This is a genomic window from Citrobacter sp. CF971 (genome assembly GCF_006385635.1).
GTDB lineage: Bacteria > Pseudomonadota > Gammaproteobacteria > Enterobacterales > Enterobacteriaceae > Citrobacter > Citrobacter freundii.
This window is the reverse complement of record NZ_CP041051.1, coordinates 2,302,049-2,532,734: the sequence shown is the minus strand read 5'-3', so window position 1 is coordinate 2,532,734 and position 230,686 is coordinate 2,302,049. Positions and strand designations below refer to the sequence as shown.

General features: G+C 51.0%; 208 protein-coding genes and 7 pseudogenes (2 of these 215 cut by a window edge). 103 read left to right on the top strand and 112 right to left on the bottom strand.

Annotation, left to right across the window (positions count from 1 at the left end; genetic code table 11):
• The 7 genes from E6P06_RS15665 to pcaQ form a co-directional block, all read right to left on the bottom strand.
• Window positions 1-53, bottom strand: the beginning of a protein-coding gene (locus E6P06_RS15665) for a pilus assembly protein FimA (RefSeq protein WP_233622598.1). It extends 1,024 nt beyond the left edge of the window; 53 of the gene's 1,077 nt are visible here — the first part of the coding sequence; the start codon lies at window positions 51-53; its stop codon lies off the left edge, out of view.
• 20 nt (window positions 54-73) lie between these two features.
• A complete protein-coding gene (locus E6P06_RS15660) occupies window positions 74-655 on the bottom strand; it encodes a fimbrial protein (protein WP_139935439.1) in 582 nt (193 codons plus the stop codon).
• Between the two features lie 8 nt (window positions 656-663).
• On the bottom strand, window positions 664-1,206 hold the full coding sequence (locus tag E6P06_RS15655) for a fimbrial protein (protein ID WP_003843747.1): 543 nt from the start codon (window positions 1,204-1,206) through the stop codon (window positions 664-666).
• Window positions 1,207-1,209: 3 nt separating this feature from the next.
• On the bottom strand, window positions 1,210-3,795 hold the full coding sequence (locus tag E6P06_RS15650; protein WP_139935438.1) for an outer membrane usher protein: 2,586 nt from the start codon (window positions 3,793-3,795) through the stop codon (window positions 1,210-1,212).
• 23 nt (window positions 3,796-3,818) lie between these two features.
• Window positions 3,819-4,541 (bottom strand): fimbria/pilus periplasmic chaperone, encoded by a 723-nt coding sequence (locus tag E6P06_RS15645; RefSeq protein WP_032935666.1) that lies wholly within the window; start codon window positions 4,539-4,541, stop codon window positions 3,819-3,821.
• An 85-nt stretch (window positions 4,542-4,626) separates the two neighbouring features.
• Window positions 4,627-5,184 carry a fimbrial protein gene (locus E6P06_RS15640; RefSeq protein ID WP_003836101.1) on the bottom strand — a complete coding sequence of 186 codons (558 nt, stop codon included), beginning with the start codon at window positions 5,182-5,184 and terminating at the stop codon, window positions 4,627-4,629.
• Window positions 5,185-5,571: 387 nt separating this feature from the next.
• Complete coding sequence (pcaQ, locus tag E6P06_RS15635) at window positions 5,572-6,495, bottom strand: pca operon transcription factor PcaQ (protein WP_003843743.1); 924 nt, start codon at window positions 6,493-6,495, stop codon at window positions 5,572-5,574.
• A 231-nt stretch (window positions 6,496-6,726) separates the two neighbouring features.
• Between pcaQ and E6P06_RS15630 the strand changes: the two genes are divergently transcribed.
• The 4 genes from E6P06_RS15630 to E6P06_RS15615 all read left to right on the top strand — a co-directional run bounded on the left by E6P06_RS15630 (window position 6,727) and on the right by E6P06_RS15615 (window position 11,334).
• A complete protein-coding gene (locus tag E6P06_RS15630) occupies window positions 6,727-7,629 on the top strand; it encodes a manganese-dependent inorganic pyrophosphatase (protein ID WP_139935437.1) in 903 nt (300 codons plus the stop codon).
• Between the two features lie 120 nt (window positions 7,630-7,749).
• Window positions 7,750-9,093, top strand: coding sequence for a VOC family protein (locus E6P06_RS15625; protein WP_003020282.1), 1,344 nt, complete (start codon window positions 7,750-7,752; stop codon window positions 9,091-9,093).
• A 193-nt stretch (window positions 9,094-9,286) separates the two neighbouring features.
• The gene (locus E6P06_RS15620) at window positions 9,287-10,942 is read left to right on the top strand and encodes a glucan biosynthesis protein D (protein WP_003836107.1); all 1,656 of its coding nucleotides are present in this window, start codon (window positions 9,287-9,289) and stop codon (window positions 10,940-10,942) included.
• Between the two features lie 167 nt (window positions 10,943-11,109).
• Window positions 11,110-11,334 (top strand): YdcH family protein, encoded by a 225-nt coding sequence (locus E6P06_RS15615; RefSeq protein ID WP_003020276.1) that lies wholly within the window; start codon window positions 11,110-11,112, stop codon window positions 11,332-11,334.
• Window positions 11,335-11,400: 66 nt separating this feature from the next.
• Here the strand turns inward: E6P06_RS15615 and alr are convergent, their stop codons facing one another.
• A complete protein-coding gene (alr, locus tag E6P06_RS15610; RefSeq protein ID WP_003020268.1) occupies window positions 11,401-12,627 on the bottom strand; it encodes an alanine racemase in 1,227 nt (408 codons plus the stop codon).
• 218 nt (window positions 12,628-12,845) lie between these two features.
• On the opposite strand from alr, the gene rimL reads away from it, so the two are divergent.
• Entirely contained in the window at window positions 12,846-13,391 is a 546-nt protein-coding gene (rimL, locus tag E6P06_RS15605) for a 50S ribosomal protein L7/L12-serine acetyltransferase (protein ID WP_003836113.1), read from the top strand.
• On the opposite strand, the gene ydcK is transcribed toward rimL, so the two are convergent.
• Entirely contained in the window at window positions 13,383-14,363 is a 981-nt protein-coding gene (ydcK, locus tag E6P06_RS15600; protein WP_138828558.1) for a YdcK family protein, read from the bottom strand. The genes rimL and ydcK overlap by 9 nt on opposite strands.
• 113 nt (window positions 14,364-14,476) lie before the next feature.
• Between ydcK and tehA the strand changes: the two genes are divergently transcribed.
• The 3 genes from tehA to E6P06_RS15585 all read left to right on the top strand — a co-directional run bounded on the left by tehA (window position 14,477) and on the right by E6P06_RS15585 (window position 16,914).
• Window positions 14,477-15,478, top strand: coding sequence for a dicarboxylate transporter/tellurite-resistance protein TehA (gene tehA / locus E6P06_RS15595; protein WP_139935436.1), 1,002 nt, complete (start codon window positions 14,477-14,479; stop codon window positions 15,476-15,478).
• Window positions 15,478-16,074: a tellurite resistance methyltransferase TehB gene (gene tehB, locus E6P06_RS15590; RefSeq protein WP_003836119.1), complete on the top strand. Its 597-nt coding sequence runs from the start codon at window positions 15,478-15,480 to the stop codon at window positions 16,072-16,074. Before tehA ends, tehB begins: the two co-directional genes overlap by 1 nt.
• A 168-nt stretch (window positions 16,075-16,242) precedes the next feature.
• Window positions 16,243-16,914 (top strand): DUF3313 domain-containing protein, encoded by a 672-nt coding sequence (locus E6P06_RS15585; protein ID WP_003020253.1) that lies wholly within the window; start codon window positions 16,243-16,245, stop codon window positions 16,912-16,914.
• Between the two features lie 37 nt (window positions 16,915-16,951).
• On the opposite strand, the gene E6P06_RS15580 is transcribed toward E6P06_RS15585, so the two are convergent.
• Window positions 16,952-17,860: a DMT family transporter gene (locus tag E6P06_RS15580; protein ID WP_139935435.1), complete on the bottom strand. Its 909-nt coding sequence runs from the start codon at window positions 17,858-17,860 to the stop codon at window positions 16,952-16,954.
• 185 nt (window positions 17,861-18,045) lie between these two features.
• Between E6P06_RS15580 and E6P06_RS15575 the strand changes: the two genes are divergently transcribed.
• Entirely contained in the window at window positions 18,046-18,915 is an 870-nt protein-coding gene (locus E6P06_RS15575; RefSeq protein ID WP_003836123.1) for an AraC family transcriptional regulator, read from the top strand.
• On the opposite strand, the gene E6P06_RS15570 is transcribed toward E6P06_RS15575, so the two are convergent.
• Window positions 18,898-20,064 carry a benzoate/H(+) symporter BenE family transporter gene (locus tag E6P06_RS15570; RefSeq protein WP_139935434.1) on the bottom strand — a complete coding sequence of 389 codons (1,167 nt, stop codon included), beginning with the start codon at window positions 20,062-20,064 and terminating at the stop codon, window positions 18,898-18,900. The two genes, E6P06_RS15575 and E6P06_RS15570, sit on opposite strands and share 18 nt — an antisense overlap.
• A 104-nt stretch (window positions 20,065-20,168) precedes the next feature.
• On the opposite strand from E6P06_RS15570, the gene E6P06_RS15565 reads away from it, so the two are divergent.
• Entirely contained in the window at window positions 20,169-20,705 is a 537-nt protein-coding gene (locus E6P06_RS15565) for a helix-turn-helix domain-containing protein (RefSeq protein WP_003836127.1), read from the top strand.
• A gap of 79 nt (window positions 20,706-20,784) precedes the next feature.
• Window positions 20,785-22,746, top strand: coding sequence for a U32 family peptidase (locus E6P06_RS15560; protein WP_003020237.1), 1,962 nt, complete (start codon window positions 20,785-20,787; stop codon window positions 22,744-22,746).
• 3 nt (window positions 22,747-22,749) lie between these two features.
• Here E6P06_RS15560 and E6P06_RS15555 read toward each other — a convergent pair whose 3' ends face one another.
• The 4 genes from E6P06_RS15555 to E6P06_RS15540 form a co-directional block, all read right to left on the bottom strand.
• Window positions 22,750-22,980, bottom strand: coding sequence for a DUF2554 family protein (locus E6P06_RS15555; protein ID WP_003020233.1), 231 nt, complete (start codon window positions 22,978-22,980; stop codon window positions 22,750-22,752).
• A 189-nt stretch (window positions 22,981-23,169) separates the two neighbouring features.
• On the bottom strand, window positions 23,170-23,295 hold the full coding sequence (locus E6P06_RS15550) for a DUF2474 domain-containing protein (RefSeq protein WP_003020230.1): 126 nt from the start codon (window positions 23,293-23,295) through the stop codon (window positions 23,170-23,172).
• Complete coding sequence (cydB, locus tag E6P06_RS15545; protein ID WP_139935433.1) at window positions 23,295-24,305, bottom strand: cytochrome d ubiquinol oxidase subunit II; 1,011 nt, start codon at window positions 24,303-24,305, stop codon at window positions 23,295-23,297. Before cydB ends, E6P06_RS15550 begins: the two co-directional genes overlap by 1 nt.
• Window positions 24,305-25,708 carry a cytochrome ubiquinol oxidase subunit I gene (locus E6P06_RS15540; RefSeq protein ID WP_139935432.1) on the bottom strand — a complete coding sequence of 468 codons (1,404 nt, stop codon included), beginning with the start codon at window positions 25,706-25,708 and terminating at the stop codon, window positions 24,305-24,307. Before E6P06_RS15540 ends, cydB begins: the two co-directional genes overlap by 1 nt.
• Before the next feature lie 234 nt (window positions 25,709-25,942).
• On the opposite strand from E6P06_RS15540, the pseudogene E6P06_RS15535 reads away from it, so the two are divergent.
• The 7 genes and pseudogenes from E6P06_RS15535 to patD form a co-directional block, all read left to right on the top strand.
• Window positions 25,943-26,134, top strand: a pseudogene (locus E6P06_RS15535) (type II toxin-antitoxin system HicB family antitoxin); the annotation flags it as partial.
• 92 nt (window positions 26,135-26,226) lie between these two features.
• Window positions 26,227-27,636 (top strand): PLP-dependent aminotransferase family protein, encoded by a 1,410-nt coding sequence (locus E6P06_RS15530; RefSeq protein ID WP_016150280.1) that lies wholly within the window; start codon window positions 26,227-26,229, stop codon window positions 27,634-27,636.
• 328 nt (window positions 27,637-27,964) lie between these two features.
• Window positions 27,965-29,110 carry a putative ABC transporter substrate-binding protein YdcS gene (ydcS, locus tag E6P06_RS15525; protein ID WP_003020212.1) on the top strand — a complete coding sequence of 382 codons (1,146 nt, stop codon included), beginning with the start codon at window positions 27,965-27,967 and terminating at the stop codon, window positions 29,108-29,110.
• Window positions 29,111-29,126: 16 nt separating this feature from the next.
• On the top strand, window positions 29,127-30,143 hold the full coding sequence (locus tag E6P06_RS15520) for an ABC transporter ATP-binding protein (RefSeq protein WP_139935431.1): 1,017 nt from the start codon (window positions 29,127-29,129) through the stop codon (window positions 30,141-30,143).
• Window positions 30,144-31,088 (top strand): ABC transporter permease, encoded by a 945-nt coding sequence (locus E6P06_RS15515; protein ID WP_003843727.1) that lies wholly within the window; start codon window positions 30,144-30,146, stop codon window positions 31,086-31,088. It begins immediately after the preceding gene.
• A complete protein-coding gene (locus E6P06_RS15510) occupies window positions 31,078-31,884 on the top strand; it encodes an ABC transporter permease (protein WP_003020204.1) in 807 nt (268 codons plus the stop codon). Before E6P06_RS15515 ends, E6P06_RS15510 begins: the two co-directional genes overlap by 11 nt.
• A gap of 21 nt (window positions 31,885-31,905) precedes the next feature.
• Window positions 31,906-33,333: an aminobutyraldehyde dehydrogenase gene (gene patD, locus E6P06_RS15505; RefSeq protein ID WP_139935430.1), complete on the top strand. Its 1,428-nt coding sequence runs from the start codon at window positions 31,906-31,908 to the stop codon at window positions 33,331-33,333.
• Between the two features lie 193 nt (window positions 33,334-33,526).
• On the opposite strand, the gene E6P06_RS15500 is transcribed toward patD, so the two are convergent.
• Window positions 33,527-34,654 carry a multidrug effflux MFS transporter gene (locus tag E6P06_RS15500; protein ID WP_139935429.1) on the bottom strand — a complete coding sequence of 376 codons (1,128 nt, stop codon included), beginning with the start codon at window positions 34,652-34,654 and terminating at the stop codon, window positions 33,527-33,529.
• A gap of 101 nt (window positions 34,655-34,755) precedes the next feature.
• Between E6P06_RS15500 and E6P06_RS15495 the strand changes: the two genes are divergently transcribed.
• A complete protein-coding gene (locus E6P06_RS15495; RefSeq protein WP_032939116.1) occupies window positions 34,756-35,535 on the top strand; it encodes a helix-turn-helix domain-containing protein in 780 nt (259 codons plus the stop codon).
• A 120-nt stretch (window positions 35,536-35,655) separates the two neighbouring features.
• Here the strand turns inward: E6P06_RS15495 and yncL are convergent, their stop codons facing one another.
• Window positions 35,656-35,751, bottom strand: coding sequence for a stress response membrane protein YncL (gene yncL, locus E6P06_RS15490; protein ID WP_071524268.1), 96 nt, complete (start codon window positions 35,749-35,751; stop codon window positions 35,656-35,658).
• Between the two features lie 192 nt (window positions 35,752-35,943).
• Between yncL and E6P06_RS15485 the strand changes: the two genes are divergently transcribed.
• Window positions 35,944-36,117: a GhoT/OrtT family toxin gene (locus E6P06_RS15485; protein WP_003020198.1), complete on the top strand. Its 174-nt coding sequence runs from the start codon at window positions 35,944-35,946 to the stop codon at window positions 36,115-36,117.
• A 19-nt stretch (window positions 36,118-36,136) separates the two neighbouring features.
• On the opposite strand, the gene E6P06_RS15480 is transcribed toward E6P06_RS15485, so the two are convergent.
• The 3 genes from E6P06_RS15480 to E6P06_RS15470 are packed head-to-tail and all read right to left on the bottom strand — an operon-like array spanning window position 36,137 to window position 42,601.
• A complete protein-coding gene (locus tag E6P06_RS15480; RefSeq protein ID WP_139935428.1) occupies window positions 36,137-38,299 on the bottom strand; it encodes a virulence factor SrfC family protein in 2,163 nt (720 codons plus the stop codon).
• Window positions 38,296-41,277, bottom strand: coding sequence for a virulence factor SrfB (locus E6P06_RS15475; protein ID WP_139935427.1), 2,982 nt, complete (start codon window positions 41,275-41,277; stop codon window positions 38,296-38,298). Before E6P06_RS15475 ends, E6P06_RS15480 begins: the two co-directional genes overlap by 4 nt.
• A gap of 4 nt (window positions 41,278-41,281) precedes the next feature.
• Entirely contained in the window at window positions 41,282-42,601 is a 1,320-nt protein-coding gene (locus E6P06_RS15470; protein ID WP_139935426.1) for an SrfA family protein, read from the bottom strand.
• 282 nt (window positions 42,602-42,883) lie between these two features.
• Here E6P06_RS15470 and E6P06_RS15465 point away from each other — a divergent pair, with 282 nt between their 5' ends.
• On the top strand, window positions 42,884-44,482 hold the full coding sequence (locus tag E6P06_RS15465) for an ABC transporter substrate-binding protein (protein ID WP_003836160.1): 1,599 nt from the start codon (window positions 42,884-42,886) through the stop codon (window positions 44,480-44,482).
• A gap of 17 nt (window positions 44,483-44,499) precedes the next feature.
• Window positions 44,500-44,733: a YdcY family protein gene (locus tag E6P06_RS15460; protein ID WP_003020183.1), complete on the top strand. Its 234-nt coding sequence runs from the start codon at window positions 44,500-44,502 to the stop codon at window positions 44,731-44,733.
• Between the two features lie 60 nt (window positions 44,734-44,793).
• Here E6P06_RS15460 and E6P06_RS15455 read toward each other — a convergent pair whose 3' ends face one another.
• Together E6P06_RS15455 and mddA are read right to left on the bottom strand one after the other, a co-directional pair.
• On the bottom strand, window positions 44,794-45,243 hold the full coding sequence (locus E6P06_RS15455) for a DMT family transporter (RefSeq protein WP_139935425.1): 450 nt from the start codon (window positions 45,241-45,243) through the stop codon (window positions 44,794-44,796).
• Window positions 45,240-45,758 carry an L-methionine sulfoximine/L-methionine sulfone acetyltransferase gene (gene mddA / locus E6P06_RS15450; protein ID WP_003836165.1) on the bottom strand — a complete coding sequence of 173 codons (519 nt, stop codon included), beginning with the start codon at window positions 45,756-45,758 and terminating at the stop codon, window positions 45,240-45,242. The genes E6P06_RS15455 and mddA overlap by 4 nt, the downstream gene beginning before the upstream one ends.
• Window positions 45,759-45,795: 37 nt before the next feature.
• Between mddA and E6P06_RS15445 the strand changes: the two genes are divergently transcribed.
• The 4 genes from E6P06_RS15445 (at window position 45,796) to E6P06_RS15430 (ending at window position 49,149) form a co-directional block, all read left to right on the top strand.
• Window positions 45,796-46,371, top strand: a complete 576-nt coding sequence (locus E6P06_RS15445) for an XRE family transcriptional regulator (protein WP_139935424.1) — start codon at window positions 45,796-45,798, stop codon at window positions 46,369-46,371.
• Window positions 46,372-46,429: 58 nt separating this feature from the next.
• Window positions 46,430-47,464 (top strand): NADP-dependent oxidoreductase, encoded by a 1,035-nt coding sequence (locus E6P06_RS15440; RefSeq protein ID WP_060854903.1) that lies wholly within the window; start codon window positions 46,430-46,432, stop codon window positions 47,462-47,464.
• 264 nt (window positions 47,465-47,728) lie between these two features.
• A complete protein-coding gene (locus E6P06_RS15435) occupies window positions 47,729-48,790 on the top strand; it encodes a YncE family protein (RefSeq protein WP_044710801.1) in 1,062 nt (353 codons plus the stop codon).
• Window positions 48,791-48,927: 137 nt separating this feature from the next.
• Window positions 48,928-49,149 carry a YgdI/YgdR family lipoprotein gene (locus E6P06_RS15430; protein ID WP_003020157.1) on the top strand — a complete coding sequence of 74 codons (222 nt, stop codon included), beginning with the start codon at window positions 48,928-48,930 and terminating at the stop codon, window positions 49,147-49,149.
• 41 nt (window positions 49,150-49,190) lie between these two features.
• Here the strand turns inward: E6P06_RS15430 and ansP are convergent, their stop codons facing one another.
• Together ansP and E6P06_RS15420 are read right to left on the bottom strand one after the other, a co-directional pair.
• Window positions 49,191-50,633: an L-asparagine permease gene (ansP, locus tag E6P06_RS15425; protein ID WP_139935423.1), complete on the bottom strand. Its 1,443-nt coding sequence runs from the start codon at window positions 50,631-50,633 to the stop codon at window positions 49,191-49,193.
• 279 nt (window positions 50,634-50,912) lie between these two features.
• Window positions 50,913-52,454 carry a PAS domain-containing methyl-accepting chemotaxis protein gene (locus E6P06_RS15420; RefSeq protein ID WP_044710799.1) on the bottom strand — a complete coding sequence of 514 codons (1,542 nt, stop codon included), beginning with the start codon at window positions 52,452-52,454 and terminating at the stop codon, window positions 50,913-50,915.
• A 507-nt stretch (window positions 52,455-52,961) separates the two neighbouring features.
• Between E6P06_RS15420 and E6P06_RS15415 the strand changes: the two genes are divergently transcribed.
• The 6 genes and pseudogenes from E6P06_RS15415 (at window position 52,962) to E6P06_RS15385 (ending at window position 59,578) form a co-directional block, all read left to right on the top strand.
• The gene (locus tag E6P06_RS15415) at window positions 52,962-53,960 is read left to right on the top strand and encodes an MsnO8 family LLM class oxidoreductase (RefSeq protein WP_048232079.1); all 999 of its coding nucleotides are present in this window, start codon (window positions 52,962-52,964) and stop codon (window positions 53,958-53,960) included.
• Window positions 53,960-55,081 carry an amidohydrolase gene (locus E6P06_RS15410; protein WP_139935422.1) on the top strand — a complete coding sequence of 374 codons (1,122 nt, stop codon included), beginning with the start codon at window positions 53,960-53,962 and terminating at the stop codon, window positions 55,079-55,081. Before E6P06_RS15415 ends, E6P06_RS15410 begins: the two co-directional genes overlap by 1 nt.
• Before the next feature lie 25 nt (window positions 55,082-55,106).
• A pseudogene (locus tag E6P06_RS27655) lies at window positions 55,107-57,365 on the top strand (NtaA/DmoA family FMN-dependent monooxygenase).
• 10 nt (window positions 57,366-57,375) lie between these two features.
• Complete coding sequence (locus tag E6P06_RS15395) at window positions 57,376-57,885, top strand: GNAT family N-acetyltransferase (protein ID WP_048217555.1); 510 nt, start codon at window positions 57,376-57,378, stop codon at window positions 57,883-57,885.
• Window positions 57,886-57,894: 9 nt separating this feature from the next.
• Window positions 57,895-58,821 carry an amino acid ABC transporter permease gene (locus E6P06_RS15390; protein ID WP_003843709.1) on the top strand — a complete coding sequence of 309 codons (927 nt, stop codon included), beginning with the start codon at window positions 57,895-57,897 and terminating at the stop codon, window positions 58,819-58,821.
• On the top strand, window positions 58,805-59,578 hold the full coding sequence (locus E6P06_RS15385; RefSeq protein WP_003836184.1) for an amino acid ABC transporter ATP-binding protein: 774 nt from the start codon (window positions 58,805-58,807) through the stop codon (window positions 59,576-59,578). The genes E6P06_RS15390 and E6P06_RS15385 overlap by 17 nt, the downstream gene beginning before the upstream one ends.
• 36 nt (window positions 59,579-59,614) lie before the next feature.
• On the opposite strand, the gene E6P06_RS15380 is transcribed toward E6P06_RS15385, so the two are convergent.
• Window positions 59,615-60,604 (bottom strand): zinc-dependent alcohol dehydrogenase family protein, encoded by a 990-nt coding sequence (locus E6P06_RS15380; RefSeq protein ID WP_044702319.1) that lies wholly within the window; start codon window positions 60,602-60,604, stop codon window positions 59,615-59,617.
• Window positions 60,605-60,702: 98 nt separating this feature from the next.
• On the bottom strand, window positions 60,703-61,623 hold the full coding sequence (locus E6P06_RS15375) for a LysR family transcriptional regulator (RefSeq protein ID WP_048232069.1): 921 nt from the start codon (window positions 61,621-61,623) through the stop codon (window positions 60,703-60,705).
• A 112-nt stretch (window positions 61,624-61,735) separates the two neighbouring features.
• On the opposite strand from E6P06_RS15375, the gene E6P06_RS15370 reads away from it, so the two are divergent.
• Window positions 61,736-62,353, top strand: coding sequence for a glutathione S-transferase family protein (locus E6P06_RS15370; RefSeq protein ID WP_016150265.1), 618 nt, complete (start codon window positions 61,736-61,738; stop codon window positions 62,351-62,353).
• A gap of 69 nt (window positions 62,354-62,422) precedes the next feature.
• On the opposite strand, the pseudogene E6P06_RS15365 reads toward E6P06_RS15370, so the two are convergent.
• Window positions 62,423-62,545: pseudogene (locus E6P06_RS15365) on the bottom strand (glucarate transporter); the annotation flags it as partial.
• Between E6P06_RS15365 and E6P06_RS28255 the strand changes: the two are divergent.
• Both E6P06_RS28255 and pptA read left to right on the top strand, forming a co-directional pair.
• Window positions 62,520-62,630, top strand: a pseudogene (locus tag E6P06_RS28255) (LacI family DNA-binding transcriptional regulator); the annotation flags it as partial. The pseudogenes E6P06_RS15365 and E6P06_RS28255 sit on opposite strands and share 26 nt — an antisense overlap.
• Window positions 62,631-62,825: 195 nt before the next feature.
• Window positions 62,826-63,053, top strand: coding sequence for a tautomerase PptA (gene pptA / locus E6P06_RS15350; protein WP_003843703.1), 228 nt, complete (start codon window positions 62,826-62,828; stop codon window positions 63,051-63,053).
• Between the two features lie 28 nt (window positions 63,054-63,081).
• Here pptA and E6P06_RS15345 read toward each other — a convergent pair whose 3' ends face one another.
• Window positions 63,082-63,654, bottom strand: coding sequence for a flavin reductase family protein (locus tag E6P06_RS15345; RefSeq protein WP_003020117.1), 573 nt, complete (start codon window positions 63,652-63,654; stop codon window positions 63,082-63,084).
• A 157-nt stretch (window positions 63,655-63,811) separates the two neighbouring features.
• On the opposite strand from E6P06_RS15345, the gene nhoA reads away from it, so the two are divergent.
• On the top strand, window positions 63,812-64,657 hold the full coding sequence (gene nhoA, locus E6P06_RS15340; protein WP_044710786.1) for an N-hydroxyarylamine O-acetyltransferase: 846 nt from the start codon (window positions 63,812-63,814) through the stop codon (window positions 64,655-64,657).
• A gap of 93 nt (window positions 64,658-64,750) precedes the next feature.
• Here nhoA and E6P06_RS15335 read toward each other — a convergent pair whose 3' ends face one another.
• The 7 genes from E6P06_RS15335 to E6P06_RS15305 all read right to left on the bottom strand — a co-directional run bounded on the left by E6P06_RS15335 (window position 64,751) and on the right by E6P06_RS15305 (window position 74,734).
• Window positions 64,751-65,644, bottom strand: a complete 894-nt coding sequence (locus E6P06_RS15335; protein WP_139935420.1) for a PhzF family isomerase — start codon at window positions 65,642-65,644, stop codon at window positions 64,751-64,753.
• Between the two features lie 98 nt (window positions 65,645-65,742).
• Complete coding sequence (gene narI / locus E6P06_RS15330; RefSeq protein WP_003020109.1) at window positions 65,743-66,423, bottom strand: respiratory nitrate reductase subunit gamma; 681 nt, start codon at window positions 66,421-66,423, stop codon at window positions 65,743-65,745.
• The gene (gene narW, locus E6P06_RS15325) at window positions 66,420-67,115 is read right to left on the bottom strand and encodes a nitrate reductase molybdenum cofactor assembly chaperone (RefSeq protein ID WP_003843701.1); all 696 of its coding nucleotides are present in this window, start codon (window positions 67,113-67,115) and stop codon (window positions 66,420-66,422) included. The genes narI and narW overlap by 4 nt, the downstream gene beginning before the upstream one ends.
• Entirely contained in the window at window positions 67,115-68,659 is a 1,545-nt protein-coding gene (gene narH / locus E6P06_RS15320; RefSeq protein WP_003020103.1) for a nitrate reductase subunit beta, read from the bottom strand. Before narH ends, narW begins: the two co-directional genes overlap by 1 nt.
• Entirely contained in the window at window positions 68,656-72,396 is a 3,741-nt protein-coding gene (locus tag E6P06_RS15315) for a nitrate reductase subunit alpha (protein ID WP_003843700.1), read from the bottom strand. The genes narH and E6P06_RS15315 overlap by 4 nt, the downstream gene beginning before the upstream one ends.
• A gap of 49 nt (window positions 72,397-72,445) precedes the next feature.
• Entirely contained in the window at window positions 72,446-73,831 is a 1,386-nt protein-coding gene (locus tag E6P06_RS15310; RefSeq protein WP_139935419.1) for a NarK family nitrate/nitrite MFS transporter, read from the bottom strand.
• A 285-nt stretch (window positions 73,832-74,116) separates the two neighbouring features.
• Window positions 74,117-74,734 carry a TetR family transcriptional regulator gene (locus E6P06_RS15305; RefSeq protein WP_139935418.1) on the bottom strand — a complete coding sequence of 206 codons (618 nt, stop codon included), beginning with the start codon at window positions 74,732-74,734 and terminating at the stop codon, window positions 74,117-74,119.
• A 116-nt stretch (window positions 74,735-74,850) separates the two neighbouring features.
• Between E6P06_RS15305 and E6P06_RS15300 the strand changes: the two genes are divergently transcribed.
• Entirely contained in the window at window positions 74,851-76,335 is a 1,485-nt protein-coding gene (locus E6P06_RS15300; RefSeq protein ID WP_138828544.1) for an MFS transporter, read from the top strand.
• 3 nt (window positions 76,336-76,338) lie between these two features.
• Here the strand turns inward: E6P06_RS15300 and E6P06_RS15295 are convergent, their stop codons facing one another.
• The 3 genes from E6P06_RS15295 to yddG form a co-directional block, all read right to left on the bottom strand.
• A complete protein-coding gene (locus E6P06_RS15295) occupies window positions 76,339-76,719 on the bottom strand; it encodes a GFA family protein (protein ID WP_085951544.1) in 381 nt (126 codons plus the stop codon).
• A 143-nt stretch (window positions 76,720-76,862) separates the two neighbouring features.
• On the bottom strand, window positions 76,863-77,945 hold the full coding sequence (gene ompD / locus E6P06_RS15290) for a porin OmpD (protein WP_003836220.1): 1,083 nt from the start codon (window positions 77,943-77,945) through the stop codon (window positions 76,863-76,865).
• Window positions 77,946-78,407: 462 nt separating this feature from the next.
• Complete coding sequence (gene yddG, locus E6P06_RS15285; RefSeq protein ID WP_139935417.1) at window positions 78,408-79,289, bottom strand: aromatic amino acid efflux DMT transporter YddG; 882 nt, start codon at window positions 79,287-79,289, stop codon at window positions 78,408-78,410.
• A gap of 287 nt (window positions 79,290-79,576) precedes the next feature.
• Between yddG and fdnG the strand changes: the two genes are divergently transcribed.
• From fdnG to E6P06_RS15265, 4 genes are all read left to right on the top strand, one after another.
• Window positions 79,577-82,624, top strand: a complete 3,048-nt coding sequence (fdnG, locus tag E6P06_RS15280) for a formate dehydrogenase-N subunit alpha (protein WP_096890184.1) — start codon at window positions 79,577-79,579, stop codon at window positions 82,622-82,624.
• A 13-nt stretch (window positions 82,625-82,637) separates the two neighbouring features.
• Complete coding sequence (gene fdnH / locus E6P06_RS15275) at window positions 82,638-83,522, top strand: formate dehydrogenase N subunit beta (RefSeq protein WP_003833024.1); 885 nt, start codon at window positions 82,638-82,640, stop codon at window positions 83,520-83,522.
• Entirely contained in the window at window positions 83,515-84,171 is a 657-nt protein-coding gene (gene fdnI, locus E6P06_RS15270; RefSeq protein WP_003020054.1) for a formate dehydrogenase-N subunit gamma, read from the top strand. The genes fdnH and fdnI overlap by 8 nt, the downstream gene beginning before the upstream one ends.
• Window positions 84,172-84,300: 129 nt before the next feature.
• Window positions 84,301-84,903 carry an inorganic diphosphatase gene (locus E6P06_RS15265; RefSeq protein ID WP_003843693.1) on the top strand — a complete coding sequence of 201 codons (603 nt, stop codon included), beginning with the start codon at window positions 84,301-84,303 and terminating at the stop codon, window positions 84,901-84,903.
• Window positions 84,904-84,946: 43 nt separating this feature from the next.
• On the opposite strand, the gene E6P06_RS15260 is transcribed toward E6P06_RS15265, so the two are convergent.
• From E6P06_RS15260 to sra, 5 genes are all read right to left on the bottom strand, one after another.
• Window positions 84,947-85,231: a HigA family addiction module antitoxin gene (locus E6P06_RS15260; protein ID WP_003836231.1), complete on the bottom strand. Its 285-nt coding sequence runs from the start codon at window positions 85,229-85,231 to the stop codon at window positions 84,947-84,949.
• Window positions 85,231-85,509 carry a type II toxin-antitoxin system RelE/ParE family toxin gene (locus tag E6P06_RS15255; protein WP_003836234.1) on the bottom strand — a complete coding sequence of 93 codons (279 nt, stop codon included), beginning with the start codon at window positions 85,507-85,509 and terminating at the stop codon, window positions 85,231-85,233. The genes E6P06_RS15260 and E6P06_RS15255 overlap by 1 nt, the downstream gene beginning before the upstream one ends.
• 220 nt (window positions 85,510-85,729) lie before the next feature.
• The gene (locus E6P06_RS15250) at window positions 85,730-87,445 is read right to left on the bottom strand and encodes an ABC-F family ATP-binding cassette domain-containing protein (protein ID WP_139935416.1); all 1,716 of its coding nucleotides are present in this window, start codon (window positions 87,443-87,445) and stop codon (window positions 85,730-85,732) included.
• Window positions 87,446-87,754: 309 nt separating this feature from the next.
• Window positions 87,755-89,452, bottom strand: coding sequence for a malate dehydrogenase (gene maeA / locus E6P06_RS15245; RefSeq protein WP_003836239.1), 1,698 nt, complete (start codon window positions 89,450-89,452; stop codon window positions 87,755-87,757).
• Between the two features lie 179 nt (window positions 89,453-89,631).
• Entirely contained in the window at window positions 89,632-89,772 is a 141-nt protein-coding gene (gene sra, locus E6P06_RS15240; protein WP_003020039.1) for a stationary-phase-induced ribosome-associated protein, read from the bottom strand.
• A gap of 227 nt (window positions 89,773-89,999) precedes the next feature.
• Between sra and osmC the strand changes: the two genes are divergently transcribed.
• Window positions 90,000-90,431, top strand: coding sequence for a peroxiredoxin OsmC (osmC, locus tag E6P06_RS15235; RefSeq protein WP_003020036.1), 432 nt, complete (start codon window positions 90,000-90,002; stop codon window positions 90,429-90,431).
• Between the two features lie 47 nt (window positions 90,432-90,478).
• Here osmC and E6P06_RS15230 read toward each other — a convergent pair whose 3' ends face one another.
• From E6P06_RS15230 to E6P06_RS15205, 6 genes are read right to left on the bottom strand one after another with little or no spacing between them, the layout of a single operon-like run.
• Window positions 90,479-91,249 (bottom strand): 3-hydroxybutyrate dehydrogenase, encoded by a 771-nt coding sequence (locus E6P06_RS15230; RefSeq protein ID WP_139935415.1) that lies wholly within the window; start codon window positions 91,247-91,249, stop codon window positions 90,479-90,481.
• A gap of 11 nt (window positions 91,250-91,260) precedes the next feature.
• Entirely contained in the window at window positions 91,261-92,655 is a 1,395-nt protein-coding gene (locus E6P06_RS15225) for a GntP family permease (RefSeq protein WP_210420667.1), read from the bottom strand.
• A gap of 37 nt (window positions 92,656-92,692) precedes the next feature.
• Entirely contained in the window at window positions 92,693-93,616 is a 924-nt protein-coding gene (locus E6P06_RS15220; protein ID WP_139935414.1) for a 3-hydroxyacyl-CoA dehydrogenase family protein, read from the bottom strand.
• A complete protein-coding gene (locus E6P06_RS15215) occupies window positions 93,606-94,811 on the bottom strand; it encodes an acetyl-CoA C-acetyltransferase (protein WP_139935413.1) in 1,206 nt (401 codons plus the stop codon). Before E6P06_RS15215 ends, E6P06_RS15220 begins: the two co-directional genes overlap by 11 nt.
• A gap of 10 nt (window positions 94,812-94,821) precedes the next feature.
• Window positions 94,822-95,478: a CoA transferase subunit B gene (locus E6P06_RS15210; RefSeq protein ID WP_003020022.1), complete on the bottom strand. Its 657-nt coding sequence runs from the start codon at window positions 95,476-95,478 to the stop codon at window positions 94,822-94,824.
• Window positions 95,479-95,480: 2 nt separating this feature from the next.
• On the bottom strand, window positions 95,481-96,188 hold the full coding sequence (locus tag E6P06_RS15205) for a CoA transferase subunit A (protein WP_003020020.1): 708 nt from the start codon (window positions 96,186-96,188) through the stop codon (window positions 95,481-95,483).
• A 142-nt stretch (window positions 96,189-96,330) separates the two neighbouring features.
• Here E6P06_RS15205 and E6P06_RS15200 point away from each other — a divergent pair, with 142 nt between their 5' ends.
• Window positions 96,331-97,221: a LysR family transcriptional regulator gene (locus tag E6P06_RS15200; protein WP_003020016.1), complete on the top strand. Its 891-nt coding sequence runs from the start codon at window positions 96,331-96,333 to the stop codon at window positions 97,219-97,221.
• A gap of 19 nt (window positions 97,222-97,240) precedes the next feature.
• Here E6P06_RS15200 and E6P06_RS15195 read toward each other — a convergent pair whose 3' ends face one another.
• Genes E6P06_RS15195 through E6P06_RS15165 form a run of 7 tightly spaced genes read right to left on the bottom strand, consistent with a single transcriptional unit; the run spans window position 97,241 to window position 104,158 of the window.
• Window positions 97,241-98,176, bottom strand: coding sequence for an ABC transporter ATP-binding protein (locus E6P06_RS15195; RefSeq protein ID WP_048217721.1), 936 nt, complete (start codon window positions 98,174-98,176; stop codon window positions 97,241-97,243).
• A complete protein-coding gene (locus E6P06_RS15190) occupies window positions 98,169-99,155 on the bottom strand; it encodes an ABC transporter ATP-binding protein (RefSeq protein ID WP_139935412.1) in 987 nt (328 codons plus the stop codon). The genes E6P06_RS15195 and E6P06_RS15190 overlap by 8 nt, the downstream gene beginning before the upstream one ends.
• Window positions 99,152-100,048 carry a D,D-dipeptide ABC transporter permease gene (ddpC, locus tag E6P06_RS15185; RefSeq protein WP_003836253.1) on the bottom strand — a complete coding sequence of 299 codons (897 nt, stop codon included), beginning with the start codon at window positions 100,046-100,048 and terminating at the stop codon, window positions 99,152-99,154. The genes E6P06_RS15190 and ddpC overlap by 4 nt, the downstream gene beginning before the upstream one ends.
• Window positions 100,045-101,067, bottom strand: a complete 1,023-nt coding sequence (locus E6P06_RS15180) for an ABC transporter permease (RefSeq protein WP_003020008.1) — start codon at window positions 101,065-101,067, stop codon at window positions 100,045-100,047. Before E6P06_RS15180 ends, ddpC begins: the two co-directional genes overlap by 4 nt.
• Before the next feature lie 44 nt (window positions 101,068-101,111).
• A complete protein-coding gene (locus E6P06_RS15175; protein ID WP_003843680.1) occupies window positions 101,112-102,674 on the bottom strand; it encodes an ABC transporter substrate-binding protein in 1,563 nt (520 codons plus the stop codon).
• Between the two features lie 15 nt (window positions 102,675-102,689).
• Window positions 102,690-103,277 (bottom strand): D-alanyl-D-alanine dipeptidase, encoded by a 588-nt coding sequence (gene ddpX, locus E6P06_RS15170; RefSeq protein WP_003020004.1) that lies wholly within the window; start codon window positions 103,275-103,277, stop codon window positions 102,690-102,692.
• A gap of 14 nt (window positions 103,278-103,291) precedes the next feature.
• Window positions 103,292-104,158 (bottom strand): MurR/RpiR family transcriptional regulator, encoded by an 867-nt coding sequence (locus tag E6P06_RS15165; protein WP_003843679.1) that lies wholly within the window; start codon window positions 104,156-104,158, stop codon window positions 103,292-103,294.
• A 401-nt stretch (window positions 104,159-104,559) separates the two neighbouring features.
• Between E6P06_RS15165 and hdeB the strand changes: the two genes are divergently transcribed.
• The 5 genes from hdeB (at window position 104,560) to E6P06_RS15140 (ending at window position 109,319) form a co-directional block, all read left to right on the top strand.
• Entirely contained in the window at window positions 104,560-104,889 is a 330-nt protein-coding gene (gene hdeB, locus E6P06_RS15160; protein ID WP_139935411.1) for an acid-activated periplasmic chaperone HdeB, read from the top strand.
• Between the two features lie 155 nt (window positions 104,890-105,044).
• Entirely contained in the window at window positions 105,045-106,991 is a 1,947-nt protein-coding gene (locus tag E6P06_RS15155; protein WP_139935410.1) for a methyl-accepting chemotaxis protein, read from the top strand.
• A 176-nt stretch (window positions 106,992-107,167) separates the two neighbouring features.
• Window positions 107,168-107,482: a helix-turn-helix domain-containing protein gene (locus tag E6P06_RS15150; RefSeq protein WP_044710761.1), complete on the top strand. Its 315-nt coding sequence runs from the start codon at window positions 107,168-107,170 to the stop codon at window positions 107,480-107,482.
• Complete coding sequence (locus tag E6P06_RS15145) at window positions 107,475-108,746, top strand: type II toxin-antitoxin system HipA family toxin (RefSeq protein WP_139935409.1); 1,272 nt, start codon at window positions 107,475-107,477, stop codon at window positions 108,744-108,746. Before E6P06_RS15150 ends, E6P06_RS15145 begins: the two co-directional genes overlap by 8 nt.
• Before the next feature lie 54 nt (window positions 108,747-108,800).
• A complete protein-coding gene (locus tag E6P06_RS15140; RefSeq protein ID WP_139935408.1) occupies window positions 108,801-109,319 on the top strand; it encodes a hypothetical protein in 519 nt (172 codons plus the stop codon).
• Here E6P06_RS15140 and E6P06_RS15135 read toward each other — a convergent pair.
• The 5 genes from E6P06_RS15135 to E6P06_RS15115 form a co-directional block, all read right to left on the bottom strand.
• Entirely contained in the window at window positions 109,316-110,683 is a 1,368-nt protein-coding gene (locus tag E6P06_RS15135) for a glycoside hydrolase family 10 protein (protein ID WP_139935407.1), read from the bottom strand. The genes E6P06_RS15140 and E6P06_RS15135 overlap by 4 nt on opposite strands.
• Window positions 110,684-110,695: 12 nt before the next feature.
• Window positions 110,696-110,983, bottom strand: coding sequence for a VF530 family DNA-binding protein (locus E6P06_RS15130; RefSeq protein ID WP_003019974.1), 288 nt, complete (start codon window positions 110,981-110,983; stop codon window positions 110,696-110,698).
• A 134-nt stretch (window positions 110,984-111,117) separates the two neighbouring features.
• Window positions 111,118-112,446: an HlyD family type I secretion periplasmic adaptor subunit gene (locus E6P06_RS15125; protein WP_182316970.1), complete on the bottom strand. Its 1,329-nt coding sequence runs from the start codon at window positions 112,444-112,446 to the stop codon at window positions 111,118-111,120.
• Window positions 112,446-114,185, bottom strand: a complete 1,740-nt coding sequence (locus tag E6P06_RS15120; protein ID WP_139935406.1) for a type I secretion system permease/ATPase — start codon at window positions 114,183-114,185, stop codon at window positions 112,446-112,448. The genes E6P06_RS15125 and E6P06_RS15120 overlap by 1 nt, the downstream gene beginning before the upstream one ends.
• Before the next feature lie 10 nt (window positions 114,186-114,195).
• A complete protein-coding gene (locus E6P06_RS15115; RefSeq protein ID WP_139935405.1) occupies window positions 114,196-119,526 on the bottom strand; it encodes a peroxidase family protein in 5,331 nt (1,776 codons plus the stop codon).
• Between the two features lie 1,001 nt (window positions 119,527-120,527).
• On the opposite strand from E6P06_RS15115, the gene E6P06_RS15110 reads away from it, so the two are divergent.
• From E6P06_RS15110 to E6P06_RS15080, 7 genes are read left to right on the top strand one after another with little or no spacing between them, the layout of a single operon-like run.
• Window positions 120,528-121,082 (top strand): fimbrial protein, encoded by a 555-nt coding sequence (locus tag E6P06_RS15110; RefSeq protein WP_016150243.1) that lies wholly within the window; start codon window positions 120,528-120,530, stop codon window positions 121,080-121,082.
• Between the two features lie 14 nt (window positions 121,083-121,096).
• Window positions 121,097-121,810 (top strand): molecular chaperone, encoded by a 714-nt coding sequence (locus E6P06_RS15105; protein ID WP_230328679.1) that lies wholly within the window; start codon window positions 121,097-121,099, stop codon window positions 121,808-121,810.
• Window positions 121,797-124,274: a fimbria/pilus outer membrane usher protein gene (locus E6P06_RS15100; RefSeq protein WP_139935404.1), complete on the top strand. Its 2,478-nt coding sequence runs from the start codon at window positions 121,797-121,799 to the stop codon at window positions 124,272-124,274. Before E6P06_RS15105 ends, E6P06_RS15100 begins: the two co-directional genes overlap by 14 nt.
• Entirely contained in the window at window positions 124,271-125,614 is a 1,344-nt protein-coding gene (locus E6P06_RS15095) for a fimbrial protein (protein ID WP_048216471.1), read from the top strand. The genes E6P06_RS15100 and E6P06_RS15095 overlap by 4 nt, the downstream gene beginning before the upstream one ends.
• A gap of 7 nt (window positions 125,615-125,621) precedes the next feature.
• The gene (locus tag E6P06_RS15090; protein ID WP_139935403.1) at window positions 125,622-126,278 is read left to right on the top strand and encodes a molecular chaperone; all 657 of its coding nucleotides are present in this window, start codon (window positions 125,622-125,624) and stop codon (window positions 126,276-126,278) included.
• Window positions 126,279-126,333: 55 nt separating this feature from the next.
• Window positions 126,334-127,098 carry a winged helix-turn-helix domain-containing protein gene (locus tag E6P06_RS15085; protein WP_016150238.1) on the top strand — a complete coding sequence of 255 codons (765 nt, stop codon included), beginning with the start codon at window positions 126,334-126,336 and terminating at the stop codon, window positions 127,096-127,098.
• The gene (locus tag E6P06_RS15080) at window positions 127,085-127,555 is read left to right on the top strand and encodes a hypothetical protein (protein WP_016150237.1); all 471 of its coding nucleotides are present in this window, start codon (window positions 127,085-127,087) and stop codon (window positions 127,553-127,555) included. Before E6P06_RS15085 ends, E6P06_RS15080 begins: the two co-directional genes overlap by 14 nt.
• A gap of 258 nt (window positions 127,556-127,813) precedes the next feature.
• On the opposite strand, the gene E6P06_RS15075 is transcribed toward E6P06_RS15080, so the two are convergent.
• The gene (locus tag E6P06_RS15075) at window positions 127,814-128,347 is read right to left on the bottom strand and encodes a GNAT family N-acetyltransferase (protein WP_080602206.1); all 534 of its coding nucleotides are present in this window, start codon (window positions 128,345-128,347) and stop codon (window positions 127,814-127,816) included.
• Window positions 128,348-128,457: 110 nt separating this feature from the next.
• Here E6P06_RS15075 and tam point away from each other — a divergent pair, with 110 nt between their 5' ends.
• Both tam and E6P06_RS15065 read left to right on the top strand, forming a co-directional pair.
• Window positions 128,458-129,216, top strand: a complete 759-nt coding sequence (gene tam, locus E6P06_RS15070) for a trans-aconitate 2-methyltransferase (RefSeq protein ID WP_139935402.1) — start codon at window positions 128,458-128,460, stop codon at window positions 129,214-129,216.
• Window positions 129,217-129,348: 132 nt separating this feature from the next.
• Window positions 129,349-129,726, top strand: a complete 378-nt coding sequence (locus E6P06_RS15065; RefSeq protein ID WP_139935401.1) for a GFA family protein — start codon at window positions 129,349-129,351, stop codon at window positions 129,724-129,726.
• On the opposite strand, the gene E6P06_RS15060 is transcribed toward E6P06_RS15065, so the two are convergent.
• A complete protein-coding gene (locus E6P06_RS15060) occupies window positions 129,723-130,637 on the bottom strand; it encodes a bestrophin family protein (protein ID WP_016150234.1) in 915 nt (304 codons plus the stop codon). The genes E6P06_RS15065 and E6P06_RS15060 overlap by 4 nt on opposite strands.
• A gap of 322 nt (window positions 130,638-130,959) precedes the next feature.
• On the opposite strand from E6P06_RS15060, the gene E6P06_RS15055 reads away from it, so the two are divergent.
• Window positions 130,960-131,847 (top strand): AraC family transcriptional regulator, encoded by an 888-nt coding sequence (locus tag E6P06_RS15055; protein ID WP_003843648.1) that lies wholly within the window; start codon window positions 130,960-130,962, stop codon window positions 131,845-131,847.
• Window positions 131,848-131,861: 14 nt separating this feature from the next.
• Here the strand turns inward: E6P06_RS15055 and E6P06_RS15050 are convergent, their stop codons facing one another.
• The 12 genes from E6P06_RS15050 to sad form a co-directional block, all read right to left on the bottom strand.
• Window positions 131,862-132,425 (bottom strand): transcriptional regulator, encoded by a 564-nt coding sequence (locus E6P06_RS15050; RefSeq protein WP_003843647.1) that lies wholly within the window; start codon window positions 132,423-132,425, stop codon window positions 131,862-131,864.
• Between the two features lie 18 nt (window positions 132,426-132,443).
• Window positions 132,444-133,166 (bottom strand): EAL domain-containing protein, encoded by a 723-nt coding sequence (locus E6P06_RS15045; protein ID WP_003843645.1) that lies wholly within the window; start codon window positions 133,164-133,166, stop codon window positions 132,444-132,446.
• Window positions 133,167-133,173: 7 nt separating this feature from the next.
• Complete coding sequence (locus E6P06_RS15040) at window positions 133,174-134,253, bottom strand: fimbrial protein (protein WP_128759066.1); 1,080 nt, start codon at window positions 134,251-134,253, stop codon at window positions 133,174-133,176.
• Window positions 134,254-134,290: 37 nt separating this feature from the next.
• Window positions 134,291-136,789, bottom strand: a complete 2,499-nt coding sequence (locus E6P06_RS15035) for a fimbria/pilus outer membrane usher protein (protein WP_139935399.1) — start codon at window positions 136,787-136,789, stop codon at window positions 134,291-134,293.
• Window positions 136,790-136,804: 15 nt separating this feature from the next.
• Entirely contained in the window at window positions 136,805-137,509 is a 705-nt protein-coding gene (locus E6P06_RS15030; protein WP_053088687.1) for a molecular chaperone, read from the bottom strand.
• Between the two features lie 205 nt (window positions 137,510-137,714).
• A complete protein-coding gene (locus tag E6P06_RS15025; protein WP_003843639.1) occupies window positions 137,715-138,266 on the bottom strand; it encodes a fimbrial protein in 552 nt (183 codons plus the stop codon).
• A 599-nt stretch (window positions 138,267-138,865) separates the two neighbouring features.
• A complete protein-coding gene (locus E6P06_RS15020; protein ID WP_139935398.1) occupies window positions 138,866-140,317 on the bottom strand; it encodes a tagaturonate reductase in 1,452 nt (483 codons plus the stop codon).
• A 106-nt stretch (window positions 140,318-140,423) separates the two neighbouring features.
• Entirely contained in the window at window positions 140,424-140,951 is a 528-nt protein-coding gene (locus E6P06_RS15015) for an N-acetyltransferase (protein ID WP_139935397.1), read from the bottom strand.
• Between the two features lie 80 nt (window positions 140,952-141,031).
• Entirely contained in the window at window positions 141,032-141,391 is a 360-nt protein-coding gene (locus E6P06_RS15010) for a DUF4186 domain-containing protein (protein WP_071687334.1), read from the bottom strand.
• Window positions 141,391-142,317, bottom strand: a complete 927-nt coding sequence (glsB, locus tag E6P06_RS15005) for a glutaminase B (protein WP_139935396.1) — start codon at window positions 142,315-142,317, stop codon at window positions 141,391-141,393. The genes E6P06_RS15010 and glsB overlap by 1 nt, the downstream gene beginning before the upstream one ends.
• 62 nt (window positions 142,318-142,379) lie before the next feature.
• Window positions 142,380-143,957 carry a methyl-accepting chemotaxis protein gene (locus tag E6P06_RS15000; protein WP_139935395.1) on the bottom strand — a complete coding sequence of 526 codons (1,578 nt, stop codon included), beginning with the start codon at window positions 143,955-143,957 and terminating at the stop codon, window positions 142,380-142,382.
• 103 nt (window positions 143,958-144,060) lie between these two features.
• Window positions 144,061-145,449, bottom strand: a complete 1,389-nt coding sequence (gene sad / locus E6P06_RS14995; protein ID WP_049003242.1) for a succinate-semialdehyde dehydrogenase — start codon at window positions 145,447-145,449, stop codon at window positions 144,061-144,063.
• 103 nt (window positions 145,450-145,552) lie between these two features.
• On the opposite strand from sad, the gene E6P06_RS14990 reads away from it, so the two are divergent.
• A complete protein-coding gene (locus E6P06_RS14990; protein ID WP_003032431.1) occupies window positions 145,553-146,428 on the top strand; it encodes a LysR family transcriptional regulator in 876 nt (291 codons plus the stop codon).
• Between the two features lie 222 nt (window positions 146,429-146,650).
• On the top strand, window positions 146,651-147,847 hold the full coding sequence (locus tag E6P06_RS14985; protein WP_003032430.1) for a sugar transporter: 1,197 nt from the start codon (window positions 146,651-146,653) through the stop codon (window positions 147,845-147,847).
• Between the two features lie 36 nt (window positions 147,848-147,883).
• Here E6P06_RS14985 and E6P06_RS14980 read toward each other — a convergent pair whose 3' ends face one another.
• Window positions 147,884-148,549, bottom strand: a complete 666-nt coding sequence (locus E6P06_RS14980; RefSeq protein ID WP_003032428.1) for a MarC family NAAT transporter — start codon at window positions 148,547-148,549, stop codon at window positions 147,884-147,886.
• Between the two features lie 257 nt (window positions 148,550-148,806).
• On the opposite strand from E6P06_RS14980, the gene marR reads away from it, so the two are divergent.
• Genes marR through marB form a run of 3 tightly spaced genes read left to right on the top strand, consistent with a single transcriptional unit; the run spans window position 148,807 to window position 149,892 of the window.
• Complete coding sequence (gene marR, locus E6P06_RS14975; RefSeq protein ID WP_003832935.1) at window positions 148,807-149,241, top strand: multiple antibiotic resistance transcriptional regulator MarR; 435 nt, start codon at window positions 148,807-148,809, stop codon at window positions 149,239-149,241.
• Window positions 149,242-149,259: 18 nt separating this feature from the next.
• Window positions 149,260-149,643: an MDR efflux pump AcrAB transcriptional activator MarA gene (marA, locus tag E6P06_RS14970; RefSeq protein WP_003032424.1), complete on the top strand. Its 384-nt coding sequence runs from the start codon at window positions 149,260-149,262 to the stop codon at window positions 149,641-149,643.
• A gap of 30 nt (window positions 149,644-149,673) precedes the next feature.
• Window positions 149,674-149,892 (top strand): multiple antibiotic resistance protein MarB, encoded by a 219-nt coding sequence (gene marB, locus E6P06_RS14965; protein ID WP_003032422.1) that lies wholly within the window; start codon window positions 149,674-149,676, stop codon window positions 149,890-149,892.
• 30 nt (window positions 149,893-149,922) lie between these two features.
• On the opposite strand, the gene eamA is transcribed toward marB, so the two are convergent.
• Complete coding sequence (eamA, locus tag E6P06_RS14960; RefSeq protein WP_003836303.1) at window positions 149,923-150,822, bottom strand: O-acetylserine/cysteine exporter; 900 nt, start codon at window positions 150,820-150,822, stop codon at window positions 149,923-149,925.
• A 198-nt stretch (window positions 150,823-151,020) separates the two neighbouring features.
• On the opposite strand from eamA, the gene ydeE reads away from it, so the two are divergent.
• Window positions 151,021-152,208, top strand: coding sequence for an efflux MFS transporter YdeE (ydeE, locus tag E6P06_RS14955; RefSeq protein ID WP_003836304.1), 1,188 nt, complete (start codon window positions 151,021-151,023; stop codon window positions 152,206-152,208).
• Window positions 152,209-152,251: 43 nt separating this feature from the next.
• Here ydeE and urtE read toward each other — a convergent pair whose 3' ends face one another.
• Genes urtE through urtA form a run of 5 tightly spaced genes read right to left on the bottom strand, consistent with a single transcriptional unit; the run spans window position 152,252 to window position 157,719 of the window.
• A complete protein-coding gene (gene urtE, locus E6P06_RS14950) occupies window positions 152,252-152,950 on the bottom strand; it encodes an urea ABC transporter ATP-binding subunit UrtE (protein ID WP_054528371.1) in 699 nt (232 codons plus the stop codon).
• 9 nt (window positions 152,951-152,959) lie between these two features.
• Window positions 152,960-153,757 (bottom strand): urea ABC transporter ATP-binding protein UrtD, encoded by a 798-nt coding sequence (urtD, locus tag E6P06_RS14945; protein ID WP_003843625.1) that lies wholly within the window; start codon window positions 153,755-153,757, stop codon window positions 152,960-152,962.
• Complete coding sequence (urtC, locus tag E6P06_RS14940; RefSeq protein ID WP_139935394.1) at window positions 153,757-154,830, bottom strand: urea ABC transporter permease subunit UrtC; 1,074 nt, start codon at window positions 154,828-154,830, stop codon at window positions 153,757-153,759. Before urtC ends, urtD begins: the two co-directional genes overlap by 1 nt.
• Entirely contained in the window at window positions 154,830-156,404 is a 1,575-nt protein-coding gene (urtB, locus tag E6P06_RS14935) for an urea ABC transporter permease subunit UrtB (RefSeq protein ID WP_139935393.1), read from the bottom strand. The genes urtC and urtB overlap by 1 nt, the downstream gene beginning before the upstream one ends.
• Window positions 156,405-156,447: 43 nt before the next feature.
• Window positions 156,448-157,719 carry an urea ABC transporter substrate-binding protein gene (gene urtA, locus E6P06_RS14930; protein ID WP_003032408.1) on the bottom strand — a complete coding sequence of 424 codons (1,272 nt, stop codon included), beginning with the start codon at window positions 157,717-157,719 and terminating at the stop codon, window positions 156,448-156,450.
• Window positions 157,720-158,205: 486 nt separating this feature from the next.
• Between urtA and mgtS the strand changes: the two genes are divergently transcribed.
• Window positions 158,206-158,301, top strand: coding sequence for a protein MgtS (gene mgtS, locus E6P06_RS14925; protein ID WP_003032406.1), 96 nt, complete (start codon window positions 158,206-158,208; stop codon window positions 158,299-158,301).
• Window positions 158,302-158,583: 282 nt separating this feature from the next.
• Here mgtS and E6P06_RS14920 read toward each other — a convergent pair whose 3' ends face one another.
• A complete protein-coding gene (locus E6P06_RS14920; RefSeq protein ID WP_139935392.1) occupies window positions 158,584-159,510 on the bottom strand; it encodes a diguanylate cyclase in 927 nt (308 codons plus the stop codon).
• A 161-nt stretch (window positions 159,511-159,671) separates the two neighbouring features.
• Here E6P06_RS14920 and E6P06_RS14915 point away from each other — a divergent pair, with 161 nt between their 5' ends.
• The gene (locus E6P06_RS14915) at window positions 159,672-160,328 is read left to right on the top strand and encodes a class I SAM-dependent methyltransferase (protein ID WP_003843616.1); all 657 of its coding nucleotides are present in this window, start codon (window positions 159,672-159,674) and stop codon (window positions 160,326-160,328) included.
• A gap of 126 nt (window positions 160,329-160,454) precedes the next feature.
• Here E6P06_RS14915 and dcp read toward each other — a convergent pair whose 3' ends face one another.
• The gene (gene dcp, locus E6P06_RS14910; protein ID WP_139935391.1) at window positions 160,455-162,500 is read right to left on the bottom strand and encodes a peptidyl-dipeptidase Dcp; all 2,046 of its coding nucleotides are present in this window, start codon (window positions 162,498-162,500) and stop codon (window positions 160,455-160,457) included.
• A gap of 137 nt (window positions 162,501-162,637) precedes the next feature.
• Here dcp and ydfG point away from each other — a divergent pair, with 137 nt between their 5' ends.
• The 3 genes from ydfG (at window position 162,638) to ydfZ (ending at window position 164,552) form a co-directional block, all read left to right on the top strand.
• Window positions 162,638-163,384, top strand: coding sequence for a bifunctional NADP-dependent 3-hydroxy acid dehydrogenase/3-hydroxypropionate dehydrogenase YdfG (gene ydfG / locus E6P06_RS14905; protein ID WP_003032398.1), 747 nt, complete (start codon window positions 162,638-162,640; stop codon window positions 163,382-163,384).
• Window positions 163,385-163,470: 86 nt separating this feature from the next.
• The gene (locus tag E6P06_RS14900) at window positions 163,471-164,157 is read left to right on the top strand and encodes a GntR family transcriptional regulator (RefSeq protein ID WP_003032396.1); all 687 of its coding nucleotides are present in this window, start codon (window positions 163,471-163,473) and stop codon (window positions 164,155-164,157) included.
• Window positions 164,158-164,348: 191 nt separating this feature from the next.
• Complete coding sequence (ydfZ, locus tag E6P06_RS14895; protein WP_003032393.1) at window positions 164,349-164,552, top strand: putative selenium delivery protein YdfZ; 204 nt, start codon at window positions 164,349-164,351, stop codon at window positions 164,550-164,552.
• Window positions 164,553-164,627: 75 nt separating this feature from the next.
• Here the strand turns inward: ydfZ and E6P06_RS14890 are convergent, their stop codons facing one another.
• The 5 genes from E6P06_RS14890 to E6P06_RS14870 all read right to left on the bottom strand — a co-directional run bounded on the left by E6P06_RS14890 (window position 164,628) and on the right by E6P06_RS14870 (window position 170,372).
• Window positions 164,628-166,094, bottom strand: a complete 1,467-nt coding sequence (locus tag E6P06_RS14890) for a mannitol dehydrogenase family protein (RefSeq protein ID WP_139935390.1) — start codon at window positions 166,092-166,094, stop codon at window positions 164,628-164,630.
• A 164-nt stretch (window positions 166,095-166,258) separates the two neighbouring features.
• Window positions 166,259-167,638, bottom strand: coding sequence for an MFS transporter (locus tag E6P06_RS14885; RefSeq protein ID WP_044712387.1), 1,380 nt, complete (start codon window positions 167,636-167,638; stop codon window positions 166,259-166,261).
• Window positions 167,639-167,690: 52 nt separating this feature from the next.
• Window positions 167,691-168,710 (bottom strand): Zn-dependent oxidoreductase, encoded by a 1,020-nt coding sequence (locus E6P06_RS14880; RefSeq protein ID WP_139935389.1) that lies wholly within the window; start codon window positions 168,708-168,710, stop codon window positions 167,691-167,693.
• Between the two features lie 13 nt (window positions 168,711-168,723).
• The gene (gene rspA, locus E6P06_RS14875; RefSeq protein WP_003843602.1) at window positions 168,724-169,938 is read right to left on the bottom strand and encodes a starvation-sensing protein RspA; all 1,215 of its coding nucleotides are present in this window, start codon (window positions 169,936-169,938) and stop codon (window positions 168,724-168,726) included.
• A 107-nt stretch (window positions 169,939-170,045) separates the two neighbouring features.
• Window positions 170,046-170,372: a YnfA family protein gene (locus E6P06_RS14870; RefSeq protein ID WP_003032384.1), complete on the bottom strand. Its 327-nt coding sequence runs from the start codon at window positions 170,370-170,372 to the stop codon at window positions 170,046-170,048.
• A gap of 153 nt (window positions 170,373-170,525) precedes the next feature.
• Between E6P06_RS14870 and E6P06_RS14865 the strand changes: the two genes are divergently transcribed.
• Window positions 170,526-170,867, top strand: coding sequence for a DUF1283 family protein (locus E6P06_RS14865; protein ID WP_003032382.1), 342 nt, complete (start codon window positions 170,526-170,528; stop codon window positions 170,865-170,867).
• Window positions 170,868-170,902: 35 nt separating this feature from the next.
• Window positions 170,903-171,463, top strand: a complete 561-nt coding sequence (gene speG, locus E6P06_RS14860) for a spermidine N1-acetyltransferase (RefSeq protein WP_003032379.1) — start codon at window positions 170,903-170,905, stop codon at window positions 171,461-171,463.
• A gap of 7 nt (window positions 171,464-171,470) precedes the next feature.
• Here the strand turns inward: speG and E6P06_RS14855 are convergent, their stop codons facing one another.
• Complete coding sequence (locus E6P06_RS14855; protein WP_003843601.1) at window positions 171,471-172,181, bottom strand: YnfC family lipoprotein; 711 nt, start codon at window positions 172,179-172,181, stop codon at window positions 171,471-171,473.
• 102 nt (window positions 172,182-172,283) lie between these two features.
• On the opposite strand from E6P06_RS14855, the gene E6P06_RS14850 reads away from it, so the two are divergent.
• From E6P06_RS14850 to clcB, 6 genes and pseudogenes are all read left to right on the top strand, one after another.
• Window positions 172,284-172,592 (top strand): DUF1161 domain-containing protein, encoded by a 309-nt coding sequence (locus E6P06_RS14850; protein ID WP_096890173.1) that lies wholly within the window; start codon window positions 172,284-172,286, stop codon window positions 172,590-172,592.
• 148 nt (window positions 172,593-172,740) lie between these two features.
• Window positions 172,741-175,179 (top strand): annotated as a pseudogene (gene ynfE, locus E6P06_RS14845) (selenate/tellurate reductase subunit YnfE).
• Window positions 175,180-175,189: 10 nt separating this feature from the next.
• On the top strand, window positions 175,190-175,807 hold the full coding sequence (locus E6P06_RS14840) for a DMSO/selenate family reductase complex B subunit (RefSeq protein WP_016150219.1): 618 nt from the start codon (window positions 175,190-175,192) through the stop codon (window positions 175,805-175,807).
• A gap of 1 nt (window position 175,808) precedes the next feature.
• Window positions 175,809-176,663, top strand: a complete 855-nt coding sequence (locus E6P06_RS14835) for a dimethyl sulfoxide reductase anchor subunit family protein (RefSeq protein ID WP_139935388.1) — start codon at window positions 175,809-175,811, stop codon at window positions 176,661-176,663.
• 42 nt (window positions 176,664-176,705) lie between these two features.
• Window positions 176,706-177,320, top strand: coding sequence for a Tat proofreading chaperone DmsD (gene dmsD / locus E6P06_RS14830; RefSeq protein WP_003028918.1), 615 nt, complete (start codon window positions 176,706-176,708; stop codon window positions 177,318-177,320).
• A gap of 119 nt (window positions 177,321-177,439) precedes the next feature.
• Window positions 177,440-178,729 carry a voltage-gated ClC-type chloride channel ClcB gene (gene clcB, locus E6P06_RS14825; protein ID WP_032933007.1) on the top strand — a complete coding sequence of 430 codons (1,290 nt, stop codon included), beginning with the start codon at window positions 177,440-177,442 and terminating at the stop codon, window positions 178,727-178,729.
• Here clcB and bioD read toward each other — a convergent pair.
• From bioD to E6P06_RS14810, 3 genes are all read right to left on the bottom strand, one after another.
• Window positions 178,685-179,380 carry a dethiobiotin synthase gene (bioD, locus tag E6P06_RS14820; RefSeq protein WP_044712378.1) on the bottom strand — a complete coding sequence of 232 codons (696 nt, stop codon included), beginning with the start codon at window positions 179,378-179,380 and terminating at the stop codon, window positions 178,685-178,687. The genes clcB and bioD overlap by 45 nt on opposite strands.
• Window positions 179,381-179,505: 125 nt before the next feature.
• On the bottom strand, window positions 179,506-180,726 hold the full coding sequence (mlc, locus tag E6P06_RS14815; protein ID WP_003028923.1) for a sugar metabolism global transcriptional regulator Mlc: 1,221 nt from the start codon (window positions 180,724-180,726) through the stop codon (window positions 179,506-179,508).
• 118 nt (window positions 180,727-180,844) lie between these two features.
• Window positions 180,845-181,753, bottom strand: coding sequence for a LysR family transcriptional regulator (locus E6P06_RS14810; protein WP_003836337.1), 909 nt, complete (start codon window positions 181,751-181,753; stop codon window positions 180,845-180,847).
• Between the two features lie 107 nt (window positions 181,754-181,860).
• Between E6P06_RS14810 and E6P06_RS14805 the strand changes: the two genes are divergently transcribed.
• Complete coding sequence (locus E6P06_RS14805; RefSeq protein ID WP_003028925.1) at window positions 181,861-183,114, top strand: MFS transporter; 1,254 nt, start codon at window positions 181,861-181,863, stop codon at window positions 183,112-183,114.
• 30 nt (window positions 183,115-183,144) lie between these two features.
• Here E6P06_RS14805 and E6P06_RS14800 read toward each other — a convergent pair whose 3' ends face one another.
• The 3 genes from E6P06_RS14800 to E6P06_RS14790 all read right to left on the bottom strand — a co-directional run bounded on the left by E6P06_RS14800 (window position 183,145) and on the right by E6P06_RS14790 (window position 186,187).
• The gene (locus E6P06_RS14800; RefSeq protein WP_139935387.1) at window positions 183,145-183,834 is read right to left on the bottom strand and encodes a CPBP family intramembrane glutamic endopeptidase; all 690 of its coding nucleotides are present in this window, start codon (window positions 183,832-183,834) and stop codon (window positions 183,145-183,147) included.
• Between the two features lie 143 nt (window positions 183,835-183,977).
• Window positions 183,978-185,468 (bottom strand): ATP-binding protein, encoded by a 1,491-nt coding sequence (locus E6P06_RS14795; RefSeq protein ID WP_139935386.1) that lies wholly within the window; start codon window positions 185,466-185,468, stop codon window positions 183,978-183,980.
• Window positions 185,465-186,187: a response regulator transcription factor gene (locus E6P06_RS14790; protein WP_003028928.1), complete on the bottom strand. Its 723-nt coding sequence runs from the start codon at window positions 186,185-186,187 to the stop codon at window positions 185,465-185,467. Before E6P06_RS14790 ends, E6P06_RS14795 begins: the two co-directional genes overlap by 4 nt.
• Before the next feature lie 189 nt (window positions 186,188-186,376).
• Between E6P06_RS14790 and msrP the strand changes: the two genes are divergently transcribed.
• The 3 genes from msrP to E6P06_RS14775 all read left to right on the top strand — a co-directional run bounded on the left by msrP (window position 186,377) and on the right by E6P06_RS14775 (window position 189,270).
• Window positions 186,377-187,381, top strand: coding sequence for a protein-methionine-sulfoxide reductase catalytic subunit MsrP (msrP, locus tag E6P06_RS14785; RefSeq protein ID WP_044699866.1), 1,005 nt, complete (start codon window positions 186,377-186,379; stop codon window positions 187,379-187,381).
• Entirely contained in the window at window positions 187,381-188,007 is a 627-nt protein-coding gene (msrQ, locus tag E6P06_RS14780) for a protein-methionine-sulfoxide reductase heme-binding subunit MsrQ (protein WP_016150213.1), read from the top strand. Before msrP ends, msrQ begins: the two co-directional genes overlap by 1 nt.
• Before the next feature lie 94 nt (window positions 188,008-188,101).
• Window positions 188,102-189,270 (top strand): IS3 family transposase gene (locus E6P06_RS14775; RefSeq protein WP_371419209.1). Its coding sequence is split into 2 segments (ribosomal slippage): window positions 188,102-188,339 and window positions 188,339-189,270, totalling 1,170 coding nucleotides; the frame shifts between segments, so codons are not numbered across the junction.
• On the opposite strand, the gene E6P06_RS14770 is transcribed toward E6P06_RS14775, so the two are convergent.
• Window positions 189,251-189,913, bottom strand: coding sequence for a phage integrase SAM-like domain-containing protein (locus E6P06_RS14770; protein WP_139935384.1), 663 nt, complete (start codon window positions 189,911-189,913; stop codon window positions 189,251-189,253). The genes E6P06_RS14775 and E6P06_RS14770 overlap by 20 nt on opposite strands.
• 43 nt (window positions 189,914-189,956) lie before the next feature.
• Between E6P06_RS14770 and E6P06_RS14765 the strand changes: the two genes are divergently transcribed.
• The 3 genes from E6P06_RS14765 to E6P06_RS14755 all read left to right on the top strand — a co-directional run bounded on the left by E6P06_RS14765 (window position 189,957) and on the right by E6P06_RS14755 (window position 193,069).
• Entirely contained in the window at window positions 189,957-191,444 is a 1,488-nt protein-coding gene (locus E6P06_RS14765) for a carboxypeptidase M32 (protein WP_139935383.1), read from the top strand.
• 137 nt (window positions 191,445-191,581) lie between these two features.
• Window positions 191,582-191,977 (top strand): acid resistance repetitive basic protein Asr, encoded by a 396-nt coding sequence (gene asr / locus E6P06_RS14760; protein WP_139935382.1) that lies wholly within the window; start codon window positions 191,582-191,584, stop codon window positions 191,975-191,977.
• A gap of 270 nt (window positions 191,978-192,247) precedes the next feature.
• Entirely contained in the window at window positions 192,248-193,069 is an 822-nt protein-coding gene (locus E6P06_RS14755) for a serine protease (RefSeq protein ID WP_003836367.1), read from the top strand.
• A 34-nt stretch (window positions 193,070-193,103) separates the two neighbouring features.
• On the opposite strand, the gene mdtI is transcribed toward E6P06_RS14755, so the two are convergent.
• Both mdtI and mdtJ read right to left on the bottom strand, forming a co-directional pair.
• A complete protein-coding gene (mdtI, locus tag E6P06_RS14750; RefSeq protein ID WP_003028939.1) occupies window positions 193,104-193,433 on the bottom strand; it encodes a multidrug/spermidine efflux SMR transporter subunit MdtI in 330 nt (109 codons plus the stop codon).
• Window positions 193,420-193,785 carry a multidrug/spermidine efflux SMR transporter subunit MdtJ gene (gene mdtJ / locus E6P06_RS14745; protein ID WP_161799268.1) on the bottom strand — a complete coding sequence of 122 codons (366 nt, stop codon included), beginning with the start codon at window positions 193,783-193,785 and terminating at the stop codon, window positions 193,420-193,422. The genes mdtI and mdtJ overlap by 14 nt, the downstream gene beginning before the upstream one ends.
• Before the next feature lie 416 nt (window positions 193,786-194,201).
• On the opposite strand from mdtJ, the gene E6P06_RS14735 reads away from it, so the two are divergent.
• Window positions 194,202-195,236 (top strand): AI-2E family transporter, encoded by a 1,035-nt coding sequence (locus E6P06_RS14735; protein ID WP_003028941.1) that lies wholly within the window; start codon window positions 194,202-194,204, stop codon window positions 195,234-195,236.
• A 46-nt stretch (window positions 195,237-195,282) separates the two neighbouring features.
• On the opposite strand, the gene pntB is transcribed toward E6P06_RS14735, so the two are convergent.
• Together pntB and pntA are read right to left on the bottom strand one after the other, a co-directional pair.
• The gene (gene pntB / locus E6P06_RS14730) at window positions 195,283-196,671 is read right to left on the bottom strand and encodes a Re/Si-specific NAD(P)(+) transhydrogenase subunit beta (protein WP_003028943.1); all 1,389 of its coding nucleotides are present in this window, start codon (window positions 196,669-196,671) and stop codon (window positions 195,283-195,285) included.
• Window positions 196,672-196,681: 10 nt separating this feature from the next.
• Window positions 196,682-198,211, bottom strand: coding sequence for a Re/Si-specific NAD(P)(+) transhydrogenase subunit alpha (gene pntA / locus E6P06_RS14725; protein WP_016150210.1), 1,530 nt, complete (start codon window positions 198,209-198,211; stop codon window positions 196,682-196,684).
• A 525-nt stretch (window positions 198,212-198,736) separates the two neighbouring features.
• Between pntA and ydgH the strand changes: the two genes are divergently transcribed.
• The 3 genes from ydgH to folM all read left to right on the top strand — a co-directional run bounded on the left by ydgH (window position 198,737) and on the right by folM (window position 202,068).
• Window positions 198,737-199,681 (top strand): DUF1471 family protein YdgH, encoded by a 945-nt coding sequence (gene ydgH / locus E6P06_RS14720; protein WP_061549080.1) that lies wholly within the window; start codon window positions 198,737-198,739, stop codon window positions 199,679-199,681.
• A 245-nt stretch (window positions 199,682-199,926) separates the two neighbouring features.
• Entirely contained in the window at window positions 199,927-201,309 is a 1,383-nt protein-coding gene (locus E6P06_RS14715) for an amino acid permease (protein WP_003843569.1), read from the top strand.
• A 36-nt stretch (window positions 201,310-201,345) separates the two neighbouring features.
• A complete protein-coding gene (gene folM, locus E6P06_RS14710) occupies window positions 201,346-202,068 on the top strand; it encodes a dihydromonapterin reductase (protein WP_139935381.1) in 723 nt (240 codons plus the stop codon).
• On the opposite strand, the gene E6P06_RS14705 is transcribed toward folM, so the two are convergent.
• Complete coding sequence (locus E6P06_RS14705; protein WP_003028950.1) at window positions 202,065-202,400, bottom strand: GlpM family protein; 336 nt, start codon at window positions 202,398-202,400, stop codon at window positions 202,065-202,067. The genes folM and E6P06_RS14705 overlap by 4 nt on opposite strands.
• A 118-nt stretch (window positions 202,401-202,518) precedes the next feature.
• On the opposite strand from E6P06_RS14705, the gene rstA reads away from it, so the two are divergent.
• Both rstA and E6P06_RS14695 read left to right on the top strand, forming a co-directional pair.
• Window positions 202,519-203,262 carry a two-component system response regulator RstA gene (gene rstA / locus E6P06_RS14700; RefSeq protein WP_170926231.1) on the top strand — a complete coding sequence of 248 codons (744 nt, stop codon included), beginning with the start codon at window positions 202,519-202,521 and terminating at the stop codon, window positions 203,260-203,262.
• A 246-nt stretch (window positions 203,263-203,508) separates the two neighbouring features.
• Window positions 203,509-204,849 carry an L-cystine transporter gene (locus E6P06_RS14695; protein WP_003836391.1) on the top strand — a complete coding sequence of 447 codons (1,341 nt, stop codon included), beginning with the start codon at window positions 203,509-203,511 and terminating at the stop codon, window positions 204,847-204,849.
• Window positions 204,850-204,901: 52 nt separating this feature from the next.
• Here E6P06_RS14695 and E6P06_RS14690 read toward each other — a convergent pair whose 3' ends face one another.
• A complete protein-coding gene (locus E6P06_RS14690) occupies window positions 204,902-205,930 on the bottom strand; it encodes a HoxN/HupN/NixA family nickel/cobalt transporter (RefSeq protein WP_003836393.1) in 1,029 nt (342 codons plus the stop codon).
• Window positions 205,931-206,045: 115 nt separating this feature from the next.
• Window positions 206,046-206,888, bottom strand: a complete 843-nt coding sequence (locus E6P06_RS14685) for an aminoglycoside phosphotransferase family protein (RefSeq protein WP_139935380.1) — start codon at window positions 206,886-206,888, stop codon at window positions 206,046-206,048.
• Between the two features lie 190 nt (window positions 206,889-207,078).
• On the opposite strand from E6P06_RS14685, the gene E6P06_RS14680 reads away from it, so the two are divergent.
• Window positions 207,079-207,870: an MBL fold metallo-hydrolase gene (locus E6P06_RS14680; RefSeq protein WP_003028958.1), complete on the top strand. Its 792-nt coding sequence runs from the start codon at window positions 207,079-207,081 to the stop codon at window positions 207,868-207,870.
• A 26-nt stretch (window positions 207,871-207,896) separates the two neighbouring features.
• Here E6P06_RS14680 and E6P06_RS14675 read toward each other — a convergent pair whose 3' ends face one another.
• Window positions 207,897-208,241: a DUF1294 domain-containing protein gene (locus tag E6P06_RS14675; protein ID WP_003028959.1), complete on the bottom strand. Its 345-nt coding sequence runs from the start codon at window positions 208,239-208,241 to the stop codon at window positions 207,897-207,899.
• 234 nt (window positions 208,242-208,475) lie between these two features.
• On the opposite strand from E6P06_RS14675, the gene E6P06_RS14670 reads away from it, so the two are divergent.
• The 3 genes from E6P06_RS14670 to tus all read left to right on the top strand — a co-directional run bounded on the left by E6P06_RS14670 (window position 208,476) and on the right by tus (window position 211,527).
• Window positions 208,476-208,994 carry a membrane protein gene (locus E6P06_RS14670; RefSeq protein ID WP_003028960.1) on the top strand — a complete coding sequence of 173 codons (519 nt, stop codon included), beginning with the start codon at window positions 208,476-208,478 and terminating at the stop codon, window positions 208,992-208,994.
• A 228-nt stretch (window positions 208,995-209,222) separates the two neighbouring features.
• Window positions 209,223-210,524: a two-component system sensor histidine kinase RstB gene (rstB, locus tag E6P06_RS14665; protein WP_139935379.1), complete on the top strand. Its 1,302-nt coding sequence runs from the start codon at window positions 209,223-209,225 to the stop codon at window positions 210,522-210,524.
• A gap of 73 nt (window positions 210,525-210,597) precedes the next feature.
• Window positions 210,598-211,527, top strand: coding sequence for a DNA replication terminus site-binding protein (gene tus / locus E6P06_RS14660; protein WP_139935378.1), 930 nt, complete (start codon window positions 210,598-210,600; stop codon window positions 211,525-211,527).
• Here tus and fumC read toward each other — a convergent pair.
• Both fumC and fumB read right to left on the bottom strand, forming a co-directional pair.
• A complete protein-coding gene (gene fumC, locus E6P06_RS14655) occupies window positions 211,524-212,927 on the bottom strand; it encodes a class II fumarate hydratase (protein ID WP_057101511.1) in 1,404 nt (467 codons plus the stop codon). The genes tus and fumC overlap by 4 nt on opposite strands.
• A gap of 141 nt (window positions 212,928-213,068) precedes the next feature.
• Window positions 213,069-214,715, bottom strand: a complete 1,647-nt coding sequence (gene fumB / locus E6P06_RS14650; protein WP_139935377.1) for a class I fumarate hydratase — start codon at window positions 214,713-214,715, stop codon at window positions 213,069-213,071.
• 262 nt (window positions 214,716-214,977) lie between these two features.
• Here fumB and manA point away from each other — a divergent pair, with 262 nt between their 5' ends.
• Both manA and E6P06_RS14640 read left to right on the top strand, forming a co-directional pair.
• Window positions 214,978-216,153, top strand: a complete 1,176-nt coding sequence (gene manA / locus E6P06_RS14645) for a mannose-6-phosphate isomerase (RefSeq protein WP_046670641.1) — start codon at window positions 214,978-214,980, stop codon at window positions 216,151-216,153.
• Window positions 216,154-216,259: 106 nt separating this feature from the next.
• Window positions 216,260-217,768, top strand: a complete 1,509-nt coding sequence (locus tag E6P06_RS14640) for a YdgA family protein (RefSeq protein ID WP_106902831.1) — start codon at window positions 216,260-216,262, stop codon at window positions 217,766-217,768.
• Window positions 217,769-217,815: 47 nt separating this feature from the next.
• On the opposite strand, the gene E6P06_RS14635 is transcribed toward E6P06_RS14640, so the two are convergent.
• The gene (locus tag E6P06_RS14635; protein ID WP_003843556.1) at window positions 217,816-218,844 is read right to left on the bottom strand and encodes a Mal regulon transcriptional regulator MalI; all 1,029 of its coding nucleotides are present in this window, start codon (window positions 218,842-218,844) and stop codon (window positions 217,816-217,818) included.
• A gap of 169 nt (window positions 218,845-219,013) precedes the next feature.
• On the opposite strand from E6P06_RS14635, the pseudogene malX reads away from it, so the two are divergent.
• From malX to E6P06_RS14605, 5 genes and pseudogenes are all read left to right on the top strand, one after another.
• Window positions 219,014-220,144 (top strand): annotated as a pseudogene (gene malX / locus E6P06_RS14630) (PTS maltose transporter subunit IICB); the annotation flags it as partial.
• An 85-nt stretch (window positions 220,145-220,229) separates the two neighbouring features.
• Window positions 220,230-221,999 carry a recombinase family protein gene (locus E6P06_RS14625; protein ID WP_013096884.1) on the top strand — a complete coding sequence of 590 codons (1,770 nt, stop codon included), beginning with the start codon at window positions 220,230-220,232 and terminating at the stop codon, window positions 221,997-221,999.
• A 558-nt stretch (window positions 222,000-222,557) separates the two neighbouring features.
• A complete protein-coding gene (locus tag E6P06_RS14615; protein ID WP_176450293.1) occupies window positions 222,558-223,319 on the top strand; it encodes a lysozyme inhibitor LprI family protein in 762 nt (253 codons plus the stop codon).
• Entirely contained in the window at window positions 223,309-223,677 is a 369-nt protein-coding gene (locus E6P06_RS14610; RefSeq protein ID WP_000429602.1) for a hypothetical protein, read from the top strand. The genes E6P06_RS14615 and E6P06_RS14610 overlap by 11 nt, the downstream gene beginning before the upstream one ends.
• A complete protein-coding gene (locus E6P06_RS14605; RefSeq protein WP_016537359.1) occupies window positions 223,661-224,257 on the top strand; it encodes a hypothetical protein in 597 nt (198 codons plus the stop codon). The genes E6P06_RS14610 and E6P06_RS14605 overlap by 17 nt, the downstream gene beginning before the upstream one ends.
• Window positions 224,258-224,414: 157 nt before the next feature.
• Here the strand turns inward: E6P06_RS14605 and E6P06_RS14600 are convergent, their stop codons facing one another.
• The 3 genes and pseudogenes from E6P06_RS14600 to E6P06_RS27995 all read right to left on the bottom strand — a co-directional run.
• Window positions 224,415-225,104 (bottom strand): VIT family protein, encoded by a 690-nt coding sequence (locus E6P06_RS14600; RefSeq protein ID WP_000549951.1) that lies wholly within the window; start codon window positions 225,102-225,104, stop codon window positions 224,415-224,417.
• Window positions 225,105-225,238: 134 nt separating this feature from the next.
• The gene (locus tag E6P06_RS14595) at window positions 225,239-225,820 is read right to left on the bottom strand and encodes a cytochrome b/b6 domain-containing protein (protein ID WP_001004932.1); all 582 of its coding nucleotides are present in this window, start codon (window positions 225,818-225,820) and stop codon (window positions 225,239-225,241) included.
• A 95-nt stretch (window positions 225,821-225,915) separates the two neighbouring features.
• A pseudogene (locus tag E6P06_RS27995) lies at window positions 225,916-226,146 on the bottom strand (IS3 family transposase); the annotation flags it as partial.
• A 328-nt stretch (window positions 226,147-226,474) separates the two neighbouring features.
• On the opposite strand from E6P06_RS27995, the gene E6P06_RS14590 reads away from it, so the two are divergent.
• Together E6P06_RS14590 and E6P06_RS14585 are read left to right on the top strand one after the other, a co-directional pair.
• A complete protein-coding gene (locus E6P06_RS14590; RefSeq protein WP_016537360.1) occupies window positions 226,475-228,772 on the top strand; it encodes a heavy metal translocating P-type ATPase in 2,298 nt (765 codons plus the stop codon).
• A gap of 578 nt (window positions 228,773-229,350) precedes the next feature.
• Window positions 229,351-230,331 carry an IS5-like element ISKpn26 family transposase gene (locus E6P06_RS14585; protein ID WP_000019445.1) on the top strand — a complete coding sequence of 327 codons (981 nt, stop codon included), beginning with the start codon at window positions 229,351-229,353 and terminating at the stop codon, window positions 230,329-230,331.
• A gap of 100 nt (window positions 230,332-230,431) precedes the next feature.
• Here E6P06_RS14585 and E6P06_RS14580 read toward each other — a convergent pair whose 3' ends face one another.
• Window positions 230,432-230,686, bottom strand: partial view of a cytochrome b562 gene (locus tag E6P06_RS14580; protein WP_187173916.1) — the 3' portion only. 156 nt of this gene lie beyond the right edge of the window; 255 of the gene's 411 nt are visible here — the last part of the coding sequence; its start codon lies off the right edge, out of view; it ends in the stop codon at window positions 230,432-230,434.

Here is a 230,686-nt window from a genome sequence, read left to right as displayed (position 1 = left end):
CCGCTCAGCAGCAATGTCATAAAAGAAATTGATCGTGAAATCATCGAACTCATATTAACCTGCCGTTTATCCATTATTTGTAGCTCACGCTGATTTGCACCTGACTTAATACGCCACCTGGAGTGACCATTTTTGCTGAATCCACTTTTTGAAAACGAGCCGAAAGGGTGATATCAGAATAGGTGGTGGTTGAACCTTTATAGTTAACAATATTGACGGCAGAGGTATTGTCTTTATTAAGCACATTAATAGCAACTGGACTTGTTCTCCCCTCAAAGACCACAACGCCCACGTTTCCAGCTGCAGTCATCGGACCGGTATATTCATTCGGGAATATCTGATTGCCGGTGAGTTGCGCTTTTTGCGGCTTAAAGCTCAACACCAGCGTTTTGGCGAGAGAGCCTGAATCACAGCGGAAGCTAATCTTCAGGGGCTGTGTGGGGACGTTACCCTTCGTTGTTGCTGATAAATTCGCCCATGCGCCGCCAGCGGCGAATTCACTCGCCTCCACATCGCCTAAATCAACGTCGGAGGCGGTGATGTCACAGCTACCAGTAACCAACTCCGCCTTAACCGTTAATACATTTGTATTGGTACTGTTCGCGGCCCATAGCGGCGTGGATATCAGCAATAAGGCTATTGGTATAAATTTCATGGTGGCTCCTACTGATAGGTGGTGGTGAACGTCAACGAACCGTTGAAGGTGCCACTTGTCGCGGTGGTTGAGTAAGACGTTGGACGCAGAGATAAAACCAGGTTCAGGGCCTTATTGGTGCGCTCAGTTGAGGTCCAGTCAAACGGCGTACTGCTATTGAGAACTAACAGAGAATTTGGGGAGCCAGAACGATACAAAACTGCTGCGGCCCCGTTATTCCCACCATAGAGTTCGGTTGGATAGCCGTTGTACCACGAAGAGGCTTTAATACCCGTTTTCATCCAGGTAACCGTCTGGTTTGTACTGGATCCGATCGTGCAGTTGCTGTACTGCAACGAAAAATCTTTCAGCGTATTAGCGCCCTGAGCTTCCAGTTCTGCGCGGGTTAATACACCAAAATCAATGGTCTGGTTCACCGCTTTGCTTGAACCAACAACAATATTGACGGTGCAGGTCATAGCAAGCAAATTGGCTTTAAAGTTAACCACGACATCTGCCGCAAAGAGATGTGGGCTGCATAATAGAAAAGAAACAAGCATTACCTGGCGCATAAGCTATTTCCCGGCTCCTGGCATCTGGCAAATTAACGTCTCCAGACGAATTGATTTTCCGATCATCGCGGGCGCGTCAGGGATCTGGTAGGTCACATCGCAGTAGCTTGCGGCGTCGCTCCCCCAAATAACCTTCAGGCTGCCACGTTGTTCGATCCCGCGTAAAAAGGCGCGGCCCGCCTGACCCATTGCGCCAACGGATTCTCCCTGTTCATTGAGAATGTTCGCGCCCAATGGAATGAAACTGTTATCGCTACGTCTGAGCGTGACAAACACCGATTGACCTTGCTGGGTGGCGAAAGTGACTTTCACCACGGCACCATCGCGCGGAACCACTGCGGCGGAGGTGTTTTTCACTTCGACGTCTGCCTTGATGGTGCTGAGATCCAGCCCGACGGTATTCTCGGCATAAGGCGAAAGACTGGTGGCAACTGCATATCCGGCACTGTCAATTTCACCATACCCATTGGTGGTGGTCGCGCCATCTGCACCTTGCGCTTCAATAAGGGCTATGGCGCTTTGTGCGTTGACATTACCCGGTAACAGCGTCAATCCACCGCTGTGTAACAGCACACCGCCGTTATTGTTTAGGGAATACTGCTGGTTATGATTTTTATCGACTGTAGCGGAAACGCTGGTCGCTCCATGCGCGCCGTTATAGGTGGAATATCCGCTGACGGAATAGGTGTCTTCTCCCTGGCTGGCCTGGTTAGCGGTAGTACTGAGGCTGTAGTTCCATTTATTGTTGCTACTGTTACCACTGGCCGTACTGGTGAAACCATTGTTGCCGCTAAAGTCGCTATTGGCGCTGAGGTTCAGACTGGAGAATGCTGGTTGATCGTTTTGAGCGTTGCTACCAAAAGGAATACTCAACCCAACGTACAGGCTGTCATCTTCATCACCCCATTCGTTATAACTACGCTGCAGCGAGATATTCCACGAGATGGTGCGGAAAGTATTGCTGTAGCCCAGCGAATACTGAGACGTTTTGTCTGAGCTACCCCAATAACTCGTCCAGGTGCCGCTGAGATAGAATGAGCCGTAATCCTCTCCGTTGAGGACAATAGGTTGATTGACGTTAGCCTGAAGCTCATTTTTGGAATGACTGTAGCTGTTGCGATACGCATCGTTACGGTTAGTATCGTGATCGTCGCTATAACTATCGATGCTATTTTGCAAAGAGATGACGTCATTAAGCGAGAGGTAATCTTTGGTGCTGTATCGATAGGCGCTAAAGCTGAAATTGGTCTGTGTTGCGTCCAGCACATTACTGTAGCTTACACGGTAACTCTGCCCCTGCAGAGCGCCAATATCTTCAAGTGAAGCGCGAGAGTGGATAACATCGACTGCGATAGCACCAAGACGCGTATTCATCGCCAGACCCAGCATCCCCGCCAGATAGTCTTCTTCCATTGACTGTATGCCGCCATACAGCGTGAAAATATCGCTCAGTCCATAATTACCGTTCGTGGTGAGCACCCATGGGGAGTCGCTGTTGTCATTGTTGTCTAATGTCCCAACGGCAAAATCCCAGTCAACTTCACCCTTGGTCATTAACTGAGCAACAGAGGCATACGGTACGGTGAATAACCGTTTTGACCCATCAGCTTCTTCCACGGTAACGTCGAGGTCAGCGCCGTTGATTGCCACATAATAATCCTTCAGAGCAAAAGGACCTGGGGGAACGGTGGTTTCATAGATGATGCGCGACTGCTGTCGTACGGTAATTTTGGCATTACTGTTGGCCACGCCGTTGATGACGGGAACGTAGCGACCATCATGCGGATCCATGCGTTTGTCGTTATACAGATGTATGCCTTTAATGCCGATACTATCCAGTACTTCGCTGCGAGAGGTGACCTGGCCCAGTTCCATTTGTGCCCGCATAGGGGGTAAATCCCGTGCTAAATAGAGATCGTAGTTGTCCCAGGTTGCACTATCGTCTTTTGTCCAGTTCAGCGCACCGCTGGAGCGTAACCGCCATGCTCCAAGGTTGAGACCATAGCCGAGCCCCAGATAACCACTGTCAGAGGCGCTACCGTCATTTTCACTGTGATAACCGCTGAAGCTCCAGTTCAGTATTGCAGCAGGAATACCGGCATCCCAGCGTGCGGGGTTGACATAACCCGCAGGGTGGCTGACGAGAAACAGTTGCGGAATTGTGAGCATCAGGATCTGTGAATTAGGATCGTAACTCACGCTGGATGAGGGGTAATAATCCGCCAGGATATAGCATTGCGATTCACCTTCGTCCGCATCTGCCGTGGGGAGTTTGCTTACATCAACGTTTGCTTCATCGAGCACCTCACGAGTCAGGCAGGGAGACGCGTTCGGGGTGTGGTTGTCAATAAACTGGATCTTTGCAGTTTGCTGTTGCTCACCGTTAATCCAAACTGAGACGGTATATATACCGGGTTTCACCGGGTTGCCGCGTGCATATTGTGACACGTCGATTGCCGATTTTTTACCTGCATTGCTGAAGATAAAGTCATCGTTGAATTCAATGTAATTATCGTCAGCAAAACCTGTCTGACAAATAGCCAATAATACCCATACTGAGGTCGCTAACCGGTGTTTTGACATTGACATAGAGCAATCCTTGCACGCGTTTTTTATTTATCCGTTACGTCAACGTTAGCCCCGTAATCATTGACTGCTGTCCATGAAACGGATTCTAGCCGGGGAGTGGTGAGCGTTTTCACTTCATAGCTGGCGCTGGAAAAAGGGGCGACCATGTCGGGCTCAATTTTGTATTTTTTCCCCCCGGAAGTGATGTTAGCGCCAACAAGCGAAACAAAATAAGGAGAGTCATTTTTCGCCGTCGCCCAAATTTGTTTACCTTGGTTTGCAAGGCTCCATTTCAGATGTTGGATTGCGTCATCCGCCGAACCAGGAAGGGATGCGGGGCGATAAAAAACCTTGATGCGGGTTTTCAGCGCTATCTGCAGCTGATTTGATTTAGCGGCATCTTTATTTTTTCCGGGGATTTCAAGTGCATTAAACCAATACACGCTTTCACGATCGGTGGGTAACGGTTGCCCGTCCCAGTTTAAGCGTACGGTCAGTCCCTGTTTAGGATCGACCCGACTGACTGGGGGGGAGGCGATAAAAGGAACGTTTAAGGTTTGCGGATCAACATCTTCATGACCATCGTCTAACCAGGACTGGACTAATAAAGGTTGTTGCCCCTGATTAACCATTTTAATTAGTGCCTCCTTCGCGTCGGAAGGGTAAATTACACGGGTAGCGTTAATCACTATGCTGGCGACTGACGAATAGCTAAAAGAGATAGCGGCAGAAAATATAATTAATCTGAATGTATTTTGTGGAATCATATCATTTGTGTCTTGGTTAAATAGCTGCAACCTTGAATTAAAGTTGCAGCAGAGTTATTAACTAATGTTGATCTTATACAGTTTGTTAGGGGTAGGTTGTTACAAAGGTGGTATTCGCTTTCACTACACCAACAGTCGGCGTACCAGAACCTGAGTAGATATAACCGACGGTATAATTAAATACTGCACCGTTGGTGGTATCGTAAGTGGCTTCAGATTGCGGTGTGGCTGATGTAAAATCGATAATGGTACTGGTTGCGGTATCTTCTACCTGGAAACCCGCATCTTTATCTCCTGCGGCAGCGTTTAACAATGCTTTGCTGGTGCTATTGTAATTACCGGTTGTTGAAAATTGCCCTTTTACTTTACCACCCGCTGGTTCAGTGGCGCAGTTTTTAACGGTGATCTGAAATTTGGTTTTCATCGCAGGACTACTGACAGCCGCTTGCATCGCAGGAACAGTGATATCTGGCAGTTTGACCTCTTTGGAAGCAGAAATACCATCAATACTGACATCACAGGTTGATGATGTAATATTTCCTGAAAAATCAATGTTTGCAGAATCAGAACCAGCCGCTTGGGCCTGAAAAGTAGCACCTGCGACCAGAAGCGCTACTGCGCTTAAACAATTAACAAATTTCACGTTATTTTCCTTAATAACAAATTAAATGGCGAAAACATTATATGTCGTGAGATTCTGACTGAATAGCGGGTGAAGCTGAGGTTAGTGTTTTTTAAGAATTTGTTTAGAGGTAATAGCTAATTATTTAATGTAATATGAAATTAACTTAATTGGATTGATTTTTTATTCTTCATTGAATTCCAAGAAGAAATTTTTAGATGTAAATTTGTGTCGGGGGTTTCGTCCGCCATTATTCGACAGAGATATCATCAATAATAAGTGTTGCTTAAATTGCTTTTAAGAAAAAATACGCTTTTAGCTGTGTTTTATGACGGTTTCACCGTCCATATATTGAACATTTACATGAATTGGGCCTGCAGGTACTAACAGGCCCAATCATCAATACGATTAAACAGGTACGGTTTTGCGTATTGCGGCGATAAGGATCTGCGCGGCCTGAGAGAGTTGCACATCGACACGAGTAAGAATCCCGATGGGTTCACCCGCCCCGTGGGTAGGTATCGGCAACGACACCAGCGTCGCCTGGCGTAAATCCTCTCTAACCGCACCTGAAGGGACAAACCATACATAGTCGTAATCAACCGTCAGTTGGCGGGAAAGCGATGCTGACAGTGTTTCAATGCAGCCAGGCGGCATTTTACAGCCCTGACTTTGCAACAATGCTTCTGCGTGCTGGCGAGGCGCGGTTCCTTTTGGCGAAACCACCACCGGCCACTCCATTACCCGACTTAACGTGATGGTTTCCTGCAACAACGGGTGGTTAGGGCGCACGACCAGTTTAAGTGATTCCAGAAACAACAATTCATAATTCAGACCGACCATCAATTCCGGATCGGCCATGCGGCCAATGCCAAGGTCGATTTCCCCGGATTTTAAACCTGCCAGAATCATCGGATTGCTCATGGTGGCGACTTGTAGCGTGGTCTCCATTTGCTGCTTGTGGAAAGGACCAATTACCGCAGGCAGAATGCCCAGTGCCGCGGTGGGTAAGGCCCCAATCCGTACGACATCAGTCTGCGATTCTTCGCGCTGATTTAACGCTTGCCCGGCAGTGTTGAGCGCATCCAGCACTCTTACCGCGTGGGTAAGAAACTGCTCTCCTGGCAGCGTTAACTGCGCGCCAAGGCGGCCACGCTCAAAGAGCCGGGTCCCGGTCAGTTGCTCCAGTTCATTTAGCGTTTTGGAGAGAGCCGGTTGACTCAGGTTAAGGGTCTCAGCCGCGCGCCCCAACGTTCCCTGCTGTGCAACGGCGACAAAAGTATGAAGATGGCGCAAGCGAATGCGCTGATTGAACAGAACATTTTTTTCCATAAGCGATGTTAAAAACAGAGCCGTATCGGTGACAAGTAAAGTTGTTTGTTTTTGATAACCTGATAGCAAAATATTATTAACATTTATCATATTTTACTTACAACTGATTTATTTTGCTTGTGTTTTGTACAGCGTTGCTGGGTGGTGGGATCATGGAAGGGAGTATGTTCAGTCGTTATACTTTGGTTATTGTTTACTTTTGAACGATTTCTCTTCACAAGGCACTGATGAATGATACATGTAATAGGGCACCTTAATCCCGATAGCGATGCCATCTGCACCGCCGCAATGACGGCTCGTTGGCTTAGCTTACGTGGCCAGCAGGCGACGGCATGGCGTTTGGGCGAGCCTAACCGCGAAACGCAGTTTATCTTTGAGCATGCGGGGGTGACGATGCCTGAACGGTTGACGTTTGAACTGACCGATCGTGACGTCTGGCTGGTCGATTTCACCGAGCCTGCCCAGGGGCCGGAATCGTTGACAGAAAGTAACGTGGTGGGAATTATCGATCATCACCGACTTGGTGGGTTAGTCACCCGTCTACCACCGGAAGTGTGGGTGAAGCCCGTCGGCAGTAGCGCAACCCTGCTGTGGCAACTGATGACGGAAGATGAACGCAACCAGTTATCTTCCGCTGAGGCTATTTTACTGCTCGGCGCCGTATTAAGTGACACTGTGACGCTTCGTTCACCAACGACCACCACTGACGATCGCCTGGTGGTTGATGCGCTGGCCCAAAAAACCGGAGTGGATCTTGACGCTTTCAGTCGCGACCTGCTGTCAGCCAAAACAAGCGTGGAAGGGATGAGCGCCCGCGAACTTTTGCAGAAAGACATTAAATCCTTCACCATCCATGGACATTCAGTCTGTGTAGCGCAGCTTGAACTGTATGCGCTGCAACAGGTGGATGCGGTGCTGGACGATCTCCGTCAGGAAATGGCGCGCTATGCAGAGGAAAAGAATGCTGCGTTGGTCGTGCTGATGCTCACCGACATCAACCTGGGTGACACCAGCCTGTGGTTTGCTGGAGCAGAACTTTCAGACATCCCGCAACCCTGCAAGGTAGAAGGTATGCTTAGCCGTAAAAAACAGATGCTCCCCTGGCTGGAAAGTCATTTGAAACCCCGTCAGTAGGTACTGTTCATCGTTTATATGGGTGGGAAGTTTACGCGGGGTCACACTTTGTAAATTCTTCCCACCGGAGTCAGCGGTGTTTTCTACACTCCAGGTAATATTCACTGGAGGCATGACATTATGGCGAACACCATCACGGCAGATGAGATTCGGGAACAATTTTCGCAGGCAATGTCAGCAATGTACCAGCAGGAAGTCCCGCAATACGGCACGTTGCTGGAACTTGTCGCTGATGTGAATCTGGCGGTACTGGAAAATAATCCGACGCTGCATGAAAAACTGGCGAATGCGGATGAACTTGCCCGGCTAAACGTTGAGCGCCATGGCGCTATTCGAGTGGGTACCGCGCAGGAGCTTTCTACGCTGCGCCGAATGTTTGCCGTTATGGGCATGTATCCGGTGAGTTATTACGATCTCTCCCAGGCAGGCGTCCCCGTACATTCCACAGCCTTTCGTCCCATCGACGATGCCTCGCTATCGCGCAACCCGTTTCGGGTATTCACCTCGTTATTACGGCTCGAACTAATCGAAAACGCCGCGCTGCGGCAAAAAGCCGCTGAGATCCTCGCGAAACGCGATATTTTCACTCGCCGTTGTCACGAGCTGCTGGATGAATTTGATGCGCAGGGCAGTTTTACATCTGAACAGGCGCAAGAGTTTGTGCATGAAGCGCTGGAAACATTCCGCTGGCATCAGCACGCCACGGTCGATGAAGAGACCTATCACGCATTGCATAACGAACACCGGCTGATTGCCGATGTAGTGTGTTTCCCCGGTTGCCATATCAACCACCTGACGCCGCGTACGCTGGATATCGACCGGGTGCAGTCGATGATGCCGGAATGCGGCATTGAACCGAAAATACTGATTGAAGGGCCGCCACGCCGCGAGGTGCCCATTTTATTACGTCAGACGAGTTTCAAAGCGCTGGAAGAACCGGTGTTGTTTGCCGGTGAAATGCGCGGCACTCACACGGCACGTTTCGGTGAAATCGAACAGCGCGGTGTGGCCCTGACGCCGAAAGGTAGAGCGTTATACGACGAATTGCTGAATAAAGCGGGAACGGGGAAAGACAATCTGACGCACCAGTTACATCTTCAGGAGGTGTTCAAGGCGTTCCCGGACAGTGAGTTTCTGCTGCGCCAGCAGGGACTCGCCTGGTTTCGTTATCGACTGACGCCATCAGGCGAAGCGCATCGCCAGGCAATCCGTCCGGATGACGACCCGCAACCGCTCATTGAGCGAGGGTGGCTGGTTGCGCAACCCATCACCTACGAAGATTTTTTACCGGTGAGCGCCGCAGGGATTTTCCAGTCCAATCTGGGGAATGAAACGCAGGCTCGCAGCCACGGGAATTCCAGCCGCGACGCGTTTGAACAGGCGCTGGGTTGCGCGGTTTATGACGAGTTTGCGCTGTATCAGGAGGCGCAAGAGCGAAGTAAACGTCGGTGTGGTTTACTTTAATGGAATTTACATGGGATTCGGTCTGTTCCCATCGACATAAAATATTTTCGATTTTGTACAGATAATCGGCGACCAACAATTGGATTATTAATGAATTTTGTCTAGAGTGAGCGGTCAGAAATGTGCACTCTCTTGCCGCTGATTTTGACCGGCGCGGGACCATTTACACGACCAGAAGGACTCACTTTCAGGCATGAATCGCAGACGATTTATTAAAGGTTCAATGGCAATGGCCGCCGTGTGCGGAACCAGTGGTATTGCATCACTCTTTTCCCGCGCCGCCTTTGCGGCAGAGTCTGACATTGCAGACGGAAAAACCGTACGTTTTGATTTTTCCGTTCTGCAATCGATGGCCCATGACTTAGCACAGAAACCCTGGGGCGGCGCACCGCGCGCGTTACCGGACACGCTGGCGAAACTGACGCCGCAGGCCTACAACAGCATTCAATATGACGCAGAGCAGTCTCTGTGGAACAACGTTGAAAATCGTCAGCTTGATGCGCAGTTCTTCCACGTGGGAATGGGTTTTCGTCGCCGTGTACGCATGTTCTCGGTTGATGGCAGTACGCATATGGCGCGTGAAATTCACTTCCGTCCGGAACTGTTTAAATATAACGATGCGGGCGTGGATACCAAACAGCTGGAAGGGCAGACTGACCTCGGATTCGCCGGGTTCCGTGTTTTTAAAGCGCCAGAACTGGCCCGCCGCGATGTCGTTTCTTTCCTGGGAGCCAGCTATTTCCGCGCCGTGGATGACACCTATCAGTATGGTTTATCGGCCCGCGGTCTGGCGGTAGATACCTACACCGACAGCAAAGAAGAGTTTCCTGATTTCACCTCTTTCTGGTTCGAGACGGTTAAACCGGGCGCAACCTCCTTTACCGTGTATGCACTTCTCGACAGCCCAAGCGTAACTGGTGCATTCAAGTTCGTGATCCACTGCGAGAAAACGCAGGTGATTATGGATGTACAAAACCACATCTATGCGCGCAAAGACATCAAACAGCTCGGCATTGCGCCGATGACCAGCATGTTCAGCTGCGGTAACAATGAGCGTCGAATGTGCGACACTATTCACCCGCAAATTCATGACTCCGATCGTCTGGCGATGTGGCGGGGCAATGGCGAGTGGATCTGCCGCCCGCTGAATAACCCGCAAAAGCTGCAGTTCAACGCCTATACCGATAACAACCCGAAAGGGTTTGGCTTGCTGCAACTCGACCGTGACTTCTCCCATTACCAGGACATCATGGGCTGGTATAACAAGCGTCCAAGCCTGTGGGTCGAACCGCGCAACCAGTGGGGCAAGGGGACCATCGGCCTGATGGAGATCCCGACGACCGGCGAAACGCTGGATAACGTTGTCTGCTTCTGGCAGCCTGAGAAGAAGATCAAAGCCGGCGATGAGCTGGAATTCAAATATCGCCTGTACTGGAGCGCTCAGCCACCGGTGCGTTCACCGCTGGCTCGTGTGATGGCGACCCGGACAGGCATGGGCGGTTTTCCGGAAGGATGGGCGCCGGGCGAGCACTACCCGGAAAAATGGGCGCGCCGTTTTGCCGTTGATTTTGTTGGTGGCGATCTAAAAGCTGCTGCGCCGAAAGGCATTGAACCGGTGATTACGCTCTCAAGCGGTGAAGCGAAACAGATTGAGATCCTCTACGTGGAACCAATCGACGGTTATCGCATTCAGTTTGACTGGTATCCGACCTCTGACTCAACCGATCCGGTAGATATGCGTATGTTCCTGCGTTGTCAGGGTGACGCCATCAGCGAAACCTGGCTGTATCAGTACTTCCCACCAGCGCCGGATAAACGTCAGTACGTTGACGACCGCGAGATGCGTTAATCACTCTCTTTACGGCTCTCCTGATGGGGAGCCGTATCTGCATTCATCCTCATAACGACTCTGTACACTATTTACTCGATCCTGTTCGCATTTTTCTGTATGGCAAATGGGTACTCTGTGAGTGTGTATTTCTTATACACGTTCTTGTCCACTAACAGGGAGAAAGTATGTTTCCAGAATACAGAGACCTTATTTCCCGACTGAAATCCGAGAACCCTCGCTTTCTGTCCTTATTCGAAAAACACAACAGCCTTGATCATGAGATCTCCAGACTGGAAGGTTCGGATGGTCGGGGGTATAGCTTGGACATTGTTCGTCTTAAGAAACAGAAACTCCACCTGAAGGAAGATTTGCTCAAAATTTTGCAAAGAGAGAGTGTCAGTGAGAGCTAAGTAGAATGGCGCTTGCTGTGTAAAAGGGCTTCCAGCGAGAAAAGGAAGCCCTTCCTGTTTTAGGTGTTAATCGACCATCACGCGTTTGTTCGTCGCCCCCCAGAGGATCGACATTTCAGTGAACAGCGCGCCGCTAATTTCTTCGACTTCTTCTGCGCTAACCTGCGCATTTCCCTGTTTACCGAACAGTACCACTTCATCGCCAGATGCAACCTGCGGTAAATCGGTCACATCGACGATCACGGTATTCATGGATGTTTTACCCAGGACCGGAACCCGCTGGCCGCGGATCAGCACGTGTCCCGCGTTACTGAATACACGGCGATAACCATCGGCATAACCTGTCGGGATATTGGCCAGAACGGAATCACGTTTAAGGGTATAGGTTCTGTCATATCCGACGGTGTTTCCTTTGGGGTAATGGTTTACCGACGCGATGGCGGATTTAAATGTCATGACGCGTTTGTATTCGGTGCTGGCGATGGTATCGCCATAAAAAATACCGCCAACACGGACCATGTCGAGCCAGGATTCAGGAACGGTCAGGGTGGCGAACGTATTCGCAACATGCAGGGTGACATCTTCGCGTTTAAGCCCGGTAATTTTCAGTACCTGGGCCGATTGCGTGTTGAAACGGGCCAGATCGCGTCTAACCACCGCAGCATCTTCTTCCGGGAAATGCGACATGATGCCAACAATTTTCAGGCCGGGTAATGCGGAAATGGCGCGGGCTTCTTCCAGACCTGCAGCGGTACTGACTTCCAGACCGTTACGCGACATACCGCCAGAGTTCAGTGCCAGATGAATACGAATGATTTTACCTTTCTCCTGAGCAATGGCACTCAGACGCTTAGCCATATCCAGATTACCGATCAGCTCTTCGGTATCGAAGTCCGCTGCCTGGCGCATCTCTTTTTCCGTCGCGTTGCGAACTCGCATGAGCTGTGATGTATAGCCTGACTGGCGAACGGTTCTAATCTCCTCATTGCTGGCGATGCCAATACATTGCACGCCGTTTTGCATCATCACCGGTGTTACCAGTGAGAGATCGTGGCCATACGCGTCTCCTTTAAGAATGGCGCACATCCGGGTTTTATCTGCCAGCAGTTGCTGAACTTTATGAATGTTATATTCCAGTGCGCTACGGGAAATTTCCAGCGTGGTATTATCCACGACCTGTTGCTGATTGACTGCAAAGGGAACGGGGCCTGCTTGAGTGGAGGAAACGGGTTGGTGACAGGCGGTAATCAGTAAAAGCGGAATAAGTGCTAAACGACCCAAAGGTGCTGCCATGCTTGCTCCTTAGCAATAAAGTGAAAGTGTTATTGTCATCATTACGGTCTATCCATGAGGGGATACCCGGATCACCAGAGTAACGGGTTCCACGCCAGAGATTCTTTCTAAGTGATTGCTGTTACAGCATAAAAATAAGACCTCCCCGACTCTAAACAGAGTAATATCGGCTACTGCCAGTCAGAAATGCCCCGTTTATGATTGCAAAGGAGATAAACATGTCAGAAATAATTATCGTTAGTGACGCGCTGGAACTGCGTGCCGTCGAAGAACAACACGTCACCCCTCTGCATCAGTTGGTGCTTAAAAATAAAGTCTGGCTCCAGCAGTCGCTGAACTGGCCGCAGTTTGTGACTTCTGTGGAGGACACCCGCAAGAATGTGCAGGGTAATATGATGTTGCATCAGCGCGGCTACGCCAAAATGTTCCTTATTTTCGAACAAGGGGAGGTGGCTGGCGTTATCTCGTTTAACCAGATAGAACCGCTGAACAGAGCCGCTTATATAGGTTATTGGCTGGACGAAGATCACCAGGGCAAAGGTATTCTGTCTCAGGCGCTACAGGCATTGATTCAGCATTATGCGCAGCGCCAGGAGATTCGCCGCTTCGTGATTAAATGTCGTGTAGATAACGTCAAGAGCAACCAGGTGGCGTTGCGCAATGGCTTCCAACTGGAAGGATGCTTACGACAAGCGGAGTTCCTCAATGGCGATTACTATGATGTGAATCTCTATGCCCGCATCATTGATGACTCCTCAGAATAAACCGGCGATAGGGGTGCGCGTAATACGTTGTTCGCCGTTGATCACTTTTGGCCCGCGCAGATGGATCGTATCGCCATCAAAGGCTTCAATTTGGGCCTGACCGCTTATCTCAATATGATGCTCGATCAGCACTTCACCCAGAATACAGGCGTGGCCTTCAATCAGGATGTGCCCATCCAGCAGAATTGGGCCGCCGCGTAATTTTGCATGCCCACCGACCAGCACATGGTGCTTCAGCACACAATTACCTTCAACCTCCGCGTGTTCCGCCACCTGCGAGCTATAGCGCAGGGTAGGAATGGCGTCTTCATCAGTTCCGGCGATGACACGCGCATGTCCATAGACTTTAGCGCAATCGCAGATCCAGACATTATTCTCTTCGTTACCTTCTACCCGTGCAAAATCAAAAACTTCAGCCCGATGTTCTATAAAGGCATAGTTGATAATCGCATCACCATAGATCTGCACCTGATGCACCACGCGTGAATTGCTGACTATCGCTCGATCGTAAATTTGCAGGAGCTGGTCGTTTTCACGAGTAAGTCCTTTGGCGGCGATAATTTCAGAGTCACACACAATGCGCGCATCACCGCAGAGAAGGCACTCACCGCGAACAACTGAATCCTGAATGGTGACGTTGTCACGTATTTGCGCGTTTTGGCTGATTTCTGCTCGGTCAATCCAGGCGGCATCGCCAATCTGCGCGCCATCTCTGACCACGCTTGCCTGTGTAATACGGGCATTTCCGGATATCGTCGCGCCGGAAAACGCGAGCGCATTCTCATCGTAAATCCAGCAATCGCCACTTTGCGATAGCACGCTTTCATCATCAATCCAGCCACCGGGCGTACCGGCTTTGACATCATTAAAATCAATGAGCGCAATTATCTGGCGTAGTAATACGCTCTTTTTATTGCCATTATCCTGGTAACTAAAGGCGCGAGGTTCATCGCCCAGACGATATTTGGTCATAGCTCATTTCCATGTTGCGCACCTTAGTTAAACGTAGCAAAGTTTTCCGTACTGGCTAAATTCGTGGAAATTCCATAAAATGCATTTCAAATATACTTTAAAAAATAAACAAAATGAGCAAGAGCAAGCAAAGTGAGCGAGTCCTCAATCTTCCGGCCGGTTATTTTGGCATGGTACTGGGCATCATCGGGATGGGGTTCGCGTGGCGATATGCCAGCCAGGTATGGCCTGTAAGCCACTGGATTGGCGACGGTTTAGTGATCCTTGCGATGGTCATCTGGGGATTGTTGACGCTGGCCTTTATTAGTCGTTTACTGCGTTTTCCTCATAGCGTACTGGCGGAAATTCGTCATCCGGTGATGAGCAGTTTTGTCAGTCTGTTTCCGGCTACAACGATGCTGGTCGCGATTGGTTTTGTCCCGTGGTATCGACCGCTGGCGATTGTGTTGTTCACCATCGGCGTGGTGATACAGCTGGCGTACGCAGCCTGGCAAACGGCTGGATTATGGCGTGGCGAGCACCCGGAAGAGGCCACCACACCGGGTCTGTATCTGCCAACCGTTGCCAATAACTTTATCAGCGCCATGGCCTGTGGTGCGCTTGGCTTCAACGATGCCGGGTTGGTGTTTTTGGGCGCAGGGGTATTTTCCTGGCTCAGCCTCGAGCCGGTTATTCTGCAGCGTTTACGAAGCTGCGGCGAGTTGCCGACGGTTTTACGGACTTCACTTGGTATACAGTTGGCACCCGCGCTGGTCGCCTGTAGCGCGTGGCTTAGTGTGAACGGTGGCGAGGGAGATACGTTAGCCAAAATGCTGTTCGGCTATGGTCTGCTGCAACTTCTGTTTATGCTACGCCTGATGCCGTGGTATTTGTCACAGCCGTTTAATGCGTCTTTCTGGAGCTTCTCGTTCGGCGTGTCGGCACTGGCGACTACGGGGCTGCATTTAGGGCACGGCAGCGAGTCAGGTTTTTTTCATACGCTGGCGATCCCGCTGTTTATTTTTACCAATTTTATCATTGCGCTATTACTGATACGTACGTTTGCATTGCTGATGCAGGGAAAACTGCTTATTCGCACCGAACGTGCTGCATTACTGAAATCTGAGGATAAATAATGATCCGTTGTGACGAAAACTACTTTACTGAGAAATATGATTTGACCCGCACGCATTCCGATGTTGTCGACGCGGCAAAAATTGTTGCCCCAGGCAAAACGTTAGATCTGGGCTGCGGGAATGGCCGTAACAGTCTGTACCTGGCGGCCAACGGTTATGACGTTACCGCATGGGACAAGAATCCGATGAGCATCGCCAATCTGGAACGCATTAAAAACGCGGAAGGGCTGACTAATCTGCACGCTGAGGTGGCGGATCTCAATGCGCTAAACTTTGACGGTGAATACGATTTTATTCTTTCTACCGTGGTGATGATGTTCCTGGACGCGAAAACCATCCCGGGCCTGATTGAAAATATGCAGCGCTGCACCAACCCAGGTGGGTATAACCTGATCGTCGCGGCAATGGATACCGATGATTTTCCGTGTACCGTTGGGTTCCCGTTTGCGTTTAAAACAGGGGAGTTACGCCGCTACTACACAGGTTGGGATCTGCTGAAATATAACGAAGACGTAGGTGAACTTCATCGTACGGATGAGCACGGCAACCGAATTAAACTACGCTTTGCAACAATGCTGGCGCGTAAAACGGTCTGACCTGCCCATTTGTGATAACTCTTTCTACGTTCAGCATTTTTTTCGTGCTGAATATTAAGAAAACGTTAAGATAAAATTGTGCGGGCCTTACCATTTTTAGTTCATCCAAAATGATTTCCTTTTGCTATTATTTCAGATGCATATCTGCAAATACTAAGGGATCGTTCCATGCGTGCTCAAACTTTATTTAAAGTTGCAGTGCTTACGGGTTTACTGGCGTTATCAGGCTGTGCTTCAAAAATTACGCAGCCTGATAAATATTCAGGTTTTTTAAAAGATTACTCAGGCCTGAAGGAAACAAAATCTGCAACCGGACAGCCGGTGCTGCGTTGGGTTGATCCCAACTTTAATGAGTCTAAATACGATAACATCGTTTATAACCCGATCACGTATTATCCGGTTCCTAAACCAACCACCCAGGTCGGTCAGCAGGTTCTTGATAAGCTGTTGAGCTATACCAATACCCAAATGAAAACTGCCCTGGCAAAACGTAAACCGCTGGTTACGACGCCAGGCTCGCGCAGTCTGATTTTCCGCGGGGCAATCACCGGTGTTGCTACCAGCAAAGAAGGGCTGCAGTTCTATGAAGTGGTCCCGGTTGCACTGCTCGTTGCGGGTACGCAAATGGCGACGGGGCACCGTACCATGGACACGCACCTCTTTTTCGAAGGTGAGTTGATTGATGCGGCAACCAATAAACCTGTCATTAAAGTTGTACGTCAGGGTGAAGGTAAAGACCTGAACAACGAAAGTACGCCGATGGCGTTCGAAACGTTGAAGAAAGTTGTTGATGACATGGCGACTGATGCTTCCATGTTTGACGTAAATAAAAAACAATAATAACGAAGAACGCACCATCCCTGGATGGTGCGTTTTTTTATGCCGCCCGGCGACGATATACGAGTTTACCCATCAGCGCTTCTGGTCGGGCAAACATCACCAGATTCCCCAGCAAAATCAATACTAATCCCACAATCGCATTAACCTGCCAGACATACCCTTCATACAACGTAGACAGCGTTAGCGCCACCAGTGGAAAAAGCAGTGTACTGTATGCCGCTTTACTGGGACCAATGCGTCCGACCAGCGTGAAATAGGCGCCGAAGGCGATTACCGAACCAAAAATAGCCAGATACAACAGCGCACTGAGATAACTGAAGGTCCAATGTGGCGTGAAGCTGTCGCCGCGCACCAGCGCAATGGTAGCAATCAACACGGTGCCGTACAGCATCGCCCAACTGTTGGTGGTCATCACCTCGAGACCTTTTTTCTGATGACGCAGACTTATCATATTGCCCAGTGAGAAACCAAAAGTGCCGAGGGCGCTTAAACCAATCCCCAGCAGCAGCGAGTGATTCAACCCGCTGTTGACCAAATCCTGCCAGAACAAGGTGACGATACCTGTCAGCCCCAGCCCGGCGGCAACATAAAAGCGTCCTGGTGGTTTTTGACCAAAAAACAGGTAGCTATTAACCGCATTGAACAGGACCGCCATCGAGAAAATGACGGATTCAAGACCGGTATTGATCCACGCAGCGGCAGTGTAAAAACACCAGAAGTTAAAGCAAAAAACGCATCCACCTTGTAACAGACAAAACAGATGGTCGCGTCCGGAAAGCTTACGCAATTTCCCGCTGATCAGCAGGATGGCTATCATCACGGTGCTGGCGATGGCAAAGCGCCAGAAGATGGAAACTGGCGCCGCAACCGGGCCTTGTTGCAGGTAAATCGCAATCCATGTCGTTCCCCAAATCACCACCACCAGGCAGTACAACAGTCCGTTCATACAACTCTCTCTTTTTGGTCTTCAGGCGCACACTGTGCCACGTCGGGTAGCAGGGGGCTTTCATCGGCTTGCGGTGGACTTGCAAAATCTTGCGCTTTTTTTAGTGTAAAGGTGAAAAGGAAGCTGTTAACGATATGTAGCTGATATAGACTGAAAGCCTGCTAACTTATTTTGAATGTGATGGTATGTCTCAGCCCTACGGTGCCTTTGAAAACTTACGCAAACACAATGCCGTGCTGCATGAATCAGTTGCGTTACATTCGGGGATCCAACTGGCTGCCTGGTCAAACAAGCGCGACACCATTACCCAGTATTGCGATCACCACACGCTCAGTTTATACATCGCGGATGGCTACGAGAGTTATCACAAAACGGCGGGAGGCTGGAAGAATGGCGGCGGACCGGATCGTTTTTGCCTGATGCCAAAAGAGAGTGAGTCCAGTTGGGATATTCGTGACGATCTTTCCTTTGTTCATCTCTATTGTACCGACGCTCACCTGCGCGAAGTGGGTGAAAAAGTCTGGGACAAAAGCCCCTATAGCTTCACGCTGGACGAGCATACTTTTGGCAGTGACCCGGGGATCACGGCGGTTTACCGTCAGTTTTTGCTTGGTAACGACTGGCTGCAACCCGCTAATCACCTCACGCTTAGCGCGGCATCTTCACTACTGTTAACGCATCTGATCCAGCATTACAGCAACGTTCAATGGCGGCTTCCCGTTGTCACCGGAGGGCTTGCACCTGCCACCTTGCGTAACGTGCTGGCCTATATTGAAGCACATCTGGCGTATCCCATAACGTTGAGCGATCTGGCTGGTGAAGCAGCGCTAAGCGAATTCCATTTTGCCAGAATGTTTCGCCAGTCGATGAATATGGCGCCGCATCAGTACGTCATGCAACGCCGTATGGCGCTAGCGCAGCAACTGGTCTGTTATTCATCACGCAGCCTGTCGGATATTGCAATGGCCTGCGGATTTAGTTCGGCGAGTCATTTCAGTAACCGGTTTAAACAAGTGACAGGTAAAACACCAACGCAGCTACGCGCGGCGAAATAACGTCAACACTGCGTAGCAAATACCGCCGACAACCAGCCCCCAGAATGCAGACCCAATGCCAAATACCGTCAGACCACTGGCCGTAACCAGAAAAGTCACGATGGCCGCATCGCGTTCAGCTTCATTATGTAAGGCTTGATATAAACTACCGCTAATCGTGCCGAGTAATGCAAGACCAGCAAGCATCTGGATCCAGCTTACGGGCAGGGCTGCCATCAGTCCTGTAACCGAACCGCCAAACACCCCAGCCAGAAGATAGAAGACGCCAGCTGCCGCTGCGGCGAGCCAGCGTCGATTTGCATCCGGATGCGCTTCAGGACTTTGGCAAATTGCGGCGGTTATGGCGGCGATGCAGATGGAATAGACGCCAAAAGGTGAAAATAGCAGCGCCAGTAGACCCGTAAAAACAATCAGAGGGGAAACGGGTAACGAATATCCTGATGCTTTCATGGTCGCAATACCGGGGGCATTTTGCGAAGCCATAGTGACCAGAAATAACGGTAGTGCAATGCTGATACTGTGGGCTAATGAAAAGTGCGGGGTAATAAACGCTGGGATAACCGGTGACAGATTAACATTATTAGTGACAATGTCACCTTTCATCAAGGCGATGGCAATACCCACTAACATCGCAGCGATAACGGCATATCTTGGGGCAATAACTTTTAGCACCAGCCATGCCACCAGCATACTACCGCACAAAATAAGCTCACTGTTCAGGCTATTAAATGCCTGCAAACCAAAACGCAGTAAGATCCCAGCCAACATGGCTGATGCCAGCGAATGGGGAATGATTTTCATCAGGCGGGCAAACAGTCCGGTTACGCCGCACAGCACAATCAGCGCGTTAGCCACGATAAAAACGCCGATGGCATCCTGAATAGATACACCGTGCAGGCCCGTCACCAGCAACGCGGCACCGGGCGTTGACCATGCGGTAAGTACAGGAGCGCGATACCACAATGTCAGCACCAGCGTACTGACCCCCATTGCTAACCCCAGAGCGGTCATCCAGCCTGCAATTTGCCCGGTAGTCGCACCTGCGGCGAGTGCCGCTTGCCAGATAATGGCCGCCGAACTGGCATAGCCAACCAGGACCGCCACAAAACCCGATAATACAGTGGGCAGGGGGATGGAGAATGCACGCATATTCACTCCGTGTGCGTTATAACGGTCAATCACTGTAGCACTGTGCGTTATAGCGTACAAGTGCTAAACTGTAGCCCCGAGTAAGGAGAGCGACGAAGGAGAAAATGGACAACTTAACCCACTATCTTGCCACAACGCTCAGGACATTACGTCACCAGCGGGAATGGAGTCTTTCTCGTCTGGCGGAGGAAACTGGCGTCTCAAAAGCGATGCTGGGGCAGATTGAACGTAATGAATCCAGTCCAACGGTGGCGACATTGTGGAAAATTGCCACTGGGCTGAACGTCCCGTTTTCAACGTTTATTTCACCACCAGAGTCAGACGGCACGCTAACATTCGATCCCCAGCAGCAGGCAATGGTCGTCACGCCGTTGTTCCCGTGGGATCCTCAACTGTGCTTCGATCATTTTTCGATACTATTGGCGCCCGGCGCGCTCAGTGAATCTACTCCGCATGAGACCGGCGTAATAGAGCACGTGGTGGTGATTAATGGTCTGCTGGATATGTGTATTGAGGGGCAGTGGCGCACCCTTAAATCTGGTGAGGGTGTCCGTTTCGCCGGAGATATGGCACACAGTTACCGTAACAGCAGCGAACAAACGGTGCACTTTCATTCGCTGATCCATTACCCGCGCAGTTAATCGGGAAAACTATTCCGAAAAGCTGCGCTTGTGACTACAATAGCCGCCATTTTTACCGCTTGTGGATGGTAACAACTGTATGCGCCAGCAGCCTCATCACCTTGAATTGTTAAGCCCGGCTCGGGATACCGCCATTGCGCGCGAAGCCATTTTGCACGGCGCAGACGCCGTTTACATTGGTGGACCGGGTTTTGGCGCGCGCCATAACGCCAGTAATAGCCTGAAAGATATCGCCGAACTGGTGCCTTTCGCCCATCGCTATGGGGCGAAAATCTTTGTGACGCTAAATACTATCTTGCACGATGATGAACTGGAACCCGCGCAGCGGTTAATTACCGATTTGTATCAGACCGGTGTTGATGCTCTGATCGTACAGGATATGGGGATTCTGGAACTGGATATTCCCCCGATTGAACTGCATGCCAGCACCCAATGTGATATTCGCAGCGTTGAGAAGGCGAAATTTCTTGCTGATGTCGGATTCACCCAGATTGTCCTTGCGCGCGAACTGAGCCTTGAGCAAATTAACGCCATCCATCAGGCTACCGATGCGACCATTGAGTTTTTCATTCACGGCGCGCTGTGCGTTGCCTATTCAGGTCAGTGTTATATTTCACATGCGCAAACCGGACGCAGTGCTAACCGTGGCGACTGTTCCCAGGCTTGCCGTCTGCCGTATACCCTGAAAGACGATCAGGGACGCGTGGTGTCCTATGAAAAACACCTGCTGTCGATGAAAGACAACGATCAGACCGCCAACCTCGGCGCATTGATTGACGCAGGTGTGCGTTCCTTCAAAATTGAAGGGCGCTATAAGGACATGAGTTATGTAAAGAATATTACCGCGCATTATCGCCAGATGCTCGATGCCATCATTGAAGAGCGCGGCGACCTGGCCCGTTCATCAGCGGGACGTACCGAACATTTCTTTACCCCATCCACGGAGAAAACCTTCCATCGTGGCAGCACCGATTATTTTGTGAATGCCCGTAAAGGGGATATCGGCGCATTCGACTCACCAAAGTTTATCGGTTTGCCGGTCGGCGAAGTCCTGAAGGTGGCGAAAGATCATCTCGATGTTGAGGTGACAGAACCGCTGGCTAACGGGGATGGCCTGAACGTGCTAATCAAACGTGAGGTTGTTGGATTCCGCGCCAACACCGTGGAAAAAACGGGGAACAATCGTTATCGGGTATGGCCGAATGAAATGCCTGCCGATCTGCACAAAGTGCGTCCACATCATCCGCTGAATCGCAACCTCGATCATAACTGGCAGCAAGCGTTAACCAAAACCTCCAGTGAACGCCGTGTTGCGATCGATATTGAGCTCGGCGGCTGGCAGGAGCAGTTGATTCTGACGCTCACCAGTGAAGAGGGCGTGAGCATCACCCATACGCTGGATGGCCAGTTTGAGGAAGCGAACAATGCGGAAAAAGCGTTGAGTAACCTACAGGACGGACTGGCAAAACTTGGGCAGACTATGTACTACGCCCGCAATATTCAGGTGAATCTGCCGGGCGCGCTGTTCGTGCCAAACGGTCAACTAAATCAGTTACGACGTGAAGCCGTTGATATGCTGGATACAGCGCGCCTGCAAAGCTATAAGCGCGGTAGCCGCAAACCAGTATCCCAGCCAGCGCCGGTTTATCCGCAAACGCACTTGAGTTTCCTGGCTAACGTCTACAACCAAAAAGCGCGTGAGTTTTATCACCGTTATGGCGTTCAGTTGATTGATGCAGCCTATGAAGCGCATGAAGAAAAGGGCGAAGTACCGGTGATGATCACCAAACATTGCCTGCGTTTCGCCTTTAACCTGTGTCCGAAACAGGCGAAAGGGAACATCAAGAGCTGGAAAGCGACACCGATGCAACTGGTTAACGGCGATGAAGTCCTGACGCTGAAATTTGATTGCCGACCGTGCGAAATGCACGTGATCGGCAAGATGAAACATCACATTCTGAAGATGCCGTTGCCGGGTAGCGTTGTGGCTTCGGTCAGTCCGGAAGAACTGATGAAGACACTGCCGAAGCGTAAAGGTTAATCGTTAGCTCAGATGCGTATCGGGTTTGCGTGATTTTTGCCAGTGATGGTGTTCACGAAGATCGGCGGCGGATTCTTCCGCCGTCACTCGCAGCTCATCGCTGTCGGCCGTGTGTCGTAGTAAATGATCGGCATCCTGCACCTGAAGATATTCATGTCCCTGATTAGTAGCGAAAAGTTGACCGGAAAAAAGCGCGCTGGCCAGCAATAACACTGTTAACCCTTTCTTAAACATCATGCACCCTCTGGTACGTTAGCTGCGGAATTGGCGATAATTTCGCCTGGTGACTATTCAATATTTTAATCGGGATAATGACAATCTCTGTTTTGTCATTTTGATGTTTTTTACATTTTTGTTTAGTCGATGTTGGGATTTGTAACACCCGGGCAGTGCAGCGCTGCCCGGGTGTTATCAGGGAGAGATTCAGGACTTAAATCCGGCGGCCGTCATCAGGAGACGAAAGAACATGCCAACAGCGGCGAGGGCCAGCACGCTGCCGCCCCAGAGGATCACCAGCCACATCAGGCGTTTCCAGATTGTTTGTTGCATCAATGATACCCCTCACCATGTTGAACTTTGCCGCGGAAAACGTAGTAGCTCCAGAAGGTGTACACCAGGATTATCGGGATAATCAGCAGTGCGCCAACCAACATAAAGCCCTGACTTTGCGCCGGAGCCGCCGCTTGCCAGAGCGTAATGGACGGCGGAATGATGTGTGGCCAGATACTGATCCCCAGCCCGCTAAACCCGAGGAAAATCAGCCCCAGTGTCAATACAAAAGGCAGCGTATGGCAGTTATGTTGCTCCAGCGAACGCCACAGCCAGATGCTGATAAGCGCAACCAGCAGCGGAACCGGCATCAGGAACCACAGGTTGGGCAGACTAAACCAACGCTCGGCAATCGCGCTATGCGCCAGTGGTGTCCACAGGCTGATAATGGCAATCACAATCAACATTGCCAGCAGCAGTTTTTTGGCCACGCGACGCATTTTATCCTGCAACGGATTTTCACTTTTCATCACCAGCCATGTCGCCCCCAGCAGGGCATAGGCTACAACCAGGCCAACGCCGCAGAACAACGTGAACGGGGTCAACCAGTCGAAAGGACCGCCGCTGTAGCTGCGACCGGTAACGGAAAATCCGTTGAGTACGGCACCCACCACCACGCCCTGGGTGAATGTCGCCAGGATTGAACCGCTGAGAAAGGCTTTATCCCAGAATGGTCGATGCGCCGGCGTGGCCTTGAAGCGAAACTCAAACGCGACGCCGCGAAAAATCAGGCCGATTAGCATCAGGGTCAACGGGATCGTCAGCGCATCGACAATCACCGCATAGGCCAGCGGGAACGCGCCAAATAACCCGGCCCCGCCCAACACCAGCCAGGTTTCATTCCCATCCCATACGGGAGCGACGCTGTTAACCATCACATCGCGGTCATCAGCGTCCTGAATCGCGGGGAATAAAATGCCAATCCCGAGATCAAAACCGTCCATCACGATATACATCAGCGTGGCGAACACGATAATCACAAACCAGATAACTGATAAATCGATACCCATTAGCGATGAGCCTCCGGTTGAGAATCAAGGACGGCAGCCGAAAGCGGCCGGGCAGGCGTGCCGGTTGGCGGAATTGTTGGGTCATCTTCATGTGGCCCCTTGCGGATCAGGCGTATCATGTAGCTGTAACCCACACCAAACACTGAACTGTACACCACAAAGAAGGACAGCAGGCTGATGCTCATATGTAAATCACCATGTGCGGAAACCGCATCCGCCGTACGTTGCAGACCGTAAACCACCCACGGTTGACGGCCAACTTCAGTGGTCACCCAACCGGCAAGGATGGCAATCAGACCTGAGGGGCCCATCCACAAGGCAAAGCGCAGGAAAGGGCGCGAGGTGTATAAACGCTGCTTATAGCGCAGCCACAGGGCAAAAGCGCCCAGCAGGATCATCAGCATGCCTAGCCCGGCCATTATGCGAAACGACCAGAACACCATAGTTGAGTTAGGCCTGTCTTCTTTAGGAAACTCTTTTAGTGCCGGGACCTGTTTGTCCAGGCTATGGGTCAGGATCAGACTGCCCAGCGCCGGGATTTCCAGCCCATAGCGGGTGCGTTCCTGCTCCATATCCGGCCAGCCGAAGAGTAGTAGCGGGGTTGGTTCGTCGGGCGGATTTTCCCAGTGCCCTTCAATCGCAGCAATTTTTGCCGGCTGATGCTTCAGCGTATTCAAACCGTGCATATCGCCAATCAAAGCCTGCAGCGGGGCGACGATTAACGTCATCCATAGCGCCATTGAGAACATCGCGCGAATAGCCGGGGTGTTATTCCCGCGCAATAAATGCCATGCACCTGACGCTGCAACAAACAACGCGCTGCTGAGGAAAGCGGCAACGGACATATGCAGTAAACGATAAGGGAATGAAGGATTGAAAATAACGGCGAACCAGTCAACGGGAACGACCTGGCCGTTAACTATTTCATAGCCTTGCGGTGTCTGCATCCAGCTGTTAGAGGCGAGGATCCAGAAGGTTGAAATAATGGTACCCAGTGCGACCATGCAAGTGGCAAAGAAGTGAAGCCCTGGGCCAACCCGGTTCCAGCCAAACAGCATTACCCCAAGGAAGCCCGCTTCGAGGAAGAAGGCGGTGAGCACTTCATAGGTCAGAAGCGGCCCGGTGATGCTACCGGCGAACTCGGAAAAACCACTCCAGTTGGTACCGAACTGATAAGCCATCACCAGCCCGGAAACTACACCCATACCAAAGTTTACGGCGAATATTTTCGACCAGAAATGGTATAGCGAACGCCAGGTGGGATTTTTCGTCTTTAGCCATAACCCCTCAAGTACTGCCAGATAACTGGCGAGGCCGATGGTAATGGCCGGAAAGATGATGTGAAAGGATACCGTAAACGCGAACTGGATCCTCGCCAGGTGAAACGCGTCAAGACCGAACATGCTTAACTCCGCAGGCAAAATTGATTTGGCGCAATTCTAAGCCTGAGAAGCAATGCGGGGCAGAAACAGAACAGTTCTTTTTAACCATAACAGTTGCAGTGCTGTTATAGGTTGTACACGCTGATATGAAATCTGGAAGCTGGATTCCTGTTATTAAATAGCGTCCTCCCCACGTTAGTAATTCTGCAATATTAATAGCAAGGTAATTAAAAGGTAATCATAAATGTTTACTTTGTGTGTATAAAGGTTCTTCTGCTGAATGCCTTCCTTGAATCAAAAATCACCCTGCAGGAGCTGGCGAACAGGATCGGCAGACCTAAGCAGGAGATCACCCGTTTATTTGATTTAAAGCACACGACAAAAATTGATGCCGTGCAGATTGCTGCGCGCGCCTTAGGCAAAGAGCTGGCGTTAACGATGTTGTAAAACTGTTAACTATAACAGTTATAAAAAATACCCTGATTATGTAAACTGATATACACAGTGATTGTCACCGACACCGGTAATCAGGATCAAAAATGAAAAAGTACCAGCGACTGGCAGAGCAAATTCGCGATCAAATTGCGTCTGGCGTATGGCAGCCAGGCGATCGCTTGCCTTCCTTGCGTGAGCAAGTGGTCAGCAGCGGAATGAGTTTTATGACCGTCGGACACGCATACCAGTTGCTGGAAAGCCAGGGGCGGATTATCGCCCGGCCGCAGTCTGGTTATTATGTCGCCGCGCGCCCCGAACGTGAACTGGCAGCGCCGCAGGTGCAGGTCACGCGCGACGAAGCGGTGGATATCAATACCTATATTTTTGATATGTTGCAGGCCAGCCGGGATGCGTCAGTGATGCCCTTTGCATCCGCATTCCCCGACCCGCGTCTGTTTCCACTTCAACAGTTGAACCGCTCGTTGGCGCAGGTGAGTAAAACCGCCACCGCCATGAGTGTGATTGAAAACCTGCCCCCGGGGAATGCTGAGCTGCGTCATGCCATTGCCCGTCGCTATGCTCAACAGGGGATGACCATTTCACCGGACGAAATCGTCATCACCACCGGGGCGCTGGAAGCCCTCAACCTGAGCCTGCAAGCAGTCACTGAACCGGGTGACTGGGTGATTGTCGAAAACCCCTGTTTTTACGGGGCGTTGCAGGCCCTGGAGCGATTACGTCTGAAGGCGCTGTCGGTAGCCACCGACGTTAACGAGGGGATCGATCTTGCCGCGTTGGAGCAGGCGTTACAGGAGTACCCGGTAAAAGCCTGCTGGCTAATGACCAACAGCCAAAATCCGCTGGGTTTTACGCTCAGCGCAGAGAAAAAGGCGCGTCTGGTTGCCTTGTTGGAAAAATACCACGTAATGCTGATTGAAGATGATGTTTACAGCGAGCTGTACTTTGGCCGCGAAAAACCGCTACCTGCCAAAGCCTGGGATCGCGCCGACAGCGTTCTGCATTGTTCGTCTTTCTCGAAGTGTCTGGTGCCAGGATTTCGTATTGGCTGGGTGGCAGCAGGGAAACATGCCCGGCGTATTCAGCGACTCCAGCTAATGAGTACTTTATCTACCAGTTCGCCCATGCAGCTTGCACTTGTTGATTATCTTTCAACCCGGCGCTATGACGCGCATTTGCGACGCTTGCGTCGGCAGTTGGCGGAACGTAAACAACAGGCCTGGCAAACGCTGCTGCGTCATCTTCCGGCGGAAGTCAAAATTCACCACAACGACAGCGGTTATTTTCTGTGGCTGGAGCTGCCGGAACCGCTTGATGCTGGTGTGCTCAGTACCCATGCGCTGGCACACCACATCAGCATTGCGCCGGGGAAAATGTTCTCGACCTCGGGAAGCTGGACACGTTTTTTTCGTTTTAATACTGCATGGCACTGGGGAGAGCGCGAAGAGCAGGCCGTAAAACAGCTTGGCAAATTAATTCGTGAAATGATGAAATAAACCATAACGCGCTATTCAATATAAATGAATAGCGCATTCTTATTTTCGAAATAGTGAATGCTGAACCACGGTATTATTTATATCGGGTGCGGCCATACAAAATATCAATAGTTAATACTATTGCCACCTCTGCGTCTAACTCCTTGTCTATACTCCAGAAGATTACCCCCCAGGTCAGAGTCTGTAGCGTAATGAGCGTTAGCTCACAACCTGATTAAATTTCCTTGCACCAGCAGGAACGCTTACAACACCCCGACTATTTTTAGAAAAGGACATATATTTACGGCAAGGCTGCCGCTCAATATTTTTTCGACAGGAGTAAGACGTTATGAGCAAGCAACTTGCCCTCAGTAGCCTGTGTGCCTTCAGCATGACGCTGATGACTGCGCAGGCAGCCGAACCCCCCACATCATTAGATAAACCGGAAGGCCGCCTGGATATTATTGCCTGGCCGGGTTATATCGAACGTGGGCAAACCGATAAACAATATGACTGGGTCTCGCAGTTTGAGAAAGATACCGGCTGTGCGGTCAATGTAAAAACGGCGGCCACCTCTGATGAGATGGTCAGCCTGATGGCTAAAGGCGGTTACGACTTGGTAACCGCTTCTGGTGATGCCTCACTGCGCCTGATAATGGGAAAACGCGTTCAGCCGATTAATACTGCGCTTATCCCTAACTGGAAAACCCTTGATCCGCGAGTGGTAAAAGGGGAGTGGTTTAACGTTGGCGGTAAAGTTTACGGTACGCCATACCAGTGGGGACCAAACCTGCTGATGTATAACACCAAAACCTTCCCAACGCCGCCGGACAGCTGGAACGTGGTATTCGTTGAACAAAATCTGCCTGACGGGAAAAGCAATAAAGGTCGCGTTCAGGCTTACGATGGCCCGATCTATATTGCCGACGCCGCATTATTCGTTAAAGCCACCCAGCCGCAGTTGGGTATTACCGACCCCTATCAGCTCACTGAAAAACAGTATCAGGCGGTGATCAAAGTCCTGAGCGATCAGCACGCGTTGATCCATCGCTATTGGCACGATACCACCGTGCAAATGAGCGATTTCAAAAACGAAGGCGTAGTGGCGTCAAGCGCCTGGCCTTATCAGGCTAACGCCTTGAAAGGCGAAGGTCAGCCAATTGCCACGGTCTTCCCAAAAGAGGGGGTTACCGGATGGGCTGATACCACCATGCTGCACAGTGAAGCGAAACACCCGGTTTGCGCTTACAAATGGATGAACTGGTCATTAACCCCGAAAGTACAGGGCGACGTAGCCGCCTGGTTTGGTTCTCTGCCAGTGGTGCCTGAAGGTTGTAAAGCCAGCCCGTTACTGGGTGAAAAAGGCTGTGAAACCAACGGCTATAGCTATTTTGACAAAATTGCCTTCTGGAAAACGCCGATTGCCGAAGGTGGAAAATTCGTTCCTTACAGTCGCTGGACGCAGGATTACATCGCCATTATGGGTGGTCGTTAATTCCGCTGGGGGTTTTATGACGTACGCAGTGGAGTTTCATAACGTCTCGCGTTTGTATGGGGATGTTCGTGCAGTGGATGGGGTGAGTATTGCGATTAACGACGGTGAGTTTTTCTCTATGCTGGGGCCATCCGGCTCCGGCAAGACCACCTGTCTGCGCCTGATTGCCGGGTTTGAGCAACTGTCAGGCGGCGCGATCACTATTTTTGGTAAACAGGCCAGCGAATTACCGCCCTGGGAACGGGACGTCAATACGGTATTTCAGGATTACGCGTTATTCCCGCACATGTCGATCCTCGACAACGTCGCCTATGGGCTGATGGTTAAAGGCATTGATAAAAAACAACGCCACGCGAAAGCACGTGAAGCACTGGATAAGGTCGCACTCGGTTTTGTTTATGAACGTAAACCGTCGCAGCTTTCCGGTGGGCAACGTCAGCGTGTGGCGATTGCCCGGGCGCTGGTCAATGAACCGCGCGTCCTGCTGTTGGATGAACCGCTCGGGGCATTGGATCTCAAACTGCGTGAGCAGATGCAACTGGAGCTGAAAAAATTACAGCAATCCCTTGGCATCACCTTCATCTTTGTCACCCACGATCAGGGTGAAGCCCTGTCGATGTCCGATCGGGTGGCGGTGTTTAATAACGGTCGCATCGAACAGGTGGATTCTCCGCGTGAACTGTACATGCGTCCGCGGACGCCGTTTGTGGCAAGTTTCGTCGGAACGTCAAATGTCTTTGATGCGACGATGTCGGCGAACGTTTGTGGGCTACAGGGGATGTTCTCCCTACGTCCCGAACACATTCGCTTGAATGATGCCGGAGGAGAAGTCCAGGCCCGGGGTGTTATTCAGGCGGTGCAGTATCAGGGGGCGGCGACGCGGTTTGAGCTGAAACTTGCCGGAGGGGAAAAACTGCTGGTTAGCCAGGTGAACCTGACGGGAGAAATGCTACCGTCAACGTTGTCGCCGGGTCAGCAGGTGATGGCATCGTGGTCCCGCGACGTGATGGTACCGCTGGTTGAGGAGAGGTGAATGGCTATGAACGTCTTACATTCGCCTCCACAGTCGACAAGCCTGAACCGGATCTCAGGTTACTTCTGGCGTAATCCGGGGATGGGGCTGTTTTTGCTGCTCCTTGGACCACTGATGTGGTTTGGCATTGTCTACTTCGGCTCATTACTGACGCTGTTGTGGCAAGGTTTTTATACCTTCGACGATTTCACTATGTCGGTCACGCCGGACCTGACGCTGGCGAATTTGCAGGCGCTGTTTAATCCTGCTAACTACGACATCATTTTGCGTACCCTGACGATGGCGGTGGCGGTCACCATTGCCAGCGCGATTCTGGCGTTTCCGATGGCGTGGTATATGGCGCGCTATACCAGCGGCAAAATGAAAGCCTTTTTTTACATTGCCGTAATGTTGCCAATGTGGGCCAGTTACATCGTTAAAGCCTATGCGTGGACGCTGCTGTTAGCTAAAGACGGTGTGGCGCAGTGGTTTTTAACCCATCTTGGGCTGGAGCCGCTACTGCTTTCGTTCCTGACGCTGCCTGCGGTAGGCGGCAATACGTTGTCGACTTCAGGCTTAGGGCGCTTTCTGGTGTTCGTATACATCTGGCTGCCGTTTATGATCCTGCCGGTACAGGCCGCACTGGAGAGACTTCCGCCGTCACTGTTACAGGCCTCCGCTGATTTGGGCGCGCGTCCGCGTCAAACCTTCCGCTATGTGGTTCTTCCGCTGGCAATACCCGGTATCGCTGCGGGATCTATCTTTACCTTCTCTCTGACGTTGGGCGACTTTATCGTGCCACAGCTGGTGGGACCACCAGGCTATTTCATCGGCAACATGGTGTATTCGCAACAAGGGGCGATCGGCAATATGCCGATGGCGGCGGCATTTACTCTGGTGCCGATTGTGTTAATCGCACTGTATCTGGCGTTCGTGAAGCGTCTGGGAGCTTTCGATGCACTCTGAACGCGCGCCCTGGTTACTCAAACTGGCGGCATGGGGCGGGGTTATTTTCCTGCACTTTCCCATCCTCATCATCGCCACCTATGCTTTTAATACTGAGGAGGCTGCTTTTAGTTTTCCACCGCAGGGATTAACGCTGAAGTGGTTTAGCGTTGCGGCGCAGCGTAGCGATATCCTGGAGTCTGTGACGTTGTCACTTAAGATCGCTGCGTTGTCGACCGCTATTGCCCTTGTTCTGGGGACGCTGGCCGCGGCCGCGCTGTGGCGTAGGGACTTTTTTGGCAAAAGTGCAATATCGCTGTTGCTACTGTTGCCGATCGCGCTGCCGGGCATTATTACCGGCCTTGCGCTGTTGACGGCGTTTAAAACCATCAACCTGGAACCGGGTTTTCTCACGATCGTAGTGGGCCATGCGACGTTTTGCGTGGTGGTGGTGTTTAACAACGTTGTGGCGCGTTTTCGCCGTACCTCATGGAGTCTGGTTGAAGCGTCTATGGATCTTGGCGCCAACGGCTGGCAAACCTTTCGTTACGTCGTGCTGCCCAATCTGGCATCGGCACTACTGGCGGGCGGGATGCTGGCGTTTGCCTTGTCGTTTGATGAAATCATCGTGACAACGTTCACCGCCGGACATGAAAGAACACTTCCGCTGTGGCTGCTTAATCAACTGGGCCGTCCACGGGATGTGCCGGTCACCAACGTTGTGGCATTGCTGGTAATGCTGGTGACAACACTGCCAATTTTAGGGGCCTGGTGGCTAACGCGTGAAGGCGACACTCTCGCCGGAAACGGTAAATAAACGACGATATGGGAAATTGCTATGCAACATCAATTACTGATTAATGGCGAGCTGGTCAACGGTGAAGGTGAAAAGCAGCCAGTCTATAACCCTGCCACTGGTGAACTCATTCTGGAGATTGCTGAGGCGTCAGCCATGCAGGTTGATGCCGCGGTACGTGCGGCAGACACCGCGTTTGCCACCTGGGGGCAAACCACGCCGAAAATGCGCTCTGAACTGCTGCTGAAACTGGCGGACGCTATTGCCGATAACGCGCAAACCTTCGCTGAGCTGGAATCACTTAACTGCGGTAAGCCACTGCACTGTGTCCTCAACGATGAAATTCCAGCTATTGTCGACGTTTTCCGCTTCTTTGCCGGGGCTGCTCGAACTCTGCAAGGACAGGCGGCCGGGGAGTATCTGGAAGGACATACGTCGATGATTCGCCGTGATCCGCTCGGCGTGGTGGCCTCTATTGCACCGTGGAACTATCCGCTGATGATGGCAGCGTGGAAGCTGGCTCCAGCGTTGGCTGCGGGAAACTGTGTGGTGATTAAACCATCAGAAATTACCCCGCTGACGGCGCTTAAATTGGCTGAATTTGCCAAAGATATTTACCCGGCTGGCGTTATCAACGTCCTGTTTGGTCGCGGTAAAACGGTGGGCGATCCGCTGACCGGCCATGAAAAAGTCCGCATGGTTTCTCTGACTGGCTCCATTGCAACCGGTGAACACATTATTCAGCACACCGCGCCGTCAATTAAGCGCACACATATGGAACTGGGCGGCAAAGCTCCGGTGATCATTTTTGATGATGCCGATCTGGATGCGGTAGTGAGCGGCGTGCGGACCTTTGGTTATTACAATGCCGGGCAAGACTGTACCGCCGCTTGTCGAATCTATGCCCAAAAAGGCATTTATGACGCGTTGGTTGAGAAACTCGGCGCCGCGGTTGCCAGCCTGAAAATTGGTGCGCCGAACGACGAATCGACGGAACTGGGACCGGTAAGTTCGCAGGCACATCTTGATCGCGTGACTAAAGCTGTCGATGAGGCCAAAGCCCTGGGGCATATCAAAGTTATCACCGGCGGCAAGAAAGTGGATGGCGCAGGCTACTACTTTGCCCCAACGCTGCTGGCCGGGGCGAAGCAAGAAGATGCCATCGTGCAGCGGGAAGTTTTCGGCCCGGTGGTCAGCGTGACCGTATTTGATGATGAAGATCAGGTGCTGGCGTGGGCAAATGATTCGAAATACGGACTGGCATCTTCCGTCTGGACCCGGGATGTTGGGCGTGCGCATCGCTTTAGCGCTCGCCTGCAATATGGTTGCACTTGGGTCAATACCCATTTCACGCTGGTTAGCGAGATGCCGCACGGTGGGCAAAAACAGTCTGGGTATGGCAAGGATATGTCGGTTTATGGGCTGGAAGATTACACGATTGTTCGCCATGTCATGATCAAGCATGAGTAATCTTTTAAGCGCGAGCGGTAAATGGGGCACGGATAGCTAAATATCGGCAAACGTGTGTCTATACTATTCGCGCCACTGGCCTCGTCGCCATCGGACGGCGGTAAGTTGGAAATATCCGCGAGGTCAGGCTAATTGATACAACAAAGCCCCGGTTGAATGTCGGGGCTTTGTGCTTTCAGGAGCGCCATCGGGTTTATCTGCGGCCCAGGCTGCAAAGCCAGGCGAGTAGGGCACAGACGCTCAGAACTAGCCCCAGTTGTTGCACCATGCCTGCAAATCCCAGCATCATTCCCAGCAACAGGTAATAGCTTAATCCAAACAATGCCCCCGCGGCTCCGGCCTGTTCACGATAATGACGCAGCGCCTGACTCAGCACATTGGGAATGGCGATACCATAGGCAATCACCACGCCGAACACCGGAATCAGGATCCACGCAGAGTGCTGTAAGCACCACGCTACGAGACCTGACAACGCTGCCAGCGCACAGGCATAACGTACCAGTTGTTCCGGCGTCAGACCTGTCGTTAACAGTCTTTGGTTCAGCAGGCTACCCGACAGAGAAGCAAACGCAAGTAGCAACCCCGTCAAGCCAAAGGCTCTGGAGCACCATCCCAATTGCCCAAAAAGAAACGGCGCCAGGCTGTAATAGCTAAACAGCATGGTGTTCAGTAGAGCAACCAGTATGGCGTTTTTCCACAGCTCATAGTCACGCGCCATGCGGGAGAGTAGCGCAGCAAGCCTTGGTCTGAGCGTATGTTCGGGCCGGGTTTCTGGCAGCATGGTCACGGTCAGCATCAGCAGTAGCAGCGCCAGCAGCACAAGGGCAATAAATACCCCGGTATGACCATACAAACTGACCAACCATCCTCCGCTTAGCAGACCGAAAACCGGACTCAATGCCAACGCGGCACCCATCACAGAAAAGACGCGGGATAGCGCAGTTGATTCATAGCTGTCCCTTAGCATGGTCTGTACCACTACAGATCCGGCAGCAGCTCCAATGGCCGAGACCATCCGTGCCAGCAGCAGAACGCTGAAATCAGTGGCAACAACGGCCATGAGGGAACCCGTGGCGTAGCACAGGAGTCCAGCCATCATCGCCCGGCGTCGCCCGATGCAGTCGCTCAGCCATCCCCACATCGCCACGCCGACGGCGAAGGCAACAAAATAAACGGAGAGTGTTTGAGCCGCGCGCTCACTGCTGACGTGATAAGACGTCGCAATACCTGGCAATGCCGGGCTGTAAATGGTTTCCACCAGTTGTGGAAACATAATCAGGAGTGTGAGAAGCCACAGCGGCGGTCGATGAAATGTGTTCATAGCAATATCCAGAGAAACAGAAAACAGGTGGGCATTATTGCTGAAAGGAAAATGTCGTATTACCATTATCAGGACTATAAATGTCAGATATCGGACAGAAGATGAAAATTGCCCCGGATGATGCTTTTGATGCGGACAGCTTTGATAAACCGGTAATCGGGATTGCTTCCGAGATGGGCGTACACGATTCAGGACGGCACAGCCATCTTCGTCATCAGCTACTTTATTCGGCAGCGGGAAGCATTACGATTGAGCTGGAACAGGCGTTGTGTCTGCTACCGCCACGTCGTGCGGTCTGGATCCCAGCCGGTACGGTACATCGCGCCATAATGCGCGGCGTGATGGCTTATCGTTCTTTGTACTTCTCAACCACGTTGCCGTTATCTGATTTACCGCTGCAGATAGTCGACGTTAACCCTCTCTTTTTTGAGGTGATAGAACGTATGTCTTTCTGGTCATGGGAGATGCCTGCCGCGCAGCAGACCAGTCTCATCACCGTATTTTGTGAGGAAATGCGTGCCGCCCACAGTGAAAACTGGACATTGCAGTATCCCTCAGATCCGCGGCTTAACGTGTGGCTTGAAGGATTACGCATGGGCGAACTGCCACCACGACTGAATCAATTGTCCCGACAGGTTGGGGCATGCGAAAGGACAATAGGTCGAATATTTATCAGGGATACCGGGATGAATTATCAGGACTGGCGGCAGCAATTTAGGCTGTTAAAAGCCATGGAGATGTTGGCTGACGGATGCCATATCAGCCAGGTCGCGCAATATCTGGAGTTTGTCAGCGACAGTGCTTTTATTGCTTTCTTCCATCAGCATACCGGCACAACACCAGGCCGTTATTCGGGCAATATAATGCCGCAGAAGGATTAGGGGTATTACATACTAAGGATAATTTACCCGGCAGTGCGAGAATGGGAAAATAGTTTACTAATGGCAGAGAGAAGTCCCTCTCTGCCAACGGACGCTGCAATTAATCAAACAAGAACCACATCAAGCAAACCAGCCGAACCTTGCGGAAATCAGACTGAAAAGTCCTACAGCAGCAAATATATTTATCAGCACCACCGTTTTACTGGAAACATTCATTTGTGCCACCTTTCGTTTTAACCCATATGGGTATAGTACGGGTTATAACTATCCGCAATAGTACGAATTCTGAACATAATGAAAATGGGTTGTTTTACAGCCACTTTTCTTAAATTAATTAATAAAACTTGATGTGGGTCATGAAAAAGAGCATATTGCGCGCGATTTCACCTTTCGGCCCGGATGCCTTACATGTCTCTGTACCAAAAAATGTTGGTTTTTTATGCGGTGATGGCCGTTATCACGGCAATCATCACCTGGTTTCTTTCCCGCGATAAAAAGCGAATTCGCTTTCTCAGCGCGGTATTAGTCGGTGCGACCTGGCCGATGAGTTTTCCCGTCGCGTTAATGTTCTCTCTCTTCTGATGACGGCGTAAACGCCGCTTCAGGCGGAAAGCAGGGCATCCAATCGCTTTTTGTCGACTTCGCTGACATCCTGTGGATGCTGATACCCCACGTTCTCATTCGCACGGGTATACAAAGCGACCAGCCAGTCGTATACGTAGCGGCTTGCGCCGTGCGAAGGTTGTTCATCCAGCTTCGTCAGGCGTAACATCGGCTGTTGCTTCGGCGCGCTAAAAATAGCCGATCCTTTCTGGATCCTGCTGGCAGGGCGCTGCTCCTCTGCAACGTCGGCAAATCCAAGCCAGGTAATAAAATCACCGATATCGGCGTATAGTTGCGCGGCACAGACGTTTTCGCGCTGCATAATGCGCTGTAAGCGTTGCGGCATCTCCAGGCGATAGCTGGTGGTGACGAGGATGTCGGCAACCAGCCTTGACGTACGGGGATCGAGTCGTAAACGGCGGGCATTATTTTCATCGCGACACCACTGGCGCACGTGGTTAATCCACATTTTGTGTGCCTGATATCCGGTCTCCTGGCTTTCCGGTGAGTGCATTGTGTCACGCACTTCGGCAAACAGGTCAATCTCTTCATTAAATAAACCACTTACCTGCTCCTCGCGCGGTTGCTGAATACGCAGCAGCGACTCAAAAATGCGCATCGGCGGGAGCAAACCATCCAGCAGTTCGCCATGCTTTGCCGCCTGAGCCTGTAGCTGGCGGATCACTGACTCATTGCTTGCTGATTCGGTCTCAACGGGATTAATCCAGCCGATTAGGGTTTCGCGTACGCGCTGCTGGTGCTGTTCACGCAGGGAGGTCAGCCTGGCCTGGCGCTGCTGTGGTGAGGTTGCCTGAGTCAACCATTCGACGAGGCGTTGTAAGCTGTGTTTATCCAGCGCCTGCAGCGTGCCCCAGTGCAGTCCGGGTTTGCCCATTAATTGCTGCACGGATTCGTCAAGATTTTGCTGGGTACTAAAACGCGCATCCTGCGGGGTAATGGCCCAGACCACGCCTGGCAATGCGGCATCGTGGACGGGTTGAGTATCGTTAACCCAGCCCAATAGCTTGCGGGTGATGGCGGGCGTCTGGGCGCGGGTAGAGACAGCGTTGCAGATTAAGAGCACATCCGGTTGCAGGTGTTGGCGGTAATGTTCCAGCATCCAGCCTAATTTTGCCTGCCACAGTGGATGCGGATGAGTATCCGGGGCGAGGGGAATATCGAGCAGATCGACATTCTCCAGCACCGCGTCTTCAACCGTCAGGATCAGTTCGCGCGTGAGCAGCGCCAGTGACGACAAAGAAAGGCTAACTGCATTGAGCAACTGATGATTTTCAATCGGATGAACCACCACATCGCTTTGCGCCTCATTATTGCCGGTCAATGCCACCTGGGTCAGGAAACTTTCGGCAGGTAAACCAAAATGATCAACCAGCAGACTCAGCGGGGCCGCTAATTCTTGCGCGTGTCCGGTTTGTTGCAACGTGTGCGCCAGCGTCAGCCACTGCTGCGTCAGCTCTGGTTGTTCTCCCCACAATAGTGCCCAAGCGTTTGCCCGGGTAGTCAGATCCAGTGCGGGCAGCAACGTGGCAAACTGGTGCCATAGCGCATCGTCAATTTGCTGCTGGTTTGCCGGTACGCAGGAGCGCCAGAAACGACCGATTGCCGCAACATCATGTGCGGTAATGCCCGGCACAGGGTGACGCTGACGCAGCGTTTGCCATTTTTCCAGGCGCGCCTCAATAATCGATTTCTCGACCTGCCGGTTATCCGGGAGCGCGCTGAACTGGGCGATAAATAGCTGTACCAGTTCCGCTTCACTGAGTAACCGCAGACGCAACGGCCATTCGCTATCATGCGGATTTTCATCGCGCGTAAAGCGGATCGCCATATTGGTTGGCGCATGGCCAGGATTAATATGCGAGAAATAATCAAAGCTGCGATCCGGGGTAACAATATTCACTTTGCCAGTGGCATTGCTGCACAATGCCGCAAGCAGATGTGCTTTTGCCGATTGTGAATGTCCGTATAACCCTATACATCCTTGCGATGAAAAGGTTGTCTCCAGCGCAGATTCACTCACTGCGGCTAGCGTAAGCTGTGCCAGCAGGGCATCCGCTTCATCATCAAGACGCGCCGCACGTTGACGGGTATCTACCACCCACTCGATGGCGGCCTGCGCGGTATTTAACATCTTACTCATTTCAGGTACACGCTCCCGCTATCAATCCAGTAATGGCTTCCGCTATGGCGACGGTCTGCCAGCGTATTCAGTTTTAACGTTAAGGCATTGGCGGCAACGGGGGTGCCATCCTGTAACCAGGCATCGCTCAGGACGAAGAATTCTGGGCCACTTTCTTTGCTGCCGCCGCGTAGCTGCAGCCGTACATTCAACACGCCATCTCCGGCGATGGTTTTTGCCAGTTCGGCAGAATTTATGCTGAGCGTATACAGCGGCGTGGCAGGCCAGCGGCTGTTTGCCAGTTGCCGGAATCCTAACGTCACGTTGCCACGTAACGGGAAGTGCAACCGGGCATCCAGCTTCGCACCGGGTTTATCCAGATCAATATCGTGATACCAGATGTTCTCATCGCGCAGTGTATTGACCGTGTTATCCAGTACGCCAAGATAACGTACGGTCGAGTAAGCGCCGATATCGGCAGCTTTAAAGTTAAAACGCGGCAAACGCAAATCTAGCGCCAGGCTACACAGCATGGCGCCGACTGCCGCGGTGGATTTGGGATTACCAATCCGCCCTTGTTGGCTGAACGGATACCACTCATGCACGCGGTAGTTATCCATCCAGATCATACGGTTAACCGGAACAGGTTGCAGATGGCGGATCAACGCCTGCACGCCCGGTAAACAGGCGGGCCTGCCGGTCACTAATAAAATATCGCAGCGATAATGTGAAATAGCCTCACAAACCGCGTGCAGCGGGGAAGTCAGGGTAAATTGCCCCGCTAACAGAGCTTCTTGTAACTGCCTGAACTGTACCTGCAACGGCACGCTCAGAACATCAAACGCTGGCGAACCTGCTGGCAACGCATGGTCGATAGCCTGCTGGATGTAGTTCATCACGTTGCGCGTTGGTCGTTGGCTCAGGAGTTCTCCGAATGTGGCATGCAGACCAGCGACCGGATCGTTAATATCGCTTTGTTCCCAGGCACTGAGTACCGCATGACCGAGCGGCATAAAGAGCTGCAATGCCGTTTGTTGACGCAAAATCGCCTGGGTATCGATGCGACCGGAATCGCCAAACAGCGTGGCCAGTAATGCAGCGGCATCGGTCACGCCAGCTTGTTGTAAGCGGGTTTGCAGCGCAGGCAACACGCAACGCTGAATCACGTCCAGAAGCATGTCATCGCCTGCCACCTTAAAACCCTCACGGAACAGCAAATGCGGGGTAATTTTAACGTTCGCGCCGACGCCGTCATCAAGCTGATAATGGACAACGGCCATATCCGTTGTCCCGCCGCCAATGTCGATCGATGCCACGCGCAGCGCCCGACCTTTAGTCTCACCGGGTTCCGGCAAACGGTCCGGGCGGGCAAGGGCGTTAAAGAATGATTCGGTGTGGCCATCGTAGTGAGAGATAGCCTCGTTATACAGCCACACCAGTTGCCCGCAGCTGGCTTCATCCCATTCCATCTGAATTTCAGGTACGGGAACCACACTCTTTTCCTGCTGTTTACGGGTAGTGAAGTCTTCATCCTGCGGGTGCCAGCCCATTGCTTTCCAGACCAGGGCAATAGCTTCAAACATGCGCAGGCGGAAAATCTCGCGCTCCTGTTTGGGCATCGCCGACGGTAGGGTCAGGATCAGCGTCCGTAACTGACGAGGAGATGCCGGGAATCCGAGGCGCAACCGCGTCGCTACGCTGTTAATTTGCCCCAGCGCCTGGGCCAGTATTTCGCATAACATATGCGTCATCAGAGTGCTGCGGCTGTATTGCGGTGAGAATACCGGCAGACGATCGTCCTGCGGCAGGCTGAACAGCGGTTGCCCGTCATCGTTCATCAGGTTCATCAGCGGGAAGGCGGTAGCCAGCGGTTCGCGCTGGGTTTTTCCATTCATCTGGCTAAAGCGCCAGTCATGTAACACCGGCGTTTCATCCCACAGATAACGGCGCGGGCTGGAGATCCCACTATTGCCCTCGGTGCCCATACGCTGCATCGCCAGCTTACGGGCTTCATCACCCACACGCACAATCGACGGCCAGATAAAGGCGTCATCACGTCCGCTCTCAACGGAAAAATGCTGCTTACCAAAGCGCGCTTCGGAAAACTCCAGCCGACTGGTGAACAGCGGATCGTTGAGGAACTGCGGCTCGCTTAACGAACGGACCTGCAATTCAGCGGTCTGACGCAGCCCGTCATTGGCATCCCCGTGATCTTCAATCAGGACGCCACAGGTATGGGTATTACCGATATCTAAAATAAGATCGACGGGAATAGCGGGTGTGCTAAGGGTATGTGTAACCAGTTTCACTTCCGGGACAGAAAGCTGCTCGCCTAACAGGGTCAGCACATTCAGCCAGTGCGCCTGATATTCAAAGTTACGCAGCGCCAGCTGGATCTCTTGTTCTGAGCGATTCTCATGTTGGGTGACATGGTGCATAAAAGATTCGCGCAACCAGCCGTCAATCCAGGTCTGGTCAAGGAAATCAGCAATTTCGCTGTCATGCCAGGCCAGCGCGAATCGTGTCCCGTTGAGCAGGTCGTTTTCATTAGGCGTTAACGCTGCAGGGGCATTTTCAGTGATCTGGCTATCCAGCGCCACGGTAACGCGGTGGGTGTTGCCCGCGCTGTCGGGTTGCGCCAGTTTTCGTACCTGCACGCGCGCCCAGTTATCCGGGCCTTCAACAAACGTGCGCGGTGGGTTAAAGCGCAGAAACGGCAGCGGCAGCCAGACACCGTCGAGGACATCCAGAGAATAATGCAGCGTCTGGGTACTTTCCGGTTTCACCACTTCGGGCTGACCGCCAGTGCTGCCAGGCAAGGTATAGCGACCCGTTGCCAGATCGAAATCCAGCCGTAGCAGGGGACCGTTTGCCGTTTTGCGCACAAAGCGGCCATGGTGCGCAGATTCCTGCGGCGTCAGGCCAAAATCCAGGAATTGAACACCGCTATTGGCGATGAGCGTCACGCTCTGCTTGTAATCACACAGATTCACCAACATAGAATCAGGCACCTATCTTTTTGATTGTCAGAGGGATTTCCGCGTGATCGTCATAACGCGCGGTACAGGCGGCGACGTCGTTGGTTCCCGCTTTGCAGGTAATTTCAGGCATCGGATAACGTGACCCGTCTGTACAACGAGCATTGCCGCGACTCTTAATCATTAATTCACCCGACTGGTGCAAACCGGAGAAAATCTCGGCACGACAAACAATATTGTCACCATGAACCACGCGAGCAGTGCCTTTATTGGCCTGGATCTGATAGCGCAGCGACGGCGCTTTGCCGCTCACCGGATCTTTAACATCGACCATGACGCGCCAGTTACCATTGAGGAAGCGCGTCGTTCCTGCCTTCATCTGATTGGCATCCATCACCAGCGCATCTTTTGGAATCGCGGCTATCACCACCGGTCCTTCTACAGGTTTCTCTTTCTTCGCAGCTGGAGTCACTTCAGCACGATGCAAAGGCAGAGCAGATGCCAGTGCTGGCAGCGGTGCCATATCAATCTTAGCGACTTCAACAGCGGCGGCTGCGGGTACGGGCTGGGTGGTCTGTTGTTTCCACAGCAGCGGCCCAACGATGGCGGCAATGATGACTGCGGCAACGGGCAGGCTCCACAGCGGCAGGCGGCGCGCAGGTTTCTCTTGTGCCAGCGGCGGTGTAACCTCTGGTTCGTTAACTATAACCGGTGGCTGTGGTTCAGGTTCAGGTTCAGGTTCAGCCCGTTTAGCCAGCTCGACGACTGGCGTCAATAAAGGCGCATCAGCCTCGGCGAAGGTGATTCCCGGGGGGATTTCTTCTTCCTGTTCCGGCTCTGCTACGGTAACGACAGGAGGAATATCGGCAAGTCGCAGGCAATCGAGCACATCGTCGCGGGGATTTTCATTCAGATTGACGAAGCCCCAGAACGTAATAACGGGTTTGCCACCAACCAGAAACACGTGGTTTTCACCGGGAAACTGGATGGCTTTTTCGAGCAGAGAGCCAAACAGCTGTAGGGAGGTTTTTCCCGACTGCAGGCTTTTACGGCTCAGAGCCGCCGCATTTTCCAGCGTGCTTCCCAGATAGCGCAGCGCACGAAAACGTGCTTCTTCATCAGCGGCTTTCCACGCCACGGCTTTCCCTTCTATCGGGGAATACCAGTCAACCCGATCGCCGTTGTCGTTAATTTGTGGGATCGCCAAACAATCCACCATCGCCTGCTGTTTACGCAGACGAAGCGTTTCACGAATTTGCAATGCTGAATCAAAAACGGCCTGACCACCGCCGCCCACGGCCTGATAGTCATCCAAATTGCCGCTGCGCAAGAGAGTTTTTGCCACGTTGTTACCCCTTAGACTTCTTCACGTATCTACTTTACGTTTTATAAAAACGAGCAAACGGAGAAAGAGAGGCAAAAAGGGGCTAATTTTCATGGCATAGAGTGCCGGGAAAAATCTTGACGTTTTGAAAAAGACTTAAGGGAAATTAATTCGCTTAGGGTGATGAATTATTCAGCGAAATACACCGGATTAGAATAACCTGATAGTGATTTGTTATTGGTCAGTTTTTGTCAGCTATGCTCTGATATCTCGGTTAATAATAAAATAAGAAGGCTTATAACCATGATTGCAAGGAAAACGTTACTCGCGCTGGCTCTCAGCACCGTCATACCGTCAGGCGTTGCGTTCGCGGCCAATACTGACACCATCATCTATTGTTCTGAAGCATCGCCGGAGTCATTTAACCCGCAAATTGCCAGTTCCGGTCCCTCATTTGTGGCCAGTTCACAAGTGCTCTACAACCGACTCATCAACTTTGATCCGGTAAAGAATACCCCGGTACCATCTCTGGCAACGGACTGGACGATTTCTCCCGACGGTAAGACTTACACCTTTACCCTGCGTCAAGGCGTGAAATTCAACAGTAATAAATTCTTTAAACCGACCCGCGACTTCAACGCTGACGACGTGATTTTCTCGGTATTACGGCAGAAGGATGCCGATCATCCGTATCACAAGGTTTCTCAGGGAAGCTATGAATACTTTAACGATGTCGGTCTGGATAAACTGATTAAAGAAGTTAAGAAGCTCGATGATTATCACGTTCAGTTTGTCCTGAATGAACCTAATGCTGCGTTTCTTGCCGACTGGGGAATGGATTTTGCCTCGATTCTCTCTGCGGAATATGCCGACGCGATGCTGAAAAAAGGTACACCGGAAAACGTCGACAACTGGCCTATTGGCACCGGGCCTTACGTGCTGCAGCAGTACAAGCAGGACTCGCAAATCCGCTATCTTGCCAACCCTAACTACTGGGATGGCGCCGTTCCAACGAAACACCTGATCTTCTCAATCACGCCAAACGTCCAGACGCGGCTGGCAAAACTGCAAACCAATGAATGCCAAATAATCCCAGCACCTGCGCCCGTACAGTTTGACGAGATTAAAAAGAATAAAGATTTGACGCTGCATTCGGTTGACGCGCTGAACGTTGGATATCTGGCGTTTAATACCGAGAAAAAACCGTTTGATAACGTACTGGTGCGTCAGGCTTTGAACTACGCAACGGACAAAAAGGCCATTATTAACGCTGTCTTTTTAGGTTCTGGTACGGTGGCAAAATCGCCGATCCCACCGAATATGCTGGGGTTCAATAAAGATCTGCAGGATTACGCTTACGACCCGCAAAAAGCGAAAGACCTACTGAAGCAGGCTGGGCTGGAAAATGGCTTTGAAGCGACGCTGTGGTCAATGCCGGTCCAGCGCCCATACAACCCGAACTCCCGACGGATTGCCGAGATGATCCAGAGCGACTGGGCAAAGGTGGGCGTGAAGGCGAAAATTGTATCGTATGAGTGGGGTGAATATCTCTCCGGAATGCGTAAAGGTGAGCATGACACCGCGTTGTTTGGTTGGATGTCAGACAACGGCGATCCGGATAACTTCGCGGATGTGCTGCTGGGCTGCGACAGCATAAAAACCGGATCTAACGCCGCGCGCTGGTGCGATAAAGAGTATAATTCGCTGGTTGAAAAGGCGAAACTGGTGAGCAAACCGGAAGAGCGCGCCGCGCTTTACCAGCAGTCACAAGAGATTTTCTACCAGCAGGCTCCTTGGATAGCCCTGGCAAACGGTAAAACGTTCTACGCTACGCGTAGCAACGTCAGCGGATACAGCGTTAGCCTGATGGGCAGTGATTTTTCAAAAGCAAAATTAAATTAATGAGTTAAGGAGAGGTTATGTCGCATCTGGATGAGGTCAGCGCACGTGTTGATGCCGCCATTGAGGAGAGCGTCATTACGCATATGAATGAATTGCTGATTGAGCTCAGCGATGATGTCGCGTTGAGCCGGGAAGACCGCTATACCCAGCAACAGCGTTTGCGTACGGCTATCGCCCATCATGGCCGTCAGCATAAAGAAGATATGGAAGCCCGTCGCGAACAGTTGACCAAAGGCGGCACTATTCTTTGATATTTCCTCGCCGGATCTTATCCGGCCTACAGGCGCGTTCTGTAGGTCGGATAAGCGCAATTAAAACGAACGTCTTGCCACCAGCCATGCCCCGATCACCAGCAGTACCGCACCACAGATTGGGCCCATCAGCGCCCGTAGAGGCACGCCGTGACTACGTAGAATATCCAGTATCAGTCCCCCGATAAGCTGGCTGGCAACCAGTACCGCAATCGTCGTGGCAGCGCCTACATTTTGATATCCACTAATGCTGGCGAAAACAAAGAACGATCCCAACAAGCCGGGGATGAGTGTCCACCAGCGTATGCTGGAAACCAATTCACCAAACCCTGCTAAACCTTGCTTAAACCACAATATGCTGACAAACAGCACGATCCCGACCAGCGAGTTAAGTAACATGGCGATAAGGATCGTCGAGGACGTCTGCGTGATGCGTACCATCAAGGTATTTTGCACCACCAGACCAATACCAGCGGCAATCAGAAAGGAGAGGGTCAGCGTCTGGTTCATCTAAGGGCATCCGGTTCACGACGATCGTCTAACTGCAACTGCATGAAGGTCAGATCCAGCCACCGCCCAAATTTGGTTCCAACCTGTGGCATTTGCGCGGTGGTTTTAAAGCCCAGCAAGCTGTGCAGATGCAGTGATGCCTGATTCTGAGACTCAATCCCTGCCACCATTACATGCTTGCCGCATGCGCGGGCTTCGTCTATCAGTCTGCTGAGTAGTGCTCGTCCGAGTCCTTTTCCCTGATGTTCTGGATGGACATACACCGAATGTTCAACGGTATGGCGGAAGCCATCAAAGTTACGCCAGTCGCCAAAGGAGGCGTATCCCGTAACCACGCCATTCTCTTCACTCACCAGTACCGGATACCCCATCAATTGTCGGGATTCATACCAGGAAATACGGTTTTCGGCATCGACCGTTTGATCATTCCAGATAGCCGCCGTATGCAGTACCGCATGGTTGTAGATTTCTGCAATGGCGGCGCAGTCTTCTTTGCTGGCAAATCGAATTGACATGTTGAACCTCAGGGCTTGTTCACTATAGTATTACAATATGAATACTATTGAAGACAGCATAAATCAACGGATCAGTACAAGAATTCGCATTGAGCGGGAATCTCGCGGTTGGTCGCTCACGGAACTTGCCGAGAGAGCGGGCGTGTCACGGGCCATGATCCATAAAATAGAACGCGGCGAGAGTAGTCCAACGGCGACGCTGCTGGGTAGACTTTCCGGTGCGTTTGGCATCAGCATGTCTACCCTGATTGCGCGGGCTGAAATGCAGGAGGGCAAGCTGCTGCGCTTCGCTGACCAGCCCGTCTGGCACGACCCGCAAAGCCACTATCTGCGCCGCCATGTTTCACCGCGCAGCGATCTACCTATCGATCTGGTGCAGATTGAATTACCCGCTGGAAGTGATATCCCGATGCCAGCTTCTTCCTATGTGCAGGCCAGACAACTTATCTGGTTACAGCAGGGGGAATTAGTTTTTGTGGAAGGGGACATACGCCATGAAATGCAGGCAGGTGATTGCCTGGAACTTGGCCCGCCGAATGACTGTCGGTTTATCAATGAAACCGCGAAACCCTGCGTTTACCTGGTTGTGCGGTTAAACCATGTCGTCAGCTAAATAGCAGGCGCAGACTGCTACTATTGATGGATTCATGCCAAAAGCAGAGGAGCACATCATGGGTCAACAGACTAATCGTAACCGTCGCTGGGTACTGGCTTCCCGTCCACATGGCGCGCCAGTCCCAGAGAACTTCCGTCTTGAAGAAGATGAGGTGGCATCCCCGGGCGAAGGCCAGGTTTTGCTGCGCACTGTTTATCTTTCCCTCGATCCCTACATGCGTGGCCGCATGAGCGATGAGCCATCTTACTCACCACCAGTAGAGATTGGTGGTGTTATGGTGGGTGGTACCGTAAGTCGCGTGGTGTCATCCCGCCATCCGGACTACCAGCCAGGCGAATGGGTATTGAGCTACAGCGGTTGGCAGGACTATGACATCTCCGACGGTAACGGACTGGTGAAGCTTGGCGCTCATCCCGAACATCCCTCCTGGGCGCTGGGTGTTATGGGTATGCCGGGGTTTACCGCTTATATGGGCCTGCTGGATATCGGTCAGCCGAAAGCGGGAGAAACGCTGGTGGTAGCCGCCGCAACCGGGCCGGTTGGCGCAACGGTTGGGCAGATCGGTAAGCTTAAAGGCTGTCGGGTAATAGGTGTGGCTGGTGGGGCAGAGAAATGCCGACATGCCACAGAGGTGCTGGGCTTTGATGTTTGCCTCGATCACCACGCACAAGATTTTGCGCAACAACTGGCAAAAGCCTGCCCGCAAGGAATTGATATTTATTATGAAAACGTCGGCGGAAAAGTATTTGATGCCGTTCTGCCATTGCTCAATACTTCTGCGCGGATTCCGCTTTGTGGCCTGGTCAGTGGTTATAACGCAACGTCGCTTCCGGCCGGACCTGACAGATTACCACTGTTAATGGCAACGCTGCTGAAAAAGCGTATCCGGATGCAGGGTTTTATCATTGGTCAGGATTATGGTCACCGCATTCAGGAGTTTCAGCGGGAGATGGGGCGCTGGCTTAAAGAGGACAAAATCCACTACCGCGAGCAGGTGACCGACGGTCTGGAAAATGCGCCACAAATCTTTATCGGTCTGCTGACCGGCAAAAACTTCGGCAAGGTAGTTATTCGTCTTGCTGAGGATTGATGCGTAAGAGTGGAAGACGGTGAATGTCTGTAACCAGGCCTGCTTCGTACGAAATGTAGGCCTGGTAAAATGCCAATGACGTTATCTGGATGAAAAGCGATTATTCATGGAGAAAATGAGAAGGTTACAACCCGAAAGCGAATAAATACTCCACATTGAGATAAATAATGATTACTATTCTCATTCTTAAAAGGGCAAAACCATGATTTTGCTCATTGAAGCTATGTGAAGCAGTAACAAACGAATTTATCAAAGGGAGTCGTCATGTCTTTACGTCATCTGTTTTCACCGCGTCTGCGTGGTTCTTTACTGTTAGGTTCACTGCTCGTTGCATCATCTTTTACTACGCAGGCTGCAGAAGAACTGCTGCGCAAAGCCGTCGGTAAAGGCGCTTATGAAATGGCGTACAGCCAACAAGAGAACGCGCTGTGGCTGGCGACCTCACAGAGCCGCAAACTGGATACCGGCGGGGTGGTTTACCGCCTTGACCCGGTCACCCTCGAAGTGACTCAGGTGATTCATAACGATCTCAAACCGTTTGGTGCCACCATCAATAACGCCACGCAAACGCTGTGGTTCGGCAACACGGTAAATAGCGCGGTAACGGCGATGGATGCTAAAACGGGCGCGGTGAAAGGACGTCTGGTGCTGGATGCGCGTAAGCGTTCTGAAGATGTTCGCCCGCTGCAGCCGCGTGAGCTGGCCGCAGATGACGCCACTAACACGGTATACATTAGCGGTATTGGTAAAGAGAGCGTGATTTGGGTGGTGGACGGTGATGCCATTAAACTGAAGGACACCATTCAAAATACCGGCAAAATGAGCACCGCTCTGGCGGTCGACAGCAAAGCTAAGCGCCTGTACACCGCCAATGCGGACGGTGAATTCATTACCATCGATACCACCACCAACAAAATTCTCAGCCGCAAAAAACTGCTGGATGATGGGAAAGAGCATTTCTTTATCAACCTGAGCCTGGACACAGCGGGCAACCGTGCATTTGTCACCGACTCTAAAGCGGCGGAAGTGCTGGTAATCGACACCCGTAACGGCAACGTACTGGCAAAAGTCGCCGCGCCGGAATCCCTTGCCGTGCTGTTCAACCCGACGCGTAATGAAGCCTACGTGACTCATCGCCAGGCCGGTAAAGTGAGTGTGATCGACGCGAAAAGCTATAAAGTCGTCAAAACATTCGAGACCCCAACATTCCCGAATAGCCTGGCGCTCTCTGCCGATGGTAAAATCCTGTACGTCAGCGTGAAACAGAAATCTACCCGCGAGCAGGAAGCTACCCAGCCGGACGATGTTATTCGTATTGCGCTGTAAAAAATCAGGAGGGGGAAACCCCTCCTGTCATTTCTCTAAACCCCACGATACGCCTCGTTACACCCCGCCAGTAGCCCGACCCACTTCAGGGACTTACACTACGCCCTCAACGGCTAACTGAATAACACGGGAATACCATGAAAAAGCCATTTATCTGTCTTTGTGCAGGCGTAATGCTGTTTACCCTGGCAGGATGCACCACCGATTACGTCATGACGACCAAAAGCGGACAAACCATTACCACCCAGGGTAAGCCAAAACTGGATAAAGATACGGGAATGACCAGCTATACCGATCAGGATGGAAACGCGCGGGAAATTAACAGCAACGATGTAGCGCAGTTGATTGAAGCGAACTAAAAAAGAAGGCCTGAAGGGTTAACCTGTCAGGCCTTCAGCCATTACGGCGCGGTGCGGTGGATTTCCGCGACGCGCTTACGCACGCCGAACCAGCCTGCAACCAGCAGGATGGCAATCAACGGTAATGACGCGATAGTGTAGGTGCCGTTTGGATAGTCAAACGCCATCAACACCAGCACGCTCAGCAGGAACACCAGGGTTAGCCACGAGGTAAACGGAGCGCCCGGCAGTTTAAAGCTAACGTCTGCCGTTTTACCTTCTTTTATGGCCCGGCGCAGACGCATCTGACAGACCATGATAAAGCCCCACGACGCAATAATGCCCAACGACGCGAAGTTCAACACGATCTCAAATACCTGCGACGGCACCAGATAGTTCAGAAATACCCCGACGACATAGACGACCAGCGTGGCGAGGATCCCAGCCCAGGGTACCTGTTGGCGGCTCATTTTAGCCATGAATTTCGGCGCCGATCCGCCCATCGACATTGAACGTAAAATACGTCCGGTGCAGTACAGCCCAGAGTTAAGGCTGGAAAGTGCCGCGGTGAGCACCACAATATTCATGATACTGCCGATATACGGCACGCCCAGTTTGGAGAAGAAGGTAACAAACGGGCTTTGCCCTGCCTGATAGGCATTCCACGGCAGTAACAGAACCAGCAGCACGACAGAACCCACATAGAACAGACCAATACGCCAGATAACGCTATTGATCGCTTTCGGCACCATGGTTTGTGGATCTTTGCATTCTCCAGCAGCGGTGCCCACCAGTTCAATGGAGGCAAACGCGAAAACCACCCCCTGAACCAGTACCAGCGCCGGCAGCAAGCCATGTGGGAAGAATCCACCGTTGTCGGTGATCAGGTGAAAACCCGTGGCGTTACCATCCAATGGCTTTCCAGTGCCTAAAAAGACGGTACCCACCACCAGGAAAATCACAATCGCCAACACTTTGACCAGTGCAAACCAAAACTCCATCTCCGCGAACCACTTCACGCCGATCATGTTCATGGTGCCGACAATGGCCAGCGCGCCGAGGGCGAATACCCACTGCGGTACATCACCAAATGCGCCCCAGTAATGCATATACAACGCCACCGCGGTGATATCGACAATGCCGGTCATCGCCCAGTTGATAAAGTACATCCAGCCAGCCACATAGGCGGCTTTCTCACCTAAAAATTCACGGGCATAGGAGACAAAGCTGCCGCTGGAAGGGCGATGTAAAACCAGTTCGCCAAGCGCGCGCAGTATAAAGAACGAAAAAATACCGCACACCAAATAAACCAGCGCCAAAGCAGGACCAGCCATCTGCAAGCGTGCGCCAGCCCCTAAAAACAACCCGGTACCAATTGCGCCGCCAATGGCGATCATCTGTACCTGTCGATTTCCCATCGCTTTGTGATACCCCTCTTCGTGGGCATTCAACCAGCGTCGTTTCGCCGCATGTTGTTCCGCGACTTGCGTGCTGTTTGTGTTCATTACTTTTCCTGTTGACCTGACAAAAATACAAATCCTTTTTGCCGCACCTGCTGCGGCGAAAACAGCCTTACCCTTCATTGTGTTACGGGGGAAAACTGCCGGCCGAGCATCCTACATTCAATTGTTCGGTTCCGCAAAGCCCCGATAACAAGAATTCAGCATTTTTGTACAGCCTGCACTGGCGCGGTGTGGCCTCGATTCAGCCAATAAAAGAAAAGGGCGTAAATACCTGGAGAGGAGTGCGCTTATCGAGACATTCACCCGATAAGCGCCGTAAGGTTATGCTGATACGCCAAAGACCTGAACGGCCTGCTGTAAGCGCGATGAACGTTGAGTCAGATCGGCGGTAGCATCGGTGACACGTTCCACCATCTCGGCATTATTGTGTGTCATGGTGCCAACGCGTGAAATCGAATCGTTAATCAGATCCAGCGCCAGGGTTTGCTCACGCGTCGCCAGACTAATATCTTTGATCATCATCGACATCTGCAGGACATCGCCAATCATCCCGGTAAGATGCGTCTCCGTTTGTTCTACCATTTTGACGCCGCTATTCACGTTGGCGACGTTCTTCTCAATCAACTGTTTGATCTCTTTTGCTGCAGACGCTGAGTGCTGTGCCAGATTACGGACCTCTGCCGCCACAACGGCGAAACCGCGTCCTGACTCTCCGGCTCGCGCGGCCTCGACCGCGGCATTGAGCGCCAGAATATTGGTCTGAAAGGCGATACTATCAATGACGCCGATGATGTCGACGATCTGCCCGTTGTCACGCGATATCGCCTGCATCATGGCGATAGTTTGTTTCATGATATCGCCGCCTTCTGCCGCATTGGCGCTGGTTTTATCGGCCATGGTCATAGTATGTGCCGCAGTCTCAGCAGTTTGCTGTACCGCGCTACCAATTTCTTCAATGGCGGCAGCGGTTTGTTGCAGGTCGGCGGAGGTTTCTTCGGAACGCTTATGCAGCGCCGTACCTTCTTTTGATACTCGCTGACTGATAGCGCGAATACCGGATATTTGCGTACTGACATCATCGACCAGTGAATTCAGATTAAGCCCGGACTGATTAACCAGACGCATCAGCATTCCGATTTCATCCACCCGATTTAAATGACAGTTATCAGGTTTTCTCCCGGATACCACTTTCTTCATTTGCGTCAGTAGCGTATTAACTGGCTGACAAATTTGATACTTAAGGTAAATAGCAAGCGTCAGAAATAAGAACAGCAACCCTCCCGCCTGAATAAATGGATTAACAGGAGCAAAAAGAAATAGCACAGCGAGCAGGGCGATTACCCCTAAAGAATAATTGACGCGCTGGCTAATGCTCAGCCATTTAAACATTGATGCCCATGACAATATGCCGCGGCGAATGATAATGCCTTTAAAAAGTCGAAACCCTTTAAACTGCTGGCTATTAATTTTTTGATATAAACTTTCGCTTTGAGTTATTTCATCGCGCGAAGGAACGGTACGCACTGAAATGTAGCCAGTGAGCTTTTCATTGTGCCAGACCGGTGTAACGTTGGCGCGAACCCAGTAATGGTCGCCATTCTGCCGACGGTTTTTCACCATCCCCGTCCAGCTGTCTCCCTGCTGTAGCGTGTACCACATATCGGCGAACGCCGCGGGAGGCATATCAGGATGGCGAATAATATTATGCGGTTCGCCCATTAATTGCTGTTCGTTAAATCCGCTGGCATCAATAAATGCGGAGTTGGCGTAGGTAATATGACTTTCTTTATCCGTCGTAGAAAGCAGCGTCGCTTTATCGTTAAGTGCGTGCTCAATTTGTGTAACGGGCATGTTACTTTTCATAGAGGTCCCATGATGCTATGTATAATCCATACAAAAATCCCCGCAATAAAATCGGGGGATATTAGAAATCTGTTTTCAAACGTTTTAATAAGAAACGTTGCATTCTCTACTAATCATCATTTCTGTGGAAGTAGTTAAAATAAAAATTTCCATGTAAATCATTCATCCCGCGTCATAAAAGTGAAACAATTAATACAAGCGCATAACGTTACAAGTCGTTTAAACTGACTTAACGTAAATTGCGCTAAAAAACCATTTCGAAAAAAGAAAACTGGCATGAAAAGATTTTGATGTTATTACCGTGATATCAACGACCCTATTATATTTTGTAGGCTATTAATTGCGGGTGTTTTTCAGTTTAGCGGTACAGGGCGATCCAAATTTTAACCCTGGCTGCGGTAGGGTTTGTTATCTACTTTTTAGCTGAGTAAATGTGAATTAAATGTTTCAGTATGGCTATTTGATAAATTAATAATAAAGACATGTTAACAAACAAAGGCTCGTAACATGTCATATCGCCTGAGTATTCTGGATAAAAGCCCCATCGGGGAAGGTGAAACTGCCGCGACTGCGCTTTCCCGGACGTTGCGCCTGGCGCAACTGGCGGAAGAGTGGGGGTACCATCGTTTCTGGATCGCGGAACACCATAATACGCCACAGCTGGCCAGTCCATCGCCGGAGCTGGTGATCGCCTGGATCCTCGGGCAAACCCAGCGTATCCGCGTTGGTTCCGGCGGCGTGATGCTGCAACATTACAGCCCGTACAAAGTGGCGGAAAACTTCAATCTTCTGGCATCACTGGCTCCTGGACGTGTCGACCTCGGTGTAGGGAAGGCCCCTGGCGGGTTACCGTTGTCGACTCAGGCGTTACAGCATGGACTGCATCAGGAAGAAAAAGGCAGTTTTGCCGATCAGCTTTCTCAGCTTAACGGCTGGCTGGCGCTGAACGGAACGGAAAGCGGGGAAACGGTATTCCCGACGCCAATCCCACCAATACCGCCAGAAGGATTTGTACTCGGAGCCAGTGTGCAAAGCGCACAGTTAGCAGCGCAATCCGACTTGAATTTTATCTTCGCTGCGCACCTCAACGGTGACAAAGCGTTATTACGTGAGGTTTTGTCCTTCTGGCAGACCCACAGCGACCGCCCGACGATAGTCGCCGTTCAGGTGATTGTGGCTGACAGTCACGATACCGCTGCGCAACTGGCGGAAAACGTGCAAATCTGGGGCGTTGAGCTGGAAAATGGTCAACGCGTTACAGTCGCCAGCGAAGAGCAAGCCCTGGCATTCGCCGTACAGGCGGGTAGTTCGCCACGCAAAATCGCGCGTCGTGAACTGGCGTTGTTACACGGCACCGCTCAAGAGGTGATGGTAAAGCTGAATGCTCTGCATACGCAATTTGGTATTGATGAGTTCATTATCGACACGCCAGTGGCGGAGGGCCACCCGCGTCTGACATCGCTGCGTTTGTTGGCACAAGTCCATAATGCCGTGGAGGTGTTCTGATGACCCTCAGCTCAACGCTTATCAACTGGCGTCGTGAATTACATCAGCACCCGGAGCTTTCCCTGCAGGAGGAAGCAACCACCAGGCGCATTCAGGCCTGGTTGCACGCTGCGGATGTCGACATTCTGCCGTTCGAGCTGAAAACCGGTCTGGTCGCGGAAATCGGCAAGGGAGAAGATGTCATCGCGCTGCGAGCGGATATCGATGCGCTACCGATAGAAGAAAGCGCCGATGTTCCGTTTCGCTCCCTCACACCGGGCGTGATGCATGCCTGCGGGCATGACGTCCATACCAGCGTGATGCTTGGAGCAGCACTGCTGCTTAAACAACAGGAAACAACCTTACCGGGGCGAGTACGTATTTTGTTTCAACCAGCTGAAGAGAGTTTCGGCGGCGCAAAAACGTTGATCCGCGCCGGTGCGCTGCAAAACGTAGCGGCTATTTTTGGTATGCACAATGAGCCCGGTTTGCCGGTGGGCGAATTTGCCACACGCAGCGGTGCGTTCTATGCCAATGTCGATCGCTTCGTGCTGCGCATAAATGGCAAGGGCGCACATGCGGCGCGTCCGCATGAAGGCAAAGATGCCATCCTGCTTGCCAGCCAGTTGGTAACCGTGTTGCAAAGCGTTGCCAGTCGCGACGTTAACACGCTGGATTCGGTGGTACTCAGCGTGACCCGTATTCAGGGAGGAAATACATGGAACGTACTGCCAGAGTCCGTTGAGCTGGAAGGGACGCTCAGAACGCACCGGACTCAGGTACAGCAGCAGGTTAAAGCACGGGTTAATGACATCGCTGCCGGATTTGCCCATGCCTTTGGCGCACAAATAGACGTTATCTGGCATGCGGGGCCGACCGCGTTGGTGAACGATGCGCGTTGGGCCGATATCGCCACCACGGTGGCGAAACAGTCAGGCTACACCACTCACCATGCTGACCTGCATATGGGCGGGGAGGATTTTGCCGTCTACCTGCAAAATACGCCTGGCGCATTTGTCAGTATTGGCAGCGCCAGTGAATACGGATTACATCACCCGGGATTTAATCCAGACGAACGTTTAATTGAACCTGCCGCACATTACTTTGCGCAGTTAGCAAAAACGGCATTCGCACACCTTTAAGTTTACCTGTTGGGTAGGGGTTATTATGGCTGAAAATCGGCAACTACGGCTCGGAACTATTCTGCATGGCGCATCGGGAAATATGTCCGCATGGCGCCACCCGGCGGCTCAGGCCGATGCCAGTATTAATTTTGATTTTGTCAAAGAGACGGCGCTTATTGCGGAAAAAGGGAAGCTGGATTTTATTTTTGTCGCCGATGGTCTGTATATTAATGAAAAATCAATCCCGCACTTTTTAAATCGTTTTGAGCCGCTGACAGTATTATCCGCTTTGACCAGCATCACCCAGAATCTGGGACTGGTTGGCACAGTGTCCACATCATACAGCGAGCCGTTTACGACCGCACGACAGTTCGCCAGCCTGGACCATCTCAGCAACGGGCGTGCGGGCTGGAACGTGGTTACGTCGCCTCTGGAAGGATCGGCAAAAAACTATTCTCGCGCTCAGCATCCGGAGCATGCCCAGCGTTATCGTATTGCCGATGAATATTTACAGGTAGTGAAAGGACTGTGGGATTCCTGGGAAGACGATGCTTTTACCCGTAATAAAACAAGCGGGGAATTTTTTAATCCGCATAAACTGCACACGCTAAACCATCATGGAGATTATTTTCAGGTCGCCGGGCCGTTAAATATTGGGCGTACGCCACAAGGTCGTCCGATTATATTTCAGGCGGGAGCTTCAGCAGATGGCAAGAAATTAGCGGCGCAGCATGCTGATGCCATTTTTACCCATCAGGAGTCGCTGGCAGAGGCTAAGGCGTTCTATCAGGATGTAAAAAGTCAGCTGGAAATCGCCGGACGACATCCCGATCAACTGCATATATTCCAGGGCGTCAGCGTTATTGTTGGCGACAGCGAAGAGGACGTTGAGCAGCAGTATCAGACTACCGCTGCGCTGGTCTCCGTTACCGACGCGCTGAACTATCTTGGCCGCTACTTTGAACATCATGATTTTGCCCAATATCCGCTGGACGCACCGTTCCCGGATCTTGGCTCTCTCGGACAAAACAGCTTTCGCAGTACGACTGATGAGATCAAACGCAACGCGCGCGAGCGTGGCTTAACACTCCGTCAGGTTGCTCTGGAAGCGGCCAGCCCACGTCCGCGTTTCAGCGGCACGCCGGAACAGGTCGCCGACGGGCTGCAGCAGTGGTTCGACGAGAAAGCCGCAGATGGTTTTATTATCCAGGGCGGAACGCCGGATACCTTCCCGCGTTTTGTCGAACAGGTTGTCCCTGTGCTTCAGGCGCGGGGCCTGTTCCGCCATGAATATCCCGGTACGACCCTGCGCGCAAGCCTGGGATTAACGACACCTGCAAATCAATTCGCACAATAAGAGAAAAACGCTATGCAGAAAAAATCAGTATTCCTCGCGCTGTCGCTGGCTTTCAGCGCGACTGTCTGGGCAAATGATGTGACGATTAACGGCACGGGCGTAAGTCTGGAAGCCAATAAAACGCCGATCAATACGGCAAAGAATCCGCAGGCGATTGCGCAATTGCCCGCAAACCTGCACCTGGCCGTACCGGGCAAATTCACCGTGGCGATTGCCGGGCTCAGTCAACCGCCGCTGACCGTCTTTGCCGATGACAATAAGACGCTGATCGGCAGCGAGGCGGACATCGCGCGTCTGGTGGCTGACAGTTTGGGGCTGGAACTCAACGTCGTACCTACGTCATGGGAAGACTGGCCGCTGGGCGTCACTTCCGGCAAATACGATGCCGCGATCAGCAATATTACCGTCACCAAAGCACGCAAAGAAAAATTCGATTTCGCGACGTATCGGAAAGACTCTCTTGGCTTTTATGTCAAAACCGGTAGCAAGCTGAAGAAAATCGAGCAGGCGGAAGATATCGCTGGACTGCGCATTATCGTCGGTTCAGGGACGAACCAGGAAGCCATCCTGCTGGCCTGGAACGATGAGAACGTGAAGAAAGGGTTACAGCCGTTTACGCCGGTGTATACCAAAGATGATGCCGCGCAAACCCTGGCCCTACAGTCAGGTCGCGCCGATGCCTACTTCGGTCCTAATGTAATCGGCGCATGGAAAGCTGCACTCAACGGTAAAACGCAATTGGTGGGTAGTGTTGATGGCGGTTGGCCAAAAGCGGCACACATCGCTGTGACGCTGAAAAAGGACAGCGGTCTGGTTCTGCCGGTACAAACCGCCCTCAACGGCGTGATTGGCAACGGCGATTATGACAAGGTGCTGAGTCGCTGGGGAGAAGGGGTGGAACGCATTCCGCAATCTGAAATCAACCCGGCCGGTTTAGGCGACTAAGGAGGTCATCGTGAGCGATCAATTTCGCGTGGTCTCACCTGAAGCCAGCGAGCTACAGCCCATTTTGAACGGTCTGTTCGGTGAGTATGCTGCCCGCTATGGCGATTATTTTTCTCGTGACGCTGAAGTGGAACTGACCGAATGGTATCTGGCACCGCAGGGACTTTTTGTGGTCCTGGAGCGTGGCGGCGAAATTATCGCCACCGGGGCTTACAAACCTTACGACAAGGACACTGCCGAGATTAAGCGTATCTGGACAAAAAGCAGCCTGCGTCAGCAGGGACTGGCGGCGCGTGTAGTGCAGGAACTGGAACGTCGGGCGCTACTCGCGGGCTACAGCCGGATATATCTGACCACAGGATTTCGCCAGCCGGAGGCGGTCAGACTTTATTTAAGCCAGGGCTACGATCCGCAATTTGATACGACGCGCAATCCCGAAGAGTACAGCCAGCCACCGTTTGATGGACGACTGCGCTTTACCAAACTGCTGACTATTGCCGGTCAGGCCAGAATCGCCTGAGGAGAGAAGATGAAAACGACAGATAGCATTAAAGTCGTACCGGCGCGTTACCCTATGCGCACCGTAGGCGCGGTCATTGCTTTGTTTGCCCTGGCGGTGATTCTCCAGTCCGTGGCGTTTAATCCGCGCTGGGAATGGAGCGTGTTTGCCCGCTGGTTCTTCGATCCGGTGATTTTGTCTGGTCTTGGACAAACGCTGTTACTGACACTTATCGGGACGCTGTTGAGTATTCTCATCGGCGGTCTGCTGGCGCTGGCGCGGCTTTCATCTTCCTGGCTGTTGAACTGTCTGGCATGGGGGTACATCTGGCTGTTTCGTTCGTTACCGCTGATTGTGGTGCTAATCGTTCTGTACAACTTCTCCTATCTGTACGACACGCTGACGATTGGTATTCCGTTCACTCCCATTCAGTGGGGAAGTTTTGAGACCATCAATGTACTCGGTCAGTTTTCCACTGCGGTGGTTGGCCTGACGCTGGTGCAAAGCGCCTATACCGCTGAGATTATACGTGGTGGATTTTTGGGGGTTGATCACGGTCAGTACGAGGCAGCGGCAGCACTGGGCTTACCAGCAGGGCGACGTACGCTGCGGATTATTCTGCCGCAGGCGCTGCGCACCATTTTGCCTGCTGGCTTCAATGAAATCATCAGCCTGGCGAAAGGGACGGCGATGGTATACGTGCTGGCAATGCCGGAGCTGTTCTACACCATCCAGATGATCTACAACCGCACGCAGGAAGTGATCCCGCTGCTGATGGTGGGTGCGGTGTGGTATCTGGTGATCACCAGCATCCTGTCGCTTATTCAGCATCTGGTCGAACGTGCGCTGGCACGCAGCGAACGACGTTCAGCGATCAACACCGTCCGGGTGAGCCGTGCAGAAAAACGCAGTCGTCAACGTCCACAGCAGGAGGCCGTCCATGTCCCACTCGCCTGAAGGTCATATTTCTATTACCGGCGTCAGCAAATACTTTGGTCGCCACAAAGCATTGGATAATGTGTCGCTGGAGATCCCTCCCGGAACGGTTACGGTCATTCTCGGGCCGTCCGGTTCAGGGAAATCCACACTCCTGCGTACCATCAACCATCTGGAACGCGTCGATGAGGGTTTTATTCAAATCGATGGCGATTACATTGGCTATCGTCGGCAGGGAGACAAGCTGTATGAGCTGAAAGAGGCGGAAATTTTGCGCCAGCGGGTTAACGTCGGCTATGTGTTCCAGAACTTTAATCTGTTCCCGCACTTAACGGTGCTGGAGAACCTGATTGAAGCGCCCATTGCGCACGGACTGGCATCGCGTAAAGCCGCCACCGAGCGGGCATTAACGCTGCTTGATGCGGTAGGGTTGCGGAATAAAGCCGATGCCTGGTCGCGTCACTTATCTGGCGGTCAGCAACAGCGTATCGCTATTGCCCGTGCACTGGCGCTAAATCCGCGCGTCATGCTGTTTGATGAGCCTACATCTGCACTGGATCCTGAGCTGGTGGGCGAAGTCCTGGATGTCATCAAAGCGCTGGCGAAGTCGGGAACCACGCTGGTGGTGGTGACACACGAGATTGGCTTCGCTCGGGAAGTGGCGGATCAGGTGGTGTTTATGGTTGATGGCAAAATCGTCGAGCAGGGCAGCAGCGAGCAGGTGTTGAATCATCCACGCCACACGCGCACCCAGCAGTTTTTGTCGAAAGTGCTTTGAGGGTAATTTGCGGCACAAGACTGTGCCGCACAAGGATTACAGGGTGACGACGATTTTGCCCACCTGACCGTTGGCTTCCATGTATTGATGTGCTTCAACGATATCATCAAAGGCAAAGGTTTTATCAATCAGCGGTTTGAGCTTGCCGGATTGCAGTCCTTCAAAGATAAACCGTTTTGCACGTGACAGTTTTTCCGGGTTCGTGGTGATTTCGAAAATCTCATAGCCGCGGAAGGTCAGATGACGACCGAGTATCTCAATTACCGGAATCGACAAATCACGCGCATCAAGAGAGCCATACTGGAAAAAGAGTCCGCCGGCAGGCATCACCTGGGCAATTTTTGCCACGCCAGGGCCACCGACCGGATCGAAGACCACGCGGGTACCTTTGCCGTCAGTGATCCGGTTAATCTCCGCCACCAGATCCTGCTCCTGGCTGGCGATAACCTCTGCCGCGCCAAGTTGCAGAAGCTGGGCACGTTTCTCACTGGTGCGCGTCATCGCAATCGGTTTTGCTCCCCGCATGTTAGCAATCTGAATTGCCGCCAGTCCGACGCTGCTGGAAGCAGCATTGATCAGCACGTTATCACCAGGCTTAATATCCGCATATTCAACCAGCGCACCGAAAGCGGTCACATACATCATCCAGCTCGCCGCGGCTTCCTCGAAGCTAAGATTCTCAGGATGTTTGACGACAGCATGGGCTGGAGCATTGACGACTTCACCGTACATACCATACTCATGGAAGCTGAAAGCCGGGATGACGCTGACGCTATCGCCGGGCGCAAACTCACGCACGTTGTCTCCCACGGATTCAACAACGCCAGAAGCCTCATAGCCCAGACGTGCCGGGAATTTGGGTTGGTAAATATACTGGCCGGTACGATACATAATTTCCGCACGGTTAATGCCGATTGCGCGTACGCGTATCTGAACTTCATCCGCACGCGGAGCCGAAACTGGCATATCCTGGATTGTCAGGACGTCAGCGTCGCCTGGTTGATTAAAAACCACGACCTTAGACATAGCAAACCTCTGTAAATTGTTCTGTATTGGGTCTGCACAATTTAACGGCTCAGATGAGGGTGAAAAACCGCCGTTGCGGAACTTCACTATTACTCAGATTATAATAATCCCTGTAGGCGCGATTTTTGCTCGGTAAAAAGCGCATACAGCCAGTCTATAAACACCCGAACACGGGGGGCAAGATGGCGCCTGTCCGGGTAGAGCACGGAAACGGGTTTTGATTCCCCGGCATAATCGGCCAGCACCTCTACGAGCTGGCCCGACTGGATCCAGGGGGCCAGTACCGCGTGCACACCGTGGATGATACCGAGTCCGGATAAACAGCCTGTCAAAAGAATGTCGGAGTTATCAACGCAGATGTGACCTGTAGGGATAAACGACACGGTTTCACCCTCACGGACGAAGGACCATTCCAGTGCTTCACGATGACGTTCACTGAAAAAGTTAATTGCCTGATGTCGGGATAAATCCTCTGGCGTCTGCGGTACGCCGTGTTTTTGCAAATAATCCGGGGACGCGCATGTCACCATTTTTACCTCACCAAGCCGCCGTGAAATCAGAGAAGAGTCTTGTAACTCGCCAATGCGAATCATGCAGTCGATACCTTCGGCAAGCAGATCGATTCTTCGGTCGGTGGAGGTGAGGACAATCTCAATATCCGGGTAGCGCGACTGGAAATCGTTCAGGGCCGGGACTAATACCGAGTGAGCCAGCGACAGGGGGGCATTCACCCTGAGTTTTCCGCGCGGAGGGCGGGTGGGTGAGAAAGAAGCCATGATGTCATCAACGTCACTGAGCAGGATTTTTGTGCGTTGGTAAAAAGCGTCACCTTCTTCTGTCAGACTCACTTTACGAGTCGTGCGGTTAAGCAACTTTGCTCCCAGATCGTCTTCAAGATGTTGGATAGCTTTGGTCACTGCAGGGCGGTGCAGGTGTAGCACGTCTGCTGCTCTGGCAAATCCACCTTGCTCAACAACCTGTACAAAAATATTCATATATTCAAACATACTGGAACGCATGGCTTATTCTCCCCCGGTATTCGACCATTGTTATTATGAAAGTAATAATCATGCCTGCATAGGTTGCCGAATGCTGCTCTACACTTAGGGTTTTAACTTTGGGGATTGCAGCATGATTAAGGTCTATGGGGTACCGGGCTGGGGATCGGCCATCAGTGAAGTGATGCTCACACTGGCGGAGATCCCTTATCATTTTATTAATGTCGACGGTTTTGACAGTGACGGCCCCCAGCGGGAGTTGCTTAAGACGATGAATCCACTATGCCAGGTGCCCACGCTGGTACTGGAAAATGGCAGTGTGATGACAGAAACGGCGGCGATCGCGCTGATGATTCTCGATCGTCGCCCTGAACTTTCACCACCCGTTGGACACGCCGAACGCCAGCAGTTTCAGCGTCTGTTGATATGGCTGGTAGCAAATGTCTATCCCACGTTTACCTATGCCGACTATCCAGAACGCTGGGTACCGGACGCCCCGGCGCAGTTGAAAAAGAACTGCATTGAGTACCGTAAATCCCTCTATATGTGGCTGAACGATCAGCTAAACGCCGAGCCGTACGCATTCGGGGATCAGCTAACACTACTGGACGTATATATTGCCGTTATGCGCACCTGGGGACCAGGGCATGACTGGTTTCAGGACAACACGCCGAATATTAGCGCTATCGCTGATGCAGTTTGTCAGCATCCGAGGCTACGTACTGTACTGAAAAACAATAAGATTATTTGAGTAAAAAAACGCTGTTCCGCAGATGTGCAAATCCCGGAACAGCGGGCGAACTATCGCCATAAGGTTAAATTACGCGACAGAAGGGGTCTGCGTAATACGATCCAATGGACTCACGATAAACAGATAAGAAATCAGGCCAATCAGCCTCATCGAACCGACGTACAGAATGGCGAAATCAAAAGACTGGGGATTGTCACCCATGAGGGTGAGCAGGGCGCTAAATAGCCCGCAGTTGGTGCGCCCGAAGACCGCGGAAAAAGTGATGCAGGCGGTGGCAGACTATTTGTTGAAAAAAGGTTATCGTCGTCATAGTTTGCTATGGACCGCCGATCGACGTGCTATTGGACAACGCGTCGCCTCGATCGTATCGAACAAATTCCACGTGAAGACGATATTATTGATGTCGGATTTCACCTGGGTGAACGAGAGTCCGCATAAGTTACCTGCATCCCAAAACAATAAGGAACCTGTCATGCCGCACGTTGATATCAAATGTTTTCCTCGCGATTTGAACGAAGAAGAGAAGGCCGCGTTGGCGGCGGATATTACCGAAGTCATTATTCGTCATTTACAAAGCAAAGAGAGTTCAGTGAGCGTGGCGCTGAATGAAATTGAGCCGGGAGAGTGGCAGAGCGTGTGGGATGCGGAAATTGCGCCACAGATGACGAGGCTGATTAAAAAACCCGGCTACAGCATGTGAAAGAGAACGGGCGATTATTGCGCCCGTATTATTCAGCCGCTGTTATGCGTTTCCCGCTGGTGACAAACGTTCCGGCGCCAAGATGATGCAGGGTATTGAGTTTATCATCATCAAACTGCCAGCGTCCTTCCACGAAAGCTCGTTCATCAGCGGCAGCCGAGACCACTTCCCCAAACAGGGTGTCATATTTTTCCTGTGCTGCCGTTGCAGGCAGCAGACGACACTCCATCCAGGCCAGACATTTCGCTTCTATTAACGGTAATCCCAGCACCGGACCTTTTACCACCGGAATACCGTAGCAGTTAAATTTATCTTCCACGCGACCGGAAACGCTGCCCACCGCGTAAGTCCAGTTGGTAGCGGCCACGCCCGGAATAACAATACCGAACTTGCCGCTACGCTCAATCAGTTCACGCGACCAGGCGGTCTTATCAACAACAATTGCAATCCGCGGCGGTTCAAATTCCACCGGCATTGACCATGCCGCCGCCATCACATTGCGCCGCTCGGTATGCTCATCCCGGCTGGTGATCAGTATCGTAGGGCCGTGGTTAAGCAGCCGACTGGCATGTTTTAATTCGATTGAACGGAAATGGCTCATGGATGCTCCTGGGCTGAGAGATAACACACCACAATAGATATAGATATTAACGGTATTAGCGATTTTGTCGCCTCGTCTGGAGGAACAACGCACAAAATCGACGGCGTAAAATTAAAAATGCGTTATAAGTACTGCATTAATCGAACAGGAACTCCCTATGACGCCTTTTTTAACCGCTTATTTTGCCCGTATTGGCTGGTCAGACTCGGCCAGCGTCGACATTGAAACTTTAAAAGCGCTGCATTTACTGCACAACGGCGCGATTCCGTTTGAAAACCTGGATGTATTACTGCCAAGAGAGATGCAGCTTGACGATTTGTCGCTGGAAGAGAAGCTGGTGACGGCGCGTCGTGGCGGTTATTGCTTTGAACAGAACGGAGTGTTTGAGCGCGCGTTACGCGAAATCGGTTTTAACGTACGTAGCCTTCTCGGTCGTGTGGTACTGGCAAATCCGTCAAGTTTGCCGCCGCGCACGCATCGTCTGTTGCTGGTTGAATTACAGGGAGAGCAGTGGATCGCCGACGTTGGCTTCGGCGGGCAAACGCTGACGGCACCGATTCGTCTGCAGGCCGATATTGAGCAGCAAACGCCACACGGCGAATATCGCCTGGTTCAGGAGGGGGACGATTGGATCCTGCAGTTCCGCCATCACGATCACTGGCAATCAATGTACCGTTTTGACCTGGTTGTACAGCACCAGAGCGATTATCTGATGGGCAATTTCTGGTCCGCGCACTGGCCACAATCGCATTTTCGTCATCATTTGCTGATGTGTCGTCATCTTCCGGACGGCGGTAAGCTGACGTTGACTAATTTTCATTTCACCCGTTATCAGGATGGTCGGGCGATAGAGCAGATTAATCTGCCCGATGTCGCCAGCCTGTATGCCTTGCTGCAGGAACAGTTTGGACTGGGCGTGGATGACGTGAAGCATGGGTTTACCGAAGATGAGCTGGCGACGGTCATGGCTGCGTTTGATACGCATCCGGAGGCGGGTAAATAGGGGCATCGGAAGTCATGCCGGATGCGGGTAAATAGGGGCATCGGAAGTCATGCCGGATGCGGCGTTATCGCCTTATCCGGCCTACGGGAACAATTAAAAATCTATCGCCCATTCGGCGTGAAACAGGATCACAGCCGAACCGGTAATGGTCACTTTTTCCGGCAGGTTTTCACGGATAGCCACCGTCACATCAACAATACCGTCACGCCCGAGCGCGTGGCCCTGATGCCCCTGAACACGTAGCGTTTTCCCGTCATGCGGCATCAACCCATGTTGAACCAGCCACGCGCCCATTGGACCGTTGGCATTGCCGGTAACCGGATCTTCCACAATACCAATAGCAGGCGAGAACATGCGGCCATCGGTGGCGTTTTCGCCCTTGCGAATTTGAAAAGGGAAGAAACCGTTACAGCCAATTTGCTGGCTGATAGCGGTCAGGGCAGGCAAATCCGGGGAAAGGGCGTCGAGGTCCACCTCAGGCTTCAGCGCAATCATTACTTTAGAGTGTCCGGTGGTGGCTACCTGAATGGGTAATCCGGGCAGCATATCGTCTTCGCTCAGGTGCAGTGCATCGATTATCGCGGCACGTACAGCACCTTCCAGCGGAGCTTCGAATCCAGGTACGCCTTGTTCAAGGCTAATGCGATAGTCATTGTCACTCGCTTCAATATCGACCCGATGACGACCGGCGAGCGAGGTTTGCCAGACGGTGCTGTTGCCCAGACCCAGCACCTTGGCGCGCACATAATGTGCGGCGACGGTAGCGTGTCCACAGATAGGAACTTCGACCGTCGGCGTGAAATAACGAATGCGAACATCGCTGTCGTCACTGGTCAGCAGGAATGCGGTTTCCGAATGACGCAGCTCGCGAGCAATAAGTTGCATCTGTGCTTCGCTCAATCCGTCAGCATGCAACACCACTCCCGCTGAATTGCCGCGAAAGGGTACTGAAGTAAAGGCATCGACGTGATAAACCTGTGGTTTCATTAGCGTTCTCCCTGGGATGGAGAAGCATCATAACGTACAAAAAGCGGGATAGCGATCCAGGCCCGGTAAGCGCTAGCGCTACCGGGCAGCAGAGGAAATTAGCGACGCGAACGCACTATCTGATAACGGCGGGTAAAGTACTCAAACGGCGCACTCCACACGTGGACCAGTCGGGTGAACGGGAACAGCAGAAAAATGGTCATCCCCAGAACCAGATGCACACGGAAAATCCACGCTACGCCATCCAGATGCGCAGACGCACCGCCCTGGAAGGTCACCACCGACTGCGCCCAACCGACCAGTTTTAGCATTTCACTGCCGTCAGGATGCTGTGCAGAGAACGGGATAGTGGTTAAACCGAGAATACATTGAATCAGCAGAACGCAGAGGATCAGAATATCGGCGGTCGAGGAGGTTGCGCGAATGCGCGGGTTAGTCAGCCTGCGCACCAGCAGGCCAGCGCCACCCACCAGTGTGAGCACGCCACAAAGTCCGCCGGCAATCATTGCCATCTGCTGCTTTACCGCAATCGGCAGGAACCAGGCATACATCCAGTGCGGCGTTAACATGCCAAACAGATGACCGAAAAAGATCCCCAGAATGCCGATGTGGAACAGGTTTGACCACAACACCATACCGCGTTTGTCCAGCATCTGGCTGGAAGAGGCGCGCCAGGTGTATTGCCCGTAGTCGTAGCGTAGCCAACTGCCGAGGATAAACACCGTACCGCACAGATACGGATAGATATCGTAAAAAAAGACGTTCAGGTACTGTATCATTTCGGGCCTCCCGCGCTGACGTCGACATACTGAGGTGCCACGTCCTGGCTAAAGCGTCGTTGATAGTTTTGTAACGGTGAACTGTCACAGGCGGTGGCATTATCTTCGATAAACTTCACCTGTTCCTCTTCCCAGACTGCATCCAGCGCCTGTCGGGTATCGTCGCGCGTTTCCGTGCCAACCTGCTTAGTGACACTGTCACTCGAAAGAGGGCTTCCGGCAAGCTGCAACAGGGCATCAAACAGTTGATACCACGGCGTATCGCGCTGTTTTAAGCGCCCGCCAAGCAACGCCAGAATCGGTGCGACGTTCTGCAGTCCTTCTTTGGCTTCCGCTTCCGGTAACACGCTTAAGTACTCAAGATATAAAGGCAGGTGATCCGGCAGTTCGCGACAGTTTAGCTGCAGCCCGACCTTTTCATACTGCGCTAACAGATCGACCATTGCCTGACCACGGTCACGGGACTCGGCGTGCACATGCTCAAACAGCAGCAGAGAGGTGGCCCGACCCCGGTCAAAGATTTCGCACCATTCGGCTTGTTTATCCAGTAACGGCGCATTGAGCAGCTCCTGGCTAAAATCACTAAGCATGGGGGCATCGCTGGCCACAAGCGCCAGCGCGTCGTCTTTACACTCCCATAGCAGCTCGTCAGGGTACTCCATCAGCAGGCCGATAACCTTCAGGATTTGCATTATTCACCCTCCGCTTTATCGCGCACTTCGGTGATGTCGATGGCATCAATACGGCTACTGTTAAACAGGTTGAATTTGGTATCTGAGCCATGGCAGCCGTCACCGAAGGTAAAGCCGCAGCCGTTTTTCTCCGGGAAGGCATCACGCGCCATTTCGCGGTGACTGGTCGGGATCACAAAGCGGTCTTCATAGTTGGCGATGGCCAGATAACGATACATCTCCTCGACCTGCTCAACGCTCAGACCCACTTCCTCAATCGCGCGGGTGTCCGTGACGCCTTCTACGGTTTGCGCACGCATATAGTGGCGCATGGCCATCATCCGTTTGAGCGCCCTCAGCACCGGACCGGTATCACCCGCACTGAGCATATTGGCGAGGTACTGAACCGGAATTCGCAGCGACTCAACCGCAGGCAAAATGTTGCCATTGTGCGGCAGTCCGCCCGCGTCGGCGACCGACTGTATCGGTGACAATGGCGGCACATACCAGACCATCGGCAGGGTGCGATACTCCGGGTGCAGCGGTAGCGCCAGCTTCCAGTCCATCGCCATTTTGTAAACCGGCGAGCGTTGGGCTGCTTCGATGACGTTATGTGGAATACCTTGTTTTAGCGCCTCTTCAATCACCGCTGGATCGTTCGGGTTGAGGAACACATCGCACTGACGCTCGTAGAGATCGGTTTCATGCTCGGTGCTCGCTGCTTCCTCGATACGGTCGGCGTCGTACAGCAATACCCCGAGATAACGGATACGCCCAACGCAGGTTTCTGAACACACCGTCGGCTGGCCGGACTCAATACGCGGGTAGCAGAAAATGCACTTCTCTGACTTACCGCTCTTCCAGTTAAAGTAGATTTTTTTGTACGGACAGCCGCTGATGCACAAGCGCCAACCGCGACATTTGTCCTGGTCGATCAGCACAATGCCGTCTTCTTCACGCTTATAGATAGCACCGCTCGGGCAGGTGGCGACACAGCTTGGGTTCAGACAGTGCTCGCACAGGCGCGGTAAATACATCATGAAGGTGTTTTCGAACTGACCGTACATCTCCTTTTGCATCTTCTCGAAGTTACGGTCGCGGGCACGTTTTGAAAATTCGCCGCCAAGCAGTTCTTCCCAGTTTGGACCCCAGATAATCTTGTCCATCCGTTTACCATCTATCAGCGAACGCGGACGCGCGGTGGGCTGATTCTTGCTCTCCGGCGCGCTATGCAGATGCTGATAATCGTAGGTAAACGGTTCATAGTAATCATCGATTTGCGGGATCACCGGGTTGGCGAAAATTTTGGTGATTACGCCCATCTTACCGCCCAGACGCGGTCTTATCTTGCCGTTAACATCGCGAACCCAGCCGCCTTGCCACTCTTCCTGATCTTCCCAGTTTTTCGGATAACCAATCCCCGGTTTAGTCTCGACGTTGTTAAACCACGCATATTCCATCCCTTCACGCCCGGTCCAGACGTTTTTACAGGTGACGGAGCAGGTGTGGCAGCCGATGCACTTATCCAGATTAAGAACCATGCCTACCTGTGAGCGTATTTTCATTTTTTCGCCTCCTGTACCTGATCGCGACCTTCATCATCCAGCCAGTTAATGTTTTTCATTTTTCTAATCATGATGAACTCATCGCGGTTAGAGCCGACCGTCCCGTAATAGTTGAAGCTGTATGCCAGTTGCGCATAGCCGCCGATCATGTGCGTGGGTTTCGGGCAGACGCGGGTGACCGAGTTATGGATCCCGCCACGCATTCCGGTGACTTCCGAGCCTGGGATATTCATGATTCGCTCCTGAGCGTGATACATCATGGTCATTCCCGGCGGCACGCGTTGACTCACCACTGCACGCGCGGTGAGCGCACCGTTGGCGTTGAAGGCTTCAATCCAGTCGTTATCCTCAATGCCCAGCTCTTTGGCATCGGTCTCGCTGATCCAGACAATGGGGCCGCCGCGCGAAAGCGTCAGCATCAGCAGGTTTTCACTGTAGGTAGAGTGGATCCCCCATTTCTGGTGCGGCGTCAGGAAGTTGAGGGCTTTTTCCGGGAAGCCGTTAGGCGGAACCTCGCGCATTTCACTGACGCTGCGGGTATCGATAGGCGGACGATACGCCACCAGGCTTTCACCGAACGCTCGCATCCACGCGTGATCCTGGTACAGCTGCTGGCGACCGGATAGGGTACGCCATGGGATCAACTCGTGGACGTTGGTATAGCCTGCGTTATAGGAGACATGTTCGCTTTCAAGGCCGGACCAGGTAGGACTGGAGATGATTTTGCGCGGCTGCGCCTGGATATCGCGAAAACGAATCTTTTCGTCTTCTTTGTTCAACGCCAGATGCGTATGGTCGCGTCCGGTCATCGCCCCCAGCGCTTCCCAGGCTTTCACCGCCACCTGACCGTTGGTTTCCGGCGCCAGGGCGAGGATCACCTCAGAGGCATCCAGTGCGGTGTCAATCAGCGGTCGGCCTTTTGCCGGGCCTTCGCGTTTGGTGTAGTTCAGCTTGCCGAGGAAATCGACTTCCGCCTGGGTATTCCACGCAATGCCTTTCCCTCCATTTCCAAGCTTGTCCATAAGCGGACCGAGTGAAGTAAAGCGTTCGTAGGTAGCGGGGTAGTCACGTTCCACAACGGCGATATTCGGTGCCGTTTTCCCCGGGAGGAGATCGCATTCGCCTTTGCGCCAGTCCAGAATGTCAAACGGCTGCGCCAGCTCTGCCGGAGAGTCGTGTTGCAGTGGTTGCAACACCACATCCGTTTCTTGTCCAAGGTGTCCCACACATACCTCGGAGAACACTTTGGCGATGCCTTTATAAATTTCCCAGTCACTCTTCGATTCCCATGCCGGGTCGACCGCCGCGGACAACGGGTGAATAAACGGATGCATATCCGAGGTGTTCATATCGTCTTTTTCATACCAGGTAGCGGTTGGCAAAACGATATCGGAGAACAAACAGGTGCTGGACATACGGAAATCGAGCGTGACCAGCAGATCGAGCTTGCCCTCTATCGCCGCGGACTGCCATTCAACCTCTTCAGGTTTAATACCCTCACTTGAACCGAGCGCTTCCCCCTGGATCCCGCTTTCGGTACCCAGTAAATACTTGAGCATGTATTCATGCCCTTTACCTGAGGAACCGAGCAGGTTAGAGCGCCAGACGAAGAGGTTGCGTGGGTGGTTTTTGCCGCTATCTGGCTGCTCGCAGGCAAAACGAATATCACCCGACTTCAGCGCTTGGGCAGTGTATTGCGCAGGAGATAACCCAGCCTGTTCTGCCTTCGCTTTGACGGTCAATGGGTTAAGGTTAAGCTGCGGCGCAGAGGGCAGCCAGCCCATCCTTTCTGCACGCACGTTAAAATCAATTAAATGCCCACTAAACTTCGACGCATCGGCCAGCGGAGAGAGGAGTTCTTGCGCGGTGAGTTTTTCATAACGCCACTGACTGGAGTGGTTGTAGAAAAACGAGGTGCTGTTCATCTGACGCGGTGGGCGGTTCCAGTCCAGCGCAAAGGCCAGCGGCAACCAACCGGTTTGCGGACGCAGTTTCTCCTGACCCACATAGTGCGCCCAGCCGCCGCCGCTTTGTCCCACGCAACCACAGAACACCAGGATGTTAATCATCCCGCGGTAGTTCATGTCCATGTGATACCAGTGGTTAACGCCAGCTCCGAGGATGATCATCGAACGGCCATGCGTTTTGTGCGCGGTATCGGCAAACTCACGGGCGATTTGTTCGATATGACGGCGTGGCACGCCGGTAATTTGCTCACCCCAGGCCGGGGTGTAGGCTTTTACTTCGCTGTAATCTTGTGCGCTATGAACATCATCCAGACCACGGTCGAGGCCGTAATTCGCCAGCACTAGATCATAGACGCTCACCACCGGGCAACGGCTACCGTCAGCGAGGGTAAGATATTTTACCGGTAGTTGACGGACCAGCACCGGTTCTTGTTTTACACTGCGAAAATGTGGGTTTTCGTTGCCGCCAAAATAGGGGAATGCCACGCCGGTCACGTCATCATGCTGACCAAGCAGCGAGAGGGAAAGCTCTGTTTCAGCACCAGCCGCCAGGGGTTCCAGGTTCCATTTGCCTTTCTCGCCCCAGCGAAAACCGATGGATCCATTCGGGACAACCAGTTCACCTTCGCGGTTGAAAGCCACCGTTTTCCACTCTGGATTGTTGCTTTCGCCGAGACCATCAACAAGGTCTGAGGCGCGCATCATGCGTCCAGGCACGTAGCTGCCATCTTCGCGGGCATCCAGCAGCACCAGCATCGGCATATCGGTATAGCGACGACAGTAATTGAGGAAATAATCGCTGGGATTGTCGAGATGGAACTCTTTCAGGATGACGTGGCCCATCGCCATTGCCAGCGCGCTGTCTGTCCCTTGTTTCGGTGCCAGCCACTGGTCGCACAGTTTGGCGACTTCCGAGTAGTCTGGCGTAATGGCAATCGTCTTGGTGCCTTTGTAGCGAACTTCAGTAAAAAAGTGCGCGTCCGGGGTACGGGTCTGCGGCACGTTAGAGCCCCAGGCGATGATATAGCTGGAGTTATACCAGTCGGCGGATTCAGGAACGTCGGTCTGCTCGCCCCAGGTCATCGGTGACGCTGGCGGTAAGTCGCAGTACCAGTCATAGAAGCTCAGACAGGTTCCGCCCAGTAGCGAGAGATAACGCGTACCTGCGGCATAGGAGACCATCGACATTGCGGGGATGGGCGAGAATCCGGCCACACGATCCGGGCCGTAGGTTTTCACCGTCCAGACGTTGGCAGCAGCAATCAGTTGATTAAGTTCTTTCCAGTTGGAACGGATAAACCCACCGCGCCCACGTACCTGCTTGTAGCTCTGGCATTTTTGCGGGTCGTTCATAATGGATTCCCAGGCCAGCACCGGATCGGGCTGGCGGGACAGGGCGTCGCGCCACAATTCGATTAAGCGTTTACGCACCAGTGGATATTTCAGGCGGTTGGCGCTGTAGAGATACCAAGAGTAACTTGCGCCGCGTGGGCAGCCACGGGGCTCATGATTTGGCAGGTCAGGGCGGGTACGCGGGTAGTCGGTTTGCTGAGTTTCCCAGGTTACCAGCCCGTTTTTGACGTAGATTTTCCAGCTGCATGAGCCGGTACAGTTAACGCCGTGGGTAGAACGCACAATTTTATCGAACTGCCAGCGCTGACGATAGCTGTCTTCCCAGTCCCGGTTGGTGTGCATTACTTGCCCATGCCCCTCGGCAAACGTATCGCCCTTTTGTTTAAAGTAGCGAAAGCGGTCTAACAGTTTACTCATGACATAACTCCTGCTTCGAATAACGTTGCCTACACAGGCCAAAAGATGACTATTTTTTTTGTGATTTACGGCCGTAAACCAGCCAGGTCACCAGCACGCAGACGATGTAGAACACAAGGAATATTTTCATGGCGCCGACTGGAGATCCGGTCAGCGCCAGCGATGAACCAAACGCTTTCGGGATAAAGAAGCCCCCGACAGCGCCAATTGCGGAGATAAATCCCAGGGCGGCTGCGGTATCGGTTACCGCCTCACGCTGGGCCTGTTCTTCAGTACCACCGTGCAGCTTCACCCGGTAAATGGTGATTTTGCGAAAGATCACCGCAATCATCTGGAAGGTCGAACCGCTGCCCAGACCCGCGGTCAGGAACAAGCCCATAAACACCAGGTAAAACGCGATAAAGCTTCCTTCGCCCGAGCCGGGCAAAGTGAGAAACAGCAGGGCGCTGAACAGTGCCATAAAGATGAAGTTAATTAAGGTGACCCGCACACCACCAAACTTGTCAGAGATAACACCGCCCGCCGATCGCGCCAGCGCACCGATAAAGGGCCCGAAGAACGCCAGTTGCAGAATATTCACGTCAGGGAACTGTGTTTTCGCCAGCATGGCAAAGCCTGCTGAAAAACCGATAAATGAACCGAAGGTGGCGAGATACAGCAGACTTAATAACCACAAATGAAAACGCTTGAGGACCGGTAGTTGGGAGGCAATTGAGGCCTTCGAACTGGCAATGTCGTTCATTCCTATGCCCGCTGCCACGGTCGCTATCAGCAGTAACGGCACCCAAATCCATGCGGCATTGGCCAGTGACAGTAACGATCCGTCAGCTTGTGGTACGCCCTGCACGCCCAGGAAGGTAAAAATGGGGAGAAAGATCACCAGCGGCGCGATCAACTGCATCACGCTGACACCGAGGTTGCCGAGGCCACCGTTAATGCCTAGTGCGCTGCCTTGCTTCGCTTTGGGGAAGAAAAAACTGATATTGCCCATGCTGGAGGCAAAGTTAGCGCCAGCAAACCCACACATCAGCGCAATGATAATAAATACGCCAAACGGAGTAGCGGTATTTTGCACGACAAAACCGAGCCAGACGCAGGGAATAACCAGAATGACGGTGCTAAAAATGGTCCAGCGGCGCCCCCCAAATATAGGTACCATAAAGGAGTAGGGAACGCGCAATATTGCACCAGAAAGAGAAGGTAATGCCGTTAATAAAAACAGTTGATCGGTGGTAAAATTAAAACCAATTTTATTCAGATTGACAGCAACAGCGCTGAACAACATCCAGACGCAAAACGCAAGCAGCAAGCAACTCACTGATATCCAGAGGTTTCTTCGGGCAATGTGCTTACCTTTGTTTTCCCAAAAGGCAGGATTTTCGGGTTTCCAGTCAGTTAAAAGATAACGATTATTTTTCTCATTTGATGCTGACATATTATTCTCCATGCACATGCCGTTCATGAAAAAGAAATAAACGCATACAGCGCCGCGCGAGTTCTTTTAGAAACTATTGAAAAGTTTTGGGAATATTGACTGAAAGAATAGATAAAAAAGCGCAATAACGCGGCGTGATGAGGGAATTACACGTTGCTTAAGTGTTACCAATTGTAAATATAAAAGATGTATTATTAATTCATCTATAACATCAATTAACTAACTCTAAGGAGGGTGCGAATAAGTACCCTCCGCAACGAAAATGAAACTTTTAGTCAATTAAATTCAATCACTTACATAGGCGTTTTTTTGCGTTTGGTGACTTATTCGCACCTTCCCTAACGTAATCATACGATCCAGGTGGTGTTCGAATGCAGGATCGGCCATTTCCTCAATGCCTAATACATAGATGCCATCCAGACCGCATACCAACGCAATTAAACGCCAGGCCACATCGGCAGCATCCGGGCGTGAAGAAAACTCACCGGCTTTCTGTCCCTGAGAGATGATAGCGGCGGTTTCTTCGTGCCACATCCGCATGGTCAGCAGGTAAGCGCTTTTGATTTCCGGATCTTTATCCGCCAGAACCTGCGCTTCACGCCATAGTTTTATATAGGGTTCGAACCCGCCATCTTCGCTGCCCAGCATGGCATGCAGCCGTTCACGGAAGCTGGCGTTTGCGCTGACCAGTTCGGCATCCAGAAGAGTACGGATCAGTTGCACAAAAGCGAGGGATTTTAACTCGCCGGCAGACGTAAAGTGATGATGCACCTGGCCGGTTGACACCTGAGCTTCCGTGGCAATACGCCGCACCGTCATGGCGGTAAATCCTTCCTCAAGCGCGACGCGCATTGCCGCCTGCAGAATCACTTCCCGACGTTCATCCCGATTTAGATAGCTCATCGTTCCTCCCATATCCGTTTAGCACGCAGTCTAACAAAAAGTTGGACATACGTTCAAATTTCCGTAGGATCGCCGAACCTGGACGTGTGTCCAGTTTCAGTTTTGAAGGGAGTTTTATGTTTCGTCAGTGGTTAACGTTAGTGATTATTGTGCTGGTCTACATCCCTGTTGCGATTGATGCAACGGTGCTGCACGTTGCCGCGCCCACGCTGAGTATGACGCTGGGCGCCAGTGGCAACGAGCTGCTGTGGATCATTGATATTTATTCCCTGGTAATGGCCGGTATGGTATTGCCAATGGGCGCGCTGGGCGATCGCATCGGCTTTAAACGCCTGCTGCTGTTAGGTGGAGGCTTGTTTGGTCTGGCATCACTGGCGGCCGCTTTTGCTCATAGCGCCAGCTGGCTGATTGTCACCCGGGCCGTGTTGGCGATTGGCGCGGCGATGATTGTGCCGGCAACGCTTGCGGGGATTCGCGCCACTTTCGTTGAGCAACGGCATCGTAATATGGCGCTCGGCGTCTGGGCCGCGGTTGGTTCCGGCGGTGCGGCGTTTGGCCCACTGGTTGGCGGGATGCTACTGGAGCACTTCTACTGGGGATCAGTATTCTTAATTAATGTACCGATTGTCCTGGTGGTAATGGCCTTAACCGCACGCTTAGTGCCGCGTCAGGCTGGACGTCGCGATCAATCGTTAAATTTTGGTCATGCGATAATGCTGATTGTTGCTATTCTGCTGCTGGTTTACAGCGCCAAAACCGCGCTGAAAGGGCATACGGCGACCGTTGCCATCGCCCTGACGCTGTTAACCGGCGCTTTGCTGTTGTGGCAGTTTGTCCGCATCCAGCTTGCGGCAGCCCGCCCGATGATTGATATGCGGTTGTTCACGCATCGCATAATCTTAAGTGGCGTAGTAATGGCGATGACCGCGATGATAACGCTGGTGGGTTTCGAGTTACTGATGGCTCAGGAACTACAGTTTGTCCACGGCTTAACACCGTATCAGGCAGGGGTGTTCATGCTGCCGGTGATGCTGGCAAGTGGTTTCAGCGGACCGATTGCCGGTATGTTGGTTTCACGTCTGGGATTACGTTGTGTGGCGACTGCGGGTATGGCGCTGAGCGCTGTTAGCTTTTACGGCCTGGCGATGACGGATTTCAGTAGCCAACAGGTACAAGCCTGGATTTTGATGGCTTTGCTCGGCTTCAGCGCTGCCAGTGCGCTTCTGGCTTCAACAGCGGCTATCATGGCAGCAGCACCTGCGGAAAAAGCCGCGGCCGCGGGTGCCATCGAGACAATGGCTTATGAACTGGGAGCCGGACTTGGGATCGCTATCTTTGGTTTGCTGTTGAGCCGTAGCTTTTCTGCATCGATTCTGCCGCCAGCCGGACTTAATCCGCAGGAAATGGAACGTGCCTCATCGTCAATGGGGGAGGCGGTACAACTGGCGCACTCGCTCCCGTCGTCACTGAGTGAGGCATTGCTGACGGCTGCCAGAGAAGCGTTCACCTGGTCACATAGCGTGGCCTTAAGCAGCGCCGGCAGCATGCTTATCGTATTAGCGATAGGAATGTGGTTCAGTCTGGCAAAGGTACAACGTTAATAACTAGTGAGCTAAATGACAGGGGTAATCCATCTCTTCGACTTCTTTCCCACTCAGTCGAGCGTATTGCCCCGTCAATCTCCAGAACGCAGGCTGTGTTTCCGTATAGATTTCTGCTGCTAATATCAGGCGGCGGCGATCTACCTCATTAAGCTCCAGAAGTGTCCACGGAATAAAGTAGCGATCGCTGTCCGTCAACGTAAACCACAGTGGGCATCCGCAGCCGGAACAGAAGAACCGTTCACCACGATTTGAGGAAGGAAAGTGCGAAGGTTCTACCGATTCTGGTGACATCAGCGGGTGAGCGCTGGCTTCCAGATACATGGCGATGCCGCCAGACCATTTCTGACACAGCGTACAATGGCAGGCATAGACATCCAGCATTTCGACGTCGACGGTAAAATGACTCTGTCCGCAAAGACAACGACCAGTGAATGTCTGCACGGCATACTCCTTATGACCGAGTCTACATCAAGAGAAAAAGCCAGCCCTTGAAGGACTGGCTTTGTATTCTGACTACAACAAAATTAGAACTGGTAGTTCAGACCAACAGCCACGATGTTGTCAGTTGACACTTTCGCTGCATTGGTGAAGTTGTTGTCATCCAGCAGGTTGATTTTGTAATCAACGAAGGTGGACATGTTTTTGTTGAAGTAGTAAGTAGCACCCAGGTCTACGTATTCAACCAGATCCTGGTCGCCGTAACCGTTGATGTCTTTACCTTTGGATTTCAGGTAAGCAACGGACGGACGCAGACCGAAGTCGAACTGGTACTGAGCAACTACTTCAAAGTTTTGTGCTTTATCTGCAATACCAGTAACACCGGAGCCACCATAGGTGGTCATGTTGCGGGTTTCAGAGTAGGTGGTTGCCAGGTAGATGTTGTTCGCATCATATTTCAGACCAGCGGCCCATACTTCAGCGTTTTTACCGGAAGCCATGAAACCGCCGTTACCGACAGACTGTTTGTCGGTACGGTCAGATTTCGCATAGGTAGCACCTACGCCAAAGCCTTCATACTCATAAGTGGTAGACAGACCGAAGCCGTCACCGTTAGCTTCTTTCAGGTTGTCACGGTCATTTTTGCCCTGGTACTGAGCAGCAAAGTTCAGACCTTCAACCAGACCGAAGAAGTCGGTGTTACGGTAGGTTGCAACGCCAGTAGTACGGCCAGTCATGAATACGTCAGTCTGGGTCCAGGTATCACCACCGAACTCAGGCAGGACGTCGGTCCATGCGCCGATGTCGTAGGCCACGCCGTAGTTACGACCGTAGTCGAAAGAACCGTATTCAGCGAATTTCAGACCAGCGAATGCCAGACGAGTTTTGTCTGCTTCAGAGCCCTGGGATTCAGAACGGTTGCCTTTGAATTCATATTCCCACTGACCAAAACCAACCAGCTGGTCATTGATCTGAGTTTCACCTTTGAAGCCCAGACGCGCGTAGGTTTTGTCGCCATCGCTGCCGTTGTCGTCAGAGAAGTAGTGCTGAGCGTGAACTTTTCCGTAGATATCCAGTTTGTTTGCGTCTTTGTTATATACCTCAGCTGCGTTTACCGCACCTGCCGCCAACAGGCTAGTCACTGCCACTGCAACTAATTTAAGTTTCATTCTAAATAATCCTTATAATTTTTTCTTGGTGTGTTTCCTAAACCATTGCTAAACGAAGGGGTTCGTCAATGGCAAACTATTTTTAAATGACGCAGTGGTATAAGTTCAATAATAAGTTTCATAATATTGCGAAATATTTGAAGTTGTGTGATCCAGATCTACATAATATGGTTGATTGTATTAATCTTTATATGTGACAAATCTGAATGGGTATATTTACGTAGGGGACTATTGTCAGGGCTATGATTTAAATGGCGTTAGTTCCGCATGTGTAATATATGCATATGAATGGATATAGATAACCGCATAATATTTTCGTGTGTTAACTAATTACCATATATTTAACATTTAATTAAACAAATGAAAACATAAGTCGCAAGTGGAATGAACAATTATTATTCATCAATTTGTCTAAAGTATAGCCGGGTTTTATTTGTTTGTGATAAAACCCGGTTTTTTTTTTCAGGCGCGGCGCGTTGCCAGCCAACAAAGTAGTGAACCCGCGCAGACCATCAGTGCGCCCTGCCAGAAAGATAGCGAAAGCGGTGCACTGAGTAACACAGCAGCCAGTGCAGAAGAGAGCACAGGGGTAAAATAGGATCCTACGGCCATGATGGTCACGTTGCCATGCAAAATGCCAATATTCCACGCCGCATAGGCAAATCCTAACGTTAATGCCGCTGAGAACATTTTAATAGTCACCGAAGTGCTGAAAATCATTTCTGGTTGCGGAGTCATAAAATAGTAAATCCACAAACTTGCGGCTGTTAGTAAAACGAACACGGTGATGCCGTTAAAGCCTTTTGCATATTTATTGGTCACCGTGCAATACGTTGCCCAGATAAAAGCGCCGAGAAAGGCGAGAAAATAGCTCAGCGGACTGCTGGCAACATTGCTGATAATTTCATCAAGGTGAAGACCGTTTTCACCACCCAATACCCAACAAACCCCGGTCAATGCGATAATTAATCCAGGGATTACCAGCCAGGTTGTTTTTTGACCATTAAATAAAATAGCAAACAATATCGTCAAACTCGGCCAGAGATAATTGACCATACCGACTTCAATAGCCTGGTGACGAGTAGCCGCATAACCGAGAGCCAGCGCTAAACATATTTCATAAGTAACAAAAAGCACGCTACCAGCGATTAAATAGCGCACAGGAATTTTTCTGATATTCGGAAAGCCGACGGTAAAAATCAGCAACAGACCACTTAACGAAAAAATCATTGCTGCGCCGCCCGCAGGACCCAGTCCTTCACTTACCCCACGCATGAGTCCGACCATCGTGCTCCAGAGCACGATGGCAATGAGCCCAATTAACGTTGCCTTTTGTTTTGTCATTCTGATTGTCTGTCCATGGTACTGGCAAAAATTTAAGCTGAAATTTATAGCACTTTTATACCGTAGCGCGCTAATTAATTGCCTTTCCCATACTCCCTTATGGGTACAAGGGTTAAACAAAGTGCACTATTTAGTAGCGGAACCGTTTCGTTATTGATTTGACGCAAAAAAAATATGGATATAGCTGATAGTTTCGTCGCGAAGTTGTACATGGCATCTTTCAGACTGCTGCGCTGGCGCAATTTGAGAGATTTCATGTACGAACCCCTGCAAAAAAGAGGAAAGCAATGGACGTCAGCCGCAGACAATTTTTTAAAATCTGCGCGGGCGGTATGGCGGGAACAACAGTGGCCGCTTTGGGTTTTGCACCCAAAATGGCACTGGCTCAGGCGCGAAACTATAAGCTGTTACGCGCCAAAGAGATCCGAAACACCTGCACATACTGTTCCGTAGGTTGCGGGCTATTAATGTATAGCCTGGGAGATGGAGCAAAAAACGCCAAAGAGTCGATTTACCATATTGAAGGGGATCCGGATCATCCGGTGAGCCGCGGGGCATTATGTCCTAAGGGCGCAGGATTACTGGATTACGTGCACAGTGAAAACCGTCTGCGTTACCCGGAATATCGCGCCCCTGGTTCCGACAAATGGCAGCGTATCAGCTGGGATGAAGCATTCACCCGTATCGCGAAGCTGATGAAAACTGACCGTGACGCCAACTTTATCGAGAAGAATGAGCAGGGCGTAACGGTAAACCGCTGGCTTTCAACCGGGATGCTGTGTGCATCTGCGGCAAGTAATGAAACCGGTATGCTGACGCAAAAATTTGTGCGCTCACTCGGCATGCTGGCAGTAGACAACCAGGCGCGCGTCTGACACGGACCAACGGTAGCAAGTCTTGCTCCAACATTTGGTCGCGGTGCGATGACCAACCACTGGGTTGATATTAAAAATGCTAACGTCGTGATGGTGATGGGCGGTAACGCCGCTGAAGCACATCCGGTGGGATTCCGCTGGGCGATGGAAGCAAAAAACAACAATGATGCCACGCTGATTGTTGTTGACCCTCGTTTTACACGTACAGCTTCGGTGGCGGATATCTATGCGCCAATTCGTTCCGGCACGGACATTACGTTCCTGTCCGGCGTCTTGCTGTACCTGATTGAAAACAACAAAATCAACGCTGAATACGTTAAGCATTACACCAACGCCAGCCTGCTGGTGCGGGATGACTTTGCTTTTGAAGACGGTCTGTTCAGCGGTTATGACGCAAACAAACGCCAATATGATAAATCGTCCTGGAACTACCAGTTCGATGAAAACGGCTACGCGAAACGCGATGAAACGTTAAGCCATCCTCGCTGTGTCTGGAACCTGCTAAAACAGCACGTTTCCCGCTACACGCCGGATGTGGTGGAAAACATTTGTGGTACGCCGAAAGAAGACTTCCTGAAAGTCTGCGAAGTGCTGGCTTCCACCAGCGCAGCCGATCGCACCACCACGTTCCTGTATGCGTTGGGTTGGACTCAGCATACCGTCGGGGCACAGAACATCCGCACCATGGCGATGATCCAGTTGCTGCTCGGCAACATGGGGATGGCAGGTGGCGGTGTCAACGCCTTACGCGGTCACTCCAACATTCAGGGGTTAACCGATTTAGGTCTGCTCTCTACCAGCCTGCCGGGCTACCTGACGCTGCCGTCAGAGAAACAGACAGATCTGCAAACCTATCTGGCCGCGAACACGCCAAAAGCGACATTGGCCGATCAGGTTAACTACTGGGGCAACTATCCGAAGTTCTTCGTCAGCTTGATGAAATCTTTCTACGGTAATGCTGCACAGAAAGAAAACGACTGGGGCTTTGAGTGGCTGCCGAAGTGGGATCAGTCCTACGACGTCATCAAATACTTCAACATGATGGATAGCGGAAAAGTCACCGGCTACATCTGTCAGGGCTTTAACCCTGTTGCGTCCTTCCCGGACAAAAACAAAGTGGTGCAGAGCCTCAGCAAACTGAAGTATCTGGTGGTTATCGATCCGCTGGTGACCGAAACCTCAACGTTCTGGCAGAACCACGGCGAGTCAAACGACGTTGATCCTGCGTCGATTCAGACCGAAGTCTTCCGTTTGCCTTCTACCTGCTTTGCGGAAGAGGACGGCTCCATCGCCAACTCCGGCCGTTGGCTGCAGTGGCACTGGAAAGGTCAGGACGCACCGGGCGAAGCCCGCAACGACGGCGAAATTCTGGCCGGTATTTACCACCGTCTGCGAGACATGTATCGCACTGAAGGCGGTAAAGCTGTAGAACCCGTTCTGAAAATGAGCTGGAACTATAAGCAGCCGGACGAACCGCACTCAGAGGAAGTGGCGAAAGAGAACAACGGCTATGCGCTGGAAGATCTCTATGATGCCAACGGTGTACTGGTTGCGAAGAAAGGTCAGTTGCTCAACAGCTTTGCGTTGCTGCGCGATGATGGTTCTACGTCATCATCCTGCTGGATTTATACCGGTAGCTGGACCGAGCAGGGCAACCAGATGGCCAATCGCGATAACGCCGATCCGTCAGGTCTGGGTAATACGCTGGGCTGGGCCTGGGCATGGCCGCTGAACCGTCGCGTGCTGTATAACCGCGCTTCGGCGGATCCACAGGGTAAACCGTGGGATCCAAAACGCATGCTTATCCAGTGGAACGGTACGAAGTGGACGGGTAACGATATCCCGGACTTCAATACCGCGGCACCGGGCAGTGGCACCAATCCATTTATCATGCAGCCGGAAGGGCTGGGGCGTCTGTTTGCTATCGATAAGATGGCGGAAGGTCCGTTCCCGGAACACTACGAGCCGATGGAAACGCCGCTGGGTACTAACCCGCTGCACCCGAATGTGATCTCCAACCCGGCAGCGCGTCTGTACGAGGCGGATAAACTCCGTATGGGCACGAAACAGGACTTCCCGTACGTCGGGACGACCTATCGTCTGACCGAACATTTCCATACCTGGACCAAGCACGCATTGCTGAATGCGATTGCCCAGCCAGAGCAGTTTGTGGAAATCAGCGAAACGCTGGCGGCAGCGAAAGGGATCAACAACGGCGATCACGTGAAAGTTAGCAGTAAACGTGGATTTATTCGCGCAGTTGCCGTGGTGACCCGTCGTCTGCGTACCCTGAACGTCAACGGTCAGCAGGTTGAAACGGTTGGGATCCCAATCCACTGGGGCTTTGAAGGAGTCGCGCGTAAAGGCTTTATCGCCAACACCCTGACGCCGAATGTCGGTGATGCAAACTCGCAAACGCCGGAATACAAAGCGTTTTTAGTTAACATCGAGAAGGCGTAAGGGAGGCGAACATATGTCTATGGAAACGCAGGACATCATCAAACGGTCCGCAACAAACTCCATCACGCCGCCACCTCAGGCCCGTGATTACAAAGCCGAGGTCGCGAAGCTGATCGACGTTTCCACCTGTATAGGCTGCAAGGCCTGTCAGGTGGCATGCTCAGAGTGGAACGATATCCGCGATGAAGTTGGCCACTGCGTCGGGGTGTATGACAACCCCGCCGATCTCAGCGCCAAGTCCTGGACGGTGATGCGGTTTACCGAAACCGAACAGAACGGCAAGCTGGAATGGCTGATTCGTAAAGACGGCTGTATGCACTGTGAAGATCCGGGCTGCCTGAAGGCATGCCCGTCTGCCGGGGCAATCATCCAGTACGCCAACGGGATTGTCGATTTCCAGTCAGAACACTGTATTGGCTGCGGCTACTGTATTGCCGGGTGTCCATTTAATATTCCGCGCCTCAATAAAGAGGATAACCGCGTGTATAAATGTACGCTGTGTGTCGACCGGGTCAGCGTCGGGCAGGAACCTGCCTGCGTGAAGACCTGTCCGACCGGGGCAATACATTTCGGCACCAAGCAGGAAATGCTGGAAATGGGCGAACAGCGTGTGGCAAAACTGAAAGCACGCGGTTTCGAACACGCCGGTCTCTACAACCCGGAAGGTGTGGGTGGTACGCACGTTATGTACGTTCTGCATCATGCCAACCAGCCGGAGCTGTATCACGGCCTGCCGAAAGATCCGCAGATCGATACCTCTATCAATCTGTGGAAAGGGGCGCTGAAACCGCTGGCCGCTGCCGGATTTATCGCCACCTTCGCCGGGCTGATTTACCACTACATTGGTATCGGTCCGAATAAGGAAGTGGACGACGACGAGGAGGATCATCATGAGTAAGTCGAAAATGATTGTGCGCACGAAGTTTATCGACCGCGCCTGTCACTGGACGGTGGTGATCTGCTTCTTCCTGGTGGCGCTGTCGGGGATTTCGTTCTTCTTCCCGACTCTGCAATGGCTGACGCAAACCTTCGGTACGCCGCAGATGGGACGCATTTTGCACCCGTTCTTCGGCATACTGATCTTCGTCGCGCTAATGTTCATGTTTGTGCGCTTTGTGCACCACAACATCCCGGATAAAAAAGATATTCCGTGGCTGAAAAACATTGTGGAAGTGCTGAAAGGCAATGAACACAAAGTGGCGGATGTGGGCAAGTACAACGCCGGGCAGAAAATGATGTTCTGGTCGATCATGAGCATGATTTTCGTGCTGCTGATTACCGGTATTATTATCTGGCGTCCATACTTTGCACAGTTCTTCCCAATGCAGGTCGTGCGCTATAGCCTGCTGATCCATGCGGCGGCGGGGATTATCCTGATGCACGCCATCCTCATCCATATGTATATGGCATTCTGGGTGAAAGGTTCGATTAAAGGCATGGTTGAAGGGAAGGTAAGCCGTCGCTGGGCGAAGAAACATCACCCACGTTGGTATCGCGAAGTTGAAAGACAAGAAGCGAAAAAAGAGAGCGAGGAAGGGGTTAACTAATCCCTGATGTTCCCTCTACGCAATGGCGCTACATCGGTAGCGCCATTTTTTTGCCAAAAAAACGTCATGTTTCTGTCATCTGCTGAACGTAAGGTGTTGTCTTTCCAATAATAGAAGAGTTAAAAGACAATGCATCTGGTGAAAAAACTACTCGCAATCAGCGTGTTTCTTTGTGCTTCAGCTCAGGCGCAGAACATCCTCGAATTTCCTCAGCCGGAGAATAACCCGGAAGAGTTTTATGCCGTAACCGAAATCCCGGCAGGTGGAATGATTAAATATGAAACCGACGCCAAAACCGGGTTTATCGTTGCCGATCGCTTCCAGTCAATGCCGGTTGCCTATCCCGCCAACTACGGTTCACTAACCCAGTCTTTAGCCGGTGACGGCGACCCGCTGGATGTTATCTTTTATACTCGTGCGCCGCTGGCCCCGGGGACGTTGATTAAGCTGCGCGCAATAGGCGTCCTGAAGATGATCGACGGCGGTGAAAAGGACGACAAAATTGTCGCCGTGCCGGCCAGTAAAATTGACCCCACTTATGACAACATCAAAGAATTGAGCGATCTGCCCAAGATTGAAGTTCAACGTCTGGAATCTTTCTTCCGCGTGTACAAAGATCTGCCGGAAGGGCGCAAGAAGGTCGAATTAAACGGTTTCAACGACGCCGCTACGGCAAAGCAAGAGATCAAACAGGCCTGGGATGCCTGGAAAGAGAAAAAACCGCAGCAATAAATGGTATGCCGGATGGCAAAAGTTTATCCGGCATTTACTTTTATCACTGTACTGCCAGCTTACGCAGGCGTGAAATATCCACGCTTTTTTGGGCTTCTGCCAGACTCCAGGTAGTTTGCAGGTTTAACCACATTTCGGGTGAGCTGCCAATCACTACAGAGAGTTTAATCGCCATCTCAGGCGTTAGGGCTGCTTTCCCGGTTAATAGTCGACTTGCCGTTGAAGGTGCAATCTCCATAGCTCTGGCAAACTCGCGCAGGCTGACATTGAGTTCTTCCAGCGCTTCCTGAATGATATCCCCAGGACGGGGATGATTTGCCATCTTCATCAATGATAGTCCTCGTAGTCCAGTATGTACGCGTCGCCATTGACGAATTCAAACGTAATACGCCAGTTACCTGAAACAGCTATTGCCCATATGCCATCACGATCACCTACCAGAGGATGTAGCTTATAACCGGGCATATTGATATCTGTAACCTTGCTTGCCGCATCAATAACGGCAAGCCTGTGTCGTAATCGTCGGACATGTTTCGCCATAACGCCTGATGTTCTTCCATGAAGAAACAAATCTCGCAATCCCTTGTGTCTGAAGTTCATGATCATCCGTATCATCCTTGTTCCTTCAAGAGGAACACTACCATTAATGTTCCGTGAAGCGCAACGCCAAGATTGCGATTTTTAAAATTGTGCGGCGAATGCGCTAAAAGAAAAAGGGAGAAGGGGAATACCTGGAAAGCGTCACGCAAGAATTGCCGGATGGCAGGCCTACACGCGCATTTTGCTGGTGTAGGCCGGATAAGCTTGCGCCATCCGGCAATAAAGATTACTTCAGTTGTGAGTTCAGACGCTCAATCTCTTTACGCCATTGCGTCTGTAACAGCGGTTTTTGATGTTTCGGCTTGCGGGCGAGATCGTCGGCCAGACGCTGTTCCAGATCGAGGAGTTGTTCCAGCAATCCATCGCTGTCACAGCTTATTTCAACTTTCGCTTCGACCACCGTTTTGGGAACGGTTATCTCCGCGGACGTTTCCCTAATACGCGCATTAACCGCCTCCAGATCGTGCCATTCACTGAGTTCGCCATTGTCAATTAACCAGAACCGGTTACAGCTTTGGCTGATAAGCTGCCGGTCGTGACTGACCAGCAACACGCCGCCGTTATAGCTTTGTAGCGTTTCTGCCAGCGCCTCTTTACCTTCCATATCCAGATGGTTGGTCGGTTCATCGAGCATCAGCAAACTGTAGCGCGCAAGCGTCAGCCCCACAAACAGCAGCCGGGAGCGCTCACCGCCGCTTAATGTACTGACCCTCTGCGTATGACGAATCCACGGAAAACCCGCGCTAATCAGCGCCATCTTGCGAATCTCTGGCTGCGGAGCAAACGCTTCCAGCGCGTCAAACAATGAATCGTTATCGGCAAGCTGATGCAGCGTCTGATCGTAATAGCCCAGCGTAACGCGCGGGTGCAACACCAGTGAAGGCGATGCCAGCTGTGATTGAAACTGTTGCCAGATAAGCCTTAACAGCGATGATTTCCCACAACCGTTACGCCCGACAATCGCCACGCGATCGCCGCTTTTTAACCGAATACCGGCAATGGAAAACAGTGTATCTGCGTCGGGAGCAGGGGCTACAGACAGATTGGTCATCTCCAGCAAACGATCTGCACGCAGGGAATCACCCTGCAATGTTAGTGTCCACTGACTTCCTGCCGTCACTTCTGTCTGCACCTCTTTCAGGCGCTGCACCTGTTTTTCCATCTGCTTGGCCTTGCGGGAGAGATCTTCGTTGTCGTAGATCCGCCCCCAGGTTGCCAGCCGTTTGCCGCTGGCGGTAACCCGGTCTATCTCTTTTTGCTCAGCCTTGTGGCGCAGAGCATCGCTGACGTCTCTTTCTGCCAGCGCCTGACGTGCCGCGCTACAGGGTAGATCAAAGGCATGGAGAGTGCGATCGCGTAGGATCCACGTTCCGTGAGTCACCGCGTCCAGCAACTGCGGGTCGTGGGAAACCACCACAAAACTGCCAGACCAGTTCTGTAAGAACTGCTCCAGCCACACTAATGTTGGCAAATCCAGATGGTTACCCGGTTCATCCAGCAGCAGCAGGTCAGGATTACGCATCAATGCCCGCGCTAATAGCAAGCGTGTGTGCTGGCCACCGCTCAACGTTTGCGCTGTCAGAGATAAATTCTCTGGCGTGAAACCCATTTCGGCAAGCAGCGCTTCAACTCGCCATTGTTGAGCCGCACGCTCATGCTCAGGAAGTTGAGCGAGAACGGCTTCCTGCAGCGTAAGAGGCAATATATCGTCAGGTAGATGTTGTTCTACACGCGCGAGATGGCAGTGATTCGCTTGCGCGATTGCACCACTGGTGGGCGAAATCGTGCCATCGAGCAGTTTTAACAGCGTGCTTTTGCCGCAGCCGTTGTAACCGATAAGCCCGATGCGGTCGCCTTTTTTCAGGGTAAAGGAAAGATCGTCGAATAGCGTGCCGAATGCCGTATCAACGTGTAAGGATTGTGCGGTTAGTAATGTGCTCATTGTTGCTTACTCAAGAGTTACAGGCGTGAAAACGCCTCGTCAAACATCGCTGACGATAACCCGGTAAGCCCGAGAGAAGGGGATTTAGAAGTTAGCTTCGCTCAAGCAGAAGTTATCGCAGCACGATACCGATAACGCTTGAGCACTGGCGATCGCCAAAAGCATGTGAAACGATAAAACGTTCACAGTACAGCATAAGTATCCTCCTTTTGTTTTTCAGAGTGTTGATCGGTAGCGAAAGTGTAATCGCAAATTACACTTTCGCGCAAACTTTGCACGCCCGGCAGCAATGTGCCGCCGGGCAAACCGTCAGATAGAAGTACGACGGTAGTCGCGATATTCCGCCTGCCAGAAATTATCGTCAATAGCCTGTTGCAGCGCTTCAGCGGAGGTTTTCACCGCCACACCTTGCTGCTGGGCCATTTTACCGACGGCAAAGGCAATGGCACGAGAAACCGTCTGAATATCTTTCAGTTCCGGTAGCACCAGTCCTTCACCGTTGAGCACCAGCGGTGAATACTGTGCCAGCGTTTCACTGGCCGACATCAGCATTTCATCAGTGATGCGCGACGCGCCAGAAGCAATCACGCCAAGGCCAATACCCGGGAAGATGTACGCATTATTACACTGGGCGATCGGGTAAGTTTTCTCTTTCCACACTACCGGTGCAAACGGGCTACCGGTCGCAACCAGCGCGTTACCTTCGGTCCAGGCGATGATATCCTGCGGCGTGGCTTCTACACGAGAAGTCGGGTTAGACAGCGGCATGACGATCGGACGCGGACAATGCTTGTGCATTTCGCGGATGATCTCTTCGGTAAACAGACCAACCTGTCCGGAAACCCCGATCAGGATGTCAGGTTTAACGTTGCGGACCACATCGAGCAACGACAGGACATCTTCTTGTGTATCCCAGTGCTGCAGATTTTCGCGTTTTTGCACCAGTTTGGTCTGGAAGGAGAGCAGGTTCGGCATTTTGTCGGTTAAGAGGCCGAAGCGATCGACCATGAATACGCGTTGACGCGCCGCTTCTTCGCTTAAACCTTCTCGCTGGATTTGCGCAATGATCTGCTCGGCGATCCCGCATCCGGCGGAACCCGCGCCGAGGAAGACGATGTTTTGTTCGCTCAACTGGCTTCCGGCCGCGCGGCTAGCCGCAATCAGCGTACCGACGGTAACCGCCGCGGTGCCCTGAATATCGTCGTTAAATGAGCAAATTTCATCGCGATAACGGGTCAGCAGTGGCATAGCGTTTTTCTGGGCGAAATCTTCAAACTGCAACAGCACGTCCGGCCAGCGATGCTTCACGGCCTGGATGAATTCATCAACGAATTCGTAGTATTCATCATCAGTGATACGCGGATTGCGCCAGCCCATATACAGCGGATCGTTCAGCAGTTGCTGGTTGTTGGTCCCCACGTCCAGTACCACCGGAAGTGTATAGGCCGGGCTAATTCCGCCACATGCGGTATACAGCGACAGTTTACCGATTGGAATGCCCATCCCGCCGATCCCCTGATCGCCAAGACCTAAAATACGTTCGCCATCGGTGACAACGATGACCTTGATATTGTGGTTAGGGACGTTTTGCAGGATATCGTCCATATTGTGGCGGTTCTGATAAGAGATAAACACGCCGCGCGCACGACGATAAATCTCAGAGAAACGCTCACAGGCTGCGCCGACCGTTGGGGTATAGATAACTGGCATCATCTCATCCAGGTGATTATGCACCAGTCGGTAAAACAGGGTTTCGTTGGTGTCCTGGATGTTGCGCAGGTAAATATGTTTGTCGATTTCGGTTTTGAAGCCCTGATATTGGATCCAGGCGCGTTCAGCCTGTTCTTCAATCGTTTCGACGACTTCCGGCAGTAACCCCAGCAGGTTGAAGTTACGGCGTTCTTCCACACTGAAGGCGCTCCCTTTATTCAGTAAAGGGAATTCCAGCAGTACCGGGCCAGCGTAAGGGATGTAAAGGGAACGCAGTTTTTTAGTTTCGTTTTCCATGTCACTCACTCTTTTTTGAATAACCGTCCCTGGCGCTCTTTATGATCGTATGTGGCCTGTCCGCCAGGGAAACGGGCGAAGTATAAAGCATTGTGAATGGGTTAAGGGGTTTTATAAGCAAAAACACCACTGCGGTTGCAATGGTGTTTATCTCGTTACTCAGTCAGACGTGCGAAAGGCTACTTGCCGTCAGCGCGGCGCTTTCTTCCAGTAGGATTGTTGACCACGTTGGTTTTGTCACCTTCGGTCACGATTTTACGTTGATTTGAGATTTTGTGGTCCAGTCCGAGAATATGACGGGCCTGACGGTTCGATTTCATTCTAACTCCTTAATCCTGTTACTGGTTTCAAGGGCGAGCCCGTATGAGAACGGACGAAATACAACCTGATATAAAGCCGATGTTCAACATAACGGCTTTCTGGATGGTCGGTCATTTTATCTGAAAGGTCAATGCTTAAGCGGCAAATGAGAACTATCCCGTATGTAACATGCTTTTTCCCGGGCGTCCTATACTAGTAACTCCGACGACAACACAGGAGAGCGGTAATGACTATCCATAAGAAAGGTCAGGCACACTGGGAAGGCGACATTAAGCGCGGCAAAGGCACTGTGTCGACCGAAAGTGGCGTGTTGAATCAGCAACCGTATGGATTTAATACACGATTTGAAGGTGAGAAAGGCACCAATCCTGAAGAGTTGATTGGCGCGGCCCATGCAGCCTGCTTCTCGATGGCGCTTTCACTGATGCTGGGCGAAGCAGGGTTTACCCCAGATGCCATTGATACCACTGCCGATGTTTCTCTGGATAAGGTAGATGCCGGGTTTGCGATCACTAAAGTCGCGTTGCATAGTCAGGTGAGCGTGCCGGGGATAGACGCCGCCACGTTTGACGGCATCATCCAGAAAGCAAAAGCCGGATGCCCGGTATCTCAGGTTCTGAAAGCGGAAATAACGCTGGATTACAAACTGAAGTCTTAATAAAGTCGTGCCGGATGCGACGATGTCTTATCCGGCACCTGATGATGTTATTGCGCTACCCAACCGCCATCCATATTCCACGCTACGCCACGCACTTGCGCCGCACCGTCTGAACATAAGAATAACGCGAGATGCCCTAACTGCTCTGGGGTAACGAATTCGCGCGACGGCTGCTTTTCAGCCAGCAGGGCGTCACGGGCTGCCTCAGGCTCTGCGCCTTCGGCAATACGCTTATCGATCTGCTGCTGGACCAGCGGCGTTAGCACCCAGCCGGGACACAGCGCATTGCAGGTGATTTCCGTCTGTGCGGTTTCCAGCGCGATGGTCTTGGTTAATCCTACCACACCGTGCTTCGCTGCTACGTAGGCAGATTTCTCTTTTGAAGCCACCAGGCCGTGAACAGAAGCGATATTAATGATGCGCCCCCAGTTTCGCGCGCGCATACCGGGAAGCGCCAGACGCGTGGTGTGAAAAACGGAGGAGAGGTTAATCGCGATAATCGCGTTCCATTTATCAACCGGGAAGGTTTCTATCGGTGAAACATGCTGGATCCCGGCGTTATTGATAAGAATATCCACACCGCCGAATTCGCTCTCTGCATAGCGCATCATGTCTGCAATTTGCGCTTCATCGCTCAGATCCGCGCCATGATAGCCTGGCGTTTTGCCATACTGCGCAACAGCGTCTTTGGCAGCATCAACATCACCAAACCCGTTGAGGATCAGAGTGGCGCCAGCTTGCGCCAGCACCTGTGCGATACCTAATCCGATACCACTGGTCGAGCCGGTAACCAGGGCGGTTTTTCCCGTTAAGTTCATGATGATTCTCCTTAAACAATTCCGGTGGCGTAGAAGACGCCGATGACAAACAGTACGGCCAGACTTTTAATGATGGTAATAGCGAAAATTCCGCCATACGCCTGACGATGACTAAGGCCGGTGATAGCCAATAAGGTAATGACCGCGCCGTTATGCGGTAGGGTGTCCATACCGCCGCTGGCCATAGATGCCACGCGGTGGAATACTTCAAGTGGGATATTGGCGGCATGTGCGGCAGCGATGAAAGTGTCAGACATGGCGGCAAGGGCAATACTCATCCCGCCAGACGCCGAACCGGTGATCCCGGCAAGCGTGGTAATGCTGATAGCCTCATTGAGCAGCGGGTCAGGAATAGCCGCCAGCGCTTTTGACAGCACAAGGAAGCCCGGCAGGGCGGCGATCACTGCGCCAAAACCGTACTCTGACGCGGTGTTCATCGCCGCGAGGATCGCGCCGCCAACTGCCGTTCTGCTGCCTTCCGCCAGGCGACCTTTAATGTTGCGGTAGCCGAAGAGCACCACCAGCAGGATCCCAGAAATCAGTGCTGCTTCCACTGCCCAGATAGCGGTGATTTTACCGACTTCGGTGGTAATCGGTTTGGCAAGCCCCGGAAGTTCAAGTTGATGCGTGGCGCCGTACCACTGTGGGATCCAGCGGGTAAACAGCAGGTTAAATACCCCAACCAGGATCAGCGGAGAGATCGCGATGATCGGGTTCGGCAGATTAATGTTATCCGGCGTTTCCGGCTCGTTTAACAGTTCAGTGCCATAGCCTTCATTCTTTGCCTGCGCTTTACGACGCTGACGTTCGAGATAAACCAGACCGACGAAAATAATAAACAGCGAGCCTATCAGCCCCAGCCACGGCGCGGCCCAGGCGTTAGTCCCAAAGAAGCTGGTCGGAATAATGTTCTGGATCTGCGGCGTGCCTGGCAGAGCGTCCATAGTGAAGGAGAACGCGCCCAGCGCAACGGTGGCCGGGATCAGGCGCTTAGGAATATTACTCTGGCGGAACAGCTCCGCCGCAAATGGATACACCGCAAACGCCACGACGAACAGCGAAACCCCGCCGTAGGTTAACAGCGCACACACCAGCACGATCACCGGGATGGCGTGACGACGACCGAGGATGTTGATAGCGGCGGCAACAATGGAACGTGAAAATCCAGATAACTCGATTAACTTGCCAAACACTGCACCCAGCAAGAACACCGGGAAGTAAAGCTTCACAAAACCGACCATTTTTTCCATAAACAGGCCGGTGAAAGCAGGGCCGACGGCGCTGGGTTCAGTGAGTAATACAGCACCTAATGCCGCGATGGGGGCAAACAGGATGACGCTATATCCGCGATAGGCTGCAAGCATCAGCAGGCCCAGCGCTGCCAGGGCGATTAATACACTCATCATGACTCCTTATTATTATATTGGGGTACAGAAAGAGACGTTATGGTTTCAGGGCAAAACGCAGTTGATGCTCTCTGCGTTGCTGGATGTACTCCTTGCGCGAATCATCCCATCGATAAAATCCCTGACCGCTGCGTAAACCGGTATCACCGTTGGCTACCTTGTCAGCGACCAACGACATCATCTCGCTGCCGGTTGCCAGTTCCGGGAGCAGATGCCGACAAATATCCTGTACCGTAGACAGCCCGGTCATATCTGCCGCTTCCAGCGGACCAACCATCGCATAGCGACGTCCGAGCGAGGCGCGCATGACCTGATCCACCACCTCTGCGCTGGCGATGCCGCTTTTAACGATATGAAGCGCTTCACGCAGCAGCGCAAACTGCAGTCGATTGCCGACAAACCCTGGTGCGGCGCGATCGAGCACGACGGCTTCCAGTTGCATCGAGAGCAGCAACTGTTGCAGCTCACGCAGGTATTCCGCTTTGGTGGCGGTGCCGGGGACAATTTCGACCAGCGGAATAAAATGTGGCGGGTGCCAGAAATGGGCGATGAGCAGCCGCTCAGGATGGACGAGCTTTTCTGCCAGCGCATCCGGCGGCAGGCCGCTGGTATTACTGGCAATGACGGCCTCAGGCGCGATCAGATCTTCCAGTTGCGCATACAACGCGTGCTTGAGCTCGAGCCGCTCCGGGATCGCTTCAATCAGTAACCCGCACGCAGCAATCTCCGGTAGCGAAGTCGTACCGTGCAGACGACTCACAACCTGGTCTTTTTCGTCTACGGCAAACTGTTCGGCGGTAATCAGCTCATCCAGAATACCGCTGGCAACGGCGCTAATTTCTGCAATTCGGCTGCTATCGGTGTCGTACAGCCAGACATCGTGACCATAACGGGCGAAGTGGGTGGCAATACCGACCCCCATTAACCCCGCCCCCAGAACGCAGACAGACTTACTTTGCATGAGAGACCTCCTGCAAACGCTCTACCGCCAGCGCTACGCCCTGACCGCCGCCTACGCACAGCGTAGCCAGCCCTTTGGTCGCTTTACTGCGGGCCATTTCGTGCAACAGTGTCACCAGGATTCGGCAACCAGATGCACCGATGGGATGGCCCAGCGCAATCGCGCCGCCATTTACGTTCACCCGGTCGCTGTCCCAGTTCAGGGATTCGCCAACCGCCAGCGCTTGTGCGGCAAAGGCTTCGTTGGCCTCAATGAGATCGACATCATTCAACGTCCAGCCAGCTCGCTTCAGGCACTGGAGTGACGCTTCTACCGGCCCAAGGCCCATAATGGCGGGATCGACACCAGAAACCGCGTAGCCTGCTACCCGGGCAAGTACTGGCAAATTGAGTTCTGCGGCTTTGCCGACGCTCATCAACATCACCGCGGCGGCACCATCATTGATGAATGATGCATTTCCGGCGGTCACCGTGCCGTTTCCTGGCCGAAATGCTGGTTTAAGTTGCGCCAGCTTGACGGCCTGAGTATCCGGGCGAGGCTGTTCGTCACGGTCCACCACACGTGGCGGCTTTTTGCCTTGTGGGACGCTAACCGGCGTGATTTCCGCGCTAAAACGACCCGCTTCAATGGCAGCGGCGGCTTTTTGCTGGGAGCGCAGGGCAAAAGCGTCCTGCTGCTCACGACTGATTACGAACTTATCCGCCAGATTTTCGGCAGTAATACCCATGTGATAGTCGTTGAACGCATCCCACAGGCCATCATGGACCACGCTGTCTTTCATACTGGCATGACCCAAACGCAGGCCGGCCCGCGCGCCGTCGAGAAAATAGGGCGCATTGCTCATGCTCTCCTGGCCTCCGGCAATCACGATTTGCGCATCGCCACAGCGAATTGCCTGTACCGCCTGATGCACCGCCTTCAGGCCAGAACCGCACACCAGATTAATAGTTAACGCCGGTGTGGTTGACGGCAGTCCTGCGCGTAACGCCGTTTGTCTGGCCGGATTCTGGCCACAGCCTGTCGTGAGCACCTGACCTAAAATCACTTCATCAATTTGTTCAGGCGCCACAGCCGTTTTTTCCAGCAGCGAACGGACAACCGCTGTACCTAACTCCACGGCGGAAAGTGGTGCCAGCGCACCATGAAAACTGCCAATCGGGGTGCGCGTTGCCGCGACAATTACAACATCCTGCATGGTCAGCTCCTCAGTTAAATTGCATTTCGGGGACAGTTTCGGGCACGATCAGCTTGCCGGCGGTTCTGGCGACGATTTCATCCACACTGATACCCGGGGCGCGTTCACGCAGAATGAACGCCCCGTCGGCAATTTCCAGCAGAGCCAGGTCGGTCAGCACACGTTTGATGCAGGCCACGCCGGTCAACGGCAGGGTGCAGGCGGGAAGCAGTTTGGACTCACCGCTTTTGGAAGCATGGGTCATTACCACGATGATGTTGTCGGCTCCGGCAACCAGGTCCATCGCGCCGCCCATGCCTTTCACCATTTTCCCGGGGATCATCCATGAGGCGATATTGCCGTTAACATCGACTTCAAACGCACCGAGCACCGTCAGATCAACGTGGCCGCCGCGGATCATGGCGAAGGATTGCGCAGAGTCGAAAATCGCCGCGCCTTTGCGCGCCGTCACGGTCTGTTTCCCGGCGTTAATCATGTCGGCATCAATTTCGTCTTCTGTGGGAAACGGCCCCATACCCAGCAAACCATTCTCTGATTGCAGCATCACGTCCATGCCATCAGGGATATAATTTGCCACCAGAGTGGGAATGCCGATCCCAAGGTTGACGTAATAACCGTCGCGCAGCTCGCGGGCGACGCGCATCGCCATTTGTTCACGCGTTAACATGGTCAGGCTCCTTTCTGGCGCAGGGTGCGTTGTTCAATACGTTTTTCAAACTGCCCCTGAATAATGCGGTTAACGAAAATTCCGGGAGTGTGAATCGCTGCAGGGTCCAGTTCTCCGGGAGGGACAATCTCTTCGACTTCCACGACGGTAATGCGCCCGGCGGCGGCCATCAGCGGATTAAAGTTCTGTGCGGTGTGGCGATAGATGACGTTGCCGTACCAGTCGGCTTTCCAGCCTTTAACCAATGCAAAATCACCGGTTATCGCCTGTTCAAGGATGTAAGGGCGTCCGGCAAACTCGCGAACCTCTTTCCCTTCCGCTACGGGGGTTCCATATCCAGTCGCGGTAAAAAATGCCGGGATTCCCGCGCCGCCCGCGCGCAACTGCTCTGCCAGCGTACCCTGTGGCGTCAGGATGGCTTCCAGTTCGCCGCTAAGCACCTGCTTCTCAAACAGGGCGTTTTCCCCTACATAGGACGCGACCACTTTGCGCACCTGGCGCGTTTCCAGCAGTACGCCTAGCCCAAAGCCATCCACGCCACAGTTGTTTGATACAACGGTAAGTCCCTGTACTTCTCGACGGCGTACTTCGGTAATCAGGTTTTCAGGGATCCCACATAAACCAAAACCGCCCGCCAGCAGCGTCATGTTGTCGGTCAGTCCTTCCAGCGCCTCTTGATAAGTGGCAACACGTTTATCCAGTCCAGCCATACACTTGCCTCCCCAGTTGTCCTTGCCGACATCATTGGGGGTGAAAAATGATTTGTTAATTTTAAATTTGTGACTCACTCATTGGGTTTTTTTATCAATTTAATGTTAATTAAAGGTATTCAACAAGTTAAAGGAATGCGAAATGGGAATGAGCATCAAACAGTTACGCGCGTTTTTAGCGGTAGCTCACACTCTGAATTTTGCTCATGCCAGTGAAAGACTGAACATGTCGCAACCCGCATTAAGCCTGGCGATTAAAGGACTGGAAGATTCGCTGGGCGGGGCGTTACTGTTGAGAACCACCCGCAAAGTGACTCTGACGCAGGAGGGAGAAACGCTGCTGAATATGGGGAGACAGCTGCTGGCGGACTGGGAGAATACGGAAGAAGCCATGCGCCAACGCTTTACGCTACAGCGCGGTAAAATCTCGATCGCCGCCATGCCCTCATTTGCCGCTAACGTCCTGCCATCGGTACTGAAAACGTTTCGTGATTCTTATTCTGGTATCAACGTAACGGTTCATGATGTGATCAATGAACACGTGATTGAAATGGTCAGTGAAGGGCGGGTCGAGATGGGCATAGCCTTCGAGCCGGACTATTCGGGACATCTGCATTTCACGCCGCTCGGCGTGGATCGTTTTATCGCGATTGTGCCGCCAACCTGTCGGCTGGCAGACAGGGATCGTATTGCATGGCGCGAACTGCTGACGCTGGATTTCATCACCTTGCAACGTCCGTCAGCCGTGCGGCTGATGCTGGAAGAACAACTGGTGCAAAGCGGACATACGCTGGAAGTAGCGCTGGAGAGCCATCAATTAGTAACCGTTGGCCGTCTGGTGGCTAACGGTCTGGGCGGTAGCGCCGTACCTGCACTATGCCGCACGCAAATGACAGAGTTAGGCGCAACCTGTATCGATCTGGATACTCCAGTGATCCAGCGTCGGATCGGGGTTTTGCGTTCAGCACATCATAAATTATCTACTGCTTCCGAGGTGCTGGTGGATTCACTGAAAAAGGCGTATCGCACCTGACTTTTCACTACGGCTCAGGTCATGTAACCGCCCGCCAGCATCGAACATCACATCCGGTATCACTTTTCAGTAATGCCTGTTTTTTCTCACAACCGTGGGTTGCCAATGGACATCTGTCACGGAAAAAGCATCCCTGGGGCAACGTTCGGTTTCCCGGTAGCTCGGTTTTACGTAACACCAAATCTTCCGTCAGTGGCGCGCCCGTTTTAGGGACAGAGTCCAGCAATAACCGTGTGTACGGATGGGCGGGGTGAGTGAGAACGTGTTGAGCATCGCCCAGCTCAACAATTTGCCCGAGGTACATCACCGCCACACGGTCGCTCATATGGCGGACCACCGACACGTTATGCGATATCAATACGTAGGTCAGATTTCTGCGCGCCTGAAGTGACACCAGAAGATTGAGAATTTGCGCCTGCACAGAGATATCCAGTGCTGAAGTGGGCTCATCGAGGACGATAACATCCGGCTCTGACGATAGCGCCCGGGCGATGGCAATACGCTGGCGTTGTCCACCGGAAAACGCATGCGGCAGACGGTCGAGATATTCCGGGCGGATGCCTACCTGTTGGGCTAAATCTTCAGCAAGCATGCGGCGCTCACGTTCCGGACTTCGTTTTTGGATCCATACCGGCTCAGTGATCGTGCGCCACACCGGTAAGCGAGGATCCAGCGATGAAAGAGGGTCCTGAAAGACCATTTGCATACCGTTATGCTGTTTATCACCACGGCGAGAATAGCTTCCCTGGCTGGGTTTCAGCATGCCCATCAGCAGTTGCGCCAGCGTACTTTTTCCACAACCGGATTCGCCAACAATCCCCAGCGTTTCACCCTGGCGAATCTGTAAATCCAGACCGTTGAGCGCATGCACCCGTTCCGTAACCTTGCCAAGCCAGTTTTTACGCGCAGGAAAGTTGACATGAACATCCTGCAGCGCCAGTAAAAAATCAGACATGTGTTGTCTCCAGTTGTGGATACCAGCAGGCAGATTGTTGATCTACGCCTCCCTGACTACTTAACGCAGGCGTTTCTTCACAACGAGGACCAGCGGCAAAACAGCGCTCACGAAATGCGCATCCGGCAGGTAAGCAGGTTAGATTCGGTACGGTGCCGGGGATCGCAGGTAACAATGCGCGTGGTTCGCCGTGTTCCGGCGCGCATTTCAGCAAGCCGATGGAATAGGGATGCGTCGGACGTTGAATAACGGTTTGCGTCGGGCCACTCTCAATCACGCTCCCGGCATACATGACGTACAACCGGTCGCATAACTGTGAAACCACCGCCATATCATGACTGATAAATAACACGGCTGTTCCGCTGGCCCGTGCTTTTAACTTCAGCAAACGCAGCACCTGCAGTTGCACCGTGACGTCCAGCGCGGTGGTCGGTTCATCGGCAATAATAAGCTCCGGCTCGCACGAAAAGGCCAGCGCAATCATCACGCGCTGGCGCATCCCGCCGGAAAGCTCAAACGGAAATCGTTTCATGACCTCCGGCGCGTCCGGGATTTGCATCTCTTCGAGTAGAGCGACGGCTTTCTGGCGGGCATCCGTGCGGCTTAACGCCTGGTGATGGCGGATCACCTCCACCATTTGCTGGCCGATACGCCGGGTCGGATTCAGTGCCGTCATGGGCTCCTGAAAGATCATCGCGACGCGTGCGCCGCGCCATTGACGCATTTGTTTCTCACTGGCGTTGAGCACATCTTCACCCAGCAGTGAAACGCGGCCCAGGTGAATACGATAGCTTCCCTCCGGAAGCAGACGCATGGTGAGCATGGCGGTCACGGACTTACCGGAACCGGATTCACCCACCACACCAACGATTTCTCCGCGGTTGATGTGCAGTGATACATGGTTCAGCGCATGCACATCAGCTTTATAGCCGGGGAAACTCAGATGTAAATCTTCGATTTCCAGTACGGGTTGTGTCATGACTGTTTTCCTCCGGCTTTCGGATCAAGCAGATCGCGAATACCATCGCCAAAGAGATTAAAGCCCACGGCGGTAATCAGAATGGCGGCGCCGGGAAAAGCACAATACCACCACTGATCAAGCACATAATTGCGGCCAATTGCGACCATCGCGCCCCATTCAGCGCTCGGCTGCTGTGCGCCCAGACCAATAAACCCGAGCGTGGCAGCCATCAGGATCGCACTGCCGATATCCAGCGATGCCTGCACAATGAGTGGCGGCAGAGAATTGCGTAAAATGTGCCAGCTAATCAGATGCCAGCGTGAAGCGCCGTAGGTCCGGGCAGCCTGTACATAGCTAAACTGGCGCACTACTAACGTCTGACCGCGGGCGAGGCGCACATAGAAAGGGATACGGACGATGGCAATCGCCAGCATGGCGTTAAACAGGCTGGGGCCCAGCGCGGCGGCCAACGCCATCGTCAGCACCAGCGAAGGAATGGACAGCATAATATCCATCATCCGCATAATTATCGCGTCGGCGCGCCCGCCCATGACACCCGACAAGCAGCCCAGCAGTGATCCCAATCCCCCGGCGATACCCACCACCACCAGACCGGCAACGACCGACTGCTGACTTCCTACCAGAACGCGGCTGAACAGATCGCGGCCAACTTCATCGGTACCAAACCAGTGAGCGGCTGACGGGGGCAGCAGGCGCGCACTCAAATTGATGGCATTAGGATCGTGTGGCGTTATCCACGGCGACAGCACCATCAGCAGCAGTATCAATACGATGATGACCCCGCCAACCAGCGTCAGCGGGCTACTTTTCATCATCCAGAACAGTTTGGCCCAGTCCGTGCGGCGGCGTGCTGTCTGAGGGGCGGTCGGCATTTCTTGTGTGAGCATCATTCAGCACCTCCACGTCCAATTCGAGGATCTACCCACAAATAGAGCAAATCCACCACCAGGTTGACCAGCACATAGGCGAACGAGACCACCACGGCAAATCCCATTACCGCCGGGAAGTCGAGTGCCTGAATTGAGGTCACCACCCAAGCGCCCATGCCTGGCCAGGCAAAGACCGTTTCGGTCAATACCGCACCGTAGAGCAGATCGCCCAGCGCCAGGCCGAGGACGGTGATTGATGGGATGAGAGCGTTAGGCAATGCATAGCACAGCACGATGTACCAGCCCGGTAACCCGCTGGCGCGGGCGGTACGAATGTAATCTTCACTCAGTTGCTCCAGCATGGCGGAACGAATCTGGCGGGCAACGATCCCAAGATGAACAAAAGCCAGTGTCAGCGACGGCAAAATCAGGTGCTGAAGCGCATTGAAAAAGACTTCGCCGTTGCCTTCCAGCAGTGCATCAATCAGGTAGAACCCGGTGACGTGAGCAGGTGGATCCAGCCAGTCGTCTAAACGTCCACCGCCGGGTAAAATTTGCAGATGACCGTAAAACAGCACGATAACCCCCAGCCCCAGCCAGAATGCTGGCGTGGAGATACCGGTAATTGCCATTAGCCGAACAAGGTGATCAAGCCAGCGGTTACGCCAGACCGCAGATAAAATACCCAGCGGGATACCTATCACCAGCGCCAGCAACAAAGAGCAGAAAGCCAGCTCAAGGGTAGCGGGGAAGAAAATGCGCAGTTCATCCAGTACCGGACGCCCGGTGCGAATGGAGGTGCCTAAATCGCCGTGAAAAATGTCGCTGACATAGCGAAAAAACTGGACATACAGCGGTTGATTCAGCCCCAGCTGTTGGCGAATATTTTCGACAATTTCATCGCTGGCGCGGTCGCCCGCCAACAGCCGTGCGGGGTCGCCAGGTATCAGATGTGAAATAATAAAGGTGATTACGCAAACACCGATAACCACCAGAATAAGTCCCCAGCATCGCTGGCGCAAAATACTCCAGAACGTCATTAGCTTCCCCTTGCGGAGCCAGAGCGGCTCCGCGTAAACGTGGCTTATTTACTCATGGTGGAGATATTGAAGACCTGTTCCAGCATGGGGTTGAATACAAATCCTTTGACGTCTTTGTTCATCGCCAACTGATAGTTTTTCTGGAATAAATAGACGTAGGCCGCTTCATCAATCACGATGGTTTGCGCCTGCTGGTAGTCATTGGTTCTGGCCACCTGATCGGTCGTAGCCAGCGCGCTACGTAGCAGCTTATCGACCTCACTGTTTTCATAGAACGAACGGTTACCCGGCAAGCCTTTCTTATCTGACTCAAACCAGTAGTTCATAAACATGTACGGGTCGGCAAAATCCGGACTCCAGTTACCAATGGCAATGTCGTAATCGCCTTTGCCCACGCGGTCACGCATGGTGGCGTTCGCCAGTTTTTCCAGCTTCACCTTAATGCCCAGTTTGCCAAGGCTTGCCTGGGTAGCGAGCGCGATAGGTTCCCAGTTTGGATCATTATCTGAGTACAGGAAGCTCAGGCTTTCAGGTTTGGTGGCAACTTTGTCCCACGCTGCTTTGGCTTTGGCTTCATCGAAGCTGTACTGCATGGCCTTATCGTCAAAACCCCACATGCCTTCGGGGATTGGGCCACGCATTTGCTTTCCATTGCCGCTCAGGATCCCGTTGACCATGCCTTTATAATCGGTGGCCCACGAGATAGCGCGGCGTAAATCCACCTGATTGAGCGGGGCCTTACTGTTGTTGAGATACAGATAAGTCACGCGCAATGAGGGATAATCCGCCACGTTCACTTTGCCTTCCTGTTTTAAAGCAGCAAGCTGGTCAACAGGAAGCGCATCGGCAATGTCGATATCGCCACGGGACAGTTGCAGGCGACGGGAGGCGCTTTCACCAATGATTTTGACTGAGACGCGCTTAAACGTCGGTTTTGTACCGGCATAATGCGGGTTAGGCACCAGCACCAGTTGTTGTCCCTTTTGCCAACTCTTCAGCATGAAGGGACCAGAACCTGCCGTGTTCTGTGCCAGGAATCCGCGGGCATCGTCTGCGGCATGCTCTTTTAAGATGGCCGGGTTAATGATTGAGGCACCGTCATTTGCCAGCGTATACAGAAACGGAGCAAACGGCTGGCTGAGGGTAAACTTCACCGTGGTGTTATCAATGGCCTCAACCTTCAGATCTTTCGGGAAAGCCTCCGCAGGTCCCTGACCAATCTTGAGCAATCGTTCGAAGGATTGCTTTACCGCATCAGCCGTCACCGGTGTTCCGTCGGCGAATTTGGCATCGTTTTTCAGGGTAAACGTCCACTCTTTCTGGTCGTCCGAGGCTTTCCAGCCGCTGGCTAAATCGCCTTCAACTTCCGTGGAACCTTTACCACCATCTGTTTTGTACTGAACCAACCGCTGGTAAGAGGGATAGGTGACCGTCCAGTCATTGTTATCTATGGTCACAGCGGGATCGAGCGTCTGCGGATCGGCGGCTTTACCAATCACTAACATATCTTTGGGAACGGCAGCCTGCGCGGCAGGCAGGGCTACCGCTAACGCAACGGCTATCAGAGCGGGGCGGAAAAAAGCGTTTAACGCAGGTGTAGTCTTCATAACCAGGCTCCAGAATTAAAGGGGATGTTGTGTTGTTATAGACGTGACAGTGTAACAATCTATTTGATCGTCAAGCAGCGGGTAACGGGCGGCATCAGGTAATTCAAAATGCCACCATTCGCTGTTAATACCGACAAAACCACCACCAAACATAATGGCATTGAGCAGCAGGCGGTTACGCTGCGCTGCCGGAGGAACAGACGGATGCCAGGCATGGGAACGGTCGTGCATTTCATCAAAACCGGCCCCCATATCAAGGAGATGGCCGCGATCGTCCATCAACGTGACGTCAATGGCCGTACCCCGACTGTGATTGGAACCAATGGCAACATCGACAACATATTGCGGGTCGGGACAGGCATTCCACAGTATCGCCTGCGCCTGCTGGGGGCGATACGCGTCGTACACCACCAGCGACAAGCCCGCCAGTTGCGCAATGCTGATGCTTTTTGCCAGCGCGGTTACCGCCTCGGTGTGCAACAGGCAACGCGCTTCCCTGTAGATAGGTGCGCCGGTAATGTTGTCGGCAGTAGCGTATTTAAGATCGATATGCAGCGACGGAAATATCACCGACAGATCGACCAGTTCTGGGAGTTCTGACATAGCACGTTTCCTGTTTATTGTTCGAATTGACCAAATTGTTGTTGTAACTGGCGATTAGTTTGCAGGCGTCCTGCGAGGGCGTCACCCAGTTGCGCCACCACCGCAGAAAGTAATAAGTTGAACAGACAGCTCACCGGTGCCAGTGAGTCCCAGAAATGTCCGGTGTCGGTTTTTACCTGAAGCAAATCAATGGAATAATCCCTGGCCCATGGGCACCACACATCGGTAATTAGCGCCAGCGGAATGCAGCGTTCAGTGGCGACACGGCAATATTGTCGCGAAATAGCGGAGTAGGCGCGCATATCGGTAATAACCACGTAAGGCTTGCTGAATCCCGAGTTCAGCGACTCTACCCAACTGCCGGAAAGACCTTCGGAGTAGCTGACTTTAGGTCGCAGATATTCCAGGTGACTAAAAAAGGCGTTAGCGATCCCACGGGTGGACTGGATCCCGAGGATGTACACGGCTTCCGCATGCGCCAACTGCTGTGCAATGCGTAGAAAAGTCTCACCCTGAGCAAGTTGGTAGACGTGGGTAATGGCGTCGATTTCCAGTAACAGCGACTGGTGCGCCCGATCTGGCAGGCTTTGTTGCTGGTGCCAGGAATCCAGTCGTTCATTCATTCCCCAGGGCTGATAAGGAACTACAGGCAGCTCACGCAGACTGGCTTTTGCATCCTCCAGGTTACGAAAGCCCAGTTTACGCAGATAACGTCCGACGGTAATGCCGCTGGTTCCGGTCGCTTTAGCGATGCCATCCGCTGTTTCAAATGGGATCTGCACAGCATGGGCTAACAGCCACCCAGCCACGCGCTTTTCGCTGGGCGTCAGCTGGCTAAAGGTTTGCTCTATGCGGGTAAATAACTCTGGTTTGGCTGTCATTACCTTCTCGCTGTTAGTTGTCTGTCAGATTCCGTATCTCTGTTAGCGAATTAACAATGCACGACGCGTGCCATGTCAGTAACAGCAGCATGCTGGCTGTTTTTGTTAAAATTCAGCTCAAATTCGTTAACTAATGATCAACATTTGTGCAGCGTAGTTCAGTTTTGGTGCAACGGCAGAGGAAGCGGGGTATGAATCTGCTGATTTCGTCGGAACGATCACATTGTGGGCAACATTTATCCCTAAGACATAAGAATCAGTAATTGAAAATATAAATTTCAGCCATATCAATAACACCAATCTTTATTCTTATGACTATAAGGGTATTATTTTTCACGAGCTACATTAACGGTGTTAAGCGCAAGTGTAGATATTATTTATATTATACATGGAGTACTACAATGAATAAATTCTCCCTTTCTACAGCAGGTATTCTGGTCGCAGCGCTGTTAACCAGTGTCAGCGTCAATGCAGCAACTGATAACGCTAAAACTGCAGTGACTCCGAAAGGCATGAACTGTCAGGAGTTTATTGATTTGAACCCACAAACTATGGCTCCGGTGGCCTTCTGGGTGCTCAATGAAGACGAAGACTTCAAAGGTGGCGATTACGTAGACTATAACGAAACCGTTACGACTGCAGTTCCTCTGACCGTTGAACTTTGTAAGAAACATCCGCAGAGCGAATTAAGTAAAATAAAAGACGAAATCAAAAAAGAATTATCTAAATAAAATTAAGCCGTTATTAAAACCCAGCCAAAGTGCTGGGTTTTGTTATTTGTGACATTGTCACTTTTTTCTTTTGCAATACTTAAGAAATCTTTATAAAGATATAAAGGCCTGTGCCGATACTGGATAAAAGTTAGCCTTTTGCAGAAGGAGTTTGTATGGCCTGGTATCCTACTCGTATTTCAACGCGTTTAACCATCGGCGGCATTCTGCTGCTTGCAGTAACGACTATTGTTATCGTGGTGATTATGCTCTGGCGTGGTCAGCCGCGCGTCGTTGAAATCAACACCGCCCTGATCGAAGAAACAGGGCAAGGTTTAACCCGTCAGTTGAGTACCGTATTGTCCCGAATTGAAGGTGAGACAGTCAGCATGTCGCGACTGGCTGAAGTGTTGCCTAACGATGAATCTCTGTATCAAAGCGTCGTTCCGCATCTGATTGGTGAAGGTAAAGACTCGATTATTACCGGCGGCGGCATCTGGCCAGAACCAGACGCCTTCACCGCAGGTGTGGAGAAAAGAAGCTTTTTCTGGGCGCGTAATGCCGAAGGAAAGCTTGTCTATTCCAACGATTATAACGTCGAAGGATCAAGCGGATACCACAATGAAAGCTGGTATCAGCACGCCAAAGGGCAATCACAAAACAACTGCCTATGGTCTGATGTTTACCAGGATGCCAGTTCAGGCGTCAACATGGTGACATGCAGCGTGCCTTATCAGCAGGCGGGCAAGTTTGCCGGTGTCGCGACCACCGATATCCGTCTGGATAACGTCGCAACTTTCATGCAGCAGCAGGGCAACAGTACTGGCGGTTACGCGTTTGTGGTAGACAAGCAGGGACAAATTCTCTATTTCCCGCAGGCCGACCTGGCCAAACATAAAACCATTAACGATCTGGCGCAAAGCGCGCAGTGGCTTATCCCGGTGCAAAACGGTCTGAAATCTTTGCGCCCGACAGATGGGGTGAAGACCATAACGTTGGAAAATGATCTCGTCCTGAATACAGCGTCACAGGTCATGCTGTTCCCGATGCCAGATACCGGCTGGGTCGTAGGGCTTGTGACACCAGAATCACGTATTGTCGGTCTTGCCAAAGTGATGATGCAGGATGTTCTGGAGGTATTGATCCCTATCATGACGCTGTTGCTGGTGGGATCATGGCTGGTGGTTCGTCGACTAATTTCACGTCTCGATGATACCCGTCAGGCTCTTGATGACATCGCGCAGGGAGAAGGCGATCTTACCCGTCGTCTGGATGTTCGCGGCAAAGATGAGATTTCGGCTATCGCCGAGGCGTTTAACCTGTTCGTCGATAAAATCTCGGCCATCCTGATTACCGTCAGAAGCAGTAGCACAGTGGTGGCGAATAACGCCGTTAGCCTGGCTGACAGTAATATGGAGCTTTCATCTCGCGTAACGCAGCAGGCCGCTGCGCTGGAAGAGAGCTCAGCGGCTATGGAGCAGTTAAATGCGACCGTTCATCAAAACGCCAGTAATACACAATTGGCGGATGAGCTATCCGATAACACAGCGCAAACGGCCAACCGTTGCGGTGATGTGATGCAGGGCGTCATCTCTACGATGGATAACGTCAGCGCCTCATCCGGCAGAATGGTGGAAATTGTCGCGGTCATCGACAGCATTGCGTTCCAGACCAATATTCTCGCCCTGAATGCCGCGGTTGAAGCCGCCAGAGCGGGTGATGCTGGCAGAGGGTTTGCCGTCGTGGCCTCCGAAGTGCGCACGCTGGCTCAGCGCAGTGCCACCGCCGCCCAGGAAATTAAAGCGTTGATTGATGAATCCGTTTCTCATGTTGGTAGCGGAAGTCAGCAAATTCACACTGCCGGCGAACGTCTGGGAGAACTGGTCAGCAATGTGCGTCAGGTACGCCAGTTGATGGGGGAAATACGCGTTGCGGGTGAAGAACAGCGTAAAGGTGTTTCCGAAGTTACGCTCGCAGTTACCGAAATGGACAGCACCGTTCAGCAGAATGCCTCGTTAATTGATGATGCCGCAGCACGGACGCAGGCGCTGAAAGAGGAGGCGGAACAGCTGGCATTGCTGGTCTCTTCTTTCAGATTACCTGAGCCTTCCGTTGCCTGTTAACCACATCCTATCCGGGTACAGATCTTGTGCCCAGATAATTCCAGTATAATGGTGCTTAACCACGATTTATTGATTTAACTCCTCTTTATTGTGCCTTACAAAACTTTGAATCATTCTCCGCTTAACTCTATAATATTGGGTGTAAAGTCGTTTTTATTCCAATAAGAGCCAATATTATGGATTTAATGCTCAATACAGCAGCCGATATCGTCAAACTACTTTGCGACAGATTGCGTAAGGAACGGCTCGCGCAGCAAATGACGCAGGCAGATGTTGCCGCGCGTTCAGGTGTCGGTGTGAATACCGTTTCGAATCTGGAGGCCGGTAAAAATGTAGGATTTGAGAATCTGGTCAAAGTCGCGATGGTGTTAGGCTATGGTGACGCGCTGGAGGGCTTATTCAAACCCAGGATCGACAGTCTGGATGATATTTTGCGTTACGAGAAGAGCGCGGCACGCCAGCGGGTGAAAAGGAAAAATACTGATGCCTGAGCAAGTCGATGTCTTTTATGAAGGCTGGGGTGAAAAATGGTTGTGGGGAAAACTGGTGTCTTCCTCAGCCCTGACCGGACGCCCGTTGATCGCCTTTGAATACAGTGAAGACGCTATACGTAAGGGGCTGGAGCTGTCCCGGTTAAGGTTACCGCTGAACGGTCCTCGTTTACGCAGGGATTTCCCGGCTCATCAGTTGGGATTACCAGGACCCGTGTACGATTCGCTACCTGATGGTTGGGGTATGCTGTTGATGGATCGTTTATTTAAACGCCGTGGACTCAACGCAGCGCGCATAGGACCTCTGGAGAGGTTAACCTGGGTCGGCAATAACGCAATGGGCGCCATGACGTTCCGGCCCGTTCAGTCAGATGTCGAGACGCTTTCAAAAGAGGATGTTCCTCTCGAACAACTGGCATCTGAGGTTCAGGAAGTCCTGAGCGGCGAAGGCGGGGAATTCTTGCAAAAACTGCTCCAGATGGGCGGTTCACCGCAAGGGGCCAGGCCAAAAGCGTTACTTTATCGTGACAGTGTCACGTCAAAGTTCACCACTGCGCCCCTCCCGGGGAGCGAAAGCTGGTTGATTAAATTTCCTGCCAGGCATGAGCATGCTGAGGTATGTGCAATCGAAGCGGTGTATGCTGAATGTTTGCGGCAATGTGGGATCACTACGCCTGATACCGCGTATTTTAATCTGCCTGACGGGCAGGCGGCATTTGCTACCCGCCGTTTCGACCGTGACCAGTCGGTCCGTATTCCTATGCAGAGCCTGGCGGCATTTACCGGTGCAAATTACCAGATACCCGGTGCTTTAGATTACCGGGATTTTCTGCGCGCCACACAGATTTGTACCAATGATGTCAGAGAAAAAGCGAAAGCGTTCGAACGCGTGGTTTTCAACGTGGCATTTAACAACCGCGATGACCATCCCAAAAACTTTGCCTATTTAATGTCAGCCGCAGGAAACTGGACTTTGGCTCCGGCTTACGACGTGACCTGGTGCGAAGGACCCGGCGGGTATCACCAAATGGACGTGCTGGGAGAAGCGCTGGATATCGAAAGAAAGCACCTGCAGCAGCTTGGCGTACAGGAAGCTGAGCTATCAGCTGAGCATGTGAACGCTATAATCGACAAGATCTGCCACCATGCAACAGCGCTAAGCGTTACAGCCAAAGACAAATACGCCGATCAGATAACACAAACTACGCTGAATACGATACAGAAACAGATTAATGAAAATGTCCGCAGGTTAATGTCCCTGTGATGCAGAGACAGCCGCTACACTTAGCGAAGAACTAAATCTGAGCGAGGCAACGTTATGGCTGAATTTGTCGTGAATATGCTGAAAAACACGCCAGTTTGGGTGTATCTGCTGTTTGCCTTTCTACTGTATCGAGGGATTAAAGCCAGAACACCTGCCACTGTCACGCTGGAAAAGCTGGCGCTGATCCCCGCTATTTTTTTAGTCTGGGATATCTACGATTTAATCACTTATCGCGACCCGACCCTCATTACGTATATTCAGTGGGCGATAGGTATCCTCAGCGGCGCAATCATTGGCTACATATTAATTAACCCCGGCCGTTTGAGCCGCAGTAGCGCACCACGGAGTATTCACCGTCCGGCAGATTATTCCGCATTGCCATTTATGCTGATGGCATTCGGCGTTAAGTACGTACTTGGCGTACTTAACGCCATTTCCCCCGACGTTTTACGTCAACCCGCAATGAGCGCCCTGGCTATCATTACTGGCGGCATGTTCGCCGGAATTTTTGTGGGGAAATTTACCCGCTACGTGAGCGTCTGTCTCAGGCTTCCCGCTCAGAACAACCATTAACGTCCCCAACGATTGCGAATATAGGTCACAGCTTCCTGCGTTTGCGGTTGATTAAGGTAATCTTCGCGAAACAGGATCGTGCCGTTAATGTACGGTTCGGTCTCGTTTAGATCGAGCTGCTTTTTCAGTTCCGGCACACCGCCTTTGACCGTCCAGTCTGGCTCTTTTCTCGATGGTTCACCAACTTTATACAGCGCTACACCAATGTAGAGGCGAGTGTTGGTTGATTTCACGACATCTGCCCACCATTTTGCCAGTACATCGTAGCGCGCTGCATCGCGGGCAAAAGGCCAGTAGAGTTGCGGTGCGATGTAATCCAGCAAGCCTTGTTGCACCCAACGGCGGGTGTCGGCATAAGACTCATCATACGCTGCCGCACCGCGCGTGTCGGAGCCCGCTGGATCGTGCGAACGGTTGCGCCATACGCCCGCAGGGCTGACACCGAATTCAACCTCAGGCTTGAGTTTCTTGATAGTCCGCGATACCTGGGCAATCAGCCGTTGCGTGTTATCGCGGCGCCAGTCAGCTTTGGAAGCGAATCCCTGGCCGTATCTTCTGAACGTCTGGCTGTCATTGAGCGCAGAGCCAGGAGACTCGGTATAGAAGTAATCATCAAACTGCACACCGTCAACAGGGTAATTCTCAACCACTTCCGCCACGATGCTGGTTATCCAGTCACGCACTTCGGGAATACCGGGGTCTAACACAAAACGCTCGCCCGCAGTGCGGATCCAGTCTCGATGCAGAACGTATACGCTGGACGGTGTTTGTGACAGCGTGCTGTTTAATTCAGTGACCGTCGAAGGTTTGGTGTTTACAGACACGCGATAGGGGTTAAGCCAGGCATGAACTTTCATTCCGCGCTTATGCGCTTCATCGAGCATAAACTGCAGCGGATCGTAACCCGGATCCTGGCCAATCGTGCCGGTCAGGGTATCTGACCACGGCAGAATCTTTGACTTCCACAATGCGGTCCCATCGGGCTTAACCTGGAAAAAAACGGTGTTAATACCAAGTCGTTTCAGGTTGTCCAGCTTATCCGTCAGCGCTTTTTGCTGCAGACTGATGCGTACAGCATGTGAACTGATGTTCACAGATGAGATCGGCGGCCAGTCAAGACGTGAAACCGTCGCCAGCCAGATCCCACGCACTGGCTCCTTGCTCTGCTGAGGTTTGCTCACCGGAGGTTGCGGAGTGGTTTTGGAGCCGGGCGGTTGTGAAGAACAGCTGCCAAGTAACAACATACTGCCCACAAGTACAGCAAACCATTTCATGTTGGTCAGCGGTAGTCTGGCACGAAAACGGGCGATAATCTTCGCCAGTTTTTTCTGATAATTTCCTGAAAAGAAACCGGATGCTGCCATCTGATTTTGCTCTTATTTCTTCTTATTGCGGCTGTTAGCCCAGGGATCGAAGGCCGGTTCGGGAGTGTTATTTGAGGCCTGGTCATGTAGAGAGTCCAGGTACAGTGCTTCTACTTCTGCCCGTGCCCACGGCGTACGGCGCAGAAACTTCAAACTGGATTTAACGCTCGGTTCATTTTTAAAGCAGTTGATATTAATGCGTTGCGCCAGCTCAGCCCAACCATAACGTTCAACCAGGGCATTGACCTGCATTTCTAGCGTCACGCCATGTAAAGGGTCTTTAGAATTATGAGCATTCATATGAAGTCCAGTTCAGTGGTTCCAGATTTTGTCAGTAGTGAGACGGGAAGAAGGTTACAAGAAAGCAAAGCTGCCAGCAACGGCAGAAAGCGGTATGGCGCGACAAGCCGTACGTCATACCGGCAATGGATGGATCAATACTCTTTAAAAGCCAGTTCCAGACGGGCAATCAACGGTTTAAACAGGTAGCTCATCAGGGTTCGTTCACCGGTCTTGATCGTCACGCTGGCGGGCATTCCCGCTTTAATTTTGTAATCGCCCAGCAAACGCGCGCCCTCTGCTGAAACCTGTACTTCCGCAAGGTAGTAAGGCTGCTGAGTGGCTTCATCAATTAAACGGTCCGCAGAGATAGTCAGAACCTGGGCCGGAACCGAAGGTAACAGCGCATGGTTAAGGGCAGGGAACAGCACATCAACAGTTAAACCGGGGACCAGTTTATCAATGGCATGTACGGGTATTTTGGCATCAATTTGCATCGGTTGTCCGCCGGCGACGATATCCATCAAATGTTCTCCAGGCTGAATGACGCCGCCCACGGTACTGACTTTAACATCCAGCACAATACCGTTAATCGGTGAGCGGATCTCGGTGTTATCCAGCTCATGACGCGTTGATACCAATTCATCCTCCAGCATTGCCACTTCTTTTTGGTTTTCCGTCAGTTCAGACTCAACTTCACGTAAATATTGATGACGCACCTGATAGGCTTTAATTTTTAATTCGTTCTGCTGCGATTTCAGTTTGGCAATGTTAAGAATATCTTCTGAAACGCTGCCAGATATTTCTGCTGCCTCGCGCTCCAGCACCAGTAATTGTGCTTTGGGGTAATAGTTTTTTTCGCTCAGCGCCCGAATAGCCCCTAACTCCCGGTTAATCAGAGAAAACTGGTGGTCGCGATAGCCTTTTATTTTATTGAGATTATCCGTCTGTCCAACCAGACCATCGAGCGTCTCCTGAATCATCGACAGTTCATCCTGAATCGTTTTGCGACGGGTATCGAAAAGTTTAGCCTGCAGATTTCTGACTTCTGATAGCCGTTTATTGCCAGAGAATTGCTGCGTCAGCGTAGTATTAAAGCGGATCACATCCAGGTCATCGCGTTCTGCTAACAGACGATCTTCGATACTTTTTGCAGAAATATACTGGGCATTCAACGCGCTGAAACGCATTTCAAGCTGCATTTTATCCAACCGGACGAGGACCTGATTTTTCTTCACGAAGTCGCCTTCTTTGATAAAGATATGGGTTACCCGACCGCCGCTCAGATGCTGAATGGTTTTGCGGTTACTCGATACGGTAACCGTACCATCGGCGACCACGCCCGCATCTAACGGAGCTTGCACTGCCCAGAGGATAAAACTACCGACACCAAGCACAATGACGATCACGCCCCGGATAATCGGCGACCAGATATTGGTATCTACGCCAGCAGAGGCCGTGTTGTGGGGGTTCTTTTTCATCATCAAGCCTCACGTTGCTGTTCAGTCGTGGATGGAGAAGGCGTAGCCACCGGTTTCAGTACGTTGGCCTGACGCAAATGGGCAAAAACCTGATCGCGGGTACCAAACTCCTGTATAACGCCATCGTTAAGCAGCAAAACCTTATTGACCACGCCGAGCAGCGTCGGGCGGTGTGAGATAATGACTGTGGTTTGTCCCTGGGTACGCAGAGCATTGATGGCTTTAATGAGTGCAAATTCGCCCGCGTCGTCAAGATTGGCATTCGGTTCATCAAGCACGATAAACGCAGGATTGTTATACACGGCGCGCGCCAGCCCGATGCGCTGCCGCTGCCCACCGGAGAGCTGGTATCCACCTGCGCCCAGCAGAGTGTCATAACCTTGCGGCAAGCGCAGGATCATCTCATGAACGCCTGCCAGTAATGCGGCGGCGACGATAAGCTCACTGTCATTCTGCGCGAAGCGGGCAATGTTTTGTGCGATGGTACCGTCAAACAGTTCCACATCCTGCGGCAGATAGCCAATAGACGGGCCCAGCAGCGCTTTATCCCACTGGCATATATCTGCGCCATCTAATCTGACTTTCCCTGATAACGGTTTCCAGACACCAACCAGAACCTTTGCCAGCGAGGTTTTTCCTGAGGCTGAAGGGCCGATAATTCCCAGCACTTCACCTTGCTCCAGCTGGAATGAGATATTACGCAGTAGCGGAGAAGGCTGGCCGGGGGCTGCAGCGAAGACGCTTTCGACGCTGATGTTGCCATTCGGACGCGGCAGGGTCAGTACTTCTTTCGGCGCCGGATACTCCTTCAGCAAGGTTGAGAGCTGATGCCACGCGCTACGAAACTGCACGAACTGCTTCCAGCTGCCAATGACTTGTTCTACCGGGTTGAGGACGCGGCCAAGAATGATCGAGGCGGCAATCATCAAGCCCGGGGTAATATGGCCGCCGATCACCAGTAAAGCCCCGGCGCCCAGCGCAATCGACTGCAGCAATACCCGCACAAAGCGGCTGAGACTGCTTAACCCGGCCGTTTTGTCGGCAATCTGTGTTTGTAGCGCCAGCACTTTGTTATGTTGCTCCTGCCAGTTGGACTTCAGGGTCGAAAGCATCCCCATCGCTTCAATGGCATCGGCGTTTTGCAGCTGTTTATTCAGTTTGCTGGCATTGTTAATGGTTAAGGCGTGCGCTTGCTGAATCGGGCGCTTGGTAGAGATTTCAGATACCAGCGTCAGAATAAATAATAATGTTATTCCGCCGAGAGAAAGATATCCCAGCAGGGGATGGACCAAAAAGGCGATGAAAAGATATATCGGCGTCCAGGGAATATCCAGTAAGGCGAACAGACTATTCCCGGAAAGAAACTGACGGATCTGATCCAGTTCGGCTAAAGATTGCGCCGGGTTGTTATCACCGGTAACCATCTTTCTTTTAAAGGCCGCGTTAAAGACCAACTGACTTAGCTTTATATCCAGCCTGTTGCCAAGCCTGACCATAACCTGCGCGCGCGCAGATTCAATCATGGCAATAACGATGTACAAGCCGACAATCAATAAGGTTAACATTAACAGCGTGGTGGTATTTTTACTGACCAGCACACGATCGTAAACCTGTAGCATATAAATTGCCGGCGCCAGCATAAGCATATTAATCACACAACTAAAAAACAACAGCATCAGAAAAGTGGGTTTCGTTCCCTTTAATGCATCATTCAGTTCTGTTGGCGTATGCTGGCGCGACATAGTCTTCTCCTTATACGATCAATGAACTATTGCCATTGTTGCTGGCAAGGGTAGTGGGCATTTCCAGATAAAAGTCACCAATATTCACGGTGGTCGAATTGACGCCCACCAATGTGATGGTGTCTGTACCGATAGTCACAATGGTGTTGCCATTGTTTCCGGTAATAGACACGTTGCTGGCAAAATTACCCGCGTTGATACCTAACAAGACGAGATCAAGGAAGTCCTGCCCGCCGTTGGGGTTACTGTCAAAACCGGTAATTCGGTCCTGCCCAAAGTTGGCCCCAAAGGCGAAGATGTCACTCCCGGTACCACCGTCCAGAATGTCGTTACCTTCCTGACCATTGAGAATATCGTCCCCGCTACCGCCGGAGAGGGTATCCGCGCCCGCACCGCCAATCATGACGTCGTTGCCAACACCACCTTGCAGGTTATCAGCGCCATCTCCGCCATCGAGGAAGTCATTCCCGATACCACCAAACAACTGGTCGTTACCGCCCATACCAAACAGATAGTCGTTACCAGAACCGCCCGTGATGGTATTTGCAATGGCATTACCGGTACCAATAAAACTGCCGTTGCCGGTAAATACCAGTTCTTCCACGTTATCGGTGAGGTCGTAGCTGCTGAGGCTGGTTCGGACAACGTCCGTACCGCTATTCACACCTTCGATAACCACATCACCGAAATCATCAACGATGTAGGTATCATCGCCCGCGCCGCCGGTCATACTGTCGGCACCAAGCCCGCCATCAAGCGTGTCGTTACCGGCATCACCTTGCAGAATATCTTGTCCCGCCTGACCAGAGAGATTGTCGTTTCCAGCACCGCCGATGAGCAGATCGTCACCTGCACCGCCAAGTAAGGTGTCATTACCGCCTTCACCGCGCAGGATATCGCTCCAGGCAGTACCGACGAGGGTGTTAGCCCCGTTGGTACCAACAATCAGATCGCCTACAGGCTGGGTGGTGGTCGACGTCAGGACAACAGGGGGGTTGCCTTCATCGTCGACGACGGTAACGACCACCTGCAACGTTCTGCCGACCATAGCCTGGCCCGGCGTATAGGTAGCGGATGTCGCACCGTTAATGTTGACGAATCCGGTTGGCGAACTCATTCTCCATTGATAAGTGAAATTACCGCCGCTCAGACCATCAGCGTCAGAAATGCCTGAAACCACCGCTGTCAGCGTCAGGCTTTCAGTTGGGGTGAGGTCGTTAATTACTGGCACACCGGTCGTGGCCTGATTGCGCGGGAGGATTGCCTGAGTTTGTGCCGACACCAGGGTTTCAGCGTCACCCATGCGGTCGTTAAAACTGGCGACCACACGCAACGGTGCGCCCTGAATAGCGCCAGGCACTCTGAACTCAACGCCTGTTGCCTGATCTCGCCATTGGCCGTTGACGAATGCCTGCCAGGTCATAGTGATGGCCACATCCGCCGCCAGCCCGTTACCATCCAGCAAGTTCGCCACGTTGACGCGCAGCAGGTCACCCACCGAAGGATTAGGATTGCTGATGATCAGATCGCCCGTCGCTTGTTGCCCCGTCACCCACAGCTGCTTCCCATCGCCAAACTCCAGTTTTTCGATGTTCAACAGACGATCGATGCCATCATTCAGGTTCAGCGTGGCATCCGGCGTAGCGTGATCGACGCGCAGGCTACCGTCCGCCATACGGGTAAAGACATAGTTGCTGCTGACATCACGGTACACCGCGACGTCAGTTTCCGTGCCGTTACCTTCATGCAGAATTTCGCGCACAATCGACAGTTGATTCGGTTTCAGCGTGCCGGCCAGCATGTACGATTTCAGTTCGGCCATACCTTCGGCGCTGGTGAGTCCCGCCATACCCGTAACGGCAATACGAACGTTGAGCCACGCATCACCATCAATGATATCGTTACCAGCTTTACCCATAATGCGGTCGCTACCACCACCGCCGAGTAAAATATCGCTACCATCATCAGGGTTCAGTAGCACCGCGTCCGGATTTGTAGAACGCTCTACGCCGAGAATAGCCTGTAGACCGTTGATCCGGTCCGCACCTTCCTGGGTCAGGTTGTTAGAGAGGGGAACGCCCTGAACAGGCGCAGTACCTATCGGCTGTTCTGTTCCGATCAGGATATCGTCGTGTTTCCAGCCCGACAGCCCTTCAACAAGATCAAAACGGTCGCGTAGAATAAACTCCTGCTGGTTGACGAAAATAGGGATCCCAAGGTCAGAGTTAGCGCCATTTGGGTCGCCTTTATGGATAGCCCAGTCGAAACCGGCCATGCCATTATTGCGCTGGATCCCCGCGCCCTGAACCATGATGTCGTCACCGGCTTCGCCATCGTAGTCGGTGTCGTTACCCTGACCGTTGAGGACATCGTGACCGATAATGGTACTGTTGAAGAACAACTCAGAGTTGTCACCCGCCAGCGTGTCAAACCCGTCGCCGCCTTCCAGCCAGTCATTGCCTTCGTTGCCCATAAGGAAATCACCACCCGAGCCGCCAAGCGCAAAGTCGTTATCCTGACCCGAGAAGACCTCCTGCGCATCTTCGCCGACCACCACGAAGTCGCTGCCGCTGCCACCAAAGACCAGATCGTTTCCGTTACCGGAAAAGATAACGTCATGTCCGGCATCGCCATGCAGGAAGTCCGCATCACCAACAGGCGTTCCGGTATCGGTAATAATGTCATCACCGTCACCGCCATGGACCACATCTGCTTCGTCACCGCCGTCCAGTCGGTCATCTCCGCCATCGCCCCACAGGCTGTCGATCCCTTTACCGCCGATTAACGTATCGTTGCCTGCCGTCCCACCAAGCACCACATGCCCATCGCCGGTATATTTCAGATACCCACCATCGGCAAAACTATCGCCGTCAACATCCACCCCTGGGTCGCGACGCACCAACAACGGCGAGAGCAGATCTTTCAGCGGATTACCCCATTTCGGGTCGATTTCCGTTTGCAGCACGCGGTTCACTTCAAAAATATGGTCCGGTGTCTGGAACAGATTAGCGGGCAGGTGGGAGGAACCCTCATCACCAAGATCGCTGTTACGCATTACCAGCGCGGAAAACGAGTTGGCCTCCAGTTCATTGAGTAAGTTCAGCCCCTGAACGCGGCTCAGATAGTAAAAACGATCACCGTCCTGAAGCATTTCCATTTGTGTTTCAAAGACGAAGTTGAAGGTTGAGCCGAGCATGCCGCCAAATTCATTTTTGCGCTCTGCCAGCCCGCCAATCCAGAAATCGACCATATTCAGACCGGTCTCTTTGGTTGCCCACGTTCCGGTACTGTTAAAGAAATCCATCGCATCCGCAGGCGGGGAATTGTTAGCATCACCAAATAACAGGAAGTTAACCGCTGCGCGCTTACCTTCAAGGCTGGTAGCGTTGAGGATCAGCTCGTGCTGGCCATAGGCGGCCATAAAGTTAATGATTGAAGCGGGATTTTTCAGGTAGGTAGTGAAGTCAGCCCAGCTGGTATAAGGCTTTAGTTGGCTATCGCCGCTTAAAGCAAAAAACTGCTCGCGGGCCTGGTTCAGCGTCGGCATTGCGGTGTCACGGCCACGGGCTATATTAAGCGCGCCTAAATCGAGGGGCAGGCCGATGAGATTATTACGCAGAGCATCGGTAATAAATTCATCAATTTCGTTACCCACCTGACGCGTCATACCACGCACGATTGCGCCGATAGCCTGATCGTCCGTGACGGTGGCCCCGTTGATTTGATTAAATGCTACCGGATTCAGGAATGCTGAAATCAGGTCAATATCACCGCTTTGCATATCAATGTCGGTACGCGCCACGGTTTCTGTCAGCATTGAATGCCCAAAACGGTAAACAACATGCGCAAACTCTGCAAAGATCAGCGGGTTAATATCCGCCGTGTTGGAGAAGACAAACGGATCGACGGCAGGTTGTACGGTACGGGCAAACTCCTCGAATACGAGGTGCTGATATTGCATTTCCGTGGAGAAGCGGCCTGCCTGGAATAAGTACTCACCGTTCCATACCAGAGTATTGGTATCGGCAGGTAATTCCGTGATTTGGTGGTTGGGCATCAACCACTGATTAATGAGGTCGATATCGCCGGTTTCCAGCAGAGTGGTTTTATACTGCTCAACCAGGCGGTTATGCTCGCTGTGAAAAACGGCGTGCACCGCAGTTAAACCTATATTTTCGTTCCCGCGCCCGTCACCGGTGATAAAGTGGCGATCGAGCAGTTCGTTATCATAGGTTCCTGCCGGTTGCGGTCCTTCTCCGCCGATGGCGCTGTCATCATCTGCCAGCAGACCAGCTTTTGGCACGGCAGTATGAGCGATGTCATCCAGAAACGCATGACCGGTGCGGAACGTCTCCGCGGGTAACAGGCCTCCGTTGGCTTCAACCAGCCCCCCGGTGGTAACAATCTGTACCTTTCCGTTTTCACTTAAAATCAAATTACCGTAGCGATCCGTTGCCAGCAGGGGAACATTAAACACGTCCTGATCGGTGAGTTTAATGCCAAGCAGGGTTTCAGCCTGGTTTTTAACGTCAGCCCAGGTCGCCAGTCCACCGTTTGCACCACCCAATAAATTCCCGGTAGGCTCAGGTTTCCCATCAATAATGACGTATTCGCGGATGAAAATTTGATGTGAAGGATGGGAGGTGTAGGTTTGGTTTTGGTCGATGAAGGGGGTCGTCAGGTTTACTGTCTCTCGGTTTTCATCCACCGTTGCCCGGGTTAATAACATAAAGTTTGTCGACGACCCTTCAACATATAAAGGGTCATCGGGCTGGAGCGGAATGAAAACGATACCGTTGCCTCCTTTCGGAATCAGATCCAGACCATGGTCGAAAAACTGGCCAAAGAAGGTCATCCAGCCGTTAAACGCAGGGGAGAGCCCAATATCGGGAGACTGATTGGGGATGGATAAGCTGCCATCCCCAGTAACAGTCCCGCCGCCGGGCGCATCTTTTAATGCGTTAAAAGCCTCCAGCGCGGCCGGGTTTGAGGCCGTCTGGTCTGAAATTAAATTGCTAATTATTCGTGGGTCGGCATCAATAACAGTGCCACCAATCTGGAGATAGCTGGTCATTTGATCCGCATCCTGCCAGTTTAATGCGGTTAATCTCGGCATTGTCTGATCGGCAGAACCGTATAACTCCTGACCTGGTAAAAGGTTATTCCATGAGCCATCTACCGTGCGAAGTCCATAGGGCAAGAGTGGACTGGAGACTAATTCCCGAAGCATTTCAGCATTAACGCTCCCGTCTGGGTTAGTTGCCGCTTCGGATATTTTGATCTGCTTAAGAATAAAAGCAAGATCGTGCAGGGTGACAGTAAAGTCATATTGTGAGGCCATAAGTCATTACCCCTATCTTTACTTGTATTAGCTATCATCATTCGTTCTCATGTTTATAAAAAACATGTGAGAATGAGTCGTATTTAGTGCTTGATTGTTATTGCTTGTACAACTCCATTTAATAAAATGCTCAGATTATCAATGACGTATTTAGCGTCATCTTCGTGGATATTCACATCGCGAAATAATGTATTCGCAGGTTTAAAAGTTTGCTATTTGTGTGCAAGAGACACACTTGTTCTCTTGAATTATCAGGCATATTCAAGGTCTGCTGCGTCGCAAGTTTGAGCGTAGTAAGGGTTAGATGTGTTGTTTTTTTCTCACATTACATTTCTGTGATGATCATAACTATGGTTTTTCCTTTGCCGACTTCACTCATACTTTTCTATGAATAAGATTGTATTTTCATTTCTTTACATTAGGGGGTGGCAATTTATTTTTACACCGAAGACAACGCTGAGTAGACTGCATTGACGCTTCAATTTATGAGGAAAATATAACGTTATCTCGGTTAAACATTCCTCTCATCTTAAAATTATGTGCTACTTTGCCAGGTTGAATTAACCCGGGCAAGTTATGTTAACACCAGTACGAACACGGGTAATAACGAAGGTTAACTTTAAGACTAAACGGTCAAAAGGTTGGCTATGGCTGCATTAACCTGTGATGAATATGGTCTTTATCGTGTTTAATTCGGGTTAAGAAAATTTTTCTTAGGGAAAATACGCCTATAGATAAAATTTAACATAAACAATGATTTACATCGAAAGCATCGAGATTTAGATCTTATTTAAGACCGACCTAATATGATTTGAGAAAACAAAGGTTTTAATTTTTGGGATTATTCTTAAACTAGCAGTCATCGTAGGGTTAATCCTACGGAGTCATAAGACATTACTGGCGTCGCTGTATCCCTCAATAAATACTCCGCTCTCAGCGGAGAGGGACTATTGAATTATTTATTACGATACCGATGTATTTATTAATTAAGGACAGACAATATGAAAATCAATAATCCTCATACCAGTTACATATTTGCAGCTGGTGGCCTTGCGTTATTGTTAGCGCAGATAGCGTATGCTGATTCAGCAAATACCATCACCTTTAAAGGCGAAGTAACCGAACAAACTTGCGAGGTCACGGTTAACGGTGTAAATGCACGGCCGGTAGTATTACTGCCGTCGGTTGCGAAAAGCGATCTCGCGGCGGCAGCATCTTCAGCAGGTCTGACAACATTCACCCTCGGCGTTACTGGTTGTACTGTTGATTCTAATGCGTTGGATATTAAAACCGTCTTCGTTGCAAATAATATGACCGAGCGTGGAAACCTGGCTAATACGGGTACAGCGCAAAATGTTGAATTACAACTGCTGACCGATAGCGCGGGCACTACGCCGATTGATTTGCGTACTGGAACTCCAGTTGCAGGAATCACCGTTGCGGCCGGAAATACGTCCGGTGAGCACGACTTTGCCGTGCAGTATTTTAGCCCGAACGGTGGAGCAACCGCCGGGACAGTTGTCGGCACTGTGCAATACGCCATTTCCTATTTGTAAGCGAGATCTGCGTGATGAAAGGATTGGCTATTGGTTTAGTTGGAATGATGATGTGCTTCTGCGTGCAGGCAAGCATAGTGATGACCGGCAACCGGATAATCTATCCGGCAGACAGCCGGGAAGTCAGTGTGCAATTAACTAATCGCGGCGACGTCCCTGGTGTCGTTCAGGTTTGGCTTGATGATGGCGATGCACAATCCGTACCACAAACTGCGGCCGCTCCTTTTGTCACCACTCCACCGGTCTTTCGGATGGCGGCCCACGCGGGGCAAACTGTGCGGCTGCGTTACATCGGCAAACCCGTTGCACAGGACAGGGAATCGCTATGGTGGTTTAACTTCATTCAGATCCCGCCCATAAATAAGGATGCGCAAAACGATAACCAGCTTCTGGTGCTGGTACGTAGTCGCGTAAAAGTATTGGTAAGACCCAAAGGGCTGGTGGGTTCGCCGCTGGAGATGGCGAACACCAGCCGGGTCTGGCTGCAGAATGGCAAGCTGCATTTACGCAATAACAGTGGTTTCTATCTTGCGCTCTCGTCACTTGACGTCAGCGGTGCGGGAAAAAAACAGCGCATTCAGAGCGAAACGATCGCACCGTGGGCGACAATGTCGTGGCCTGCAAAAATTTCGCAATTGAACGACGCGCAAATGCGCTGGATTAACGATCAGGGAGCCTCATTAAGCGGGCGCGTGGCATTGGAGAAACAGGACAATGTCCGAAACTAATCCACGCTGGTGGTGGCTTTTTTTGCCAGCTGCGATGCCTGTTTTTGCCAGCAATTACACCTTTGACGAAACATTGTTGCTTGGGAGTGGTTACGAAAAAAGCCTGGCAATGCTCAACGATCCGGATGCGGTGGTCGCGGGACGTTATAGCGTGGATATCTGGCTCAATGGACGGTATGTAGGGCGGGATGATGTGTTGTTTCGCCAGAATACAGCAGGGCGTACCGAACCCTGTCTTCCGGCGAAATTCTGGGATGAACAGGGCGTAACAGCAGCGTCGGAACAAGCGCAGGATTGCTTCGCCCCTGAAGCTCGGATCAGCGGTGGACGCTGGGATTTTGACCAGAGCTTATTGCGTCTGAATCTCAGCGTTCCTCAGGCGGCATTAAAACGTACCCCCATGGATTATGTACCGCCGTCGCAGTGGCAAAGCGGCGAGAGCGTGTTGTTCAGTAACTACAATCTGCACGCCTATCACAATAAAAATAACGGTCAGCAAAGTGATTATGGTTGGCTGGGACTGAGCAGCGGCTTCAACATGGGGAGTTGGCAATTTCGCCAACAGTCGTCTGCCAACTGGCGGCGCGATGGCGATCGAGAAAGCCAACGTTGGGATGCGCTGCAAACCTGGCTTCAACACCCTGTCGCATCTCTGGAAAGTTTACTGACGGTAGGCGAAAGCTACACCTCGGGAAATCTGCTTGGCAGCATGGCGTTTACAGGTGTCAAACTGGAAACCGATCAACGAATGTGGCCACAGTCGCGACGCGGCTACGCCCCAGAAATTCGTGGTACGGCATCTACACCTTCACGCGTTGTGGTTAAGCAGAATGGTCGAACGCTTTACGAAACCAGCGTACCACAAGGCCCTTTTGTACTCGATGATTTGCCGAATACAGCCTGGGACGGTGATTTACAAGTTGAAATCACCGGCGCCGATAACAAAAAGAGTAGCTATACCGTGCCATATGCCAGCGTACCTTTATCACTGCGTCCCGGCGTCTGGCGCTACGGTCTGGTGGCAGGTAAGACCCGGGATTACAGCGCGGCCGATGGTCTGTTTACCGATTTCACGCTGGAGCGCGGGATGACGAATCTCCTGACCGCTAATGGCGCTTTGCGGATCGGCGACGACTATCAGGCACTGCTGATGGGAGGCGTTCTGGCAACGTCGATGGGCGCTTTTGGTGTCGATGTTACCGGTTCGCGGGCCCGGATTGCTTCTCAAACCATGAGTGGCTGGCGGCTGCAAACCAACTGGAGCAAAACGTTCACCCCGACAGGAACTCACGTCGCGCTGGCGGGTTATCGCTATTCCACAGAAGGGTATCGTGACTACGGTGACGTTCTGGGTGAGCGAAGCGTCAGCGGAAGCAATACGCAATGGCGCTCGGATACGCTGCGTCAAAAAAACCAGTTTACCGTTACGGTGAACCAAACGTTGAGCAGCTACGGAAACCTATGGCTGTCGGGATCAATGATGGATTACTACAGTGACCGTGGCAGCAGCACTCAGTTGCAGGCTGGGTATAACACCACCTTTGGACGAATGACGTTAGGTATGTCATTCAGCCGACAGGACACCTGGTCGCGTAACGGCGACCGTTCACAAGTGCAAAAAGAAAACATGGCAACGCTTACCGTCTCAATGCCTTTGGGTATAGGCGAACGTGAGCATACGCTGGCGCTGTCGGCGAGTCAGGCTCAACAGGCTGGGCGCAATGCGCAGTTGGCATTGTCTGGTGCGCTTGATCAGGATGAAACCCTTAATTACGCGCTGTCTACTGGCTGGCAACAGGGGCAAGGTGAGTCAAACAGCGTGACCGACTGGGGTGGTTCACTGCAAAAAAATACGGCTTTCGGCACGCTAAACGGCAGCGTCTCACAGTCACAAAACTATCAGCAATGGTCTGCAGGGGTACGCGGGGCGCTCGTTGTACATCGCCATGGCATTGTTGCCGGCCCGTGGGTTGGCGACACATTTGCCCTGGTGGAAGCGCCAGGCGCTGCGGGAGCCAGAGTCGGGGGTGGACAGGGTGCAACCGTCAACAGCGGGGGTTATGCGCTGGTCCCCTCATTGACACCTTATCGTTATAACAATGTGACTCTCGACGGTAGTGGAATGAACTCCAACGCAGAGCTTCAGGAGAGTCAACGGCGCATTGCGCCAATGGCAGGGGCCGCAGTAAAACTGCGTTTTGCAACGCTCTCTGGTTATCCGCTACTCATCACTGTGAAGTGTGACGTGACGTTACCGATGGGAGCGGCAGTGACCGACGGTCGAGGTCGTGTAGTCGGGATGGTTGCCCAGGCGAACCAGGTATATGCCCGCGTTGAAGACGAAGAGGGACTATTGATGCTGGAAAGCAGTGATTGTTCATTGCCGTGGAAACTTAACCAACAACAACGTACAGAACCGTTAATTGCATTAACGGTCGCTTGCGTAACAAAAGGGCGCTCATGAGACTATTTTTTCTGGTGCTGGCGCTGTTTTCTTGTCAGATACAGGCCGCATGTGAATACATTATTTATCCATATAAATCAGGAAGTAGTGGCGCACAAGGCACGCACAGGCTTAGTGCAAGTACGGACGGCATTGCCAATGACTGGCGCTCCGGCGGCGGCAACGATGCCTGGAACGGGCTATTGCCGGGATTGAGTAAGTCTGTCGATATCACCAGTAATAGCAGTTTTCAGCCGGCAGGGACGATCCTGACCTCCAGCGGCGGGATCCCTTTTACCACTTATGCCCATAAAGGCGGCGGTTACGATCCTGAGCAGGTATTTTTCCGTTGTACACCGGACACAGCCGGGCAACTCTATGAAGCCTGGTCAACTAACGGCGATGACACCGTGGCTGGCTGGTATGAAGCAACGGATGTACCTGGCGCGTATCTGACCATCATGAAAAACGTCGCATTACGCTTGACGCACGATGCGACAGGCAGCGTCTTTACCGACAGCTGGCAGCAACGCCCACTGGAAAACCTGGATCTTGATACCAATGGCAACTTCCTGATTAAGGCCAAGAACTTCTCGACGATAAGTGCCGAGTTGATTAAAACGCTGGATACACGCTACTACGCCAACCAGGCGCAGTCTGCTACTTACAATAGTTATGTGAATCCCAATGCTTACGTGGTTTTTCGTGGGCCCGGTACGACTTCGTGGGGTATCAAGATAGGTCAGCCACACCGTGGAGGAAATTGGACTGGCTGGGCGAATGACTGGCCGTCAGTGATTAGCCTGTACAATAACGGGATCTTCGTCAAACGTGCAGCAATGTGTCAGGTTACCGATTTTACGCCCGTTGTGCATCTGCCGCCAATTTCCGTGGCCCAGCTCAAGCAGGGGGAGTATTCATCAGCGCCCTTCCAGATAGGATTTGCCTGCGAATCAACGGTGGTTTCCGGTGTGGCGACCGGGAAGAGCAATGTCGCAATGGGGCTGCTTGCACCGGAAAGCAGCGTCAACAGCGCCTGGGGTTTTAATTTGATTACTGGTAAAACCGTAACCTGGCTATTAGATACGCAATATGGCGCTCCCGGGCGGGCTCGCGGCGTTGGCGTGCGTGTTTACCGTGCGGGTAGTCCGGTGAATTTTATGGCGGTGTCAACTGTCGGCAGCGGTAGCGAAGGCGGCTGGATGCCAGTCATTGGCAGCAATACGCAGCAAAATGGCAGCCAGGATGGCATCAATTACTACAGCGAAAGCTTCGAAGCTCGTCTGGCAAGTTTTGGTGCAGATACGTTAACGGCGGGGGGCTACCAGTCACATGTACAAGTTTTATTGCGTATTCAGTAGCCTCTGGATGTTGGCATTTGGCGTGCAGGCAGCGGTTAACATCAGTACTACTCGGGTCATCTTCAACCACGGAGAGACTCAACGCTCGGTGATGTTAGTCAACGACGGTAATTATCCCGTGGTGGTTCAAAGTTGGGTAGATGACGGCACGCCAGAGAAAGGGCCATCTCAGGCCAGTTCGCCTTTTATCGTGCTTCCCCCGGTGCTAAAAATTCTCCCCGGTGAACAACGAGAGATAAAGGTGATGACGACTGGGGCGGGGCTTGCCAACGATTATGAGTCGTTATTCTGGCTCAACGTGTACCAGGTTCCAGCGGAGTTGAAAAATAGCCTAACTGGTGAAAAAGTGCGCTTAACGTTAAGAAATCAGCTAAAAGTCCTATGGAGACCGAAAAATACAGGCGTGTTGACTGAAAAAAGCATCAATCTTCTGAGTTTTCACCATGAAAACGGGGGGATTTACGCTGTTAATCAGAGTTCCTGGAACATATCTCTGGCTAATGTAACTTCAGGAGACTATTCCATAACTGGAATAGTGGTTTCACCGCGTTCCCGGCAGGTAATTTTTAAGTCAGCACCTCCTGAAATGCTGAATAATAAGATAAACTTTACTGTGATTAACGATGAAGGAAATCGTTGGGGATTTTCAACTGTCGTAAATTAACGCTGGCAGTGCTCGCGCTAGCTAAATTGACAAAAATCCATATTCAGGGAACATAATGGCACACGTGTTTTTGCTTAACAGTACCGTTGTATTCTGGCCAGAGCGGAACGTACTCTACGCGAAATCAGATGAGACCAAACGTATAACATTAAGCAATCCGGCAACCCGTTGTTTACTATTATTAATTCAACAACAGGGGCAGGTTATTGAACGTGATTATTTCTTTGAGCATGTCTGGTATATTAACGGTGCGCAGGTCACCAATAATACGTTCTATCAGAATATTTCCTTGCTGCGTCGCGCGTTTAAAGAACTTGGCCTGAATGAAGAACTTATCGTAACCGTACCGAAAGTCGGGATCCGCCTGGAGCCACAACTGGAAGTGCTGGAACAGAAGATTGAAGAACCGCTTAGCGATCTCTCTGTCACGCCATCGGTAACGCCGGTAAATACAGTGACAAAATCACTGCGTATGCGCTCACTGTGCTGGATTCTGGCGGGTGTTGTGTGTTGCGTTATAGCCGCAATAGTGACCTGGGAGGCACAGTTTGATCCCAAACTCAGTCGCTATGTGTCTTTAGGCGTAGGGGAGGGATGCCACTGGTACGTCAATCAGGATGTGCTTAAATTTGATCAGCACCAGCAGTTTATCAAAACAAATACGCTGGATTGTCAAAGTTATCCCTGGGTTTATCTCACGCTGTATCCTAATTTCCCGCGGATCTCCGCATTAACTTGTCGAAAGCAATTTAGCCGCTGGCAGGATAATGATTGTGTGACCCATTATTATTTCGCGGAGTCCAGACATGTGGGGACGTAATATAAAATGGTGTGTTGGCATCATCTTAGCAGTAGCGTTAACAATTGCAGTCACGATGACGTTACAAAACTGGCAGCGGTCACATTTTGATTGCTCCGGAGAATTAGTAATGGAGTATCCAGATATTCGTGGTGATATTTCAGTCAGATACGTTTTTAATGGCAGCAATGGGGTGGCTATTTTACGCGGAAAAATCACTGATAATAACGGTGAAAAGCTGGCGGTAAATCAAAATGTCTGGTTTACCTTTACCCGCAAGGATGATGATTACTTTATGGAATCCGGAAATGTCGCTTCAAGTTCCGGTGGCACTAACATTCATCCATTGTTAGCGAGAACGTTGCCAGATTTTTTCCTTAAACCCAAAGAACCATTTTATTTCAGCATATTGCGACTTAATAGCAGTACATGGCAGTTCTATACCAGCCGTTCGCCGTCGGTGTTTTGTCAGCGTTAAACCGTTGAGATTGCACTCTGTATAGAGTTTGCATCCAGAGTGCTTGTGCTCAAAGCATTTCAACTGCAGGAGCGAACTTTGTTGCTCAGACCTTCATCGACAGAGAAAGCAGAAGGGGTGAAGACTGAACGGGTCCATGGGGTTAGAAGCCTAATACAGTTCAAATTCAATTTAACATAATATACATTATGCGCACCAAGATGGAGTAAGAAAGAACCTGAGTTTTTTTGGTCGTCCTTGTGCAGCTGAAACATAGTGTTAAACGGCGCTGCTGCGTATCAGACGATACAGGACATGTTGTGCTAATCGATGATCTGGCGGCAACGCGGGATGCACAAACTCTTCTGCTTTACTCATGCCAAGGCGTATCATCAGGTTCTCAGACGGTTTGTTCAGCACCGAAGTAAAAGAAACCACCTCAGTTAACGCCAGTTCCTCGAAAGCAAAAGTCAGGCAGGCTTCGGCAGCTTCCAATGCCAACCCCTGATGCCAGAATGATTTCGCAAGACGCCAGCCTATTTCAGTACAGGGTGAAAAATGAAACTTATCAGGTTGTGGATGTAAACCTACGCAGCCCACAAACTGGTGTGTTTCTTGTAGTTCAACGGCCCAAAATCCCCAGCCACGCTCTGTAATGCCTTCCTGGAACCTTGCGGCAAGATTGTCGCTTTCCGTCCGTAGCAATGGAGCCGGAAAAAAACGCATCACATCGGAATCGGTATTTAACGCGGCGAATGGCGCTCTGTCTTTCGCTTCCCACTGACGGAGAATCAGTCTCGATGTTTCCAGCATAAATCTGCCCTTATCATTCATTTTCATATAATCTTCTAAAAGAAGCTGCTCATCGGCAAGGACTAATGAACCCCCTTTCCGCCTTTTCTTCTTATACTGGAGATTCATACATGGCCGACTGGAACCCTTCGCTTTATTTGCAATATAAAACTGAACGTTCAAGACCCGCAGCGGAATTACTTAGCAAAGTGGCGTTAGAAAGTGTTCGTTCAGTTGTCGATCTTGGCTGTGGCCCGGGAAACAGTACAGCATTACTGCATCAGCGCTGGCCTTCAGCTCAAATAACTGGGGTTGATACCTCACCCGCGATGCTGAATGAAGCGCGCAACACATTACCAAAATGCCATTTTATTGAAGCGGATATCAGTACGTTTCAGGCAGAGCATCCCGTGGATCTGCTTTATGCCAATGCGTCGTTACAGTGGGTACCCGATCACTATGAATTATTCCCGCACCTGGTCTCACAACTGAGTCACAATGGCGTTCTGGCCGTGCAAATGCCAGATAACTGGCTGGAGCCAACGCATGTATTGATGCGCGAAGTGGCTTATGAACAAGATTACCCAGACCGTGGCCGTGCTCCGCTTCCTGGCGTTCACGCCTACTATGATATTTTGACCGAAGCGGGTTGTGATGTAGATATCTGGCGTACAACGTATTATCACATTATGGATTCGCATCAGGCAATTATCGACTGGGTAAGCTCAACGGGCCTGCGCCCCTGGTTGCAGGATTTGAGCGAAAGCGAGCAACGTCATTACCTGGCGCGCTACCATGAACTGCTCCAGGAACAATATCCGTTGCAGGAGAACGGCAAAATTTTACTGGCATTTCCACGATTATTTATTGTTGCCAGACGCAATAGTTAAGCGTTTATCATCTGGCAGATCACAGGAATAAACTATCAGCCATGCGTACCCTCGCCTTTTTATCATTAGGATCTAGTGGCTATGTCTGGCTTCTGCTAGTGTCTTGCAACATGTTTCTGACGGGGGGTTGTTATGTCTAAAGTCTACATTGGTGGGTGTCTGTGTGGCTCGATCCGTTTCACAGCCAGCAGTCCTAATAATTCCCATACCTGCTCCTGCGATATATGCCGGAAACATACGGGCGCCCCTACCGTCGTCTGGATTGAGTTTGATGCAGAAAATGTAGAATGGACGGGAAAAGCCGGAAAACCGACAACCTGGCGCTCATCAGAAACGACCAGTCGGGCCTTTTGTCCTCAGTGCGGCAGTTCCGTGGGCGCTATCGATGACGCCCCGGTCATTGCGCTTTTAGCCGGTGCTTTTGACAATCCTAACGATGAAGACCTTGCACCGGAGTTTCATTCGTTTTCCGATATGCAGCCCGCGTGGTGGCAAAACGAACGTCGCTAAGTGAGTTGATAGTGCTTATCCGGCATATGCTTTGCTGGCACATTTGTTTCATCATTCATTTGCAGCAAATCGATTTCGATTGCATTGCAAATCGCATCCAGCGGCAGATCGTTGTTCTCAGTGCCAAACGGATCTTCAAGCTCTTCTGCAAGCGTGTCGAGCGAAATAAAAGTATAGGAAATAAGCACTGAAATAAACGGTGTCATGTAGTGCAGATCGACCACCAATGCAAATGGCAACATGATACAAAACAGGTACACAGTACGATGAAGGATCAAGGTATAAGCAAACGGCACCGGGGTATTAGCAATCCGCTCACAACCGGCCAGTACTGCAGACATATCATTTAACCTATTGTTTAAACTGTGAAATAATATGTCAGACAGTTGACCATTACGTCTGCGTACGGCCAACCACTCGCCCATCAGCAACAAGATGCGGTTTGCCGGTGATTGTGAGGCAAATACCGTCTGCATATCTTTCTCGCTCAGGTATTTCGCTAACGGCTCTGCCTGAGGCTGTCGGCGTAAAGTCATGCGTAAACAGTGGGCAAATGCGATCTGCAGATGAACAAAATACCTCAGATCAGCGTCGTCCGGTAAGGTGGTTTTAACCTCTCGCAGTAATGAGCGGGAAGTTATCATCAACTGCCCCCACAGGTGTCGGGCCTCAACGTAACGTGAATAGCAGGCGTTATTGCGAAACCCCAGAAAAATAGCTATCGCCACGCCGAGAATGCTGAACGGTGCCAGGGTAAATTTGATACCCAGCATCGTATACCATGGCAGGATGATAATAACCACAATAGAAAGAAGGAAATTAAGAAGCAGCCGGGTAAAGATTTTTGATAATACGGAGCCATGCCAGACAAATATCAGGCGTATCCAGTGTTGTTGAGGTCTAACGATCATGGTTATCTTAGAAATGGTTGGGAGCCAACGCATTAAACTTGATTGCGATCAATGTTGCAAGCTTCTGACCACACCAGCTTCTTCCCTGCTAAAAACTTAGTCAACTCCGTAGTTACGGAACGGTGTTTTTTGAAAGTGCTTATTGTATGTTGTAACTAAATAAGATTTATCATTACCATTCGGAAAATACCTCACATTAGAAACAGATAACGTATGCTAACTTTATATTGAATGACCGGACGGGTATTGTATCTTCAGTTTATTAGTGGTCATTACAGTCATTCATTGGGATATAAATTACATAAAAATCAGAGAATAAATTATGTACATTAAAGAATGGCTCGCGAATCAGACGCATGTTGCTACCTCCGTTTTTCATCTCGGTAGGTACTGCGACGACTGGAAAGCCTCAACATACCCAACCGGTATGCCCAGTTTTCATTTGGTGCTGGAAGGGCAATGCTGGCTTCGCTTCACCGATCGTAACACTGTCGTAAACCTGTCCGAAGGTGATATTGTATTCTTTTTCTTTAATATGCCATTTTATTTGGTCTCTTCTCCCGAGGCGAATGCCGAGAATATTCCAAAAAAATCGATGTATTCCATCAGTGAACCTAAAGATGGCGATACCGCCCTTCTGTGCGGTTTTTTGCACCCAAAAACCATACAGGGTGAAATTCTTTTTGCTCTACTGCCGGAATTCATGATAATCAAAAAAGATGATACATCCAGCCAGAAAATAAGCCAACTAGTTGCTATTTTACAGCTGGAGTGTTCAGTCTCACAGTCAGGGTGCGAACTGGCTCTCGCACGACTCACCGATCTTTTATTGGTTTACATTGTTGAGCAAATTGTTGATGAACATCTTGTCGATATAAAACTGTTGGATATTTCACAACACGCCCCCTTCTCTGATCTTTTATTGCAGATTATGCATAACCCTACACTCGACTGGTCAATTGATATGATGGCCGGTAAAGTAAATATGAGTCGCTCAACCTTTATCAGAAAGATAGATGATATATGCGGTTATACTCCTAATGAGCTGGTAACCCGACTGCGTATTAACATCGCCATCAACTTATTGCGCAGAGGCTACAAAGTTGAAGAAGTAACATCACGCGTGGGCTATGAGTCATTATCCGGATTTAATAAAGCCTTTCGAAAAATCACGTCGAGCACACCCGCTGATTTTTGGAAAGCACGTTAGTTATCAATGCAAAACTACTCTGCCATACCGTGCATATCATGCTGTTCATAACGCAGGTATAGAGAAAACGGATGGCTCAATAACCCACTAAACTTTTTAAGGTTGAGCAATAACATAATATTATACTTGTGGCTAAAGAGCGTTTTTATGGAAATATTCAAGTCATCCGTAATCACACGCTGACTCTTATGCAATAATGTCATTGTTATGATATGATGTTGTCTTCTGGTTAAATATATTTTAGGTTGCCATTCATAGAACCTACCATGAATAACCAATTCTCTTAAATCTTGTACCTGAATTGCTCGTGGGATAAACCTCACCTTCATTCCAGGAAAGCATTTTTTAATCCCAAAAGGTGACATAATATACATGCGTTCAGGTTCAATCAGCGCAATCCGCTCGGCCAGTGGCGTATAAATGACATTATTTTTAAAAGTATCTAATATCACATGAGCATGCCGATGACGTTGCAGACAAATATCTTCTACACAACGGATATGCTCTGTCATATCCGGCCCCAAAATACAGGAAATTGAATAAAATAAAAAACGATCCTGAGTAATGACGAGATACACCTTTTTATCCTGTGAAAATCAGCCTGATGGCGCGGTTAAGACGGAGTTAATCCATAATGGAACTTCTGGAATGCGATCAATATCGGTACGCTGAAACAGATGCCCCTGAAGCCAGCAATGCGGGGTCGTCATCAGAGCCATTGTGTGGCCGGTGTGTTCTACTCCCTCCACGATGACATTTCCTGCAAAACGAGTCAGATCGCGGATAACCTTTCCCAGCCACGCCTTATCGCTGACATGGTGTTGCCAGAAAAAAGACTTATCAATCTTCGCCCCACTAAAATATCCCCTGATCAGCAAACCAAAATTGTTATGGCTTCCGGAGCCAACATCATCCAGCCACATTGAGGCATGGGGTCGTAAATGATGCAGTAATCCCCGTTTTTCTTTGTCTGAGGTGGGGAAATGCTCATGTACCTCAAGACGAATAAACGGCATTTTAGCGATCATAGAAAGTACGGCCTTGTCACGAAGAAGCCAAACAGCCGTATCAGCATCCACATTCAGTGAGATAACGATGTGGTGGCGAACCAACCAATTTTGCCAGCAGCTAACACCGTACAGTTGGCGCACAAAATTTAGCCATTTATACTCCGGCGTAAGAATATCGGTCACATCGTTGTATGAGACCGCATTCCCTTCAGGTGTCGTAAACGATGTCAGCACTTCCATGGCAACCAGACGCCCCGCCATGGTATAAACCGGCTCACAAACATAACGTTGCTTATAGCTGTTTATCATGCTGCGATTACTGGTAATTAATAGTGTAAGTCAGGCTAGTTTTGATCGACCCGCCCTGCACCGAATCGCTGGTTCGGATGATACGCGCCCCCAACGGAAAACGGACTGAACCACTGCTGTCTCCAACCGTCGGCGTGACAACCACACTGCCCGCGAGATTCTGCGCAACGTAGGTTCCTGATTGTTTCGAGGCGAGCTGTACGCCAAATCCTGATGCGCTGGCCGTATTATCCAGAGCGACAATTCCATTTACGGAATCAATAGCGGAGGTGTTCGGTGTCAGCGTCATAGTAAGTTTGTTTGGCGCAATACTGCCTGACTGGGATACGTTGCCAGAATTAAAACCTTGAATATTGTACTGGGTATAGCTTCCATTACTGTTATTACCCAGGAATGTAGAACACCCGGTCAATGTCACTGGCGTATCCACCCACACACTGGCGTCACCCTGATTTCGTAAGAGTGTGGTGTTAGTCGTTCCCAGATCCCAATTAAAGTTGGGCGTCGTACACGTTGGCGTTTGCAGCGTAAAACCGCCGGTAATCGTATGCCATGCCACTCGAGTTGGATTATTGTCGGCATCTATAGCATCAATTCTCACTTGCGGAAAAAGTGCGCTATTCACTGTTCCGGCAGTAATTGGCCCCATTTTGACCAGCTCAATAGTGAACACTAACCAGCCATCAGGACTGTAAGTACCCATCCAGGTAGTATTAAACGGATAATATTTATTCTCATAAGGGTTACGAAAACGCACCCCTAATCCATTAATCCCCGTTTGATAGATGTTGCTTTGACCGGGGTATAGCGTGCCTCCTGAAAGACTCATGCGCGAATAGGCACCAGAATTAGTACAAGTCACAGGAACAGCCGTATAGCCACGAACCTGCTGTACGCGGATATTACTCCCTACTGGAAAATCCTCTCCGGCACTAAACGTTGCAGCCTGGAGAGGAACCTGAACGGTATACTGCTGATTTCCAGTCGAACAGACGGCAAGACTATGGCCAGCAAATAACAGCCCGCTCGTCGCAACGAGCAACTGAACTATCCGCAGATGTATTTTGGAACGAATCAAACTGAACATGTATTCTCCAAGAACGTAAATCAAAGCGGCTGTTGTCTTAGCGTCCGCACGAATAGGTTATCTGCTGCATCGATTTCGCTTCATCCGTCACGCTGAACGGCATAATGCAGGTACTGGCTTTGCCTGTTACATCATGGGTGGCAAACAGCTGGCCTGTTTTTGTATTTACCCGGGCGTAGACCATTCCACCTTGCCCTACCATGCCGACGGTATTTCCCTGACTATCCGTTACCGTCGCGCCGAAGGATAAACTTACTTCTGGTTGCGCTGGCGTCAGCAGTAGGGCATAGCCTTGATGCGTGGCAAATTCCGCCACCACTACCGCACCTGAGCGCGGCACCACATTTTGAGTGGTATTTTCGAGTTCAACCTGGTGAGACAGATTTTTCGGATCGAGGCTGACCGAATTTCGCTGATATGGCATTGAGGCAGGCATGACGGCATTGCCCCAGCGGTCCAATTTTAATCCCGGATAACTCAGCACTTCCGCACCTGCAGCACCTGGGGCATTCACTACCACCCAGGTGTCACTGGTATAAGGCGTAAAGGTTACTCCGTGTGGATGCGCCACCATCGAACCTGACAGCCCACCAGACAAGGTATGGTTATCCCGACCTATACCTACAGACGCATTGACGGATGTCCATGGCGAAAGGTACTGACCGCTCACGCTACCGGTACTGCCACTTTGTTCACTGTGGGTTCCCGAAACGCCCCAGCTCATCTGCTGCTTATCTCCGCCAGTTCCGGCCAGCGCAACTTGCTCAGCCAAGCCACCGTTATCATGGGAAACCGAACTACTAAACGTGACAGGACGCTCCTCACCCAGCGGCAAACTGAAGGAAACCAGCCAACTGGTTTCCATGTTTCCCTCTGGGGCACGGTTACGCGTAGCGGTCAGGGTATAACTCAATCGTTTCCAGCGGTTTGAGTAACCAAACTGGTATTGCATGTCGTTCCCATTGCGATTCCAGTAATTCTGCGAAAGCCCGGTGGCAGAGAATGTCCCCCAACCTTCCGCCAACCCCTGACTTAACGTCAGGCTGTATCGGTTTTTGGTCCGGTACAGTAACCCGGCATAAATCGCATCCCCTTTCTGCAAGTTCTGGTACTCCATGGCCTGAGCAAAATCCAGATAATCACGCGTGGAGAAACGATATGCGGCCAGCGCAATATTGCTCTGCGTGTCAGAAATGAGTTTGTTGTAGGTAATGCGATAACTTTGCCCGCTCAGTTTGTCTCTGCTCGTGGAGGTCATAGCCTGGGTCACATCCAGCGCCACAGCACCCAGCGGGGTCGATACCGCGCTGCCAGCCTGATACGCCTGATAGCCATCGCTAAATTGGGTTCCACCATACAACGTCAAGAAGTTAGTAATACCCTGCTGCCAGGTTGCCTGATAAAAAGGTTGACCGTCACGCCCATTCGACTGACGGTATTTCCCTGCCACCGCTTCATAACGCGATGCGCCAGGACGCAACAAATCTGCTACCGAGGCGTAAGGCACAAGGAATGTGCTTTCACTACCATCCGCTTCGCGTACGGTCACGCTGAGGTCGCCACCATAACCGGTAGGATAAAGATCGTTAATAACAAAAGCCCCTGCCGGAACGGTAGTTTCATAAATCACATTTCCGCTCTGCCGTACGGTGACGCGCGCATGGCTGCGGGCGATCCCGCGGATTTCAGGTGCATAACCGCGCTGTGATTCAGGCAACATTTGATCATCGCTGAATAGCGAGACGCCGGTATATGACAACGAATCAAAAAGACGTCCTGAGGTATTAGCTTCACCCACCAGGAAACGACCGCGAACAGAGCTGACATCATGCTGGAGGTAAGTATTAATGCTTTGATAACGATTGCCGCTTCCGGTCTGATTGGTCAGACTACCGTTATGTCGCAGATACCAGCCTCCAACGTTAAGTCCGCTGTTCAGACTCAAATACTGAGAGTTAAACGTTTCACCACCAGATGATGATTGATAGGCACTGGCGTTGTAACCTATAAATGCCGCCAGACTGCCATCCTGCCAGAGCGATGGCGGCACGGTACCGCGCGCCGTTTTCGCGAGATCCTGCTGGGGTACGGCAATAACCAGCTTTTGCTCGCTGTTATTCCATGTGAGTTTTGCTGATGGAATCACCTGCTCTACGGGCACGCAGTTGCCGCGGGTCAGCTTATCCATGTCGTGCAATGCGGACGGCATAATATTCAGGTGAGCCAGCAACTCAGGAGTCATACAGGCAGCAACCGTTCCTTGAGACGTTTTATTGAATGTCATTTTCTGCGTTGCCACCAACTCATCATTTAGCCAGATATCCGCTAAATACTCTCCCGCCGGCAAGCTGTTTCCTTGCCTGAACTGCTGCAAGTCGATACCCGCTGTATACGCGCTGTCAAGAAATGTGGTGTTGAACTCAACGTCATCGTCTGGCGCTGCCGTTGCCATAACAGGTATGATCAGTAATGACGCATATATCCAGGCAACGGGCTGCCCTGCCGACAGCATTTCAGCAAGATAAGTTTTACGCATGAGTATCCCCTGCTATTACAACCGGTTTACAGGTTCTGTAACCGATGAGCCGTAATCGTTAATCGCTTCCACGGTAAGGCCATCCGCCACTACACCAGAGGGAAGCGTCAGATCGAGACTGCCGTGCGGTGCCAGCATATCGGCGGGGATCGTTGTTTTTTTGCCTGCGTGCGTCGCGGTTACAGCCACGGCAGAAACGTAGTACGCCGTCGGATTACTCAGGATGATATGATTACCCTGCGCCTGCCAGCGCAGCTGCGCGATTGCCGTACGAGCGCCTTTGTCGTCAAGTGTGACAGGGCGATAAAACAGCTTGATCCTTGATCGAAAGGCCACCTGCACCTGATTTGTCCCTTTCTCACCTACAGGCGGGATTTCCAGCACGTTTAACCAATAAACGCTCTCTCTGTCGGCGGGCAAAGCAGTCCCGGTATATGACAGGCGTAACGTTTGTCCTGCGTCGGCATTCACCCGCGTCAATGGAGGAGTCAGCACAAAAGGAGTGCGCATTGCGTCCGGTTTAATTTCTGGATTACCGTCATCGGTCCAGCTTTGCAGCAATACCGGATATTTTCCTGGATTCGTAATTTGCACGCTGATATCTTTTTCCGCAGCATGATAAATGACTCGGGTGGTATTGATTTGAATACTGGCATACGTCGCTGGTATTCCCGTAGCCAGTAAAAGCGCTGTAGCAGAAAAGAATCGGTGCAGTTTCATAGTATCATTGCCTTTAAAACAGAATATTTAACGATATGCTCTTTATTTTTATAAAACCCGGAGAGGAAGGTTCGACATAAAACCTTCCACTCCGGCTTGTTACGAAGTAAGAAAATTACTGGAGTTTATAGAACACTTTGAAAATGTTTATCTATACTATTCGGAGAAATACTTTTACCAAATTTTCTTAAGTAATATTCTGATATCAGTTATAGATCAGCGAATACGTTACGCTAGACGCAACCGCACCAGCAGTAGCTGCCCCCGTTGCATAATAGCGTACGGCATATGGCAGAGTTGCATTACCACCACTAATAGGCACGTAGTTACCCGTATTCTGCGCAATGTCGCCTGCCTTAATTGGCGTATTCCCGGAACCGTCGACAAGCTCCAGCACAACATTGGACGCACCTGTTGTATTGGTATTAACAAGACGACCATTACTGTCTACATTTGCTCCTCTTTCAAAAAAAGCCTTAACAGTGCCAGCGCCTGCTGGGTTAGTCGACGCACACCCAGTGACATCCATTTTAAAAGATGTCTGACCCGCGACATTACCTGCGGTACCTAAAATATTTGCCTGAACAGTTGGCAGCGTCACAGCCGCCGCAGTACTACCTGTTGCGCCATTAATCGTAGCACTACAGGTCTGGTTATTTACCGCACCGGTAAAATTAATAGTACCATTTCCGGCTGCCTGAACAGCAGAGACAGCAAATACGCTGCTGAATGCAACGATAGCGGCGATTTTTTTCATTATGTTGTTCCTGATAAAAATATAACGAGTTGTTGTGCATTTCAAAAGAGCAGAGTCTCTCTGAGAAGCTGAATTGATTATCAACAGGCTCAAAATTAAATCAACAACTATTTAATTAACGAAAAAACTTAAAACATAATTATTTCCTAAGATTTCCTTACTGATAATAACTTACGCGACAAATATCTCATCAAAAATTTCAATTGGTATCTTTTAATGAAATTTTTGTAATCCCCACCCACTAAAAGCCTTCATTTTTTCATGGTTTTTATATAGCTTTATTTATAACTTTTTTTACAGGTTGAATCAAAAATGTTATATGCGGAAACAGATAAAATGCACTTAGTTTTATATGTCGTTAGAGATAATGGTGGTGATAATACCCATGGGGACTACTTTCATCATGATGCTATTACGGTGTGTGGTGTAATTCTATAGTTTTATAATTAAAAAAAGTATAGTTTGCGCGGGTGAACTACGGAAAAAAACATAATTTGTATTACAAAACAAAATGGCTCAGGGAGAGTAACCTCTCCCTGAATTAAACACCTTTGCGGCCTGCTAAAATAAAAAGCTTATAAATGAATATTAAGCATTTTTTAGCACAGTGGTTTCACGGCTTCACGCATGCCTTTTGCCAGGATGGCATCCAGATCGGCAGAAACTTGCTCCACCAGCCCAGAAACCTGGGTCAGGTCTTGCTCCCAATGTTCTTTGACCGCCAGTACAGTACGCACCAACGCCTCAGTACTTATCTGGCGATCGCGATGTTGGCTCCACAGTTGTTGGAAACGTTCAATCCAGTGCGCATCATCCTGGACCGGATAAGACTCACCGTTACGCTCCCCGCGGTAGAACGCAATCAACGCCGCCAGCGCAAACGTCAGACGTGCGGGCAATTGACCGCTGGCCTGTTGCCCGGCCAGCAGTTGCGGCAATATGCGGGTACGGAATTTAGTCATGCCGTTCAGGGCAATCGACAACAGCTGATGCTTGATGTACGGGTTGCAGAAACGCCCCGTCACCGCACTGGCAAAGGACGCCAGCTCATCGCGCGGTAAATCCAGTACCGGAATGATCTCTTCATAAATAGCTTTTTCAACGAAGGCGCAAATTTCTGCGTCATTCATCGCCTCGCCTACGGTGTCCAACCCTGCCTGCCAGGCAACAGGAACCAGCGCAGTGTGAGCACCGTTGAGAATCGCCACTTTGCCCTCTTTGTACGGTTTGATGTCATCCACAATCAGGACATTCAGCGGATACTTATCCAGACGTAGTTCTGCGGCTAATGACTTCGGCCCCTGAATGACAAACAGATAGAAATGTTCTGCCGTGTCGAGGAAAGCATCATGATAGCCCAGTTCAGCTTCGAGCTTAGCTACCTCATCACGCGGATAGCCGGTAACAATACGGTCCACCAGCGTAGAGCAAAATGCATTGGCCTGATCCAGCCACTGAATAAACGCTTCCGGCAGCGTCCATTCCTGAGCGTAGCGCAGAACCAGTTCACGCAGCGCATCACCGTTATAATCAATCAGTTCGCAAGGGATGATAATCCAGCCTTTATCCAATGCGCCGTTAAAATAGCTGAAGCGTTCGAACAGCAGACGCGTCAGTTTAGCCGGATAACTTACCGCTGGCGCGTCGTCAAACTTATCGCCCGCGTGGTAACTGATACCTGCTTCCGTGGTGTTAGAGAACACAAAACGCATATCAGGATTATGTGCCAGCTTCAGGAACTCATCGTATTCGCTATAGACGCTGATTTCACGGTTAACTGAACGAATTAGACGAGCATCGCTGACAGCCTCGCCCTTCTCATTCAAACCACGAATGATAGTAGTATAGAGGCCATCCTGCGTACTCAGCGATGGCGGGAAGGTACTTTCGATAGGACGAACAATGACCACACCAGCGTTCAGATCGGTATGTTCGTTCAGCAGATCAACCTGCCAGTCTACAAAGGCGCGCAGGAAGTTTCCTTCACCAAACTGAATAATGCGTTCAGGATACTGAGCACCGGGGAAATCGCGACGATTTAGTGTTTGCACAATGGGTTCCCTTTATGATTAGTCATACAACCTGATTGAATTGGTCCAATAGGTTAGCAAACTTTAATACATTGAAACCCTGTTTTGATCAATCCCCGGCGACAAATTAGAGCGTTTTATAGAAAAGTGTGGTCCCGGTCAGCGTCCCATCGGGCATTTGGGCATAGTCAGGTATCACCCCTACCTTTTTCCACCCGCAATTGTGGTAGAACAACTCCGCGCCACTGCCCGTCGCCGTATCAAGCACCAGCAGCGTTTTACCTTGTTGACGCGCGCAACTTTCCAGTTCGTTCATCAATTCACGAGCCAGGCCACCGCGTCGCGCTGAGGGGTGAACCAGCAGTTTGGCAACATCAGCACGATGAGGTTGATTTTCAGGTTGATCGATAATGAGTTGGACGGTACCGACAAGCGCCCCCTGCGCGTTCTGCGTACCAAGAACGATCCGTTCTCCGCGAGAAACACTTTGCGCGACGTTCATCCAGAAAGGCTCTGATTTTTCGCGATTAAAGGGCAGCATAAAACTGATGGAGGCGCCGTCATTGACGCACCGTTCAAGAACATCGCTGAGCTCGTCGATTCGCGACAGAATCTGTGCCGCGCTCATCACAAAGCAGGGTTTACCGGAAGCCATGGTTTCTCCTTAGATTGACCCCTTCATACTGCTTTTAACAATTACACAACACAAGGGGTCATATCATAGGATAATGTTATCTATGGCTTGTTCATCTGAAGCACTAACCAGTGATAAATAACCGTGACAACGTAATGTTTTTGTTCATCGTTTAGCGCTACGCCCTGAGGTATATCATGCCATTTCGCCAGACACCCTCGACAGCACGTTGCCGTAGCATGTTGAGCGATAAATACCGGGTGACCACGCATGGGAGTCTGTTTACCATCATTGGCGGGAAACGCAGGTGCCAGTCGTTTAGCAATAAAATCCGCAGCATGTTGTTCGATAACCGGCGCCCCTTTATCCAGACAATACTGCCTTTCTTTCTGACCAAGACGAAACCGCGAGCGAAACGTTGATTTCGCCAGCCGGGCAAAAAGAGGATCGAGCGTATTCATCAGTAAACCGAACGCCCCAGCTGTTGTGTTAATTGCTCCAGCACGGCGATACCGGCCAGTGAATTTCCCGCCGGGTCCAGTTCCGGACTCCAGACAGCAATCGCCATCTCGTGAGGCACGATCGCCACGATGCCGCCACCCACACCAGATTTCGCCGGAAGCCCGACCCGCCAGGCAAACTCCCCTGCGTTCTGATACATGCCGCTGGTCGCCATTAGCGCATTGATCTGCCTGGCCTGCATCGGCGTCACCACGGGTTCCGCAAGATGATAGGCATGGCCTTGATTTGCCAAAAAGACAAAGGTTCGCGCCAACTCCACACAGCTCATTTTTAGCGCGCAGTAGTGAAAGTAATTTTGCAAAACGGTGGTCACGTCATGGTGAAAATTGCCGAAGGATTTCATCAGCCAGGCAATTGCGGCATTACGCGCCGAGTGTTCAAACTCTGATCGCGCGACCGTCGCATCATAAGCGATATCCGAAACACCGCTTAACGCCCGAACCACTTCCAGCATCCGTTGACGCGGTGCGCTTAGACGCCCTTGCAACATATCGCAAACCACCAGCGCCCCGGCGTTAATAAAGGGATTGCGAGGGATACCCTGCTCCATTTCCAGCTGCACCAGAGAGTTAAAAGGATGCCCAGAAGGATCTTTGCCGACACGCTGCCAAATCTCCTCTTCCTGATAGTGACGCATTGCCACGACCAGGCTGAGCACCTTTGAAATCGACTGAATAGAAAAACGTTCTTGCGCATCTCCCGCCTGATAGTGCTGTCCATCAACGGTACAGATAGCAATACCCAGTTTTGAACCGTCGACAGAGGCTAATGCCGGAATATAATCAGCAACTTTACCCTGACCAATCAGCGGACGAACCTGCTGCACAATGGTCTCTAAAATTGAATTGTCCATGGCCCTGGCCACAACATGCTCCTTGCTCGCAGGTATGAAAGGCCTGCGAGTATAACAGAGCTGAATACGCAGCGTCAGGCCGGAAGGCGGAATCTGGCCACGGCCTGCATAAGCTGGCGGGATTCATGGTGTAGCTGCAAGGAAGAGTCAGATGCAGCATTCACCAGTTCGCTGGTTTGCCGGGCTTCGCCGTTCAGGACATGCAGCTTTCGAGTCAACTGGTGAATATTGTTCCCTTGATTTAACGTTGCAGTCGAAATGTCGTTCAGCAACGCGCCAAGATTCTCAACCAGTGCGATAACCTGCTGCAAATTCTTATCCAGCCCGTTAACCGCGTGAAAGCCCTCTTCAATGCCCTGTAACGAGTGTTTAATCAGTGTCTGAATGTTTTGCGTAGACTGACCGCTTTTTCGCGCCAGCAGCCCAACTTCTTTCGCAACCACGGCAAACCCGCGCCCTTGCTCCCCGGCATGTGCTGCCTCGATTGCCGCGTTAAGAGCCAGGATATTTGTCTGAAATGCAATATTATCGATAAGCGTTGTAATACCTCGCATTTCTGACGAACGTGTCACAATCGCCTGCATTGACGTATTTACCGTCGCCATCATTTGGTCCCCGCCTGCCGCAACATCTCGCGCCTGCACAGCGCGTTGATTCGCCAGTTCAGCAAAGCTGCTGTTATCCTCAACATGCATTTCCAGCAACGAAATATGCGATGTCACGCTGCTTAACTCTTCACTTTGTTTCGCCGACTGCTGATATAGCTGTTTATTGTTCTGCGCAAGTTCGTTGATATTTCCTACCATTGCAGTGGTGGCATCGTTCACCTGCTGCACCAGCGCGCAGAGACCTTGCTGCATTGCAGCAATACGCGAACTTAATTGCGTCACTTCCCGATTAAACTGACTCACCTGCGGGGCCGGGCGAGACAGGTCACCCGCTGCTAAAATATCGATATGATCGATCAGCCGTCGCAGTGGCATAATCACCCAACGGGACATACTGCGCCAGACCAGAAAAGCAATAACCACCAGCACGAGAGGAATAAACAAAAATAGATTCTGTAAACGCTCAAGACTGGTCAACAGCTGCTGACGCCCAGCTTCCGCATGTCGCCCACTGTTCTGCTGAAAGCGCGCGTAATTAGCGTTAAAGTCCGTCTGAAAGGCCTGCACGGGTACGGCAAAAAACGCATCAATGGAACCTGACTGCATCAGCCCATCCGCCTGCTCCAGAATACCGCTATAAAAACGCTGATAGCTCTCCGTTAGATCCAGATCCGGCTGCGGTTTCATATCCCGCCAGGCATCCCATGCACTTTTTGACTGCGCCAGCGCCCGGTACGCCTCTTCCATTAACGGACGCCAACTCCCGTCCGAACCGGTGGCGGCATCCTGCATAAAATAAACTCCCGCACGGTTAAGTAAATCGCTGGCAGATAATAACGCCACCCGCGCTTCATCAACCTTAGCCTGCTGCATAAGCGCGAGTTGATTACGTCCTTCATTATGCTGTGCGCCGCTGACTGAGGCCGAAAGCATTAAGGAGGACGCGACCTGCAAAACAGAGAACAGCGCAATAATGCAAAAAATGCCGGTTAACAGACCAAACTGACGGGGAATAAGACGACGGAAAATTTGCGATATGTTCATATTACTCTTCTGTATCAAAGCGTTAGACGCGAGTGTACGGAGAGTAAATGACAGAAAAATTGCAGAAATAAGACAGGTGCCTCCAGCGGAGACACCTACAGCATCAAAGGCGGTTTTTCCAGACGGTCTGCACGTTACAAAACTCATGCAAACCAAAGTGCGAAAGCTCTCGGCCAAAACCACTTTTCTTCACACCGCCAAACGCAACGCGGGCATCGCTGGCACTGTAACCATTGATGAATACGCCACCACACTCCAGGCGTGACGCCATCTTCTGCGCCAGCACTTCATCCGCAGTAAACACCGTGGCAGATAAGCCGAAATCACTGTCATTCGCCAGCGCTAAGGCATGTTCCGCATTCTTCGCCACAGTAATTGCCGCAACCGGACCAAACAGCTCCTGGCGGAACGCCGTCATCTCTGGAGTAACATCGCCCAGTACCGTCACGGCATAGTAATTACCATGACCCGCAATTTTTTCCCCGCCGAGAAGTAACCGCGCCCCTTCGGCAAGGGTGGCTTCAACCTGCTGGTGCAGCTCATCACGCAGATCAAATCGCGCCATCGGCCCCAGATCGTTTTCTTCGTTCAGCGGATCGCCCATTTTGAGCGCGCTCGCAGCAGCCACAAAGCGTGAAGTAAATTCTGCCGCTATCCCTTCTTCGATAATAAAGCGTTTGGCTGCCGCACAAACCTGCCCGGTGTTCTGATAACGCCCGGCGACCGCCGCCTTAACGGCCAGATCGAGGTCTGCATCATTAAGGACAATAAACGGATCGGAGCCCCCCAGTTCAAGTACGCATTTTTTCAGCGCCGCACCCGCCTGAGCACCAATCGCCGCACCGGCGCGTACACTACCCGTTACCGTTACCGCCGCGATACGCGGATCGTTGATCATCTGACTGACTCCGGCGTTATCAGCATTTACCCAACCGTAAACACCGGCGGGCACGCCTGCATCAGCAAAAACCTGCGCGATAATAGCAGCACAGCCGGTTACGTTAGGCGCATGCTTTAACAAATAGCCATTACCAGCCAGCAAAATCGGAATGGCGCCACGCATTACCTGCCAGAGTGGGAAGTTCCACGGCATGATCGCCAGAATAGTTCCTACCGGACGATACTCAATCACCGCCTGGTTGTTCTCCACCAGCGTGGGTTCCGGACTGAGCATCGCCGGTCCATGCTCGGCGTACCAGTCACACAACGCAGCTGACTTGGCGACTTCAGCACGCGCCTGCTTAATGGGTTTACCCATTTCACGTGAGATACACTGCGCCATCTCTTCCGCACGATGGCGCAGAGCTTGCCCAATATGGCGCAGCATTTGCGCACGGTGCTCAACGGAAGTGTGTTTCCATTCGCTATAGCCATTCGCTGCAAGGTTCAGCGCATGATCAATCTCTTCCACGCTGGCCCACGGCGTCGCCGTCAGTCTTTCACCGCTGGTAGGGTCAATGGAAATCGCATGTGTTGCTGCTGTGATAGTCATTAAGTGCCTCTCTTTATCGCAGGGTATGGTTATATCATGAGCATATTTACTCTTTCTGAAAAATGAATAATATTAACCATACCATTCACGAATAGAGAAAATAATGGATCTGACGCAGCTGGAAATGTTTAATGCCGTCGCGGAGACTGGCAGTATTACGCAGGCCGCTGCGAAGGTTCATCGCGTGCCATCTAATCTCACCACCCGTATACGTCAGCTTGAAGCCGACCTGGGCGTTGATCTGTTTATTCGTGAAAACCAGCGTCTGCGGCTTTCCCCATCCGGGCACAACTTTTTGCGCTACAGCCAGCGGATCCTCGCGCTGGTTGAGGAAGCCAGGATGGTCGTCGCCGGGGATGAGCCGCAAGGACTCTTCTCTCTCGGCTCGCTTGAAAGTACGGCAGCAGTACGCATCCCCGCCACGCTGGCTGAATATAACCAGCGTTACCCCAAAATTCAGTTCGCGTTAGCGACAGGTCCTTCTGGCACAATGCTGGACGGCGTGCTCGACGGTACATTGAACGCTGCCTTTGTCGATGGCCCAATTACCCATCCAGGCCTTGAAGGAATGCCGGTCTACCGTGAAGAGATGATGATTGTCACTCCTAACGGTCATCCCCCCATTCAGCGGGCCAGCGACGTCAACGGTTGCAGTATTTACGCCTTTCGCGCCAACTGTTCCTATCGCCGCCATTTTGAAAGCTGGTTTCATGCCGATCGCGCCATGCCCGGCACCATTCACGAAATGGAGTCATATCACGGTATGCTGGCCTGCGTCATTGCCGGAGCGGGTATCGCACTGATCCCGCGTTCGATGCTGGAGAGCATGCCAGGGCATCATCAGGTCAACGCCTGGCCGCTAAGCGAGAACTGGCGCTGGCTGAATACATGGCTGGTCTGGCGCAGAGGTGCAATGACGCGGCAGTTGGAAGCGTTTATTGAGGTGTTGAACCCTCAGTTATCACAGAGCCCGGAGTAGCTGGCTATCCTCAAAGAACATGAATAACTGTATATCCGGGTGAAGTCATACGCCCGGAATTTCATTATTATTGAAATACTTAAAAATATGAGGAATGTTCGGCAGCAAATTGTAGCGCCCTGCCAATGAAATGAGATCCGCATCACAAAATGATTGTATTTTCGCCAGCAAACGTTTTAAGATCGTGGCCTTACCTTTTCGCAGCTAATCCTCTTATTTGATATGACAACAGACACTGTTTCCCGCAAGGTCGCGTGGCTACGGGTAGTTACGCTTGCCATTGCCGGTTTTATTTTCAATACCACAGAGTTTGTCCCTGTCGGTTTGCTTTCCGACATCGCACAAAGCTTCAATATGCAGACCGCTCAGGTCGGGATCATGCTGACGATCTACGCCTGGGTTGTTGCCCTGATGTCGCTCCCCTTCATGTTACTTACCAGTCAGGTGGAGCGCCGAAAACTTCTGATCTGTCTGTTTGTTGTGTTTATCGCCAGCCATGTGCTCTCTTTCCTGGCATGGAATTTTACCGTGTTGGTAATTAGCCGTATTGGTATTGCCTTTGCGCACGCTATTTTCTGGTCGATCACCGCATCGCTGGCAATTCGCCTGGCTCCTGCCGGGAAACGTGCACAGGCTCTCAGCCTGATTGCCACTGGCACTGCGCTGGCGATGGTATTGGGGCTGCCCATCGGGCGTATCGTCGGTCAGTATTTTGGCTGGCGCACGACCTTCTTCGCCATCGGTATGGGGGCGTTAGTTACCCTGCTTTGCCTGATTAAGCTCCTGCCCAAACTACCCAGTGAGCACTCCGGCTCTTTAAAAAGCCTGCCCGTGTTATTCCATCGCCCGGCATTGATGAGTCTGTATCTACTGACGGTGATTGTGGTCACCGCGCATTATACGGCCTACAGCTATATCGAGCCGTTCGTGCAGACCGTCGCGGGCCTGAGCGCAAATTTTGCTACTGTCTTATTGCTGGTTCTGGGTGGTGCGGGAATTGTCGGTAGCGTCATTTTCGGTAAGCTGGGTAATCTGCATGCGTCCGTACTGATTAGCAGTGCCATTGCCCTGTTGACGATATGCCTGGTACTGTTACTTCCCGCCGCTGACAGCGAAATGCACCTTGCCATCCTGAGTATTTTCTGGGGCGTCGCCATCATGCTGATAGGCCTGGGTATGCAGGTGAAAGTTCTGGCGCTTGCTCCGGATGCGACTGACGTCGCAATGGCGCTATTCTCAGGAATCTTTAATATCGGTATTGGCGCTGGCGCGCTGGTAGGCAATCAGGTGAGTTTGCACTGGTCGATGTCTACGATTGGTTACGTCGGCGCAGTGCCTGCCGTTGCCGCGTTGATATGGTCGGTGATTATCTTTCGTAAATGGCCGGTATCACTGGAAGAACAGCCTCAGCATTCATAAAAAATATGCCCGGTAAATATTACCGGGCATAGTGTTTTAAGCGTAGGTTTTGATAATTTCCAGCACGCCGTTAATAATAAACTGCACGCCCATACACACCAGCAGGAAGCCCATCAAACGAGAAATCGCTTCGATACCACCTTTACCGACCAGCCGCATGATCCCCCCGGAACTGCGCAAACAGCCCCACAGGATAATCCCGACAACCGCAAAAATAATCGGCGGCGCGATCATGATCACCCAGTCCGGAAATTCGGAGCCATGACGCACGGTTGACGCGGAGCTGATGATCATCGCAATCGTCCCCGGACCGGCAGTGCTTGGCATAGCCAGCGGTACAAAGGCGATATTGGCCGTCGGTTCGTCTTCCAGCTCTTCAGACTTGCTTCTCGCTTCCGGAGAATCATGCGCCTTCTGCTGTGGAAACAGCATCCGAAAGCCGATAAACGCAACGATTAACCCACCCGCAATACGTAACCCGGGAATCGAAATCCCGAACGTATTCATTACCACCTGCCCGGCGTAGTACGCCACCATCATAATGGCAAATACATAGACAGATGCCATGAGTGACTGACGGTTACGCTCTGCGCTGTTCATATTGCCGGCAAGGCCAAGGAACAACGCCACGGTGGTTAACGGGTTTGCCAACGGTAACAGGACTACCAGCCCCAGTCCTATTGCTTTAAACAAGTCCATCATAATGTCATCTTTCCTGTGCGTTAATCGTCAGCGGCAAGTATACGGTGAAATCCGCGAGATAAGCCATTTTCGTGATGTAAGGATTCATTTTTCATCCGCACGTATAAACCATAATTATCAAACCGTTAAAATTCCACTCGCCAGGTATTTAGTCTGATGATTTAGCAAAACGTGGCATTTGCGGATCCATTCGTTTGACTTATATTTGCCTAAGCAATAATATCAGCCGTGACTAACTACTTGCCAGGGCAACCATTGTGAAAAACACCAGTGATCTGTTTAACGAAATCATCCCACTGGGTCGTTTGATCTATATGGTTAATCAGAAAAAAGATCGTTTGCTAAACGACTATCTGTCACCGCTGGATATCACGGCATCGCAGTTCAAGGTGCTCTGCTCCATCCGTTGCGCGGTGTGCATCACCCCTGTCGAATTGAAAAAAGTGCTGTCTGTCGACCTTGGCGCCCTGACACGGATGCTGGACAGACTGGCCTGTAAAGGCTGGATAGAAAGGCTTCCGAATCCACATGATAAGCGTGGCGTGCTGGTGAAACTCACCGAGCATGGCGCAGCAATTTGCGAGCAGTGTCATCAATTAGTAGGGCAAGACCTGCACCAGGAACTAACAAAAAACTTAACGGCGGATGAAGTAGCCACACTTGAGCACTTGCTTAAGAGAATCCTGCCGTAAACAGAAAGAGGTATGACGATGTCCAGACGCAATACTGACACAATCACTATTCATAGCATTTTGGACTGGATCGAAAATAACCTTGAATCGCCGCTCTCGCTGGAAAAGGTGTCTGAGCGTTCAGGTTACTCCAAATGGCACCTGCAACGGATGTTTAAAAAAGAAACCGGTCATTCACTGGGTCAATACATTCGCAGCCGTAAAATGACCGAAATAGCGCAAAAATTAAAAGAGAGTAACGAGCCCATTCTTTATCTGGCAGAGCGTTACGGTTTTGAGTCTCAGCAGACGCTGACCCGGACATTCAAAAACTATTTTGATGTTCCGCCGCACAAATACCGTATGACGAATATGCATGGCGAATCGCGCTATTTGCTTCCACTCAATCAATGTAATTGCTAATCGCCAGTTAACGACGTAACCGAGGAAATCATGAAACTTCTGTCTTATGCGATGCTGGCCCTGCTGTTTGTTGTTTCGGGTCAGAGCATGGCGGAACAGACCGCGCAACCTGCCACACAGAACAGTCGCGACGCGATGATTATGCCCCCTGCGCACGATCAGTCCCCGTTCGATTTTAATCATATGGGTGCAGGCAGCGACAAGTCCGACGAATTAGGTGTGCCTTATTACAATCTGCGCAACCTGTAATTATATTGCCCCGCAACTGCGGGGCTTTTTTTAGCCCCTCACCGACGCAACTTTACGCAACCGAAAACCAAACACATTGATATACAGCCCAGCCATGATCAGTAGCGCACCAAGTAGCTGTAATCCGCTAAGCGTTTCGTCCAGCAGTACGGCCGCACTCGCCAGACCGACAACCGGCACCAACAGCGATAGCGGCGCTACCCGCCAGGTCTCATAGCGTCCGAGTAACGAACCCCAGATGCCATAACCCACAATGGTCGCCACGAACGCCAGATACACCAGTGACAAAATGGTTGTCATATCTATCGCCACCAGACTTTGGGCTATTTGCGTTGGGCCATCGAGAAGTAATGAGGCAAGGAAAAATGGAACAATGGGGATTAACGCGCTCCATACCACCAACGACATCACGGCCGGACGCGATGTATGCTGCATGATTTTTTTGTTAAAGATATTGCCGCAGGCCCAGCTTAGCGCCGCCGCCAGCGTCAGCATAAAACCGAGCATGCCAACATGCTGACCGTTCAGACTGGCTTCAATCAGCACCAGCACACCAAATACCGCCAGCGCAATTCCTACCAGCTGTTTACCCTGCAGACGTTCGCCAAAGGCGAATGCCCCCAAAATGATGGTGAAAAACGCCTGAGCCTGTAATACCAGAGAAGCTAACCCGGCAGGCATACCGAATTTGATGGCGCTGAAGAGAAACGCGAACTGTCCAAAACTAATTGTCAGGCCGTAGCCGAGTAAAAGCGAAAGCGGAATTTTCGGGCGGGCAACAAAAAAAATCGCCGGGAACGCCACCAACAAAAAACGTAACCCTGCCAACATCAACGGCGGCATATTGTGCAAACCCACTTTAATGACAACAAAGTTCAGTCCCCAAACCACAACGACCAGTAACGCCAATAACCCGTCTTTACGCGACATACCACCGCCCCTGCAAATATTAAATTTTTGTAAACAAGTTAAAGTAACGGAAATCGTTGTACCGTAACAGATCATTAATTCAGGTAGGCCACACAGGGCATTTTCGGACAACTTATTGGGTGTACATCACACTTTTAGCATGCTATTTGTTTCTGATATCTAAAAAAAACATAACAACATGCATTGTCGGGCAGGAAAATGAATATCTCTCTGAGAAGGTCCACTCTCGCGTTACTTGCGTCATCTTTGTTATTAACCATTGGTCGTGGCGCCACGCTGCCATTTATGACGATTTACCTCAGTCGACAGTATCAACTGAGCGTCGACCTGATCGGTTATGCGATGACGGTTGCACTGACCATTGGCGTGGTGTTCAGCCTTGGCTTTGGTATTCTGGCCGACAAGTTCGATAAAAAACGCTATATGTTGCTGGCTATCTGCGGCTTTGCCTCCGGCTTTATTGCTATTCCGCTGGTGCATAACGTCGTGATAGTGGTTTTGCTCTTTGCCCTGATCAACTGCGCCTACTCCGTCTTCGCCACGGTGCTGAAAGCCTGGTTTGCCGATAACTTGTCTGCGACCAACAAAACGAAAATTTTCTCACTTAACTATACCGTGCTGAACATCGGCTGGACCGTTGGTCCGCCGCTGGGTACGCTGCTGGTTATGCAAAGCATTAACCTGCCGTTCTGGCTGGCTGCCGCCTGTTCTGCGCTACCTCTGGTGTTTATCCAGACGTGGGTAAAACGTTCACCGGCAACCGCAGAAGGTGTAAATGCCGCTGTTTGGTCCCCTTCAGTACTGCTGCGCGACAGAGCATTATTCTGGTTTACGCTGTCAGCATTTTTGGCATCATTCGTTGGCGGTGCCTTTGCATCCTGTATTTCGCAATACGTTATGGTGGTTGCAAACGGCGATTTTGCCGAGAAAGTGGTGGCAGTCGTCCTGCCCGTCAACGCCGCCATCGTAGTATCACTGCAATACGCACTTGGTCGCAGGCTCACCGCCACGAATATCCGCCCGTTAATGACATTGGGTACAGTCTTCTTTGTCGTTGGCCTGGTTGGTTTCGCTTTCTCCGGCAACAGTCTGTTGTTATGGGGAATTTCTGCTGCCTTTTTCACTATCGGCGAAGTCATCTACGCGCCGGGTGAATACATGCTTATCGACAACATCGCGCCAGCAGGTATGAAAGCCAGCTATTTTTCCGCCCAGTCGTTAGGCTGGCTTGGCGCAGCGGTTAACCCATTAGTCAGCGGCGTCATTTTAACCACATTGCCACCCTGGTCGCTGTTTGTGGCGCTGATAGTGGCGATCATTCTTGCCTGGGCGCTAATGATAAAAGGCATGCGCGCCAAACCCTGGGGCCAGACGGCGGTCTGCTAGTTATTATGTTCGCGACAGAGCCACAGTCGCTCTGTCGCATACCTCAGATAGCAACCAGTCCCCGAACGCCCTCGGACTCCATATTTTTACCGTCGCCGCTTTGAATAATGCTGCCCCGCGACATCAACAGGTATTTGTCGGCGAGCTGCTCGGCAAAATCATAGAACTGCTCCACCAGCAAAATGGCCATATCGCCGCGATGCGCCAGTTGGGAAATCACCTGACCAATCTCTTTAATCACCGACGGCTGGATCCCCTCGGTAGGCTCATCAAGGATCAACAATTGCGGGCGACTTGCCAGTGCTCGCCCAATCGCCAGTTGCTGCTGCTGCCCGCCGGACAAATCTCCGCCCCGCCGATGCTTCATTTCCTGTAAAACCGGAAAGAGCGCGTAAATATCATCCGGCACATGTCGGGCCTCCGGTGCTGAAAAACGGGAAAGGCCGAGCAGCAGATTCTCTTCTACCGTCAAACGCGGAAAAATATCACGCCCCTGCGGGACATACGCCACACCGGCCCTGACCCGCTGATGCGGCTTCCATTGAGTGACATTTTTCTCCTGCCAGAGCACACTTCCGCTGCGGGCCGGAATAAGCCCCATCAGACACTTAAGTAGCGTTGTTTTCCCCACGCCGTTACGCCCCAGCAGACATGTCACCTCACCGATACGCGCTTCAAAGTTCACCCCTCGCAGAATATGACTGCCACCATAATATTGATTGAGTTCTTTCACCTGCAGCATCTGCACTCCTTAACGCCCGAGATAAACTTCAATAACCTGCTCGTTGGCCTGCACTTCACGCAGACTCCCCTGAGCCAATACTTGCCCCTGGTGTAATACCGTGACGCGATCGGCGATGGTTTCGACAAATCCCATATCGTGCTCAACAACCATCAGAGAGTGCTTACCGGCAAGCTGGCGAAACAGCTCCGCCGTGTATTCCGTTTCCGCATCCGTCATCCCCGCCGCGGGTTCATCCAGTAGCAGTAAATGCGGCTCCTGTACCAGCAGCATGCCAATTTCGAGAAACTGTTTTTGCCCATGCGAAAGCAGACCGGCGCGGCGGGCCCGCTCATTACCCAGCCGCAACAGCGCCAGTACTTCATCAATACGATCCCGTTGTTCGCCTGAGAGTCGTGCCCGTAGAGAACCCCAGACAGATTTATCATTTTTCAGCGCCAGCTCCAGGTTCTCTTCCACCGTTAATGCTTCAAATACCGTGGGCTTTTGAAATTTCCGTCCAATCCCCTGACGTGCAATGGCAATGGGATCCAGCGTCGTTAAGTCGGTCGACTGATCGTATATCGCACGACCACTTTGCGGCCTGGTTTTGCCGGTAATGACATCCATTAACGTCGTTTTTCCGGCGCCGTTGGGCCCGATGATGCAACGCAGTTCCCCAACCCCAATATTGAGCGTGAGATCGGTTAGCGCCTGAAATCCATCGAAGTTAACGTTAATTTTTTCCAGCTGTAGCACCGGATCAGTCTGGTTGCGAAACCGATCCCCCGGCATCTGGCGAGTAAATAGCCCTTCATCTGGCTGCATTATTTGCCTCCCTTGCGAAACAGACCAATTACCCCTCGGGGTAAAAACAGCGTAACGCCAATAAAGATCAGGCCAAGAAACAGCTGCCAGTATTCCGGCATGATGACGGTAAACAGGCTTTTCGCGCCATTCACCAACACGGCGCCGAATACCGGGCCGATCAGGGTTCCACGTCCGCCGAGAGCAACCCAAATCGCCGCTTCAATCGAGTTGGTCGGCGACATTTCGCTGGGGTTAATGATCCCCACCTGCGGAACATACAGCGCTCCTGCCAGGCCGCACAGTACAGCGGAAAGCGTCCACACCAGTAACTTGAAACCTTTCGGATCGTAACCACAGAACATCAGACGGTTCTCTGCATCGCGCACGGCAGTCAAAATACGACCGAACTTACTGCGGGCCAGCGCCAATCCCAGCCATAATGCCAGCACCAGCAGCATGACCGTCGCCAGAAACAGCGCGATACGGGTTGAGGTGGCGGTTACCGGGAATCCCAGAATGGTGGTAAAGCCGGTAAAACCGTTATTTCCCCCAAAACCCGTTTCGTTGCGAAAAAACAGCAGCATTCCTGCGAACGTCAGGGCCTGGGTCATGATGGAGAAATAGACCCCTTTGATTTTTGACCGAAAGGCAAACCAACCGAATACCAGCGCCAGCAGGCCAGGAACCAGAACGACCAGCAGGAGCGCCCAGATAAAATGTTGCGTCCCCCACCAAAACCACGGCAGCTCGCTCCACGACAGGAATGACATGAAGGCCGGTAATCCTTCGCCAGAGGCCTGGCGCATCAGGTACATTCCCATCGCATACCCTCCCAGCGCAAAGAAAATACCGTGTCCCAGCGAGAGCATGCCGGCATAGCCCCACACCAGATCCAGCGCGACCGCGACAATGGCATAACAGAGAATTTTCCCGGCCAGCGTTAGCGTCCACACCGATATAGCCAGCGGATGGTCCGCAGGTAACAGCGCAAGAAACGGCAGAGTAATCAACGCCAGCAATAACCCCAGCCCCAGGATGCGCGTCGCGCGTGGCGCTTTACGCGCCAGCGTTAATGTCATTGGCATCGTCATCAGTCAATAACCCTCCCTTTTAGCGCGAACAACCCCTGCGGACGTTTCTGAATAAACAGAATAATCAGCACCAGAATCATGATTTTGCCTAGAACCGCCCCCACCTGAGGCTCCAGAATTTTATTGAAGATCCCCAGTCCAAACGCCGCGGCCACGCTCCCGGCGAGTTGTCCCACGCCGCCCAGCACCACAACCAGAAACGAATCGATAATGTAGCTTTGCCCCAATTCCGGTCCTACGTTGCCCAACTGCGAGAGCGCTACGCCCCCCAGCCCGGCAATGCCTGAACCAAGGCCAAAGGCCAGCATATCGACGCGTCCGGTAGGTACGCCGCAGCAGGCCGCCATATTGCGATTTTGCGTCACGGCACGTACGCGCAGCCCCAGACGCGTTTTATTCAACAACAGCCAGGTGAAAAACAGCACCAGAATGGCAAAGCCAAGCACCACAATTCGGTTCCACGGTAAAATCAGATTGGCATAAACCTGAATCCCCCCTGAAAGCCATGCCGGATTGGCGACTTCCAGGTTTTGCGCGCCGAAGGACATACGCACCAACTGGATGAGCATCAGGCTGATCCCCCAGGTCGCCAGCAGCGTTTCGAGAGGACGCCCGTATAAATGGCGGATCACCCCGCGCTCAAGCAGCATTCCCACCGCCGCGGTAAGTAAAAAGGCAACCGGCAGCGCAATAACCGGATACCAGGCTAGCCATTGCGGGAAAAACTGGCTCATCAGTTGTTGTACCATCCAGGTACAGTAAGCCCCGAGCATTAACATCTCGCCATGCGCCATATTAATGACGCCAAGTAATCCATAGGTTATAGCCAGACCCAATGCCGCCAGCAGCAAAATTGAGCCCAGCGATAGCCCCATAAAGGCCTGTCCAAGAAGGTCCCCAACCTTCATACGATGTGCGATGGAATTCAGGCTTTCGCCAGCGGCAGCACGCACGCGGGTATCGGGTTCATGTTCAGCCCGGGTGAATGGTTGCAGGCGCGCCTGAGTTTCAGGATCATTTGACGCCCCTAATAGTTCGATTGCCTGACGTCTGACCTCCGGCGAGGAACTGTTCAGCTGCAGATTTGCCAGTGCAATAGCCAGCGCGGATTTCACATCACCATTTGACTCCTGAGCCAGTCGTTGCTGTAAAAACGGCAGCATACCCGGCTGTGCTTCACGCTGTAATGTACGAGCTGCCTCTAACCTTAATGTGACACTGTCACTTAAAAGCTGATGAACGGCCAACGCTCCTGCCACCAGATTACGCAGGCGGTTAGTCAGGCGAATTTTTTTTAGCTCGCCGTTTGGGGTTGTCGCTGTTCCTAACGGCTGTGCGTGCGAGCCGTTCATGATGAAGGTATTTTTCGCGTTATCAGTCAGCAGATGCTCCTCGCGCAACGCGTTGAGCATCGGCAAACGCTGAATGTCGGGATTGATCGACCACTGTTCGAGCAAGGCGGCCTGCTGAGTTCGATTTGCGGCTGTAAAGGTATCGGCATCTGATGCCTGCGCTATCCACGGCAAAAACCACGTCAGCAACAACACACCACGAATAAAGCGCATAGCTTTCATGAGCGTTCTCCAAAGCGGTACCCTCCCGCAGGAGGGCACACGATCAGTTGCTGGCGGTTTTCACAGGCTGTTCAGATTTTTTATCATTACCAGCGATGTACGGGCTCCACGGCTGGGCGCGGACCGGCTCATCGGTTTGCCATACCACGTTAAACTGGCCATTGCCCTCAATCTCGCCAATCATGACGGGTTTATGCAGGTGATGGTTGGTCGCATCCATGGTCAGGGTAAAGCCTGATGGCGCAGCGAAGGATTGCCCCGCCATTGCAGCGCGAACTTTATCCACATCGGTCGTTCCGGCTTTTTCTACCGCCTGCGCCCACATATGGAGGCCAACATACGTAGCTTCCATGGGGTCGTTTGTCACCACCGATTCAGCATTTGGTAATTTGTGCGCTTTGGCATACGCCCGGTAATCCGCGACAAACTTCTTGTTGGCAGCGTTATCGACGGACTCAAAGTAGTTCCAGGCTGCAAGGTTGCCCACCAGCGGTTTGGTATCAATACCGCGTAACTCCTCCTCACCCACGGAGAATGCCACCACAGGAACATCGGTGGCTTTCAGGCCCTGGTTCGCCAACTCTTTATAGAATGGAACGTTAGAATCGCCGTTGATGGTTGATACCACCGCCGTTTTTCCCCCTGCGGCGAATTTTTTAATACTGGCGACAATGGTCTGGTAATCGCTGTGTCCGAATGGGGTGTACACCTCTTCGATGTCTTTATCGGCAACTCCTTTTGAGTGCAAAAAGGCGCGTAAAATTTTGTTGGTCGTGCGTGGATAAACATAATCCGTGCCCAGCAGGAAGAAGCGTTTCGCGCTGCCGCCGTCCTCACTCATCAGATACTCAACCGCAGGGATCGCCTGCTGGTTGGGGGCTGCGCCGGTATAGAAGACGTTAGGCGACATCTCCTCACCTTCATATTGCACTGGGTAAAACAGCAGACCGTTTAGCTCTTCAAATACCGGTAAAACCGATTTACGTGAAACCGATGTCCAACAACCGAAGACCGCCGCCACCTTGTCCTGACTCAGCAGTTGGCGGGCTTTTTCAGCAAATAACGGCCAGTTTGAGGCCGGGTCAACCACCACCGGTTCCAGCTTTTTACCCAACACACCGCCCTGAGCATTAATTTCATCGATGGTCATCAACGCCACATCTTTTAGCGGCGTTTCGGATATGGCCATCGTGCCGGATAAAGAATGCATGATGCCAACCTTGATGGTGTCGGCTGCCTGAACGCTAAAACTCACGCCCATTGCTACAACAGAGGCAGAAAGTGCAAAAGCTTTTAAAAATGTACGACGCTGCATAGTTTCACTCCTGAAATTAAACTTGCTGAAAGCTCCGGTGCAGCCGGGCAGACAAAACGGTGCAAATTAAAAGTGTTCAGAAGTGATAAGGCAAAAACGATGCCAGATATTAAAACATCTCATAAAATCAATAAATTAGCATCTCGCGCACAAAAATCAGTATTACATTTCCCCGCCAAACGGGTTAATCAAACGAAAAATTGAACCACCATGAGACAACCCTGCATTATAAACGTGCAACAATCTGTGTCAGCAGCACACTGTCATAACAGCGTTTCAGGGTTTAAAAACAGGGTTATTTGTGCGCAGATAAATGTGTCTCGTCACTATTATTTATTTTATTCGACGTGATCATGTCAAAAATTTACTTTTCAGCCGAAATAATCACACAGTTCAGTCTTTGTTTAAGATTGAATTGCTACTATAGTCATAAGCGAGGTGAACTTAAGGTAAGAGAGGAAACTCACAGATAAAGGAGCATTTACTATGCTGGGTAATATGAATATTTTTATGGCTGTTCTGGGAATTATTTTATTTTCAGGCTTCCTGGCCGCGTATTTTAGCCACAGATGGGATGATTAATGAACGGAGATAGTCCTGAACCGACCCGGCCCCTTGTTGCGTAACTGCACAAGGGGCCATTTTTTACCTGCATTGCCCTTCCGACACCTTTTCCCTGATTAGCAGATAAAAAAAACCGCCGGTTAAACCAGCGGTAAATGCTTGCATGGATAGATTTGTGTTTTGCTTTTATACGCTATCTGGCAATTCCCTGCGAAGATAACGGATAGTCAGCTAACCTATCATCAACAACCCCAATGAAAGTTAAACGAAACGCAACTACCTCAAGCCGTTTTCGAAAAATCACGCACTGAGGGGATACGAGGTCCCGTCATTGGTGTCCACCAACGCGATCTGCTCATTTTCATCCATAAACATACAGCGATTTCTGCCGGTCTGTTTCCCCTGATACATCGCCCTGTCAGCCCGACCAAGCGCGGTATCCAGCGTTTCACCCTGTTGAACCCGGGTTATGCCAGCCGTTACCGTGATAGCGATCTCTCCATCAGAGTAGGGAATTTTTTTCTGACCAATCAAACGACAAAGCCTCAAACCCGCCTGGCATGCCTGCTCGTCCGTTTTTGTTCTGATGATGATAATGAACTCTTCTCCACCGTAGCGGTACGCCACCTCATCATATCGCGTCCATGACAATAAATTTGATGCAAGAGCCCGCAATACAACGTCACCAACCAAATGGCCGTAGGTATCGTTAACGTATTTAAAACGATCGATATCTAACAACAATATATAGAGATTAAGCGGTTCGGCATCGAGTAGTTGTTGGTCAAATGACTCATCAAGCATTCTTCTCCCGGGTAAACCCGTTAATGCATCGATATTACTGCGGATATTCAATAAATATATCTTGTAGTCCATTACAGCAGACGTAAATGCCAATAGCGCGTCCTGGAAGCTGTCGAAATGCCATGGATGGCTACGATTCTCCACTATTGCCAATAGCAACTCCTTTCCTATTACATGCATTTTTTCATGAGCAGAATAAATCTTGCTCACATAACTACTACCATCCTCATTGTTCAGCGATTGATCATTTATCCATTTCCCAAATCGACAAACAGAATGAGCGTTGTCACCCGTAATATCGGGATGAGTAACATCTGAGGACACTGCGCAGCGGAACATTTTTACCAGCCATTTGTAGTGGGCATCAATTGAGTTGTTCAACTCATTTATGATTGCATCTATTTTCGCTGTGTTTTTCATCATCACGGTTTCCTTCCCTGAATGAACACTTAGAACCGGGATTTTAACCATAAAAAAGAAAATTTATGTAAATTTAGTTATAGAAATCAATGGCGTTATAGCACTTGCCATTTATCGTAATAATTGATTTAATCCCCAATCAAAACAATAACAGACAGAAACTAATGAATAAAATAACTGATGATGGCGCTAAAATTTACACACCAATGACGCTAAAACTTTATGACTGGTGGGTGCTAGGAGTATCGAATCAATATGCCTGGAAGTGTCCGACCAGGGAACACCTTCTTCCCCATTTTCTCCAGCATTTGAGTAAATCACATCTGGATATTGGCGTTGGAACAGGATTTTACCCCTATCACGCACCTGACGACTGTGTAATATCGCTAATGGATTTGAATGAAGCCAGCCTGGACGCTGCAGCATCAAGAATCGGGGAAGCGAAAATTCAGCGCAAAATTAAGCATGATGTGTTCGAATCTTACCCTACGGATTTGCACAATAAGTTTGATTCCATTTCCATGTTTTATCTCCTGCACTGCTTGCCTGGCAATATATCAACAAAAGCCTGTGTGATAGAGAATGCCGCACGGGCTTTAACAGACACGGGTACGCTGTATGGCGCAACTATTCTTGGCGATGGTGTTATACACAACACTTTCGGAAAAAAACTCATGAGCATCTACAATAAGAAAGGTATTTTCTCAAACTCAGATGATTCTGAAGAGGAACTGAAACAGATTCTGTCAGCGCATTTCGAACATGTTAATACGCAAGTAACCGGTACTGTAGCGATATTTTCAGCATCAGGTAAAAAATAGTATCCTGACATTATTAACTGACTGCCTGGACCAATACCATTAGGGAAAGGCAATAAAAAAAGTCAGATATTTAAACCCGCAAAAACCGGGCATCAAACCCGGTTCTTCTCACTATCTGAACAAACCTTACGCGCTCAAACCACGATGTTCCAGCATCGACTCCATTCGTGGTTCTCGTCCACTCCACTGGCGATAGAGTTCAGCTAAATCAGTGCTATTTCCGCGGGACAAAATCGCTTCACGGAATTTCTGCCCGTTTTCACGGGTTAATCCGCCCTGCTCTGCAAACCATTGATAACCGTCATCGGCCAGCATTTGCGTCCACAGATAGGCGTAATAACCCGCGGCATAACCGCCGCCGAAGATATGGGCAAAATAACTGCTGCGATAACGTGGTGGCACGGCCTTGAGATCCAAACCTTCTGCTGCCAGCGCCTGCTGTTCAAATTGATCGACCGAAAGAGATAACGCGCTATTTTCCAGACCGTGCCAGCGCATATCCAGCAATGCAGCACTGAGCAGTTCGGTCATGTCGTAACCTTTGTTAAACAGGCTGGCCTGCTGCATTTTATCTCGCAACGCCTGCGGCATTTGCTCCCCGGTAACAACATGACGAGCAAAACGAGCGAAGACCTGCGGATGACTCGCCCAGTGTTCATTAATCTGCGAAGGAAATTCAACAAAATCACGCGGAGTGTTGGACCCTGAAAGCGTGGCGTAACGCTGAGTGGCGAACAGACCGTGCAACGTGTGCCCAAACTCATGAAATAACGTAATAACATCATCCCACAATAACAATGCAGGCTGACCTTTTGCCGGTTTTTGATAATTACACACGTTGTAAATAACCGGCCGGGTTTCATTGAGTTGCGATTGCTCAACAAAATTGCCCATCCAGGCACCACCGCTTTTCGATTCCCGGGCAAAGAAATCGCCGTAAAATAACGCCAGACCTACGCCATCGTGATCAAATATTTCCCATACCCTAACATCCGGGTGATAAACAGGAATATCGAACCGTTCTATAAATTTTATGCCAAAGAGTTGATTTGCCGTCCAGAAAACGCCTTCGTTCAGCACCGTATCAAGGGCAAAGTAAGGTTTGAGCTGCGCCTCATCCAGAGCATATTTCTCACGACGAACCTGCTCAGCATAAAATGCCCAGTCCCAGGCCTCGACGTTAAATTGCCCCTGTTCGTGATTGATAACATTCTGGATTTCGGCCTGTTCATCTAGTGCCCGAGCTCGCGCGGCAGGAACAATCGCCCGCATGAAAGTCAGTGCAGCTTCCGGTGTTTTTGCCATCTGGTCGGCAATTTTCCATGCAGCGTAATTGGCAAAACCGAGTAGTTTCGCCTGCTGCATCCGGATCTCGACCAGTCGCTGAATAATAGCCCGAGTATCGTTAGCGTCATTGTTTTCTGCTCTCTTCCATGCGCGGGTGAACAGACTTTCACGGGTATGGCGATCGCGTAACGCCGCAAGCGCCGGTTGCTGAGTCGTGTTCAATAGCGGGATAACCCAACGCGCGTCGAGCCCTTTCTCCCTTGCAGCTTCAGCGGCAACGGCAATTTCCTCAGCGCTGAGTCCCTCCAGATAACGTGCTTCATCCACCACCAGAGCACCGGACTTGTTCGCTGCCAGCAGCCGTTGGTTAAACTGGCTGGTCAGCGTGGCGGACTCTGTATTGAGCGCTTTAAGGTTCGCTTTATCAGTCTCATTCAGACATGCGCCGGCCAGTACAAAACGCTGGTGGATGACCTCCAGCAAGCGTAATGATTCGCTTTCCAGCCTCAGAGAACCTCTCCGTTGCCAGACAGCGTCAACGCGCGAGAAGAGTGCTTCATTGAGATAGATATCATTGGCAAGGCTCGCCAGTTCCGCGGAAAACTCTTCGTCAAGGTGCTGTAGTTCATCGTTGGTGTGCGCCGCCGTCATCGCGAAGAAAACGCTGGTTACGCGTGTCAACAAAGCGCCGCTTTGTTCAAGCGCCAGCAACGTATTGGCAAAATCAGGGGCTAGCGGGTTTTGCACAATCGCCTCGATCTCTGCACGTTTTTGCCGCACGCCTTCATCGAACGCCGGGCGATAGTGCTGCACCTCTATCTGATCAAACTGCGGGGCCTGGTACGGCAACGTGCTGTGACGTAAAAAAGGATTCGTTAACGACATCTTTCACTCCTGAAAACGATTTGTATACCAGAGTAGACTTCCCTGGAATCAACCGCAATCGCGTTACGCAGGAATAGCTCTGAACGGAAATGACGTGCTATGGTAGTACTACATAAAAAGCGTTGAGGAACAGTGAGATGATCGTTTTAGTAACCGGAGCAACCGCAGGTTTTGGTGAGTGCATTACGCGTCGTTTTATTGAGAATGGGCATAAAGTTATTGCCACCGGACGCCGCCAGGAGCGCCTGCAGGAACTGAAAGAGGAATTGGGTGACCGCCTCTATACCGCGCAACTGGACGTACGTAATCGTGCATCAATTGAAGAGATGCTGGACGCCCTCCCTGCTGAATGGCGCAATATTGATGTTCTGGTCAACAACGCAGGTCTGGCGCTGGGCCTTGAGCCTGCCCATAAGGCCAGCGTTGAAGACTGGGAAAATATGATCGACACCAACAACAAGGGGCTGGTTTATATGACCCGTGCCGTTCTGCCAGGCATGGTTGAACGCAACCGCGGTCATATTATCAATATCGGTTCTACAGCGGGCAGTTGGCCATACGCTGGCGGTAACGTCTACGGTGCGACCAAAGCATTTGTTCGCCAGTTTAGCCTGAATTTACGTACTGATTTACACGGCACTGCCATTCGCGTTACCGACATCGAACCGGGTCTGGTTGGCGGTACGGAATTCTCTAATGTCCGTTTCAAAGGTGATGATGCCAAAGCTGAAAAAGCCTACGAAAATACCACGGCGCTGACCCCGCAAGATGTCACAGAAGCGGTATGGTGGGTGGCTTCTTTACCGGCTCATGTCAATATCAACACCCTTGAAATGATGCCTGTCACACAGTCTTTTGCCGGGCTGAGTATTCATCGGAGCTAATTTATCTGCCCGGCCTTGCGCCGGGTATAGATAGCCTGAAAGAAGTGATAAAATAACTGGGTTAACTCTCTAAAAAGTAAGAATGAATGACCGTAGAAACGCAGCTCAACCCTACACAGCCAGTAAATCAACAGATTTACCGTATTCTTCGCCGTGATATCGTGCATTGTCTGATAGCACCCGGTACACCGCTGTCTGAGAAAGAGGTTTCCGTACGCTTTAATGTGTCACGCCAGCCGGTACGAGAAGCATTCATCAAACTGGCAGAAAACGGTCTGATTCAGATCCGCCCACAGCGTGGCAGCTATGTGAACAAGATTTCGCTGTCGCAGGTGCAAAATGGTTGTTTTGTCCGCCAGGCGATTGAATGTGCCGTGGTACGCCGCGCCGCATCGCTGATCAACGACCAACAGTGCTATCAGCTTGAACAAAATTTGCATCAGCAGCGCATAGCAATTGACCGAAAACAGATCAATGATTTCTTCCAGCTTGATGATGAGTTTCATCAGAAACTGGCTTTAATCGCCGAGTGCCAACTCGCCTGGGATACCGTTGAGAATATAAAGGCTACAATTGACCGCGTTCGTTATATGAGCCTGGATCATATTTCCCCGCCTGAAATGCTGTTACGCCAGCATCACGATATCTTTGCCGCCCTTGAGAAACATGATGGCGATGCGGTCGAGCGCGCAATGATGCTCCATCTCCAGGAAATTGGTGAGTCCGTTCAGCTTATTCGTCAGGAAAATAGCGACTGGTTCAGCGAAGATTAATACTACGCTCGCCTCACACCGGGGTGAGTTTCTCCTGCGTTTTCCCCTCTCCTGCATAACTGCATAAAAAAAGCTGTGATTTTGATCGAAAACAAAAAAAATCCTTAACGAGAAGCGTATTTATATTGCGCCCGTTACGTGGGACTAAAAGCCCACGGGCTTTGACGGTAAGTTGGAAAGGAGAAAACACCATGAAAACATACGATCGTAACCGTAACGCAATCACCACTGGCAGCCGCGTCATGATCAGCGACACCGGGCTCACAGGCCGCATTACAGCGATAGATACCGATGGCCTGACCGCTGAGCAGATTCGCCGCGGAAAAACAGTGGAAATCGAAGGGTGTGAAGGCAAATATGCCCCCCTCGAGCTGATTCGTTTAGGCATGAACTAATTGGTGTGAATGCCAGAAAACACAGCGCCATCTGGCCCGTTGAAAGCCAGATGGCGACATAAAACATAATCTTCGTTACTTCAGTTTTGCTGCATACTTCGCAACCGTCGCCTTCGCTCCTTCAGCCAGTAAAGCAAGATATGCTTGTGTAACCTGGTTTTTGAACAATTCAACCTGCGGCAGTTCACGACCAAAGATAGCATCAATCGCCAGCAGCGCCTGAACGCGCTCTTCGCCCTCGTTACTGCTACGCACCGCATTCTGGATCACGGGCAACAGCGGATCGCTAATTTCAATCGCCTGGCCCTGCTCATCCACACCGCCGACGTAGCGCATCCAGCCCGCCACGCCCAGCGCCAGTAAATCAAAGTGACTGCCGTTTACAATGTGCCAACGAACGGAATCAAGCATACGCTGCGGCAATTTTTGGCTTCCGTCCATAGCAATCTGCCAGGTACGATGACGCAGTGCCGGGTTGCTGTAACGCTCAATTAACAGATCGGCATAACGTTGTAGATCAACACCTTTTACTTTCAGCGTGGGTGCTTGTTCCTGCAACATCAACGCACGAGCAGCAAGACGATAGTTTTCATCATCCATACAATCATTAATGTGTTGATAACCGGCCAGATAACCAAGATAAGCCAGGAAAGAGTGGCTGCCGTTGAGCATACGCAGTTTCATCTCTTCAAACGGAATGACATCTGCCACCAGCTCCGCACCTGCCTTCTCCCATTCAGGGCGACCGGCGACAAAGTTATCTTCGATAACCCACTGACGGAACGGCTCACATGCCACACCTGCCGGGTCGCGTACGCCAGTGATGTGTTCAATTTTGTCCAGTGTCTCTGGGGTAACTGCCGGGACAATTCGGTCAACCATAGTCGACGGGAACGTCACATGTTGTTCGATCCACGCAGCCAGTTCTTCATCCACTGCTCTGGCATACGCGGTGACAACATTACGCATTACATGACCGTTTTCAGGCATGTTGTCGCAGGACATCACAGTAAAGGCGGCTAAACCTGCCGCTTTGCGGCGTGCCAAAGCCTCAACCACTACGCCTGGCGCAGTTTTTGGCTGTTTTGGGTTTTGCAGATCGGCGGCAATCATTGGATTGTCTAACATCAGTTCACCGGTCGCCGGGGAATGGCAGTATCCTTTCTCCGTTATGGTCAGGGAAACGATCGCGACCTGTGGTTCACACATCGCTGCCAGTACGCTTTCCAGACCATCAACCTGTGCATGCAATGCATTTTTCACCACGCCCACGACTCTCGCAGTCCAGGCATCAGCAGACATCTCTGCAACGGTATACAGATTATCTTGCTGTTTCAGATCGAAAATCTGCTGCTCGCCGCCAATCAGATTCACTTCGCAGTAGCCCCAGTCACTGCCGTGATCTGCAGCCAAAATGTCAGCGTAAACCCCCTGATGTGCGCGGTGAAACGCGCCAAACCCCAGATGAACAATACGCGGAACCAGTTTTGTACGATCGTAGTCAGGAAGTGCAGCCTTTGCCGCTAAGAGCTTGTTTTGCATGGTATGGCCTACTTATAAATGAAATCAGGACTGTTCCAGAGTAACGCCTGTATGGTTGTATGTTTTGATTTGCATTAAGCTTTTTATGATTGGTATGACATCATATAAAGCTGTGTAATAGCATGGACAGCGTACGAGACATCCGTCCATGCTAGTGTCTGGTATCAGTTTGTCTGAGTCACCGAGCAACGAACCTTCTCGGCTTTATTCACCTCGGCAGCATCCTCAAGCACGCTCAGGTCGCGATCTTTCACTTCTGGCATCAGCAACGCGGAAATCAGACCGATCAGTGAGTAGGCGATGACCATCACCAGAATTGGCCACCAGGAATTGGTCATGTTGCAGAAAATACCCGCCAGAACCGGACCAAAACCAACGGCAACTAACCCGCCCGCCTCTTTTGAAATCGCCATTCGCGTAAACCGGTTACGGGCACCGAACATTTCCGCCATAGTAATATTTTCGAGAGCAAATAATCCCAATACGGCAAAGTTATGAATAACAATCAGTGCCGTCATAATGACACCCGGGCTATACGTTTTATCCACTACAATTGACAACATCGGGTAAGCCAAAATAATTGCCGAGATATTCAGGATAATATAAGGCAAACGACGACCAAATTTATCAGACAACCAACCAAGCAATGGTATTGTAATAAAGCCCAGTACCGAACTGATCATTAAGGCATCAGTGGGGATAGATTTATCAAATAACAGGGTTTGCACTAAATAACCGGCAAGGAAGGTTTGGATTAACCCTGAGTTACCCGCCTGTCCAAAACGTAGGCCGGTTGCCAGCCAGAAAGATTTACTGGTAAACATCGCCGCCAGCGTGTTTTCTGACGAATTATTTAATGCCGGAGCGTTTTCTTCATCATTCACTTTCTCAAATACCGGGCTTTCTTTGAGATTCATACGTAACCAGATGGCAAAGATCATCACCACGACACTCGCCAGGAACGGAATACGCCAACCCCAAGCTAATAACTCCTCACGGTCGAGAGCAAAGAACATCACTGCCCAGATGGCCGTTGCGCTAAGGGTTCCACAGTTGGTTCCCATGGCAACAAGTGAAGAAATAATGCCACGTTTACCTTTTGGCGCGTACTCAGCAAGCATCGTGCCTGCGCCGGAGATTTCAGCCCCTGCACCAAGCCCTTGCACGATACGCAGCGTCACCAGCAGAACAGGCGCAAAGATACCAATTTGTGCATATGTTGGCAGCACGCCAATTAAGGTCGTACAAATTCCCATCATGGTGATGGTAATAAACAGCACTTTTTTACGCCCAATGCTGTCACCCATTTTGCCAAATATAAATGCGCCAACGATACGAGCAATATATCCTGCACCGTATGTACCCATCGCTAAAATAAGCGCCATGGCGGCAGACTGTTCCGGGAAAAATATTTCATGGAATACCAGTGCGGCACCCAGAGAATATAACTGAAAATCCATAAATTCGAGCGCAGTACCTAACCATCCGGATACGGCAGCTCTGACCAGATCTTTCGTGGACCTTTCGTGTTTTTCTTGATTCATATTGGCTATCTCTAAGAGGTAAGATGCGTACCACTTACTCGCAGTTTTTATATTATTCAGTGAATGTGAGTACGACTTTGCAGCAGTGCTGCTGATCTTTCTCAAACAATTCAATTGCGTCTGTAACGTGGTGATAGTCAAAAGTGTGAGTAATAAGTTGATTAGGATCGATGAATCCATTGACCAACCAGTCAATCACAACCGGGAATTTGTTCGCATTTAATCTTGAGGAATAAATGGACAGTTCTTTACCGGTAATACCTTGTTGAATAATCTGACAAGGATCGCTGGAGAAGCCCATCAGAACAATTCGCGCGGCTGGCGATGCCAGCGTGATAGCCTCCTGTAAAATGGATGGATGGCAAGCTGCATCCACGATGATGGTCGGTTTTAGCCCGTTTTCTACCAGAAACTCTTGCAACGAATGCTGACTATTATTGATGGCCCAATCTGCACCACACTGCTTCGCCATGGCCAGGCGTTCATCGATTCTGTCAGCAATCACTACGGTTTTAACCTTATAGACACGCTTAAGCGCCTGTACAGTGGTCAGTCCCATAGGCCCTGCGCCATAAATCAGCGCAATATCGTTTTCTGTCGGATTAATTTGCCCGGTTACGTTTGCGGCGATGGTAAATGGTTCGACCATAACGGCATGCTCATCAGGCACAGTATCGGGGATCGTCCAGGCATTTTTCTCCGGCACGACAGCGTACTCGCTGAAACCGCCATCGCGATGCACGCCCAGCACCACCAGCGATGTACAAACGTTAGGTTTACCAATGGAACAGGGATAACAATGTCCGCAGCTGATGACCGGATCAACGGACACCCGCTCGCCTATTCGCGAATGGTCAACGCCTTCACCTACCGCCTCGATCACACCATAGAACTCGTGGCCAATCACGCGCGGGTATTGTGCAAATGGATTATGACCGCGGTAAATATGGCTGTCTGAACCACAAATTCCCGCCAGTTTCACTTTTACCCTGACCTCACCTGCTGAGGGTTCTGGCACCGGTCGTTCGGCGATAATCAGCGTATTCGGTTTTTCAATCACGATACTTTTCATAGCAAATCACTCCTTACCAGTTCCACAGCGTGCCATCTTCCAGGCGAGCAACAGGCAGATATGCAGGGTCATACGGATATTTCGCCGCCAGTTTTTCGTCAAACTCGATCCCAAGGCCGGGTTTGTCTCCTGGGTGCATATAGCCGTTATCAAAGGTCCAGTTATGTGGGAACACTTCCAGCATCTGCTCGGAATAGCCCATATATTCCTGTACGCCGAAGTTCGGCACCCACAGATCAAAATGCAGCGCGGCGGCCATGCACACAGGCGATAGATCGGAAGGTCCATGTGAACCGGTACGTACCTGATACAGCGACGCGAAATCAGCAATCCGGCGCATACCGGTGATACCCCCCGCATGGGTGATGGTGGTGCGGATATAGTCGATCAATTGTTCTTCGATCAGCTGTTTGCAGTCCCAGATGCTATTGAACACTTCCCCTACCGCAATCGGCGTGACGGTATGCTGGCGGATCAGGCGGAAGCACTCCTGGTTTTCAGCAGGGGTTGGGTCTTCCATCCAGAACAGACGATATTGCTCAATGCTTTTGCCAAAACGGGCCGCTTCAATTGGCGTCAGACGGTGATGCATGTCGTGCAGAAGATGTTCGTTGAAGCCGAATTTATCGCGCACGGCTTCAAACAGTTTTGGTGTGAAATCGAGATATTTCTCCGTTGACCATAACTGTTCTTCCGGCCATTGCCCTTTTGTGGCAGGTTCATAGGCCAGTCCTTTGCCTTTAGACATACCGTAAGTGGTTTTCATGCCCGGTACGCCACACTGCACGCGAATCGCTTTAAAACCCATTTCTTTATGACGCGCATAATCTTCCAGTACGTCATCAACGGTATGGCCAGTGGTGTGGCAATAAACCATAACTCCTTCACGAGAAGCACCGCCGAGTAACTGGTACAACGGCATATTGGCTGCTTTCGCTTTGATGTCCCACAATGCCATATCCACTGCGGAAATCGCCGACATGGTGACCGGCCCACGACGCCAGTACGCGCCTTTGTAGAAAAACTGCCAGATATCCTCAATACGATGCGCATCGCGACCAATAAGCTGCGGACACACGTGATCTTTCAGATACGACGCCACGGACAGCTCGCGTCCATTTAATGTGGCATCTCCCAGCCCGGTGAGCCCATCTTCTGTCGTAATTTTCAACGTCACAAAATTACGCCCAGGACAGGTAACAAAAACATCAGCCCCAACAATCTTCATTTCTTATTCCCTACATCTGTTCTTGTGATGCATGAAATTTACCCAACTGAACTACTACCATACAAGTATAAAGATCAAAAAAACTCTGCTTGATCACAAAAAAGGCGCTATGCGCGCCCCCATCCTGCCACAATGATCAACATGCCGCACAACGCCACCAGCGCGCCAGACCAGTCATACAAACTGAGTTTTACACCATCGACAATGCGTAGCCATAGCAGCGCGGTCACCACGTAAACACCGCCATAGGCTGCGTATACACGCCCACTGGCTGCCGGATGCAGTGTCAGCAACCAGACGAATAAAGCCAGTGACATCCCGGCGGGTATCAGCAACCAGGCTGTAGCCCCGCGCTTAAGCCAAAGCCAGGGTAAAAAGCAGCCAATGATTTCGCATAACGCGGTGACGAAAAAAAGAAATGTGGTCTTAAGCATTGATGTTATTCAGTTACCTTCGGTTTAACTATGATACGACAGAATCTCGTTAGCGTATCCATATCCACCGGGTGGGTATGCCCGCAAACCGGAATAGTGTAGAATTTAACCCTGTTTTATCGTTTTTACCCTTTCCCATAAAAGGAATTCGCCATGAAAATTACACTGACCAAACGCCTGTGCCTGACGGCTATGCTGACGCTGGCTGCGGCTGTGTACACCTCTTCCGCATTTGCTGAAACCAGTAAACTGGTCATTGAATCCGGGGACAGTGCGCAAAGTCGTCAACAAGCAGCAATGGAAAAGGAACAATGGAACGATACGCGTCAGCTTCGCCAGAAAGTCAACAAACGTGCAGAGAAAGAGTGGGACAAAGCCGATACAGCCTTTGATAGCCGTGATAAATGCGAACAGAGCGCTAATATTAATGCGTACTGGGAACCTAACACACTGCGCTGCCTTGACCGCCGTACTGGCCGCACCGTTGCCCCATAATTATTGCACTTTGAAGGATATTGAAAGGATACGATATGACTAGCGCCCTCAGTGTTAAGTTGCGCCCGCTGGAGCGTGAAGATTTACGATTCGTTCATCAGCTTGATAATAACGCCAGCGTAATGCGTTACTGGTTTGAAGAACCTTACGAAGCGTTTGTTGAGCTGTCAGACCTGTATGACAAACACATTCACGACCAAAGCGAACGTCGCTTTGTGGTGGAATGCGACGGTGAAAAAGCCGGACTCGTGGAACTGGTTGAAATTAACCATGTGCACCGACGGGCGGAATTCCAGATCATTATTTCCCCTGATTATCAGGGCAAAGGTCTGGCTTCCCGGGCTGCTAAGCTGGCGATGGATTACGGCTTTACCGTACTCAATTTATATAAGCTGTATCTGATCGTTGATAAAGAGAACGAAAAAGCTATCCACATCTACCGTAAACTTGGCTTTATGGTCGAAGGCGAGCTGATTCATGAATTCTTTATCAACGGCCAATACCGCAACACTATCCGTATGTGTATCTTCCAGCAGCAGTATCTGGCAGAACATAAAACGTCAGGTCCAAACCTGCTGCAACCTACAGCTCAATAAAGCCTGACTAATAGTACGCGATGGTGTTTTCAATTGAGTAATGGTGTTCAACTGCCGGCTTCACGCTCTCGTCAACGATAACGAGCTGGCAGTTGACCGGATTTGCGTATTCATCGTATTTGCACGTTTGTTTGACGTTGCCTACCGGATGATTGTTGAGCAGGCTCACCGCGGTGTAATCCAGCTTCTTCAACGGGTCGACCGACGGTTTGGCATCAACCTGTAAGGTATTGTCCTTATTAACGGTTGTTTTACCCAGCGGGTAGCCTTCCGCATCGTATCTATATTGCACCTTCATCTCTTTCCCCGTGGCAGAAACGACAAAACCGTTATCGTCGGTATCCCACACCACTCCTGCTGCAGGCAGTTCCGCCAGTTGGCATTTGCCCTGTAAACGGATCCGTTTTTCCAGCGTTTCGGCATCCCGGTAGTAGTTTGCATCCAGGACCAGCGCCATACCGGTATTGTTTTCAATATCGTGCAGTTCAAGCGTATCGAAACACCCTTCCTGTGACAGCGTACCAACGACACGCTTAGTGACCTCACCTTTATCATTGAGCAGCGTCTGGCTGAAATCTTTCACCGGCCCACGCAGCGGGTCGAAATCAAATTCATTGGAAAAACTGGCCATTTCCGGCGTAAAGGAAACCAGCCCTTTGGCGTTATCACAGCCAACCAGCACGACGCACAGGAAACCTAACAGGGTCTGTTTCTTCACATTTTTCACCGGGATAAGAAGATAATTCTCAATCATATTAGCAAATACAGTTATTTACACCAGAAATGCTAATCTTAGTTTAAGTCGATCATAAAGGAGCTGATGATGAAATACATACCAGGAATTGCCGCGATCATGTTGGTAGTCGCTTCCCCGCAGGTTCTGGCGGCACCCGCGTCATGCGAACGCGTAAAAAGCGATATCGAACAGCGCATCATCAATAATGGTGTTGCTGAATCCAGCTTCACGCTGAATATTGTCCCCAACGATCAGGCCGATCAACCTGACTCACTGGTAGTCGGACATTGTGCAAATGATACGCACAAAATTCTCTATACCCGAACCAACAGCGGCAACGCCCCCGCCAATAGCACATCTGCACAAGACGGACACGTCGCCGAACCGCAATAAATCTCACCCTCCGTGCGCGGAGGGTTACTCCAGTTTGATATGCATTAAGATGACATACTCATAAATGGGTAAACTCACTCCATTATTAGCATGCTATTAATTTCGCTGTAGAGATTAATATATAGCGATAACTATAATGGAGTGAGTTATGTCTGATACTGAGCAATATGGAGGCATCAGCCGCAGGACGTTAGTGAAATCCTCGGCTATCGGTTCGCTGGCGCTTGCCGCAGGCGGGCTGTCATTACCTTTTGGAATGCGCACCGCCGCCGCTGTGGTACAACAAGCGATACAACCGGCTGAAGAGAAAGTGGTTTGGGGCGCGTGTTCCGTAAACTGCGGCAGCCGTTGTGCCCTGCAACTCCACGTCAAAGATGACGAAGTCGTATGGGTGGAGTCCGATACGACCGGAGACGATATTTATGGTCAGCACCAGGTTCGTGCCTGTCTGCGTGGGCGTTCAATCCGCCGACGGATCAATCATCCGGATCGTCTGAATTATCCGATGAAGCGCGTAGGCAAACGTGGTGAGGGAAAATTCGAACGTATAACCTGGCAGGAAGCGCTGGATACCATCAGTGACAGTTTAAAAAATACCGTGGAGAAATACGGTAATGAAGCTGTTTATATTAATTACACCTCAGGCATTGTAGGCGGCAACATTACGCGTTCCTCTCCTTATGCCTCGCTGGTCGCTCGCCTGATGAACTGCTATGGCGGTTTCCTGAGCCATTACGGCACTTACAGCACCGCACAAATCGCGGCAGCAATGCCCTATACCTACGGCTCAAATGACGGCAACAGCACATCCGACATCGAAAACACGAAACTGGTAGTAATGTTTGGCAATAATCCTGCCGAAACGCGCATGAGCGGCGGCGGAATAACGTACTTCCTTGAACAGGCCCGGGAGCGATCTAATGCCCGGATGATCGTCATTGATCCGCGCTATACCGATACCGCTGCGGGTCGTGAAGATGAGTGGATCCCTATCCGTCCGGGAACCGATGCCGCACTCGTGGCGGGACTTGCCTGGGTTATGATTAACGAAAATCTTGTCGACCAGGCGTTCCTCGACACATATTGCATCGGTTATGACGAGAAAACCCTACCCGCCGACGCCCCCGCTAACGGACATTACAAGGCCTATATACTTGGCAACGGCGATGATGGTATCGCTAAAACGCCCCAATGGGCCTCGCATGTCACCGGGATCCCCGCCGATCGCATTATCAAACTGGCTCGGGAAATCGGCAGCACAAAACCGGCATATATTTGTCAGGGCTGGGGGCCGCAACGTCAGGCTAACGGCGAACTGACCTCACGGGCGATCGCGATGTTGCCTATCCTGACCGGCAACGTTGGCATCAACGGCGGCAATAGCGGTGCACGAGAATCAACCTACACCATCACGATTGAACGCATGCCGCTGCCGGAGAATCCCATCAAGACCCAGATATCCTGCTTTAGCTGGACCGACGCCATCGCTCGTGGCCCGGAAATGACCGCAACCCGCGATGGCGTGCGCGGGAAAGATAAGCTCGATGTACCGATTAAATTTATCTGGAACTACGCGGGCAACACCATTACTAATCAGCACTCAGATATCAATAAAACGCATGAGATCCTTCAGGATGATACGAAATGCGAAATGATAGTGGTCATCGAAAACTTCATGACATCCTCGGCCAAATATGCCGATATTCTGCTGCCGGACTTAATGACCGTCGAACAGGAAGACATTATTCCTAACGACTATGCGGGCAACATGGGATACCTCATTTTTATTCAACCCGCGACGTCACCGAAGTTCGAGCGTAAACCGATCTACTGGATAATGAGCGAAGTCGCCAAACGCCTTGGCAATGATATTTATCAACGCTTTACGGAAGGCCGTACTCAGGAACAGTGGCTCCAGTATTTGTATGCAAAAATGCTGGCCAAAGACCCCGCGCTGCCTTCCTATGACGAGCTGAAAAAAATGGGGATCTATAAACGTAAAGACCCTAACGGGCATTTTGTCGCTTATAAAAAATTCCGCGACGATCCGCAGGCCAATCCGCTCAAAACACCGTCCGGAAAGATTGAAATTTATTCCAGTCGACTGGCGAAAATAGCCAACACCTGGGAGTTGCAAAAGGACGAAGTAATTAGCCCGCTTCCCGTCTACGCCTCTACGTTTGAAGGGTGGGATGATCCGAAACGCAGCGCATTTCCGCTGCAGTTGTTTGGCTTCCATTACAAATCCCGTACGCACTCCAGCTAAGGCAATATCGATGTTCTGCAGGCGTCCTGCCGTCAGGAAGTGTGGATCAACCCTGTCGATGCCCAAAAGCGTGGTATTGCAAATGGCGATATGGTGCGGGTCTTTAACGACCGCGGTGAAGTACGTATTGCGGCCAAAGTGACGCCGCGGATCCTGCCCGGCGTCAGCGCAATGGGCCAGGGTGCATGGCACGATGCCGATATGACCGGCGACAAAATTGATCATGGCGCCTGCGTCAATACGCTGACAACACAGCGCCCTTCACCGCTGGCAAAAGGCAACCCACAGCACACTAATCTGGTCGAGATCGAGAAGGTTTAAGGACTAACCCATGACAACTCAGTATGGATTTTTTATTGATTCCAGTCGTTGCACCGGATGCAAAACCTGCGAACTGGCCTGCAAAGACTACAAGGATCTCACCCCCGACGTCAGTTTCCGCCGGATTTACGAATACGCCGGAGGTGACTGGCAGGAAGACAACGGCGTCTGGCGACAGAACGTTTTCGCCTACTACCTCTCCATTGCCTGTAACCACTGTGAAGATCCGGCCTGTACCAAGGTTTGCCCCAGCGGGGCTATGCATAAACGTGATGATGGTTTTGTGGTCGTTGATGAAGATGTGTGTATTGGCTGTCGTTACTGCCACATGGCCTGTCCGTACGGCGCACCGCAGTACAATGCCGCCAAAGGGCATATGACCAAGTGCGATGGCTGTCATGACCGCGTGGCAGACGGCAAAAAGCCTGTCTGCGTCGAGTCCTGTCCGCTGCGTGCGCTGGACTTCGGTCCCATTGATGAGCTGCGCGAAAAACATGGTGAGCTGGCAGCCGTCGCCCCGCTGCCGGGTGCGCACTTCACCAGACCGAGTATTGTGATCAAACCAAACGCCAATTGCCGCCCGACCGGGGATACCACGGGTTTTCTGGCTAATCCAAAGGAGGTGTAAAATGGGAAATGGATGGCATGAATGGCCGCTGGTACTGTTCACGGTGCTGGGCCAGTGCGTAGCCGGGGCGCTGATCGTAAGTGGCTACGGCTGGCTAACCACTAAAGACGATGCGGTAAAGCAGCGTATTGTGCGCAGCATGTTTTTTCTGTGGCTGGTGATGGGCATCGCCTTTCTCGCCTCAGTCATGCATTTAGGTTCGCCGCTGCGCGCGTTTAACTCGCTGAACCGAATTGGCGCATCGGCGCTGAGTAACGAAATTGCCAGCGGTTCGCTGTTTTTCGCCGTCGGTGGCCTGTGGTGGCTGGTTGCGTTTCTCGGTAAAATGCCCGCGACGTTAGGTAAAATCTGGCTACTGTTGAGCATGTTGCTGGGCCTGGTATTTGTCTATGCGATGACCAACGTCTACCAGATAGACACCGTCCCAACCTGGTATAACGGCTATACTACACTGGCGTTTTTCATGACGATGCTGCTCAGTGGACCGCTGTTTGCCGCCCTGCTGCTGCGGGCTGCGGGTGTTTCCTGCAGCCCTGCCAGATTCGCTGGTATCAGCGTGCTGGCCCTGCTGGTGACCGTGGCTGTTGTTGTGCTGCAGGGACTGTCGCTCGGCGAAATCCACAGTTCGGTACAAAACGCTGGCGCGCTGGTGCCCGACTACGCAAGCCTGCAGGTCTGGCGCATCCTCCTGCTGGTTGCGGGGCTGGGCTGCTGGATATGCCCGCTTGTCCGTCGCAAAGAACCGTCCGTCGGCGGACTGGCGCTGGGCTTAGTGTGCGTCCTCGCCGGTGAAATCATTGGCCGCGGCTTGTTTTACGGTTTACATATGACAGTCGGAATGGCTGTCGCAGGTTAATTTTCGGGTGCGGGGCAACCCGCACTGTTCAGGATTGTTTGCATGACCCATTTTTCACAACGTGACAACTTTTCCACCGCAGCGCGTGTGCTCGGCGCGCTGTTTTACTATGCCCCAGACAGTGCCGAAGCTTCGGCACTGGTCAGTGCGTTAAGCAACGATGGTTGGCAGGCGCAGTGGCCGCTTGAAAAGACAACGCTTTCGCCGTTAGTTGCACAGTTTCAGGCTGAGGCCGATGAGTCTCTCCCGCAGGCCTGGCAACGTCTGTTTGTTGGCCCTTATGCGCTCCCTTCTCCGCCCTGGGGATCCGTCTGGCTGGATCGTGAAAACGTGTTGTTTGGCGACTCCACGCTGGCTCTGCGTCAGTGGATGCGTGACAACGGTATCCAGTTTGCTATGCAGCAAAATGAGCCGGAAGATCACTTTGGTTCACTACTGTTGCTGACGGCCTGGCTTGCTGAGAACGAACGCCACACCGAGTGCGAACAGCTGCTGGCCTGGCATCTGTTCCCATGGTCATCGCGCTTCCTTAATGTGTTTATCGAAAAAGCCGATCACCCTTTCTACCAGGCGCTGGGTGAGCTGGCGCGTCTGACGCTGGCACAGTGGCAATCACAGTTATTGATCCCGGTAGCCGATAAGCCTTTGTTTCGTTAATTTCGTCACAGGCAGGATGCATACTGCCTGTGGTGCATCCTGTTGCGCACGCTGAGCTTTTGCTTCTGTTGTCAAATAGCCGCAAAATAAAACGTCTGAAACTTCCTCTCTGGCCACACATGCATCATTTACATGCTTATCCTGACCTGCGCGCCATGTTCCGCCGTCTGCTGATCGCCGCGTTGATTGGCGTCCTTGCTGCGCTGGCCGTCGCAGGATTTCGTCATGCCATGCTGCTTCTCGAATGGTTGTTTCTGAGCAATAACACGGGGAGTCTGGTCAACGCTGCGACAAACCTTTCGCCTTTAAGGCGTATGCTTACACCTGCACTCGGCGGTCTGGCGGCTGGATTACTACTGTGGGGCTGGCAAAAATTTAACCGTTTACGCCCACAGGCTCCCACTGATTATATGGAAGCTCTACAAACCGACGGACAATTTGACGTCAGTGCCAGCCTGGTGAAATCGCTGGCCTCGTTACTGGTTGTCGCCAGCGGGAGCGCTATCGGACGCGAAGGTGCCATGATTTTACTGGCGGCGCTGGCGGCTTCCTGCTTTGCTCAACGCTTTACCCCACGTACAGAATGGAAGTTATGGATTGCCTGCGGCGCCGCAGCGGGTATGGCCGGAGCCTATCATGCCCCGCTGGCGGGCAGTTTATTTATTGCCGAAGTGTTGTTTGGCACGCTGATCCTCGCATCACTGGGACCAGTAGTGGTGTCCGCCGTAGTCGCATTACTCACCACCAATCTGCTTAGCGACAGCAATGCGCTGCTGTATACCGTTCACCTGTCTCGGGAATTGCATACTCTGGAATACGTTATGATTGTCAGCACCGGTTTGGCTGCTGGCATCTGCGGACCGCTCTTCATGTGGCTGATGACCGCCAGTCATAATGGTTTTTTGCGCTTAAAACTCTCTCCGCCGTGGCAACTGGCGCTTGGTGGGTTGATCGTTGGCCTGCTTTCATTGCTTACGCCTGCGGTCTGGGGTAATGGCTACAGCGTGGTGCAGTCATATTTACTTTCGCCACCGCTGCTGGCCGTAGTTAGCGGGATTTTTATCTGCAAATTACTGGCGGTGCTTGCCAGCAGTGGATCCGGTGCGCCAGGTGGCGTGTTTACGCCAACGCTGTTTGTCGGCTTGTCGGTGGGCATGCTGCTGGGTCAGGTATGGGGATTATGGCTTCCGGGCTCGGATGAAATTGCTATTTTGCTGGGCTTAACGGGGATGGCCACGCTGCTGGCAGCTACCACACATGCACCAATAATGTCGACCTTGATGGTTTGCGAAATGACCGGGGAGTATCGCCTGCTCCCCGGATTACTGATTGCCTGTGTCCTGGCGTCGGTGCTGTCGCGTACGTTACGCCACGACTCTATCTACCGACAGCACGCTGCCGAGCATTGACAGACGGATGTACTGCGATAGCTCACGCTGCTCTGCACGAGGCAGATAAGGCAGTTCACCGATAAGCGGGGCAGGTAATTTTTTACCCAGCACATCAATGATTTCCGCATAATGCGCCAGCCCCGGGTTGATTCGGTTCGCGACCCAGCCAATCAGCGGCAGTCCGTCGCTGGCAATCGCCTGTGCGGTGAGGATAGCATGATTAATACAGCCTTCCTGGATACCCACCACCATCAGCACCGGCAGTTGTTCCTGCACCACCCATTCCGATAACGGACGCAGATCGTTCATCAAGCTCCGCCAGCCTCCGGTGCCTTCCACGACAACGTGATCGACTTTTTCGCTGAGGCTTGCGAGACCGTTGGATAACAGGGTGTAATTGACCGGACCACTATGCGCTACGCTACTTTCGTCTTCGCTTAGCGCAATCGGGTTGACCGCTTCGTAAGGCAGTTTGATAGTGGACACGCTTTGCAGCACCAGCGCATCTTTGTTGCGCAGACCTTCGGGCGTCTCTTTGCTGCCTTTGGCTACAGGTTTGTAACCCGCAACGCTTTTACCCCCTGACGCTAACGCTTGTAGTAATGCGCGGGAAACCACGGTCTTCCCAACAGAAGTGTCTGTACCTGTAATAAAGAAACGCTTCAGCATCACTAACTCCACCGTTATGCTTTGAAAATATAAGTCAGGAAAATAAAACAGTGGAGAAAGTCTAAGGTATGACGACCAGGATCAGCTTGAGATAGCGCAATTTTTCGTACGACAGTTAAAAAATGTTAACCCTGTAATAGACGAATCAACAAAGAACCGTTATACATCGCGTCCTTAACGAGCGCCGCCCCCGCCATCGTCCCCTGATTGGTAAACTGCGTACTTTCAACGACTATATGCTGACTGTAAGCCGGAAGTGCCTGCTGACGAATGCTGTCAGCGATGGTGGGGAACAAGATATCTGCCGCTTTACTGAGCGGAGACCCAATCAATATCTTTTGCGGGTTGAACAAATTCACCATGATGGCAAGAATTCTGCCGACGTGGGTCCCGACGCCGCTAATGATATCTTTCGCCAATAAATCACCCTGCATTGCCGCCAGACACAGTGCGTCTACCGTCAGCGGTTGCCCGTGTAAAGAAGAACTCATTGACTGCTTCAAGCGCACCTGCGCCAGTTCGAGCACGCTGTCGACGCTGGCGATCGTTTCCAGACAACCATGGTTACCGCAGTAGCAGCGTTTACCGTACGGATCCACCTGCGTATGGCCAATTTCCACCAGGCTACTGCTGCCTGCATGCAGTAAATGACCGTCAGTGATTACCCCGGCACCCACGTTATGATCGATCACCACCTGAATGACGTCGCGCGCACCACGCGATGCGCCGAAAAGCGCCTCAGCCATGGTCCAGGCGCTAATATCATGCTGAATATAGACCGGTACGCCAGTATGGTTCTCAAGCGCCTGGCCCAGCGGCATCTCTTTGACATCTTCGTAAAATGGCATGCGATGCACGATACCGTTTTCAGTATCAATAATGCCGGGTAAGGTGATGGCGATGGAGGTTAAGCGTTCCAGCTTTTGTTGATGGCGGATGAAAAACTGGTCGACCTGGGTAATAACACGTTCCAGAAGCGGTGTTTCACTGACCAGCTCCATTTCAAGACAATCTTCTACCACCAGTTTGCTGCTCAGATCGCGCAGTGCCAGAAAGATCTCGCCGCGACTGATACGGATGGATAAATAGTGCCAGGCTTCCGTTTCAACAACCAGCCCAACTGCCGGACGCCCACGGCTGCCCGCTTCCTTGATTTCCAGCTCTTGCACAAGGTGCGCTTCGAGCATTTCGCGGACAATTTTAGTAATACTGGCAGGCGCCAATTGCGCCAGGCGAGAGAGATCAATACGCGATACCGGACCCAGCTGATCAATCAGGCGATAAACCGCGCCAGCATTGGTCTGCTTAATTTGATCGATATGCCCAGGCTGACTATCAGCAACCACCACTTACTCCCTTTATTTTCGCGCTCCGAAATAATCTGCGGGCTATGGTGAAGCACTTCAATGGCTCCCGTCAACTTTTTACTTAGCCTTGTGATTTACTGCACATTTTCACTCATTTTTAAACTAAATTAATCGCCTGAACGGCCGCCAGCAGCTGCTCACGAAAGCGTTGCGCGGCGTGACTTTGCTCATGATGCTTTGGCCACACTAACCACATTTCCGAGACAGCATCTTCTTCCGCTATCGGGATCCAACACATTTCATATAGCTGCACCCGTTTAAAAGAAGCAGGAAGTATAGAAACCCCTAATCCTGCAGCCACCAGCCCGATGATAGTCATCGCTTCGCCAACCTCCTGCGCAATCGTCGGTTTTAGTCCATAGCGACGCATCAGGCCAAGAATATCGTCATACAACCCTGTCCCCACATGGGGGTCAAAAAAGACAAATGGCTCATTCGCCAGCTCGGCCAACGTGACCACAGGTTTTTGCGCCAACGGATGCGCGCGTGGGATCATCGCCATCAGTGGTTCATGCAGAATGATTTCACGCTCCAGCGTTTCCGGAAGCTGCGTATTGCGCAGAAGTCCCAAATCCAGCGTCCCTTCATTGAGCGGGGCAATTTGCTCACGTGTGTTCATTTCGCGGGTTTGCATATGCACTGCCGGGTAGCTTTGACGAAACAGAGATAACGTATCTGAAACGGCTTTGATAAACGGCGCCGACGACGTAAAGCCGATACGCAATTCCCCTGCTTCTCCCAAATGCAAACGCTCAGCCCTGGCGGCGGCTTCATTAACCAGCCCGAGGATCTGCCGACTGTCTGCCAGAAACTGCTTTCCGGCAGAGGTCAGCGCCACGCTACGGTTAGTTCGGGCAAGTAACCGGGCGCCAACCTGCTGTTCAAGGATCTGGATCTGCTGGCTTAGCGGCGGTTGCGAAATGTTTAATCGCGCTGCCGCCCGACCAAAATGCAACTCTTCGGCAACGGCCACAAAGTAACGTAAATGACGCAGTTCGATATTCATATTTTTAAAGTATTATTTGAGATTATTAATATATTAGACAGAATATTGTGATTTTCATACTCTTAAGGCTGGTCCTGTAGACGTAATTGGATGAGCAAGGATTTCAAGTGAGCCGTACAACAACTGTCGATACCGCGCCAACAAGCGATGTTGATGAACAGATAGTTACCCCGCCGGATGGTTTTATCAAACGCGGAACATCCCCATTTATGCGCGTCACGCTGGCGCTGTTTTCCGCCGGACTGGCGACTTTTGCCCTCCTCTATTGCGTACAACCCATACTGCCTGTGCTTTCGCACGAGTTTGGTGTCTCTCCTGCCAGCAGTAGTATTTCACTCTCCATTTCAACGGCGATGCTGGCGATAGGGTTACTGTTTACCGGCCCACTTTCAGATGCTATTGGCCGCAAGCCGGTGATGGTTACCGCGCTGCTGCTCGCCTCTTGTTGTACGCTCCTTTCAACAATGATGACCAGTTGGCACGGTATTTTAATCATGCGGGCGCTGATAGGACTTTCACTGAGCGGCGTCGCGGCGGTAGGGATGACCTATCTGAGTGAAGAGATTCATCCCAGTTTCGTCGCCTTCTCAATGGGCTTGTATATCAGCGGTAACTCGATTGGCGGTATGAGTGGTCGCTTGATCAGTGGCGTGTTTACCGACTTTTTTAACTGGCGTATCGCGCTGGCGGCGATCGGCTGTTTTGCCCTTGCCTCTGCGCTGATGTTCTGGAAAATCCTGCCGGAATCTCGTCATTTCAGACCAACGTCGCTGCGCCCGAAAACGTTGTTTATCAACTTCCGCTTGCACTGGCGCGACAGAGGCTTGCCGCTGCTGTTTGCGGAAGGTTTTTTACTGATGGGATCGTTTGTCACGCTGTTTAATTACATCGGCTACCGCTTGATGCTCTCTCCGTGGGAGCTCAGCCAGGCGGTTGTCGGTCTGTTATCTGTGGCGTATCTGACCGGGACCTGGAGTTCGCCAAAAGCAGGTTCTATGACCACTCGTTATGGCCGTGGCCCGGTAATGCTCTTTTCAACTGGCGTGATGCTGGTTGGACTGTTGATGACCCTGTTCACATCGCTATGGCTGATCTTCGCCGGGATGCTGCTCTTTTCAGCCGGTTTTTTTGCCGCGCACTCCGTTGCAAGCAGTTGGATTGGACCACGGGCAAAACGCGCTAAAGGCCAGGCTTCTTCCCTGTATCTGTTCAGCTATTATCTGGGATCCAGTATTGCCGGTACGCTCGGCGGCGTATTCTGGCACAGCTACGGCTGGAACGGCGTGGGCGGATTTATCGCCCTGATGCTGGTGCTGGCGTTGCTGGTCGGCGCACGTTTGCACCATCGTCTGCACGTATAATCCCCGATGCCCGGATTCCGGGCATCGCCTTTATGAATCAGGTAGTAACGTCTGGGCTCCCATTTGCAGAGCAATAACCGTCCCGTTCATCACTATATGCAGCATGATCGGCATCAACAGGCCGTTGCTTTTCAGTCTGGCGATGATCAAAACCTGCGACACAAGAAACAACATCAGCAACGTCCGTACATCCACATACTGCGTATGCATGATGGCAAAAATGACCGATACCACCACTGACGACAGCCAGGTTTTATTATTGAACCAGTACTGGAACGCGTTGAATAAACAGCCTCTGAAAACAATTTCTTCATAAACTGGCGCAATAAATATCAGAGTCAACGTAGATAACCACAATGCGTAACTACTTAAAGATATTTGGCTGGTCACCCACGCTTCGGTTTGTCTGAGACCCAAAATCAATGGCAGGATAAGCTGAATAAACAGCAGCGCCGCAAACAAAATGGTAAACCACCTGGCGTTGAAAATGCCTTTGCCCAGCCCCTCTCTTTTTCTGAAGAAGAAGTAATACAGCGGAACCAGCACAACAAATTCCAATGCAAACAACAGCGGGAAAAGTAGCCCTTTGGCAAGCAGGTCCTGACTCGCGGGGAAAAACAACGGGGTAAACGTGAGGCCAAACATCAGTAAAAACATTGAAAAGCAGCCAGCTACTGCTTTGGTCCTGGCGATATACAGGTTGTCGGCATCCTGTGACATACAATCTCCTTGCGCTCATCGAAGATAAGTTGATGAATTACCGATACATGATAAAAATTCTCATTATCACTGACAACCTACCAACTTTTACGCAATGCCCATTGGGGCAATGCCAAAACCCTCTTTACTCCGGAACTTCACCGTCAACTACTCAGGGGAGAATCCGCCAGCGGCAACGAAAAACGGAAGCAGGCCCCTGCCGTTGAGCTAACCAGGCTGATATCCCCTCCATGCAGCTCGAGCATTCTACGCACGATCAGTAAGCCCAAGCCGCCGCGCTCAGCCCTCTGCTCACGGAGAACTAACGCGGTCGGGCGCTGAAACAATACTTCTCGCACAGCTTCTTCTACCCCAGGCCCGCTGTCCTGCACTTCGGCTAATAAACGGTCTGCATCACGCCAGACTTTTAGCCGCACTTCACCTCCGTCAGGCGTATGACGGATAGCGTTATCCAGCAGATTCGTCACAACTCTTTCTATCATCGATAAATCGGCATTCACCAGCGGTAACGGCCCCATTACGTCAAGGTGCAACTGCAAATGACGCGTGGCAACAGGGAGATCAAATTTCTGTGCCACATCCTGGATCAATTCACCAATAGCAAAACGTTCACGCTGCGGTTTTATACCGCCATGCTCCAGTCTTGCCAGCTCAAACAGCTGTTGTGACAGATGACGAACTTTATGTCCCTGGCGCAGCGCGATACTAAGATAATGCCGGTTTTCCTCCGGCGTCATCGTATCGGCTTTCAGCGACAGCATTTCCAGATACCCCAGCAATGAAGTCAGCGGCGTGCGTAAATCATGCGAAATATTGGCTATAAACTCTCTGCGCTGACGATCGCTGTCCGCTAATAGATCCCACTGCTGCGCAATTTTCTGCGCTAACTCGATAAACGCATTGTTCAGCAACGCAATTTCATTTGCCGGGGCCGGATCGGAATTTTTTTGCGCCAGCTGTTTGATGACGCTAATGCTGTCCTGTTCCAGTTTGACCACCTGCCCAGTCAACCTTTTCACTGGATTCGTCACCCATCGCCACACCAGAAAACCTGCAATTCCGCCGGCTAATAAAACCAGTATTAACGTCCAGGCCACGGTATTCCAGAGCGTTTTTTGCCAGGCGGTATTCGCCAACATATTCAGATCTTCGCCCTGCAGAATAATGTACAAATAGCCATGCAGCTCACCGTTATATAAAACCGGCGCGGCGCTGAATACCTTTTGCTGGCTGCTGCGCGGATCGTTGCCATATACGGGCAACGCATCTGAGTTAAGGAAATCCTGAATCGGCTGCACGCTAATTTTCTGCCGCTGGATATGCCCCGGCGGTGCGGCATCAGCGAGTATTTCACCTGATGGTGAAACCAGATACAGCTCCACGCTGGGGTTGAGCGTCATCAGGTGATTAAACAATCCTTTTAAGGTCTGGCGATTAACCTGCCCGCTGGCATCAATAAGCGACTCACTTTTGACAATCTTGCTCGCCAGCTCCAGCGAGAGCCTTTGCACCATCGCGTCGCCATATTGTTTGCTACTGCGAACCTGGACAGCACTGACGGCAACCGCACAAATCAGCATAATGGCGGTAAAGACCAGAGTCAGACGCTGGCTCAGCGACAGGCGATAAATCATGGCTGATGCTCCGCATTAACCGCAGCAAGCTTATAGCCTCGTCCCCAAACCGTGAGAATAATTTCCGGCTCCGCAGCATCCTTTTCAATTTTGGTCCGCAGACGATTAATATGACTGTTCACCGTATGCTCATACCCTTCATGCTGGTAGCCCCACACCTGATCTAACAGCGCCTGGCGCGAAAAGACCTCGCCTGGATGACGGGCGAAAAAATAGAGCAGATCGAATTCTCGCGGTGTCAAATCGAGGGATTTACCATGCAGCCGAACTTCCCGGGCTAAAGGGTCAATCTCTACGCCATGAACGGTGATAATCCCCGCCTCCATACGCAGGTTCTGACTCATCGCTTCCTGACGGCGAAACAACGCCTTCACCCGAGCCATCAACTCCAGCACCGAGAAAGGCTTGGCCAGATAATCATCGGCCCCCATTTCCAACCCCAATACACGGTGCGTTTCGCTGGTCCGGGCGCTGATAATAATAACGGGCAAATAAAAACTCATTTGGCGAATGCGACGACAAATCTCCAGCCCGTCGACACCTGGCAGCATCAAATCGAGGATAACGGCATCCCAAACGTGTTTCTCCAGTTGTTCAAGCGCTCGCGTGCCGTCCGCTTCATGAACTATCTCGTAACCCTCATCCTTCAGGCTAAGCTGCAAAAGTGAGGCAATATCGCTGTCATCTTCCACCAAAAATATCTTTTTCGCGCCTGCCATCAGTGTCATCCCCCTCTCGTCGTGCTGAAAGCTTACCTCAGGCAAGGGGCGGAAGTTATCACAAAATTTTTAACTTTTCGTGAGGATCCAGGGATACGCATACGCGCAGTATGTCGTTATAGACACACCAGGCATCAACAGGGAAACGTCGCTTTGTTTTCCTTAACATGAAAATAAAAAGGAAAAGTTATGCAGAAAAAACGTCCACTTCGGGAAGCTGATGTTACAGCCGAATCAGTTTTTTTTATGCAACGACGACAAATCCTCAAAGCACTTGGGATAGGCGCGGCGGCGGCCACGCTGTCTTCCCCTACACAGGCTAATTTGTTGGATTGGTTTAAAGGCAACGATCGTCCACCAGCACCCGCAGGCAAAGCGCTCGAATTTACAAAGCCCGGGCGCTGGCAAAACAGCCTGCCTCTGACGCCAGAAGAGAAGGTGACGGGCTACAACAATTTCTATGAATTTGGTCTGGATAAAGCAGATCCCGCCGCCAATGCCGGTAGTCTGAAAACCGATCCCTGGACATTGACGATCAACGGTGAGGTCAACAAACCTTTAACCTTGGATCATGATGCTCTGACCACTCGCTTTCCGTTAGAAGAGCGTATTTACCGGATGCGTTGCGTTGAAGCATGGTCGATGGTTGTGCCGTGGGTCGGATTTCCTTTGCATAAATTATTGGCGCTGGTTGAGCCAACAAGTCACGCCAAATACGTCGCCTTTGAAACTCGCTACGCCCCTGATGAAATGCCCGGCCAGAAAGATCGCTTCATTGGCGGTGGGTTAAAATATCCCTATGTTGAAGGTCTGCGTTTGGATGAAGCCATGCATCCGCTAACACTGCTGACCGTAGGCGTATATGGCAAAGCATTGCCGCCGCAAAATGGGGCGCCGATACGCCTGACCGTACCCTGGAAGTACGGCTTCAAGGGCATTAAATCGATAGTCAGTATTACGCTGACGCGTGAGCAGCCGCCGACGACCTGGAATATGTCAGCACCGAATGAATACGGTTTTTACGCCAACGTAAATCCGCAGGTCGATCACCCTCGTTGGTCTCAGGCTACTGAACGGTTTATCGGTTCGGGTGGCATTCTTGATGTGCAGCGACAGCCCACGTTACCTTTTAATGGTTATGCCGATGAGGTGGCATCGTTATATCGGGGTATGGATCTTCGGGAGTATTTTTAGTGAGGTTGACCGCAAAACAGATAACCGGCCTGAAAGTGCTGCTGCATCTCGCCGGTTTTTTACCCCTGCTATGGCTCTTTTGGGCCGCGCAGCATGGCGGGTTGGGTGCCGACCCGGGAAAAGATATCCAGCACTTTACGGGTATTACCGCGCTAAAGTTTTTGCTTGCTACTTTGCTGGTATCCCCGCTTGCTCGCTATGCAAAGCAGCCTTTGTTGTTTCGTACCCGGCGGTTGTTAGGTTTATGGTGCTTTGCATGGGCCACACTGCATATGGCCAGCTATGCTCTACTGGAACTGGGTATACAAAATCTGGGATTGTTGGGTCGTGAACTGGTTTCACGCCCATGGCTAACCCTGGGCATGACCGGTTGGATTATCTTATTCCTGTTGACGTTGACCTCCACGCAAGCCGCGCAGCGTAAAATGGGCAAACGCTGGCAAACATTGCACAACTACGTCTACCTGGCCGCCATATTGCTACCGCTGCATTACCTGTGGTCGGTAAAAGTGTTATCACCGCTCCCTATTATCTACGGCATCTGTTTTGTGGTTCTGTTGGCTTTTCGCTATAAAAAGCTTTTACGAAAAACCAGGTATAAAGGTGTGTTTATGAAAAGTGAGTGAATCACGGTAAACTTCTTAACCACACCTAAACTGAATCGCCACGGGTTTAACAGACACCTCAGAGTCATTTAAGATGACTTAAAGAGAGGTGCCCATGAGCGGTAAACGTTATCCCGAAGAGTTTAAAATTGAAGCAGTCAAACAGGTTATTGATCGCGGTCATTCTGTTTCCAGCGTTGCAACACGTCTCGATATCACCACCCACAGCCTTTACGCCTGGATAAAGAAGTACGGTCCGGACTCATCCACTAACAAAGAACAGTCAGATGCTCAGGCCGAGATCCGCCGACTCCAGAAGGAGTTGAAGCGGGTTACTGACGAACGGGACATATTAAAAAAAGCCGCGGCGTACTTCGCAAAGCTGTCCGACTGAGGTACGCCTTTATTCGTGACAACTCCCTTTGCTGGCCTGTTCGTCTGCTCTGCAGGGTGCTGGATGTTCATCCCAGTGGGTTTTACGCCTGGTTTAAGCAACCGTATTCTCAGCGCCACCAGATAGATCTGAGACTGACGGGACAGATCAAACAGTTCTGGCTGGAGTCCGGTTGCGTTTATGGTTATCGCAAGATCCATCTGGACTTGCGGGATAGCGGGCAACAGTGCGGAGTGAACAGAGTCTGGCGACTGATGAATCGTGCCGGGATAAAGGCTCAGGTCGGGTACCGGAGCCCGCGGGCACACAAAGGCGAGGTCAGTATCGTATCGCCCAACAGGCTTCAGCGACAGTTCAATCCGGATGCTCCGGATGAGCGTTGGGTAACGGACATAACTTACATCAGGACCCACGAAGGCTGGCTGTATCTTGCCGTGGTTGTTGATCTGTTCTCACGCAAAATTATCGGCTGGTCAATGCAATCCCGGATGACAAAGGACATTGTCCTGAATGCGCTTCTGATGGCCATATGGCGACGTAATCCTCTAAAACAGGTGATGGTTCATTCAGATCAGGGCAGTCAGTACACAAGCCATGAGTGGCAGTCGTTCCTGAAATCACATGGTCTGGAGGGCAGCATGAGCCGTCGCGGTAACTGTCACGATAATGCGGTTGCAGAAAGCTTTTTCCAGTTGCTGAAACGCGAACGGATAAAGAAAAAGATCTACGGAACACGGGAAGAAGCCCGCAGCGATATTTTTGATTACATCGAAATGTTTTATAACAGTAAGCGTCGGCATGGTTCGAGCAATCAGATGTCACCGACAGAATATGAAAACCAGTATTATCAACGGCTCAGAAGTGTCCAGATTATCCGTGGCGATTCATAATGCTTGTGACCTTAGAGTAAGTCATCCCCTTAACAGGATTTGCTGTTAAGTAATCCCTCTTATCAATGCAGAAATTGAACAACGCCTGTAGTTTTATCAGGGCATCCTGTCGACTTCTTGGTGCTTGGTAGCGTTCATCAAGAAATCGCTTAAAATCTGCTATGTGCTGCTTAGTAACATCTTCAACATTTTTTATTGAATGTCTTTTAGCCCATTCGATGAATAAGTTAACGCTTCGTCGATTTAGCTTCTCTGTCCGTAACTTCCAATCAGCACGATTATCTTCACACCATTCTTCCAGAACCTCACTGACAGGATGCATAGCTTTCTCGTATACGGTGGTTATCGGCATCGTAGACATATCTGAACCACCTTCCAAGACCATCAACAAAGCATCATCAACCAAACGGTCACGATATGACTTAAGGACGTTTCTTAAGCTCTCAAATGGAAGAGAAAGCTCTTTGATTCTTACATACTGAATGGTCAATTTTTGTGCTCTAAATTTTGCAATCTCTGGTAGTCGAGTCCTAAGACTTACCGACAATGTTCGATTGTTAAGTTTTTTCCTCCAGAGGTAGCCATCTTTCTGAGAGTGGCTAAGATGGGTGCATGAAAAGTGCATGAATCGTGTATGAATCACGGTAAACTCCTTGAAACATACCCAACTAACGAGAAGAAGAACTATGCAGAAAAACCTTTCTTATCAGGCACTCACCCGCACGTTCCAGCGGCTATCTCGCTTCTCCCACCTCTCGGCAATCGCCAGTTGGGACATGTTTACCATGATGCCGTCAGGAGGAAGCAAAGCCCGCGGCGAAGCGCTGGCCGAGCTGAGCGTGCTTGAACACCAACTGTTAACCGATCCGAAAGTGGCAAGGTGGATCTCCGCAGCGCAACAGGAAGACCTCAACGATGTAGAACAGGCGAACCTGCGCGAAATGTCGCGACTGCATCACCAGGCATCCTTGTTGCCGGAATCGTTGGTAGAAGCAAAATCACTTGCGGGAAGCCGCTGCGAGCATGCCTGGCGTAGCCAGCGACCGGCAAATGACTGGGAAGGATTTTCCGAAAACCTGAAAGAGGTTGTGAAGTATAGCCGCGAAGAAGCCCGACTGCGCGCAGAAGCTAAAGGCTGTTCTCCGTATGACGCGTTACTGGACATCTTTGAACCGGGAATGACCAGCGCGCAGTTGGACAACCTTTTCGCGGACGTTAAAAGCTGGCTACCCGACTTGCTAAACAAGGTAGTGGCAAAGCAGTCTCAACAGTCGCTCATCGCCCCGGTAGGCCCCTTCCCAACAGCTGTACAGCGAGAGTTGGGTCTTGAAACAATGGCACAGCTAGGTTTTGACTTTACCGCTGGTCGGCTGGATATCAGTGCACATCCCTTCTGTGGCGGCGTACCAGAAGATGTTCGCATTACCACCCGCTATGATGAAAACGAATTACTCAGTGCGCTGTTTGGCGTGATCCATGAAACCGGTCACGCCCGCTATGAGCAAAATCTTCCGCGTAACTGGTCAGGGCAACCTATCGCTCTGGCACGCTCAACTGCCATTCATGAGTCCCAGAGTCTGTTCTTTGAGATGCAACTGGGACGCAGTAAAGCCTTTCTGACACGGTTAATTCCTGCTGTAACGCGCTACTTTGGCGATCAGGCTGCATTTGAAGAAAGCAATTTCATCGCCTGGAACCAGCAGGTCAAACCCGGGTTTATCCGTGTTGATGCCGACGAGGTGAGTTATCCCGCTCACGTGATCCTGCGTTATGAAATCGAACGTGCGCTCATTAATGGCGATATTGAAGTAGATGATATCCCGGCATTGTGGAATGAGAAAATGCAGGCCTGGCTGGGGCTGTCAACGATCGGAAACTATCGTAACGGTTGTATGCAGGATATTCACTGGACCGACGGCGGCTTTGGCTACTTCCCTTCCTATACCTTGGGCGCTATGTATGCGGCGCAGTTGTTCAGTGCCGCTAACCACGCATTACCTGATTTGAATCAGTCTATTGCGCAAGGTGAGTTTGGTCCCCTGTTTGACTGGTTACGTCAGAACATCTGGCAGCATGGCAGCCGTTTCACAACTGAACAGCTTATTACCCAGGCCACCGGAGAGCCGCTTAGCAGCCGTTATTTCCGCGCCCACCTGGAAGCCCGCTATTTGTAATCTCATACCGTGAGTCATTGTACATATCGTTACACGCCGATACCAATGACTCACGGAAGCCCTGTGATTACAGCGATATAGTTATTTCAACGGCCCCGCAGTGGGGTTGAATGAAAAACCAAATCGAGGGTATGAGAATGAAAAAAGTATTAGCTCTGGTTGTTGCCGCTGCTATGGGTCTGTCTTCTGCTGCATTTGCTGCTGAAACAACTGCTACAACCGCTCCGGCTGCTGCAGCAACCACTAAAGCTGCGCCGGCAAAAACCGCGCATCATAAAAAACAGCACAAAGCAGCGCCGCAGAAAGCACAGGCTGCCAAGAAACACGCTAAAAAATCCACCACAAAACCGGCTGTAGAACAGAAAGCACCTGAGCAGAAAGCTCAGGCTGCTAAAAAACACACCAAAAAAGCTGCAACCAAACCAGCTGCAGAACAAAAAGCGCCAGAGCAGAAAGCTCAGGCCGCTAAAAAACACACCAAAAAAGCAGTAAAACACGACACTGCTAAACCAGCAGCTCAACCTGCAGCATAACGCATTTGTAGTCACTATGGCGTCCCCCACGCCATAGCATACGGCGCTAGATCGACCTGATGTAGCGCCGCCTTTCGGAGGGTAAAATGGTGTCACATTACCGCTTTGAGTTAATTCTTATTACGCTGATAATTTGCGCCATCATCGCCATGCGTTTTTATCTTGCCTGAATGTAGTTATCTGATTTTACTCCCACTTTCACGTCGTCCCGTCTATAGTATTAACTGAGGGTTTGCTGTTAATAATCATAATTCCCCACCAGAGCGTGATATGCATAAAACCATTGCTGTATTACTGGGTTCACTTTGTTTACTTCCTGTCGTTGCGCATGCGGACAAGCCTGCAACGGACAGCGCTGAAGCAGAAAATATAAAAACGCTGTTTTTTGGTCATGACGATCGCATAAAGGTGACTGACCCTACACAATCGCCGTGGGACGCTATCGGGCAACTGGAAACCGCCAGCGGTAACCTGTGTACCGCCACGCTCATTTCGCCACATTTGGCCCTGACGGCCGGACACTGTTTACTCACCCCCCCGAAAGGTAAGCCGGACAAAGCCGTCGCATTGCGCTTCGTGTCTAAAAAGGGTCTCTGGCGCTATGAAATCCACGACATTGAAGGCCGGGTTGCGCCCTCACTTGCCAAACGTTTAAAAGCCGATGGTGATGGCTGGATAGTGCCGCCTGCCGCAGCCCCGTGGGATTTTGGTCTGGTGGTGCTGCGTAATCCGCCGTCTGGCATCACACCGCTGCCACTGTTTGATGGCGACAAGGACGCGTTAACCGCGGCGCTAAAAACTGCAGATCGTAAAGTCACGCAGTCGGGCTATCCTGAAGATCATCTGGACGACCTGTACACACATCAGGATTGTGTGGTGACCGGCTGGGCGCAGAATACCGTCTTGTCACACCAGTGCGACACGCTCCCGGGCGACAGCGGTTCGCCATTGATGTTGCAGACCGAGTCTGGCTGGCAGTTGATTGGTGTGCAAAGCTCCGCTCCAGCAGCCAAAGATCGCTGGCGGGCAGATAATCGCGCCATATCCGTGACCGGTTTTCGCGAGAAGCTGGAAGCGTTAGCGCAGGAATAACACATGCTGCCCGCATTAACGGGCAGCATGGATATCAGGCAAGTTTTATCATTATCATTCCGGCCAGTAGCAGTATCACGCCGATCCAGCCCTTATTATTCAGGCGCTGACCAAACAGCACCCAACCTGCCGCTAACGTCGCGGCAATACCGAATCCGCCCCACAAGGCGTAGGCAACAGAAAGGTCAATACCTTTTACCGCCTGCGACAGCGCGCTAAAGGCTGCTAACACGGCAGCTAACGACAGCACGCCATAAATCTTGCGGCGAAAACCATCGGAAAATTTCAAAAAGACGTTAGCGACGATTTCCAGCACGATGGCCATACCCAGCCAGGCACCGTGAACCCATTCAAACTGTTGCATGGGTCACCTCTTTGCCCGGTTTAACAGGCTTTCGGGTGCCGGATTTAATCAGCACAATGCCGACCACCAGTGAAGCCAGTCCTGCCACCTTCAATGTGGACAAGGTTTCGTCAAATAACAGCACGCTAAACAGCGTAATAAATAAAATACCGATCCCTTCCCACAGAGCATAGGCCACACCAAGGGCAATTTTTTTAACGGCAAAACTGAGAAAAATATACGATAAGGCGATCATTACCAGCATTAAAATAAAGCCCGAATTACCATGGCCGACGCTTGCCCATTTCATTGAAAGCGTACCAGTAATTTCAGCCGCGATGGCCAGACCTAATAATATCCAGTAAAACATGATGCTTCTCCTGCTTGAGAATATAGTCCTTTGGGCCTACTGCATGCAGTAAACCAAAAAATAAAATTAGTTAGCTCAGCGCACGGCGCCAGCTCAGGCAGAAGAAGGGACTAAAGCGCGTTGCGCCAGTGTTGCTCACCCGCAAGCAAGAAAGTGGAAGAGGTACGAAGAAGTGAAGGTAAACGCAAAAACATCCTGAACATATTGTCCATAATATTACAATTATCCGCAGTGTTGCTTCTCATCATCGCGGATGATAATTGTCCTCGGTAGTTAAACACAGATGATTTGTATCATAGCTTCAATACGAACTCAAAGTCTTTTCACTTCTTTACCTGCCCCGTTTGATTTTTGTTATAACGGCTCGACGTAAATCACACTATTATTCAGATTCAAAAATCAAAAACGCAGGAATACACATGGCGAAACCGATCATCACGCTTAACGGTCTAAAAATAGTCATTATGCTGGGCATGCTGGTTATCATTCTGAGCGGCATTCGCTTTGCCGCAGATATCATCGTCCCCTTTATTCTGGCGTTATTTATAGCCGTTGTGCTGAACCCCGTGGTGCAGCGGATGGTCAAGCTTCGCATACCGCGCGTATTTGCGGTGTCATTGCTCATCGTTATTATTGTAATGCTAATGGTACTGCTGTTAGCGTATTTAGGCACATCCTTAAATGAGCTTGCGCGTACGCTTCCGCAATATCGCTCTTCACTGGTTATTCCACTAAAAAATCTTGAACCATGGTTACAACGCGCAGGGATCGGCGTTTCCGTGGATGAGCTCGTCAAATATATCGATCCAAACGCGGCAATGACGCTGGTGACCAATTTGCTGGCGCAGCTTTCGAATGCTATGTCATCGATCTTTTTACTGCTACTGACGGTAGTTTTTATGCTGCTGGAAGTACCGCAACTGCCCAACAAACTAAAACAAATGATGAGTCGCCCCATTGAAGGTATGGCGGCGATTCAACGCGCCATCGACAGCGTATCTCACTATCTGGTGCTTAAAACGGCAATCAGCATTGTGACCGGGTTGGTCGCCTGGGGCATGCTTGCTGCATTGGATGTGCGCTTTGCCTTTGTCTGGGGATTACTGGCCTTCGCCCTGAACTACATCCCTAATATCGGTTCGGTATTGGCGGCCATTCCCCCTATTGCTCAGGTGCTGGTATTTAGCGGCCTTTACGATGCGCTGGTGGTTCTGGCAGGCTATCTGGTCATCAACCTGGTATTCGGGAATATCCTCGAGCCGCGGATCATGGGGCGTGGACTTGGACTGTCTACGCTGGTGGTTTTTTTGTCGTTAATCTTCTGGGGCTGGCTGCTCGGCCCTGTTGGGATGCTGCTTTCTGTTCCGCTAACCATCATTGTGAAAATCGCGCTAGAGCAAACCAATGGCGGTCAAAGCATTGCAGTGTTACTGAGCGATCTCAACAAAGAGTAAAATGCAAAACGGCCTCCGCAGAGGCCGTCTTAGTTTTCACTGACGATTACAACGCTTTCAGAATCGCATCCACGCTGGCTTTGGCATCGCCAAACAGCATATGAGTGTTTTCTTTAAAGAACAGCGGGTTCTGCACACCAGCATAGCCCGTGTTCATCGAACGTTTGAACACGATGACGTTCTGCGCTTTCCATACTTCAAGCACCGGCATACCGGCGATCGGGCTGTTCGGGTCATCCTGCGCCGCCGGGTTTACCGTATCGTTGGCACCAATCACCAGCACGGTATCGGTATCGGCGAAATCATCGTTGATCTCGTCCATTTCCAGCACGATGTCATAAGGGACTTTGGCTTCCGCCAGCAGTACGTTCATATGACCGGGCAAACGCCCTGCTACTGGGTGAATACCGAAGCGCACTTTGATGCCGCGTGCGCGCAGTTTCTCAGTGATTTCCGCGACCGGATACTGTGCCTGAGCCACTGCCATGCCGTAGCCCGGGGTGATGATCACGGAGTGCGAGTTCTTCAGCATTTCTGCTGTGTCTTCCGCAGTAATCTCACGGTGTTCACCGACTTCTTCTTCTGATCCGGTAGAAGAACCGTCAGAACCAAAGCCACCTGCAATAACGCTGAAAAATGAACGGTTCATCGCCTTACACATAATGTAAGACAGGATCGCACCAGAAGAACCGACCAGCGCACCGGTAACGATCAGCAGATCGTTGCTCAGCATAAAGCCCGCCGCCGCCGCAGCCCATCCTGAATAGGAGTTGAGCATTGAAACGACCACCGGCATATCCGCACCACCGATGGAGGCCACCAGATGCCAGCCAAAAGCCAGTGCAATTATGGTCATCACCAGCAGCGCCAGAACCTGCAGGCCCACGCTTTCGGTACGGACAAACACCACCAGCAGCAGGAAAGAAACAACCAGCGCCGCCAGATTCATTTTGTGACGATTCGGCAGCATCAGCGGTTTAGAGGAGATCTTGCCGCGCAGTTTGCCAAAGGCCACCACAGAACCGGTAAAGGTTACCGCACCGATGAAGATACCCAGGAACACTTCCGTCAGGTGAATGTTCACCAGAATCGGCTCCAGGCCCGTGTCGTGATACAGGTAGCTGTTGAAGCCCACCAGTACCGCTGCCAGACCAACGAAGCTGTGCAGAATTGCCACCAGCTCCGGCATCTCGGTCATCTCAACTTTTTTCGCCAGACGAATACCAATCGCGCCGCCGATGATCATCGCCACCAGGATCCACGCAACATTGCCGGTATCCGGGCCAAAAATCGTGGCAATCAGCGCAATCGCCATCCCGGCGATACCGTAGTTGTTACCCTGCTGAGAGGTTTCGTGTTTCGAAAGCCCCGCCAGACTAAAAATAAACAGGATAGCGGCAACAATGTATGCAGCTGTAACTAATCCTCCAGACATATGTTACCCCTTAGTTTTTCCGGAACATTTTCAGCATGCGCTGAGTCACGGTGAAGCCACCGAAAATATTAATGCTGGCAATAAGCACCGCGATAAAGCTCAGGAAACTCACCCAGCCACCCTGGCCAATTTGCAATAACGCCCCAACCACGATAATCCCTGAGATGGCGTTAGTCACAGACATCAGCGGAGTATGCAACGCATGTGACACATTCCAGACCACGTAGTAACCCACCACGCAGGAAAGCGCGAACACCGTAAAGTGACCAAGGAACTCTTTCGGCGCAACGTCGGCGAGCCAGCCAAACAAAATCACCACCAGCGCCATCAGTGCATATTTGCGCCACGGAGAGACAGGTTTTTTCTCTTCTTTCGGTGCAGGTGCGGCTTTTTGCGCAGCCTGCGGCTGAGCAGAAACCTGGATAGGTGGCGCAGGCCAGGTGATTTCACCCTCGCGAACCACCGTGACACCGCGAACAACCACGTCGTCAAAATCGACGGTGATATTGCCGTCTTTCTCTTTGCACAACAGTTTGAGCAGGTTGACGAGGTTGGTGCCGTAAAGCTGGGAAGATTGCGTTGGCAAACGGCCAGGCAGGTCGGTATAGCCGATAACCTTCACCCCGTTCTCGGTGGTTGTCACCTGATTAGGCACGGTATATTCGCAGTTACCGCCGTTTTGCGCGGCAAGATCGACAATTACGCTGCCCGCTTTCATCGAATCGACCATTTCACGGGTGATCAGTTTCGGGGCCGGTTTGCCCGGGATCAGCGCAGTGGTAACAATAATGTCGACGTCTTTCGCCTGTGCAGCGAAGAGTTCCATTTCTGCTTTGATGAACGCCTCGGACATCACTTTGGCATAGCCATCACCGCTGCCCGCTTCTTCTTTAAAGTCCAGTTCAAGGAACTCGGCGCCCATACTCTGCACTTGTTCCTTCACTTCCGGACGGGTATCAAAAGCACGCACGATAGCGCCCAGGCTGTTTGCCGCACCTATCGCCGCAAGACCTGCCACACCCGCACCAATCACCATGACCTTGGCAGGTGGAACCTTGCCTGCGGCGGTGATCTGGCCGGTGAAGAAGCGACCGAATTCATGTGCAGCTTCAACAATAGCGCGATACCCGGCAATGTTCGCCATTGAGCTCAAAGCATCCAGCGACTGCGCACGCGAAATACGTGGCACGGAGTCCATCGCCATAACTGTCACGTTTCGCTCTGCAAGCTTTTGCAACAGTTCAGGGTTTTGCGCGGGCCAAAGAAAGCTCACCAGCGTCGTGCCCGGATTGAGTAACGGAATTTCCGCCTCCTCCGGCGCATTGACCTTCAGGATGATCTCTGACTGCCAGACTGCATTTCCATCAACAATTTCTGCGCCTGCTTGTACAAACGCCTTATCGTCAAAACTCGCCAGTTGACCTGCACCGCTTTCAACCGCGACGCTGAAACCTAACTTAAGCAGCTGCTCAACCGTCTTCGGCGTGGCTGCAACGCGGGTTTCATTGGTTAACCGTTCTCTTGGTATGCCAATTCGCATAATGTTCCCTTCCATCTGTAATTATGATGATGGTTTATCAATGTTCGCACGAGGCATGCGCGCACTCTCGAGAGAGGTCAGTGTTACCTCAATAAAATAAAACAGTAACAAACTCTGTATAACCTACTGAAAATGACGCCTGTGATCTAGCGCCAAAAAACAGTATTTATTATGAAATTCGCAAAATAGAGATGAATCGAACCTCAGACAGATAAAATGCCCTAAAAATAGCCCACAAAGGCTGATAATTCGCTTAAGCGAAGCGGCAAAACATGATTACGTACCTGCCAAAAACAATTAATTAACATTAAATTAACTTATAAAATTCAACTGCTTTATCAGTTTTGGTCACCAAACGCCGAATTTTTCGGCATATCACAAAATGTTATCGATGTTGTTAAGCCAGGTGGCACGATGAGTGAAAAATGACGCAGACACTGACGCAATTTAAATGCAATAATCAGCGACGTTTCTAGTCAATAACAATACCAGTACCTGGTTTGCGCAAGGCGAAGGATTATTTTTATGAAGCTTAAGAACACTCTCCTGGCGTCCGCACTTATTTCTGCGACTGCTTTTTCTGTCAATGCAGCGACAGAATTGACGCCGGAGCAAGCGGCTGCCCTGAAACCCTATGACCGCATTGTGGTCACCGGTCGTTTTAATGCTATCGGTGATGCAGTTGCTGCCGTATCACGCCGTGCAGATAAAGACGGTGCAGCCTCCTTTTATGTTGTTGATACTTCAGATTTTGGCAGCGGCGGTAACTGGCGCGTTGTTGCCGACGTCTATAAAGCTGACGCTGAAAAAGCGGAAGCGTCAAAAAACCGTATCATTAACGGCGTTATGGAATTGCCTAAAGATCAGGCCGTTCTGATTGAACCTTACGATACCGTTACGGTACAGGGTTTCTACCGTAGCCAGCCTGAAGTAAACGATGCAATCACCAAAGCTGCGAGAGAGAAAGGTGCATATTCCTTCTATATCGTGCGCCAGGTCGATGCCAACCAGGGCGGCAACCAGCGTATTACCGCATTCATCTACAAAGCTAATGCGAAAAAACGCGTAGTGCAAAGCCCTGATGCGATCCCAGCAGATTCTGATGCCGGACGCGCCGCATTAGCAGCAGGTGGCGAAGCCGCGAAGAAAGTTGAGATCCCAGGCGTTGCAACTACCGCTTCCCCGAGTGCTGAAGTCGGTCGCTTCTTCGAAACGCAATCCACCAAAGGCGGACGTTACACTGTCACGCTGCCGGATGGAACCAAAGTTGAAGAACTGAACAAAGCGACCGCCGCCATGATGGTACCGTTCGACAGCATCAAGTTCACCGGTAACTACGGCAACATGACGGAAGTTTCTTATCAGGTAGCAAAACGCGCAGCGAAAAAAGGCGCGAAGTATTATCACATCACCCGCCAGTGGTCAGAACGTGGTAACAACGTGACAATCAGCGCCGATCTGTATAAGTAATACCCAATGTATTATCAGGTCTACAGTCCTTGTAGACCTGATAATTTCGCGCAGTTCTGCTCCCAGACAAAACAAAAACAGCAGTATTAAGACAACTTTTCACACTATTAGTCACAAATCTCTCTATCCCCATTGCATGCATTCTCTTCTCTCCGTAAAATCCCGCGCCTTAGTGGCTTTCACCATTTTTATGCGGTTTGCCAAAATAATTATTCTCTCACTCTCGTTTTTGTAACTGGATACAAATGGAAAAGAAATTGGGTCTGAGCGCACTGACCGCGCTGGTTTTAAGCTCAATGCTCGGCGCTGGCGTTTTCAGCCTGCCACAAAACATGGCGGCAGTAGCCAGCCCGGCTGCATTACTGATTGGTTGGGCGATTACCGGTGCGGGTATTCTTTTGCTCGCCTTTGCCATGCTGATCCTGACGCGTATCCGTCCTGAACTGGATGGCGGTATTTTTACCTATGCGCGTGAAGGTTTTGGCGAGCTGATTGGCTTCTGCTCCGCGTGGGGATACTGGCTGTGTGCCGTTATCGCTAACGTTTCGTATCTGGTCATTGTCTTCTCTGCACTCAGCTTCTTTACCGACACGCCTGAGTTACGTCTGTTTGGCGACGGTAATACCTGGCAGTCGATTGTGGGCGCATCGATGCTGCTGTGGATCGTACACTTCCTTGTGCTGCGCGGTGTGCAAACGGCAGCCAGTATTAACCTGGTCGCGACGCTGGCGAAATTACTGCCGCTGGGTCTGTTTATCGTGCTGGCATTCATGCTGTTTAAGCTCGACACCTTTACTCTCGATTTTACCGGCGTAGCATTGGGCGTTCCCGTCTGGGAGCAGGTCAAAAACACCATGCTCATCACCTTGTGGGTATTCATCGGTGTGGAAGGCGCGGTGGTAGTTTCTGCCCGTGCCAGAAACAAACGCGATGTCGGACGCGCCACGCTGCTGGCAGTACTTGCCGCGCTGGGCGTTTACCTGCTGGTCACCCTGTTGTCTCTGGGCGTTGTCGCACGTCCCGAATTGGCGGAGATCCGTAACCCGTCAATGGCCGGTCTGATGGTTAAAATGATGGGACCATGGGGCGAAATTATTATTGCCGCAGGTCTGATTGTTTCCGTGTGCGGCGCCTATCTAAGCTGGACGATTATGGCGGCGGAAGTGCCGTTCCTCGCCTCCACGCACAAAGCTTTTCCGCGCATTTTTGCGCGACAGAACGCGCAAGGCGCGCCATCGGCGTCGCTATGGCTGACCAACATCTGCGTACAGCTCTGCCTGGTGCTGATCTGGCTTACTGGTTCCGACTACAATACGTTATTGACTATCGCCTCAGAGATGATTCTGGTGCCCTATTTGCTGGTCGGCGCATTTCTGTTAAAAATTGCAACCCGTCCGATTCATAAGGCTGTCGGTATCGGGGCGAGTATTTATGGCATATGGTTATTGTATGCGTCAGGTCCGATGCACCTGCTGCTGTCCGTAGTGCTGTATGCGCCAGGACTGCTGGTTTTTCTTTATGCCCGTAAAACGCACGCGCATGAAAACGTATTAAAACGCCAGGAGATGGCGCTGATCGGCCTGCTGCTTGTTGCTGCTGTGCCGGCTACCTGGATGCTGATGGGGTAACGTTATACCCATCGTTCGCGACATATGGAGATTACGATGGGTAAAAAAAACCCTTTGCCAATTCTTATCACCGGAGGTGGTCGTCGTATCGGCCTCGCCGTCGCATGGCACTTTCTGAACCAAAAACAGCCAGTTATCGTCAGCTACCGTACGCACTATCCTGCCATTGACGGCCTGCGAGAAGCGGGCGCGATTTGTATCCCTGCTGACTTTTCCACGGATGAAGGCGTGCTGGCCTTTGCTGATGAGATCAAAGCTCAGACGGATGGCTTGCGCGCTATTGTGCATAATGCCAGTGCCTGGCTTGCAGAAAAGCCTGGTACACCGCTGACCGATGTGCTGTCAGCCATGATGCAGATTCATGTCAATACGCCCTACCTGCTCAACCATGCACTGGAAGGATTGCTACGCGGTCATGGACACGCGGCCAGCGATATAATCCATTTTACTGATTATGTTGTGGAGCGCGGCAGCGACAAGCACATTGCTTATGCTGCCAGCAAAGCGGCGCTGGATAATATGACCCGCTCGTTCGCGCGCAAACTGGCACCGGAAGTGAAAGTGAACGCGATTGCCCCTTCACTTATCCTGTTTAACGAGGGTGATGATGCAGAGTATCGCCAGCAGGCACTGAACAAATCACTGATGAAAACCGCGCCAGGTGAAAAAGAGGTCATTGATTTAATTGACTATCTGTTAACCAGCTGTTTTGTCACCGGACGTAGTTTTGCCCTTGATGGTGGGCGTCATCTGCGTTAGTGCAGTTTGATCCAACAAAAGATCAGCAACCACGCGCTCAGGCCCCAGCACACCACTGATCCGCCGAGCGCAACGGGTAAGCGCATAAATCCGGTGAAATACCACAGTGAAACGAGGTAGACAAAATAGGGAATAATCGACCACATGCTGAATATGATGGTTGTACGTAACGCCTCGATCCCGCGTTCACTGGCCACGATATAGTGGGCAATCAACGCAAACGTCGGGAACAACGGAATTAATCCGGCAATATAGTAATTCTTTGTTTTCGCCAGCAAGCCAATCAACACCACCACCAGCGCACCGAGCGCCGCTTTTATAACGAGTCCCATCACTCTGCCTTAACACATCAATAACATCAGCCCCTAGCATAACGGAAGCGTTCTTGTTTAGAAAAGATTAATGGAAGGAAAAACCAGGGCGGTGTATGTTGGCGTTTTATATTCAAAAATTAATGATATGAACACCATCGTATTTGTTGAAGATGATCCCGAAGTTGGCTCACTGATTGCAGCCTATTTGGCCCGGCATGATATTGAGGTTATCCTTGAACCTCGTGGTGATTTGGCCGAGGAGAAAATCCTGCACGTTCAACCCGATCTGGTGTTATTAGATATCATGCTGCCGGGCAAAGACGGGATGACTATCTGCCGAGATTTACGCGGACGCTGGCAAGGCCCGATTGTCCTGCTCACCTCGCTGGACAGCGACATGAACCATATCCTGGCACTGGAAATGGGCGCCTGTGACTATATTCTGAAAACCACGCCGCCAGCGGTGCTGCTGGCTCGCCTGCGTCTGCACCTGCGTCAGAATGAGCACTCTACCCAGTCTAAAGGCATTCAATCGGCGACCATCACACCGCACACAACGCTGCGCTTCGGCACACTCACTATCGACCCAACCAACCGCTCCGTGCTGCTCGGCGGCGAGCAAGTTTCTCTTTCCACCGCTGATTTTGAATTACTGTGGGAGTTGGCAACCCATGCCGGGCAGATTATGGACCGCGATGCGTTGCTGAAGAACCTACGTGGCGTAAGCTATGACGGCATGGATCGCAGCGTAGATGTCGCGATTTCCCGGTTACGCAAAAAACTGCTCGATAACGCGACTGAACCTTATCGAATCAAAACCGTGCGCAATAAAGGTTATCTCTTTGCACCCCACGCCTGGGACGACGAGCCACAGAAGTAATGCCACCGGGCCGATCTCATCGATCGGCTGGATTATTCACAATACGTTACACTGTCACTTAAAATCGTCTACAGAACAGGCATACAAACGCCATCCGACGCCGTTCCACACTTTTTGTGTGGCTGTTACCCTCCCCCCTCCCTATAATCCGTCGCGGTCCTGAACCCGTATGGTTCATCATTTTTTTTCGTACTAACAAAACTCTTTCCGGCATTTCAGGTGCTGAATGAGGCAAGAGGCTACAATATGTTCGTTTCGCTCGCGTATATCGCGTTCTTTTTGGTTTGTTCATGGGCAATTTTCAGAATCAACCAAAAAAGTCACTCTCTTTCAAAAAGCGTCTTCATCGCTATTTTTACGGGTGCCGTTATCGGTTTATCCCTGCATCTCATTGCTGCTGACGAAAGAAAAACAGTTATCGACTGGTACAATGTTATCGGCAACGGCTATGTGAATTTACTGAAGCTGGTTGCGGTACCGCTGATTTTCATCTCTATTCTCTCAGCCATTAATAAGCTCGAAAACAGCGCTGGCATTGGGAAAATGTCGTTAACCATCGTCGGATGCATGCTCTGTCTGGTAATGGTTGCCGGTTTTATTGGGCTGTTGACTGCGCATGTATTAGGCCTGGACGCCAGTGCGTTTGTTCATATGCAGTCCACGCTGACGGCAGACGATGTAAATAAAACAGCCGCCATTTCACTGCCTAAACTGGTTACATCTCTGATCCCCACGAATATCTTCCTCGATCTAACAGGGGCCAGAAGCGTTTCCGTCATTGGCATTGTTATCTTCACCCTACTTGCCGGCGTGGCATTATTAAAGGTCAAACAGGACGCCCCGCAAGAAGGTGAAAAATTAAGTGCTGGCATTAACGCTATCCAGATTTGGGTGATGAAAATGGTGCGTATCGTTATTGCTCTCACCCCTTATGGTGTGATGGCATTAATGGCTGGCGTATTTTCCGCGTATCGATTTGAACAATTTGCCAGTCTGTTAGGCTTTATTGCTGCCTGTTACCTTGCGATTCTGATGATGTTTATCGTCCACGCACTGATACTGGTTCTGAGCGGTAATAATCCCGTTCACTATTTTAAAACTGTCTGGCCAGTTTTAACCTTTGCATTTGTTTCACGCAGCAGTGCAGCATCTATTCCACTAGCTATTTCCGCACAAGAAAAATTTGGCGTGCAAAACACCATTGCCAATATTGCGGCTTCATTCGGCTCCAGCATGGGTCAAAATGGCTGTGCCGGGATCTATCCGGCTATTATGGTGGCGATGATTGCTCCAACAATTGGGATTGATCCGCTATCAGTACATTTTTTGCTCGCCATGCTACCTGCGATTGCGCTGGGTTCTATTGGGGTGGCGGGTGTAGGCGGTGGCGGAACATTTGCTGCGCTGATCGTCCTTTCAACACTGAACTTCCCGGTCGCGCTGGTGGGGATTTTCATTGCTATCGAGCCTGTCGTCGATATGGCCAGAACGGCATTAAACGTGAACGGTTCGATGATGTCTGGCGTGCTGGCTAACAGGCTCCTGAAAAAGAGTGCTGAAAAACCACAACCCGTGAACGCGAATTAGTCAGTCCTAAAAAGATCAAAGCCTTCCTGTTGCTGGAAGGCTTTCTTTTGTGTCAACTAAACGTCAGCCCGTCGTATTTTTTCCAACGGTAATTTACGGCAGAGATAATCCAGCAGCCGATAAAGACGCCAATAATCGCAAAACCGACATTCCCCATATGGTCACTTAAATTGCTGACGGTATCCCACAAACCACCCTGGAGCGAAAACGCGTCAGAGAGAAGCCCCAGCGCCTCCAGTCCGCCAATAAATAGCGCTACAATCACGGAAGTCCCGGTAATGGTCATATTGTAATAGAGCTTGCGTTGCGGCTTATTGAACGCCCATCCGTAGGCCTCAACCATCAGAATACTGTCGAGACAATCAATTAACGCCATACCGCAGGTAAACAGCGCCGGGAACACGAGAATTGACCAAACCGACATGCCACTGGACGCGCTTGAAGCAGAAATTCCCAGCAAAGAAATTTCAGTGGCGGTATCAAAACCCAGACCAAAAAGAAAACCGACAAAATACATATGCCAGTCTTTGCCTACCAACCGAAACGCTGAGCGGAAAAGCCAGTTCAAAGGACCTGAAACTGTAATATCTTCCGTGGTGCCATCGTAAGTACCGGTGCGTTTAAGATGGCGGAATGCCTTCCAGACCTGGCAGAAAATAATGAGATTAATGGTAGCCAGAATCAGCAAAAACACGGCAGAAACCGTAGTTCCTATCAGACCGCCGACATTCTGAAACCATGCCATATGTTGCTTAAACACGCTGGTGGTCAGTGCAATGCCAATGCTTGCCAGTACCACAATGGTGGAGTGCCCCAAAGAAAACCAGGCTCCCGTCGTCAGGGCGCGTTTTTTCTGCTGCATGAGTTTACGTGTAGCGCTGTCTATCGCGGCGATATGATCGGCATCGACAGCATGGCGCAAACCGTAGCACCACGCAATCAGACTCAGTGCAAGCAATGACGTGTTGTTACTAAACGCGGTGAAAGCCCACAGCCACGCCACGATGTTTGCCCCGATGAGTAAGACCATCAACAAAAGAATATTCGGGCGTTTTTTAAATAATGAAAACAATGCGTTCATTGTTTCCCGCCAATTAAATTTAAGCTAAACAACACACCACCACTCACTGATTAATTAATATAACGTTGATCAGGCTAATGATAACTCTTAAGAATTACTAACCCAGTGTCGTAGATCAAAGTTGATTATCACCTGAAGCAAGTTCCGCCATCGCTAGCTCCGCGATACGCAGAGGTACCGTTGCGCTGTCCCCCTCTTGCAGAAACCAGACGGACGACAACCCACACCAGGCAACAATCCACATCAGCAAACGTTGCCGTTCAATTCTTGCGATTTCAGACACAATGTTGACTCGTTGTGTGAATGTTTCCGGCTCAATGGCAACAGGTCTGGTGGGTTCGGCAAGATCAGGGTTAGTAAAAATATTGGCGTAATCAAAGCCACGCTCGCCTAGCAGCCCTTTGGGATCGATAGCAAGCCATCCTCTCGTTCCGAAATCAAGAATATTGCCGTGGTGTAGGTCGCCGTGTAATACGACTTCATCTTGGGGTGAAGATAGCAGTACATTTGCCACCGCTGCACAACGCGTCAGGATACCGCCATGCTTTTTCGCGGCGGGAGCCAGGTCGCTAAACCAATGGTGCAGAGGTGTTAACGCTGGCGTAGACGCATTCCGGGAGAAATGGAGTCTACTGGCAGCATGGCAAATAATGCGACAAGCCTGCGCATCGTTACCAGTCCAGGACATGTCCGCTAAAGACCCTGTCCCTGTCGCACGTTCCAGCAGAATCGCCCCTGCTGCATGAGCAAATACTTTCGCTGCGCCATTTCCGTTCCACCAGACCATGAGTTCACAGCCGATCCGTTCACTGTCATCGTCGGTGATTTTAAGTATGGCTTTCTGATCATCCCTGATGACCACTACAGGCAAAAGCTGTGATGTGTGCGTTTCAACCGGTTCACCATCTGGAGTGAGTCCCCAACGGTTGAGCCAGGTGTTGAACAGGCGACTTTCCAAACAATATCCTCATTTTTCTCTGGAAGATGGTAACCAAAAGGATCCGTGTCGGCATTATTCCTGTTTTCTTTTGGTTGAGCTACAACCTCCCACATCCGTCATCACTGACTTAACGGGTAGAGCACTAACAGGCACATCCTTGTGTATCTGTGTGCCATGCTGACTGTGTTCGGTAAATAAGGAGGACACGATGATCACGTTATGCAAAACCTGTGGAACATCCTATGAGGTAACTGGCGCCCATCCGGAACAGTGCGATATCTGCCAGGATGAACGCCAGTATGTCCCTGCGAGCGGACAGGAATGGGTCGATTTTACCGCCCTGTGTGCATCGCATACAAATAAGTGGAAGCAACACGATAGTACTCTCCTCAGCATCCGCACCGTTCCTGATTTTGCAATTGATCAGCGCGCGTTTATTCTGCGTACCTCTGAAGGCAATATTTTATGGGACTGCATTGCCTCGCTCGACGATGCCACAAAAACGCTAATAACGTCCCTTGGCGGGCTTAAGGCTATCGCGATATCGCATCCTCATTACTACACCACCATGCAGGACTGGGCTGCAGAATTTAACGCGCCGATTTACCTTCATGCCAGCGACAGAAGGTGGGTAATGCGCGACAGCCCGTGGATTAGATTCTGGGATGGCGACACCATCGAGTTAACCCGTGACGTCACGGTGATACGTCTCGGCGGACACTTTGCTGGAGGCTGCGTCCTGCACTGGGCGCGTGACGAAGGCGTGGTGCTTTCCGGCGACATCGTCCAGGTTACGCCAGGTGCGCATGCCGTCTCCTTTATGTGGAGCTACCCTAATATGCTACCGTTGCCAGCTGCAACGGTCAGCAACATTACCCAGAGACTGAGTACAGTGAAATTTAAGCAACTTTACGGCGCATTTGCAGGAAAAGATATTACGCAAAATGCCGATGAAATTGTGCGGCGTTCAGGTGAAAAGTATATTTCCTGCCTCAGATAAACCGGCAGTTTATTCACCAACCAGACTCAGGAAGGTAAAAATGGATAGAACTGATAAACCACGCCCATCACAGAAATACTCACTATCACACTGATAATGAAGTAGGTTTTGAAAGGCTGCTTTTGTGTTTTATGGCGAAAGATTTGTTGACCCGCGATCGCGCCACCCCACCCGCCCACAACGCCAAACACCAGCAATGTGGATTCCGGCACTCTACGCCAGTCCTTGCGTGCCGCCATTTTGTCCACGCCGTATAACAGCAACGTCAGTATGTTGGCGAGTAGAAACCATATAACAAGAGGGTGAGCGGTGAAAATGCAGCCGATCGCTGCAAAAATGAGTAGCGAATAACAACAGCGATTGAGATTCATATTTTCAGTCACAGCACTTTTCAGGAAGTTTCGTCACCCATTATACGCAAGGTCAGTCATCCCTGCCATGGGTGAGAATACCCCTTTTATTTTTATGCCTATATCCCCAGATATAGCGGAAATTCTCTGGTCTGCGGCGTACCTAACAATTCAAACAAGAGAATCATTTTCATTATTCAGAACAAATGGTAATTTATTAAATCCAAATGGAGAAATTGTTCTGGAGTCGCAGGGATGAGAAAATACTCATATCCATATTTGTTTTTTGTCACCGTATTATCTCTCGGCGCAATTTTTCTTTTTTACTGGTGGAAGGTAACGATATACAGAGCAACTTTTCTCTATCCGCTCACATCAAAATACCTCATGCTTATTTCTCTGGCAGTGTCATTTTTAATCACCCTATTTCTGGTAGGTAATGGGATAATGAAAAAAAGTCCCTTCCAAACTTATCTGAAATTATTTGGTAGCATCAGCATTGCCATGGTGCTGTTTTCAGTGATCACAATTATGGCGATAACCTGGTTCATTCCAGGTGTCCCCTCGTCCTATACCGCTCCATACACCTACTCTACAGGAAGTTCTAAAAGCTGTTCGGGGGCTGATGTTGACGATCCGGATCTCGGGACTAACATCAGAATTTGCTATCCCGAAGGTAACTACGAATATAACAACACAATCTACGTTGAGAAACGAAGTAACCTTTTAGGTGCGGTCGTAACATACGCCAGAACAACCCCATCCCGATTTTGATTAACTTGCCGCGTACAAAGCAATGCGTTATCAAGCGAAAGGTCATTTCGCCCCCGTAGGGGCCATAAGAATGCAGAAAAGAGTTATACAGTGTACTCTGCCTGGATAAACACGCCAGATGGTGATCAGATAACCTTTCTGCTCCCACGCATCGGTGGATACTGCTGTGCCCCTTTTCCCCTGAGGGACACGAGAACTCGCTAACTTATTGAGCGTTCGGTGATTTTTATGAAGAAACTGTTTGTGCAGTTTTACCTCCTGCTGTTTGTCTGCTTTTTGGTGATGACCCTGTTGGTCGGCCTGGTATACAAATTCACCGCAGAACGCGCAGGCAGACAGTCGCTCGACGATTTGATGAAAAGCTCGTTGTACCTGATGCGCAGTGAACTACGCGAAATCCCGCCACGCGATTGGGGTAAGACGCTAAAGGAAATGGACTTAAACCTCTCATTTGACCTGCGTGTTGAACCGCTGAATAAGTACACACTAGATGCCCCAACCATGCAGCGTTTGCGCGAAGGCGATATTGTGGCTCTTGACGATCAATACACCTTTATTCAACGCATTCCTCGCAGCCATTATGTGTTGGCCGTCGGCCCGGTTCCTTACCTTTATTTTCTTCATCAAATGCGCCTGCTGGACATCGCGCTGATGGCGTTTATTGCTATCTCACTGGCCTTCCCGGTACTGATCTGGATGCGTCCACACTGGAAAGAAATGCTAAGACTCGAATCCGCCGCCCAACGTTTTGGTGAAGGACATCTGAGTGAACGCCTTCATTTTGACAACGGTTCCAGCTTTGAGCGCCTGGGCGTAGCGTTTAACCAAATGGCCGACAATATCAATGCGCTGATCGCCAGTAAAAAACAGCTCATCGATGGTATTGCCCATGAGCTTCGTACTCCGCTGGTACGTTTACGTTACCGGCTGGAAATGAGTGATAACCTCACCGGGCAGGAATCTCAGGCGCTTAATCGTGATATCGGCCAACTGGAAGCGTTGATCGAAGAGTTACTGACCTACGCCCGCCTGGATCGCCCGCAAAATGAACTGAAGCTCAGCGTACCTGACCTGCCTGTTTGGTTGACAACCCATCTGGAGGATGTGCAAAGCGTGAATCCTGGCCGTGCGGTGCACTTACGTCATCTCGAAACTGGCGACTACGGCGCGTTGGATATGCGCCTGATGGAGCGGGTCCTGGATAATTTGCTGAACAATGCCCTGCGCTATTGCCAGTCTACAGTGCAAGCCAGTCTGCTGCTGAACGGCAATCAAGCCACGCTGGTAGTGGAAGACGACGGTCCCGGTATTGCACCAGACGCTCGTGAACAGGTTTTTGAACCGTTTGTACGCCTTGACCCCAGCCGTGACCGGGCAACCGGGGGTTGTGGGCTTGGGTTAGCCATCGTCCACTCAATTGCTTTGGCTATGGGGGGGACGGTCGTCTGTGATGAAAGTGAACTTGGCGGCGCCCGATTTACTTTCCGTTGGCCCGTCTGGCATAACATTCCCGAAATCTCAGCTGCCTGACCTTTTCTGCTCGGTGGTCAGGCGGCGGAGGTTGTGCTATAAAAAAGTATGTTGTAACTAAAATGGTAAACCTATGGCCCGTTACGATCTTGTTGACCGCCTGAACGGCACCTTTCGCCAGATGGAACAAGAACTGGCACTTTTGAACGAAAACCTGTTGCAGCAGACGCTGCTGATTGCGCGCGTATTCTCGTTACCGGAAGTGGTTAAAGAGGCAGAGCATGCCCCTCTGCAGAGCATTAATGTTAAGCAGCATTTAGGCAAAGAGGCTGAAGCGCTGGCACTGCTCCATTACCGTCACCTGTTTATTCAGCAGCAGTCCGAAAACCGCAGCAGCAAAGCAGCCGTCCGCCTACCGGGTGTATTGTGCTATCAGGTTGATAACGCGGCGCAATATACTCTGGAAGAACAAATCCAGCGTATAAACCAGTTGAAAACCACCTTCGAGCGCATTGTTACAGTGGAATCAGGGCTGGCGCCGGCAGCACGTTTCGAATGGGTGCATCGTCATCTGCCAGGGCTGATTACTCTGAATGCCTATCGCACACTAACCGTAGTCCGCGATCCTGCCACCCTACGATTTGGCTGGGCTAATAAGCACATCATTAAAAACCTGAAACGCGATGAAGTACTGCAGCAACTGGAAAAAAGCCTGACGTCACCGCGCAGCGTACATCCCTGGACACGTGAAGAATGGCAGGCGAAGCTTGAACGCGAATATCAGGATATCGCCGCCTTACCGCAGCAGGCCCGCCTGAAGATCAAAAGGCCGGTAAAAGTGCAGCCTATTGCCCGCGTCTGGTACAAAGGAGAGCAAAAACAGGTGCAATATGCCTGCCCGACGCCACTGATTGCTTTGCTTAATAACGACAACGGTATGACCGTACCGGATATCGGTGAGCTACTGAATTATGATGCCGAAAACGTTCAGCATCGTTTTAAACCTCAGGCGCAGCCGTTGAGATTGATTATTCCCCGGCTGCACCTGTACGTTGCGGATTAACTGCCTGGCCGCATGCTGCCAACCATCAGCTCCGGGCGTACCCAGTTGTCGAACTCCGCTTCGGTTAGATATCCCAGCGCCAGAGCAGAGGCTTTTAAGGTCAACCCTTCTTTATGGGCTTTTTTGGCAATTTCAGCCGCTTTATCGTAACCGATATGGGTATTGAGCGCGGTCACCAGCATTAGCGACTCGTTGAGCAGTTGATCGATTCGCTCACGATTAGGCTCAATCCCCGTCGCGCAATGTTCATTGAAGCTTTCCATACCGTCCGCCAGCAGGCGTACCGACTGCAGGAAGTTGTGGATGACCATCGGTCGATAGACGTTGAGCTCAAAGTTACCTGACGCCCCGCCCATGTTGATGGCGACATCGTTGCCCATCACCTGGCAGCAAAGCATAGTCAGCGCTTCACACTGGGTTGGATTGACCTTGCCTGGCATGATTGAGCTGCCCGGTTCGTTTTCCGGAATTGAAATTTCCCCAATACCACACCGTGGACCGGATGCCAGCCAGCGTACATCGTTGGCGATTTTCATCAGCGACGCTGCCAGTCCTTTTAGCGCGCCGTGAGCATGAACCAGGGCATCGCAGGTGGCGAGCGCTTCAAATTTATTCGGTGCGGTAACGAACGGCGCACAGGTGATGACCCGCAGTTCATCCGCAACCCGGCGGGCGTATTCGGGATGAGTGTTCAGTCCGGTACCTACCGCGGTTCCCCCCAACGCCAGCTCTGCCACGTGCGGTAAGCTGTTTTCAATGTGTCTGAGGTTATGTTCTAGCATTGCTACCCAGCCGGAAATCTCCTGGCCAAGCGTAAGTGGAGTTGCATCTTGCAGATGTGTACGACCAATTTTAACGATATCGGCGAAAGCGTGGGACTTATCACTGAGCGTTTTGGTCAGCACATTTAATTGAGGGATCAGTGATTTACGCAGCGCCAGCAGTGCGGCAACGTGCATTGCGGTCGGGAAGACATCGTTCGAGCTTTGGCTTTTATTGACATCATCGTTGGGATGTACTTTTCGCTCCATCCCCCGCACGCCGCCCAGCAACTCGCTGGCCCGGTTTGCCAACACCTCGTTCATGTTCATATTGCTTTGCGTGCCGGACCCAGTTTGCCAGATGGCTAGCGGGAACTCATCGCGGTGTTTATCTGCCAACACCTCATCTGCAGCCTGCATAATAGCCCTGGCTTTATCCTCCGCCAGCAGCCCAAGATCCTGGTTAACCTTTGCCGCGGCGCGTTTAGTCAGCGCCAGCGCATGGATCAACGAGACCGGCATTTTCTCCGTAGAGATACGAAAATGCTCCAGTGAACGTTGGGTTTGCGCGCCCCAAAGCTTATCGGCAGGAACATCAATCGCCCCCATTGAATCATTCTCGCGGCGTACCGTTACCATTACCTGCTCCTTACATTAACAATTGATTAGGTTATGTTTCGACATTGCCCACTTGCGTTGGTCTTATGAGTATTAACGAGGATAAAACTGTCGTTTGGTGGTTCGTGCGGTAAAAAAAACCGCCCCGAAGGGCGGTTGACGTTACTTAACGCAGCGTGCGCACTGCGACGTCTGAATTTGCTGGAAGAAATCATTGCCTTTGTCATCCACCAGGATAAACGCCGGGAAATCTTCCACTTCAATTTTCCAGATGGCTTCCATCCCGAGTTCCGGGTATTCCACGCACTCCAGACTCTTGATACTGCCCTGGGCCAGCACCGCGGCAGGGCCGCCAATACTGCCTAAATAGAAGCCGCCATGTTTATGGCAAGCATCGGTCACCTGCTGGCTACGGTTGCCTTTCGCCAGCATAATCATGCTCCCACCAGCGGCCTGAAGCTGGTCAACATACGAGTCCATACGTCCGGCCGTGGTTGGGCCAAGCGAACCAGAGGCGTAGCCTTCCGGCGTTTTTGCCGGACCGGCGTAATAGATCGGGTGATCTTTAACATACTGCGGCAAACTTTCACCGTTATCCAGACGTTCTTTCAGTTTCGCATGCGCAATATCACGGCCAACAATAATTGTACCGTTGAGTGACAAACGCGTAGAGACCGGATACTGCGACAGCTGGGCCAGGATCTCTTTCATCGGACGATTGAGATCAACGCGCACCGCTTCGCCCTCTCCCGCCTGACGCAACTCTTCTGGAATGTACTTACCTGGATTATGTTCCAGTTTTTCGATCCAGATACCTTCACGGTTGATTTTGGCTTTGATATTACGGTCAGCAGAACAAGAGACGCCCATACCAACCGGACACGACGCGCCGTGACGCGGCAGGCGGATCACGCGGATATCATGCGCGAAGTACTTCCCGCCAAACTGCGCGCCCAGCCCCAAATTCTGCGCTTCAATCAGCAGCTCTTTTTCCAGCTCCACATCACGGAATGCCTGCCCATGTTCGTTACCTTCGGTCGGCAGCTCATCGTAGTATTTAGCCGAAGCCAGTTTCACCGTTTTCAGCGTAGCTTCCGCTGACGTTCCGCCGATCACAAACGCAATGTGATACGGCGGACAAGCCGCAGTACCCAGCGTACGCATCTTTTCAACCAGGTAATTTTTTAATTTGCCCGGCGTGAGCAGCGCTTTGGTTTCCTGGTACAGATAGGTTTTGTTCGCCGAACCGCCACCTTTGGCAATACACAGGAATTTGTATTCATCGCCGTCGACGGTATACAAATCAATCTGTGCTGGCAGGTTGGTGCCGGTGTTCACCTCTTTATACATATCCAGCGCTGCGTTTTGTGAATAGCGCAGGTTGTCTTCGATGTAGGTGTTATAGACGCCTCGAGCCAGCGCCTCCTCATCGCCACCACCGGTCCAGACACGCTGACCTTTTTTACCCACGATAATCGCGGTTCCGGTGTCCTGACAGGTCGGCAAAATGCCTTTTGCCGCGATGTCAGAGTTACGCAGAAATTGCAGGGCCACATACTTGTCGTTTTCGCTGGCCTCTGGGTCGCACAGAATATCGGCTACCTGCTGTTGATGTGCGGGACGCAGCATAAACGACGCATCATGAAAGGCCTGACGAGCCAACAGGGTTAAAGCTTGTGGCGCGACTTTAACAATCTCCTGCCCTTCAAATTCGGCAACAGAGACATAGTCGCTGGTCAGCAGATAGTATTCGGTATCATCCTTTTTGAGGGGGAAAGGATGCTGATAATGAAAGGGTTTGTTTGACATTGTGCTCTCACTTACTGCTCGGTCTGGTTATTCTCTGGGCAGATGTTCCGTTGCCCTGCTTCCCTGCCGCAGATCCGGTTGTAGAAGGAAGGGCTGTCTGCAACCGGAATCTCTCAGGGTATTAAAAGCGAGTCTCCATATCCTACACATTTTTTTAACAAAAACTGAGACAAGTACGACTTTTTACATGTGCAGGTTACTTCCCTCAGGGTTTCTTGGTTTAATAGCCGTAGAAAATTCCACATTGAAACAGGGCTTGATAATGCAAAAACTCATCAACTCAGTGCAAAACTACGCCTGGGGAAGTAAAACGGCGTTAACGGAACTCTATGGCATTGCCAACCCCACTCAGCAACCGATGGCTGAGTTGTGGATGGGTGCGCATCCGAAAAGCAGTTCGCAGGTTCTGGGCGCTGACGGCCAGACGGTTGCTCTGCGCGACGTTATCGAGCACGATAAATCCGCACTGCTGGGCGATGCCGTTGCGCAGCGTTTTGGTGAGCTGCCCTTCCTGTTTAAAGTGCTCTGCGCTGCACAACCGCTTTCGATTCAGGTTCATCCTAACAAGCACAACTCTGAAATTGGATTTGCCAAAGAAAACGCCGCAGGGATCCCGATGGATGCGGCTGAGCGCAACTACAAAGATCCTAACCACAAACCGGAACTGGTTTTTGCTTTGACGCCTTTCCTGGCGATGAACGCATTCCGCGAGTTCTCTGACATTGTTGCATTGTTACAACCCGTCTCCGCCGCACATCCGGCTATTGCGCATTTCCTGGAAGAGCCGAGTGCAGAACGTCTGAGCTATCTTTTCGCCAGCTTGCTGAATATGCAGGCTGAGGAGAAATCCCATGCGTTGGCGATCCTGAAATCAGCGCTGAACAGCCAGCAGGGTGAACCCTGGCAAACCATCCGTCTGATCGCCGACGTCTACCCGAACGACAGTGGGCTCTTCTCCCCGCTGCTGCTCAATGTGGTGAAACTCAATCCAGGCGAAGCTATGTTCTTATTTGCCGAAACCCCGCATGCTTACCTGCAAGGTGTGGCGCTTGAGGTGATGGCTAACTCGGACAACGTGCTGCGTGCCGGACTGACGCCAAAATATATTGATATCCCGGAACTGGTCGCCAACGTACAGTTTGTCGCCAAGCCAGCAAACCAGTTACTGACCACGCCGGTTAAGTCTGATGGCGAACTGGACTTCCCGATCCCGGTTGACGATTTTGCGTTCTCCCTGCATGAGCTTACTACCAGTGGCGCAGATATCAGCCAGCAAAGTGCGGCCATTTTGTTCTGCATAGAAGGTGAAGCTGTACTGAGCAAAGGCGAGCAACGTCTGGTTCTGCGACCGGGTGAATCGGCCTTTATTGGTGCGAATGAATCTCCGGTTAACATCAGTGGCGCAGGTCGTTTAGCCCGGGTTTATAACAAGCTTTAGCAAGATACTGATATTTTTAACAACTCTTGCTAAGCTGTAGTAAGTTAAAGACATGTCACTCCTCCAGGCGTCTTCAAACGCCTGGTTTTATTTTATGGATATCAAAATGAAAAAATCGCTGGTAGCTGCGGGTGTGGTGGTTGCGCTGGGTATCGTCTGGACGGGCGGCGCCTGGTACACAGGAAAGAAACTCGAAACGCATCTCGCCGAGATGGTGACGCAGGCAAACGATCAGTTAAAACGTTTCTCCCCTGAGGCGGGTATTGAACTGAGTTATCAAAACTACCAGCGCGGGGTGTTCAATAGCCAACTGCAATTGGTGGTGAAACCAATAGCCGGGCAGGCAGATTCCTGGCTGAAACCGGGGCAAAGTATTGTCCTGGATGAAACGGTGGATCACGGTCCCTTCCCACTGACCCAACTGAAGTCACTGAATCTGGTTCCGGCTATGGCCTCCGTGAAAACGACGCTGGTGAATAACGACGTTACCAAACCGCTGTTTGATATTGCCAAGGGTGAGTCGCCATTTGTCATTAACTCCCGTATCAGCTACAGCGGCGATACCCGTTCCGATCTTTCCCTTAAACCACTGAACTACGAGAAAGGCGACGAAAAAGTAGCCTTCAGCGGCGGGGAATTCCAGTTTACAGCAGACAAAGAAGGTAACGCTGTCTCGCTGACAGGCAATGCGCAAAGCGGCGTGGTCAATGCTGTCAACGAGTATGACCAGAAAGTACAAATGACTTTCAATAATCTGAAGACTGAGGGTTCCAGCAGTATTGCCAGCTTTGGTGAGCGCATCGGCGACCAGAAATTGTCACTCGAAAAACTATCGATCTCGGTCGAGGGTAAAGAGTTGGCGGTTCTGGAAGGCATGGGTATCGATGGCAAATCCGATCTGGTTAACGACGGTAAAACTGTCAACAGCCAGCTGGATTACACGCTGAACAGCCTTAAATTGCAGGGCCAGGATATGGGTAGCGGTAAGCTGACGCTGAAAGTTGCCCAGATTGACGGTGAAGCCCTGCATCAGTTCAGTCAGCAGTATAGCGCCCAAACCAAGGCGCTGATGGCGCAGATCGATGTGGTACAAAATCCTGAGCTTTATCAGCAAAAAGTCACCGAAGCTTTCTTCAATGCGCTGCCGATACTGATGAAAGGCGAGCCGGTTATCACCATTGCCCCGCTGAGCTGGAAAAATGCGAAAGGTGAAACCGCATTTAATCTGTCACTGCTGCTAAAAGATCCGACAGCAAATACTGAGGAACCACAAACGCTGGCTCAGGAAGTGGATCGTTCGGTCAAATCACTGGATGCCAAGCTGACGATTCCGGTCGATATGGCGACTGAGTTCATGACGCAGATCGCCAAAATTGAAGGCTATCAGCAGGAGCAAGCGGCCGATCTTGCGAAGCAACAGGTGAATGGCCTGGCGGCAATGGGTCAGATGTTCCGTATTACAACGATGCAGGACAACGTCATCGGCTCCAGCCTGCAATACGCAAACGGACAGGTTACGTTAAACGGACAAAAAATGCCGCTGGATGAGTTTGTTGGCATGTTCGGTATGCCTTCTCTTGGCGAACCGGATGCCCCGGCTATCCCGCAACAGTAAATACGCGTGACAACAGGCCCGATAACCGTGTGTTTATCGGGCCTTTTTTATTTGGCCACCACCAGACGGGCGGAAAGCGTCAGGTTACGCGAATGACCATCATCGTGCCCAATGCGCTGCAGCATGCGCTCAGCAAGGGTATATCCCATTTCACGCGCAGGCGTGCAGGCCCAAATAATGGGGATATCGTCCAGTGCATTTTCCGCTACATCGGCAAATCCCGCTAAGGAGATCTGCTGTTCGAAATAGCGATCTACGCCAATTTCACCACTCTGACGCCCTGCTCTCATCAGGCCAAACCAGGCGCCAACGGCAATGGTTTCGTTGTAGCACACCACAGCGCTGATCGTTGGGTTACGACGTAACAGCGCGGTTACCTCCTCTGCGGCCTGCTTCTGGCTGGATGAACACTCCAGCACCCAGTCGCTATGAAACGGTAAACCATACTTTAGCAACGTCGTACAATAGCCGCCGACACGCTCTGCGCGAGTCAATGAGGAACTCTGCCCCCCCAACCACGCTATTCGCTGATGTCCGTGGCGGATAAGATGTTCAACCAGCAATTGCGAAGCCTGCATGTTGTCAGGTCTGACGGTGTCGACATCATCCAGGTAGCTTGCCCGAGAAGCAAACACCACCGGTATCCCCTTATCGGCGGCCAGTTGTTGTAGGTCGTCGCTACTGCCGGCAGCCCCGGCGATCACCACACCATCAACCCCTTGATTTAGCAACATAGCGAAACGCTGCGCGAGCTGTTCGCCATCTTTGCCACCATGTAATAAAAAGACCATGCGCCCCTGCGTTTCTAATGCTTCCGTCAGACCCGCCGTCAACTCGGCGTAAAACGGCGTAGAAAGATCGCGCACAATCAAACCAATTACCCCGCTCTGCCCGCCACGCAGCGCCGATGCCTGGCGATTACGCACAAACCCGAGTTGCTCAATAGCGGCATTCACGCGTTCGCCTGTCGCGGATGAAATACGACCTTTTCCACTAAGCACCAATGAGACAGTACTGACCGAAACGCCCGCGGCCAGCGCAACATCATGGATGGTTATTTTTTTGGCTATAGCCATAAAAACGGAAAACTCCCTGATAACGTGACGGATAAAACGTTTTATCAATCACTTATATTTATACGCCCTATTATCGTTCGATAATGTGATTTATACCGCACTAAAATTAGGTAAAACGTTTTATCTTCTCGCCATCATTAGTCAGCTAGCTTTTACGAGGAGTCGTTTGATGACGACGAGAACTACACCAAAAATAACGTTATGGGAATTTTTCCAGCAGTTGGGCAAAACCTTTATGCTCCCCGTAGCGCTACTCTCATTTTGCGGGATCATGTTGGGGATCGGCAGCTCGTTAAGCAGCCATGATGTCTTAACACTGATCCCGGCATTGGGTAATCCGGTACTGCAGGCCATCTTTACCTGGATGAGCAAAGTAGGCTCATTTGCGTTTAGTTTCTTACCGGTGATGTTCTGTATTGCCATACCTCTCGGCCTTGCTCGCGAGAACAAAGGCGTAGCGGCATTTGCCGGTTTTGTTGGTTATGCGGTCATGAACCTTGCCGTCAACTTCTGGTTAACCGCGAAAGGTATCTTACCTACCACGGATGCCGCGATCCTGAAGGCCAACAACGTGCAGAATATCCTGGGGATCCAGTCGATCGATACTGGGATCCTCGGTGCTGTTATTGCCGGGATCATCGTCTGGATGCTGCATGAACGTTTCCACAACATTCGTCTGCCGGATGCGCTGGCTTTCTTCGGCGGCACCCGCTTTGTGCCTATCATCTCCTCGGTGGTGATGGGGCTGGTCGGGCTGGTTATTCCCCTGATCTGGCCGGTTTTCGCCATGGGCATTACCGGGCTCGGCCACATCATCAACAGCGCGGGAGAATTTGGCCCAATGCTGTTTGGTACCGGTGAACGTCTGCTGCTGCCGTTTGGTCTGCATCATATTCTGGTGGCGCTCATTCGCTTCACCGAGGCTGGCGGCACGCAAGAAGTCTGCGGTCACAGCGTGAGCGGCGCACTGACTATTTTCCAGGCCCAACTGAGCTGCCCGACAACACAAGGTTTCTCTGAAAGCGCAACCCGCTTCCTGTCGCAGGGCAAAATGCCTGCGTTCCTCGGTGGTTTACCGGGGGCAGCGCTCGCTATGTACCACTGTGCTCGCCCTGAAAATCGTCATAAAATTAAAGGGTTATTAATTTCCGGTCTTATTGCCTGTGTGATCGGCGGTACCACCGAGCCCCTTGAGTTCTTATTCCTGTTCGTTGCCCCAGTTCTGTATGTGATCCACGCCCTGCTGACCGGTCTTGGCTTCACTGTGATGGCAGTGCTTGGCGTCACCATCGGTAACACTAAAGTAAAATACACCTCATTAAGAATTGAGGCGTAAAAACAGCTATACCTGTCGCCCCAATGGATTACCAAGGAGGTGATGACCAATGTCTGCACATGTTACAATCTTAAGAAATACAGTACTTCCAGTGAAATTCAATACCATGAATCGTCCACGCTTATATTCATATATCCGTTACTCCAGCGAACGACAAGGTAAAGGTAGTTCGATTGAGCGTCAGAAGAGCTACATTGCTGAAATGGCAAAACAGATTGCTACTGAGTACGATCTGGAGATTTTCGAGGAATACCAAGATTTAGGGGTATCCGCGTACAAGGGTAAAAACGTTCAGGAAGGAGCTTTATCGGATTTCATAGACCAAGTTGAATCCGGTTTGATCCCAAAGGGGTCTTTCCTCTTGATTGAATCCCTTGATCGCTTCTCACGCCAGAACGCCATGCAAGCGGTTAACCTTTTCACCAGCTTATTACTTAATGGCATCACGGTAATTACCGGGATTGATAAACAGGTTTACAGACAGACTGAAGTAAACACCGAGACATTGCAGCAACTGATGTTTAGCGTGATGTTGTTCAGCCGTGCAAACGAAGAAAGTTCAACCAAATCACACCGCACCATTGCAAGTGCTCTGTCCAAGATCAGACGTCACCAGGAACGGAAACCAGGTGATCCTGTAGTCGCAATTAAAGAGTTAGGGTCGGATAAATGGTGGACAGATTCAAGTACTGGATATGTCAATCCGCATCCAGTCCTGTTCCCCATAGCAAAAAAAATTATCCAGTTAAAACAAGACGGTTGGTCAAATCGGATGATCCTTCAACATCTGAAAAACAACTACGATGGACCGGTTATTGGCAACAAAAAATCAAAAGGTATATGGAATATGCAGCATTGTTCCAGAATCCTTGAACCTGCCATTTATGGACGAAAAGTAATCACTGTAAACAATGCAGAATACGTTCTGGATGATTATTACCCTGCGATCATCAGCAAAGATGAATATGAAGCGTTAAAGCTCCAAGTTGGAAACAAAGGATTTGCCCCGAATCGCGAGAGTAATCCAGAAATACCATTACTTTCCGGTATTGGTATTTTGCACTGTGCGCACTGCTCATGTTACATGGTTAAGGCTAAATCAACCCTTAAAAACCATCCACATGCTTACCGTTACCAATGTGCATCCAGAGATTTACATCAAGATTGTAATAAGTGGGGATTCAGGGCAAGCACCCTTGAAAGGACGATTTTACAACTAATAGCCGATAGAATATTCTTACAGACGAAATATCAACCATCTGGTTTAGAAGGGAAAATAGCGGACATACAATCGCAAATTGAGAACTATGTATTGGCTATAGGTTCAGCTAAAAGCCCTGAGATCATTAATAGCCTCACTTCGCAAATTGATCAACTAGAACAAGAAAAACAAAGTCTGATAGTGGAAAAAAGACTATACGATGAATCAATCGTGCAAATGAACACTGAAGGTTGGGACAAGTTCAGGAAGTTTGACATTGATGACGCACTTAACCCTTTACGCACAAAAATAAGAGCAAACATTAAGACCGTTATTATGCGCGTAGATTGCTCCAGAATAGATAAGAAACACAACTTGTTTACCATCACATACCGCGATCAGCATAAACAGCGTATCGTTATCGAAAACAACTCAGGCTGGAAGAAGGGTAAGATTTATGTTGAAGCGCAGACTATCAACGATATTCAAATTCTTGAATCTGAAGGTTTGATACTGCATGACCATATTGACATATTGATCAACCGAGACAAGTTCATGACGGAAGCGAAAAAACGACTAGATCATCCCCGAACACTGATCGATGAACTGACGGAATAAAGGTAAGTGTTAGTGCCATTGTAAAATTGCCCCACAGAAATGTTAGCGTAATCCATCGCTATATAGCCATGAATCGCTCTGTATCTTGTCAGAGCGATTAAAGCAGACTTCAGGCATCGTTCAATATAAAACCCCCGTAAAACTTGATACAGAGCGTTGTAGAGCAAGGGTTCAAAATTACATCGTATTCATTCTGTCAACGAACTGTACTTATTGCACCGCTCCTTATCGAAACACCTCTATGGTTGCCGGAAACCCCGCACAAAGTAGATTGTTATGTCTTTCAATCGCAGTATTCAAGACTAACCGCTGCCCGCCGCCCGATGTTAACACCAAGCATATGAACCATTTTAAAACCCTTTAAAAACAATACCCTTCGCATCTTCCCCCTCTTCTCCCCATGTTAATCGATCGTTTTTACAGATCAATTATACGATATTGATAGATTTCATAGATCAATGTAAGATCATGATTCTTCGGTTAGTGTTTCTCGTAAACAAGACTCACGGAATGAATACTCTGTCCACGATGGAGTGCGAAAGAAAGAAGGTATCCAGAATGACAATTCTTATTAAAACGCTAAAAATCATGGCGTCAGGTGTTGTTTTCGTTTCAGGTTTAACCACCGCCTCCAGTACCGTGTATTTCTTGCCAGAGGCAAAATCAATGGGTGTCGCCAGCAGCGACAAAAACGCACTGATGTTTCTCGGGATGGACAGGGATGTAAATCTGAAGGGGATATGCTTCGCGATGACAAAGCAATCCTCATCAATCATTCCGCTGGTAGATATCACTGCTACAACTGATAACGGCAGATTCACGATGCACGGGTTACGCCCTAATGTCAGTGATACTAAAGAAGTCGCTTGTTCCTTCGGGTCCGAAGCTGGTGATTTCTTGACTGGCATTTCGAAGTCAACAGCCGTTAACGTGAAGCTGGATTTCAATGGCGAGATCCGCAATTACAGTTTCGACACCACTGAGTTCGGAAAAATGTTGACTGCCAATGGGAAAAGCGTGTGGGAAAAAGCAGCTAAAGACTACGCTCAGGGAGTACGTGCCCCCGTTTTCTATAGCAGCGGCAGCGAGGCCCCCAAAAACAATAAAGTAACCTCAAATGTCGATACACCCAGTTATGAAGCAAGCGATGAGAAACTTAATGCTGTCTGGAAAAGACTTAGTCCTGAAACACGAAAACGTTTACTCCCTTCTCAAAGAGAATGGATAAAGCAAAAATCCGCCTGCAATAATGAGCAGAAATGTCTTATCGACATGACGAACAATCGCATTCGTGAACTGGAATCTGAACATGGAAAATAATGCGCTGGCTTTGGTTTTAAAAAACGATTGGGTAGCTTTATCTTCTTCTAATGCCTATACAGGAAAATACACGGTCGGACGATTTCACCTGACAGATACGTTTATCATTGAGTATATGAAGTTGATACATGAAATCGAAATACCTGATTCATGGGTCAGTAGCAGTTTCACTAACATACCAGATACCGATACCCGTAGGGTTATGTATATGGAAGGCTGCGATATGTTATCGAAAGAAACAATGAACGAAATTCGTAATACGGTGAAGTCCCCAACAGACAATATGAAAATACACCGCAATGGCAATCATGTTACCAAAATAGAATTCATGGAAGAACGAAATGAAATCACCCTATGAACGTTATATTAAAATAGCAGTCATAACCGTCGCAATAGCCTACGGCATCAATCTCCTTTACGGGCTGACGCCCCCCCCATATCAGCCTAAAACCCCCGAAGTGAAGGCCAAGGTAAATGCTGATACCGTAACTCAGCAACAACCTGAGCAACCATCCAAACCATCGATAATCGATATACTTCCGCGAATGTATACAACAGGGGAAGTTTATGCGCGGTTTGAACAACATGAATTCAGGGCAACAAATGACTTCAAAAAATGTCAGTTAATGGTAACAGGAAAAATAACTGGTATCGGTACTGTTACTTTCAGAAAAAATCCTGTAGTAACATTGGGTATTCCCGGTTCAGATGAAGGCCTGAAGTTCATATTTGAAGATACGAATTACAATAACGATAAAGTTGCTGCATTGAATATTGGGGATCTGATTATAATCGCCGGGAAGAATGCACGACCAGGAACCTTTGGTGGTATCTTTCTTGATGACTCGAAGATAATGACTGATATGATTTCAAAGAAGAAACGACAAATTTTGGTTGTCAATGGTGGCGTTTACGACCGGGAAATTTGCCAGAAGTAGCGTTGTCCTTGCCCTTGAAATGGAGGGGGAGAATCCCCTCCATCACCCCTTCAACAGGTATTGGCGCAAGCAGGAATCGAGTTTGAAGGGAGCTGCATTGCAAATTGTTTTGCGAAGCATCGCCAGTAAGATGGTACTCGAATTGTGCTTCATAACATTAAAGCAGGGCCTGCCCTGCAAAATGACCAATCCCCATAGACAAAAGCATAGCCATGGTACTCCAGAACGTAATTCTTATGATCGCCCTGACAGGAGAGGCTTTACTCAAAACCGAAGATATATAGCCAAGGACTGCCAGTGAAAAAAGGGTGGAAAGGATTATCAACAAAAAAGCCAGTTTCAGAGGGGAGAGCCATGCCACGATTAAGGGTAACACCGCACCAGCGGAAAAACTCAGGGCAGAAAAGACAGCTGCCTGTAGGGGCTGTGCAGAATTTATATCCGTCAACCCCAGTTCTTCACGGGCATGAGCATCCAGGGCATCTTTGACCATAAGTTGCTCCGCAACCTGCCGGGCAAGCTCTGGCTCCAGTCCACGTTGCATATAAAGTGAAGTCAGTTCCCGCACCTCTCCCTGATAATCAGTTTCCAGCTCCCTTTTTTCCTGGGCAAGTGCTGCGTTTTCGGTATCCGCCTGAGATGAGACGGAAACATATTCCCCTGTAGCCATTGACATAGCTCCGGCAACCAGTCCTGCAACACCTGCAAGTAAAACACCGGAAGGACTGCTATTTGCAGATGCAACCCCAAGAACAAGGCTCGCTGTCGAAACAATTCCGTCATTTGCCCCCAGTACAGCTGCCCTCAGCCATCCCACTTTTTCGATACTATGTCGTTCAAGATGCATATATTTTTTCCTTCAAATACGCATACTCATCGGAATTACGGATAAATAGAAAATGCATTGACGGATAAATGCGCGGTTATAGTCTGTTTTAGCCAACCATTACAGGGCATCTTATCCATCATAAACCTACAGCACTATTCGGTAACGGGATTTTTCCTTTGGCTACGAACGGTGAGGAAGATATGCAGCAACCCCATCGCACCATGTGCCCAGAAATAGGTTTCAATAAATACAGTCAGAAACTTATGCACATGCAGGACGGTTTCTGTCAGCACAGGTGACGTGCCAAGAGCAGTATTGAGAGCAAACCAGAATCCACCACATAATGCAACGCCCAATAGTGCAAGTACACCAAGCCCCTGAACCAGAGCAGCAATCCCACCAGCATGAGCTTCAGGAAGACGGAATGATATCAGCATTTTGATATCTTCAACCACACCTCGAAAATCAAGGACCACCCAGGCAAAATAGTAACGAAATCCTCGTTGTGTCAGCATCCATGCAAGCATGACAAACCCAAGGACAATCAGTGATAATCCAGTGATAACATGGAACCATGTTACGAACCCAGTGAGAGTATAGTCACTAAGCGCATCGCTTTCGGTAAGGTTTGAATTAATAATCTGCAATAAAATCAATACAGCTACGATGATATGCAGCACACGTAGAAATGGTGTGTTTTTGTGAGGAAGAGCATTACGTAAATTTTCGTTCATAATTTAGCCACTTTTTTTAAGGTTGGTTGACCACTCAATATTATGCCTTTTTATTAATGATAACCTTAACTTCTCAAAACCAAGATGCACTCAGTAATATCCAAACCATGTTCAAAGGCCCAGTACTCGACAGGTAAATTCAGGTTCCTGAGTGGTTCTTATCGTCGCCAGATAGCCACGAAACAACGCAATGCTGTACAGAATGCTTATATCTGAACGCTTGAAATTCCAAAAGCGACGTGGATCGTACGGCACTTAATCCGACGACCGATGAAGAGTGCAGCCATGACAAAATCCATTCACCAAGCCACATTAGGTGACGTCGGAAATGATCTTCTTACGGCAAAGCACATGGCTTAGAATCCCTGTTCCAGCCTCGAAGAGGATACTGATGATTTATTTGCCGGAAAAAAGCATCTTCATGAGGGTCTCATACCGATGATGAAGACATTACGGGCATCAGTGTGTTAATCAACGGGGAGCAGGTCAATAACTTTTGGTATACTAACTGACTCCAAATATCAAAATTGATGATACAGGTTTTCATGAGAAAGCAACTGGCACACTTATTATGATTCCTTTATCATCATTTCAACGATAACTGCCCCACGGTTCCCATGCTTTTCTGAACGCGAAAAAAACGGAACACTATTTATGAAATATAACCACCTGTTGTCAGATATCGCGCTGTTGTGTTTCCCCCTGTTGGCATTAATGTTGAGCTTTTTCAACCAGAACGCTCAATGGGGGATCAATTCAACAATTGTGTTGATCTTATCCACTCTTCCTTCGTTATTGTTAACAAGTTATGAGATGGTTAAATCTTTGCTCAAACACCAGGTTGGGGTTGATGTCCTTGCGATTATTTCAATGTCTGGTGCACTTTGGATGGGAGAGTCGGCAACGGCAGCAGTGATTGCCGCTATGACCGCCACAGGCAGATTGCTTGAAAGCTATGCTCAGGGCCGTGCCGAACGAGAAATGACCTCTCTGCTTTCTAAAGCACCTCGTTCAGCGAATAGACTTCTTAAAAACGATATTCAGGTTATCCCCGTAGAATCTATTCAGCCCGGTGATTTGCTCTTAGTTAAGCCGGGAGAAACTATTCCTGTAGACGGTCCACTGGTGAGTGCGAGCGCTGTCTTGAACGAATCCTCAATTACCGGAGAATCATTACCCGCCCCCCGGAAGGCTGGTGCACTGATGCTTAGTGGTGCAATTAATGCGGGAGATGCCCTGAAAATGTATGCAGCCCGTTCAGCAAAAGACAGCACGCTTCAGGGTATTATCCGTGTGGTAGAGCAGGCCAGTCAGTCACGTGCGTCAACAGTACGACTGGCAGACCGTTATGCCGTCTGGTTTATCCCCTTTGCCCTTGGCATTGCTCTACTGGCATGGGCCGTGAGTAACGAACCCGTTCGCGCATTGGCTGTGCTGGTTGTCGCAACCCCCTGTCCACTTTTACTGGCTGTACCGGTGGCGTTGGTCTCCGGCATTTCCCGCTCTGCACAGAGAGGGGTACTAATTAAAGGAAGTGCCGCACTGGAGCAACTGGCTCGGGCAGATCACCTATTTTTTGACAAAACAGGGACCCTGACAGGGGGGACTGCAAAACTGACGTCGATTCAGAGCCTTAATCCACATTATACGCAGCAGGATTTACTCAGGCTGGCAGCAAGTCTGGATCAGTTTTCCTGTCACATTATCGCCAGCGCTATTTTACAGGAGGCACATGAACAAGGCTTAGGCTCTTTACCAATACCGGAATCAGTGCAGGAAGTGGCCGGAGCGGGTCTGACAGGAAAAATCAACGATCAGCAAGTATGTATTGGTACATTGGATTTTGTTCTGAGCCACGCCAGAAGTGGTAGCTGGTTTGAGTCCGCACGTCAGCGCTTGTTCATTGAAAATGTGACGGTAGTTGCGATCGCAATTGATGCGGAGTTGGTCGGCTGGCTATTGCTCTCTGATCAGTTACGGCTGGAAACACCAAGAGCTTTGCGCATGTTGCGAAAAGCCGGTGTGCGCGAGATAGTTATGCTGACAGGGGACAGGCAGGAAGTGGCGGACAGTATTGGTACAGGCCTTGGTGTCGATCGTGTTCTGGCTGAACTGACCCCGGAGATGAAACTGGCGCATATATTAGATGCCTCAGACTCTTTTTGCACGATGATGGTTGGTGACGGGGTAAATGATGCCCCGGCACTTGCAGCAGCTGGGGTCGGAGTCGCAATGGGGGCAAGGGGAACCGCTGCGGCAGCAGAAAGTGCTGATATCGTACTGCTGACAGATCAGTTAGACCGATTGGTTGATGCCAGACAAATAGCCAGACTTTCCATGCGTATCGCCACACAAAGTGTCTTGCTCGGAATGGGGTTATGTTGCATAGCTATGGTTATTGCAGCCCTTGGTATGTTACCACCGTTTGAAGGTGCACTTTTACAGGAATTCATTGATCTCCTGGCTATTCTCTCAGCTTTACGGGTGCTGACCTGTCGGGTTACACGCCCACTAGACAAGGCTATAAGTAACCAACAGCTTGAAACATTGAGAAACGAGCACAAGCATTTACAACCTGTTCTTCAATGTTTGGCTGAAGTTGCTGCACGTTTCCCCCTAGCAGATCAGGAAGAGCAACGTATGCTCCTTAAGGAGCTGCATGAACAACTGGTCCAGAAGATCCTGTCTCATGAGCAACAGGATGAACAAGATCTGTACCCTTCATTATCGACAATGCTGGTCGGCGATGACCCCCTTGCTGCTTTGTATCGTAGCCACAAGGAAATATATCAGGAAGTAAGGAAGTTAGGTCGACTCAGTGAACTCCTGCAGAACACAGATGTTTCAGCTGATATTATTCGTGATGTACAACGTTCCTTGTATGGGCTTGAGGCTATTCTGCAGCTACATTTTGCTCAGGAAGAAGAGTTATACAACAGTCTTCAGGCTTAAATCTTATCCACATATCCATGGTGATCCTGCAGATCTCACTATAGGTGTCTTTAACTCCTATTGAAGTGGCATACCGATGAAATGCCAGAATTTATATACAATAAGTAGTTTTATTACCGTTAGGTTTGTTCAACTTTTCCAGGATTCCAAACATACAGCCTAGTGTGTATAAAACGAAATAAGTACCTATGTACTTCATGACCAACAAACAAAACACAGACTGACGCGTGACCACCAAATATAATTTGGCCCCCTGAATCCACCCCGCGCAACACCAATAGGTACTTAACTTATGTTGAGGCAACAAACTAAAATATGTAGCATTGATAATGCATGTTTGTTACCCCAACATTTTTATATGTATTTTGCAGATAAGATAACGTTGTGAAATTTCCTCACCAGTGCATAGCTATCTGCTTGATTACAGGCACGTGTATCATGTCAGTTCAGGGATATCTTTCCAGCATATCTACCTTCACCGAATAATTCCCGGTCTCAGTCAACACCTAGGGAAGGTGCGAACAAGTTCCTGATATGAGATCATCATATTCATCCGGAGCGCATCCCAGAGGGACATCATGAGCCATCAACTCACCTTCGCCGATAGTGAATTCAGCACTAAGCGCCGTCAGACCCGAAAAGAGATTTTCCTCTCCCGCATGGAGCAGATTCTGCCATGGCAGAATATGACCGCTGTCATCGAGCCGTTTTATCCCAAGGCGGGCAATGGCCGACGGCCCTATCCGCTGGAGACCATGCTGCGTATTCACTGCATGCAGCATTGGTACAACCTGAGCGACGGTGCCATGGAAGATGCCCTGTACGAAATCGCCTCCATGCGCCTGTTTGCCCGATTATCCCTGGATAGCGCCCTGCCGGATCGCACCACCATCATGAATTTCCGCCACCTGCTCGAGCAGCATCAACTGGCACGTCAATTGTTCAAGACCATCAATCGCTGGCTGGCCGAAGCAGGCGTCATGATGACCCAAGGCACTTTGGTGGATGCCACCATCATTGAGGCCCCCAGCTCTACCAAGAACAAAGAGCAGCAACGCGATCCGGAGATGCATCAGACCAAGAAAGGCAATCAGTGGCACTTTGGCATGAAGGCCCACATTGGTGTCGATGCCAAGAGTGGCCTGACCCACAGCCTAGTCACCACCGCGGCCAACGAGCATGACCTCAATCAGCTGGGTAATCTGCTTCATGGAGAGGAGCAATTTGTCTCAGCCGATGCCGGCTACCAAGGAGCGCCACAGCGCGAGGAGCTGGCCGAGGTGGATGTGGACTGGCTGATCGCCGAGCGTCCCGGCAAGGTAAAAACCTTGAAGCAGCATCCGCGCAAGAACAAAACGGCCATCAACATCGAATACATGAAAGCCAGCATCCGTGCCAGGGTGGAGCACCCGTTTCGCATCATCAAGCGGCAGTTCGGCTTCGTGAAAGCCAGATACAAAGGGCTGCTGAAAAACGATAACCAACTGGCGATGTTATTCACCCTGGCCAACCTGTTTCGGGTGGACCAAATGATACGTCAGTGGGAGAGATCTCAGTAAAAACCGGAAATAACGCCAGAAATGGTGGAAAAAATAGCCTAAATAGGCTGATTCGATGTGTTTGCGGGAAAAAAATCGGCCCAGATCCGCGAAATTTTAATCAGCGAGTCAGCTTGGGAAGAAATGACCTGCTTATTCGCACCTTCCCTAGTTTATTGTGGTATTTTCTCATCAGACTGCCTAGTTTCTGTGCTGCAATTTTCCCGGCGTCAAGACCTTCCTTCTCAGCGGTACTTTCAACGGCAGTTACCTCATCAATTAGAAGTGACATGCCTGCAACATACGTTTCCCTGTCATACCCTTCTACAGGGCTGTTCAGGATGGACTCTGCTGTTGCTTTCAGTTCCCGCATATC

Bases quoted from the DNA above. Each gene is read 5' to 3' on its own strand.
- E6P06_RS15660 (WP_139935439.1), bottom strand. From the start codon at position 655: ATGAAATTTATACCAATAGCCTTATTGCTGATATCCACGCCGCTATGG.
- E6P06_RS15655 (WP_003843747.1), bottom strand. From the start codon at position 1,206: ATGCGCCAGGTAATGCTTGTTTCTTTTCTATTATGCAGCCCACATCTC.
- E6P06_RS15650 (WP_139935438.1), bottom strand. From the start codon at position 3,795: ATGTCAATGTCAAAACACCGGTTAGCGACCTCAGTATGGGTATTATTG.
- E6P06_RS15645 (WP_032935666.1), bottom strand. From the start codon at position 4,541: ATGATTCCACAAAATACATTCAGATTAATTATATTTTCTGCCGCTATC.
- pcaQ (WP_003843743.1), bottom strand. From the start codon at position 6,495: ATGGAAAAAAATGTTCTGTTCAATCAGCGCATTCGCTTGCGCCATCTT.
- E6P06_RS15630 (WP_139935437.1), top strand. From the start codon at position 6,727: ATGATACATGTAATAGGGCACCTTAATCCCGATAGCGATGCCATCTGC.
- E6P06_RS15625 (WP_003020282.1), top strand. From the start codon at position 7,750: ATGGCGAACACCATCACGGCAGATGAGATTCGGGAACAATTTTCGCAG.
- E6P06_RS15620 (WP_003836107.1), top strand. From the start codon at position 9,287: ATGAATCGCAGACGATTTATTAAAGGTTCAATGGCAATGGCCGCCGTG.
- E6P06_RS15615 (WP_003020276.1), top strand. From the start codon at position 11,110: ATGTTTCCAGAATACAGAGACCTTATTTCCCGACTGAAATCCGAGAAC.
- alr (WP_003020268.1), bottom strand. From the start codon at position 12,627: ATGGCAGCACCTTTGGGTCGTTTAGCACTTATTCCGCTTTTACTGATT.
- rimL (WP_003836113.1), top strand. From the start codon at position 12,846: ATGTCAGAAATAATTATCGTTAGTGACGCGCTGGAACTGCGTGCCGTC.
- ydcK (WP_138828558.1), bottom strand. From the start codon at position 14,363: ATGACCAAATATCGTCTGGGCGATGAACCTCGCGCCTTTAGTTACCAG.
- tehA (WP_139935436.1), top strand. From the start codon at position 14,477: ATGAGCAAGAGCAAGCAAAGTGAGCGAGTCCTCAATCTTCCGGCCGGT.
- tehB (WP_003836119.1), top strand. From the start codon at position 15,478: ATGATCCGTTGTGACGAAAACTACTTTACTGAGAAATATGATTTGACC.
- E6P06_RS15585 (WP_003020253.1), top strand. From the start codon at position 16,243: ATGCGTGCTCAAACTTTATTTAAAGTTGCAGTGCTTACGGGTTTACTG.
- E6P06_RS15580 (WP_139935435.1), bottom strand. From the start codon at position 17,860: ATGAACGGACTGTTGTACTGCCTGGTGGTGGTGATTTGGGGAACGACA.
- E6P06_RS15575 (WP_003836123.1), top strand. From the start codon at position 18,046: ATGTCTCAGCCCTACGGTGCCTTTGAAAACTTACGCAAACACAATGCC.
- E6P06_RS15570 (WP_139935434.1), bottom strand. From the start codon at position 20,064: ATGCGTGCATTCTCCATCCCCCTGCCCACTGTATTATCGGGTTTTGTG.
- E6P06_RS15565 (WP_003836127.1), top strand. From the start codon at position 20,169: ATGGACAACTTAACCCACTATCTTGCCACAACGCTCAGGACATTACGT.
- E6P06_RS15560 (WP_003020237.1), top strand. From the start codon at position 20,785: ATGCGCCAGCAGCCTCATCACCTTGAATTGTTAAGCCCGGCTCGGGAT.
- E6P06_RS15555 (WP_003020233.1), bottom strand. From the start codon at position 22,980: ATGTTTAAGAAAGGGTTAACAGTGTTATTGCTGGCCAGCGCGCTTTTT.
- E6P06_RS15550 (WP_003020230.1), bottom strand. From the start codon at position 23,295: ATGCAACAAACAATCTGGAAACGCCTGATGTGGCTGGTGATCCTCTGG.
- cydB (WP_139935433.1), bottom strand. From the start codon at position 24,305: ATGGGTATCGATTTATCAGTTATCTGGTTTGTGATTATCGTGTTCGCC.
- E6P06_RS15540 (WP_139935432.1), bottom strand. From the start codon at position 25,708: ATGTTCGGTCTTGACGCGTTTCACCTGGCGAGGATCCAGTTCGCGTTT.
- E6P06_RS15530 (WP_016150280.1), top strand. From the start codon at position 26,227: ATGAAAAAGTACCAGCGACTGGCAGAGCAAATTCGCGATCAAATTGCG.
- ydcS (WP_003020212.1), top strand. From the start codon at position 27,965: ATGAGCAAGCAACTTGCCCTCAGTAGCCTGTGTGCCTTCAGCATGACG.
- E6P06_RS15520 (WP_139935431.1), top strand. From the start codon at position 29,127: ATGACGTACGCAGTGGAGTTTCATAACGTCTCGCGTTTGTATGGGGAT.
- E6P06_RS15515 (WP_003843727.1), top strand. From the start codon at position 30,144: ATGGCTATGAACGTCTTACATTCGCCTCCACAGTCGACAAGCCTGAAC.
- E6P06_RS15510 (WP_003020204.1), top strand. From the start codon at position 31,078: ATGCACTCTGAACGCGCGCCCTGGTTACTCAAACTGGCGGCATGGGGC.
- patD (WP_139935430.1), top strand. From the start codon at position 31,906: ATGCAACATCAATTACTGATTAATGGCGAGCTGGTCAACGGTGAAGGT.
- E6P06_RS15500 (WP_139935429.1), bottom strand. From the start codon at position 34,654: ATGAACACATTTCATCGACCGCCGCTGTGGCTTCTCACACTCCTGATT.
- E6P06_RS15495 (WP_032939116.1), top strand. From the start codon at position 34,756: ATGAAAATTGCCCCGGATGATGCTTTTGATGCGGACAGCTTTGATAAA.
- yncL (WP_071524268.1), bottom strand. From the start codon at position 35,751: ATGAATGTTTCCAGTAAAACGGTGGTGCTGATAAATATATTTGCTGCT.
- E6P06_RS15485 (WP_003020198.1), top strand. From the start codon at position 35,944: ATGTCTCTGTACCAAAAAATGTTGGTTTTTTATGCGGTGATGGCCGTT.
- E6P06_RS15480 (WP_139935428.1), bottom strand. From the start codon at position 38,299: ATGAGTAAGATGTTAAATACCGCGCAGGCCGCCATCGAGTGGGTGGTA.
- E6P06_RS15475 (WP_139935427.1), bottom strand. From the start codon at position 41,277: ATGTTGGTGAATCTGTGTGATTACAAGCAGAGCGTGACGCTCATCGCC.
- E6P06_RS15465 (WP_003836160.1), top strand. From the start codon at position 42,884: ATGATTGCAAGGAAAACGTTACTCGCGCTGGCTCTCAGCACCGTCATA.
- E6P06_RS15460 (WP_003020183.1), top strand. From the start codon at position 44,500: ATGTCGCATCTGGATGAGGTCAGCGCACGTGTTGATGCCGCCATTGAG.
- E6P06_RS15455 (WP_139935425.1), bottom strand. From the start codon at position 45,243: ATGAACCAGACGCTGACCCTCTCCTTTCTGATTGCCGCTGGTATTGGT.
- mddA (WP_003836165.1), bottom strand. From the start codon at position 45,758: ATGTCAATTCGATTTGCCAGCAAAGAAGACTGCGCCGCCATTGCAGAA.
- E6P06_RS15445 (WP_139935424.1), top strand. From the start codon at position 45,796: ATGAATACTATTGAAGACAGCATAAATCAACGGATCAGTACAAGAATT.
- E6P06_RS15440 (WP_060854903.1), top strand. From the start codon at position 46,430: ATGGGTCAACAGACTAATCGTAACCGTCGCTGGGTACTGGCTTCCCGT.
- E6P06_RS15435 (WP_044710801.1), top strand. From the start codon at position 47,729: ATGTCTTTACGTCATCTGTTTTCACCGCGTCTGCGTGGTTCTTTACTG.
- E6P06_RS15430 (WP_003020157.1), top strand. From the start codon at position 48,928: ATGAAAAAGCCATTTATCTGTCTTTGTGCAGGCGTAATGCTGTTTACC.
- ansP (WP_139935423.1), bottom strand. From the start codon at position 50,633: ATGAACACAAACAGCACGCAAGTCGCGGAACAACATGCGGCGAAACGA.
- E6P06_RS15420 (WP_044710799.1), bottom strand. From the start codon at position 52,454: ATGAAAAGTAACATGCCCGTTACACAAATTGAGCACGCACTTAACGAT.
- E6P06_RS15415 (WP_048232079.1), top strand. From the start codon at position 52,962: ATGTCATATCGCCTGAGTATTCTGGATAAAAGCCCCATCGGGGAAGGT.
- E6P06_RS15410 (WP_139935422.1), top strand. From the start codon at position 53,960: ATGACCCTCAGCTCAACGCTTATCAACTGGCGTCGTGAATTACATCAG.
- E6P06_RS15390 (WP_003843709.1), top strand. From the start codon at position 57,895: ATGAAAACGACAGATAGCATTAAAGTCGTACCGGCGCGTTACCCTATG.
- E6P06_RS15385 (WP_003836184.1), top strand. From the start codon at position 58,805: ATGTCCCACTCGCCTGAAGGTCATATTTCTATTACCGGCGTCAGCAAA.
- E6P06_RS15380 (WP_044702319.1), bottom strand. From the start codon at position 60,604: ATGTCTAAGGTCGTGGTTTTTAATCAACCAGGCGACGCTGACGTCCTG.
- E6P06_RS15375 (WP_048232069.1), bottom strand. From the start codon at position 61,623: ATGCGTTCCAGTATGTTTGAATATATGAATATTTTTGTACAGGTTGTT.
- E6P06_RS15370 (WP_016150265.1), top strand. From the start codon at position 61,736: ATGATTAAGGTCTATGGGGTACCGGGCTGGGGATCGGCCATCAGTGAA.
- pptA (WP_003843703.1), top strand. From the start codon at position 62,826: ATGCCGCACGTTGATATCAAATGTTTTCCTCGCGATTTGAACGAAGAA.
- E6P06_RS15345 (WP_003020117.1), bottom strand. From the start codon at position 63,654: ATGAGCCATTTCCGTTCAATCGAATTAAAACATGCCAGTCGGCTGCTT.
- nhoA (WP_044710786.1), top strand. From the start codon at position 63,812: ATGACGCCTTTTTTAACCGCTTATTTTGCCCGTATTGGCTGGTCAGAC.
- E6P06_RS15335 (WP_139935420.1), bottom strand. From the start codon at position 65,644: ATGAAACCACAGGTTTATCACGTCGATGCCTTTACTTCAGTACCCTTT.
- narI (WP_003020109.1), bottom strand. From the start codon at position 66,423: ATGATACAGTACCTGAACGTCTTTTTTTACGATATCTATCCGTATCTG.
- narW (WP_003843701.1), bottom strand. From the start codon at position 67,115: ATGCAAATCCTGAAGGTTATCGGCCTGCTGATGGAGTACCCTGACGAG.
- narH (WP_003020103.1), bottom strand. From the start codon at position 68,659: ATGAAAATACGCTCACAGGTAGGCATGGTTCTTAATCTGGATAAGTGC.
- E6P06_RS15315 (WP_003843700.1), bottom strand. From the start codon at position 72,396: ATGAGTAAACTGTTAGACCGCTTTCGCTACTTTAAACAAAAGGGCGAT.
- E6P06_RS15310 (WP_139935419.1), bottom strand. From the start codon at position 73,831: ATGTCAGCATCAAATGAGAAAAATAATCGTTATCTTTTAACTGACTGG.
- E6P06_RS15305 (WP_139935418.1), bottom strand. From the start codon at position 74,734: ATGAGCTATCTAAATCGGGATGAACGTCGGGAAGTGATTCTGCAGGCG.
- E6P06_RS15300 (WP_138828544.1), top strand. From the start codon at position 74,851: ATGTTTCGTCAGTGGTTAACGTTAGTGATTATTGTGCTGGTCTACATC.
- E6P06_RS15295 (WP_085951544.1), bottom strand. From the start codon at position 76,719: ATGCTGGATGTCTATGCCTGCCATTGTACGCTGTGTCAGAAATGGTCT.
- ompD (WP_003836220.1), bottom strand. From the start codon at position 77,945: ATGAAACTTAAATTAGTTGCAGTGGCAGTGACTAGCCTGTTGGCGGCA.
- yddG (WP_139935417.1), bottom strand. From the start codon at position 79,289: ATGACAAAACAAAAGGCAACGTTAATTGGGCTCATTGCCATCGTGCTC.
- fdnH (WP_003833024.1), top strand. From the start codon at position 82,638: ATGTCTATGGAAACGCAGGACATCATCAAACGGTCCGCAACAAACTCC.
- fdnI (WP_003020054.1), top strand. From the start codon at position 83,515: ATGAGTAAGTCGAAAATGATTGTGCGCACGAAGTTTATCGACCGCGCC.
- E6P06_RS15265 (WP_003843693.1), top strand. From the start codon at position 84,301: ATGCATCTGGTGAAAAAACTACTCGCAATCAGCGTGTTTCTTTGTGCT.
- E6P06_RS15260 (WP_003836231.1), bottom strand. From the start codon at position 85,231: ATGAAGATGGCAAATCATCCCCGTCCTGGGGATATCATTCAGGAAGCG.
- E6P06_RS15255 (WP_003836234.1), bottom strand. From the start codon at position 85,509: ATGATCATGAACTTCAGACACAAGGGATTGCGAGATTTGTTTCTTCAT.
- E6P06_RS15250 (WP_139935416.1), bottom strand. From the start codon at position 87,445: ATGAGCACATTACTAACCGCACAATCCTTACACGTTGATACGGCATTC.
- maeA (WP_003836239.1), bottom strand. From the start codon at position 89,452: ATGGAAAACGAAACTAAAAAACTGCGTTCCCTTTACATCCCTTACGCT.
- sra (WP_003020039.1), bottom strand. From the start codon at position 89,772: ATGAAATCGAACCGTCAGGCCCGTCATATTCTCGGACTGGACCACAAA.
- osmC (WP_003020036.1), top strand. From the start codon at position 90,000: ATGACTATCCATAAGAAAGGTCAGGCACACTGGGAAGGCGACATTAAG.
- E6P06_RS15230 (WP_139935415.1), bottom strand. From the start codon at position 91,249: ATGAACTTAACGGGAAAAACCGCCCTGGTTACCGGCTCGACCAGTGGT.
- E6P06_RS15225 (WP_210420667.1), bottom strand. From the start codon at position 92,655: ATGATGAGTGTATTAATCGCCCTGGCAGCGCTGGGCCTGCTGATGCTT.
- E6P06_RS15220 (WP_139935414.1), bottom strand. From the start codon at position 93,616: ATGCAAAGTAAGTCTGTCTGCGTTCTGGGGGCGGGGTTAATGGGGGTC.
- E6P06_RS15215 (WP_139935413.1), bottom strand. From the start codon at position 94,811: ATGCAGGATGTTGTAATTGTCGCGGCAACGCGCACCCCGATTGGCAGT.
- E6P06_RS15210 (WP_003020022.1), bottom strand. From the start codon at position 95,478: ATGTTAACGCGTGAACAAATGGCGATGCGCGTCGCCCGCGAGCTGCGC.
- E6P06_RS15205 (WP_003020020.1), bottom strand. From the start codon at position 96,188: ATGGCTGGACTGGATAAACGTGTTGCCACTTATCAAGAGGCGCTGGAA.
- E6P06_RS15200 (WP_003020016.1), top strand. From the start codon at position 96,331: ATGGGAATGAGCATCAAACAGTTACGCGCGTTTTTAGCGGTAGCTCAC.
- E6P06_RS15195 (WP_048217721.1), bottom strand. From the start codon at position 98,176: ATGTCTGATTTTTTACTGGCGCTGCAGGATGTTCATGTCAACTTTCCT.
- E6P06_RS15190 (WP_139935412.1), bottom strand. From the start codon at position 99,155: ATGACACAACCCGTACTGGAAATCGAAGATTTACATCTGAGTTTCCCC.
- ddpC (WP_003836253.1), bottom strand. From the start codon at position 100,048: ATGATGCTCACACAAGAAATGCCGACCGCCCCTCAGACAGCACGCCGC.
- E6P06_RS15180 (WP_003020008.1), bottom strand. From the start codon at position 101,067: ATGACGTTCTGGAGTATTTTGCGCCAGCGATGCTGGGGACTTATTCTG.
- E6P06_RS15175 (WP_003843680.1), bottom strand. From the start codon at position 102,674: ATGAAGACTACACCTGCGTTAAACGCTTTTTTCCGCCCCGCTCTGATA.
- ddpX (WP_003020004.1), bottom strand. From the start codon at position 103,277: ATGTCAGAACTCCCAGAACTGGTCGATCTGTCGGTGATATTTCCGTCG.
- E6P06_RS15165 (WP_003843679.1), bottom strand. From the start codon at position 104,158: ATGACAGCCAAACCAGAGTTATTTACCCGCATAGAGCAAACCTTTAGC.
- hdeB (WP_139935411.1), top strand. From the start codon at position 104,560: ATGAATAAATTCTCCCTTTCTACAGCAGGTATTCTGGTCGCAGCGCTG.
- E6P06_RS15155 (WP_139935410.1), top strand. From the start codon at position 105,045: ATGGCCTGGTATCCTACTCGTATTTCAACGCGTTTAACCATCGGCGGC.
- E6P06_RS15150 (WP_044710761.1), top strand. From the start codon at position 107,168: ATGGATTTAATGCTCAATACAGCAGCCGATATCGTCAAACTACTTTGC.
- E6P06_RS15145 (WP_139935409.1), top strand. From the start codon at position 107,475: ATGCCTGAGCAAGTCGATGTCTTTTATGAAGGCTGGGGTGAAAAATGG.
- E6P06_RS15140 (WP_139935408.1), top strand. From the start codon at position 108,801: ATGGCTGAATTTGTCGTGAATATGCTGAAAAACACGCCAGTTTGGGTG.
- E6P06_RS15135 (WP_139935407.1), bottom strand. From the start codon at position 110,683: ATGGCAGCATCCGGTTTCTTTTCAGGAAATTATCAGAAAAAACTGGCG.
- E6P06_RS15130 (WP_003019974.1), bottom strand. From the start codon at position 110,983: ATGAATGCTCATAATTCTAAAGACCCTTTACATGGCGTGACGCTAGAA.
- E6P06_RS15125 (WP_182316970.1), bottom strand. From the start codon at position 112,446: ATGATGAAAAAGAACCCCCACAACACGGCCTCTGCTGGCGTAGATACC.
- E6P06_RS15120 (WP_139935406.1), bottom strand. From the start codon at position 114,185: ATGTCGCGCCAGCATACGCCAACAGAACTGAATGATGCATTAAAGGGA.
- E6P06_RS15115 (WP_139935405.1), bottom strand. From the start codon at position 119,526: ATGGCCTCACAATATGACTTTACTGTCACCCTGCACGATCTTGCTTTT.
- E6P06_RS15110 (WP_016150243.1), top strand. From the start codon at position 120,528: ATGAAAATCAATAATCCTCATACCAGTTACATATTTGCAGCTGGTGGC.
- E6P06_RS15105 (WP_230328679.1), top strand. From the start codon at position 121,097: ATGAAAGGATTGGCTATTGGTTTAGTTGGAATGATGATGTGCTTCTGC.
- E6P06_RS15100 (WP_139935404.1), top strand. From the start codon at position 121,797: ATGTCCGAAACTAATCCACGCTGGTGGTGGCTTTTTTTGCCAGCTGCG.
- E6P06_RS15095 (WP_048216471.1), top strand. From the start codon at position 124,271: ATGAGACTATTTTTTCTGGTGCTGGCGCTGTTTTCTTGTCAGATACAG.
- E6P06_RS15090 (WP_139935403.1), top strand. From the start codon at position 125,622: ATGTTGGCATTTGGCGTGCAGGCAGCGGTTAACATCAGTACTACTCGG.
- E6P06_RS15085 (WP_016150238.1), top strand. From the start codon at position 126,334: ATGGCACACGTGTTTTTGCTTAACAGTACCGTTGTATTCTGGCCAGAG.
- E6P06_RS15080 (WP_016150237.1), top strand. From the start codon at position 127,085: ATGTGGGGACGTAATATAAAATGGTGTGTTGGCATCATCTTAGCAGTA.
- E6P06_RS15075 (WP_080602206.1), bottom strand. From the start codon at position 128,347: ATGCTGGAAACATCGAGACTGATTCTCCGTCAGTGGGAAGCGAAAGAC.
- tam (WP_139935402.1), top strand. From the start codon at position 128,458: ATGGCCGACTGGAACCCTTCGCTTTATTTGCAATATAAAACTGAACGT.
- E6P06_RS15065 (WP_139935401.1), top strand. From the start codon at position 129,349: ATGTCTAAAGTCTACATTGGTGGGTGTCTGTGTGGCTCGATCCGTTTC.
- E6P06_RS15060 (WP_016150234.1), bottom strand. From the start codon at position 130,637: ATGATCGTTAGACCTCAACAACACTGGATACGCCTGATATTTGTCTGG.
- E6P06_RS15055 (WP_003843648.1), top strand. From the start codon at position 130,960: ATGTACATTAAAGAATGGCTCGCGAATCAGACGCATGTTGCTACCTCC.
- E6P06_RS15045 (WP_003843645.1), bottom strand. From the start codon at position 133,166: ATGATAAACAGCTATAAGCAACGTTATGTTTGTGAGCCGGTTTATACC.
- E6P06_RS15040 (WP_128759066.1), bottom strand. From the start codon at position 134,253: ATGTTCAGTTTGATTCGTTCCAAAATACATCTGCGGATAGTTCAGTTG.
- E6P06_RS15035 (WP_139935399.1), bottom strand. From the start codon at position 136,789: ATGCGTAAAACTTATCTTGCTGAAATGCTGTCGGCAGGGCAGCCCGTT.
- E6P06_RS15030 (WP_053088687.1), bottom strand. From the start codon at position 137,509: ATGAAACTGCACCGATTCTTTTCTGCTACAGCGCTTTTACTGGCTACG.
- E6P06_RS15025 (WP_003843639.1), bottom strand. From the start codon at position 138,266: ATGAAAAAAATCGCCGCTATCGTTGCATTCAGCAGCGTATTTGCTGTC.
- E6P06_RS15015 (WP_139935397.1), bottom strand. From the start codon at position 140,951: ATGGCTTCCGGTAAACCCTGCTTTGTGATGAGCGCGGCACAGATTCTG.
- E6P06_RS15010 (WP_071687334.1), bottom strand. From the start codon at position 141,391: ATGAATACGCTCGATCCTCTTTTTGCCCGGCTGGCGAAATCAACGTTT.
- E6P06_RS15000 (WP_139935395.1), bottom strand. From the start codon at position 143,957: ATGAACATATCGCAAATTTTCCGTCGTCTTATTCCCCGTCAGTTTGGT.
- sad (WP_049003242.1), bottom strand. From the start codon at position 145,449: ATGACTATCACAGCAGCAACACATGCGATTTCCATTGACCCTACCAGC.
- E6P06_RS14990 (WP_003032431.1), top strand. From the start codon at position 145,553: ATGGATCTGACGCAGCTGGAAATGTTTAATGCCGTCGCGGAGACTGGC.
- E6P06_RS14985 (WP_003032430.1), top strand. From the start codon at position 146,651: ATGACAACAGACACTGTTTCCCGCAAGGTCGCGTGGCTACGGGTAGTT.
- E6P06_RS14980 (WP_003032428.1), bottom strand. From the start codon at position 148,549: ATGATGGACTTGTTTAAAGCAATAGGACTGGGGCTGGTAGTCCTGTTA.
- marA (WP_003032424.1), top strand. From the start codon at position 149,260: ATGTCCAGACGCAATACTGACACAATCACTATTCATAGCATTTTGGAC.
- marB (WP_003032422.1), top strand. From the start codon at position 149,674: ATGAAACTTCTGTCTTATGCGATGCTGGCCCTGCTGTTTGTTGTTTCG.
- eamA (WP_003836303.1), bottom strand. From the start codon at position 150,822: ATGTCGCGTAAAGACGGGTTATTGGCGTTACTGGTCGTTGTGGTTTGG.
- ydeE (WP_003836304.1), top strand. From the start codon at position 151,021: ATGAATATCTCTCTGAGAAGGTCCACTCTCGCGTTACTTGCGTCATCT.
- urtE (WP_054528371.1), bottom strand. From the start codon at position 152,950: ATGCTGCAGGTGAAAGAACTCAATCAATATTATGGTGGCAGTCATATT.
- urtD (WP_003843625.1), bottom strand. From the start codon at position 153,757: ATGCAGCCAGATGAAGGGCTATTTACTCGCCAGATGCCGGGGGATCGG.
- urtC (WP_139935394.1), bottom strand. From the start codon at position 154,830: ATGACGATGCCAATGACATTAACGCTGGCGCGTAAAGCGCCACGCGCG.
- urtB (WP_139935393.1), bottom strand. From the start codon at position 156,404: ATGAAAGCTATGCGCTTTATTCGTGGTGTGTTGTTGCTGACGTGGTTT.
- urtA (WP_003032408.1), bottom strand. From the start codon at position 157,719: ATGCAGCGTCGTACATTTTTAAAAGCTTTTGCACTTTCTGCCTCTGTT.
- mgtS (WP_003032406.1), top strand. From the start codon at position 158,206: ATGCTGGGTAATATGAATATTTTTATGGCTGTTCTGGGAATTATTTTA.
- E6P06_RS14920 (WP_139935392.1), bottom strand. From the start codon at position 159,510: ATGATGAAAAACACAGCGAAAATAGATGCAATCATAAATGAGTTGAAC.
- E6P06_RS14915 (WP_003843616.1), top strand. From the start codon at position 159,672: ATGAATAAAATAACTGATGATGGCGCTAAAATTTACACACCAATGACG.
- dcp (WP_139935391.1), bottom strand. From the start codon at position 162,500: ATGTCGTTAACGAATCCTTTTTTACGTCACAGCACGTTGCCGTACCAG.
- ydfG (WP_003032398.1), top strand. From the start codon at position 162,638: ATGATCGTTTTAGTAACCGGAGCAACCGCAGGTTTTGGTGAGTGCATT.
- E6P06_RS14900 (WP_003032396.1), top strand. From the start codon at position 163,471: ATGACCGTAGAAACGCAGCTCAACCCTACACAGCCAGTAAATCAACAG.
- ydfZ (WP_003032393.1), top strand. From the start codon at position 164,349: ATGAAAACATACGATCGTAACCGTAACGCAATCACCACTGGCAGCCGC.
- E6P06_RS14890 (WP_139935390.1), bottom strand. From the start codon at position 166,094: ATGCAAAACAAGCTCTTAGCGGCAAAGGCTGCACTTCCTGACTACGAT.
- E6P06_RS14885 (WP_044712387.1), bottom strand. From the start codon at position 167,638: ATGAATCAAGAAAAACACGAAAGGTCCACGAAAGATCTGGTCAGAGCT.
- E6P06_RS14880 (WP_139935389.1), bottom strand. From the start codon at position 168,710: ATGAAAAGTATCGTGATTGAAAAACCGAATACGCTGATTATCGCCGAA.
- rspA (WP_003843602.1), bottom strand. From the start codon at position 169,938: ATGAAGATTGTTGGGGCTGATGTTTTTGTTACCTGTCCTGGGCGTAAT.
- E6P06_RS14870 (WP_003032384.1), bottom strand. From the start codon at position 170,372: ATGCTTAAGACCACATTTCTTTTTTTCGTCACCGCGTTATGCGAAATC.
- E6P06_RS14865 (WP_003032382.1), top strand. From the start codon at position 170,526: ATGAAAATTACACTGACCAAACGCCTGTGCCTGACGGCTATGCTGACG.
- speG (WP_003032379.1), top strand. From the start codon at position 170,903: ATGACTAGCGCCCTCAGTGTTAAGTTGCGCCCGCTGGAGCGTGAAGAT.
- E6P06_RS14850 (WP_096890173.1), top strand. From the start codon at position 172,284: ATGATGAAATACATACCAGGAATTGCCGCGATCATGTTGGTAGTCGCT.
- E6P06_RS14840 (WP_016150219.1), top strand. From the start codon at position 175,190: ATGACAACTCAGTATGGATTTTTTATTGATTCCAGTCGTTGCACCGGA.
- E6P06_RS14835 (WP_139935388.1), top strand. From the start codon at position 175,809: ATGGGAAATGGATGGCATGAATGGCCGCTGGTACTGTTCACGGTGCTG.
- dmsD (WP_003028918.1), top strand. From the start codon at position 176,706: ATGACCCATTTTTCACAACGTGACAACTTTTCCACCGCAGCGCGTGTG.
- clcB (WP_032933007.1), top strand. From the start codon at position 177,440: ATGCATCATTTACATGCTTATCCTGACCTGCGCGCCATGTTCCGCCGT.
- bioD (WP_044712378.1), bottom strand. From the start codon at position 179,380: ATGCTGAAGCGTTTCTTTATTACAGGTACAGACACTTCTGTTGGGAAG.
- E6P06_RS14810 (WP_003836337.1), bottom strand. From the start codon at position 181,753: ATGAATATCGAACTGCGTCATTTACGTTACTTTGTGGCCGTTGCCGAA.
- E6P06_RS14800 (WP_139935387.1), bottom strand. From the start codon at position 183,834: ATGTCACAGGATGCCGACAACCTGTATATCGCCAGGACCAAAGCAGTA.
- E6P06_RS14795 (WP_139935386.1), bottom strand. From the start codon at position 185,468: ATGATTTATCGCCTGTCGCTGAGCCAGCGTCTGACTCTGGTCTTTACC.
- E6P06_RS14790 (WP_003028928.1), bottom strand. From the start codon at position 186,187: ATGGCAGGCGCGAAAAAGATATTTTTGGTGGAAGATGACAGCGATATT.
- msrP (WP_044699866.1), top strand. From the start codon at position 186,377: ATGCAGAAAAAACGTCCACTTCGGGAAGCTGATGTTACAGCCGAATCA.
- E6P06_RS14765 (WP_139935383.1), top strand. From the start codon at position 189,957: ATGCAGAAAAACCTTTCTTATCAGGCACTCACCCGCACGTTCCAGCGG.
- asr (WP_139935382.1), top strand. From the start codon at position 191,582: ATGAAAAAAGTATTAGCTCTGGTTGTTGCCGCTGCTATGGGTCTGTCT.
- E6P06_RS14755 (WP_003836367.1), top strand. From the start codon at position 192,248: ATGCATAAAACCATTGCTGTATTACTGGGTTCACTTTGTTTACTTCCT.
- mdtI (WP_003028939.1), bottom strand. From the start codon at position 193,433: ATGCAACAGTTTGAATGGGTTCACGGTGCCTGGCTGGGTATGGCCATC.
- E6P06_RS14735 (WP_003028941.1), top strand. From the start codon at position 194,202: ATGGCGAAACCGATCATCACGCTTAACGGTCTAAAAATAGTCATTATG.
- pntB (WP_003028943.1), bottom strand. From the start codon at position 196,671: ATGTCTGGAGGATTAGTTACAGCTGCATACATTGTTGCCGCTATCCTG.
- pntA (WP_016150210.1), bottom strand. From the start codon at position 198,211: ATGCGAATTGGCATACCAAGAGAACGGTTAACCAATGAAACCCGCGTT.
- ydgH (WP_061549080.1), top strand. From the start codon at position 198,737: ATGAAGCTTAAGAACACTCTCCTGGCGTCCGCACTTATTTCTGCGACT.
- E6P06_RS14715 (WP_003843569.1), top strand. From the start codon at position 199,927: ATGGAAAAGAAATTGGGTCTGAGCGCACTGACCGCGCTGGTTTTAAGC.
- folM (WP_139935381.1), top strand. From the start codon at position 201,346: ATGGGTAAAAAAAACCCTTTGCCAATTCTTATCACCGGAGGTGGTCGT.
- E6P06_RS14705 (WP_003028950.1), bottom strand. From the start codon at position 202,400: ATGGGACTCGTTATAAAAGCGGCGCTCGGTGCGCTGGTGGTGGTGTTG.
- E6P06_RS14695 (WP_003836391.1), top strand. From the start codon at position 203,509: ATGTTCGTTTCGCTCGCGTATATCGCGTTCTTTTTGGTTTGTTCATGG.
- E6P06_RS14690 (WP_003836393.1), bottom strand. From the start codon at position 205,930: ATGAACGCATTGTTTTCATTATTTAAAAAACGCCCGAATATTCTTTTG.
- E6P06_RS14680 (WP_003028958.1), top strand. From the start codon at position 207,079: ATGATCACGTTATGCAAAACCTGTGGAACATCCTATGAGGTAACTGGC.
- E6P06_RS14675 (WP_003028959.1), bottom strand. From the start codon at position 208,241: ATGAATCTCAATCGCTGTTGTTATTCGCTACTCATTTTTGCAGCGATC.
- E6P06_RS14670 (WP_003028960.1), top strand. From the start codon at position 208,476: ATGAGAAAATACTCATATCCATATTTGTTTTTTGTCACCGTATTATCT.
- rstB (WP_139935379.1), top strand. From the start codon at position 209,223: ATGAAGAAACTGTTTGTGCAGTTTTACCTCCTGCTGTTTGTCTGCTTT.
- tus (WP_139935378.1), top strand. From the start codon at position 210,598: ATGGCCCGTTACGATCTTGTTGACCGCCTGAACGGCACCTTTCGCCAG.
- fumC (WP_057101511.1), bottom strand. From the start codon at position 212,927: ATGGTAACGGTACGCCGCGAGAATGATTCAATGGGGGCGATTGATGTT.
- fumB (WP_139935377.1), bottom strand. From the start codon at position 214,715: ATGTCAAACAAACCCTTTCATTATCAGCATCCTTTCCCCCTCAAAAAG.
- manA (WP_046670641.1), top strand. From the start codon at position 214,978: ATGCAAAAACTCATCAACTCAGTGCAAAACTACGCCTGGGGAAGTAAA.
- E6P06_RS14640 (WP_106902831.1), top strand. From the start codon at position 216,260: ATGAAAAAATCGCTGGTAGCTGCGGGTGTGGTGGTTGCGCTGGGTATC.
- E6P06_RS14635 (WP_003843556.1), bottom strand. From the start codon at position 218,844: ATGGCTATAGCCAAAAAAATAACCATCCATGATGTTGCGCTGGCCGCG.
- E6P06_RS14625 (WP_013096884.1), top strand. From the start codon at position 220,230: ATGTCTGCACATGTTACAATCTTAAGAAATACAGTACTTCCAGTGAAA.
- E6P06_RS14615 (WP_176450293.1), top strand. From the start codon at position 222,558: ATGACAATTCTTATTAAAACGCTAAAAATCATGGCGTCAGGTGTTGTT.
- E6P06_RS14610 (WP_000429602.1), top strand. From the start codon at position 223,309: ATGGAAAATAATGCGCTGGCTTTGGTTTTAAAAAACGATTGGGTAGCT.
- E6P06_RS14605 (WP_016537359.1), top strand. From the start codon at position 223,661: ATGAAATCACCCTATGAACGTTATATTAAAATAGCAGTCATAACCGTC.
- E6P06_RS14600 (WP_000549951.1), bottom strand. From the start codon at position 225,104: ATGCATCTTGAACGACATAGTATCGAAAAAGTGGGATGGCTGAGGGCA.
- E6P06_RS14595 (WP_001004932.1), bottom strand. From the start codon at position 225,820: ATGAACGAAAATTTACGTAATGCTCTTCCTCACAAAAACACACCATTT.
- E6P06_RS14590 (WP_016537360.1), top strand. From the start codon at position 226,475: ATGAAATATAACCACCTGTTGTCAGATATCGCGCTGTTGTGTTTCCCC.
- E6P06_RS14585 (WP_000019445.1), top strand. From the start codon at position 229,351: ATGAGCCATCAACTCACCTTCGCCGATAGTGAATTCAGCACTAAGCGC.